This is a genomic window from Bacteroides fragilis NCTC 9343 (assembly GCF_000025985.1).
Classification (GTDB): domain Bacteria; phylum Bacteroidota; class Bacteroidia; order Bacteroidales; family Bacteroidaceae; genus Bacteroides; species Bacteroides fragilis.
This window is the reverse complement of the sequence record NC_003228.3, coordinates 1,268,771-1,499,456: the sequence shown is the minus strand read 5'-3', so window position 1 is coordinate 1,499,456 and position 230,686 is coordinate 1,268,771. Positions and strand designations below refer to the sequence as shown.

At 40.9% G+C, this 230,686-nt stretch carries 190 protein-coding genes, 2 tRNA genes, 1 other RNA gene and 4 pseudogenes (2 of these 197 cut by a window edge); 81 read left to right on the top strand and 116 right to left on the bottom strand.

Annotated features, from left to right (window positions below):
* The 12 genes in view from BF9343_RS05765 to BF9343_RS05710 are tightly spaced (at most 40 nt apart) and all read left to right on the top strand, a layout consistent with a single transcriptional unit that may run on beyond the window.
* On the top strand, nucleotides 1–244 hold the 3' portion of the coding sequence (locus BF9343_RS05765; protein ID WP_008775036.1) for a DUF4133 domain-containing protein. 89 nt of this gene lie to the left of the window's left edge; the window shows 244 of its 333 coding nt (coding positions 90–333); the start codon falls outside the window, past its left edge; its stop codon occupies nucleotides 242–244.
* A complete protein-coding gene (locus BF9343_RS05760) occupies nucleotides 241–2,745 on the top strand; it encodes a TraG family conjugative transposon ATPase (RefSeq protein WP_010992394.1) in 2,505 nt (834 codons plus the stop codon). Before BF9343_RS05765 ends, BF9343_RS05760 begins: the two co-directional genes overlap by 4 nt.
* 28 nt (nucleotides 2,746–2,773) lie before the next feature.
* Entirely contained in the window at nucleotides 2,774–3,130 is a 357-nt protein-coding gene (locus BF9343_RS05755) for a DUF3876 domain-containing protein (RefSeq protein WP_010992393.1), read from the top strand.
* A gap of 4 nt (nucleotides 3,131–3,134) precedes the next feature.
* Nucleotides 3,135–3,764 (top strand): DUF4141 domain-containing protein, encoded by a 630-nt coding sequence (locus tag BF9343_RS05750; protein ID WP_010992392.1) that lies wholly within the window; start codon nucleotides 3,135–3,137, stop codon nucleotides 3,762–3,764.
* An 18-nt stretch (nucleotides 3,765–3,782) separates the two neighbouring features.
* Nucleotides 3,783–4,808: a conjugative transposon protein TraJ gene (gene traJ, locus BF9343_RS05745; RefSeq protein ID WP_010992391.1), complete on the top strand. Its 1,026-nt coding sequence runs from the start codon at nucleotides 3,783–3,785 to the stop codon at nucleotides 4,806–4,808.
* A gap of 12 nt (nucleotides 4,809–4,820) precedes the next feature.
* Nucleotides 4,821–5,444 (top strand): conjugative transposon protein TraK, encoded by a 624-nt coding sequence (gene traK, locus BF9343_RS05740; protein ID WP_008766841.1) that lies wholly within the window; start codon nucleotides 4,821–4,823, stop codon nucleotides 5,442–5,444.
* Between the two features lie 3 nt (nucleotides 5,445–5,447).
* Nucleotides 5,448–5,753 carry a TraL conjugative transposon family protein gene (locus BF9343_RS05735; protein ID WP_008766842.1) on the top strand — a complete coding sequence of 102 codons (306 nt, stop codon included), beginning with the start codon at nucleotides 5,448–5,450 and terminating at the stop codon, nucleotides 5,751–5,753.
* Entirely contained in the window at nucleotides 5,728–7,101 is a 1,374-nt protein-coding gene (gene traM, locus BF9343_RS05730; RefSeq protein WP_010992390.1) for a conjugative transposon protein TraM, read from the top strand. Before BF9343_RS05735 ends, traM begins: the two co-directional genes overlap by 26 nt.
* 40 nt (nucleotides 7,102–7,141) lie before the next feature.
* Nucleotides 7,142–8,050 (top strand): conjugative transposon protein TraN, encoded by a 909-nt coding sequence (gene traN / locus BF9343_RS05725; RefSeq protein ID WP_010992389.1) that lies wholly within the window; start codon nucleotides 7,142–7,144, stop codon nucleotides 8,048–8,050.
* A gap of 2 nt (nucleotides 8,051–8,052) precedes the next feature.
* Nucleotides 8,053–8,631: a conjugal transfer protein TraO gene (locus BF9343_RS05720; protein ID WP_010992388.1), complete on the top strand. Its 579-nt coding sequence runs from the start codon at nucleotides 8,053–8,055 to the stop codon at nucleotides 8,629–8,631.
* Nucleotides 8,632–8,652: 21 nt separating this feature from the next.
* Nucleotides 8,653–9,102, top strand: coding sequence for a DUF3872 domain-containing protein (locus tag BF9343_RS05715; protein WP_010992387.1), 450 nt, complete (start codon nucleotides 8,653–8,655; stop codon nucleotides 9,100–9,102).
* A gap of 12 nt (nucleotides 9,103–9,114) precedes the next feature.
* The gene (locus BF9343_RS05710) at nucleotides 9,115–9,432 is read left to right on the top strand and encodes a hypothetical protein (protein WP_010992386.1); all 318 of its coding nucleotides are present in this window, start codon (nucleotides 9,115–9,117) and stop codon (nucleotides 9,430–9,432) included.
* A 144-nt stretch (nucleotides 9,433–9,576) separates the two neighbouring features.
* Here the strand turns inward: BF9343_RS05710 and BF9343_RS05705 are convergent, their stop codons facing one another.
* The gene (locus BF9343_RS05705) at nucleotides 9,577–11,019 is read right to left on the bottom strand and encodes a P-loop ATPase, Sll1717 family (RefSeq protein WP_100764400.1); all 1,443 of its coding nucleotides are present in this window, start codon (nucleotides 11,017–11,019) and stop codon (nucleotides 9,577–9,579) included.
* 84 nt (nucleotides 11,020–11,103) lie between these two features.
* Nucleotides 11,104–11,226 carry a TraQ conjugal transfer family protein gene (locus BF9343_RS22170; RefSeq protein ID WP_229729457.1) on the bottom strand — a complete coding sequence of 41 codons (123 nt, stop codon included), beginning with the start codon at nucleotides 11,224–11,226 and terminating at the stop codon, nucleotides 11,104–11,106.
* On the opposite strand from BF9343_RS22170, the pseudogene BF9343_RS05700 reads away from it, so the two are divergent.
* Nucleotides 11,209–11,443: pseudogene (locus tag BF9343_RS05700) on the top strand (TraQ conjugal transfer family protein); the annotation flags it as partial. The gene BF9343_RS22170 and the pseudogene BF9343_RS05700 sit on opposite strands and share 18 nt — an antisense overlap.
* Nucleotides 11,444–11,602: 159 nt before the next feature.
* Here the strand turns inward: BF9343_RS05700 and BF9343_RS05695 are convergent.
* The 9 genes from BF9343_RS05695 to BF9343_RS05655 form a co-directional block, all read right to left on the bottom strand.
* Nucleotides 11,603–11,788: a hypothetical protein gene (locus BF9343_RS05695; protein ID WP_010992384.1), complete on the bottom strand. Its 186-nt coding sequence runs from the start codon at nucleotides 11,786–11,788 to the stop codon at nucleotides 11,603–11,605.
* 141 nt (nucleotides 11,789–11,929) lie between these two features.
* Nucleotides 11,930–12,409 carry a DUF7258 domain-containing protein gene (locus BF9343_RS05690; RefSeq protein ID WP_010992383.1) on the bottom strand — a complete coding sequence of 160 codons (480 nt, stop codon included), beginning with the start codon at nucleotides 12,407–12,409 and terminating at the stop codon, nucleotides 11,930–11,932.
* Nucleotides 12,410–12,431: 22 nt separating this feature from the next.
* Nucleotides 12,432–12,647, bottom strand: a complete 216-nt coding sequence (locus BF9343_RS05685) for a DUF3873 domain-containing protein (RefSeq protein WP_010992382.1) — start codon at nucleotides 12,645–12,647, stop codon at nucleotides 12,432–12,434.
* A 24-nt stretch (nucleotides 12,648–12,671) separates the two neighbouring features.
* Entirely contained in the window at nucleotides 12,672–12,884 is a 213-nt protein-coding gene (locus BF9343_RS05680) for a hypothetical protein (protein ID WP_010992381.1), read from the bottom strand.
* A 43-nt stretch (nucleotides 12,885–12,927) separates the two neighbouring features.
* The gene (locus tag BF9343_RS05675) at nucleotides 12,928–13,461 is read right to left on the bottom strand and encodes an antirestriction protein ArdA (protein WP_010992380.1); all 534 of its coding nucleotides are present in this window, start codon (nucleotides 13,459–13,461) and stop codon (nucleotides 12,928–12,930) included.
* 407 nt (nucleotides 13,462–13,868) lie between these two features.
* On the bottom strand, nucleotides 13,869–14,321 hold the full coding sequence (locus BF9343_RS05670) for a JAB domain-containing protein (RefSeq protein ID WP_010992379.1): 453 nt from the start codon (nucleotides 14,319–14,321) through the stop codon (nucleotides 13,869–13,871).
* A gap of 258 nt (nucleotides 14,322–14,579) precedes the next feature.
* On the bottom strand, nucleotides 14,580–15,122 hold the full coding sequence (locus BF9343_RS05665; protein ID WP_010992378.1) for an ORF6N domain-containing protein: 543 nt from the start codon (nucleotides 15,120–15,122) through the stop codon (nucleotides 14,580–14,582).
* Between the two features lie 74 nt (nucleotides 15,123–15,196).
* Nucleotides 15,197–16,435 (bottom strand): site-specific integrase, encoded by a 1,239-nt coding sequence (locus BF9343_RS05660; RefSeq protein ID WP_010992377.1) that lies wholly within the window; start codon nucleotides 16,433–16,435, stop codon nucleotides 15,197–15,199.
* A gap of 274 nt (nucleotides 16,436–16,709) precedes the next feature.
* A tRNA-Ser gene (locus BF9343_RS05655) sits at nucleotides 16,710–16,794 on the bottom strand.
* Nucleotides 16,795–16,948: 154 nt separating this feature from the next.
* Between BF9343_RS05655 and BF9343_RS05650 the strand changes: the two genes are divergently transcribed.
* From BF9343_RS05650 to BF9343_RS05640, 3 genes are read left to right on the top strand one after another with little or no spacing between them, the layout of a single operon-like run.
* On the top strand, nucleotides 16,949–19,447 hold the full coding sequence (locus tag BF9343_RS05650; protein WP_010992376.1) for an endonuclease MutS2: 2,499 nt from the start codon (nucleotides 16,949–16,951) through the stop codon (nucleotides 19,445–19,447).
* 12 nt (nucleotides 19,448–19,459) lie between these two features.
* Nucleotides 19,460–20,521, top strand: coding sequence for a magnesium/cobalt transporter CorA (gene corA / locus BF9343_RS05645; RefSeq protein WP_005785927.1), 1,062 nt, complete (start codon nucleotides 19,460–19,462; stop codon nucleotides 20,519–20,521).
* 56 nt (nucleotides 20,522–20,577) lie between these two features.
* Entirely contained in the window at nucleotides 20,578–21,786 is a 1,209-nt protein-coding gene (locus BF9343_RS05640) for an L-serine ammonia-lyase (protein ID WP_005785925.1), read from the top strand.
* A 103-nt stretch (nucleotides 21,787–21,889) separates the two neighbouring features.
* Here BF9343_RS05640 and BF9343_RS05635 read toward each other — a convergent pair whose 3' ends face one another.
* From BF9343_RS05635 to BF9343_RS05620, 4 genes are all read right to left on the bottom strand, one after another.
* Nucleotides 21,890–22,390 (bottom strand): PepSY-like domain-containing protein, encoded by a 501-nt coding sequence (locus BF9343_RS05635; RefSeq protein WP_005785923.1) that lies wholly within the window; start codon nucleotides 22,388–22,390, stop codon nucleotides 21,890–21,892.
* Between the two features lie 37 nt (nucleotides 22,391–22,427).
* Nucleotides 22,428–22,871 carry a PepSY-like domain-containing protein gene (locus BF9343_RS05630; RefSeq protein ID WP_005785921.1) on the bottom strand — a complete coding sequence of 148 codons (444 nt, stop codon included), beginning with the start codon at nucleotides 22,869–22,871 and terminating at the stop codon, nucleotides 22,428–22,430.
* 117 nt (nucleotides 22,872–22,988) lie between these two features.
* Nucleotides 22,989–23,543: a DUF4738 domain-containing protein gene (locus BF9343_RS05625; protein WP_005785920.1), complete on the bottom strand. Its 555-nt coding sequence runs from the start codon at nucleotides 23,541–23,543 to the stop codon at nucleotides 22,989–22,991.
* Between the two features lie 149 nt (nucleotides 23,544–23,692).
* Entirely contained in the window at nucleotides 23,693–24,160 is a 468-nt protein-coding gene (locus tag BF9343_RS05620; protein ID WP_005816384.1) for a DUF4890 domain-containing protein, read from the bottom strand.
* A 937-nt stretch (nucleotides 24,161–25,097) separates the two neighbouring features.
* Here BF9343_RS05620 and ahpC point away from each other — a divergent pair.
* Together ahpC and ahpF are read left to right on the top strand one after the other, a co-directional pair.
* On the top strand, nucleotides 25,098–25,664 hold the full coding sequence (gene ahpC, locus BF9343_RS05610) for an alkyl hydroperoxide reductase subunit C (RefSeq protein WP_005775969.1): 567 nt from the start codon (nucleotides 25,098–25,100) through the stop codon (nucleotides 25,662–25,664).
* A gap of 100 nt (nucleotides 25,665–25,764) precedes the next feature.
* A complete protein-coding gene (gene ahpF / locus BF9343_RS05605; RefSeq protein WP_005785913.1) occupies nucleotides 25,765–27,315 on the top strand; it encodes an alkyl hydroperoxide reductase subunit F in 1,551 nt (516 codons plus the stop codon).
* Nucleotides 27,316–27,464: 149 nt separating this feature from the next.
* On the opposite strand, the gene BF9343_RS05600 is transcribed toward ahpF, so the two are convergent.
* The 6 genes from BF9343_RS05600 to BF9343_RS05575 form a co-directional block, all read right to left on the bottom strand.
* On the bottom strand, nucleotides 27,465–28,472 hold the full coding sequence (locus tag BF9343_RS05600) for an endonuclease/exonuclease/phosphatase family protein (RefSeq protein WP_005785910.1): 1,008 nt from the start codon (nucleotides 28,470–28,472) through the stop codon (nucleotides 27,465–27,467).
* Nucleotides 28,473–28,544: 72 nt separating this feature from the next.
* Complete coding sequence (locus BF9343_RS05595; protein WP_010992375.1) at nucleotides 28,545–29,444, bottom strand: alkaline phosphatase; 900 nt, start codon at nucleotides 29,442–29,444, stop codon at nucleotides 28,545–28,547.
* Nucleotides 29,445–29,485: 41 nt separating this feature from the next.
* Nucleotides 29,486–30,472, bottom strand: coding sequence for a metallophosphoesterase family protein (locus BF9343_RS05590; RefSeq protein WP_010992374.1), 987 nt, complete (start codon nucleotides 30,470–30,472; stop codon nucleotides 29,486–29,488).
* An 87-nt stretch (nucleotides 30,473–30,559) separates the two neighbouring features.
* Nucleotides 30,560–32,083: a SusD/RagB family nutrient-binding outer membrane lipoprotein gene (locus BF9343_RS05585; RefSeq protein ID WP_005795616.1), complete on the bottom strand. Its 1,524-nt coding sequence runs from the start codon at nucleotides 32,081–32,083 to the stop codon at nucleotides 30,560–30,562.
* A gap of 11 nt (nucleotides 32,084–32,094) precedes the next feature.
* Entirely contained in the window at nucleotides 32,095–35,481 is a 3,387-nt protein-coding gene (locus tag BF9343_RS05580) for a SusC/RagA family TonB-linked outer membrane protein (RefSeq protein ID WP_014298434.1), read from the bottom strand.
* A gap of 173 nt (nucleotides 35,482–35,654) precedes the next feature.
* Nucleotides 35,655–36,620 carry a FecR family protein gene (locus BF9343_RS05575; RefSeq protein WP_005785896.1) on the bottom strand — a complete coding sequence of 322 codons (966 nt, stop codon included), beginning with the start codon at nucleotides 36,618–36,620 and terminating at the stop codon, nucleotides 35,655–35,657.
* Nucleotides 36,621–37,430: 810 nt separating this feature from the next.
* Here BF9343_RS05575 and BF9343_RS05570 point away from each other — a divergent pair.
* The gene (locus BF9343_RS05570; protein ID WP_010992371.1) at nucleotides 37,431–38,333 is read left to right on the top strand and encodes a CepA family extended-spectrum class A beta-lactamase; all 903 of its coding nucleotides are present in this window, start codon (nucleotides 37,431–37,433) and stop codon (nucleotides 38,331–38,333) included.
* A gap of 183 nt (nucleotides 38,334–38,516) precedes the next feature.
* On the opposite strand, the gene BF9343_RS05565 is transcribed toward BF9343_RS05570, so the two are convergent.
* Nucleotides 38,517–39,518, bottom strand: coding sequence for a glycoside hydrolase family 43 protein (locus tag BF9343_RS05565; RefSeq protein ID WP_009291799.1), 1,002 nt, complete (start codon nucleotides 39,516–39,518; stop codon nucleotides 38,517–38,519).
* Between the two features lie 56 nt (nucleotides 39,519–39,574).
* Nucleotides 39,575–40,120: an RNA polymerase sigma-70 factor gene (locus BF9343_RS05560; protein ID WP_010992370.1), complete on the bottom strand. Its 546-nt coding sequence runs from the start codon at nucleotides 40,118–40,120 to the stop codon at nucleotides 39,575–39,577.
* Nucleotides 40,121–40,254: 134 nt separating this feature from the next.
* Here BF9343_RS05560 and BF9343_RS05555 point away from each other — a divergent pair, with 134 nt between their 5' ends.
* Both BF9343_RS05555 and BF9343_RS05550 read left to right on the top strand, forming a co-directional pair.
* Nucleotides 40,255–42,792 carry a glycoside hydrolase family 31 protein gene (locus tag BF9343_RS05555; RefSeq protein ID WP_010992369.1) on the top strand — a complete coding sequence of 846 codons (2,538 nt, stop codon included), beginning with the start codon at nucleotides 40,255–40,257 and terminating at the stop codon, nucleotides 42,790–42,792.
* A gap of 470 nt (nucleotides 42,793–43,262) precedes the next feature.
* Nucleotides 43,263–44,723 carry a catalase gene (locus BF9343_RS05550; RefSeq protein ID WP_005785885.1) on the top strand — a complete coding sequence of 487 codons (1,461 nt, stop codon included), beginning with the start codon at nucleotides 43,263–43,265 and terminating at the stop codon, nucleotides 44,721–44,723.
* Between the two features lie 97 nt (nucleotides 44,724–44,820).
* On the opposite strand, the gene BF9343_RS05545 is transcribed toward BF9343_RS05550, so the two are convergent.
* On the bottom strand, nucleotides 44,821–45,507 hold the full coding sequence (locus tag BF9343_RS05545) for a potassium channel family protein (RefSeq protein ID WP_005785882.1): 687 nt from the start codon (nucleotides 45,505–45,507) through the stop codon (nucleotides 44,821–44,823).
* Between the two features lie 15 nt (nucleotides 45,508–45,522).
* The gene (locus tag BF9343_RS05540) at nucleotides 45,523–47,358 is read right to left on the bottom strand and encodes a TrkH family potassium uptake protein (RefSeq protein WP_005785879.1); all 1,836 of its coding nucleotides are present in this window, start codon (nucleotides 47,356–47,358) and stop codon (nucleotides 45,523–45,525) included.
* A 135-nt stretch (nucleotides 47,359–47,493) separates the two neighbouring features.
* On the opposite strand from BF9343_RS05540, the gene BF9343_RS05535 reads away from it, so the two are divergent.
* Together BF9343_RS05535 and nfo are read left to right on the top strand one after the other, a co-directional pair.
* Nucleotides 47,494–48,861, top strand: a complete 1,368-nt coding sequence (locus BF9343_RS05535) for a TrpB-like pyridoxal phosphate-dependent enzyme (RefSeq protein WP_005795636.1) — start codon at nucleotides 47,494–47,496, stop codon at nucleotides 48,859–48,861.
* A 128-nt stretch (nucleotides 48,862–48,989) separates the two neighbouring features.
* On the top strand, nucleotides 48,990–49,826 hold the full coding sequence (gene nfo, locus BF9343_RS05530; RefSeq protein WP_005795638.1) for a deoxyribonuclease IV: 837 nt from the start codon (nucleotides 48,990–48,992) through the stop codon (nucleotides 49,824–49,826).
* Here nfo and BF9343_RS05525 read toward each other — a convergent pair.
* The 4 genes from BF9343_RS05525 to BF9343_RS05510 form a co-directional block, all read right to left on the bottom strand.
* Nucleotides 49,820–51,391 carry a ClC family H(+)/Cl(-) exchange transporter gene (locus BF9343_RS05525; protein ID WP_005801020.1) on the bottom strand — a complete coding sequence of 524 codons (1,572 nt, stop codon included), beginning with the start codon at nucleotides 51,389–51,391 and terminating at the stop codon, nucleotides 49,820–49,822. The genes nfo and BF9343_RS05525 overlap by 7 nt on opposite strands.
* 150 nt (nucleotides 51,392–51,541) lie before the next feature.
* Complete coding sequence (dnaK, locus tag BF9343_RS05520) at nucleotides 51,542–53,461, bottom strand: molecular chaperone DnaK (protein ID WP_005785809.1); 1,920 nt, start codon at nucleotides 53,459–53,461, stop codon at nucleotides 51,542–51,544.
* A gap of 420 nt (nucleotides 53,462–53,881) precedes the next feature.
* Complete coding sequence (locus BF9343_RS05515) at nucleotides 53,882–54,406, bottom strand: UpxY family transcription antiterminator (RefSeq protein ID WP_005795676.1); 525 nt, start codon at nucleotides 54,404–54,406, stop codon at nucleotides 53,882–53,884.
* A 7-nt stretch (nucleotides 54,407–54,413) separates the two neighbouring features.
* Nucleotides 54,414–56,576, bottom strand: coding sequence for an SLBB domain-containing protein (locus BF9343_RS05510; protein WP_010992367.1), 2,163 nt, complete (start codon nucleotides 56,574–56,576; stop codon nucleotides 54,414–54,416).
* Between the two features lie 532 nt (nucleotides 56,577–57,108).
* Between BF9343_RS05510 and BF9343_RS05505 the strand changes: the two genes are divergently transcribed.
* Together BF9343_RS05505 and BF9343_RS05500 are read left to right on the top strand one after the other, a co-directional pair.
* Nucleotides 57,109–58,248, top strand: coding sequence for an ABC transporter substrate-binding protein (locus BF9343_RS05505; RefSeq protein ID WP_005812882.1), 1,140 nt, complete (start codon nucleotides 57,109–57,111; stop codon nucleotides 58,246–58,248).
* Nucleotides 58,245–59,249 carry a FecCD family ABC transporter permease gene (locus BF9343_RS05500; protein ID WP_010992365.1) on the top strand — a complete coding sequence of 335 codons (1,005 nt, stop codon included), beginning with the start codon at nucleotides 58,245–58,247 and terminating at the stop codon, nucleotides 59,247–59,249. Before BF9343_RS05505 ends, BF9343_RS05500 begins: the two co-directional genes overlap by 4 nt.
* Before the next feature lie 196 nt (nucleotides 59,250–59,445).
* Here BF9343_RS05500 and BF9343_RS05495 read toward each other — a convergent pair whose 3' ends face one another.
* Nucleotides 59,446–60,237 carry an META domain-containing protein gene (locus BF9343_RS05495; protein ID WP_010992364.1) on the bottom strand — a complete coding sequence of 264 codons (792 nt, stop codon included), beginning with the start codon at nucleotides 60,235–60,237 and terminating at the stop codon, nucleotides 59,446–59,448.
* 124 nt (nucleotides 60,238–60,361) lie between these two features.
* Here BF9343_RS05495 and BF9343_RS05490 point away from each other — a divergent pair, with 124 nt between their 5' ends.
* The 4 genes from BF9343_RS05490 to recA all read left to right on the top strand — a co-directional run bounded on the left by BF9343_RS05490 (nucleotide 60,362) and on the right by recA (nucleotide 64,483).
* On the top strand, nucleotides 60,362–61,612 hold the full coding sequence (locus tag BF9343_RS05490) for a hypothetical protein (RefSeq protein ID WP_010992363.1): 1,251 nt from the start codon (nucleotides 60,362–60,364) through the stop codon (nucleotides 61,610–61,612).
* A 94-nt stretch (nucleotides 61,613–61,706) separates the two neighbouring features.
* Nucleotides 61,707–62,900, top strand: coding sequence for a saccharopine dehydrogenase family protein (locus BF9343_RS05485; protein WP_005785790.1), 1,194 nt, complete (start codon nucleotides 61,707–61,709; stop codon nucleotides 62,898–62,900).
* Nucleotides 62,901–62,982: 82 nt separating this feature from the next.
* Nucleotides 62,983–63,429: a thioredoxin-dependent thiol peroxidase gene (bcp, locus tag BF9343_RS05480; RefSeq protein WP_010992362.1), complete on the top strand. Its 447-nt coding sequence runs from the start codon at nucleotides 62,983–62,985 to the stop codon at nucleotides 63,427–63,429.
* A gap of 10 nt (nucleotides 63,430–63,439) precedes the next feature.
* Nucleotides 63,440–64,483 (top strand): recombinase RecA, encoded by a 1,044-nt coding sequence (gene recA, locus BF9343_RS05475; RefSeq protein ID WP_010992361.1) that lies wholly within the window; start codon nucleotides 63,440–63,442, stop codon nucleotides 64,481–64,483.
* Nucleotides 64,484–64,548: 65 nt separating this feature from the next.
* On the opposite strand, the gene BF9343_RS05470 is transcribed toward recA, so the two are convergent.
* Nucleotides 64,549–64,830, bottom strand: a complete 282-nt coding sequence (locus BF9343_RS05470; RefSeq protein ID WP_010992360.1) for a hypothetical protein — start codon at nucleotides 64,828–64,830, stop codon at nucleotides 64,549–64,551.
* 84 nt (nucleotides 64,831–64,914) lie between these two features.
* Here BF9343_RS05470 and BF9343_RS05465 point away from each other — a divergent pair, with 84 nt between their 5' ends.
* From BF9343_RS05465 to BF9343_RS05455, 3 genes are read left to right on the top strand one after another with little or no spacing between them, the layout of a single operon-like run.
* Nucleotides 64,915–65,430 carry an RNA polymerase sigma factor gene (locus BF9343_RS05465; RefSeq protein ID WP_005785783.1) on the top strand — a complete coding sequence of 172 codons (516 nt, stop codon included), beginning with the start codon at nucleotides 64,915–64,917 and terminating at the stop codon, nucleotides 65,428–65,430.
* Nucleotides 65,411–65,938: a hypothetical protein gene (locus BF9343_RS05460; protein ID WP_032567543.1), complete on the top strand. Its 528-nt coding sequence runs from the start codon at nucleotides 65,411–65,413 to the stop codon at nucleotides 65,936–65,938. The genes BF9343_RS05465 and BF9343_RS05460 overlap by 20 nt, the downstream gene beginning before the upstream one ends.
* Before the next feature lie 6 nt (nucleotides 65,939–65,944).
* Nucleotides 65,945–66,628, top strand: coding sequence for a DUF4252 domain-containing protein (locus BF9343_RS05455; RefSeq protein WP_010992358.1), 684 nt, complete (start codon nucleotides 65,945–65,947; stop codon nucleotides 66,626–66,628).
* 84 nt (nucleotides 66,629–66,712) lie between these two features.
* Here BF9343_RS05455 and BF9343_RS05450 read toward each other — a convergent pair whose 3' ends face one another.
* The 3 genes from BF9343_RS05450 to BF9343_RS05440 all read right to left on the bottom strand — a co-directional run bounded on the left by BF9343_RS05450 (nucleotide 66,713) and on the right by BF9343_RS05440 (nucleotide 69,287).
* Nucleotides 66,713–67,705 carry a YeiH family protein gene (locus BF9343_RS05450; protein WP_005785778.1) on the bottom strand — a complete coding sequence of 331 codons (993 nt, stop codon included), beginning with the start codon at nucleotides 67,703–67,705 and terminating at the stop codon, nucleotides 66,713–66,715.
* A gap of 79 nt (nucleotides 67,706–67,784) precedes the next feature.
* Entirely contained in the window at nucleotides 67,785–68,681 is an 897-nt protein-coding gene (locus tag BF9343_RS05445) for a LysR family transcriptional regulator (RefSeq protein ID WP_005785776.1), read from the bottom strand.
* A gap of 24 nt (nucleotides 68,682–68,705) precedes the next feature.
* A complete protein-coding gene (locus BF9343_RS05440) occupies nucleotides 68,706–69,287 on the bottom strand; it encodes a DUF6621 family protein (RefSeq protein ID WP_005785774.1) in 582 nt (193 codons plus the stop codon).
* 222 nt (nucleotides 69,288–69,509) lie between these two features.
* Here BF9343_RS05440 and clpB point away from each other — a divergent pair, with 222 nt between their 5' ends.
* Complete coding sequence (gene clpB / locus BF9343_RS05435) at nucleotides 69,510–72,098, top strand: ATP-dependent chaperone ClpB (RefSeq protein WP_005795699.1); 2,589 nt, start codon at nucleotides 69,510–69,512, stop codon at nucleotides 72,096–72,098.
* Between the two features lie 75 nt (nucleotides 72,099–72,173).
* Here clpB and BF9343_RS05430 read toward each other — a convergent pair whose 3' ends face one another.
* The 6 genes from BF9343_RS05430 to nusB form a co-directional block, all read right to left on the bottom strand.
* Nucleotides 72,174–72,383 (bottom strand): hypothetical protein, encoded by a 210-nt coding sequence (locus BF9343_RS05430; RefSeq protein WP_005785770.1) that lies wholly within the window; start codon nucleotides 72,381–72,383, stop codon nucleotides 72,174–72,176.
* A gap of 516 nt (nucleotides 72,384–72,899) precedes the next feature.
* Nucleotides 72,900–73,316: a DUF5606 family protein gene (locus tag BF9343_RS05425; RefSeq protein WP_005785768.1), complete on the bottom strand. Its 417-nt coding sequence runs from the start codon at nucleotides 73,314–73,316 to the stop codon at nucleotides 72,900–72,902.
* A 17-nt stretch (nucleotides 73,317–73,333) separates the two neighbouring features.
* On the bottom strand, nucleotides 73,334–73,951 hold the full coding sequence (gene coaE / locus BF9343_RS05420; RefSeq protein ID WP_010992356.1) for a dephospho-CoA kinase: 618 nt from the start codon (nucleotides 73,949–73,951) through the stop codon (nucleotides 73,334–73,336).
* Nucleotides 73,941–74,954, bottom strand: coding sequence for a CdaR family protein (locus BF9343_RS05415; protein WP_005801064.1), 1,014 nt, complete (start codon nucleotides 74,952–74,954; stop codon nucleotides 73,941–73,943). Before BF9343_RS05415 ends, coaE begins: the two co-directional genes overlap by 11 nt.
* Before the next feature lie 23 nt (nucleotides 74,955–74,977).
* Complete coding sequence (gene yajC, locus BF9343_RS05410) at nucleotides 74,978–75,304, bottom strand: preprotein translocase subunit YajC (protein ID WP_005775925.1); 327 nt, start codon at nucleotides 75,302–75,304, stop codon at nucleotides 74,978–74,980.
* 46 nt (nucleotides 75,305–75,350) lie between these two features.
* The gene (nusB, locus tag BF9343_RS05405; protein WP_008768080.1) at nucleotides 75,351–76,277 is read right to left on the bottom strand and encodes a transcription antitermination factor NusB; all 927 of its coding nucleotides are present in this window, start codon (nucleotides 76,275–76,277) and stop codon (nucleotides 75,351–75,353) included.
* Between the two features lie 168 nt (nucleotides 76,278–76,445).
* Between nusB and BF9343_RS05400 the strand changes: the two genes are divergently transcribed.
* From BF9343_RS05400 to BF9343_RS05385, 4 genes are all read left to right on the top strand, one after another.
* Nucleotides 76,446–76,832: a PUR family DNA/RNA-binding protein gene (locus BF9343_RS05400; protein ID WP_005785761.1), complete on the top strand. Its 387-nt coding sequence runs from the start codon at nucleotides 76,446–76,448 to the stop codon at nucleotides 76,830–76,832.
* A 144-nt stretch (nucleotides 76,833–76,976) separates the two neighbouring features.
* Nucleotides 76,977–77,567 (top strand): 50S ribosomal protein L25/general stress protein Ctc, encoded by a 591-nt coding sequence (locus tag BF9343_RS05395; protein ID WP_005785759.1) that lies wholly within the window; start codon nucleotides 76,977–76,979, stop codon nucleotides 77,565–77,567.
* A 106-nt stretch (nucleotides 77,568–77,673) separates the two neighbouring features.
* The gene (pth, locus tag BF9343_RS05390) at nucleotides 77,674–78,237 is read left to right on the top strand and encodes an aminoacyl-tRNA hydrolase (RefSeq protein WP_005785758.1); all 564 of its coding nucleotides are present in this window, start codon (nucleotides 77,674–77,676) and stop codon (nucleotides 78,235–78,237) included.
* 26 nt (nucleotides 78,238–78,263) lie between these two features.
* Nucleotides 78,264–78,689, top strand: coding sequence for an RNA-binding S4 domain-containing protein (locus BF9343_RS05385; RefSeq protein ID WP_005785756.1), 426 nt, complete (start codon nucleotides 78,264–78,266; stop codon nucleotides 78,687–78,689).
* 110 nt (nucleotides 78,690–78,799) lie between these two features.
* On the opposite strand, the gene BF9343_RS05380 is transcribed toward BF9343_RS05385, so the two are convergent.
* Both BF9343_RS05380 and BF9343_RS05375 read right to left on the bottom strand, forming a co-directional pair.
* Nucleotides 78,800–79,573 (bottom strand): BT1926 family outer membrane beta-barrel protein, encoded by a 774-nt coding sequence (locus BF9343_RS05380; protein WP_010992354.1) that lies wholly within the window; start codon nucleotides 79,571–79,573, stop codon nucleotides 78,800–78,802.
* A gap of 46 nt (nucleotides 79,574–79,619) precedes the next feature.
* Nucleotides 79,620–81,233 carry a hypothetical protein gene (locus BF9343_RS05375; protein WP_010992353.1) on the bottom strand — a complete coding sequence of 538 codons (1,614 nt, stop codon included), beginning with the start codon at nucleotides 81,231–81,233 and terminating at the stop codon, nucleotides 79,620–79,622.
* Between the two features lie 227 nt (nucleotides 81,234–81,460).
* On the opposite strand from BF9343_RS05375, the gene BF9343_RS05370 reads away from it, so the two are divergent.
* Nucleotides 81,461–81,820 (top strand): helix-turn-helix domain-containing protein, encoded by a 360-nt coding sequence (locus BF9343_RS05370; RefSeq protein WP_008768079.1) that lies wholly within the window; start codon nucleotides 81,461–81,463, stop codon nucleotides 81,818–81,820.
* 411 nt (nucleotides 81,821–82,231) lie between these two features.
* On the opposite strand, the gene BF9343_RS05365 is transcribed toward BF9343_RS05370, so the two are convergent.
* On the bottom strand, nucleotides 82,232–84,391 hold the full coding sequence (locus tag BF9343_RS05365; protein ID WP_005795718.1) for a glycoside hydrolase family 97 protein: 2,160 nt from the start codon (nucleotides 84,389–84,391) through the stop codon (nucleotides 82,232–82,234).
* 154 nt (nucleotides 84,392–84,545) lie between these two features.
* Here BF9343_RS05365 and crcB point away from each other — a divergent pair, with 154 nt between their 5' ends.
* From crcB to eno, 3 genes are all read left to right on the top strand, one after another.
* Nucleotides 84,546–84,929, top strand: coding sequence for a fluoride efflux transporter CrcB (crcB, locus tag BF9343_RS05360; protein ID WP_005785744.1), 384 nt, complete (start codon nucleotides 84,546–84,548; stop codon nucleotides 84,927–84,929).
* 14 nt (nucleotides 84,930–84,943) lie between these two features.
* A complete protein-coding gene (locus BF9343_RS05355; protein ID WP_010992351.1) occupies nucleotides 84,944–85,609 on the top strand; it encodes a pentapeptide repeat-containing protein in 666 nt (221 codons plus the stop codon).
* Nucleotides 85,610–85,756: 147 nt separating this feature from the next.
* A complete protein-coding gene (eno, locus tag BF9343_RS05350) occupies nucleotides 85,757–87,046 on the top strand; it encodes a phosphopyruvate hydratase (protein ID WP_005785741.1) in 1,290 nt (429 codons plus the stop codon).
* Nucleotides 87,047–87,219: 173 nt separating this feature from the next.
* Here eno and BF9343_RS05345 read toward each other — a convergent pair.
* A tRNA-Thr gene (locus BF9343_RS05345) sits at nucleotides 87,220–87,293 on the bottom strand.
* 307 nt (nucleotides 87,294–87,600) lie between these two features.
* Between BF9343_RS05345 and BF9343_RS05340 the strand changes: the two genes are divergently transcribed.
* The 6 genes from BF9343_RS05340 (at nucleotide 87,601) to BF9343_RS05315 (ending at nucleotide 92,067) form a co-directional block, all read left to right on the top strand.
* A complete protein-coding gene (locus tag BF9343_RS05340; RefSeq protein ID WP_008768074.1) occupies nucleotides 87,601–88,149 on the top strand; it encodes a DUF4199 domain-containing protein in 549 nt (182 codons plus the stop codon).
* Nucleotides 88,150–88,175: 26 nt separating this feature from the next.
* The gene (locus tag BF9343_RS05335; protein ID WP_005785735.1) at nucleotides 88,176–89,129 is read left to right on the top strand and encodes a glycosyltransferase family 2 protein; all 954 of its coding nucleotides are present in this window, start codon (nucleotides 88,176–88,178) and stop codon (nucleotides 89,127–89,129) included.
* Nucleotides 89,130–89,153: 24 nt separating this feature from the next.
* On the top strand, nucleotides 89,154–89,681 hold the full coding sequence (locus tag BF9343_RS05330) for a DUF6452 family protein (RefSeq protein WP_005785734.1): 528 nt from the start codon (nucleotides 89,154–89,156) through the stop codon (nucleotides 89,679–89,681).
* Nucleotides 89,638–90,390 carry a DUF6048 family protein gene (locus BF9343_RS05325; RefSeq protein WP_005785732.1) on the top strand — a complete coding sequence of 251 codons (753 nt, stop codon included), beginning with the start codon at nucleotides 89,638–89,640 and terminating at the stop codon, nucleotides 90,388–90,390. Before BF9343_RS05330 ends, BF9343_RS05325 begins: the two co-directional genes overlap by 44 nt.
* 4 nt (nucleotides 90,391–90,394) lie before the next feature.
* Nucleotides 90,395–90,979 carry a manganese efflux pump MntP gene (locus BF9343_RS05320; RefSeq protein ID WP_005785730.1) on the top strand — a complete coding sequence of 195 codons (585 nt, stop codon included), beginning with the start codon at nucleotides 90,395–90,397 and terminating at the stop codon, nucleotides 90,977–90,979.
* A 71-nt stretch (nucleotides 90,980–91,050) separates the two neighbouring features.
* The gene (locus BF9343_RS05315; protein WP_041926183.1) at nucleotides 91,051–92,067 is read left to right on the top strand and encodes an FAD:protein FMN transferase; all 1,017 of its coding nucleotides are present in this window, start codon (nucleotides 91,051–91,053) and stop codon (nucleotides 92,065–92,067) included.
* Between the two features lie 335 nt (nucleotides 92,068–92,402).
* Here BF9343_RS05315 and BF9343_RS05310 read toward each other — a convergent pair whose 3' ends face one another.
* Together BF9343_RS05310 and BF9343_RS05305 are read right to left on the bottom strand one after the other, a co-directional pair.
* A complete protein-coding gene (locus tag BF9343_RS05310; protein WP_005785723.1) occupies nucleotides 92,403–92,771 on the bottom strand; it encodes a DMT family protein in 369 nt (122 codons plus the stop codon).
* Between the two features lie 13 nt (nucleotides 92,772–92,784).
* The gene (locus tag BF9343_RS05305) at nucleotides 92,785–93,534 is read right to left on the bottom strand and encodes an ATP-binding protein (RefSeq protein ID WP_005801071.1); all 750 of its coding nucleotides are present in this window, start codon (nucleotides 93,532–93,534) and stop codon (nucleotides 92,785–92,787) included.
* A 140-nt stretch (nucleotides 93,535–93,674) separates the two neighbouring features.
* Between BF9343_RS05305 and BF9343_RS05300 the strand changes: the two genes are divergently transcribed.
* The 5 genes from BF9343_RS05300 (at nucleotide 93,675) to BF9343_RS05280 (ending at nucleotide 98,138) form a co-directional block, all read left to right on the top strand.
* Nucleotides 93,675–95,102: a tetratricopeptide repeat protein gene (locus tag BF9343_RS05300; RefSeq protein WP_005795728.1), complete on the top strand. Its 1,428-nt coding sequence runs from the start codon at nucleotides 93,675–93,677 to the stop codon at nucleotides 95,100–95,102.
* A gap of 6 nt (nucleotides 95,103–95,108) precedes the next feature.
* Nucleotides 95,109–95,579: an NfeD family protein gene (locus BF9343_RS05295; RefSeq protein ID WP_005785717.1), complete on the top strand. Its 471-nt coding sequence runs from the start codon at nucleotides 95,109–95,111 to the stop codon at nucleotides 95,577–95,579.
* 25 nt (nucleotides 95,580–95,604) lie between these two features.
* Complete coding sequence (gene floA / locus BF9343_RS05290; protein ID WP_005785715.1) at nucleotides 95,605–96,606, top strand: flotillin-like protein FloA; 1,002 nt, start codon at nucleotides 95,605–95,607, stop codon at nucleotides 96,604–96,606.
* A gap of 126 nt (nucleotides 96,607–96,732) precedes the next feature.
* Entirely contained in the window at nucleotides 96,733–97,611 is an 879-nt protein-coding gene (locus BF9343_RS05285) for a nucleoside phosphorylase (RefSeq protein WP_010992348.1), read from the top strand.
* On the top strand, nucleotides 97,611–98,138 hold the full coding sequence (locus BF9343_RS05280; protein WP_005785712.1) for a 3'-5' exonuclease: 528 nt from the start codon (nucleotides 97,611–97,613) through the stop codon (nucleotides 98,136–98,138). The genes BF9343_RS05285 and BF9343_RS05280 overlap by 1 nt, the downstream gene beginning before the upstream one ends.
* Here the strand turns inward: BF9343_RS05280 and BF9343_RS05275 are convergent.
* Together BF9343_RS05275 and BF9343_RS05270 are read right to left on the bottom strand one after the other, a co-directional pair.
* On the bottom strand, nucleotides 98,122–98,772 hold the full coding sequence (locus BF9343_RS05275; protein WP_005795731.1) for an NAD(P)-dependent oxidoreductase: 651 nt from the start codon (nucleotides 98,770–98,772) through the stop codon (nucleotides 98,122–98,124). The genes BF9343_RS05280 and BF9343_RS05275 overlap by 17 nt on opposite strands.
* 86 nt (nucleotides 98,773–98,858) lie before the next feature.
* A complete protein-coding gene (locus BF9343_RS05270; RefSeq protein ID WP_041926309.1) occupies nucleotides 98,859–100,766 on the bottom strand; it encodes a PAS domain-containing hybrid sensor histidine kinase/response regulator in 1,908 nt (635 codons plus the stop codon).
* A 121-nt stretch (nucleotides 100,767–100,887) separates the two neighbouring features.
* On the opposite strand from BF9343_RS05270, the gene mnmE reads away from it, so the two are divergent.
* The 9 genes from mnmE to BF9343_RS05225 all read left to right on the top strand — a co-directional run bounded on the left by mnmE (nucleotide 100,888) and on the right by BF9343_RS05225 (nucleotide 109,695).
* Complete coding sequence (mnmE, locus tag BF9343_RS05265; protein WP_010992346.1) at nucleotides 100,888–102,285, top strand: tRNA uridine-5-carboxymethylaminomethyl(34) synthesis GTPase MnmE; 1,398 nt, start codon at nucleotides 100,888–100,890, stop codon at nucleotides 102,283–102,285.
* Between the two features lie 261 nt (nucleotides 102,286–102,546).
* Entirely contained in the window at nucleotides 102,547–103,425 is an 879-nt protein-coding gene (locus BF9343_RS05260; RefSeq protein WP_010992345.1) for a helix-turn-helix domain-containing protein, read from the top strand.
* Nucleotides 103,426–103,542: 117 nt separating this feature from the next.
* The gene (locus tag BF9343_RS05255) at nucleotides 103,543–104,658 is read left to right on the top strand and encodes a tyrosine-type recombinase/integrase (protein WP_010992344.1); all 1,116 of its coding nucleotides are present in this window, start codon (nucleotides 103,543–103,545) and stop codon (nucleotides 104,656–104,658) included.
* Nucleotides 104,659–104,827: 169 nt separating this feature from the next.
* On the top strand, nucleotides 104,828–105,673 hold the full coding sequence (locus tag BF9343_RS05250; protein WP_041926182.1) for a hypothetical protein: 846 nt from the start codon (nucleotides 104,828–104,830) through the stop codon (nucleotides 105,671–105,673).
* A gap of 100 nt (nucleotides 105,674–105,773) precedes the next feature.
* A complete protein-coding gene (locus BF9343_RS05245) occupies nucleotides 105,774–106,148 on the top strand; it encodes a helix-turn-helix domain-containing protein (RefSeq protein ID WP_010992342.1) in 375 nt (124 codons plus the stop codon).
* Between the two features lie 2 nt (nucleotides 106,149–106,150).
* The gene (locus BF9343_RS05240; protein ID WP_010992341.1) at nucleotides 106,151–107,221 is read left to right on the top strand and encodes an AAA family ATPase; all 1,071 of its coding nucleotides are present in this window, start codon (nucleotides 106,151–106,153) and stop codon (nucleotides 107,219–107,221) included.
* A gap of 314 nt (nucleotides 107,222–107,535) precedes the next feature.
* On the top strand, nucleotides 107,536–107,955 hold the full coding sequence (locus tag BF9343_RS05235) for a plasmid mobilization protein (protein ID WP_010992340.1): 420 nt from the start codon (nucleotides 107,536–107,538) through the stop codon (nucleotides 107,953–107,955).
* A complete protein-coding gene (locus tag BF9343_RS05230) occupies nucleotides 107,952–109,163 on the top strand; it encodes a hypothetical protein (RefSeq protein ID WP_010992339.1) in 1,212 nt (403 codons plus the stop codon). Before BF9343_RS05235 ends, BF9343_RS05230 begins: the two co-directional genes overlap by 4 nt.
* Nucleotides 109,164–109,167: 4 nt before the next feature.
* Nucleotides 109,168–109,695 carry a hypothetical protein gene (locus tag BF9343_RS05225; RefSeq protein WP_010992338.1) on the top strand — a complete coding sequence of 176 codons (528 nt, stop codon included), beginning with the start codon at nucleotides 109,168–109,170 and terminating at the stop codon, nucleotides 109,693–109,695.
* 74 nt (nucleotides 109,696–109,769) lie between these two features.
* Here BF9343_RS05225 and BF9343_RS05220 read toward each other — a convergent pair whose 3' ends face one another.
* From BF9343_RS05220 to BF9343_RS05170, 11 genes are read right to left on the bottom strand one after another with little or no spacing between them, the layout of a single operon-like run.
* Nucleotides 109,770–110,801, bottom strand: coding sequence for a virulence RhuM family protein (locus BF9343_RS05220; RefSeq protein ID WP_010992337.1), 1,032 nt, complete (start codon nucleotides 110,799–110,801; stop codon nucleotides 109,770–109,772).
* 7 nt (nucleotides 110,802–110,808) lie between these two features.
* Nucleotides 110,809–111,465 carry a hypothetical protein gene (locus BF9343_RS05215; RefSeq protein ID WP_010992336.1) on the bottom strand — a complete coding sequence of 219 codons (657 nt, stop codon included), beginning with the start codon at nucleotides 111,463–111,465 and terminating at the stop codon, nucleotides 110,809–110,811.
* An 11-nt stretch (nucleotides 111,466–111,476) separates the two neighbouring features.
* Entirely contained in the window at nucleotides 111,477–114,188 is a 2,712-nt protein-coding gene (locus tag BF9343_RS05210) for an AAA domain-containing protein (RefSeq protein WP_010992335.1), read from the bottom strand.
* An 18-nt stretch (nucleotides 114,189–114,206) separates the two neighbouring features.
* Entirely contained in the window at nucleotides 114,207–117,341 is a 3,135-nt protein-coding gene (locus tag BF9343_RS05205; RefSeq protein ID WP_061430038.1) for a P-loop NTPase fold protein, read from the bottom strand.
* A 60-nt stretch (nucleotides 117,342–117,401) separates the two neighbouring features.
* A complete protein-coding gene (locus tag BF9343_RS05200) occupies nucleotides 117,402–120,464 on the bottom strand; it encodes a restriction endonuclease (protein ID WP_010992333.1) in 3,063 nt (1,020 codons plus the stop codon).
* Nucleotides 120,454–121,455, bottom strand: coding sequence for a virulence RhuM family protein (locus tag BF9343_RS05195; protein ID WP_010992332.1), 1,002 nt, complete (start codon nucleotides 121,453–121,455; stop codon nucleotides 120,454–120,456). Before BF9343_RS05195 ends, BF9343_RS05200 begins: the two co-directional genes overlap by 11 nt.
* Nucleotides 121,456–121,465: 10 nt before the next feature.
* Entirely contained in the window at nucleotides 121,466–123,373 is a 1,908-nt protein-coding gene (locus BF9343_RS05190) for a site-specific DNA-methyltransferase (RefSeq protein WP_010992331.1), read from the bottom strand.
* Nucleotides 123,374–123,385: 12 nt separating this feature from the next.
* Nucleotides 123,386–124,069, bottom strand: a complete 684-nt coding sequence (locus BF9343_RS05185) for a DUF4391 domain-containing protein (protein ID WP_010992330.1) — start codon at nucleotides 124,067–124,069, stop codon at nucleotides 123,386–123,388.
* A 10-nt stretch (nucleotides 124,070–124,079) separates the two neighbouring features.
* Complete coding sequence (locus BF9343_RS05180; protein ID WP_041926181.1) at nucleotides 124,080–124,889, bottom strand: abortive infection family protein; 810 nt, start codon at nucleotides 124,887–124,889, stop codon at nucleotides 124,080–124,082.
* A complete protein-coding gene (locus tag BF9343_RS05175; protein ID WP_010992328.1) occupies nucleotides 124,886–128,158 on the bottom strand; it encodes a helicase-related protein in 3,273 nt (1,090 codons plus the stop codon). Before BF9343_RS05175 ends, BF9343_RS05180 begins: the two co-directional genes overlap by 4 nt.
* A gap of 4 nt (nucleotides 128,159–128,162) precedes the next feature.
* Nucleotides 128,163–128,369 (bottom strand): helix-turn-helix transcriptional regulator, encoded by a 207-nt coding sequence (locus BF9343_RS05170; RefSeq protein ID WP_025819225.1) that lies wholly within the window; start codon nucleotides 128,367–128,369, stop codon nucleotides 128,163–128,165.
* Nucleotides 128,370–128,875: 506 nt separating this feature from the next.
* On the opposite strand from BF9343_RS05170, the gene BF9343_RS05165 reads away from it, so the two are divergent.
* From BF9343_RS05165 to BF9343_RS05155, 3 genes are read left to right on the top strand one after another with little or no spacing between them, the layout of a single operon-like run.
* Complete coding sequence (locus BF9343_RS05165) at nucleotides 128,876–129,457, top strand: metallophosphoesterase (RefSeq protein WP_010992326.1); 582 nt, start codon at nucleotides 128,876–128,878, stop codon at nucleotides 129,455–129,457.
* Nucleotides 129,458–129,473: 16 nt separating this feature from the next.
* On the top strand, nucleotides 129,474–130,016 hold the full coding sequence (locus BF9343_RS05160) for a hypothetical protein (RefSeq protein ID WP_010992325.1): 543 nt from the start codon (nucleotides 129,474–129,476) through the stop codon (nucleotides 130,014–130,016).
* Nucleotides 130,017–130,029: 13 nt separating this feature from the next.
* A complete protein-coding gene (locus tag BF9343_RS05155; protein WP_010992324.1) occupies nucleotides 130,030–130,797 on the top strand; it encodes a metallophosphoesterase in 768 nt (255 codons plus the stop codon).
* Between the two features lie 659 nt (nucleotides 130,798–131,456).
* Here BF9343_RS05155 and BF9343_RS05150 read toward each other — a convergent pair.
* The 3 genes from BF9343_RS05150 to BF9343_RS05140 are packed head-to-tail and all read right to left on the bottom strand — an operon-like array spanning nucleotide 131,457 to nucleotide 137,664.
* Nucleotides 131,457–131,792, bottom strand: coding sequence for a hypothetical protein (locus tag BF9343_RS05150; RefSeq protein ID WP_010992322.1), 336 nt, complete (start codon nucleotides 131,790–131,792; stop codon nucleotides 131,457–131,459).
* Between the two features lie 39 nt (nucleotides 131,793–131,831).
* Complete coding sequence (locus BF9343_RS05145) at nucleotides 131,832–136,715, bottom strand: NACHT domain-containing protein (protein ID WP_010992321.1); 4,884 nt, start codon at nucleotides 136,713–136,715, stop codon at nucleotides 131,832–131,834.
* Entirely contained in the window at nucleotides 136,699–137,664 is a 966-nt protein-coding gene (locus tag BF9343_RS05140) for a ComEC/Rec2 family competence protein (RefSeq protein WP_010992320.1), read from the bottom strand. The genes BF9343_RS05145 and BF9343_RS05140 overlap by 17 nt, the downstream gene beginning before the upstream one ends.
* A 768-nt stretch (nucleotides 137,665–138,432) precedes the next feature.
* Here BF9343_RS05140 and BF9343_RS23595 point away from each other — a divergent pair.
* The gene (locus tag BF9343_RS23595) at nucleotides 138,433–138,693 is read left to right on the top strand and encodes a hypothetical protein (RefSeq protein WP_010992318.1); all 261 of its coding nucleotides are present in this window, start codon (nucleotides 138,433–138,435) and stop codon (nucleotides 138,691–138,693) included.
* 481 nt (nucleotides 138,694–139,174) lie between these two features.
* Here the strand turns inward: BF9343_RS23595 and BF9343_RS05135 are convergent.
* From BF9343_RS05135 to BF9343_RS05095, 8 genes and pseudogenes are all read right to left on the bottom strand, one after another.
* Nucleotides 139,175–139,429 (bottom strand): annotated as a pseudogene (locus BF9343_RS05135) (metallophosphoesterase); the annotation flags it as partial.
* Nucleotides 139,430–139,558: 129 nt separating this feature from the next.
* Nucleotides 139,559–142,843, bottom strand: a complete 3,285-nt coding sequence (locus tag BF9343_RS05130; protein WP_010992317.1) for a sacsin N-terminal ATP-binding-like domain-containing protein — start codon at nucleotides 142,841–142,843, stop codon at nucleotides 139,559–139,561.
* Between the two features lie 180 nt (nucleotides 142,844–143,023).
* Nucleotides 143,024–144,802, bottom strand: a complete 1,779-nt coding sequence (locus tag BF9343_RS05125; RefSeq protein WP_010992316.1) for a UvrD-helicase domain-containing protein — start codon at nucleotides 144,800–144,802, stop codon at nucleotides 143,024–143,026.
* A gap of 2 nt (nucleotides 144,803–144,804) precedes the next feature.
* Nucleotides 144,805–146,880 (bottom strand): ATP-dependent nuclease, encoded by a 2,076-nt coding sequence (locus BF9343_RS05120; RefSeq protein WP_010992315.1) that lies wholly within the window; start codon nucleotides 146,878–146,880, stop codon nucleotides 144,805–144,807.
* A 120-nt stretch (nucleotides 146,881–147,000) separates the two neighbouring features.
* On the bottom strand, nucleotides 147,001–147,576 hold the full coding sequence (locus BF9343_RS05115) for an RloB family protein (protein WP_010992314.1): 576 nt from the start codon (nucleotides 147,574–147,576) through the stop codon (nucleotides 147,001–147,003).
* Between the two features lie 12 nt (nucleotides 147,577–147,588).
* A complete protein-coding gene (locus BF9343_RS05110; protein ID WP_010992313.1) occupies nucleotides 147,589–148,797 on the bottom strand; it encodes an AAA family ATPase in 1,209 nt (402 codons plus the stop codon).
* 699 nt (nucleotides 148,798–149,496) lie between these two features.
* Nucleotides 149,497–150,843, bottom strand: a complete 1,347-nt coding sequence (locus tag BF9343_RS05100) for an ATP-binding protein (RefSeq protein ID WP_100738761.1) — start codon at nucleotides 150,841–150,843, stop codon at nucleotides 149,497–149,499.
* Between the two features lie 436 nt (nucleotides 150,844–151,279).
* The gene (locus BF9343_RS05095; RefSeq protein WP_010992309.1) at nucleotides 151,280–151,504 is read right to left on the bottom strand and encodes a DUF7688 family protein; all 225 of its coding nucleotides are present in this window, start codon (nucleotides 151,502–151,504) and stop codon (nucleotides 151,280–151,282) included.
* A 483-nt stretch (nucleotides 151,505–151,987) separates the two neighbouring features.
* On the opposite strand from BF9343_RS05095, the gene BF9343_RS05090 reads away from it, so the two are divergent.
* Entirely contained in the window at nucleotides 151,988–152,710 is a 723-nt protein-coding gene (locus BF9343_RS05090; protein WP_010992307.1) for a DUF6577 family protein, read from the top strand.
* Nucleotides 152,707–152,859: pseudogene (locus BF9343_RS05085) on the top strand (nucleotidyl transferase AbiEii/AbiGii toxin family protein); the annotation flags it as partial. The gene BF9343_RS05090 and the pseudogene BF9343_RS05085, both read left to right, overlap by 4 nt.
* 331 nt (nucleotides 152,860–153,190) lie before the next feature.
* On the opposite strand, the gene BF9343_RS23885 reads toward BF9343_RS05085, so the two are convergent.
* The 20 genes and pseudogenes from BF9343_RS23885 to BF9343_RS04995 all read right to left on the bottom strand — a co-directional run bounded on the left by BF9343_RS23885 (nucleotide 153,191) and on the right by BF9343_RS04995 (nucleotide 175,900).
* Complete coding sequence (locus tag BF9343_RS23885; protein ID WP_224223177.1) at nucleotides 153,191–153,931, bottom strand: ATP-binding protein; 741 nt, start codon at nucleotides 153,929–153,931, stop codon at nucleotides 153,191–153,193.
* 371 nt (nucleotides 153,932–154,302) lie between these two features.
* Nucleotides 154,303–154,617 (bottom strand): hypothetical protein, encoded by a 315-nt coding sequence (locus BF9343_RS05075; RefSeq protein WP_041926178.1) that lies wholly within the window; start codon nucleotides 154,615–154,617, stop codon nucleotides 154,303–154,305.
* A gap of 1,287 nt (nucleotides 154,618–155,904) precedes the next feature.
* Nucleotides 155,905–156,378, bottom strand: coding sequence for a phospholipase D-like domain-containing protein (locus tag BF9343_RS05070; protein ID WP_010992301.1), 474 nt, complete (start codon nucleotides 156,376–156,378; stop codon nucleotides 155,905–155,907).
* Nucleotides 156,379–156,399: 21 nt separating this feature from the next.
* Nucleotides 156,400–156,609 (bottom strand): hypothetical protein, encoded by a 210-nt coding sequence (locus tag BF9343_RS23590; protein WP_010992300.1) that lies wholly within the window; start codon nucleotides 156,607–156,609, stop codon nucleotides 156,400–156,402.
* A 249-nt stretch (nucleotides 156,610–156,858) separates the two neighbouring features.
* Nucleotides 156,859–156,927, bottom strand: a pseudogene (locus BF9343_RS24255) (RhuM family protein); the annotation flags it as partial.
* A 5-nt stretch (nucleotides 156,928–156,932) separates the two neighbouring features.
* Nucleotides 156,933–158,180, bottom strand: coding sequence for an AbiH family protein (locus tag BF9343_RS05065; RefSeq protein ID WP_010992299.1), 1,248 nt, complete (start codon nucleotides 158,178–158,180; stop codon nucleotides 156,933–156,935).
* Nucleotides 158,181–158,188: 8 nt separating this feature from the next.
* Nucleotides 158,189–158,899: a M48 family metallopeptidase gene (locus BF9343_RS05060; RefSeq protein WP_010992298.1), complete on the bottom strand. Its 711-nt coding sequence runs from the start codon at nucleotides 158,897–158,899 to the stop codon at nucleotides 158,189–158,191.
* Entirely contained in the window at nucleotides 158,899–162,093 is a 3,195-nt protein-coding gene (locus BF9343_RS05055; RefSeq protein ID WP_010992297.1) for a type I restriction endonuclease subunit R, read from the bottom strand. The genes BF9343_RS05060 and BF9343_RS05055 overlap by 1 nt, the downstream gene beginning before the upstream one ends.
* The gene (locus tag BF9343_RS21585; RefSeq protein WP_010992296.1) at nucleotides 162,090–163,274 is read right to left on the bottom strand and encodes a restriction endonuclease subunit S; all 1,185 of its coding nucleotides are present in this window, start codon (nucleotides 163,272–163,274) and stop codon (nucleotides 162,090–162,092) included. Before BF9343_RS21585 ends, BF9343_RS05055 begins: the two co-directional genes overlap by 4 nt.
* A complete protein-coding gene (locus BF9343_RS05045) occupies nucleotides 163,271–165,943 on the bottom strand; it encodes a type I restriction-modification system subunit M (RefSeq protein ID WP_010992295.1) in 2,673 nt (890 codons plus the stop codon). Before BF9343_RS05045 ends, BF9343_RS21585 begins: the two co-directional genes overlap by 4 nt.
* 2 nt (nucleotides 165,944–165,945) lie before the next feature.
* Complete coding sequence (locus tag BF9343_RS05040; RefSeq protein ID WP_010992294.1) at nucleotides 165,946–166,167, bottom strand: helix-turn-helix domain-containing protein; 222 nt, start codon at nucleotides 166,165–166,167, stop codon at nucleotides 165,946–165,948.
* 329 nt (nucleotides 166,168–166,496) lie between these two features.
* Nucleotides 166,497–167,756, bottom strand: a complete 1,260-nt coding sequence (locus BF9343_RS05035; RefSeq protein ID WP_010992293.1) for a type II toxin-antitoxin system HipA family toxin — start codon at nucleotides 167,754–167,756, stop codon at nucleotides 166,497–166,499.
* A 3-nt stretch (nucleotides 167,757–167,759) separates the two neighbouring features.
* Nucleotides 167,760–168,080: a helix-turn-helix domain-containing protein gene (locus tag BF9343_RS05030; protein ID WP_077687917.1), complete on the bottom strand. Its 321-nt coding sequence runs from the start codon at nucleotides 168,078–168,080 to the stop codon at nucleotides 167,760–167,762.
* Nucleotides 168,081–168,273: 193 nt separating this feature from the next.
* On the bottom strand, nucleotides 168,274–169,587 hold the full coding sequence (locus tag BF9343_RS05025; protein ID WP_010992291.1) for a hypothetical protein: 1,314 nt from the start codon (nucleotides 169,585–169,587) through the stop codon (nucleotides 168,274–168,276).
* Between the two features lie 13 nt (nucleotides 169,588–169,600).
* Nucleotides 169,601–170,368 carry a metallophosphoesterase gene (locus tag BF9343_RS05020; protein WP_010992290.1) on the bottom strand — a complete coding sequence of 256 codons (768 nt, stop codon included), beginning with the start codon at nucleotides 170,366–170,368 and terminating at the stop codon, nucleotides 169,601–169,603.
* The gene (locus BF9343_RS05015) at nucleotides 170,368–170,952 is read right to left on the bottom strand and encodes a metallophosphoesterase (protein ID WP_010992289.1); all 585 of its coding nucleotides are present in this window, start codon (nucleotides 170,950–170,952) and stop codon (nucleotides 170,368–170,370) included. Before BF9343_RS05015 ends, BF9343_RS05020 begins: the two co-directional genes overlap by 1 nt.
* 492 nt (nucleotides 170,953–171,444) lie before the next feature.
* On the bottom strand, nucleotides 171,445–171,720 hold the full coding sequence (locus BF9343_RS05010) for a hypothetical protein (protein WP_010992288.1): 276 nt from the start codon (nucleotides 171,718–171,720) through the stop codon (nucleotides 171,445–171,447).
* Between the two features lie 249 nt (nucleotides 171,721–171,969).
* On the bottom strand, nucleotides 171,970–173,802 hold the full coding sequence (locus BF9343_RS05005) for a DUF262 domain-containing protein (protein ID WP_010992287.1): 1,833 nt from the start codon (nucleotides 173,800–173,802) through the stop codon (nucleotides 171,970–171,972).
* 65 nt (nucleotides 173,803–173,867) lie between these two features.
* Entirely contained in the window at nucleotides 173,868–174,494 is a 627-nt protein-coding gene (locus BF9343_RS05000) for a hypothetical protein (RefSeq protein ID WP_010992286.1), read from the bottom strand.
* Between the two features lie 11 nt (nucleotides 174,495–174,505).
* Nucleotides 174,506–175,900 (bottom strand): ATP-binding protein, encoded by a 1,395-nt coding sequence (locus tag BF9343_RS04995; protein WP_010992285.1) that lies wholly within the window; start codon nucleotides 175,898–175,900, stop codon nucleotides 174,506–174,508.
* Nucleotides 175,901–177,145: 1,245 nt separating this feature from the next.
* On the opposite strand from BF9343_RS04995, the gene BF9343_RS04990 reads away from it, so the two are divergent.
* Nucleotides 177,146–178,030: an SDR family NAD(P)-dependent oxidoreductase gene (locus tag BF9343_RS04990; protein ID WP_010992281.1), complete on the top strand. Its 885-nt coding sequence runs from the start codon at nucleotides 177,146–177,148 to the stop codon at nucleotides 178,028–178,030.
* Nucleotides 178,031–178,239: 209 nt separating this feature from the next.
* Here the strand turns inward: BF9343_RS04990 and BF9343_RS04985 are convergent, their stop codons facing one another.
* Nucleotides 178,240–182,106: a TIM-barrel domain-containing protein gene (locus tag BF9343_RS04985; RefSeq protein WP_005812948.1), complete on the bottom strand. Its 3,867-nt coding sequence runs from the start codon at nucleotides 182,104–182,106 to the stop codon at nucleotides 178,240–178,242.
* Nucleotides 182,107–182,562: 456 nt separating this feature from the next.
* Between BF9343_RS04985 and BF9343_RS04980 the strand changes: the two genes are divergently transcribed.
* Genes BF9343_RS04980 through BF9343_RS04960 form a run of 5 tightly spaced genes read left to right on the top strand, consistent with a single transcriptional unit; the run spans nucleotide 182,563 to nucleotide 193,073 of the window.
* Complete coding sequence (locus BF9343_RS04980) at nucleotides 182,563–184,557, top strand: site-specific DNA-methyltransferase (RefSeq protein WP_010992280.1); 1,995 nt, start codon at nucleotides 182,563–182,565, stop codon at nucleotides 184,555–184,557.
* A gap of 21 nt (nucleotides 184,558–184,578) precedes the next feature.
* Nucleotides 184,579–187,611 (top strand): type III restriction-modification system endonuclease, encoded by a 3,033-nt coding sequence (locus BF9343_RS04975; protein ID WP_005812952.1) that lies wholly within the window; start codon nucleotides 184,579–184,581, stop codon nucleotides 187,609–187,611.
* A 15-nt stretch (nucleotides 187,612–187,626) separates the two neighbouring features.
* Nucleotides 187,627–189,246: an RluA family pseudouridine synthase gene (locus tag BF9343_RS04970; RefSeq protein WP_010992279.1), complete on the top strand. Its 1,620-nt coding sequence runs from the start codon at nucleotides 187,627–187,629 to the stop codon at nucleotides 189,244–189,246.
* A gap of 10 nt (nucleotides 189,247–189,256) precedes the next feature.
* A complete protein-coding gene (locus tag BF9343_RS21650; RefSeq protein ID WP_005795783.1) occupies nucleotides 189,257–190,156 on the top strand; it encodes a GNAT family N-acetyltransferase in 900 nt (299 codons plus the stop codon).
* Between the two features lie 58 nt (nucleotides 190,157–190,214).
* Nucleotides 190,215–193,073, top strand: coding sequence for a hypothetical protein (locus tag BF9343_RS04960; RefSeq protein WP_010992278.1), 2,859 nt, complete (start codon nucleotides 190,215–190,217; stop codon nucleotides 193,071–193,073).
* A gap of 360 nt (nucleotides 193,074–193,433) precedes the next feature.
* Here the strand turns inward: BF9343_RS04960 and BF9343_RS04955 are convergent, their stop codons facing one another.
* Nucleotides 193,434–194,300 carry an AraC family transcriptional regulator gene (locus BF9343_RS04955; protein ID WP_005785567.1) on the bottom strand — a complete coding sequence of 289 codons (867 nt, stop codon included), beginning with the start codon at nucleotides 194,298–194,300 and terminating at the stop codon, nucleotides 193,434–193,436.
* Nucleotides 194,301–194,522: 222 nt separating this feature from the next.
* Between BF9343_RS04955 and ribB the strand changes: the two genes are divergently transcribed.
* A complete protein-coding gene (gene ribB, locus BF9343_RS22120) occupies nucleotides 194,523–196,013 on the top strand; it encodes a 3,4-dihydroxy-2-butanone-4-phosphate synthase (RefSeq protein ID WP_010992276.1) in 1,491 nt (496 codons plus the stop codon).
* 303 nt (nucleotides 196,014–196,316) lie between these two features.
* Here the strand turns inward: ribB and BF9343_RS04940 are convergent, their stop codons facing one another.
* The 4 genes from BF9343_RS04940 to BF9343_RS24095 all read right to left on the bottom strand — a co-directional run bounded on the left by BF9343_RS04940 (nucleotide 196,317) and on the right by BF9343_RS24095 (nucleotide 198,806).
* The gene (locus BF9343_RS04940) at nucleotides 196,317–197,531 is read right to left on the bottom strand and encodes a sodium ion-translocating decarboxylase subunit beta (protein ID WP_005785564.1); all 1,215 of its coding nucleotides are present in this window, start codon (nucleotides 197,529–197,531) and stop codon (nucleotides 196,317–196,319) included.
* Nucleotides 197,532–197,542: 11 nt separating this feature from the next.
* The gene (locus BF9343_RS04935; protein WP_005785562.1) at nucleotides 197,543–197,980 is read right to left on the bottom strand and encodes a LapA family protein; all 438 of its coding nucleotides are present in this window, start codon (nucleotides 197,978–197,980) and stop codon (nucleotides 197,543–197,545) included.
* Between the two features lie 143 nt (nucleotides 197,981–198,123).
* Nucleotides 198,124–198,507, bottom strand: coding sequence for a hypothetical protein (locus tag BF9343_RS04930; protein WP_010992274.1), 384 nt, complete (start codon nucleotides 198,505–198,507; stop codon nucleotides 198,124–198,126).
* A gap of 164 nt (nucleotides 198,508–198,671) precedes the next feature.
* On the bottom strand, nucleotides 198,672–198,806 hold the full coding sequence (locus BF9343_RS24095) for a hypothetical protein (protein WP_005775876.1): 135 nt from the start codon (nucleotides 198,804–198,806) through the stop codon (nucleotides 198,672–198,674).
* A gap of 219 nt (nucleotides 198,807–199,025) precedes the next feature.
* Between BF9343_RS24095 and BF9343_RS04925 the strand changes: the two genes are divergently transcribed.
* Together BF9343_RS04925 and BF9343_RS04920 are read left to right on the top strand one after the other, a co-directional pair.
* A complete protein-coding gene (locus BF9343_RS04925; protein WP_010992273.1) occupies nucleotides 199,026–200,621 on the top strand; it encodes a YfcC family protein in 1,596 nt (531 codons plus the stop codon).
* A 239-nt stretch (nucleotides 200,622–200,860) separates the two neighbouring features.
* Nucleotides 200,861–203,539: a transglutaminase domain-containing protein gene (locus BF9343_RS04920; RefSeq protein ID WP_010992272.1), complete on the top strand. Its 2,679-nt coding sequence runs from the start codon at nucleotides 200,861–200,863 to the stop codon at nucleotides 203,537–203,539.
* Nucleotides 203,540–203,661: 122 nt separating this feature from the next.
* On the opposite strand, the gene BF9343_RS04915 is transcribed toward BF9343_RS04920, so the two are convergent.
* From BF9343_RS04915 to ssrA, 5 genes are all read right to left on the bottom strand, one after another.
* Entirely contained in the window at nucleotides 203,662–204,090 is a 429-nt protein-coding gene (locus BF9343_RS04915) for a hypothetical protein (RefSeq protein WP_005785554.1), read from the bottom strand.
* Nucleotides 204,091–204,201: 111 nt separating this feature from the next.
* Complete coding sequence (dinB, locus tag BF9343_RS04910; protein WP_008768057.1) at nucleotides 204,202–205,296, bottom strand: DNA polymerase IV; 1,095 nt, start codon at nucleotides 205,294–205,296, stop codon at nucleotides 204,202–204,204.
* 133 nt (nucleotides 205,297–205,429) lie between these two features.
* Nucleotides 205,430–206,446: a response regulator transcription factor gene (locus tag BF9343_RS04905; RefSeq protein WP_041926176.1), complete on the bottom strand. Its 1,017-nt coding sequence runs from the start codon at nucleotides 206,444–206,446 to the stop codon at nucleotides 205,430–205,432.
* 38 nt (nucleotides 206,447–206,484) lie between these two features.
* Nucleotides 206,485–209,169 carry a ligand-binding sensor domain-containing protein gene (locus BF9343_RS04900; protein ID WP_041926175.1) on the bottom strand — a complete coding sequence of 895 codons (2,685 nt, stop codon included), beginning with the start codon at nucleotides 209,167–209,169 and terminating at the stop codon, nucleotides 206,485–206,487.
* A 644-nt stretch (nucleotides 209,170–209,813) separates the two neighbouring features.
* Nucleotides 209,814–210,211, bottom strand: a transfer-messenger RNA (tmRNA) gene (ssrA, locus tag BF9343_RS21645).
* A 193-nt stretch (nucleotides 210,212–210,404) separates the two neighbouring features.
* Here ssrA and BF9343_RS04890 point away from each other — a divergent pair.
* Both BF9343_RS04890 and BF9343_RS04885 read left to right on the top strand, forming a co-directional pair.
* On the top strand, nucleotides 210,405–211,559 hold the full coding sequence (locus BF9343_RS04890) for a lactonase family protein (RefSeq protein ID WP_005785546.1): 1,155 nt from the start codon (nucleotides 210,405–210,407) through the stop codon (nucleotides 211,557–211,559).
* Nucleotides 211,560–211,677: 118 nt separating this feature from the next.
* Nucleotides 211,678–212,862 carry an OprO/OprP family phosphate-selective porin gene (locus tag BF9343_RS04885; RefSeq protein ID WP_005785545.1) on the top strand — a complete coding sequence of 395 codons (1,185 nt, stop codon included), beginning with the start codon at nucleotides 211,678–211,680 and terminating at the stop codon, nucleotides 212,860–212,862.
* Here the strand turns inward: BF9343_RS04885 and BF9343_RS04880 are convergent.
* The 6 genes from BF9343_RS04880 to hpt form a co-directional block, all read right to left on the bottom strand.
* Nucleotides 212,801–213,532 (bottom strand): M23 family metallopeptidase, encoded by a 732-nt coding sequence (locus BF9343_RS04880; protein WP_005785544.1) that lies wholly within the window; start codon nucleotides 213,530–213,532, stop codon nucleotides 212,801–212,803. The two genes, BF9343_RS04885 and BF9343_RS04880, sit on opposite strands and share 62 nt — an antisense overlap.
* A gap of 11 nt (nucleotides 213,533–213,543) precedes the next feature.
* On the bottom strand, nucleotides 213,544–214,209 hold the full coding sequence (locus BF9343_RS04875) for a B3/B4 domain-containing protein (RefSeq protein WP_009291724.1): 666 nt from the start codon (nucleotides 214,207–214,209) through the stop codon (nucleotides 213,544–213,546).
* A gap of 21 nt (nucleotides 214,210–214,230) precedes the next feature.
* On the bottom strand, nucleotides 214,231–215,043 hold the full coding sequence (gene pgeF, locus BF9343_RS04870) for a peptidoglycan editing factor PgeF (protein WP_010992271.1): 813 nt from the start codon (nucleotides 215,041–215,043) through the stop codon (nucleotides 214,231–214,233).
* Nucleotides 215,040–216,206: a GTPase ObgE gene (gene obgE, locus BF9343_RS04865; protein ID WP_005812983.1), complete on the bottom strand. Its 1,167-nt coding sequence runs from the start codon at nucleotides 216,204–216,206 to the stop codon at nucleotides 215,040–215,042. The genes pgeF and obgE overlap by 4 nt, the downstream gene beginning before the upstream one ends.
* Nucleotides 216,207–216,295: 89 nt before the next feature.
* Entirely contained in the window at nucleotides 216,296–216,865 is a 570-nt protein-coding gene (locus tag BF9343_RS04860; protein WP_005785533.1) for an adenylate kinase, read from the bottom strand.
* Between the two features lie 55 nt (nucleotides 216,866–216,920).
* On the bottom strand, nucleotides 216,921–217,457 hold the full coding sequence (gene hpt, locus BF9343_RS04855) for a hypoxanthine phosphoribosyltransferase (protein WP_005785529.1): 537 nt from the start codon (nucleotides 217,455–217,457) through the stop codon (nucleotides 216,921–216,923).
* Nucleotides 217,458–217,704: 247 nt separating this feature from the next.
* Between hpt and BF9343_RS04850 the strand changes: the two genes are divergently transcribed.
* Genes BF9343_RS04850 through BF9343_RS04840 form a run of 3 tightly spaced genes read left to right on the top strand, consistent with a single transcriptional unit; the run spans nucleotide 217,705 to nucleotide 221,957 of the window.
* A complete protein-coding gene (locus BF9343_RS04850; protein WP_005793172.1) occupies nucleotides 217,705–219,768 on the top strand; it encodes a TonB-dependent receptor plug domain-containing protein in 2,064 nt (687 codons plus the stop codon).
* 16 nt (nucleotides 219,769–219,784) lie between these two features.
* Nucleotides 219,785–220,429, top strand: coding sequence for an HmuY family protein (locus tag BF9343_RS04845; protein ID WP_005785524.1), 645 nt, complete (start codon nucleotides 219,785–219,787; stop codon nucleotides 220,427–220,429).
* 13 nt (nucleotides 220,430–220,442) lie between these two features.
* Nucleotides 220,443–221,957, top strand: a complete 1,515-nt coding sequence (locus BF9343_RS04840) for a PepSY-associated TM helix domain-containing protein (protein WP_005795828.1) — start codon at nucleotides 220,443–220,445, stop codon at nucleotides 221,955–221,957.
* Nucleotides 221,958–222,057: 100 nt separating this feature from the next.
* Here BF9343_RS04840 and BF9343_RS04835 read toward each other — a convergent pair whose 3' ends face one another.
* The 9 genes in view from BF9343_RS04835 to BF9343_RS04795 are tightly spaced (at most 54 nt apart) and all read right to left on the bottom strand, a layout consistent with a single transcriptional unit that may run on beyond the window.
* Complete coding sequence (locus tag BF9343_RS04835) at nucleotides 222,058–223,014, bottom strand: MraY family glycosyltransferase (protein ID WP_005801155.1); 957 nt, start codon at nucleotides 223,012–223,014, stop codon at nucleotides 222,058–222,060.
* Nucleotides 223,015–223,017: 3 nt separating this feature from the next.
* Entirely contained in the window at nucleotides 223,018–224,037 is a 1,020-nt protein-coding gene (locus BF9343_RS04830) for an NAD-dependent epimerase/dehydratase family protein (RefSeq protein WP_010992270.1), read from the bottom strand.
* Nucleotides 224,034–224,798 carry a glycosyltransferase family 2 protein gene (locus BF9343_RS04825; RefSeq protein ID WP_005785513.1) on the bottom strand — a complete coding sequence of 255 codons (765 nt, stop codon included), beginning with the start codon at nucleotides 224,796–224,798 and terminating at the stop codon, nucleotides 224,034–224,036. The genes BF9343_RS04830 and BF9343_RS04825 overlap by 4 nt, the downstream gene beginning before the upstream one ends.
* Nucleotides 224,799–224,814: 16 nt before the next feature.
* On the bottom strand, nucleotides 224,815–226,038 hold the full coding sequence (locus tag BF9343_RS04820) for a glycosyltransferase family 4 protein (protein ID WP_008658915.1): 1,224 nt from the start codon (nucleotides 226,036–226,038) through the stop codon (nucleotides 224,815–224,817).
* A 54-nt stretch (nucleotides 226,039–226,092) separates the two neighbouring features.
* Nucleotides 226,093–226,872: a polysaccharide deacetylase family protein gene (locus BF9343_RS04815; RefSeq protein WP_005812997.1), complete on the bottom strand. Its 780-nt coding sequence runs from the start codon at nucleotides 226,870–226,872 to the stop codon at nucleotides 226,093–226,095.
* Entirely contained in the window at nucleotides 226,865–227,998 is a 1,134-nt protein-coding gene (locus tag BF9343_RS04810; RefSeq protein WP_005812999.1) for a glycosyltransferase, read from the bottom strand. The genes BF9343_RS04815 and BF9343_RS04810 overlap by 8 nt, the downstream gene beginning before the upstream one ends.
* Nucleotides 227,985–229,262 (bottom strand): nucleotide sugar dehydrogenase, encoded by a 1,278-nt coding sequence (locus BF9343_RS04805; RefSeq protein WP_005813001.1) that lies wholly within the window; start codon nucleotides 229,260–229,262, stop codon nucleotides 227,985–227,987. Before BF9343_RS04805 ends, BF9343_RS04810 begins: the two co-directional genes overlap by 14 nt.
* An 8-nt stretch (nucleotides 229,263–229,270) precedes the next feature.
* A complete protein-coding gene (locus BF9343_RS04800) occupies nucleotides 229,271–230,146 on the bottom strand; it encodes a glycosyltransferase (protein WP_008658912.1) in 876 nt (291 codons plus the stop codon).
* A protein-coding gene (locus BF9343_RS04795) for an EpsG family protein (RefSeq protein WP_005813005.1) crosses the window boundary here: on the bottom strand, nucleotides 230,143–230,686 show its end. The gene runs 563 nt beyond the window's last position; 544 of the gene's 1,107 nt are visible here — the last part of the coding sequence; its start codon lies beyond the right edge, outside the window; the stop codon is at nucleotides 230,143–230,145. The genes BF9343_RS04800 and BF9343_RS04795 overlap by 4 nt, the downstream gene beginning before the upstream one ends.

The window sequence follows — 230,686 nt, the reverse complement described above, 5'->3', positions numbered from 1 at the left end:
GCTGTTAGCCCTGTTCGTGCTTTTCATCATTATGTACATGGTGGGTATCAACCAGTGGGTGTGCATCATCTTCGGCGTTACTTCGGCAACGCTGCTGGTATGGCTCACATTCCGGTTAAACGAAAAGTACGGGACACACGGGTTGATGAAATTGTCCGCACGCAAAAGCCACCCTTTCCATATTATCAACCGAAAAGCCATATCCCGATTATTCACTAAAAATCAGAAACAAGCATCGAAATGAGAAATATATTAAAAGCTACCACGCTGGAAAACAAGTTTCCACTGTTCACGGTGGAAAACGGGTGCATCGTTTCCAAAGATGCCGACATAACGGTGGCGTTCCGGGTGGAACTGCCCGAACTGTTCACCGTCACGGCAGCCGAATACGAAGCGATACATTCCGCTTGGAACAAGGCGGTAAAGGTGCTGCCCGATTATAGCATCGTACACAAACAGGACTGGTTCATCAAAGAGAACTATGCACCTGACATCCAAAAGGATGATTTGAGTTTCCTTTCCCGTTCCTTTGAACGCCATTTCAATGAACGACCGTTCTTGAACCATACCTGCTATTTGTTCCTGACGAAAACGACAAAGGAACACAGCCGGATGCAGAGTAATTTCTCCACCCTTTGCCGGGGCTTCCTTGTCCCCAAAGAGATAAGGGACAGGGAAACGGTTACAAAGTTCCTCGAAGCGGTGGGGCAGTTTGAAAGCATTATGAACGATAGCGGTTTCATTACCCTTACCCGCCTGAGCTCGGACGAAATCACCGGAACAAGGGAAACGGCGGGTATCGTGGAGAAATACTTTTCACTCTCACAAACCGATACCACCACACTGAAAGATATTTCACTGGGTGCAGACGAAATGAAGATTGGCGACAATATCCTTTGCCTGCATACCCTTTCGGATGCGGAAGATATGCCAGGAAAAGTGGGAACTGATACCCGCTATGAAAAGTTATCCACTGACCGGAGCGATTGCAGGTTATCTTTTGCTTCTCCGGTGGGCGTGCTGCTCTCCTGTAACCATATCTATAACCAGTACATCTTCATAGACGACCACACGGAGAACCTGAAACAGTTTGAAAAGATGGCTCGCAATATGCACTCCCTTTCCAAATACAGCCGTGCCAATCAGATAAACAAGTCTTGGATAGAGGAATATTTGAACGAAGCACATTCACAGGGGCTTATCTCCGTGCGATGCCATTGTAATATCATGGCATGGAGTGACGACCGGGACGAACTGAAACACATTAAAAATGATGTGGGGTCACAGCTCGCACTTATGGAGTGCAAGCCACGCCACAACACCACCGACACGCCGACCCTGTTTTGGGCGGGAATACCCGGCAATCAGGCGGACTTTCCGGCGGAAGAAAGTTTCTATACATTCATCGAACAGGCTCTTTGTCTGTTCACCGAAGAAACGAACTACAAAAGTTCACTTTCTCCCTTTGGTATCAAGATGGTGGATAGGGTCACAGGAAAGCCGTTGCACATTGATATTTCAGATTTACCCATGAAGCGGGGTATTATTACCAATCGTAACAAGTTCATACTTGGGCCGAGTGGTAGCGGCAAGTCATTCTTTACCAATCACATGGTACGCCAGTATTATGAACAAAATGCACACGTGTTGTTGGTCGATACCGGAAACAGTTACTTAGGTTTGTGTGAAATGATAAATAGGAAAACGCACGGGGAAGATGGGATTTACTTTACCTATACCACAGAAAACCCGATAGCGTTCAATCCTTTCTATGTGGAAGATGGGGTATTTGACATTGAGAAGAAAGAGAGTATCAAAACGCTTATCCTGACCCTGTGGAAAAGGGACGATGAAGCACCTACACGGGCGGAAGAAGTGGCTTTGTCGAACGCTGTTAGTTCCTATATCGGACTGATTACCAAAGACTGTTCCGTTACTCCCTGCTTCAATACGTTCTACGAGTATGTGAGGAATGACTACCGGGCGCACCTGCAAGAAAAGAACGTCCGGGAAAAGGATTTTGATATAGATAACTTCCTGAATGTATTAGAGCCTTACTATAAAGGCGGCGAATACGATTACCTGTTGAACTCCGACAAAGAGCTTGATTTACTACATAAACGATTCATTGTCTTTGAGTTGGATAATATCAAAGACCACAAAATTTTATTTCCGATTACAACCATTATCATTATGGAAGTTTTCATTAACAAGATGCGTAAACTAAAGGGTATCAGGAAATTAATATTGATAGAAGAAGCGTGGAAAGCGATTGCATCGGCGAACATGGCGGATTACATAAAGTATCTCTATAAAACCGTTAGAAAGTATTTCGGCGAAGCGATTGTAGTTACCCAAGAGGTCGAAGATATTATATCTTCTCCCATTGTAAAAGAGAGTATTATAAACAATTCGGATTGTAAGATACTGCTCGACCAACGGAAGTACCTTAATAAATTCGACAGCATACAGAACCTTTTGGGACTGACCGACAAGGAACGCTCACAGGTGCTTTCCATCAACCTTGCCAACCATCCGAACCGGAAATACAAGGAAGTTTGGATAGGCTTAGGCGGTACACAATCAGCCGTATATGCTACCGAAGTGAGTTTGGACGAATATTTTACATACACAACGGAAGAAACGGAAAAAATGGAACTTTTCGCCTTGTCCGAAAAGTTAGGCGGTAATCTCGAACTGGCTATCAAACGGCTTGCCGAAAGCAAGCGCAATCCCGAAAAATAATCAACTAACAATTTAAAAATCAATCAGTATGAAATATTTAAAATTCCTGTTTCCGGTGCTGTTATGCACTTTGTTACTGGGGCTTTCTTCCTGTAAGGAAACAAACGCCGACCGTCTTAGGGCGATGCGTGGGGACTGGGAAAGCGTGAAAAACCGTCCTGCGTTCTCTCTCTTTGAGGAAAACGGGCATTATAGGGTAACGACCTATCGAAAGACCTACTGGGGGACTGTCCAAACGGAAACCTATCAGATTTCAGAACAGGACGGAAACCTGTTCATCGAAACGGGGCTTTCCGTCTTGCTGACCTACGACAAAGAGAACGACCGGATTCTTCTTTCACCCGGTGGAGAATACAAACGGAGTAAACAACCAATAAAGAAATAAGCGTATGAGAACAAAGATTATAATGCTGCTCGTAGTATGCAGCCTGTTTACCGGAAAGGTAAGCGCACAGTGGGTGGTGAGTGACCCCGGTAATTTGGCGCAAGGGATTATCAATGCGTCAAAGAATATCGTGCAGACATCATCCACCGCACAGAATATGATAAAGAATTTTCAGGAAACGGTAAAGATTTACCAACAAGGTAAGGAATACTATGACAGGCTTAAATCAGTGCATAACCTTGTCAAAGATGCCCGGAAAGTACAAAGGTCCATCCTGCTTATCGGGGAGATTTCAGATATATATGTGAACAGTTTTCAGAAGATGCTTTCGGATGAAAACTATACACCGGACGAACTTTCGGCGATTGCCTACGGCTATACCCAACTGTTGCAGGAAAGTTCCGATGTGCTGGAAGAAATGAAAAGCGTGGTGAACATCAACGGGCTTTCCATGTCGGACAAGGAACGGATGGACGTAATCGACCGGACGTATAACGCCATCAGGAACTATCGGGACTTGGTGAGTTATTATACCCGCAAGAATATTTCCGTTTCCTACCTGCGGGCGAAAAAGAAAAAGGACACCGACCGGGTAATGGCTTTGTACGGCTCGGCGGATGAACGTTACTGGTAACTTCTAAAAATAAGTAGTATGTTATTAGCTATCGAATTTGATAACCTGCATCAAATTTTACGAAGTCTGTACACAGACATGATGCCGTTATGCGGGAACATGGCAGGGGTAGCCAAAGGAATAGCGGGACTGGGGGCTTTGTTCTATGTGGCTGCCAAAGTATGGCAGTCGCTCGCCAGTGCCGAACCGATAGACGTTTACCCGCTTTTGCGTCCTTTTGTGATTGGCTTCTGTATTATGTTCTTCCCCACATTCGTACTGGGTACGATTAACAGCGTGATGTCACCCGTAGTCAAGGGGTGTAACAATATGCTCGAAACGCAGACTTTCGATATGAACACTTACCGGGCGCAAAAGGACAAGCTGGAATATGAAGCGATGGTACGCAACCCGGAAACGGCTTACCTTGTTTCGGATGAAGCGTTTGACAAGCAGATAGACGAACTGGGGTGGTCTGCCAAAGATATTGCCACAATGGGCGGCATGTACATGGATAGGGCAGCCCACAATATCAAGCAGTCCGTCCGGAACTGGTTCAGGGAATTGTTGGAACTGCTCTTTCAATCGGCAGCCCTTGTGATAGACACTATCCGAACCTTTTTCCTTATCGTACTGGCGATATTGGGTCCGATAGCCTTTGCCATCAGCGTGTACGATGGCTTTCAGGCGACACTGACCCAATGGATAACAAGGTACATTTCCGTTTACCTGTGGCTGCCCGTTTCAGACCTGTTCAGTTCCATTCTTGCCCGAATACAGGTGCTTATGCTCCAAAAGGATATTCAGGAACTATCAGACCCCAATTTCATACCGGACGGAAGTAATAGTGTGTACATAATTTTCATGATAATCGGTATCATCGGTTACTTCACTATCCCCACCGTATCGAACTGGATTATTCAGGCGGGCGGAATGGGTAACATGAGCCGGAATATCAATAATTCAGCCAATAAGGTAGGCGGTGCTGCCGGGGCGGTAGCCGGAGCAGCAACCGGGAACGCTGGCGGCAGGGTCGGCGGTAAACTAATCAAAGGTAACCAATAAATAAAAATCAAGATGGAATTTAAAAGTTTAAAGAACATTGAAACCAGTTTCAAACAGATACGGCTTTTTGGTATCGCATTTGTCGTCATGTGTACCCTGATAACGGGTTATGCCGTTTGGAACTCCTATACGTTTGCCGAAGCGCAACGGCAGAAGATTTACGTCTTGGATGGCGGTAAATCGTTGATGCTTGCGCTTTCGCAAGACCTGACACAAAACCGTCCGGTCGAAGCAAGGGAACACGTGAAGCGTTTTCACGAACTCTTTTTCACGTTATCACCCGATAAGAACGCTATCGAAAGCAATATCAAACGGTCGCTGTTCCTTGCTGACAAGAGCGCATTTAATTATTACCGTGACCTCTCGGAGAAAGGGTATTACAACCGTATCATTTCAGGCAATATCAGCCAAACGATACAGATAGACAGCGTTTCTTGCAATTTCGATGTGTACCCGTATGCAGTGGCGACTTACGCCCGCCAAATGATTATCCGTGAAAGCAGCCTGACCGAAAGAAGCCTTGTCACCCGTTGCCGGTTATTGAACGCTGTGCGCTCGGACAATAACCCGCACGGCTTTATCATGGAAAGTTTCGAGATAACGGAGAATAAGGATTTGAACACCATAAAGCGGTAAGCCATGATACGGAAAATTCTCTCTCCGGTTAATCAGGTAATTACCTGTATACAAGATTGGGCGGATGAAAAACTCCGCCACCTGTGCGGGCGCATGACACCAGAAATAAGGTTGGCGGTAATACTGATTATGTTCCTGTTCTTCAGCGGGCTATCCATCTACTTTACGGTATCATCCATTTACCGGATAGGCAAAGAGGATGGCGAAACCATACGAATAGAGCACATCAGGCAGTTGCAGCTACAAAGTAAAGACAGTACGAACATTTTTAATCAGTCAGACAATGGAAGAAAAAGAAGTGAAGAATGAAGTTCCCGCACCGGAAACGGCAACGGGAAAAGAACCTGAAAAACAGGGAAAGGAAAAAAAGGAACTGACCCCGCAGCAGATACAGCAACGAAAGAAGATGTTGGTTTACCCGCTTATGGGACTGGTTTTCTTAGGGGCTATGTACCTGATTTTTGCACCGTCCGATAAAGACGAAGCAAAGGTGGAAAGCGTGGGCGGATTTAACGCCGATATTCCGCAGCCCAAAGGGGACGGGATAATCAGCGATAAAAAGACCGCCTACGAACAGGAACAGATGGAGAACAAACAGGCGGACAAGATGCGCTCCTTGCAGGATTTTGCCTTTTCGCTCGGAGAGGAAAACGGGGAAGATTTGACCCTGATAGATGATACTCCGGCGGAAAAGCCGAAAAACGCCGTGATTGACTTCGGGGCGGGTGCGTCGAACAATAGCCGTTCCTCTATCCAATCTTCGGCGGTGGCTTACCGGGACATGAACCGTCAGTTAGGCAGTTTCTACGAAACACCGAAAGAGGACAAGGAGAAAGAGGAACTTAAACGGCAGGTGGAAGAACTGACTGCTCGGCTCGATGCGAAAGAAAACGGTGCGGGCAGCATGGATGAACAGGTGGCTCTTATGGAAAAGTCCTACGAACTGGCGGCAAAATACATGAACGGACAGAACGGGCAAAGTTCACAGCCGGGACAGATTGCACAGGTTTCGCCATCCGCACCCGTTCAGGGAAGTGGAAACGCCACACCTGTAAAATCGGTATCGGACAGGACGGTTTCAGGATTGCAGCAGCCTATGAGCAATGTCGAATTTATCGCCGAATACAGCAAGCCACGCAATTACGGGTTTAATACAGCGGTCGGCAGTAGCTATTCGATGGGAAAGAACACTATCCGGGCGTGTGTGCATAACGACCAAACACTTATGGACGGGCAGACCGTCAAGCTCCGGCTGTTAGAACCACTGCAAGCGGGAAACGTCATTGTCCCGAAAAACAGCCTTGTATCGGGAAGTGCCAAAGTTCAGGGGGAACGGCTCGACATACTGGTGTCCTCGCTTGAATATGCGGGTAACATTATTCCGGTGGAACTTGCCGTTTATGACAGTGACGGGCAAAAGGGGCTTTCCGTTCCCTCGTCACTGGAACAGGAAGCAGCCAAAGAAGCGATGGCGAACATTGGTGCTGGGCTGGGAACAAGCATTTCTTTTGCGCAAAGTGCCGGGCAGCAGGTCGCAATGGATATTACAAGGGGCTTGATGCAGGGCGGGTCGCAATACCTTGCAAAGAAGTTCCGGACGGTAAAAGTACACCTGAAAGCGAACTATCAGGTGATGCTTTACGCCAAACAGCAATAATCAATTTATCAATTATCAACCATAAAAATTTCAATCCAAAATGAAAAAGTTAATTATCATGTTTGCCCTGCTTTTGGGCGTGGTTTCAATGAAAGCACAAAGTAACGATTTGTATCAGGGCATCACTAAAAAGCTGCCTTACCGCCAAATGGTAACACCTTACGGCATACAGGTGACGTTTGCAAAAACGGTACATATCATTTTCCCGTCTGCCGTGAAGTACGTGGATTTAGGCAGTAACTACATTATTGCCGGAAAAGCGGACGGGGCGGAAAATGTTGTCAGGGTGAAAGCCACAACAGAGGGCTTTCCCGGTGAAACCAATTTTTCCGTTATCTGTGAGGATGGTAGCTTTTACAGTTTCAATGCAAAATACGCACATGAACCGGAAATGCTAAACATCGAAATGAAAGACTTCTTGGAGAATGAGGACACAACGGATTTCAGCCATACCCGAATGAACATCTATTTCCGTGAACTGGGTAACGAAAGCCCGCTTTTGGTAAGGCTGATTATGCAGTCCATCTACAAGAACAATGACCGGGAAATAAAGCATTTGGGATGCAAGCGTTTCGGGGTGCAGTTCTTGGTAAAGGGCATTTATTCGCATAACGGGCTGTTCTATTTTCATACGCAAACAAAGAACAGTTCAAACGTACCGTTTGATACCGATTTTATCCGATTCAAGATTGTGGATAAGAAAGTAGCCAAAAGGACGGCTATTCAGGAAACGGTCATTGACCCGGTACGGAGCTATAACGAGATACTGGTTATCGGCGGTAAAAGTACCGTCCGCACCGTGTACACCGTTCCACAGTTCACTATCCCTGACGATAAGATATTAATTATCGAATTGGTGGAAAAGAACGGGGGCAGACACCAAACTATCCGGGTGGAAAACTCGGATGTCGTGGCAGCCAAAGTGATTAACGAACTTAAAATCAAATAAACATGAAAAGGATATGCTGTATTATATCCCTTTTTGTGCTGTGCCTGACTTTCAACCAGGCACACGCACAAAGATGTCTGCCGGGAATGAAAGGCTTGCAGGTTACGGGTGGCATGGCGGACGGTGTTCACTGGAACAGTAAAAGTGATTTCGCCTATTATTTCGGGGCTGCCATGAGTACCTATACCAAAAACGGGAACAGGTGGGTTATCGGCGGGGAATACCTCGAAAAGCATTACCCCTATAAGGATTTGCAAATACCAGTCAGCCAGTTTACAGGCGAGGGCGGTTACTATTTGAATTTCCTTTCAGACAGGAAGAAAACCTTTTTTCTCTCGCTGGGTCTATCTGCCCTTGCCGGGTATGAAACAAGTAACTGGGGTGACAAGCTGCTGCCCGATGGTTCGACCCTGACCGATAAGGACGGTTTTGTTTATGGCGGTGCGCTGACGCTGGAACTGGAAAGTTACATTACCGACCGGGTGGTGTTCCTGATTAACGCACGGGAAAGATGCCTGTTCGGTTCTTCCGTTGGAAAGTTCCATACACAGTTCGGTATCGGTCTAAAGATAATCATGTGATAAACTAACCTATTATATATAATGTATATGAGAAAGATTTTAAACCGTATTTTAATGGGCTGCTATGTAATGGCCGCCATCTTATTTGTGGGTGCGTGTAATGACGATGTGGATATACAGCAGTCTTACCCGTTCCGTATTGAAACGATGCCTGTACCGAAGAAATTAAAGGTGGGTGAAACGGCGGAAATACGCTGCCAGCTTCACCGGGACGGACGGTTTGAGGAAACAATGTATTTCATCCGTTATTTCCAGCCGGACGGGGCGGGAACGCTGAAAATGTCCGATGGGACGGTTTTACTGCCGAATGACCTGTACCCGCTTCCGGGTGAAACATTCCGGCTTTATTATACTTCCGCATCCACCGACCAACAGACGGTAGATGTGTATTTTCAGGATAGCTTCGGACAGTTGCAGCAGCTTACGTTTTCATTCAATAATGACAATAACAAGGAAGAAGAAAACAAATAAAGTAAAAAGAGTATGGTTAAAATAGAATTGGATATAAACGGTATTTCATTCTTTGTAAATACCACATGGAAAACAGATACAGTTCCGGCAGTCGGTGACATTGTGATAGTGGATAAAGAAAGCATTTCCCAATTTGACCGGGCGGAATTAAGAAAAACACCGTCCAATCAGGCTTTCAAATGGACGGATGAAGAAGATGATGCACCCGTACTGGAATGGTTCGATTATGACAATGAAATGGTTGTCAAAAAACGGACATGGAAATTTGATTCCGAAGATGAAGAAATGGTGTGCATTCTGAAAGTAGCCTTTCTGTGCTTTGAAGAATAATATCAGGTTTCATTCACATTGTTTTTATGCTCTGTAATTCCCTTTTAGTATGAGCAAAGAATTGGGATGATACCGCAAAGCGTAATGTGATGAAAGACAATCCGCCGGGTAATTTCCGCCGGGTTGTCATTCTTTAATGAAAAGCTACAGAATTTGCAAAGATTTAAACAGACCTCGATGTACAACTAATTGCTCTCTAAAATTTATTCGAGCTTCCCTATTAAGATATCTAAAGATTTGATTATTTTTTTGTTTAGGCTGATTTCCAAGTACACTAAAATCATATAAAGTTTGCAAAACGTATTCAATATTTTTTTCTTTTATTGTTCCTGCATCTAAATAAGACCTATATACTTCTTTAAATTCGGTAACAGTAAAAGTTTGCTTTCTAATTTGAGATATTATTTGTAGTATATTATTAATATCAGGCAAGAGTGCATGTATCTCATCAACAATTTCATCTCTCAAATAATTAGAAAAAGCTTTGTCCACAAACTTAATAGTTTTAGGATGAATTTGCTTATATCCTTGAGTCAAAGTATCCTCAGCACAAACTTGAATATATCTTATAAAATCACGAGGGCGTAAATGAGTACTACCTGAAATGAATTCAAAACTATTAACCATCTTTTTTCCTTGATTTCCCTTTGGAACATCTTTTCTGAAAAATAAAAGATTCCATGCTTTGTCAAAAGGAAGTATTTCTCCGTCTAAATTGTGCGCACGACTAATTCTATAGGCTAACATCTGTTTTATCTTAATTTCATTCCAATTTAAATCGACCTTAAAATCGCTCCATTTATTTTTATCAGAATCCTTTATTAAGCTATAAATATCATCTCGAAGAAACACTACCGGATAAATATTAAAATCTGTATTTCGAAATATGGACTTTATATCTTGCACTGCTTTAAATAAGCTTGTTATCAAGTTTGAATAATATTCAAATTCGCCTTTATTTGTTACATCTCGGTAATCTTCATCTAACTCATCAAATATTATATAATATGAACTTTTATCTAAATGCCCCATTATTATATCCTCAAGGATATTTACCCTTTCAATCCAACTTAATTTTTCTAATTCTGGAGCTTCATTTGTGAACTTTGCATTAATCACTCCTGCTAATGAGAGTGAAAAGTCTTTTTTTGTCCAAGTATTTACAGTTCTTGGTAATGAAGTTATTGGATCCGTACCGTATGCCTTAGCTAATTCCGCACGTAAAGAAGAAGATATTCCTTCATTACAAATCATCATACGACAAATAAATGAATATATCAGATATTTCCAAATAGAAATATATTGATTTGGGGCAGTATATTTAGTATTAGAAAGGGAATAAAGCTCATTAAAAGGGAAATTTTTAAAACTTAATTTCTCTGAAAACTTAAAGTTTGCTTTTTTAAGCAAATATTCACTTATTGCAGTCTTGCCTGTACCTTTTCTTCCTATAACATAACACTTTTCTCCACTCAAAATATCATCAACTTCGTTTTGCGAATAAAAGTACCTGTCCGTGTCTTCCAACTTAGCATCTAATTTCCAGCGCTTTGCTATCTCTGTTAGTAAGTTCTTATTGTCACTCATATTAATAGATGTATAAATTAGTGCAAAAATAATCAAAAATCCAAAGAATACCAATGCTTTGGACTTTCAATTATTTAGGAACAATCATTTTTCTTCTTTATCCGAATCATTCTGAAACGAGAAGCTCAAATCAACCCTTTGCCCGAAGCTGTCGTACACATACACGTCTATCTGTTGCTGGTCTGTCGTTTCGGACGTGTAATACAACCGGACGGTAAAGGGAAGTTTAAAAATGTCGGATGGTACGGTCTTACTGCCGAATGACCTGTACCCGCTTCCGGGTGAAACATTCCGGCTTTACTATACCTCTGCATCCACCGACCAGCAGACTATTGATGTGTATTTTCAGGATAGTTTCGGGCAGTTGGAACAACTTACGTTTTCATTTAATAATGATAACAGTAAAGAAGAACAGGGGGAATAAAAATGGAAACATTGGTTGCATACCTTATATTTCTTATTCTCTTTTGGGCTTACACTGCATTTGAACTGAAAAATGCTCCTACTGATGTGGAACTGTGGGGCGAGGAAGTAGAATAAAAACATTATAACCACTGCCGGATATATTCGGTAGTGGTTTTTATTACTTACCCGGATGTGGAATACCAAACATATCTAATAAATTAATATATGTTTTTGTATTATTCTTTGCTTCATCAAGCATTTTTGCCCGGCGTTCTCCTTCCTCTTTTGTTGGCGCATTAGCTTTTACCATTGTTTTGATAGCTTCAAACTGTACTTCAAATTGTTGTTCTTGTTTATCGTTCATATTTGTCTATTATAAAATTATTTTCAAAGATAAAGTTTTAATTTGAAAATCAGAGGAATAAAACAGGTTTCTTTGCTATCTTTCTTTGTCCGCTTCGGCTCACAGAAAGAAAGTAGCGGCGGCATTTGCCGCCGTTCTTTATTAACCGATTATGATGTTCTTTATGGGCGTGTTATGTTCCAGCCACTCTTTTACACATTCCATATTATATTCACTTGTTATCACTGCCTTATCTGTGCCTATGGGAGTGAAACGGGTGCTTTCGTAGCTGTCTATCCATCCTTTCAAGGAACAGACACCCCATGTTTTCACATCTTCAAAAATAGCGTCTAATGTGCCGATGGGTTCGCCGAAAGTAACTATCATTGCATCGAATGTCGTTTTGTCGGGCAACAGTTCCAAATACTTCAAAGAGCCGGAACCGTCTGCTTTCCGTCCAAAAGACCAGTCATAGGAATAAAATTCATCACCCCACTGGCGCGGCGTGTCGAAACGTACTTTCACGCTGACCGTATATTTATCCTCTGTGGTGTCCTCGATAACACCCGTTACCAGTAAGCCCGTAAATATGCACTTGCAACGTCTGCCGATAATCCTTTTATTTACTTCTGTCGTTTTCATAAATGTACCTTTTAAACTGTTATTATTGTGTCTTTTCTTTCTTCGCTATCCATTCATCCCGCCGTTTGCGGCACTCGTCAAGTGTTTTGGCAACGGTGCTGAACAGTTCGTTATCCGTGTGGCGGTAATCATATTGATAATAGATTTGTCCCCTGAATGCGCCTAAACAGCATTTTACATATTTTTCTTCTCCCGGTGTTTGGGTAATACTTACCCCGTTTTTGTTTAAAGTTTCCATATCGTTATAATTTATAATGAGTTATCAGATAATCAAAAATGAGAGCAACACAATGAAAATAATCGCCATACAAAACAGGTAAACGGCGGAGATAAACAGCCGGAGAACGAACCGGAGAATAAAAAAGCCTATGATTAGGGCTATCCACATTCCGGCGGTGCTGGTGGCTGCCTGATAGATGATAAAAGCAAGTATGAACCATCGTAAAAAAGTCGTTATCTTATTATATACTTTCATTATCTTGGTGTGTTACGGGTGGATTGCTCCACCCGGTTAGTAATCAGGCACAACGGAAAACAAAACCGTTATCCATCCAGTAATCAGTTATAAATAAATCACGGGCAAAAGCCGAATAGTCAAAGTAGGTCTTTGCGAACTCCGGCAGGTCGTAACATTGCTCTACGATTTCATAAGCGTAATCTTCCTCGTCTTTATATTCTCCCTGATATTCGTCCTCAAAGGAAGAAATAAGGTCGTCCGCATCTTCTTCGCTTATATCGCTGTTGTGGTGGTCGCACCATACGAAAAACGCTTCCTGCTGGGTTTCACTTAGTTTCTCAATGGCATCCCGAAGCTCAAAGAACTTTTCAGAAAGCCAACTTTCGGAAATCAAGGCTTCCGGGATATTCTCATAATCCTGAAACATAAATTCCGGGTCTTGGTCGTCCTTGTGCAGTTCCCGGCACGCTTCCATAAATTCGTCCTTATCTGAATAGTCGGACAGGTCTAACCACTTGCCGAAAAGTGAACCGTTGTTATACTTGTTGTAAGTACCTACATAAACTCTTGCTTCTGATAATGTTACTGCTTCCATAATTCTGTGTCTTTTAAAATTTATGCAGATTTGAGAGGTAAGGGAGTTGAGTTTCATAACCTTTTTTCCTGCTTATCGTAAATCTGACTTTTTTTTATGCGTTTCCGGTCGGGGCGGTCGTTTTCGTTTCATATAGGCTTTAAAGGGTAGTGTTTAGGCTTTGCAAGATTTTAAAGAAAAATACTCTTTGGACGAAGTACAACAGGAAGATTTTTGTTTAAACCCTTTAGGGCTTGACCTTGCAAAGACGTGAAGAACACGGAAATACCTTTGCCTATGTGATACGATAATGACTGCTTCGGCTGGGGACTGCCTAAGAGGAAGATTTACAATAGGAGAAACTGGAAAAATGGTTTTATTTTAAAAGTAGGATATTGTGTTTTTGTTGCCAGTAACAAAAAAAGGGCTTAGATAAGCCCCTCGTCTGCAAAACTATAATAGCTTTCTTCTGTCAGGATGATATGGTCTAACAGATGTAAATCTAAGACCTTGCAGGCTTCTTTTATTTTTGAGGTAATTTGTTTGTCCGGTTCACTCGGACGTAGGTTGCCCGATGGGTGGTTATGTGAGAGGATTATGCCCGAAGCATGGACTTTCAAGGCGGTTTGCAGGATGATTTTCACGTCCATTACAGTTTCAGCCATGCCGCCTTTAGAGATAAGGGAAACGCCTAAAGCCTTATTTGCCCGATTGAGAAACATTACATGGCTTTCCTCGTGATGTTCCATACATTCGATATAGAACGGTTTCAGGTAAGAGTAGGACGTTTCGGATGAGAGTATTTTCACCCTTTCGGATGCTTTTACATTGTCTTTATAAGAGATAGTGATTTCCGGCATGGTAAATTCTGTTGTTTTCATAACTACTAAAATTTAAATTAAACAATAAGAAATTTTGCCGGACACCCACAGTTTGGCGGGGACTTCAACCATATCTTTTCAAAAAATACGACCCGTAGGTGTGGAGATTTTTTAGAAAACCGGAACGGCTCGGATTTGGTATTTGTCCCCACCGGGCTGTAATTTTGCTAAAATTTGTGATTGAGATACATTACTTTAGGGAACTGAAAAAGGGGTATCACTGGTGACACCCCTTAGACAACCGAATACCTTAAACCGTTATTCGTCATAGGTTCTATATCCTATCGGTTTGCGTGGCTTCGGTTCGGGCTTGCTTAGTAATTGGGTCAGTGCTTGGTATATCTCGCTGAATTGTGCATCCGTACTTTCTTCCAGTTCTTCAATACGCTTTAGTAGTTCCTGATAGCCTGTTATCATTTGACGCAAGGCTACGAATGCCCGCATGATGGAAATATTCACCTGTATGGCAATAGGGCTGCGCAGTACACCGGACAGGGCGGCTACTCCCTCTTGCGTGAAAACATAGGGCAAATATTTAATATGCTTACCACGTTTTGAACTGGCTGCTGCTTCCATTTCATCCGGATTATTCTTTAAGGTCACAATTTGTGACCTTAAACATTCCACTTCTTCCTTTGTCAGTTCAAACATAAAATCTTCCGGGAAACGTTCTATATTACGTTTCACAGCCTGTTTCAACGCTTTTGTTTCCACCTGATAAAGTGCCGCAAGGTCACTATCGAGCATAACCCGGCAACCTCTGATTTCATAAATCTTGCTTTGGATGATTTGTAAGTCCATAATGTTATTATTTAATGGTGAGTAATAAAGCATAAAGGGACTTATCACAATTTGTGATAAGTTTCCCTATATACCTATTTTATAGATACTTCTTTATAGATTTTTTCAATGCCGACAAACTTCTTGTCAAGCCCCTGCATATCGTTACTGATTTTATTATTGGTAATGCGGGCGTATATCTGTGTCGTTTCTATATTGGTGTGTCCCAACATCTTACTAACGGTTTCAATAGGAACACCCTTTGCAAGCGTGGTGGTCGTGGCAAAAGTATGCCTTGCAAGGTGAAATGTCAAGTTCTTTTTAATTCCGCATACATCCGCTATTTCTTTCAAATACGCATTAAGTTTTTGATTGCTGATAATAGGAAGTACCTTACCATTCGGCAATTTACCTTTGTACTTTTCCAGTATCATTTTAGGAATGTCCAGCAAGGGGACATTCACGTCTATATTCGTTTTCTGACGTTTGGTAATTATCCACAAATTACCGTCAAAGGATTTACGGATATTATCTTCCTTTAAGTTTGCTACATCCACATAAGCCAAACCACTGAAACAGGAAAAGATAAAAACATCACGCACCTGTTCCAACCGTTCGGAAACCATTTTCTTTTTGAGGATGATTTTTATTTCATCCTCTGTTAAATATCCCCTATCCACTTTTTCCAAACGTATTTTATAGTTGGCGAACGGGTCACCTATCAGGATGCCATTATTACGGGCTATCAGGATAATGCGTTTGAAGAACTGCATGAACTTGGCGGTCGTATTAAAGCCACATTTGCAGGTGGTACGCAAATATAACTCGAAGTCGGTAATGAACATCGGGGTTATTTCCTTTATAGAAATATCCGACAGGTTATATTTGCTTTGGATGAACTCTGCAAGATGGCGGCGGGTCACTTCATATTTACGATAAGTGGCAATCGTCTTGGATATGCCGACCAACTGTTTCACATCATCATTGTGCTTCTGGAAAAGGTTAAGTATGGTGTCGTGGTTCTCGCTATGACCTAAAAATTCATTCTTCACCTTTTCGGCGGTAACATAATTGTCACGCCGTTGCATTTCGTGGTAAATAGTGTTCAAAGATGCGTTTATATCATCCAGCATACGGTTTATGCGGATAGCTTCCGCAGAACGTCCGGCGGCTTTGCCTGCCTTGCCATCCCAAAGTTTGGGTTGAACGTCCAGCTTGGAATTAAAACGGCTTGCCACACCATCAATCGTGATACGGACGAAAATAGGGTAACTGCCATTGATTTTTTGCTTGTCCTTTTTCACGAAGAAAAGGACGTTGAATGTACTCTTCATAAACTCACTTTTTTGGTTACAAAACTACGTTAATTAGCTCAAAGTGAAGTTTATACAGGCTCGCCAAATAGCGACAGAAGTTCGCCAATTTCGGACTAAGTGTACCCCTTTTAGACTTTCGGTTGTCGGGGGTACGAATTAGGTTACTAACTTTGTCTTTTAGGGGCTAAATGATGTCCGGTAGGGCAGACATAAGGGGATAAAAAAAGTCCCACAAATCGTTGAATTTGTGGGACTTGTCTGCTTACTGTCCGGTTTTGTCCGGTTAGTTCAGCGGAGAGACAGGGATTCGAACCCCGGGTACCTCGCAGTACAACGGTTTTCAAGACCGCCGCAATCGACCACTCTGCCACCTCTCCAAAACTACGGTTAAGTAGTGCTTTTCTCTTAAAGCGATGCAAAGGTACGAATCATTTTTAAATCCACAAACATTTTGCCATTTTTTTCGTGGAATAATCGTATTTTTGCGGAACAATTCAATTGAAACTGTTATATAGATAAATTAGATAATCCATGATATATCCCCAGAATTTTGAGCAGAAAATAGGATTCGACCAAATCAGACAATTATTAAAAGACAAATGTCTCAGCACATTAGGAGAAGAGAGAGTGAATGAAATGAATTTTTCCGATCACTTTGAAGAAGTTGATGAACTGCTGAATCAGGTTGCAGAGTTTGTTCGCATCATACAAGAGGAAGATAACTTTCCCGACCAATTTTTTTTCGATGTCCGTCCCTCTTTGAAACGAATCCGGATAGAAGGAATGTACATGGACGAACAAGAATTGTTTGATCTACGACGTTCGTTGGAGACCATCCGGGACATCGTCCGTTTCCTGCAGCGCAATGATGAAGAAGAATCGGATTGTCCCTACCCCAGCCTGAAAAAACTGGCCGGTGACATAACTGTCTTTCCACAACTTATCACCAAGATTGATGGCATTTTAAATAAATATGGCAAAATCAAGGATAATGCTTCGACCGAACTGTCACGCATCCGACGGGAACTGGCTAACACGATGGGAAGTATCTCACGTTCGCTTAACAGCATACTCCGAAACGCACAATCCGAAGGCTATGTGGACAAAGACGTGGCACCAACCATGCGCGACGGTCGATTGGTTATTCCGGTGGCTCCGGGATTAAAACGTAAAATCAAAGGAATCGTCCACGATGAATCGGCCAGCGGAAAAACTGTATTTATCGAACCAGCGGAAGTAGTGGAAGCCAACAACCGTATCCGTGAACTGGAAGGGGATGAACGCCGGGAGATCATCCGTATCCTGACTGAGTTCTCTAACACCCTGCGTCCTTCTATCCCGGAAATACTGCAATCGTATGAATTTCTTGCCGAGATAGACTTCATTCGTGCCAAAAGTCACTTCGCCATCCAAACAAACAGTATCAAACCCAGCCTGGAGAACGAGCAATTATTGGACTGGACAATGGCCGTCCACCCACTATTACAACTTTCTCTTGCCAAACATGGAAAGAAAGTAGTGCCATTGGACATAGAACTGAACCTCAAACGGCGTATCCTTATTATATCCGGTCCCAACGCAGGAGGTAAATCCGTATGTCTGAAAACAGTCGGGTTACTACAATATATGCTGCAATGCGGCATGCTCGTACCCATGCACGAACGAAGTCATGTAGGCCTGTTTGGCAGTATCTTCATCGACATCGGTGATGAACAATCCATTGAAGACGATTTGAGTACCTATTCTTCACACTTGACCAATATGAAAATCATGATGAAGAACTGCAACGAACGAAGTCTGATTTTAATTGACGAATTCGGTGGAGGTACAGAACCCCAGATCGGCGGAGCTATTGCCGAAGCTGTACTGAAACGATTCAACATAAAGGGTACTTTCGGTGTTATAACTACACACTACCAGAATCTAAAACATTTTGCAGAGGATCACGAAGGTGTAGTAAACGGTGCCATGCTATATGACCGTCATCTGATGCAGGCACTTTTCCAACTTCAGATCGGTAATCCGGGTAGTTCATTCGCTGTAGAAATCGCTCGTAAAATCGGATTACCGGAGGATGTGATCACAGATGCTTCTGAGATTGTGGGAAGTGAATATATCAATGCCGACAAATATTTGCAGGATATCGTACGTGACAAACGTTACTGGGAAGGAAAGCGTCAGACTATCCGCCAGCGCGAAAAGCATATGGAAGAAACCATTGCCCGCTATCAGGCTGAGATGGAAGAATTACAAAAGTCGAGAAAAGAGATCATCCGTCAGGCAAAAGAGGAGGCGGAGCGGTTGTTGCAAGAATCAAATGCACGTATCGAGAATACCATCCGTACCATAAAAGAGGCACAGGCTGAAAAAGAAAAAACACGTCTGGTACGCCAGGAACTGGCGGACTTCCGTGAATCGATAGACAACCTGACTTCCAAGGAACAGGAAGATAAGATAGCCCGAAAGATGGAGAAGCTGAAAGAGAAGCAAAACCGCAAGAAGGAGAAAAAGCAAAACGGCACCAAAGAACAGCCGACAGTTCAGCAAACTCCCAAAGCGACTCCCATCACCGAAGGGTGTCCGGTACGTATCAAAGGACAAAGTTCGGTCGGAGAAGTACTTGAAATCAACGGGAAGAATGCCGTGGTAGCCTTCGGCAGCATCAAAACAACTGTAAAGACGGAGCGGCTGGAACGCAGCAACGCAATCCCCCAAAAACAAGAGTCTGCCAAAAGTTCTTTTGTCAGCAACCAGACTCAGGACAGCATGTACGAAAAAAAGCTGAACTTCAAGCAAGATATCGATGTACGGGGAATGCGAGGAGACGAAGCTCTACAAGCTGTAACCTACTTTGTAGACGACGCCATCCTGGTCGGTATGAGCCGGGTACGCATCCTACATGGGACCGGTACGGGTATCCTGCGTACCCTTATCCGCCAATATTTGCAAACCATACCGGGAGTCCGCCATTTTGCCGACGAACATATCCAATTGGGAGGTGCAGGTATCACGGTAGTCGATTTGGCATAAAAAAAGAAGAATATGAAGAATAACCTGTTAAGTGAAAGATTAGTTTATAACGGTGAGAGCCAGACTCCCACCCACCTGCATTTATGTACTTACAACGCTCTTGTGATGCAGGAGGTTTCAGGTGTCAATTTCCAGACTGTCGCCAATTCTCTCAACCGCGAGCAGATCAACTGGCTGCAGGTGCACGGACTTCAGAACACCGAAGTCATCCGGGAAATATGCAGTCACTTTGAAATAGACTTTCTTATCCTTCAGGATATTCTGAATGCCGAGCATCCCACTAAAATAGAGGAGCATGACAAGTACACGGTGCTTATCATGAAGCTATTCCGCTTCAACAACAAAGAAGAGAAAAGCCCGGAAGATGAACTGGATGAACTGGAACAGCAACAAGTATGCATCATCCAAGGAAGCAACTTTGTACTCACCTTCCTGGAAAACGAAACCGACTTCTTTGACGATGTCACCTCCGCCCTTCACAATGATGTACTAAAAATACGGGGCAGACAAAGCGACTACCTGCTCAGTGTCTTACTAAACAGCATAATGGGGAATTACATCGCCACCGTATCTACCATCGACGACTCCCTGGAAGACCTGGAAGAAGAATTGCTCACCATCAGTGACGGTAACGATATCGGCATCCAGATACAGGCACTCCGCCGGCAGTACATGCTGATGAAGAAAGCCATTCTTCCATTAAAGGAACAATACGTGAAACTCCTGAGGGCGGAAAACTCCCTGATGCACAAAGTGAACCGTGCTTTCTTCAATGATGTCAACGACCATCTGCAATTCGTATTGCAAACCATCGAAATATGCCGGGAAACCCTATCGTCCCTGGTTGATCTTTACATATCCAACAATGACTTGCGGATGAATGATATCATGAAGCGCCTCACCATTGTTTCCACCATCTTTATTCCGTTGACTTTTCTTGTCGGAGTGTGGGGAATGAACTTCAAGATTATGCCCGAATTAGACTGGCGATATGGATATGTATATGCCTGGATATTGATGCTCCTGGTGGGCGGAGCCGTATACTGGTTTTTCCGAAAGAAGAAATGGTATTAAGTTACCAAAAATTTTGAAAAAACAATTACCTTTGCGCAACAACCTAATTAGCTAATATGAAATCAATAAAAGAACTCTATCGCATTGGAACCGGACCTTCGAGCAGTCACACCATGGGACCTCGCAAGGCAGCAGAAATGTTCCTCACACGACATCCTGAAGCAGCATCGTTCAAAGTGACCCTCTACGGAAGCCTGGCGGCGACAGGAAAAGGACACATGACGGATGTAGCCATCATTGACACACTGAAACCTACTGCACCGGTAGATATTATATGGCAACCCAAAATCTTTCTTCCTTTCCATCCGAACGGAATGAATTTTGTGGCACTTGATGCCGGCGGCAATGAACTGGAAAACTGGACTGTCTACAGTGTAGGGGGAGGTGCATTGGCCGAAGACAACAAACAGCCGTCTATTGAAAGCCCGGAAGTATACTCCATGAACAGCATGACCGAAATTCTGGATTGGTGCGAACATACCGGAAAAAGTTACTGGGAATACGTGAAAGAATGCGAAGATCCTGATATATGGGACTATCTGAAAGAAGTATGGGATACGATGAAGGAGTCTGTCCAGCGTGGTCTCGAACAAGAAGGAGTGCTGCCCGGCCCATTGAACCTGAGACGTAAAGCTTCCACATATTATATCCGCGCTACCGGATACAAGGCTTCTTTGCAGTCACGCGGATTGGTATTTGCCTACGCGCTTGCCGTAAGTGAAGAGAATGCCTCGGGAGGCAAAATCGTAACAGCGCCCACATGCGGATCGTGCGGAGTGATGCCTGCCGTTCTTTATCATCTTGCCAAAAGCCGTGAATTCAGTGAGATGCGTATCCTTCGCGCATTGGCAACAGCCGGATTGATAGGTAACATCGTCAAGCAAAATGCTTCCATCTCCGGAGCAGAAGTAGGCTGCCAAGGAGAAGTAGGCGTGGCATGTGCCATGGCATCGGCTGCCGCCAACCAGCTATTCGGAGGAAGTCCGGCTCAAATTGAATATGCTGCCGAAATGGGACTGGAACATCACTTGGGCATGACTTGTGATCCGGTATGCGGATTGGTACAGATTCCTTGTATCGAGCGTAATGCTTATGCGGCCGCCCGCGCATTGGACGCCAATCTATACTCTTCATTTACCGATGGAATGCACCGTGTCTCTTTCGACAAAGTAATACAAGTGATGAAACAAACCGGCCACGACCTACCCTCACTTTATAAAGAAACAAGTGAAGGCGGACTGGCAAAGGATTATAAGCCGATGTAAAAAGCAATTCCCCATAAAGCGCAAGAGGATGTGCAAAACTCACCACAGATTGCACATCCTCTTGTTTTTACTATTCACATGCCTCGGGCGGCACATTCAACCTTTAAACCCTGGGCCAATGTGTGTCGTCACCGTTGGTAACATCTTTTTCGTGCAGCAAACCACCGCCTTCCGAAAAATACAAGTCTACCTTTTTACCCTGTTCCACAGTTACCACAAATTCCGTAGAAGGTTCATTCGGATATTCCAATATCACCACATCATCCACTACCCAATTGTTGTAACTCGACTCCATAAAAGCCGTCAACACTGCCGGCGGCAGGTTATTGATACTGTTCAACTCTGTTTCCGTCATCAGCCAGTTGGCATTGGCATCGAACCAAACTTCCTTCTCTCTGCCGTCCGCCTGACAGTCGGCTACGTAATAGACGCCCTTTTGCTCCCATTTAATGGCAGTGGCATTGGGATAAAGCTTCTTCAGTGCATCCTGAATGGCCTGGCTCGGCGGAAGATATCCCGTATCGTCATCATCGCCACACGAACTGAAAGCAAACACGACCGACAGCAACACGGCTGTCAACAAACTAAATTTCAAAAATTTCATAATCAAGGTCTTTTTTTAATAGGTTTATTCCAATTTATCAATGCTCCGCTTTACGAAACTTACCGTCTTTGGTAAACTTCAGGCTCAAATCCGTATTCAACTCGACTTCATACCCCTTGCGGTCGCGCTCTATCTGAGTCACAAACTCAGAGTGATACCCATTGGCTTTCATATATTCCTTCACGAAGTCAGGAACAATTGTTGCAGGAACAGCCGCTTTTTTACAATCCACTTCAATCCAGTTGCCCCGGTTATCAAAGTCGATCTCGGTTGCATTAGTCAACAACACATCGTACTTCTTTGTTTGCAGAATCTCATTTTCTATCTTAATATGCGAAATCTGCGGATTGGAAAAGTGCCGATTAATAAAATTACGTGCCGGAAGAGGCAATTTCATCGCATCTTTTGTGATGATATCACCTGCAAATGCAAATTGGACGGCTGCAATGGCCAATACAAGAATAGACAAAATCTTCTTCATAATCGTTATTTTTTTAGTGTCAATAATAAGTTTCGGAACTATTTCACACTGCAAATAACGAGATAGAAACGGGAAAGATTTGGGAATAAATAAAGAGAAGGGTTCTTTTTGTATTTTTTAACGGGCGGATGTATCTTCATCGTACACCTCTTCCAGAAGCTCTTCTTTCTTCATACTTATTTTTCCATCGGGTGAGATCGTGATGGAGATAGGTACATACAGGTCTGTCTGCGGATAGCAGATACTGGCAGCATAGACTATTCCCTCAGGAGTCGTTTTATCATAAACAATCCCTTCCAGGATAGATTTCGCCATAAAATCATCGCCTATCAGAGACTCGAACTGCTTTTTGGTAAAAGTACGGCTGAAAACACGTTCGTTTCCACGCGTCAGCCTAAGCACTATCTGATTGTCGACATACGTATTCCCCATCTGGCTTACCACCCGGGGAAGCGAATCATTGGGCGTACGGGAAATAAACGAATGGTACTCTTTGCCTTTATATTTAATATCTACCTCGCTCTTACGGGCCGTCATGCGCTGCACTCCATGTGCATCGGTGCTATCCTGCATCAAAACACGGATATCGCTCTTTTTCTTTTCAGCCGAACCGGAACAAGCTGCGACAGCCATAAGCATTGCCAACCCAAGCAGATAAATAAGCTTTTTCATATTCGAATTATCAGTTTATTAAATCGTACGGCAAAGGAACAAAAAGCGGGGGAAATATACAAGTATTTTGGTAATTAGTAATTGATGATTAGTGATGGACCGGTCACCATGTCGATGCCCGCCCCATCACTAATCATCAATGCTGAAGCTTATCTTCCGCCTCCTCTTCTCTGCTCCCGCTCGGCCTGCTTCTTGGTATAAGCAGCATACTGGTCTTTCGTCATAATTTTCTTCAGACCAGCCTCGTAGGACTCACGCGAAGCTTTCATCTCCTGACGCATCTTTTCTCTGTCCTCTTTGGACATGCGAGGAGCTTTTCTCCTATCCTGTTTACAAGTGCAGCTGTCGGTAGCCTGACTCTGCCCCTTCTTACCTTGTCTCATTTCCGGCTTCATTCTTCCGGGACGCTCTCCCATCTTTTGTACGAAAGCCATATTGACCTCAAGCAACTCTTTCTTCTGAGTTTCATTCAAAGAGTATTCTTTCGCCATACGCTCGGTCATGCGTTCGGCACGTGTTTTCGGGTCCATATCCTGACCGCCTCTGCGCGGACCTTGTGCCATCACCATTCCTCCCATCATTAATAGGGCTGCTAATAAAAAACTTATTCTTTTCATTGTTCTTTCCTTTTTTAAGTTATCAAATAATCATCTGTCTTTTTTGTTGCAACTGTCTATATGACTAAAAAGTAAGAGGGAAGTTTAAAGGTGAGGGCAACTTTAACAAAACGCAAACTTCTTTCTATTTTGATTAGATAACTCGAGTTCACACACTAACGACTCTTAGGTACTGGATGCGGATAAGGAAGGGGGGGTAAAGCAGCGTTCTGTCATATTGATAATCGAATGGTTCCAGATTGGCTTTTTTCCGGGCAAAGGTAGGGTGAAGCGATTTTTTCGCCTCCTTTTCCCGTCAGCAATTTCCGTTTTATCACTTTAAGTTCCTGTTTCTATGCAAAGAAGCGGTTCTTCAAGAAAGAAAAGAGCAAAAAGGACAGTATTCAATCCTGATGCTTCCCTTTTATCTTTTTCAGCATGTTCATTTCCGGAGAGCAACCAGAAAGAAATCCTTCTTTTTTCCTCTTCGGAACAATTACAATATATGTAATGAGGGAAAACATATAGAGATATTCCAAAAAGAAGTAAGCATTTTCTCAACTTGCTTACGTCTTTCGGAGCAAATGCTTACTTCTTTTTCGGAAAACACCGGCACTTCCCGACCCAAACACCGGCTTTCGGACATCAAAAGCCTGCTTTCTGAGGAAAAAACGCCCTGTTTTGGCACCTCCGCTCCTCCCGTTTGACTTGAACCGCAAAAGACCCGGTTACTCCCCAAGGGATATTCTTCTCTTTCTGACAGCTAAAAGAAGAAAAAGGTATCAAAACGAAAGCCACTCCCCATTTATCGGGCACCGGACATACGAAACAAGGCAGCCTATAAGATTTCATCTATCAGCCGATAAATATTATCAATTGGATTTTTTGCTGAAACGGGAAAATTCGCCCTATTTTTGCATCGGAAACAAATAAGAATGAATCTAAATAAGAAACAATTATGGAACCAATTATCAACTCACAGATGCCTGAATTCAAAGTACAGGCTTTTCAGAACGGAAGTTTTAAAACAGTAAGCAGCGAAGACGTAAAGGGAAAATGGGCTATTTTCTTCTTCTACCCGGCGGACTTCACCTTTGTGTGCCCGACCGAACTGGTAGACGTTGCCGAGAAATACGAACAGTTTCAGGCTATGGGTGTAGAAGTATACTCGGTAAGCACCGACTCACACTTCGTACACAAAGCATGGCACGATGCTTCGGAAAGCATCCGTAAGATCAAATATCCGATGTTGGCAGACCCGACAGGCGTATTGAGCCGTGGATTCGGTGTGATGATCGAAGAAGACGGAATGGCTTACCGCGGAACGTTCCTCGTCAATCCGGAAGGAAAAATCAAGATTGCCGAGATACAGGATAACAACATCGGACGTAATGCCGACGAGTTGCTCCGCAAAGTAGAGGCCGCACAGTTTGTAGCTACTCACGACGGAGAAGTTTGCCCCGCTAAATGGAAAAAAGGCGAAGCAACCCTGAAACCGAGCATCGACCTGGTCGGTAAGATCTAAACAGCAATCCTATGAAGACCGGTATCCCCCATATCGGTCTTTTTTAGCTCTTGACGATAAATCTTTCTAAATCATTCATCTCTAATCAATCTTCGATATAATGTTAGACTCAGCTATAAAAGAACAATTACGTACCATCTTCGCCGCATTGGAGGCGAACTATACATTCGACATCACCGTCTCACCGCAACACGAAAGCCGCACCGAACTTCTGGAACTCCTGAACGATGTGGCATCCTGCTCCGAGAAACTCTCTTGCCGGATCAATGAAGGCAAAGGACTGGAATTTACACTTCTCAAAGGAGAACACAGGACAGGTATCACCTTCCGGGCCGTTCCCAATGGGCATGAATTCAGTTCCCTACTGCTTGCCATCCTGAATACGGACGGAAAAGGAAAGAACTTTCCGGACGAAGGCATCTGCAACCGGGTAAAATCATTGAAAGGACCTGTCCGCCTGACAACTTACGTGTCACTGACCTGTACCAACTGCCCCGACGTGGTGCAGGCACTCAACGCCATGACCACGCTGAACGGACAGATTCAGCACCAGACTGTGGACGGAGCCATCAACCAGGCGGAAGTAGAGGCACTGAAAATACAGGGGGTTCCTTCTGTCTTCGCAGACGGTAAACTGATCCACGTGGGGCGTGGTGACTTTGGCGAACTGTTGGCCAAACTGGAAGAACAATATGGAACGGAGACGAACAGTGCGGAAACTTCCATCAAAAAATATGATGTGATTGTAGCCGGCGGAGGTCCGGCCGGTTCGGCTGCTGCCATCTATTCGGCCCGTAAAGGCTTGAATGTAGCGGTCATTGCCGAACGGATCGGCGGACAAGTAAAAGAAACAGTAGGCATAGAGAACCTGATCTCCGTACCTTCGACAACCGGAAGCCAGTTGGCCGATAATCTGAAAACCCACATGTCACAATATCCCATCGATTTGCTCGAACATCGCCAGATCGAAAAGATAGAGCTTGATGGAAAGGATAAGGTTCTGACAGCCAAAGGAGGAGAACGTTTCTCAGCTCCGGCGGTAATCGTTGCCACCGGTGCAAGCTGGCGCAAACTGAACGTACCGGGCGAAGCGGAATATATCGGCCGTGGGGTGGCTTTCTGTCCACACTGCGACGGACCTTTCTACAAAGGGAAGCAGGTGGCTGTCGTGGGGGGAGGAAATTCCGGAATCGAAGCAGCCATCGACCTGGCAGGTATCTGCTCCAAAGTTACGGTGCTCGAGTTTATGGACGAGCTGAAAGCGGATCAGGTTTTACAGGAAAAACTGAAAAGCCTGCCGAATGTAGAAGTTCTTGTTCACTCGCAGACAACCGAAGTGGTAGGCAATGGAGATAAGGTGACCGGCATCCGTGTCAAAGACCGCAAAACAGAAGAAGAACGGGTGATCAGCCTGGATGGCATCTTTGTACAGATAGGTTTGGTAGCCAATAGTGGTATTTTCCGCGATGTGGTTGAGGTAAATCGTCCGGGCGAGATCGTGATCGATGCACATTGCCGTACCAACGTGCCGGGAATTTATGCTGCCGGAGACGTTTCCACCGTCCCCTACAAACAGATTATCATCGCAATGGGAGAAGGCGCCAAAGCCGCATTAGCCGCATTCGAGGATCGGATGCGAGGAGAAATTTAAACGACAGGATAATATCAAGGGGGCATTTATTCACCACAGGGTAACACAGAGTTCCACAGAGTGAGTATTAAGTCACGGATTGTCGACATGAATACTCTGGGTTATTCTGCGTTACTTCGTGTTATTCTGTGTTACTCTGTGGTGAAACATTACTTAATCTTAAATGTCACCAGCAGTCCTTTATGGTCGGTTGGCCATACATCCAACGGTAACAGGAAATTATCTTTTGATGTCTCCTGCACTCTCTTATTACGTACGATAGAGCCTTTCGGGCCAAAGACAATCGCTTTCTTTGCTTCAAGATTCTTTCCTTTGTAGAAAATAAAGTCGATACGGTCACGTTCGTCCGCTTTCGGTGCCCATGTCAGTTTACCGGGTTCTTTCAACGGATTATCTGCCGGATATGTAAATCCCGGATGAGTCAGTGGATTCGGATAAATGTGACGATATGTATCCACAAACCCGTTTTGCTCTAGCAATGTAGTTACTGTCCAGGGAATTACCAGACCATTGTGATCGTACAGATTCTTATTAGCCTCAATCCAATCCAGATGTGACGGTTCATTAAAGTCACCGCCTATAATCACGCTATAACCATTTGCAATATCCTTTTGAGCCTGTGCAATGAACATCTTGATGGCATCGTCACGCTGAGAAGCCACATTCACCTTCAAAACTTCTTCTACAGTAGTCGGAATAGGTATCTCTTTCCAGCTGGAACCATCATAACCCCGTACGTTGTAGTAAGCACAATCCAGGTAATCCAAATGGCTGGTGTAGACTGCCACCTTGTGTCCGTTTACGGAACTTGTCAGCCTGTAGATACTTCCGTGGTCTCCGTTTTCGGGGAATACAGTGAGCGAGTCTGTGATCGGATGCTTACTCAGCAACCCTGTGTCATACGTATAGAAAGAATAATAATCCAGTCCTTTCTCTTTCAGAGAAGCCACAATACGCTCGTTAAAACGAGTGTTATGATAATTACGCACTTCGCTGAATGTCACAAAGTCGGGTTGCAAGCGCACTATCTCATTAACGATTGCATCATATCCTCCCGGAACCATTGTACCTTCCTGCCATACATTCCATTGCAGAACCGTAAACTCACCCTTTCCTTTACTTTGTCCCGTCATGGCGACAAGCAGGAAAAGCGTCATAAAAATAATCTTTTTCATTTTATCAAATTTATATTATGTGCATTGTTTTTCTTCAGGTTGTGACAGTAGTGTTTATTTGAAAACCTGTATCATGGGACGTCCTATCCAGACTTGAGGTTGCTTCACTCCAAAAACGTATCCCATGGTGGCAGCAGTATCAAACTGCATCATGCTTTCCTGGAACTCTCCCCCTTTTCTGACATTCTTACCGGCAATGATAAAAGGTATCTCTACCTCCTGGAGTGTAATCCCCCCATGCCCTTTTTTAATGCCACCGTGATCGGCTGTCATCATGATAATCGTATCATCATATATTCCGGCCTCTTTAATGGCAGCAATGATACGTCCCACATAACCGTCCAGTTCTTTCAGCTTTTCATAATAGCCCGGAGTGTCGTGCCCGACAGCATGACCGGTATGATCCAACTGATCGAAGCAAACTGCAAACATGGCAGGCTTTTTATCTTTGATATACTTCTCAGCCATCTCGCAGAGAGCAGTCGGGCATTTATCATAATCAGGAGCTTGTGCATGGTAACTCAGTGCCAGTGTATCGACCAGGTATTTAATTCCTTCCCACTCGTACAGGCAACCGGTCTCAGCCTCCGGATACTGTTGACGCATAACCGAAAAGATAGTAGGAGAAATACCATGTTCATTGACAACCCGCGATGGTATCTCGGGCGTACGCGAACCCCATTCTGTATATCCATGAAGTTCAGTACCCACTCCCATAAACATGGAAGCCCAGTTAATAGCGCTCGATGATGGAAATACGCTACGTTTATGAAGTGTGTAGCATCCTTCGTCCATCAGGCTTTTAATGTTGGGTATGTCTGCCTTGGGCACACTATACGCACCCCAGCCGTCCAACGCAATCAATACTACATGTTTTGCCTGCCGTTTAGCCGCCCAAGCCACATTGCAGAATCCGATCACAAGCAAACATACTAAAACAAATAACTTTTTCATGGTATTCTATCTATATTTAAGTTTTGTCTTTTGTGTATCTTCTATTCTTTAATGAAATCGGCAGGATAGGTTACCTGTTGTACGACCCCTTCCTTCAGGCGTATCCACGTATGGAAACTATTTGCATTTTCATCCAACTCAATCACTCTCGCACCATTTGTAAGGTGATTATATACTGTGTTGCCACCCGTATAGCGTCCGTATGCCAGCAAGATTCCCTTCCATGACACGGCATAATCATCATCGTGGTCGTGTCCCACAAATACACCTCTCACATCTCCCATCTCTTTCATGGCGGCAAACAAGCCCGAATTTAACTGGGGAGCGCATGCTTTTTCTTTACGAATGCCATAAAGTATTGCACTCTCGGAAGAGGCAGCCTGATTATACTCCGGCAAAGCTATATGAAAAAACGCATACGACGAAACCGGAACGCCATTATTTTCTTCAGTAAACTTCTTACTGTTCTCACGATACCACTGTATTTGGTCAAATTTGATGTAATCGTATCCATTCACTCCCTTGATCTGTGAATAAGAATGAGAGTCGATACAATAAAGAACCGTTGCATTGCGCTTGCCGTCGGAAGCCTTCACCGGTAAGATAAAATTTGTCACTCCCGAAATACCCGGAGTAGTCTGTGTCAGGTTAAAAGGAACAGATTGGATGATCTTCAACAATTCTTCACGGCTCAGTCCCTGTTCGTTATCATGGTTACCGAAAGTCACCGCAAAAGGGATTTTTCTTTTAGATACCAGATTCAGCACTGTACGCATTCCTTCTTCCGCCGGTTTACCATAAATCACATCTCCCGTAAAAAGAACAAGGTCGGGCTTTTCCATATCCAATACCTGATTGATACGTTCGATCGATACATCCGAACGAGGATCATTATAGATATAATGAACATCGGTAAACTGGACAATCTTAAACTTACCGTCTTTGTTAAACTGAAGAGTCTGTTGCTGTGCATTTGCCAGCTGAAGGCTTCCCAACAGGATAGCCAACAATAAATAAATTCGTTTCATGGGTTTGATTATTTAGGTATAAAGAAGGGAGGATGTGTCAAAATTTACCATAGATGACACATCCTCTTGTCTTCAAAAGAGTAATGTTTACTGGAGAATCCACATTAACTTGTTCACATCGTCCGAACCATTGTACTGACGCTGAACAGCTTCGTTGGCATTATCAGGATTGTAACTGAACTCAGCTTCCGGATACATCCATCTTGTAGGAATCTTATTTTTTTCCGTATTCAGGTTGGTACTCGGGTTGATAGGCAATACCGGATATCCGGTACGGCGATAATCATAATAAGCATCATACGGATGCTGCAGGAACGAGGCGAGATAACGTTGCAGCAAAATCATTTCCAGATCTTTCTCCTTGTCGCCGGACAACTGTATAACCGGTTGTGCCAGATACTCCTGGATATATTCTTGCGTTATGGTACGTCCGTGAGTATATTCTTCTTTATCGGGGGTATTGTCTGCTATGAAATTCATGCTGGCTTCTATACCTTTCTTATAATAAGTAGAAGCATCTTCCGAAATCCAGCCACGTACAGCTCCTTCTGCCAGAATAAAATTCTGTTCTGCATAACTCAGCCGCATCAAAGGCTCACCTTCCGGAACACGGGTATAGCGGAGGTTTGCCAGGCAGAACTCACCTTTTCCGTACAGCACGGAGATATTTGAATAGCTGTCCGAGGGATCAATCGAAAGATAAGCATCCCACTCGGAATCCTTTATACCTTTATCTGTCTGGGCTTTGGCGGGAGAAGCATAATAGAACATACGATAATCGTTGAACTTCTTCAGGTTATCGATAATCACACTCGACATCATCAGATAATCAGAATGTTTGTTCTGAGTGTAATAGAACGGATAAAGCTGTCCGGCCTTATTAGAGTATACCAACTGGAAGTTGTCCGCATTCGAAGTCATCAGTGAGCCCGAAGATACCAGACGGGCAAAGCGTTCTTTCACTTTCAGATCCGCATCCGTATCTTTCTTACACAAGTGAGTCAGCACTTTCAGTTCGAAGGCGACTACAGTCTTTTTCCAGTTTTCGGTGTCACCGCCAAAAATAGGATCACCGTCAAAGTCACTGCCCGATGAGAATAAAGTATACGCTTCTTCCAAATCTTCCAAGACTTGGCGCATCACCTCTTTCTGTGTATCGTATTTGGGTTTCTGAACGCCCTCTTCACCTTTCAATGCATCACTGTAAGGAATATCACCCACTTCCAGCGATTTATAGAACAGTTTATAGGCTTTCATAAACTTAGCCAGAGCTGCATACGAATCTTTATCTCCCTCATTGGCTGCATCGACCATCTTCTGACAGTTTGTAAGAATGGTATAGCCGTCAAAATCTGTCCTGCCAAACAAATTGTATTGTTCATCCGAAGCATTCTCCGACCATGCAATCTGTTTGCTCAGCATGCTGTGGTACACAAAGTTCTTAGCAGAGCCCTGTTGTGTAATATTCAGGATAAGTTTTGTAGCCAACATAGGTGCTGTCACCTTGGTTGCAGCATCGGGGTTCGTATTCAAATCATCAAACTTGTTACAAGATGCCAGAATCGTAGCACTTGCTGTAAGTAAAAGCAACGTTTTATTTATTAGTTTCATAATTTCCTTTTTTACAAATCAAACTTAACATTAAATCCGACATATCTCATAGAAGGTGAATTCAGGTCATCCGAATCCACATCCGGGTCAGCATACTTAAACTCTTTCATCCAAATCAATAAGTTCTGTCCGATCAAACCGAGTGTAACGCCTTTCATGTGAATCTTTTCACAAACTGACTTAGGCATTGTGTACAACAATGAAAGTTCACGCAATTTCAGGAATGTACAGTCATGCACGTTCTGGTAAACCTTACCACCTGACCATGGATTGTAATTCTTGATATAACTTTCATAGGATACCTGAGTGTCATTCGGTGCAAACACACGTGTATCGCTCACAATCTTTCCGGTTGTGTCGTATTCAACTTTACCCGATACTACTTTCACACCCTGGCCTACATAATTCTTTTTACCGTTCACTACTTCGTCATAACGCCATTTGTTATCACTATCGGGGTGTACACCGGTATTCCACATAGTCTGTTCCGTACGAGAGTAAGCCATACCGCCTACACGTCCGTCCAACGAAATTCCCAATGTCCAGTCTTTATAACGCAAGGTAGTACTGAGTCCCCAGATCCAGTCCGGATACTCATTACCCATCACTGACTGATATTTACTTTGTACCGGATATCCGTTTTCATGGATAATGTTTCCCTGGGGGTCACGTTCCCAATCGTAGATACCATACCAGTCCCAACGCTTGCCGGCAGCTACCCAAGGTTTCTGTGTAGAATATACAGGATCGACTTTCGCATAGAAATAGCGGTCACGGGCCCAGTTGGCATTCACTTCCCAATTCCAGTCTTTCGTCTGAATCAGAGAAGCAGTCAAAGAAACCTCCACTCCTCTACGAACCTGCTCTTCATCATAGTTCACCAATGTTTTAGTAAAACCGGACGAACCGCTGATAGTGGCTTCACGTGTCAGATTGTATTTCAGTTTATTGTAGTAAGAGATATCAAAACGCAAACGGTTGTCCCATACATTGAAGGCAGTACCGATTTCATAAGAACGTGCAGCGGTCGGTTCAAGCGTTGTACTGCGGATCATTTCCGGGTACACGGCTGTATTCATTCCATCCCACACATTCGTGCTTACACTGTAAGCCTGGTTCGTATCATAAATACCCAAGTCGCTCTTCGTTACTGTCCAGGCACCCCTGAGTTTCCAGAAGTTCAGCCATTCGGGCATCTTTAGTAACTGCGACATAATGATACTTCCCGATACAGCCGGATAAAAGTAAGAACGAGTCTCCGAAGGCAAAGTAGACGACCAGTCATTACGTGCCGTTACATCCACAAACACAGTGCTCTTCCATGAAGCTGAGAATTTTCCATAAATAGAGTTTACCTGTTTCTGCTTGTATGAACTTGAAGAGGCAATTGGGTCAACCGATGCTTTCAATGAATAATATCCCGGAATACTCAATCCGTTACGGGTATTCGATGAAATAGCGTCATCATAATAATAGTAGATCGTACCTCCGACAAAACCGTCGATAGCAAAATCACCGAAGCTGTGATTGGCAGACAGCAAAGCGTCACCATTGAAACTGAATCCGGTGGATTTGGATGTATAGAAGTATCCGTTCTTGTCCCATCCGCCGCGGGCGCTCATTGCGTTTTTCTTTTCCGTACGGCTGGCATAAGCATCGGCACCGGCTCTCATCGAAAAGTTCAACCAAGGCATGATGTCATATTTACCGGACAAGTAAGTGTTTACTTTATCGTAGTCATTGGATGAAGTCATTTCATGAGCCAGATAATAAGGATTATCATACCACACATCGTTCATCCAGTTCTGCTCTTCGTCTTTCTTTCTCCAATAGTTTTTATAGTCGCGTACATCATAATCGGTACCCGTCCATACCAACAGGTTGTAGATGTATCCACCACCACCATAGCCGGCTCCTTCTCCATTCGGATAGAAACGCTTGTTATAAATGGCACCACCTTCAAAACTCAGTTTGCCGAACTTCATATCCCCACCTACCGAGTAAGTAATCTTATTCAATCTCTGATTGGGATACTGTCCTTTATTATAAACATGCGACAGAGAAGAACGGAAGCTTCCATATTTACCGGTCTGGCTGATGCTGATGTTATTATTGGTAATGAAACCTGTCTCCAGGAAATTCTTAAAGTTGTCTTTACCTTTCGATACCAATGGCATCTCTTTCCATTCATAAGTATACGGATCATACTGTACAGCTGTACGGCCGATGTCCAGTTTATCACCCCAAACGAAGTCGGCAGCGGTATATTTACCTCCCTGACCGGTACTGTATCCATGTTGTACTTCCGGCAATACCAGATAACCGGCATTGAACATCGTACTGCTGTTTACCGAAATATTAAGTCCCTCCTGACTACCTTTCTTCGTAGTCACCATAATAGCTCCCGAACCTCCGCGGGCACCATACAGGGCCGATGCGGTAGCCCCCTTCAACACGTCAACAGATTCGATATCGTCTGCTGCAATATCATTCAGAGAGATATTGCTATATGGCACACCATCTACTACCAGCAATGGAGTTTCACCACGCAATTTGAGAGTTGGGGCTGTATTGAACTCCGTACTGTTGGTTACATTCAAACCGGCAACTTTACCAGTCAGTGAAGTAGCAATATTAACGGGCTTCACAGTAGACAGCTTACTTCCGCCCACTTTCTGAACGGCATATCCCAATGCCTTTTCTTCCCGCTTGATACCCAAAGCAGTTACAACCACTTCGTCTATCATTTCAGCATCTTCCGCCATCTTAATTTTCAACATGGTTTTTCCGTTCACCGCCACTTCCTGCTGCTGATATCCGATAAAAGAGACGATCAGTACACCATTGGTAGGCACTTCCAATTTAAAGTTACCTTCCACATCCGTAATCGTTCCGGTTCCCTGAGCACCTTTCAATTTGATGTTAGCACCGATTATAGGATCGCCTGCGGTATCTACGATAGTTCCCGAAACCAAAACCGTATTCTTTTTTTGTTGGGGAGATACCGCCAAAGACTGTGCGTCAGCCTCTTTGCGTACATGAAGAGAAATATAATTATCTGCAAAATTATAAGAAATATTATTTTTAGAGAGTACCTCTCTTAGTAAATCGGCCACTCTATGTGTTCCCTTCTTTACAGTTACCTGGCGAGAAGCATTGATTTCTGCATCACTATAGATAAACAGATAATCGGTTTGTTTTTCAATCTCCGCCATAAACTCCTTTAACGGAAGTTGATTTCGAGACATGTTTACCCTTGCATTTTGTGAGCTTACGCTGGCATGTGCCTGAAGAATAAGCAAAAATAACAGCAAGACTGTGCATTTCATAATTCGCAAGATTTGAATAATTTCACGTTGTTTAATTGCATAAGATAACAGCAATAAGTTTTTTTTCATACTTTTGCAATGTAATAAGGTTAATACTTTGTTGTTTTTTTATTTGGCTCTGCCAAATGTGTTGACTTTATCGGGAGGGAAAGGTGTACCAGACCATTTCCTCCTTTTTTCATTTCAAACTGTTTTTTTATATCATAGGCATCTGCTTTTAGTTAAGTATATCATTATATTTATCAATAAATAATTATTTCTTCTTCACTAACTATTTTATACTTGAAAGGCATAGCGCCTTGCAAGGCTTTTAATATACTCTCCAAAGAATCGCTTTGCCTGAATTTTCCGGAGATCCGCTGCGTCGCGTTGACTGACCGTTCTATTTTAATATTCACATCATTCCATAAAGCGACACTATTCAGTACTCTCCCGAACGGCTCGGACAGAAAACTGACAACTCCGTTCTTCAGATATTCTTCATTATCAAAGTCAGACTCCCGCTTCATCAACCGGTCTCCCCACAACACTGCCTTTTCTTTAGGCTGTAGAAACACTTCGTTCCTTATATCCGCCGGATCATAGATATGTACGCAACCTTCCACAAGATCGGTCTCAAACTCTTTACTATTTTTATAAGCCGATATATTGAATTTAGTTCCAAGTACTCGGATACGGTAACCTTTAGCCGAAACAACAAATGGCTTCTCGGGATTCTTTGCCACATCAAAATAGGTAGCACCGTCCAACTCTATTTTACGGTCCGTTTCATTGAAAGAGGCCGCAAAACGAAGACGACTACAGGGGCTTAGCCAGGCAATGGTTCCATCAGGTAATTCTATTTTTACACGCTGTCCCTTGGGAGCCGTAACTATGGTATAACTTTTTCCGAATTCCTCAGATAAATACAACTTCGCAGTATAGAAAGTTCCTACCACTAATACCGCGAAAACAGCAGCATATTTCAAAGAAACCGTTATCGCGCGCTTTAATCTTTTACGGAAAAGAAGTTGCATAAAATGCTGTTTCCCTTTACGGCTGGTCTCCGAATCATCCTGGCGGGAGAGTATTTGGGTCAACGCCACTACATTTTGCATCCGAAGAAATTCTTTCTTCAGAGCCTCATCACTTTCTATCCGGTCGAAGAGATCTTTTTTCTCTTCACAGGTCATCTCTCCTGCAAAATATTTATCTATCAGTTCACTCATTTTTAGGATATTCTATTAATAAGGCGTAATAGCTTTTAAAATCCACTAAAAGAAAAGAGACTTTTTTACGAAAATTTTTCCCTATCATGGTAAATTCCTATCAATCAATACTAAAGATTAAACACTTATATCTTTCCGTTTCTAAAATAATAAGAAAAAACCAAAGAACAAATGAGTTCTCGAATCCTCCCGGCTCCGATTGTTCATACTTTGATTGAAATAAAATCCATCCATAACCTAATTTACAATGAAGTTAAAATCGAATATTATCTCCATATACCGATGAAAGTACTTTAGAATCTACCTATAGAATTAATGTGAGTTATTCTACATAACCGACTCCGTATCAACAGAAGTTCAGAACGACCGGCACAGAAATTACCAAGAGAGTAAGCTAATTCCATAGCAAACATAACACATTATAAATAAGAACCTTACATCATTCTAAAGTATCTTTATCTCAGCCCGGGTATACGGGACGAGACAAGAAACCGACCATTTTCACTAAAAATACTAAGAAAAACAAACTGCTTTAAATGGTATAAACGGATAGGATAACAGATATATCTATCTGCATATCAAGAATATACTCTGAATCGGACTTGCCAAATCGAGGGTGGAAGATGAAAGATGAAGGTGGAAGATGGAAGGTCGAAATGCATTTTTCGTATGAGAGACCGCAAGGCTCGTTTGAAAAGAAAACAGTTCCTGCACCGGATGCTGAATAATCAGAATACTTGGTGATATTGAATTCCACTAAAATTATTATTCATACCTTTGTGGACCGTATTACAAAGAACCCAATCATATATGCAAAAAAGACTTATACATTTATCCATTATCTTCTTTCTGCTATGTCCTGCCCTGGTAGTTGCGCAGAACAGTCCTCTTGAAACTCAACTCAAGAAAGCCATAGAAGGGAAAAAAGCCGAAATAGGAATTGCAGTCATTATCGACGGGCAAGATACGATAACAGTCAATAATGATATTCATTATCCCATGATGAGTGTTTTCAAATTTCATCAGGCATTGGCATTGGCCGATTACATGCATCATCAAAAGCAACCTTTGAAAACCCGGTTATTGATTAAAAAGTCGGATTTAAAGCCGGACACCTATAGTCCGCTTCGAGAAACATACCCACAGGGAGGAATCGAAATGAGCATTGCCGATCTACTGAAATATACGCTTCAGCAAAGTGACAATAATGCCTGCGATATTCTTTTTAATTATCAAGGTGGTCCGGATGCCGTGAATAAGTATCTTCATTCATTGGGAATTCGTGAATGTGCTGTCATCCATACAGAAAACGATATGCATGAGAATCTGGAGTTCTGTTACCAAAACTGGACTACTCCATTAGCAGCCGCCAAATTACTGGAAATATTTCGCAATGAAAACCTTTTTGACAAAGAATACAAGAATTTCATTTATCAAACAATGGTGGAATGTCAGACAGGACAAGACCGCCTGATTGCTCCACTGCTCGATAAAAAAGTAACAATGGGGCATAAAACCGGAACAGGCGACCGTAATGCGAAAGGACAACAGATCGGTTGCAATGACATCGGGTTTATTCTTCTTCCCGACGGACATGTCTATAGTATAGCCGTCTTCGTGAAAGATTCCGAAGCAGATAACAGAGAAAACAGTGAGATTATCGCAGAAATTTCGCGCATCGTTTACGAATACGTAACGCAACAGATAGATTAACGCAAAGATATCAAAGAATACACCTCCGTTTACAATATCGATGCCCGATAACAAAACCGGCTACAGATACAACCGTTCACTATCACTATCGGTGACTTGAAAAATCCAGTATCTGTAGCCAGTTTGTAAAATCAGCTTTGTTTGTGCAACCTTTTGTTTCTACACATCCTCAAAGCATTGGTCCTATTTCTTTTTAGACTTCTTAATCTTTTGTGCAGGCACTCCTTCGAAAGTCATCTTTACAGGATTAATAAATCCATCCTTATCAAACGTCATTTTATCAATGCATGTCACACGATGATCGCGTGCATTATCATTCAGTGGACGACGATGATAGACTATATAATAATCATCTGTTCCGGGAGCATGCAGTAATGAATGATGACCGGCACTGGTAGCTACCGAAGGATCTTGTTGCAGAATCTTAGCTACCCGTTTAAAAGGTCCGAACGGAGAATCGGAAATAGCATAAGCTACAGAGTAATCGGGACCTCCCCAACCACCTTCACTCCACATAAAATAATATTTACCGTCTTTCTTGAACATAAACGGACCTTCAACATAGTTCTCCGGAGTCACTTCTTTATAGACAGTGCCATCTTCAAAAGGAACGAGCCCTGTAAAATCATCGTTCAACTGTACAACATTGCAATGCCCCCAACCACCATAATACATATAATAATGTCCATTATCATTGTATACAAACTGATCGATCGGTTGCGCTCCATTCACTATTTCATTAATCAACGGCTTACCCAATAAATCTTTATAAGGTCCTTCAGGACGATCGCTAACCGCTACGCCAATACCGCCAATCTCTCCTTCATGAACGTCATTCGCTCCAAAGAAGATATAATATTTCCCATTCTTTCTGATTACCGAAGGAGCCCACATCGCTTTCTTAGCCCATTTTACGGCAGTAGTGTCCAAAACTGAAGCATGTTTCGTCCAATTCACAAGATCTTTGGAAGAGAAACAATCGAAAAAAGTCTGATTTTCGTAAAGATCACTCCAAGTTGGAAAAATCCAATAAGTATCATCATAAATGATACCTTCCGGATCAGCATACCATCCTTGAAATACAGGGTTCCCACTTGCGGCTTTATGAGAAGCCACTTTCTTTTGCTGAGCAAAGCAGCAAGCACCGACTGTCAACAGAGCGATGCAAATAACTAAGTGTTTCATTGTTGTGTTTTGAATATAAAAATAAATAATGATTTGACAAAAATAGGGAATATTTCTCAGATAATGAAAATAAAGAGGGGAAAGTAGTCTTTCAAGTCTTCTTTTAATTTACGCAACGCTATGACAATCTGATTTTCAACCGTATTTGGAGAAACATTCAACTTTTCAGCTATCTCTTTATAACGGAGATTTTGCAAACGGCTCATAATAAATATTTCACGGCACCTCTCCGGTAAACGATTGATGGCATTATTCAGTATTTCTTCAATATCGGCATCCGAAAGACGATCATTATCAAATGCTTCCAATGAATACAGTTTCAATTGAAGTTCTCTGTTCTCTATTTCCGAAAGCGAACCTTTACGAACTTCACGGACCATCTCCTTACGAAAATAGTCTATACAACGATTTTTTGCTAACGTAAACAGATAGGCATTCAGATTCTGAAGAGTCTCAATGATATCTCTGTGTTCCCACAAATAAATAAAGATTTCTTGGACAATATTCTCCGATTCATCTTCCGAAATCAGATACGTCCTGGTAAAACGCAGCAACTTCGGAAAATAAATATCATAAATTTCAGAGAAACCGTCTTTTTTCATACTATTATCCTGTTGTAAGCTAAAGAAGCGATATTTATTACACAGGTTGCAAAGATATAAAAAGATTTAAAATTCATTATTACTAATTTATGAATATTACTCTTATCTTTGTGAAAAACTAACATAAATACAACATGAAACATTTAACAGTCTATTTTTTATTGGCATTGCAAGGAGTTCTGTTCAGTTTTTCGCTTTCGGCCGCAACTCCCCAAAATGCAATAGCCTATCATGATGGTAACGTGCGTTTTAGCGTCCTTACAGATGGGGTAATCCGTATGGAGTGGAGTCCTTCGGGTTCGTTTACCGACGATCCCTCTTTTGTAGCAATCCACCGCAATCTACCTGTTCCCAAGTACACAGTACAAAATAAAAATGCTACGGTAGTGATCAGTACCGCCCGAATGAAACTAAAATATAAGAAAGGTCAAGGCCCCTTTACGAAAGATAATTTAACGATCACATCAGCTAAAGGGATGTTCCCCTTTCAATGGACACCCGGAACAATACAAAAAGGAAATTTGAAAGGGACAGACCGTACATTGGATGGTTTTGAAGGAGACCACAATATATACAGCCACCAAGATATGAAGCTGGAAGACGGTCTTCTATCGACAGACGGATGGACCTTGATTGATGATTCAAAGAATTTCTTATTTGACAATTCGGAATGGGCCTGGGTAAAAGAACGTGAACACAAAGACGGACAAGACTGGTATTTTATGGCTTACGGGCATGATTACAAAGCTGCCTTAAAAGATTTTACTGTATTTGCCGGTAAAGTACCTCTTCCACCCCGTTATGCATTCGGTTATTGGTGGTCAAGATATTGGAGCTACTCAGACAAAGAAATGCGCCAATTAGTAGATAATTTCCACACTTATAATATCCCCTTGGATGTATTGGTAGTAGACATGGACTGGCATTATACCGATCCGGGATTCGGCGGATGGACAGGCTGGACTTGGAACCGCAGGCTATTTCCCGATCCCGCCAAATTTCTGGGTTATCTGAAAAGCAATGACCTGAAAATCACACTAAACCTGCATCCTGCCGATGGTGTAGCTCCATATGAAGAAAAATATCCGGAAATGGCACAATGGATGGGAGTAGATACAGCTAAACAGGAACGTATTCCCTGGGTGGTTTCGGACAAACGCTTTATAAACGGTATGTTCAACAAGGTACTCCGCCCGATGGAAAAACAGGGAGTGGACTTCTGGTGGCTCGATTGGCAACAATGGATGTATGATAAAAAAGTAGACAGCCTCAGCAATACCTGGTGGATCAATTATGTTTTCTTCTCAGACATGGAACGCAACCGTGACACTCGCCCGATGCTCTACCACCGCTGGGGAGGACTGGGCAATCACCGCTATCAGATTGGCTTCTCGGGAGATGCCGTCATCTCTTGGAAATCACTCGAATTCCAACCTTACTTTACCAACTGCGCTTCCAATGTGCTATACGGCTACTGGAGTCATGACATCGGAGGCCACATGTTCAAGGGAGGAGACAAAGAAATACTCGACCCGGAACTCTTTACCCGTTGGATGCAATATGGTGCCTTAACACCTGTAATGCGCACACACTCTACAAAGAATTCAGTTCTAAATAAAGAATTATGGAATTTCAAGGGAGATTATTTCGAAGCATTACGCAACTCCATTCTGTTCCGTTATCAACTGGCTCCTTATATCTATACAATGGCGCGTGAAACTTATGACAACGGTATTTCTATCTGTCGTCCAATGTACTATGATTATCCGGAAGCCAAAGAGGCATACGATTTCAAGAGTGAATACATGTTTGGCGATCAAATTCTGGTAGCACCTATCACCACCCCCATGCAGAACGGACTTTCTACTGTAAAAGTATGGTTACCCGAAGGAAACGACTGGTTTGAATGGACCACCGGAACCCTATTGAAAGGCGGACAGATAATAGAACGTTCGTTTACCCTAACCGAATATCCGGTTTACGTAAAAGCCGGTTCCGTACTGCCACTTTACAACCGTGTGAAGAATCTTAATAGTAATAGCGAAGAGATTATCGTAAACATATTCCCTGGAGAAAATGGTTCATTTACCTTTTATGAAGATAATGGTAATGATAAATATTATGCCAATGAATATGCTCGTACCCGGATGTACACTGAACGGAAAGAGAACCACTTAACTGTAACGGTAGGTCCTCGCCAAGGTAAGTATCGCAATATGCCAACCGACCGCCAATTTAAAATCAAGGTTTTGGGTTCTGCCATTCCGGAGACAATCACTATTAATGGTAATAGAGCTGAATATGAGTACATCGGCGATGAATTAGCCTTATTGATCACCATCCCTCAAACAGCATGTGATCAGGAAAAAACAATAGAAATCCAATACTCGACCTCCATTCCGGAATTAAACGACGGTATCGTTTCACAGTTCAAACGATTCAGCAAAGCAATCACTGCTTTAAAATACCGGGACGCCGGAATTGTATTGACGCCTACTATGGGAGCAACCGAAGCTACCAGCATTGCATTAACCTACTCGCCGGAACGTTTTAACGAACTGATAGAAACGTTTAAAAGAAACTACAGTCAAATGCCGGAGATGCTCAAAGAACAGAAACTGAACGAAGCCAATAGCCAATGGTTTATGAAGGCAATCGGCTGGAAGAAATAATAATATCACCAATATCGTCGGCAGGATGTATTTCTGTCGACGATATATACAAATTACATGTTTCACCAGACTGCACTTTACGCACTGCCTATAATTCACATCATAATGTATACCTTAAAACCAATTCATCACAGAGAAACACAAAATTTCCGGTAAGTTTACCTATTATTTCCACTCTCCATCCCCCTGTGGTAAATCACATTGGGGCTATTTCTTTCCCAAACGGCTAATTTACCGGATGAATTCGGATAAAAGATCAAATTCTTTTCAAAAAAACATTTATAGAACCTATTATATTCAAGTAATATCAATATCTTTGATAGAAATAGATATTACCTATTTATGGATTGAAATTATCTATTTGACAGGTAAATGATTTAGCTCTACATTTGTCGGGTAATAACACGGAAGAAGGGCTGTAAAAGACTCCACATCATTGAAAGCTTTGTTTCCGATAAAATCAAAATTATATGGAAAATAAAAAACTCACAGCAGCTAATGGTCGTCCTATCGCCGACAACCAAAACAGCCAGACAGCAGGACCTCGCGGGCCTATTATGTTACAAGACCCATGGTTGATTGAAAAACTTGCTCATTTCGACCGTGAAGTTATCCCTGAACGCCGTATGCATGCCAAAGGCTCCGGAGCTTACGGTACATTTACCGTCACACATGATATCACCAAGTACACACGAGCAGCTATTTTCAGTCAAGTAGGCAAGCAAACAGAATGTTTTGTACGTTTCTCCACTGTAGCAGGAGAACGCGGAGCTGCTGATGCAGAACGCGATATCCGGGGATTTGCCATGAAGTTTTATACAGAAGAAGGAAACTGGGATTTGGTAGGTAACAATACTCCCGTCTTCTTCTTACGCGACCCGCTAAAATTTCCTGATTTAAATCATGCTGTAAAACGCGATCCACGCAACAACATGCGTAGCGCTAACAATAATTGGGATTTCTGGACCCTGTTACCCGAGGCTCTTCATCAGGTAACTATCACCATGAGTCCGCGTGGCATTCCGGCTTCCTATCGCCACATGCACGGATTCGGCAGCCATACTTACAGTTTCCTAAACGCAGAAAACAAACGAATTTGGGTTAAGTTTCATCTAAAGACTATGCAGGGCATTAAAAACCTGACTGATCAGGAAGCTGAAGCAATCATCGCCAAAGATCGTGAATCGCATCAACGTGACCTATACGAAAGCATCGAACGGGGTGATTTCCCAAAATGGAAGTTCCAGATTCAGTTGATGACTGAAGAAGAAGCAGATAACTATCGTATCAATCCGTTCGACCTTACCAAGGTTTGGCCACACAAAGATTTCCCATTGCAAGATGTAGGTATTCTTGAATTGAACCGTAATCCGGAAAACTATTTTGCAGAGGTAGAACAATCGGCTTTCAATCCGATGAATATTGTTGAAGGTATCGGCTTCTCTCCCGACAAGATGTTGCAAGGACGATTATTTTCTTATGGTGATGCACAACGCTACCGATTGGGTGTAAACTCAGAGCAGATACCGGTAAACAAGCCACGTTGTCCGTTCCACGCCTTCCATCGTGACGGAGCAATGCGAGTGGACGGAAACTATGGTTCAGCCAAAGGTTATGAACCGAATAGTTATGGCGAATGGCAAGACTCGCCTGAGAAAAAAGAACCGCCTTTAAAAGTTCACGGAGATGTATTCAACTATAACGAACGTGAATATGATGACGATTACTACAGTCAGCCGGGTGATTTGTTCCGACTGATGCCTGCGGATGAACAACAATTATTGTTTGAAAATACCGCACGCGCCATGGGTGACGCAGAATTGTTCATCAAACAACGGCATGTACGCAACTGCTACAAAGCTGATCCGGCTTATGGCACAGGAGTAGCTCAAGCATTAGGTATTGATCTGGAAGAAGCCTTGAAAGAATAATCTAACTTCTTCGATATGCGCCTCAAATGTGATTCCGTTACATTTGAGGCGCATTTACATAAAGAAAGAACAACAATCTCACTATAATTTATCCTTATCACAACGCCTTCCACAATTTCTGAAAATCACTATATTTACCATAGCACACCAATACGTCATCCGGACGTATCTTGGCATCCTCCGGCAATTCGTTTACAACCTTGTGCTCCACCAAAGAAATGCCCAGGCAATTCTTGATCGTATTGGAACGCTTCAATCCGATCAACTTCAAATTGAATTCTTCATCTAAATTCAGCTCGTTAACAAAATAGCCGACAAACTTCTCGGGAACATTGAACTTAACCACATAATATTCCGAGTCTACCCGAAAGGTTTCCATCTTTGTACCAAAATCCAATAGCTGCACCAAACTCCGAGCCGCATCTTCCTCCGGAGTCAAAATCTTCTCCAACCCAAAAGCCTCAAGTACCGCTTTGTGAACCCCATCAATGGCACGTGCATAAATATGCTTTACCTGCTTTTGCTTCAACATAGCCACCACACGAATTGAAGCTCCGAAATTTTCACCGATAGCGACAATCACCATATCAACACTGTTGAGAGGCAGGACGGAAAGAGACTGCTCGTCCGTCGCATCGATCACAAAGGCGGTGGCAATCTTATCTTTTATGCTATCTACCCGCCCTTCATCCAAATCAGCCCCTATCACCTCGTGCCCTAAGGTAGAAAGTTCTTCGGCCAACACATGACCGTAATTTCCAAGACCAATAATAATGTATTTCATAATGAATTCAACTGATTAGTTTATGATAATGTTATCGCTCGGATAACGGTATTTCGTATTCTTTTTCTGTTTCACAATGCCCAGTACCAGTGTAATAAATCCCACACGGCCGATAAACATAAGCAATGATACCAGCAATTTACTTTCATCACACAGCAAAGGAGTCGCATTCAGACTGGAACCAACCGTACTGAGAGCCGACACACATTCAAAGGTCAGAGTCATGATAGACATCTTAGGCTCCAGTATACTTAAAATAAATATAAATACAAACAAGATTCCTAATGAAACAACCACAGCCGCATTGGAGCGACGAATAGAATCGTGCGACAATTCACGACCGAAAACCTCTACTCTCTCTGTTCCTCTCAAAACCGCAATCAAGTTGAGTGAGGCCACGGCAAACGCATTTACTTTCACACCACCGGCCGTAGACTGTGCCGCACCACCAATCCACATCAGAACAATATAAAGCATAATGGTCTGTATACTGAGTGAAGTCAAATCGACACTGCTGAATCCGGCCGTTCGGGGACAAGTGGCATTAAAGAAAGCCTGTGTCCACTTATCAGCAATCGACATACCGGCAAACGAATGATTCCACTCAAAAATTGCAATGGCCACCGTGCCGAAAACAAGCAATAAGACAGTCATTATCAGAACAATCTTGGTATTCAGGTTAAATAAATGGTGCACCCGGTGATTGTCCCATTGACGGGTACGAATCAAACGCCAGAAGCGACGGGCATGGTAAACAATAATATCTTTGAAATTAACAAGAATCGGGAAACCGATTCCCCCAAAAATGATCAGGAGCGACACGGTTATATAAAGCCAATTATGATTAGTCATTACCATCGGATTACCCAAATTACCCGGCAATGTAGAAAATCCGGCATTACAGAAAGCAGAAATAGAGTGGAAGGCAGAAAAAGCCAGTTCATCCTGTACATCCATCCCCAGTGTACCATGAATACTGAACCAGATAGAAAGCATACCGACTCCCTCAATCACCAGAGTGAAACCTAAAATATATAATAAGGTAGAAAGTAATGACCCCAACGAATTGGAACTTACCATATCACGTACCACTAACTGATTGTACAGAGAAGTATTTCCCATGAAGAACATAGCAAAGAAACTGGTCAGAGTCATGACTCCCAAACCGCCGATCTGAATCAGCAATATGATCACTGTCAGTCCCGCCGGAGTAAAGGTGGCAGACACATCAACAGGTACCAGCCCTGTTACACATACGGCACTGGTAGAAGTAAACAGTGCATCGACCCACGATAATGTAACACCGTCTACTGTACAACGAGGCAACATCAACAATCCCGCTCCGATTAAAATAATCACCAGAAAGCTGGCAGCCAAAATCAGAGAAGGATTCGTCCGCCTTCCTAAAAGGCGTACCAATCCGTTCGATAAATTCAAAAGAGAAAAAAGTAACAGCAGGACAATGTGATAAAAGTAGCCGTGTAGGAACTCCCACAAATGCAAGATAGCCCCTCCTTCTTCGGGACGATGAAAAATGACCGGTATCAGAGTCAGATATAACAACCAACTCAGTATCCAGGCAAGTTTCCGGAAATTCTTTTTCGTATCCCTGTATTCAAGTAATATATGCAGGGTGACATCAATCAAGAATATAATCCAGACCGTCTTATAGAGAAGATGTATTTTCGTAACTTCATGTGCAGAGAGCGTAAAGCCATGTTCATAGATCACTCCCACTATCAGCATAATGGAGGCCAGATAGGTGATGATTGCCATTAATCGTAACAAAAGTCGTACGTAAGGCTGCAATAATTTATTCTGATATAAAAAGAATTTATGATAAATCTTCATCGGATTGCATATTAATTGAGTCGCACAAACTTAACTAAAATAACAAACATATCCGATTCTTTGTTGCTGAAATCATATAATTCTTAAAAATTATACTTACTTTTGGCATCAGAATAATCAAATAACTACAATATTATGAGCGACAAGAAAAAAAGGTACATGCTGCCTGAAGAAGAAATTCCACACTATTGGTACAACATACAAGCCGACATGGTGAACAAACCGATGCCTCCGTTGCATCCGGGAACCAAACAGCCATTAAAGGCAGAAGACCTGTATCCGATCTTCGCAGAAGAACTTTGCCGTCAGGAGCTGAACCAGACTGACCAATGGATCGAAATACCGGAAGAAGTTCGTGAAATGTATAAATATTACCGTAGTACTCCATTGGTTCGTGCCTATGGTTTGGAAAAAGCATTGGGTACGCCGGCACATATCTATTTCAAGAATGAAAGTGTCAGCCCGATGGGTTCACACAAATTAAATTCCGCCATCCCTCAAGCTTATTATTGCAAAAAAGAAGGCGTACAAAACGTAACAACTGAAACCGGAGCAGGACAATGGGGAGCCTCTTTGGCCTATGCCGCTAAACTCTTCGGTCTGGAAGCAGCCGTCTATCAGGTAAAGATCAGCTATGAACAGAAACCTTACCGCCGCAGTATCATGCAGACTTATGGTGCCCAAGTGACCCCATCCCCTTCAATGTCAACCCGTGCAGGAAAAGATATCCTGACTGCACACCCCAATCATCAGGGATCATTAGGGACCGCCATCTCCGAGGCAATCGAACTGGCACAAACCACTCCTAACTGCAAATATACATTAGGTTCCGTTTTGAGCCATGTCACCCTTCACCAGACAGTGATCGGTCTGGAAGCCGAAAAGCAGATGGCAATGGCTGGCGAATATCCTGATATGGTGATTGCCTGCTTTGGTGGCGGCTCCAACTTCGGTGGTATCGCATTCCCTTTCATGCGTCACAACATACTTGAAGGTAAAAAGACACGTTTCATCGCTGCCGAACCGGCATCTTGCCCGAAACTTACCCGAGGCAAGTTCCAGTACGACTTCGGTGATGAAGCCGGATATACTCCACTGTTGCCTATGTTCACATTAGGACATAACTTTGCCCCGGCCAATATCCATGCAGGCGGACTTCGTTATCACGGTGCCGGAGTAATCGTTTCGCAACTCCTGAAAGACAAACTGATGGAAGCAGTAGATATCAGTCAGTTGGAATCATTCGAAGCAGGATGCCTGTTCGCACAAGTTGAGGGAATCATCCCTGCTCCTGAATCATGTCACGCCATTGCAGCCACCATCCGTGAAGCCAATAAGTGCAAAGAAAGCGGAGAAGAGAAAGTAATACTGTTCAATCTGTCCGGCCACGGACTGATCGATATGGCTTCATATGACAAATATCTGTCCGGCGACTTGGTAAACTATTCGCTTACAGACGATGATATCCAAAAGAATCTGGACGAAATAGGAAACTTAGCTTAATCATTAAGACCATCTGAGCTTTTGCCCCATAACAATATATGTAATGAGTGATTACATATATTGTTATGGGGCAAAACATATATTGTTATGGAAATGTTATCTTTGCAGACAAATCAAAGAAAAGAATTATGAAATATATCGGAGCACATGTCAGTGCATCGGGAGGAGTAGAGTTTGCTCCTGTTAATGCACATGAGATCGGGGCCAATGCGTTCGCCCTCTTCACAAAAAATCAACGCCAGTGGGTCAGTAAGCCTCTAACTGAAGATAGTATTCGTCTATTCAAAGAAAATTGTGAGAAGTTCGGTTTTGCCCCCGAATACATTCTCCCACATGACAGTTATCTGATCAATCTGGGACATCCTGAAGAAGAAGGATTAACTAAAAGTAGGGCTGCTTTCCTTGACGAAATGCAACGCTGCGAACAACTGGGATTAAAATTACTGAACTTCCATCCGGGAAGCCATCTCAACAAGATATCGGTAGAGGAATGTCTGGACCGAATTGCAGAAAGTATCAATCTGGCTTTGGAAAAGACCAAAGGAGTAACCGCTGTTATTGAAAACACGGCAGGACAGGGAAGTAACCTGGGAAATGAATTCTGGCAGTTGAAATACATCATCGACCGCGTGGAAGATAAAAGCCGTGTAGGAGTGTGCCTGGACACCTGCCACACCTTTACAGCCGGTTATGACTTTCTGAATGATTATGATGACGTATTCGGAGAATTCGGTGAAGTGGTCGGATTTGAATATCTGCGGGGAATGCATCTCAACGATTCAAAAAAAGAATTGGGAAGTCGTGTAGACCGTCACGACAGCATCGGTAAGGGATTAATCGGTTTCGCTTTCTTTGAGAAGCTAATGAAAGATCCCCGTTTCGACAACATGCCGTTGATTCTGGAGACTATCGACGAAACACTGTGGCCCGAAGAAATAGCCTGGCTGAGAGAACAAACTCAATAAATATTGGCCATACTTACCAAAGGCTCGTATAATTTTTCAATATCTTGTGCATCCATCTCGATCTGCACCTGATCCCCCGGAACAAGTTTCTGCTTTGCCGGGGGTATATCTTTCCTGTCCCGGTGTATATTGATAATTTCACAACGTTCCGGCAACTGTATTTCATTGACTGTTTTCCCATCAAAATACGAACCACTCATCACTTCCACAGAGAGTGTATAACGTTTCTCTTCCTGAAATTCAGGAGAATTAATCATATCATCATAAAGTGTCACATTAAACGGTTGTATCTGCAACATTTCCGTAAAGTAATAGGTCAGTCCACCCACGACGATAGAAGGATAGAAAACTTCCAAATGTCCGGTGATTTCCGTAATCAAGACAATGGCTGTCAGAGGAGTCCTGATCACAGCAACTAGAAAGGCAGACATACATATCAACATAACATAACTGATATTTTCGTATCCGATGATCCCCTGACGTACCAGAATCAAAGCAACTATCTGCCCGATCAACCCTCCGGTAACCAAAGTGGGAATGAAACTTCCTCCCGGCAATCCGGATGAAAATGAAAGTACGCTAAAAACAAAGTGCAGAATCATCATCCCCACAATCCACATAATATGAGTATCGGCATGCATCGCCTGTCCCAACAAGAATTGCTCACCTCCACCGGTTAAATTCACCTCAGTAAGCGATATTAAGTAAGCTATAAACAAGAGGTAGAGCATCTTAACATAGGCCGGATGCTTGATTGCGGGATAAAGTCGCTTAAACCAAACAGTAATAACCGAATAAATCTTACCGGATACGGAAATCACTGCAGCCAATAATAAGAACAGTTTAACTTGTGAAAAAAAAGTCAGTCCGGGAGAAATGGCATCAATCTGAAAATAAGGATTGATAGGAAAAATCATACTTGCCACACCGCCGGCCACCACTCCCGCAAGCAAAGTAGTTATAGCAGTCTTGGGGGCATCAAAACGTTCGATAGACTCAATAACCAGTAAAGATGAAGCCAAAGGAGCGGCAAAAGCAGCAGCCAACCCGGCACCGGCACCGGCTGCCAGCAGTTGTTTTCGTTCACCGGCCAATACTCTTCCCCACTTCGATACAAGGCACCCCACATAAGAACCTATCTGGACGGAAGGTCCTTCACGCCCTAAAGACAATCCCGCACTCAAAGCCAGCACTCCTCCCACAAATTTAGACACCAATTCAATAAAAGGATGTTTGTAAGAGATACGTCCATTAATAACCCCACGGGTTTGAGGGATGCCCCCACCGGTGATTAAAGGCATTTTTTTCACCAGCCACATAACAAACAAAAGTATTCCCCATAAGGACAAGAAAATAGGAATATGCCAATACCAATGTGGATGTGAATCAAAAAAATCTCTACGGGTATTGAAAAACAATTGTAGCAGATAATGATAAGGAACAGCAACCAGTCCTGTCAACAGTCCTACGAATATACTGACAAAATAAAGACGAGCATCTATCAGCTTCAGCTTCCATACCCGCCATTTCCTCATATCCTTTAAATCATCTGATTTCCCAAACATATCTCTGTCCGTTATACCGTTGCAGTGTACAACAACTAAGAGATAGCTTGGTTTCAAACGAAGAGTTAAAATTGGTTCAAACGAAAAAAGGCCGTCACAAGCACTTGTCTTGTAACGGCCTTTTGTATGTAGACCTATTGATAACCGGACTTACTTCACTTCTTCAAAGTCAGCATCCTGAACATTATCGTCTTGTTTGCCATTATTTTGTCCGGCATTTGACTGACCTGCGTTCATATCCGGACCGGCCTGTGCACCACCTTGTGCACCGCTCTGAGCGTACATTTCGGCACTTGCAGCCTGGAATGCAGTATTCAGTTCAGCCATAGCGCTATCGATAGTTGTCATATCCTGAGCCTTGTGAGCATCTTTCAGTTTCTGGAGAGCAGCCTCGATCGGAGCTTTCTTATCTGCCGGTAACTTATCACCCAATTCCTTCAACTGAGTCTCAGTCTGGAAGATCAAACTGTCAGCCTGATTCAGTTTATCAATCTTCTCACGTTCTTTCTTATCAGCCTCTGCATTAGCCTCAGCTTCAGCCTTCATTTTTTCGATTTCCTCTTTGCTCAAACCGCTGGAAGCCTCGATACGGATAGCCTGTTCTTTACCAGTAGCCTTATCCTTTGCAGATACTTTCAGAATACCGTTGGCATCGATATCGAAAGTTACCTCAATTTGAGGAACGCCACGACGTGCCGGAGCAATTCCAGTCAGATTGAACTGACCGATTGATTTATTTTGTGCAGCCATCGGACGTTCACCTTGCAGAACGTGAATGGTAACTTCTGTCTGATTGTCGGCAGCAGTAGAGAATGTTTCGCTCTTACGTGCAGGGATTGTAGTATTAGCGTCAATCAATTTAGTCATCACACCACCCAGTGTTTCGATACCCATTGACAACGGAGTAACATCCAACAATACCACACCTTTGATTTCATCAGTCAGCACAGCACCCTGAACAGCAGCACCTACAGCTACAACTTCATCCGGATTAACCCCCTTTGAAGGAGTTTTACCAAAGAAATCTTCAACCAGCTTCTGTACAGCCGGAATACGAGAAGAACCACCTACGAGGATTACTTCATCAATATCCGAGTTACTCAAACCTGCATCCTGCATTGCTTTCTTACAGGGTTCAAGACAAGCCTGAATCAAGTTGTGAGCCAAAGATTCAAATTTAGCGCGAGTCAGCGTCTTAACCAAGTGCTTAGGTACACCACCTACCGGCATAATATACGGCAAGTTGATTTCAGTGCTTGTAGAAGAAGACAATTCAATCTTCGCTTTTTCAGCAGCTTCTTTCAAACGCTGCATAGCCATCGGATCCTGAGTCAGGTCGGCACCTTCATCGTTCTTAAATTCCTGAACCAGCCAATCGATAATAACCTGGTCAAAGTCATCACCACCCAAATGGGTGTCACCATTTGTAGAAAGCACCTCGAATACGCCGCCACCGAACTCCAAGATAGAAATATCGAATGTACCTCCACCTAAGTCGAATACGGCAATCTTCATATCTTTATGAGCCTTATCAAGACCATAAGCCAACGCAGCCGCTGTCGGTTCGTTTACAATACGTTTAACTTCCAAACCGGCAATCTGTCCGGCTTCTTTAGTTGCCTGACGCTGCGAATCAGAGAAATATGCAGGAACGGTAATCACAGCTTCTGTTACTTCTTGTCCCAGATAATCCTCAGCTGTTTTCTTCATCTTCTGCAGAATCATTGCTGAAATTTCCTGTGGAGTATACAGGCGTCCGTCAATATCCACACGTGGAGTGTTGTTATCACCTTTCACTACTTTATAAGGAACGCGTGCTATTTCTTTTTGTACCTGATCCCAATTCTCACCCATGAAACGTTTGATAGAGAAAATTGTACGGGTAGGGTTCGTGATAGCCTGACGTTTTGCAGGATCACCGACTTTACGTTCTCCGCCATCTACAAATGCCACAATAGAAGGAGTCGTACGTTTACCTTCACTATTTGCAATTACTACAGGTTCGTTTCCTTCAAATACAGAAACACAAGAGTTTGTAGTTCCTAAGTCAATACCAATAATTTTTCCCATGATCGTTATTCTTTTATTTATTATTATTTCAGTTTCTTTTGTCCGGTTGTTCCCGCACCCCCTTCAGGAGTTTGTCTTAAGCGGACGACTATAAAAAAACAAACCTTGTGCCAAAAGGTTGAGTAAGATCGAAAATGACAGGACTCTGACAGAAAGTCAGATTTTGACATTCTATTGTCACTTGAAAGATGAAAAAAAGTCAAAGTTACAGGGAAAATAAAATAATAATTCCCCGCCCTGTAACAGACGAGGAATTATCGTTGAGATGAAAAAAAGAAAAAGTAATAGTTAGATCCTGTTTTCGAACATCTCTTATTTCTCTACACCCATCGATATGTCTCTGACAGCAACAAACCTAAGGATGGACTTAGAAAAGCATTCAATCTTTGTTCATACAAACTTGTAGATTCAAACAGGTTCTTAAAATTTTTCAATCCATTCTTCAGGTACAGCAACACGAAAACATCCCATAGAATGAAAACGGATCCTTATCCGAAACCCTGTGTCCGAAGTATCCAGTTCGCCCACTAACCCAGTCAAAGGACCTCCTGTAACACGAACCATTGTGGCGGATTCCAAGCAATCGGGTATCCATTCCACAGCGGTATCCATTTGAGAAAACAATAGTTGATAACTTTCCACCTGCCATTCCGGAACACGATAATCCCAGATGTTTTGAGGAATAATCAATCCTGATATTCCGGATAACTGCCGAATGTCGGACAATGACGTCCAAATAAGGACGCAACGAGCTATTTGTGGACATAATGCCTCCCTGGAACGTCCCTGCCATTGATAAGTAATTTTACGTAGTGGAAGATAGTTTCGGACTTTCCGCTGATCCAGTTCTTGCTTCACGCGTTGCTCTGCCCGAGAAGCAGTAAAAGCAAGATACCAATGACATGACTGTTTTTCTGTCATTTCGGGCCTTTCGTTTGTATTCATCTATTTCTTATTTTGTTAAACTCACCATCGAAGCAACCATCGCAGCTATAGAAGCAATGGAGCTACTCATGCCAACAGCTCCTGCTGTAGTCATTTTCTTCCGTTCTCCTTTGCTGGGCACAATTATTTCACACCCGGGTTCAATGGCATTTGCCGTATTTCTTCTCAATCGGGAGACTGTACCATTCATATATACAACATAAGCACGCCGTTTCAAGGCCCGGTTTTCAAAACCACCGGCTTGTCCTATATAATAATCAATTCCACTTCCTTTCTGATAAAGCACAGTATTGGGGTACATCACAGCACCGTTAACAGTCACGGTACTGACATATTTAGGAACAAAAAGTACGTCGCCCTCCCGTAATACCAGATCTTCATCCGATTTCGGCTTTGCCAGAGCTTTTTCAAGTTCAATACCGACAGAGTAAGTCTGATCCACTTCCAAAGAAGATAAAGAGACCGAATCTTTTCCGGTTCCCTTTGTTGCAAACCGAACTGCATCTTGCTTTTGCCGGATTTCATCCGCTGTCATCCTGCGCATCAGACGCGCACCTTTCGCATAGGCGCTCTTCGATAACCCTCCGGCTTTTGCTATCAAGTCACTCAGCCGTTCATTCTTTTTAGTCAGCGCATAGTTTCCTGTAAATGTAACTTCCCCATTGACCGTCACATTTGCCTGCTTTTGATACCCTGGACTTCTACGTACAAACACCATATCATAAGGTTCCAATTTCAGTGTATTGCTCTCTCCTATCAACAGTCCATTTTTCAATTCTACTGTAAAGCTTTTCCCTATCACAGTAGAAGAAGAAACACTTTTAGGATCTTTAATTCGTCGTGACACATCGATACGAACAGTCGAAGCCGATTCCAATAATCCGCCAGCTTTTAAAATCAAGTCCTGAACACTCATATTCCGCGCAAAGGGAAAATAACCCGGTTTTGCCACGTCACCATAAATGAAGAGAACTCCTTCTTTTTCCAATTCCTTTATACTTGAGATATAGAGTACATCATTCTTTTGCAGAGGTAAATCGGGTGCAGTTCCTGCCATAAGTTTTTTCAGATCAACAGGAATCATTTCATGAGACAGATCTTCACGCTCCCGCCTCAACAAGGCTCTATTAAGAAAAGCATCTCCACGAAGACCTTCCGCCTGTTGTATCAGCCGCTTTATAGTCCCCGTCACACTATCCAACTGATACATGCCTGCACGATAAACCGCTCCATGAATTTCTACTTTATTTGAAAAACGTCCCAATACCGCCTCAACGGACACTTCATCGTTATCAGTCAGAATAAAGTTATCGTAATCCTGTTGGTCCACATTATATATTTGCTTCTCCCTTCCGCTACGACGCACCAGACGAACCGTATTCCGATAAGCATCTCCGGTAAATCCACCCGTATAACCAATCAAAGTAGCTAAACTTTCTCCATGTTTCATTTCATAGATCATCGGTCTCTTCACCTTTCCCGATATACCAACCAAATTTTCATAAGGGGATACCAAAACCACATCTCCTTCCGACAAACGTATATCATCTGTAAGTTTTCCTTTCATAATATACTCATACACATCCACATCAGCTACTTTCATACCACTTCGTACGACTTGAATGGTTCGTAAACTGCCTATACGATTAACTCCTCCGGCACGATACAAAGCATGAAACACCGATGCAAAAGCCGATAACCGATACGTACCGGGAACTTCGACCTCTCCCATCACATTGACCATAATGGAACGTATTTTTCCTAACGTCACCTTGATATGTGCCGATTCTCCGGAGATAGCTGCATAAATCTTACTAAATTCATGCCGCAAATATCGTTCAGCCTCCTCCATATTCATACCACTCAGGTAGATAGGACCGATATTCTCCACCATGATATTACCTTCCGGAGAAATAGTCTCTCGTACCGTATTTTCCGAAGTTCCCCATACATCAATAATCACTTCATCCCCCGGCCCCAACCTATAATTTTCCGGAGTAGGAATATTTAAATTTGGCTCAAATGACAAATTCCGGCTGGCAAATATATTGCGTCCAAAAACCTGGAGTTGTTTACTCTGCTCCGTACCATTTTGTAACTCTTCCTGTTGAGCCTTTGTCCATCCGATAAATGATAGCAACAGTAAAAAGACTAATACTTTCTTGCCCATCTTTCTAACTCATTCTATAAAATTATTTTTCTTCTTAAATCTCCGAAAATCATAAAGTATCCATATCAGACAAGCGAGTAGTCCCAATATCACACTTCCAAGAATACATCCTAATAAAACCATAGCAGTTAACTATTTATAAATTCTCAATAAAACATTCTTATTATCAGCACATTATAGTCCAAAAGATGTGTTTTTAAACGTACGTTTAAAAACACATCAAAAACGAGTGATTTATTACGAAAAAGGATACATAAAAATGAAAAGAGAAAATATAAACCCTAACAACTATCACCTATTTGAAAATGAGGTTATTTCAATTAAAATAGAAGTAAAAAACAAGTCTTTTTATTAAACACTTTGTATATTTAAATATTAGCCCTATCTTTGTGAACAAATAAACGTACGTCTAAAAACACATTCCACTTACTTTCTTTCATCCCCGATTTGATAGCATTTTCCCAACTTAGCAGACTTATAATCCGGAATAATCTTGTATTTTTGCGCCACGACTATTCAAAATTCAGATATGATGACCCGATTTTCTTTTGTCCTTTTCGCATTAATCTCACTTCTGCTAACCGCTTGCCAAGATAAGCAGAAAGTAGTTTCCAACACCGAAAACGGGACTTCCGTGCCACTTTCATACGCCCAAGGATTTGGTATAACACATTCCTCCGGATACACCACAATTACAGTATACAATCCCTGGAAACCAGGAGAAATTTATGATACCTACTATCTGGTGAAAAACGAAGGCCAGGCAGTTCCTACTGACGGACTAAAAGTAGTAATTCCTCTAAAGAGTATAATGACCAACTCAGCCACTCATCTGGGATTCCTCGAACTTCTTGGAGAATTGGACAAAGTCACGGGAGTCTGCAACTCAAATTACATTTATAACCCTACTATCCTTCAAGGTGTAAAAGATGGAACAATAAAGGATTTAGGTGACGCTTTCAATCTGGACATAGAAAACCTACTTCTACTACATCCGCAGGCCGTAATGACTTCTGCCTACAATGCCGAGGATGAAAACAGCCGGCGTATGAAACAAACAGGATTACCCATTTTGTATAATATCGAATGGCAGGAGAAGTCCATCTTGGGACGTGCAGAGTGGATTAAGTTCATAGGAGCTTTTTTCGATAAAGAAAAGCTTGCTGACAGTATCTTTAGTCAGATAGCAGAACAATACAATGAAATCAAAAAGAAGGCTGAAAAATTATCATACGCTCCTTCCATTCTTTCCGGACAAGATTATAGGGGAACTTGGTCCATGCCAAGTGGAAGAAGCTACAATGCGCAACTCTTTCGCGATGCAGGTGCCAACTACTATTATGCCAATGACACCACAGTTTCCGGAAGTATATCCAGTAGTATCGAAGAAGCTTTGATACACTTCAACCAAGCTGATATCTGGGTAGGTGTACAAGCCAACACACTCGAAGATTTGGGAAAGATGGATCCCAAATACAAACTATTTAAATCCTATAAAAATGGTAATGTATATCATATAAACAAACGGACAAACATTACCGGAGGAAACGATTATTGGGAAAGTGGAGTAGCCCGCCCGGATCTGTTATTGAATGATATGATTAAAATCATTCATCCGAGCCTATTACCAGAGTACGAATTGACCTACATGGATAAATTAAAGAGTAAATGAAACACTACCGACTGTTTTTACTATTAATAGGATTGTTAGTTTTGGCCTTTCTGGCAGATATCGCCATCGGAAGCGTTAGCTTGTCTATACGTGACGTATGGAATACTTTTATCGGTAGCAACGATAACCTTATCTACCGGGAAATCATCTTGAACCACCGACTCCCTAAAGCACTGACAGCCATTTTGGCAGGAGCCTCACTCTCCGTTGCCGGAGTGTTAATGCAAACTCTGTTTCACAACCCACTGGCTGGTCCCGATGTGTTGGGAGTAACTTCCGGTGCCAGCTTAGGAGTAGCCTTACTGATTCTCGGCACCTCTTCTCTTCCGTTGTGGCTCATTACAGGTTGGGGACAAGTGACTGCTGCTATTATTGGAGCTATAGGGGTTTTATTATTGGTTATTATTGTCTCTATCAAAATTCCTCAAACCATCTCGTTACTGATTATAGGTATGATGTTTGGTAACTTTGCCGGTGCCATCGTGAGTATCCTGCAAAGTATGAGTAATCCGGATACCCTGAAACTATTCATCACCTGGACCTTTGGAAGTCTTTCTTCAGTAGGCTGGGAACAGATGAGCGTGATGGCACCTGTCATTGCCTGTGGAATTCTGACTGCATTACTATTACAAAAACAACTCAACATCTTGCTGCTGGGAAAAAACTACGCCAACGGATTAGGGGTCTCCGTTCCTCGGCTGCGGCTTTGGATTATCCTGGCTACAGCACTCCTGGCAGGAACCTCCACTGCTTTTACCGGTCCCATAGCCTTTATCGGCATCACGATGCCTCACGTAGCCCGTGGCTTATTCGGCAGCCCCAACCACCGCATCATTCTTCCAGCCTCCATGCTCTGTGGTGCCATCACACTGTTAGTCTGCGATTTAATTTCCCAACTACCCGGAATGCAAGGTACCCTACCTATCAACGCGGTTACTGCCTTGTTTGGATCCCCTATTATCGTATGGATCATACTACGGAATTCATATATCAATAAATAGAAGTACACGAATAGACTATTTTCACTGGAGTACAAGACTACTTAATGAACTAATGTGACTGTCTAGTATTCCATTTACAAAGATACTTTCTGCATCAGCCTACTATATTCAAACGCAAAGGGGATGCTTGTAAGCATCCCCTTTGCGTTTGAATATATCACTAATAAGAGAGCAGGTCCCTCCATCAAGCGTTTTTTTATTTTTTCACAAGTACCATTACCAGTGTTCCGTCTGCACTATAAAATCCGATACCTCCTCCGGATAACACATCGAATGACTTCACCTCGTTGATAGCTTTCATCACTTTGCCTTCCACTTCCATATCAGGACAAGCCATCATAGTAGAAATAACATTAGGGAAAGAAATGGAACGGGGATTCTCCTTATCTGTTTCAAATCCTCCATTAATCAAATTACATCCCGCATTGCCATGAATGGACTTCTTCCTCACGTCAAAATTGATAAACGGTTGTTTTTCCATACCCGAAGGGATAGCTTCTCCATTCACTTCTTCGATTTTCCATTCACCATTCAAAGCAGACAACTTTACATCCGAAGCTTTCTTCTGAAGAACGACTACCGGACGATTGGAAGCGTTGCAAAGAGCCATATTATGTTTACCCAGTTTTTTATAACTCTTCACCTGTCCCAATGCATTCAGCACATTTTGTTCTGTCGTCATATCCGGACAAGCCATACGGGTACTCCCCAATCGGCTCATATCGATAGTACCGGGTTTTGAATTGAGATCTATAGATCCCATCATACGGTTACAACCACTATTACCATATACTTTACCCGTAGCTGTATCAAAACCAATAAACGGCAATTCCTGATTTTCTGCCGGCACAATGGCTGAGCCATTCACTTCAATGATATTCCATTCACCATTTAAAGATGATAAAGAAGCGGCTTCTTTTGTCGAACCGCAAGATGACATAGCGAATACTGCACTCACCATACAAATTGAAAGTAATACTTTTTTCATTGTCATACTGTTTAAGTTAAATATCGGCGCAAATATATAAAAAAATAACATAAAGTTGATACATTTGCCGAATTAAGATAAACAGAACAAACAAACGAATAGTTCAATTTAACAAAATATAATCATGAAAAGACGCCTCAGAACCTTATTACTCCTTCTTTTGATAGCCACCAGAACATTACTTGCACAAAACAGCCATTTTGCAAGTTCCTCCTCCCCCGGCTCCCTATCACCCGATGAAGAAACGGATTTCATAACAACACATTTCCCCTTAAAGCAGTTATGTAAATGGACACCCGGAATGAAGTTTATGTTCATCCCCGATAGTAGTGATGAATTCGTCCCCATATTATGCAAATATGAAGATGGGAAAGAAGTCGACAACGATTTGCTCAAAAGTAAAACGCTGGAATATACCGGTTCGGAAGAAACTGTACATGAAACGTATATCGGCAAGATTTATACTTCCCGATTCATATTCCAGTGTGAAGATCATAAATACTATTATGAGATGAAAGATGTCAAACTGAACGATTTGTGTGATCAAAATCCGTATGCCAGCATCCCTGCCCTCGTCTATCTGCAAGATGTAAACAAGGCCAAGGAATTATTAATTGGGAAAACGCTCTATACGCGTACTACCATAGCAAAAACAGACGATGCCAACAGCTATTCAGAATATAGAGAAGTCAATATCGCGAAAGGTGAACCTGTCAAAATTACAACAATAGATGTCGGTAACAAGTCCTTCCCGGTAAAAATCACTTTTATTGACCGCAAGGGAGTTTCTTATTATATTGATGTAGCCATGTCCAGGACCAACTCCGGTATGGAACCTGCAGATTTTCAAGCGGAGAAAAGAATAAACTATTTTCCAAATGCATTTTCTTTCACCAATCCGGATGTCAAAACCAGAGAGTCTATCCAGTCCAAATACATCGGACAGTCTGTTTATCCTCAAAAGACAATTCGGGTCAAGCAAACAGAGTTATTACGTTATACCCCATTACATATCAAAGATGTACAACCTGAAAAGGCAGGAACATCAGCTACACTCCTTCTGACAGATATTCAAGGAAACACATATCAAGTCAAAGTAGATTTGAAATATGATCCGATCCTTAAAAATGAAGATTTCATAGAGGACCTTTTCGGATTCTCCGACATACGAAAGAAATATCCAAACATTAGTGAATCCAACTGGCTTATGCTTGCCAAAGGAGAAGTAAAACCGGGCATGACAACCGAAGAATGCAAATTAGCAATAGGAGAACCGATAGAAATCAGAGTTCGGACAGACACCCGCTTTGAAACCTGGTTATATAGAGGAAAGATATTGGAATTTGAAAATGGCATCTTGCTCCGGGCTAAATAAAGAAACTTAAATCGTCGAATATTCTGAAATAATGCCGTATATTTGTTCCATCAACAATTCTTAAATTCTTAATTTAAAATTCTTAATTAAAGAAATGGGTAGAGTTCTTATTATCGGTGCAGGCGGTGTAGGTACCGTTGTAGCACACAAAGTGGCACAAAATGCCGATGTATTTACTGATATCATGATCGCCAGCCGCACGAAGTCAAAATGTGACGACATCGTGAAAGCCATCGGCAATCCCAACATAAAAACAGCCCAAGTGGATGCTGATAATGTGGACGAACTGGTAGCACTCTTCAACGATTTTAAACCGGAAATGGTCATTAACGTTGCATTGCCTTATCAGGACCTGACCATCATGGAAGCCTGCCTGAAAGCAGGAGTCAACTACCTGGATACCGCTAATTATGAGCCTAAAGATGAAGCTCACTTTGAGTACAGTTGGCAATGGGCCTATCATGAACGTTTCAAAGAAGCCGGCCTCACCGCCATTTTAGGTTGTGGATTCGATCCGGGAGTAAGTGGTATTTATACGGCATATGCCGCCAAACATTATTTTGATGAGATTCAATATCTGGATATAGTAGACTGCAATGCCGGAAATCATCATAAAGCTTTTGCAACAAACTTCAATCCGGAAATCAATATCCGCGAGATCACCCAGAACGGACGTTATTATGAAAATGGCCAATGGGTGACCACAGGTCCACTGGAAATTCATAAAGATCTGACATATCCAAACATCGGTCCCCGTGATTCATATCTGTTGTATCACGAAGAATTGGAATCATTAGTCAAAAACTTCCCGACCATCAAACGAGCACGTTTCTGGATGACATTCGGTCAGGAATATCTGACTCATTTGCGTGTGATTCAGAATATCGGAATGGCGCGTATTGACGAAATAGATTACAATGGACAAAAGATCGTTCCGCTGCAATTCCTGAAAGCCGTGTTACCTAATCCTCAGGATTTGGGTGAAAATTACGAAGGTGAAACTTCTATCGGTTGCCGCATTCGTGGTCTGAAAGATGGCAAAGAACGCACTTACTATGTATATAATAACTGTAGTCACGAAGAGGCATATAAAGAAACAGGTATGCAAGGAGTAAGTTATACCACAGGCGTACCGGCTATGATCGGTGCCATGATGTTCTTTAAAGGCGAATGGAAACGTCCGGGTGTAAACAACGTGGAAGAGTTTAATCCGGATCCGTTTATGGAACAATTGAATAAACAAGGCTTGCCTTGGCACGAAGTATTCGATGGAAATTTGGAACTGTAATCAACATAACAATATGCCTATTGGCTATGCCTAACCCTAAGTAAGTCAATCGGCATATTTATTATTGGAAGAATCATCAAAAATGAATGTAGGAGATAAAGCCCCAGAACTGCTGGGTATCAATGAAAAGGGTGAAGAGGTACGCCTCAACAACTATAAAGGAAGAAAAATCGTCCTTTATTTCTACCCTAAAGATAACACTTCCGGCTGTACGGCCCAAGCTTGTAGCCTTCGGGATAATTACGCAGAGCTACGTAAAGCCGGATATGAAGTGATCGGTGTAAGTGTAGACAATGAAAAGTCACACCAGAAATTTATTGAGAAAAACAATCTGCCATTCACCCTGATTGCCGATACTGATAAAAAATTGGTAGAGCAATTTGGAGTATGGGGAGAAAAAAAGCTATATGGCCGTGCTTATATGGGTACTTTACGTACAACTTTCCTTATCAATGAAGAGGGAGTTATCGAACGGATCATCGGACCCAAAGAAGTAAAGGCCAAAGAACACGCTTCACAAATTTTATAAATCGATCATTATGGCAAAGAAAGAAGACGAATTAAACTTTGAAACAGATAATAATAAAATGGCATCAAGCGAAAAATTAAAAGCCTTACAGGCTGCCATGGACAAGATAGAGAAAAGCTTCGGTAAAGGTTCTATCATGAAAATGGGTGAAGAAGTGGTAGAACAAGTAGAAGTAATTCCAACAGGTTCGATAGCACTGAATGCTGCATTAGGCGTAGGCGGTTATCCCCGTGGAAGAATCATTGAAATTTATGGTCCGGAATCATCCGGTAAAACGACACTGGCCATCCACGCCATTGCAGAAGCACAAAAAGCCGGTGGAATTGCCGCTTTCATTGATGCGGAACATGCTTTTGACCGCTTCTATGCGGCTAAACTGGGAGTAGATGTGGATAACCTGTTCATCTCGCAACCCGATAACGGAGAACAGGCGTTGGAAATTGCAGAACAATTGATACGCTCTTCAGCTATTGACATCATCGTAGTGGACTCTGTAGCCGCCTTGACTCCGAAAGCTGAAATTGAAGGGGATATGGGTGACAACAAAGTGGGCTTGCAAGCCCGCCTAATGTCACAGGCATTACGTAAGTTAACATCAGCTGTAAGCAAGACTCGTACAACCTGTATCTTCATCAACCAGTTGCGTGAGAAAATCGGTGTAATGTTCGGTAATCCGGAAACAACAACCGGTGGTAATGCATTAAAATTCTATGCTTCCGTACGTTTGGATATCCGCGGTTCACAGCAGATCAAAGACGGTGAAGAAGTGATTGGTAAGCAGACGAAAGTCAAAGTTGTGAAAAATAAGGTAGCTCCTCCTTTCCGCAAGGCAGAATTCGATATTATGTTTGGTGAAGGCATATCACATTCGGGAGAAATCATTGACCTGGGAGCGGATTTGGGAATTATCAAGAAAAGCGGTTCATGGTATAGCTACAACGACACAAAATTGGGCCAAGGTCGCGATGCAGCAAAACAATGTATCGCCGACAATCCAGAACTTGCTGAAGAACTGGAAGGACTGATCTTTGAAAAGTTGAAAGAGCACAAGTAAGTGTAATCAATAAACAACGATCGGCAGTGTTCTATCGGACAACCGCCGATCGTTTATTATATATCTTAATTCATCATATTCCGTTTTTCCAATGCCAACGAATAATATTTATTCAGCAGCATAGCCCACTCCGCTACCAACTCGATAGGTATGCCCGGACCATTTTCATCGTTAGATTCGGCAAACATCCTTAACCGGTCGTCCAAGATAACCAAACGTCGTATCTCCGGCTCTCTCTCACCTAATACTTCTACAATAATGTCCAATTTTGTTGTTTCATTTTGACTCATAGTATCTATTTTTAATTCAGTCATTAAAAGTACATCTTTTTCGCCAAAGATCTTCATCTTACTTATTCTTTTTTCGCTTTCTTTGTAACAAAATTCCTCCCGTTACGTCTTAAGGATATAAACATTGACAAGAACGAACACATGGATACCGAAAGTTTTAAAAGAGAGTTTCTACCCTATCATCGCAAGCTGTACTGCGTGGCCTATCGGCTATTGGAGAATGCTGCTGATGCGGAAGACTTAGTGCAAGAAGCCTATCTGAAGTTGTGGGATAAACGGGAAGGACTGTCGGTTATCAGCAATCCTGAAGCATTCAGTGTCACTTTAGTAAAAAATATGTGTTTTGATTTGCTTCGTTCAGGAAAGTATGTTCTGTCCCGACAAAGCGTGGAGCTATCAGCCGCCCAAGATGTTTTTCAACCGGACAATCTGGAAGCACGTGAAGGGGTACGACAAATAAAAGATATTATTGCCCACTTACCCGAACAACAGCAACGAATCATAAATATGCGCGATATTAAAGGTTGTTCATACGAAGAGATAGAACAAGTCACTGGATTAAACTCTATAAACGTCCGTGTGCTACTGTCACGGGCAAGAAAAAAGATACGTGAAGAATTTAATAAATGGAATAATTATGAAAGTCGAAGAAATTGAAAGGCTGCTCGCCGAATTTTATGAGGGGACCACTACCGAGAGCCAAGAAGAGGTGCTGAGAAATTATTTCAGAACAACGGAAGTGCCCGGACATCTGCTGAAGGACAAAGAAATTTTTCTCAATCTTTGCCCAGATGCCGACCAAGATATAGAAGTTCCTGCACATCTGGAAGACAAACTAAATCTGCTGATTGACGAAATGGCCGAGAAAGAACAACACTTTTTCCGCCCCAATAACTCCAAAAACAGCTGGCGCTGGATTGGAGGGGTTGCAGCTACCATATTATTGCTTATAGGCATTGGATACGGGATTGACAATTTAAGCAAAAATGTGTGCCCACCCACCCCACAAGATACATTCTCCGATCCGGAAGAAGCCTACCGGATGTTACAGGCAACTTTACTGGAGATTTCTACCAACCTCAACTATGGACTCAATGAGGTGAAAGAAAGCCAGATAGATATGAGAAAAATACATCAAGAAGTAAGAAATGAAATTAAAAAATAAACAATTATGAAAACAATGAAATTTATTTTGGCATGCGTACTGCTATTGTCACCTCTGCTTTGCCAGGCACAAAAAAACTTATTCAACAAGTACAATGACATGAAAGGGGTATCCTCTGTTTATATCTCTAAAGCAATGATGGAATTAAATCCGAATCTATTTATGAAGGACCTTTATATAGGTAAAGTAGCAGAACATTTGAACTCTGTCCAAGTGCTCTCTACACATGATAATAAGGTACGTGAAGAAATGGCCAAAGATATCCGTTCATTGGTGCAATCATCCAAATACGAATTATTGATGAAACAAAAAAGTACGGTTTCCGGTTCGGAAGTTTATGTAAATCGCAAAGGAAGTAAAGTGAAAGAACTGATTATGGTAATGAACGGAGCATCTTCTCTAAAATTTGTATATATGGAAGGGGACATGACTACGGATGATATCAAGAAGTTAATGTTATACCAAAGCACCAGTCAAAACTTTATAATATCAGGAGATCTGTTTTATGCAAATAATAAACCGGTTACTTACTTTAAAAAAGGAAATTCGGACAATCAAAAAGACATGGCAGAGTTAAGCGGAACCTATAATTTAAATTCGATAGATACGAATTATAAAGAAGAACTAAGTACCTTAAACGACAAATTAAAAAGAATTGACCAAGGGCTCAAAAACATGAATATAAAGTAGAAAATCATAAAATAGTTATTATACAATAAGGTACGATGCCCAAATACATCGTACCTTATTGTATAATAACTATTTATCCTGAAATTAGAACCAATAAATATAGGCCAGAGTGCTCAAACTGATCACTACCCACAGAAGCACTCCTTGTATCAAAGGTTTGATGCCTACGGACTTCACAACATCCAATGAGAGAGAAGCTCCAATAAAGAACATAGTGATAGTCAATGTTTTGCGAGCCAACCCATTGATAGCGGCCCCCAATTCAGGTACACTACCCAACAAATAAGTATTCACAATCATAGCCAATACAAAGAAGAAGATAAACCAAGGAATACTAATCTTCTGCCCTTTGCTCTTAAATATGAACGAAGTAGCAAATGCCATCGGAATAATCCAAAGAGCACGTGTCAATTTGATGGTAGTAGCAACTTTCAAAGCTTCTTCACCGTATGCTGCACCGGCCCCCACCACAGAGCTTGTATCATGAATGGCAATTGCGGCCCATGTTCCAAATTCATGCTGACTCATATTTAAAGCGTGTCCGATCACCGGAAATATAAAAAGCGCAAGAGCATTCAATATAAATATAGTCGCCAATGCCACAGACATTTCACTATCATTAGCCTTTACTACAGGCCCTACAGCAGCAATAGCGCTACCACCACAGATAGCAGTTCCTGAACTGATGAGATAAGAGGTGTTACGATCTACCTTTAAAAACTTACGCCCAATGAACCATCCTAAAATCAGAGTGCCAATTACTGAAACAATCGTAAACTCCATTCCTTCTTTACCGGAAGCAAGAGCTGAATGTAAATTCATACCAAACCCTAATCCTACAACAGAATATTGTAATAGATATTTAGATGTCTTTTTGTTAAATTTCGGATGGGCCTGTCCACAAGTCAACGCAAAAGCTAATCCTAGAAAAAGAGCCAATGGCGGAGTAACCCATGTAGAAAATGCTTGCAAACCGGGAATATAATCCAACATTAAAAAGAAAGTCAAAATAGAAAGCAAAGAAACATAGACCGTTTTGTTGTTTGTCCTCAACGTTTTCGTAATAGCTGATACCATATCTTATTATCTTTATTTATTTTTCGGGTGCAAAGATACGGCTACTTGTCGGTATATGCCAATTGCATCTAATTATACTCTATAACTTTTTGTTATGATGCATAGCAAACTGCATCAAAACTTGTGATAACCCACTCTCCTGTCCTTGCGGTTGTGCAAAACAGAACTCACGTAGCATTGGCATACCTTTAATCTCAATAACACGAAAAGTACCTGAAAGTAATTCACGACTGATAGAACGGATAGAAACAATTCCGATACAATCTGTATGTTCTAAAAACAACTTGATACTCTCTGTACTGCCTAAATATAAAAGTACATTCAAGGATGATAATTTCATATTATGTTCGGACAAAGCTCTCTCAAAAACATCCAGTGTGCCCGAACCTCTCTCCCTGAGTACAAGCGGAATTCTGGATAGATCCTCCGGAGTTATCTCATCAGGCAATGAAAGCTTGCTACCTGTATGAACAACTGCCACTAATTCATCCTGTAAAAATGTAGTATATCTAAGATTGGGCAAGCGACAAATGCCCTCTACCAGCCCTAAATCAATGCGATGCTCCTGCAAAGCAGCCTCTATCTCTCTGGAATTCCCATTCAATAATGAAAGATTTACTTGAGGGAACTTGGCTATAAAATTAGCAAGCAAAGGAGGAAGCACATATTGAGAAATGGTAGTACTGGCACCCAATTTCAAATCGCCTATATATTCGTTATGCAGCAAATGCATTTCGTATTCCAACCGCTTATAGTCCTCCAATATCTTTTCACTATGCTCCTGCAAAAGCTTACCCGCTTCTGTCAAAGAAATCTTATTTCCCTGCCGATCGAATAACCGAACCTGATAACAAGTCTCTAATTCCTGAATATGTTTAGTTATGGCAGGCTGACTGACAAACAGCTCTTGTGAAGCCTTAGTGAAACTGAGGTTCTTAGCAACGCTTAAAAATACTTTCAGACGAAAATCAGACATAAATATAAAGGCTTATTGTCAATATTACAACTCTTCTCCCCTGATTCCCAATGCTTGCATCACGGGATATGCCAACATTTCCCATTGATATCCTTCAATACTCTCCTCCGGTTCATTCATACGGAACTGAATGGTTTCCTTATTCTTGACACCTTTTAACCGTTCCATTACCTTATCACCATATTCTTCATTGAAAGAAACCAAAATCAGCCGTTCCACATCGGCAGAATCTAAAACGATACTCAGCAGATCCAAATATAATTCTTCACGAGATACCATTTCCTCACAAGGTACACTGGCAAAAGAAAATTCTCCGAACTGACTCTTAAATGCCACCCCATTCAATTCTGCCGATAAATCGGAAGGTCGGCAATTAGACAACTGAGCCGAATCTTTATCATATACCATTAATATTTGAATTTGATTATCGCCTACTGCCATACCTGCATCAAGTACTATATAAGTTACCAGTTCCGAGAGATCAATCTCTTGCAGTTCACGCATCAAGGTTTTCTCAAAGTACTTCTTCAGATCCGTCACAACTAGATTCAGAAACGCTGCATCAATCAGTACCACATTCGAAGGAAACTTTATTTTTTCGTCCATATCGTAATTCCTTAATAATTATATTGAGGGCATAAAGATACAACATACTTCTAAAATGCTCTTACATTCGGACACAATTTCCTCTACAAAAGAAAATATATGACATTTTGACTTTTATTTTTCTTAAAAAGCTGAAAAAAAGTCAGTTTTTACCCCATGGCAAATCTTTTGCGCCTCTAATAGTGTTATTGAAAACAAGAATAAGAAAGGAGAACAAACGATATGAACTTTAACAATTTTACCATTAAATCTCAGGAAGCTGTACAAGAGGCTATTAACCTGGCACAAAGTCGGGGGCAACAAGCCATCGAAACGGCTCATATCCTGTATGGAGTGATGAAGGTAGGCGAAAATGTGACTAACTTTATCTTTCAGAAGTTAGGACTGAACGGACAACAAATCTCCCTCGTACTCGATAAGCAGATCGACTCTTTCCCAAAAGTTTCCGGCGGAGAACCTTACTTGAGTAGGGAAGCGAACGAAGTCTTTCAAAAAGCAACGCAGTACTCCAAGGAGATGGGCGATGAGTTTGTTTCATTGGAACATCTTTTGCTGGCTTTACTGACAGTAAAGAGCACGGTATCTACCATCCTGAAAGATGCAGGAATGACCGAAAAAGAATTGCGTGGTGCCATCAGTGAATTGAGAAAAGGAGAAAAGGTGACCTCTCAGTCCAGTGAAGATAATTACCAGTCACTGGAAAAATATGCCATTAACTTAAATGAAGCAGCCCGTAGCGGTAAACTCGACCCTGTGATCGGACGTGATGAAGAAATCCGACGGGTACTTCAGATTTTAAGTCGACGTACAAAAAACAATCCTATACTAATAGGTGAACCGGGTACCGGTAAAACAGCTATTGTTGAGGGATTGGCACACCGTATTCTTCGGGGTGATGTTCCTGAAAACCTGAAAAATAAACAGGTATACTCACTTGATATGGGCGCACTCGTTGCAGGAGCTAAATATAAAGGAGAATTTGAGGAACGACTGAAATCGGTAGTGAATGAGGTGAAGAAATCAGAAGGTAATATCATATTATTCATTGATGAAATCCATACTTTGGTAGGGGCAGGAAAAGGAGAAGGTGCTATGGACGCAGCTAATATTCTGAAACCTGCACTTGCCCGTGGAGAACTACGCTCTATCGGTGCTACCACTCTCGACGAATATCAGAAATATTTTGAAAAAGATAAAGCTTTGGAACGTCGTTTCCAAATAGTACAGGTAGATGAACCAGACAATCTGAGCACAATATCTATCTTACGTGGATTAAAAGAACGGTATGAAAATCACCATCACGTACGTATCAAAGATGATGCAATCATTGCTGCCGTAGAATTAAGCAGCCGGTACATCACTGACCGTTTTTTACCCGATAAAGCAATTGACCTGATGGACGAAGCTGCCGCAAAACTTCGCATGGAGGTGGATTCTGTCCCTGAAGGATTAGATGAAATCTCACGAAAGATTAAACAGCTGGAGATTGAGCGAGAAGCTATAAAACGGGAAAATGATGAACCGAAATTACAGACAATCGGCAAAGAATTGGCTGAATTGAAAGAACAGGAAAAGTCATATAAAGCAAAATGGCAAAGCGAGAAAAGCCTGATGGATATAATCCAGCAGAACAAAGTTGAAATAGAAAATCTTAAATTCGAAGCTGACAAGGCAGAACGTGAGGGAAACTATGGCAAAGTTGCAGAGATTCGCTATGGCAAATTGCAGGAACTGCATAAGGAAATTGAAGATACCCAGAAAAAATTGCACGAAATGCAAGGGGATACAGCCATGATAAAAGAAGAGGTGGATGCTGAAGACATCGCTGACGTAGTATCCCGCTGGACCGGAATTCCTGTAAGCAAAATGATGCAGAGTGAAAAGGACAAATTGCTCCACCTTGAAGAAGAATTACATCAGCGTGTTATCGGACAAGACGAGGCTATCGCAGCTGTGTCTGATGCTGTACGCCGCAGCCGTGCAGGCTTACAGGATCCCAAACGACCTATTGGTTCCTTCATCTTCCTGGGCACTACAGGAGTTGGTAAAACCGAACTTGCCAAAGCGCTTGCCGAATTTCTGTTTGACGATGAAACGATGATGACCCGTATCGACATGAGCGAATACCAGGAGAAGCACAGCGTTTCGCGTTTAGTTGGAGCGCCTCCGGGATATGTAGGATATGACGAAGGCGGACAATTGACAGAGGCGATCCGTCGCAAACCCTATTCTGTAGTATTGTTTGATGAAATCGAGAAAGCACATCCGGATGTATTTAATATCTTGTTGCAGGTACTCGATGACGGACGGTTGACAGATAACAAAGGCCGTGTGGTAAACTTTAAAAATACAATCATCATTATGACCTCTAATATGGGTAGCAGCTACATACAGAGCCAGATGGAAAAACTGAACGGCGCCAACAACGAGGAAGTAGTGGAAGAAACCAAGAAAGAGGTAATGAACATGTTAAAGAAAACCATCCGTCCGGAATTCCTAAACCGTATCGATGAGACTATCATGTTCCTGCCATTAACAGAAAAAGACATAAAACAGATTGTCTTGTTACAGATTAAGAGCGTACAAAAGATGCTTGCCGGTAATGGAATAGAACTAGAACTGACAGATGCGGCTTTGGATTTCCTCTCACAGGTCGGCTATGATCCGGAATTCGGTGCACGTCCTGTAAAAAGGGCTATTCAGAGATATTTACTCAACGATCTATCGAAAAAATTATTGGCACAGGAAGTAGACCGTAGTAAAGCAATCATTGTAGATGCACAAGGAGACGGATTAGTTTTCCGTAACTAAAGAATTAAAAGGTAATAAACAACAGCGATTTGCCGGTATGCCTTATGGTATACCGGCTTTTCTTTTTTTTAAAGTTCAATAAATGACTCTCCTAACTTCCACCGGATAGGATAAACAGTGAATTACAAGCACATACATACCTTTTTGAGGTAATGTAAAAGTAGCAGAAGATTTTGTTGAGTGAATTTTCCCTATTAACTCACCCTGCTCACTATACAGATATACCATTGTATTAACATCCAGATGCTCTAACGATAAAACTCCGGTAAAATCATCCAGTTTCATACAAATTCCGCTATTTCTTGCTGCTTTCATGCTCTTTTCCTTCCTTCTATCCCTCCCGGTTCCCTCGAAAGAATCTTTCGTATATAAAAAAGCGTGGGAACGTTGTAATTATCGTACCTGAGGCTCTGGACTGCCACTATTCAAATAATGTACAACAACCCACGCTCGATACTATATATTTGCATATACAGCAGAGCATGAGCGTTCGTTACATTATTCCTGAATAGTGAAATTGTCCAGATTTCAAGTACAGAATAATATCTTAAAAACGCTTTTGTTCTTTTTGTGTAATATTCCTCGTAACACTGACTCTTCAGGTTCCGACGGATTGCAACAAAGATAATTAAAAAGCCCTGAATACGACAAATAAGTTCTCTAAAATATTCTATGCAAATTTCATATAGTCCTGCAAGAACAGCTTAAAAAAACTTTTGTTTATAGAGATATAATAAAAAAATAAAAGCACAATACCCTTTAATAAAGGACATTGTGCTTTTAACTAAAAGTGTGGTAGATTTATTCTGCTTCAACGGCAGTCTCTTCACCAAAGTCTGTAATTCCGTTAGAGACTAAGATATTATACCACAAAATCAATTTCTTGATATCATTGGTATATACTCTGTCACGATCAAAGTCAGGCAAAACCTCAGCCAAATATTCACGTAATTGCTCAGAAGTAGCTTTCTTCACATCTATAGAAGCGATAGCTGCATTTTCTTTTTCTTTTATTGAACGCAACACGTCACGTAAAGGCACTTCTGAATCGTTTGTGTACATTGCTATATCTGCCAGAGAGATAATTTTTTCGTTACCATAAGCAGGGAAACGTTTCTTAGCTGCATCAATTGTTTCTACAATCAACATATTTTTACCCTGCGAAATAAGCTTATACAACCCCGGTTTGCCGGAGATAGACAAAATAGTCTTTAACATAGTATATTACTTTTATATTAGTTATTTTTTGCGGAGCAAAGGTAATGAATCTTTTGATATAGAAAAGCAATTAGCTCTAAAATCTGTGGTATCAACGGCTTTTCACCATCGTTTATTATGACGAAAGAAGCCCTCTCACATTTTTCTTCATCACTCATTTGGCTCCGGATACGCTGCATAATCTGCTCGCATGAAGCATTGTCACGCCGCACCGCACGTTCTACCCTGAGTTCCAAAGGCGCGTAGACCATCACTATACAATCAACTTCATCCGCAAAGCCCGATTCTATCAGAATTGCCGATTCCATACCTATTATATCCAGACAATCTTTGTGTGAACTCCATTGCCTGAAATGCTCCTTAACCCTCGGATGTATGATTCCATTAACCTGAGAAGCATGCGTCGAAGAAGCGAAAAGATATGTGGCCAGTAAAGTCTTATTTAATTTGCCGCCAAAAAAAACCTCCTCTCCTACTAAATCACACAACTCTTTACGAATAACAGGATCAGTGGCCACTACTTTCTTTGACTCTTCATCCGAGATATAGACAGGAACTCCCATCACTTCAAGTAAATGTGAAACGACACTTTTACCACTACCGATTCCGCCGGTTATTCCAATTTTAATTGCCATCAGAAGAGAGTTGTTCTATCAAAAAATCAACCTGTTCCGGATGGATTCGCACATGACTTACTCCACGTGGAAGAGATTTCAATTTTACAGTATATTTATCAGTACCCAATTTCAAAAGTTCTTCATAAGAAACATTCACAACAAAGTCACTTGCGTTAACTTCGCGAAAACGACTTAATCCAACTTGAAACGTAACCTGAACTTTAGATGGAAATGCCCTCAACACCTTATCTGCAGGAAAATTGATACCACGTAATAAGACTTCAACTGTTTTCTCCGTATATATATCCACGGGTAAAGTCAAATCAATAGCCCCGGGAACAAATTTGGCCCCCTTTACTCCGGCAAGCGCTATTCGCTGCTTCAATGTATCCATTACATTTTCAAAATTAACTTTTTGCGTATAAGCTGCCGTTATTGTATCCAATATAGCCACAGGGGCATATACCAAAACAGAATCCGGAGAATAGATCGTATCGGAAATATAATATTGGCGCCCTGCAACGACTTTACCTTCCAATTTGACAGGCACTAGTTTAGACTTTCCGGTAGAATAGATATACTCCAGAGTATCAGGCTTTACAGACAGCAAACGGGTCGATACATTAAGTTGTCCTGCTATTTTTTTCTCAAGTTCCGACGCATAAATTTTCACATGATTATCAGGTACTTTCGACTCGGAAAAATCGATATTAACGGGAAAAAAGCTTTTACCCAACATATAGTTCAGCAACACCGTTCCTTTATCTTTTACTTTAATGCGGAGTTCAGAAGGAGGTTCAGAAGTTAAAACCACATGATTGGGCACTCCTTTCAGACGGACAGGAATAGAAAATTCTGCTTCATAATCATTGTTTAACGTTTGAAGCAACCAAAATCCACCTGCAATAAAAAAGAAAAATAAAAAAATTAAGAACTCTCTGCTCTTATCACTAAGCAGAAAGTCCTTAATCTTTCTTGATAATTTTAAATAAATATACTTTATGTTCCTACGTTCGAACATAGGCTTTATTTATTTTTAGTTCCTTATTTCGTAGCAGACTGACTGTTGGCAGCAGAAGCATCTGCAAAAATAGAGTTCTTATCTATCTTAATTTTTACATTAGAAGCGATTTCAAGAACAATGTAATCATCATTGATTTCCTTAATCACACCATGAATGCCACCAGCAGTAATCACATTCTGGTTAACCTGGAGAGATTTGCGGAAATTAGCGATCTCTTTCTGCTTCTTGTTCTGCGGACGAATCATGAAGAAATACATGATAACAAACATTGCTATCAGCATGATCCACATCAAACTACCGTCAGGGCCAGCAGCAGGAGCTTGAAAAAATACAGTTAATAGGTTCATAAAATAATCAGTTTTATTAGTTTTTTAATCTATTTAGACAAAGGTATTAGTTTTTTGTCAACTTACCTTCTTTTTTTAATTGATTAACTATTCCGTCCAATGTACCATTGATAAAGCTACCGCTTTTCACTGTACTATAGAGTTTAGCAATCTCTACATACTCATTTAACGAAACGCTGACCGGAATGTTCGGAAAACTAAGAATTTCTGCTAATGCACATTGCATAATAATTACATCCATGAAAGCTACACGATCCAAATCCCAGTTCTTTGTATTTTCACTGATCAAGTGCCGGTAATAGTCGGCATTTAAAATGGCCCGACGGAACAAACGGCGTGCAAACTCCTGGTCTTCGTCATCTTTGAACTCGGGTAACAATGGTTGGTTAGCTCCCTGTTTTTCTTCAAAACGCTTAATGGTCTTCAATACAAATGTATCGACAATCTCCTTATCATCATTCCAATATAAACTCTGATCTTCCAACACCTGATCTAACGAATCATTATTAAAAACGAAAGTTTTATAGAGTTTTCTCCATAATTCACGATCTGCTTCATAAGATTTGTCAGAAGAAGCCATATACTCCTTGTATATATCGGATGCAATAATCTTTTCGTATAATTCTTTAATGAAGTCCTGATCATTAGCCCAGGTCCTTTTCTGATTAGCTATAAATTCGCTCAATTGTTTATTCACTTCGAGTTGTGCAACAAATTTATTTTCCACAAACTTCATGTTAGGATACAACTCTTCTTTAGTCGGCGCTAGTTTAGCTTTCGCTGTGTCGATGCGTTTTTGTGCATATTCCGTCAAAGCAATCATAAGCATCAGCAAATAGTTGTACAGATCATAAGCCTTTGAGAGGCTAAAGAACAACTCTTTCTCCGCTGAGTCTAAATTTTTGCTGCCGTTTTGATAGTAAGCATACACTATCTGTATGATCTTTAGACGAATAAGAACTCTGTTAATCATAATCTTAATTAATACTGTTATTAACGAATTGCAAAAGTAGACATTTTTAATGAGTTTACACAAATAAATCACATTTTTTAATGCAGTATTTCATTCTCTTTCCTTTTTCTTTTGACAGTTTAAAAAAAATATCCAATTTTGAAGCCAATTATAAACAGACCTAACAATATGGAAGATTTTAAAAAGAAAATAGGAACAGACATGAATGATAAAGAGATCGTATTCTCAAAATCAATAAAGGCCGGTAAACGTATATATTACCTGGACGTTAAAAAGAACCGCAAAGATGAAATGTTTCTTGCCATTACCGAAAGCAAGAAAGTTGTGATGGGCGAAGGAGATGACTCTCAAGTAAGCTTTGAAAAGCACAAAATTTTCTTGTATAAAGAGGATTTTGGTAAATTCATGGCCGGACTCGAACAAGCTATCAACTTCATCAATCAGAATCAAGAATATACAGAAGATTCCGAATCGGAGGAAAAAGTCGAACCTGAAAGTGAACCGGAGACTACAGTTTTGGATAGCGAAATCAAGATTGACATTGATTTTGAATAATTAAAGGCATCAATTCTTTGATATTTCAGAAAGAAAGTGTAATTTTGCACCGCTTTTTGCACATCGTGTGATAACCACATCGTGTGATGGTGAATTAAGCAAGCAAAATAACTTAATTTAGAGTAACACAAAAAATTTCAAGAAATGAGATCAATTGAAGTAAAAGGAACTGCAAGAACAATTGCAGAACGCTCTTCTGAACAGGCAAGAGCTTTGAAAGAAATTCGTAACAACGGTGGTGTACCTTGCGTACTTTACGGTGGTGAAGAAGTAGTTCACTTCACAGTGACCAACGAAGGACTTCGTAATTTGGTTTACACTCCGCATATTTATGTAGTTGATTTGGTTATTGATGGCAAAAAAGTAAATGCCATTCTGAAAGATATCCAATTCCACCCGGTAAAAGATACTATCCTGCACGTAGACTTCTATCAGATTGACGAAGCTAAACCTATTGTAATGGAAGTACCTGTACAGCTTGAAGGTCTTGCTGAAGGTGTGAAAGCCGGTGGTAAATTGGCATTGCAGATGCGTAAACTGAAAGTGAAAGCTTTGTATAATATCATTCCGGAGAAACTGACTATTAATGTATCTCACCTGGGTCTCGGTAAGACAGTAAAAGTTGGCGAACTAAGCTATGAAGGTTTAGAATTGCTGAATGCAAAAGAAGCTGTTGTATGTGCTGTTAAGTTGACTCGTGCAGCAAGAGGTGCAGCTGCTGCAGCCGGAAAATAATATCGGTTATCCCTTTAACAAAGATATCATTCAAACGCAGATTAATGCAGATTTTACGATCTGTGTTAATCTGCGTTCTTATTTAAAACAAACAGATTGAAAAGATATGAAATACTTAATTGTCGGGTTAGGCAATATTGGTCCGGAATATCATGAAACCCGCCATAATATAGGTTTTATGGTATTGGATGCTTTAGCCAGAGCAAACAACCTATCATTCACAGATGGTCGTTATGGCTTTACCACTACCCTATCTGTCAAAGGAAGACAAATGATCTTGTTAAAACCCTCGACATTCATGAATCTAAGCGGCAACGCCGTACGTTATTGGATGCAAAAAGAAAACATTCCATTAGAAAACGTATTAATCATTGTAGATGACTTAGCACTTCCCTTCGGTACCTTACGCCTGAAAAGCAAAGGCAGTGATGCCGGTCATAACGGATTAAAACACATCGCAACTATCTTGGGCACCCAAAACTATGCGCGCTTGAGATTTGGTATCGGTAATGATTTTCCAAGAGGCGGACAAATAGACTTTGTATTGGGGCATTTCACGGACGAAGACTGGAAAACAATGGATGAACGTTTGGAAACAGCCGGAGAAATCGCCAAAAGCTTCTGTTTGGCAGGTATCGACATCACGATGAATCAGTTCAACAAAAAATAATTATTCATTTTTCAATTCATAATCAAATGCCTGAAGCAAGAATAGATAAATGGATGTGGGCAGTCCGCATCTTCAAAACTCGCACAATCGCTGCAGAAGCCTGCAAGAAAGGACGAATCAGCATCAATGGGTCGTTTGTAAAAGCAGCTCGTATGATAAAACCCGGAGACGTAATCCAAGTGAAAAAACCTCCGATAACATATTCCTTTAAAGTCCTGCAAGCCATTGAAAAACGGGTGGGTGCAAAACTTGTATCTGAAATGATGGAAAATGTGACAACCCCTGATCAATACGAACTTCTGGAGATGAGTAAAATCAGCGGTTTTATTGATCGGGCACGAGGTACCGGACGTCCAACTAAAAAAGATCGCCGGAGCATTGAGGAATTTACTACTCCCGAATTTATGGATGACTTCGATTTTGATTTCGACTTCGAAGAAGATAATGAATAAAAAATCCCCGACAGCCGTCACGGACACCGGGGAGGTATAAATAAATGGACTTATTTATTTATAAAATTATCCACCCGGCCGATGGCTTATCAGCCGGATGGAGATAGAGGTCAAAACTTAAATCCGATCTTAAATGTCGGAGCGGCCAGCACACTGTAGTTGTGGCTGTCTGCCGACAGATCTCCAAGACCTGCTTGCGGGTTATACGTAGTCTTATTATACGTATAAGCAAACGGATCGATCTGCGCACCGATATAGAGTGCAGGAAGAACAAAGTAATCGACACCAATAGTCAAAGCGCCGCGAAGATTCCAACTCTCGGCAATAGATTTGCCCATAGAGGTCTCTTCATCATACTTCATTTCATTTTCACCGTAAGCAAAACCTACGCGAATACCTGTATACCACATCAGGTTAGGAACACGCTTGATGTTGAAATAACGATCAACACCTGCTGACACATTATAGGCGAACGACTGAGCATCGGCTACGGCACGATAATTAGGAATCTCTCCCATATTCTCGTCAGCCGAGTTATTCTTATTCGAATCGTCTATTGTGCCGGGAACAGCCGGATAACCGGGGTTATTCGTGAAGCTGACACCGCCACCCAAATTTAGTTTCCACTGATCTTTGAAGAACCAGCCTCCTTCAAAACCAACCATCAGCTTTTTGTCTGCCCAGTTGGTAGAGAGCGCTCTGACTTCATAGTCAGTCAGCAGCCCCGAAGGGGCTGTGACATTTGTGTAACTATTGTATCCAACAGTAGCTGCTACAGTAAAGTCTCCTTTTTTAGGAGTATTGTCTTTACTACAGTTCTGTGCATTAGCTGCAAGACACATCATGGGTAGAACGGCCAATATTAAAAGTCTTTTTATTTTCATAATCCTTTTAGTTTATTTTTAATTCTATGCCGTTTTTGAAGATGTGTTATTCAGCACTTTCAACTAAAGCTTTGATTTGAGCCAGATAATCAGCATAAATCGGCTCATTTACAGACAGGCTATTTTCTAACTGAGCAATTTCCTTTTCTTTATTAGCAATAGCTTGCTCTTTCGTTACAATTGTACTTGCGTCAGCAATTACCTCATCAGCCCGAGCAATCACAATCTTCTGTGCTTGAATTAATTCTACATAATCAGATAAGCCATTAGCGACATTCTCTAACGCAGAAGTCAATTGAGACTGAACAGTATAATTATGATTGGCTTTGCCATATGCAATATTCGCATCAAGCTGATTATCAATAGCAGTAGCCAAAGACTTAATCAAAGTTTCATAGGCTTTTGAATCATCACCTGTAACAACATCCATATATTCATTCCACTTTGCTAAAGATTCAGTTTTATTCTCTATCTCTTCTTCAGCTGATGTAATACCCGACTCATATGGCTGAATATAAGATTTCAAAGTCTGTTCAGCAGCTTGCAGTTCATATAAAGCTTGTTCCTTTTCGGTACCAGTCTGAGCTTCATCATATTTCTTCTGGGCATCTGTTACAGCTTTTGCATAATTCTTATAAGTATCAGTTTCTTTAGCTTTAGTAAGTTCAGATTTTGCATCTACCAGTTTCTTCTCAGCAACAGCTAAACCTCTTGAGTAAGACTTAACCTCTTCCTGAATGAGATCTACATTAGCTACATACTTTTGATAACCACTTTTCCAAACCTGCCCGGTAGTAGCATCATCATTAGTATAAGAAACACCTTCACTATTTACAGATTCTACAATATAATAATCATTTCCCATAGCTTGCAAAGCCTGTACAAAATGGCAGTAAAAAGCATTTCTAGAAGCTGTGCTATAATCATCATTAGCAATACTCAATGCAGTATTTTTCTCTTCTCGAATTTTTTCTAAAGCTATTTTCTTAGAATTTGCTTCTTTGGCAGCAGTTTCAGCGTTAGCTTTATCTTCCTGGCTATACTTTTCATATTCAGTGATCAAAGCCTGTGCAGTTGCCTTTATCTCTTCCTGTGCAGCAATTGTTTGTTTACGTACTTCTTCAGCAGTAACTAAACCAGCATTAAGTTTTGCTAAATCGTTTTTAGCAATAACCAAAGACGAACGATCAGCATTAATATCATCTAACAAATCCTCAACTTTACTAAGCAAATCCTTTATCCTCGTTTTTTCAGCTTGGTCTACTCTATCCAAAGCTGCAATCAAATCAGCTTTTGCTTGCTCCAATTGTGCTTTTGCAAAATTCAAATTTGCTTCAGCCTGCAACTTCAATGCTTCAATTTCCATTTCTAAAGTAGCCTGAGCCTTCTCTAATAACAGTTTCTGTTGATCGGCCTCTGCCTGTTCTGCTTCTGCCTGCGCTTTTTTATAAGCAGCTTCAGCCTCTTTCAATGCAACTTCAGCTGCAGAAACAGCTTTTTTAGCATCAGCATTCGCATTGTTTAGGTTAGCAATAGACATCAACTGTTCAGCTTTCGCATTACGTACCGCCTCCACAGAAGCTGATTCGTTGTTATCAACGCAAGCTCCCAGTGACAAAGCACCCAGGAGCACTGCTACCATCATGAGTTTCTTTTTCATAATCTCAAAATTTAAATGAATAATAGTAATAATATAAATGTTATGTTTCACTCTGTTTTTTCTCCCGCTACCGGAAAGTGTTGCTTCACCCCTCTTGGTGATTCGCTGCAAATATATCCTAATTTATCTGATAAAACAAATAAATTATGAACAAAATACAAAAATAGACAGATATTCTTTTATACCTATAAACCTAACTCTTCAGATTATGTTGTACTTTCATGCAAATGAAAAAAAGCAATATTTATATAGGTGAAATTATCAAAAATGTGATGTCTGAGAGACAGGTTACAAAGGCCGAACTCGCAAGACGGTTGGATGTTAAGCCTCAAAGTGTAGATTACTTACTGACAAGGAAAAGCATCGACACGGATACATTATACAATATTTCAATAGCGCTAGACTATGATTTTTCCCTTTTATATAGTATCAAACAAGAACAGAGAAATTCTGATAACGAAGGTATCAGATATAAACTAGGAAATGCCAAAATTATGGTAGAGATAGAATTACAGCAAGATGAAATTATAAAGCTTAATTTGAAAAAGAAAATAGCAGAACTGTTGGATGGAGGGGCTAATAAATAGATCTTCTTATACCTTATTATATATAGCGAACAAAAACTTCCAATAAAAAGATATCATCCGGGAAGAATAATTTAACAATGTTAATAAAGGCAGAAGGTTATTGGTTTTCCCTGCACAAAGAACAAAGCTTTTGCAGACAAATAACTTGTTCTTTGCATTTACAAGACTTGTTTTAACATCATGTTAAAGCTAATATTATAAACAATTAGAGTTAAGAAGCAATCAACTGAATAATAGATATATAAGCTAAAGACAAAGCTATAACAAAAAGAAAGTCCAGCTTCCAAACAGTATATATTATTAAGAATACAACAACTATAAATTAAAAAGAGTCCGGATTATATACTCAATATATCCGGACTCTGTCATTTCAAAAAATAACCAAACTAACCTTTTTTACACCAACTGTCGTTATTTCCACTTTTTAAGTGCTTTCTTATCGGCAGGGGTAGCCTCTATCAAACTAATAGCAAAACCTCCACTACGGGCCAAGTCAGTGGAAATCTTCGTCTTATAAGTCACCAGACCTTTTTTAATCTGATAAGAAGTCGGATTCTTTTCATAATCCGCATCTTTACCATCGGCATATAAAGTAGCTACATATTGCTTTCCCGGTTCCAGGAAATCAAGTACAAACGTAGATGTGCGTGCATTTTCACCAGTAATTCCTCCAACGAACCAATTATTGGTGTTTTTAGCTTTACGGGCCACAGTGATGTACTCTCCCGGTTCTGCTTCAATATACTTACTTTCATCCCAGTCTACTGCTACATCTTTAATAAACTGAAAGGCATCCATATAGCGTTCATAACTCTCCGGAAGATCGGCAGCCATCTGTAATGGGCTATAAAGAGTGACATACAAAGCCAACTGTTTGGCCAAAGTAGTATGTACAAAACTATGCTCACCACTCAGGAAAGAGAGTTGAGTATCGAAAATACCCGGAGTATAATCCATCGGACCACCTATCAGACGCGTAAATGGAAGCAACGTAGTATGGAAAGGCTTATTGCCTCCGAAGGCTTCATATTCTGTACCACGGGCAGATTCATTACCAATCAGATTCGGATATGTACGGCACAATCCGGTAGGGCGAACAGCCTCGTGTGCATTCACCATAATTTTATGATCCGCAGCTTTCTTCACCGCATACAGATAATGATTATTCAGCCATTGACCGTAGTGGTGTTCACCACGTGGGATGATATTGCCAACATATCCACTCTTCACCGCATTGTAACCGTTATCTTCCATAAATTGATAAGCTTCATCCATATGACGTTCATAGTTACGCACAGATGCAGAAGTCTCATGATGCATCATCAGCTTCACTCCTTTACTTCTAGCATACTCATTCAACATTTTCACATCAAAATCAGGATACGGAGTAACGAAGTCGAACACATAGTCTTTTGACTTGCCGAACCAATCTTCCCAGCCTTCATTCCAGCCTTCAACCAGCACCTGATCAAAACCGTGTTCGGCAGCAAAATCAATATAACGTTTCACGTTCTCATTATTGGCACCATGACGACCATTAGGCTTAGTTTTAGTATAATCGGTTTCGCCCAACTTCACTGAATAAACATCATCCGTATAGGCCCAAGTACTCTTTCCGGTAATCATTTCCCACCATACACCTACGTATTTTACAGGCTTAATCCAGGAAGTATCCTCCAGTTTGCAAGGCTCGTTCAGATTTAATGTTAATTTAGAAGCAAGAATATCACGCGCATCATCACTAACCATAACCGTACGCCATGGAGAGTGGCAAGGAGTTTGCATATATCCTTTGGTCCCTTGGGCATCAGGAGTCAACCACGATTCGAAAACAAAATTCTTATCGTCCAGATTGAGATGCATGCAAGAATAATCCACCAAAGCAGCTTCGTGCAGATTGATATACAACCCGTCGTCTGTTTTCATCTGCAAAGCAGTCTGTACACCGGTAGGAGAAAAAGGAGTTTGAGAAGCATTGGGAGTGACAGCCGTCTTCATTAAGCCGCGTATTTCAGAAAGTTTCGACCGAGTATAATCATATTCCTGCGTATCATAATCTCCCGGTATCCAGAAAGCAGTATGATCACCGGCCATAGCAAATTGAGAATGTTCCTCTTTAATTACAAAATAATTCAGATTCTTTTGTTGTGGAAATTCGTAGCGAAATCCGAGTCCGTCATTATACAGACGAAAACGAATCACCATTTTGCGATCCTGAGCTTTCTGGTCTAAAGTAATCGCAAGTTCATTATAATTATTGCGAATTTGCTTAACCTCGCCCCAAACAGGCTCCCAAGTCTCGTCAAAAGAAGAAGTTTTGGCATCAGACAACGTAAAACCGTCCATCAACCCCGGATCGTCTTTCAGTTCAAGACCCAGTTTAGAAGGTTTAATCACTTCTTTACCTTTATAAGAAAGTTCATACACAGGTTCCCCCTTCTCATTCACAGATACATTCAGTTTCAAGAGTCCGTTGGGAGAAGTAATACTTTCGGCCATTGCCACACTACTCACTAAAAGAGAGAGAAAAAAGCAAGCTAACTTAAAAGTCAGTTTTTTCATGTTCTTCATGATATGGTTCAATAAAAATTAGTAATCATGCAGCAAAGATAAGCAAGAAGCAGATTCATGTTCGATGAATAGAACCGAAACAAAGAAGAATTATCAGAAAACGTTTGCATAAACAGTTGACAGTGGTAACTTTGCCGATAAAATCAAAAAAAAGATGAAAGAGATTATTTATATATTTATCGGAGGAGGCATGGGCAGTGTAACCCGCTATCTGACACAAATCGCCGTCAACGAACGACTTAGCCCGGCTCTCTTCCCATTTCCATGGGGAACATTTGCCGTAAATATCATAGGCAGCTTATTAATCGGTTTTTTTTATTCATTTTCGGAGCGTTTCAATCTATCTTTCGAACTGAGGCTATTTCTGACCGTTGGTTTCTGTGGCGGTTTTACCACATTCTCCACTTTGGCCAACGACAGTCTGAGTTTGCTGAAAGGAGGTTTTTATGGCATATTCACCTTTTATGTATTCATCAGCATATTGCTTGGACTTTTGGCTGTATTGGCCGGAGGATATCTTGGCGAACAATTTAAATAACAAACGAATCATATATGAAGCCAACAATCAAAAAAGTACAACCCGTCAAAGTCGTAGCTCCGTTCCTTAACAGTCAGTCCGAAAGTCCGGTCCCACTGGATGCACTTACCGACCAAGAGAAAGTTTCCGATTTGTACTTCCTTAAGGGAACCGTACATCAAATAGCTAAACCTTACCTAAGTATTAATAATTGCACTTTCAAACAACAAATATTCAGCGAATGTCAGTTTAAATCAGCTCAACTGACAGACGTACGTTTTGAAAATTGCGATTTATCCAACGTTTCGTTTGCCGGAACTACTTTCTACCGGGTAGAATTTATATCTTGCAAATTGCTGGGAACCGGTTTCCTGGAAGCCACCCTCAATCATGTTTTAATGGATCATTGCTACGGACAATACATCAATCTCTCCATGGTAAAAATGCGAACAGCCCGTTTCAGCCATTGCAATTTCCGAAACGGCAGCCTGAATGACAGCAAACTGATGCCGGCAGCTTTTGATACTTGCGAATTGTTAGAAGCCGACTTTTCGCACACTTCACTCAAAGGTATCGACCTGAGAAACTCTAGAATAGCAGGTATTCAACTCAATATAGCCGATCTGAAAGGAGCCATAGTCAGTTCGTTACAAGCAATAGATCTGTTACCTCTACTAGGGGTCAAAATAGAAGACGATTGAACCTTTCTTCTCTTTTCTTTGTTTTATAATAAAAAAGTAATGATACTGATTTATAGGGAAAGAACCCGAACGGAATACCTATTAATAGTGATTCTTCCGCTTCCCATAAGTGAGTAAATTTGCAGAGACTAAAAAACAAGAGAAACAATGAAAATAGAAAAAATTACAGGACGAGAAATTCTCGACTCAAGAGGTAACCCTACAGTAGAAGTAGACGTAGTATTGGAATCAGGCATTATGGGACGTGCATCCGTTCCATCGGGTGCATCGACCGGTGAACACGAAGCGCTTGAACTCCGCGACGGTGATAAACATCGTTATGGCGGCAAGGGTGTACAGAAAGCAGTAGAGAACGTCAATAAAGTCATTGCTCCGCATCTGATCGGTATGTCGGCCCTCGACCAAATAGGCATTGATCATGCCATGTTGGCATTGGATGGAACAAAGACAAAAGCCAAACTGGGTGCCAACGCTATTCTGGGTGTTTCGCTTGCCGTAGCTAAAGCTGCTGCCAACTATCTCGATATTCCTCTTTACAGATACATCGGAGGTACGAATACGTATGTATTGCCTGTACCAATGATGAACATCATTAATGGAGGCTCACACAGTGATGCTCCGATAGCCTTCCAGGAGTTTATGATCCGTCCGGTAGGTGCAAGTTCTTTTAAAGAAGGGTTGCGCATGGGTGCCGAAGTATTCCATGCTTTGAAAAAAGTATTGAAAGACCGTGGTCTGAGTACAGCTGTCGGTGATGAAGGAGGTTTTGCTCCCAACCTGGAAGGAACAGAAGATGCACTTAACTCTATTCTTGCCGCTATCAAAGCTGCAGGCTACGAACCGGGCAAAGATGTAATGATTGGCATGGACTGCGCCTCTTCCGAATTCTATCATGACGGTATTTACGATTACACCAAATTTGAAGGTGAAAAAGGCAAAAAACGTACAGCTGACGAACAAATTGACTATTTGGAAAAACTTATCAACGAATATCCGATTGATTCCATTGAGGATGGTATGAGCGAAAATGACTGGGAAGGCTGGAAGAAATTGACTCAACGCATCGGGGATCGCTGTCAGTTGGTAGGCGACGATTTATTCGTAACTAACGTTGACTTCCTGGCAAAAGGTATCGAAAAGGGTTGCGCTAACTCTATCCTGATCAAGGTTAATCAAATCGGTTCACTGACAGAGACACTGAACGCTATTGAAATGGCACACCGCCATGGATATACGACGGTCACTTCACACCGCTCAGGCGAAACAGAAGATGCAACCATTGCAGATATTGCCGTAGCAACCAACAGCGGACAAATCAAGACCGGTTCTCTAAGTCGTTCGGACCGTATGGCAAAATACAATCAGCTGCTTCGTATTGAAGAAGAGTTGGGAGACCGCGCTGTATACGGATATAAACGAATTGTAGTAAAAGGCTAAACAAAATCATGATAGCATAGCATGATAAAAGGTTAGTTATTTATAATAATTGAATGTAAATGCGAAAAGGGATGTATCATAAACAGGTTCATCCCTTTCCTTTTTCATGAACCATCAGAAGAATAAACGCAAAAAAAGCACCCCGGCAGTGCCGAGATGCTTTTCCTTTTTTGAGCCTCTTGTCGGATTCGAACCAACGACCCCGAGATTACAAATCACGTGCTCTGGCCAACTGAGCTAAAGAGGCAAGTGGGTAAGCTTACTATATCGCGCCGCTACAACCAACTACCTTTGCTGCGATCAAGCCCTGGAGGATTCGAAGGGAGCTGGCCGTATAGGACTTACCCGGGTGCAAAGGTAGGTATTTTTATTAAACCTGCAATAGGGGATCGGTACTTTTTTGCATGCTTTACCGGTAAGCTCCTACTTTTCAGATATTTAAAATCGAAAAAAAAATGTTTTTTTTCTGACCGGATAGCTTTATTAACTTTAACAGGCATAAATTCCATACCAAACAATATTATTTGTACCTTTGTGCGCTATTTATTAATAAAATGACAGAAAGCAGAAGTAACTTACAAAAATATGCCATGCATTTTGGCACCTATATGGGAGTATACTGGATACTTAAGTTCATTCTATTCCCATTGGGATTGTCCATTCCGTTTCTTTTATTCCTGTTTTTCGGGCTTACTTTAGGAGTTCCGTTCATGGGATATTATTATGCACGTACCTATCGTGACAAAGTATGTGGCGGCTCGATCCGCTTCCTGCAAGCATGGGTATTCATCGTTTTTATGTATATGTTTGCGGCACTCCTCACGGCAGTGGCCCACTACATTTATTTCCGGTTCATCGACCATGGTTTCATTGTAAACACTTACATGGGAATGTTTGACGAACTGACCAATAAAGAAGTACCGGGAATAGAAGGGTACATCAGCCAACTGAAAGAAGTGATGGAAATGATCAGTAGATTGACACCGATAGACATTACTATGCAACTGATGTCACAGAATGTGTTCTATGGCAGCATATTGGCTGTCCCCACTGCCTTGTTTGTGATGAGAAAGCCCAAATCACCGGAGGTGCAACCTCTATAGTTTGTAATATCTAATTTATAAGTAAAATGGATATATCTGTTGTCGTACCATTGTTCAATGAAGAAGAATCCATTCCGGAGCTTTTTGCCTGGATTGAAAGAGTGATGAAGGCCAATGGCTTTTCATACGAAGTTATCTTTGTAAATGATGGTAGTACCGACCGTTCTTGGGAAATTATCGAAGAGCTTCAGAAACAGTCGTCCACTGTGAAAGGGATCAAATTCCGACGAAACTACGGAAAATCCCCGGCTCTGTACTGTGGCTTTGAACGTGCCGAAGGAAATGTGGTGATCACGATGGATGCCGACCTACAGGATAGTCCCGATGAAATACCGGAATTATACCGTATGATTACTGAAGACGGATATGACCTTGTTTCAGGCTATAAACAGAAAAGATACGACCCGCTGTCGAAAACTCTACCTACCAAACTATTTAATGCCACGGCACGTAAAGTTTCAGGGATTCATAATCTGCACGACTTTAATTGCGGATTGAAAGCTTATCGCAAAGCTGTTGTAAAAAACATCGAAGTATACGGAGAGATGCATCGCTACATCCCGTATCTGGCTAAGAATGCCGGATTCCAGAAAATAGGCGAAAAGGTGGTGCACCATCAAGCACGTAAATTCGGAAAAACTAAATTTGGAGGATGGAATCGCTTCTTTAACGGATATCTCGATTTAATCTCTCTTTGGTTCCTCTCAAAGTTTGGAATTAAACCAATGCACTTTTTCGGTTTATTAGGCTCATTGATGTTTATACTGGGATTTATTTCAGTGGTTATTGTCGGAGCCAGTAAATTATATAGTATGAATCACGGTATGCCTTATCGGCTGGTAACAGATTCTCCCTATTTCTATCTGTCGTTGACTGCCATGATTATTGGAACACAACTCTTTTTGGCAGGATTTCTTGGCGAACTGATTTCACGCAACGCCCCGGAACGCAATAATTATCAGATAGAAAAAATAATATAACGAACGATTAATGAAACCTGTACGATGAAAAAATTAATAAAACTGGTACTCTTCCTGATGGTAGCCTATCCACTAACGGGGGCTATCCTTTCGGCTTGCTCGGAAGAGAGTGATTGCTCCATGACCGGACGCCCGATGGTCTACGCCAAAATGTATACCATCAATCCGGAAACCAAGGCTGTACTGAATGACACCCTCGATTCATTGAGTGTGACAGCATTCGGAACTGATTCAATAATCATCAATAACCAGAAAAAGGTACATGATATCGCTCTCCCACTACGCTATACAAGTGACTCGACTATTCTTGTGTTTCATTACACCCGGTTGTTAAGAGATACAATGGTGATCCTGCAAACCAATACTCCTTACTTTCAGTCGATGGATTGCGGATACAGTATGAAACAAAATATCATCAGTATTCATCCGATTGATTATACGGAAACCAATAAAAAGAAATATCATAGCATAGACTCTCTATATATCAAATCAAATGCAGCTAACATTAATGGAACAGAAAATCTCAAAATATTCTACCGCTACAATCGTTAGCCTGCTGTGCCTCATATTCAGCCTTCCGCTCCAAGCACAACAGCAAAGACCCGGTGCACGTCCTGCTGTCAAGCAGAAAGCAAAAGAGGAGATAAAAGCGGATACGATTCCCTTTTACAATGGGACGTATGTCGGTGTGGACTTATTCGGGTTAGGCAGTAAACTACTCGGAGGAGATTTTCTAAGTTCTGAGGTAAATGTGAGAGTAAACTTAAAAAAGAAATTTATTCCTACAGTAGAAATCGGTTTCGGACAAACAGATACCTGGAGTGATACCGGTATCCATTATAAAAGTGCCGCTCCTTATTTTCGCGTTGGGGCTGACTATAATGTTGTTAAAGAATATTTGTATGTAGGACTACGTTATGGATTTAGCAGTTTCAAGTACGACATCTCAAGTACACCTTTTTCTGACCCTATTTATGGAGGCAGTATGGCTAATCCCGGATTGATAGACGGCATTTGGGGAGGAAGCGTACCTTATCATTACAACGGACTGAAATCTAACATGCAATGGCTTGAACTGGTGGCCGGAGTCAATGTTCAAATCTATAAAAGCTTCTATATGGGATGGACCTTACGCTTTAAATTTAAAACAGCGGGCTCAATCAGCGAACATGGAAATCCATGGTATGTACCGGGTTTTGGTGAATATGACTCCTCAAACATAGGTATCACATATACACTGATTTATAAATTACCATTTTAACGACATGACAGGATTAGAGATTTGGCTACTTGCAATTGGTTTAGCGATGGATTGCCTCGCTGTCTCTATTGCAAGTGGTATTATTTTAAGGCGTATTCAATGGCGGCCTATGCTCATCATGGCATTTTTTTTCGGACTTTTCCAGGCTATAATGCCTTTATTGGGGTGGTTAGGAGCAAGCACATTCAGCCACCTTATCGAATCGGTCGATCACTGGATTGCCTTTGCTATTCTGGCCTTTCTAGGCGGACGAATGATCAAAGAATCTTTTAAAGAAGAAGATTGCTGCCAAAGATTTAACCCTGCAAGTCTGAAAGTAGTGATAACAATGGCCGTTGCAACCAGCATTGATGCATTGGCCGTAGGAGTATCCTTTGCTTTTCTGGGTATCAAAAGCTGTTCGTCTATCCTTTACCCGGCAGGAATCATCGGATTTGTTTCTTTTTTTATGTCCCTTATAGGATTAATCTTCGGCATTCGCTTCGGATGCGGCATTGCCAGAAAACTTCGTGCTGAATTATGGGGAGGAATCATACTGATCCTTATTGGAACGAAAATATTAATCGAACACTTATTTTTTAATAATTAGCTATCAACCTCAAACAACAAAAGGCTGTGTAATCATAAACAGATTTGTTGCTTACTTACTTTTTACTTATTATGGAAAAGAAAACAAGAAAAAGCTTCATTTGGCTGGCTATCCTGCTGTTGGGAACAATTTGGATACTAGCCCAACGAAATAAACAAATACCTTACAACAGTATCAATGGGCTTGTATTCGGCACAGTATATAATATTACCTATCAATATGACGGCAATCTGAAAGCGGAGATCGATGCCGAATTAAAAAAATTCGACGGTTCACTTTCTCCATTCAATGATACATCTGTCATTACCCGTGTTAATCGTAATGAAGAAATCGTCACAGACACTTTCTTCCAAACCTGTTTTAACCGATCTATGGAGATCTCAGCCGAAACTCGCGGAGCTTTCGATATCACAGTAGCCCCATTAGCCAATGCCTGGGGATTCGGTTTCAAAAAAGGAGCCTTCCCCGACTCGATCATGATAGATAGTCTACTCCAAATCACAGGATACCAAAAAGTTAAACTGGAAAACGGCAAAGTGATCAAAGAAGACCCTCGGGTGATGCTAAGTTGTAGTGCTGTAGCCAAAGGATATTCCGTAGATGTAGTAGCCCGGTATTTGGATAGCAAAGGTATCAAAAACTATATGGTAGATATAGGTGGCGAACTGGTGGTAAAAGGGGTGAATCCCAAAGAGGAAGCATGGAGAATCGGCATAAACAAGCCTGTAGACGATTCCTTGTCGCTTAACCAAGAGATACAAACAACATTAAAACTGACCAATGTAGGTATAGCAACTTCCGGAAACTATCGCAACTTTTACTACAAAGATGGCAAGAAGTATGCCCACACCATCGACCCACGTACCGGATATCCGGTTCAACATAATATTCTTTCAGCAACCGTAGTTGCCGACGATTGTATGACTGCCGACGCATTAGCCACAGCTTTTATGGTAATGGGGCTGGATGAAGCGGAAGTTTTTACAAAATCACACCCCAACATAGGTGCTTATTTTATCTACAGTGATGAAAAAGGGGAGGTGAAAAGCTATTTTACAAAGAACATGAAGCAATATCTTGACAAATAGCGTGAATACCTGCTCCCATAACCGGCCCCATGGGAGCAGGTATTCAGAATGACCGGCACAGAAATTACCAAAAAAGCAAGTTGATTCCGAAGCAAGAATAACGCATTATCAATAAGCATATTATCTCTTTTTAAAGCATCTTTATCTCAGCTCGGGTACGCAGGTTCACGAACCTACATACCCGGCATGTGGTTCAAGATAAGCTCCCTACCATTTTCACTAAAGATACTAAGAAAAACAAACTGCTTTAAATGGTATAAACGGATAGGATAACAAATACATCTATCTGCATATCAAACCAAATGCTTTTGACACCCCATACCGGCACAAACCGCCTACCTCATAAACACGAAATATACCGCTGCTATCAAGCAGACAAAAGCTGCCACATGATTCCAATGCAGTGACTCCCCTTTAAATAATAAGGTAGAAAAAACGGTAAATATAATCAGTGTGATCACCTCTTGGATAATTTTAAGTTGCATCAATGAAAACGGCCCTCCGTTTCCGCTGAACCCCAGCCGGTTGGCAGGAACCTGACAAGAATACTCAGCCAACGCAATCACCCATGAAAACAAAACCACGCCATACAAAGGCCAATTACTGATTATTTTTGTTTCCTGTAGCTTCAAATGCCCGTACCAGGCAAATGTCATAAAAATGTTGGAAACGACCAACAACGAAATAGCATAAATACCTTTCATATTTTATTCAAAATTAAAACTCCACTTCTTTGGGTAACAATTCTTCCTGTACATTTGTCATGCTCCCCCACAGACTGTACCGAGCCTCCGGATTCATCTTTTCCAATTGTCGGAGTATCCCCTTCATATCGCTACGGCTCGATTGGGATTCATAAGGACAATTTTTCACTTGCTTGCGATATCCCCTTATTTGCGCCAACTCCAACAAATCCGCTTCATGCACCAGGCACATCGGGCGAATAATGGTCATATCAAATTTGTTCATTACCAAACGTGGTGGCATTGTACTGAATGCACCCTGATAGGTAATGTTCATTAATAAAGTTTCCAAAATATCGTCCATATGGTGTCCAAGGGCTATTTTATTGCAACCCTGCTCTTTAGCAACAGTAAACAGAGCTTTCCTCCGGTTCCATGAACAGAGAAAACAAGGTGATTTACGCGTATCGGTAGAAGGGTCGAAAGAAGTCTCGTAAACAACTAAAGGAACACCATTCTTTTCTGCATGTTCACGGAGGTAATCCCAATCACTCTGGTATGGAATATTCTTCATAACCACATGTACAGCTACCACCGAAAAACGAGGTTTGAAAATATGCGAACGTTTACCTAGTAATTCGACTAATGCCAGGGAATCTTTTCCTCCTGAAAGGCCAACAAGCACTTTGTCACCCTCTTCAATCAACCCATATTGAACCATACCTTTGTTAAAACGCTTTTCGATACGCCGAATGGTTTTCTCTTCTTCCGTAAACTGTGCCATAACTCTCTTGAAAAATCGGCTGCAAAAGTAAGAGAAAAGAATGATTTAAAGAAGAATTAACATAATAGAAGAAGAGAAAAAAGGTTTATTTCCAATTAATTTGTATTTTTGAACTTCTGAATAATAACCCAAGACCATTTATGAAGAAAAAAAATATCCTATTCTTTCTATTATGCTTTCTCCTGACAAGCCTATCGGCACAAACTTTGGAACAAGCAAGAGGCATGTATGGCAGAGGGCAATACGCTGAAGCCAAACCTGTTTTTCAAAAATATGTCAAATCGCAACCGGCAAACGGTAATTACAACCTATGGTACGGCGTGTGTTGCCTCAAAACAGGTAATGCTGCCGAGGCCCTAAAATACTTGGAGACGGCAGTAAAGAAACGCATTCCGAGCGGACAGCTATATCTGGCTCAGACTTATAATGATTTATACCGCTTTCAAGATGCAGTAGATTGCTACGAAGAATACATTGCAGACTTGTCTAAACGCAAAAAACCGACAGAAGAAGCCGAACAGCTTTTAGAAAAGGCTAAAGGAAACCTTCGCATGCTGAAAGGGGTGGAAGACGTATGTGTTATTGACAGTTTTGTAATAGACAAAGCCAATTTCCTCAAAGCTTATAAAATCAGTGAAGAATCCGGAAAGCTCTTCACTTACAATGACTATTTCAAGACGAAAGGCTATCATCCGGGAACAGTTTACGAAACAGAAATCGGAAACCGTATTTACTACAGCGAGCAGGGAGAAGAGAGTCTGAATATTCTGTCTAAAACCAAGATGCTGGACGAGTGGAGCCAGGGAAAACCACTTCCGGGAAGTATCAACGCCTCCGGAAATGCCAATTATCCGTATGTCCTGTCGGATGGAGTGACCATTTATTATGCCTCGGATGGTGATGGCTCCATGGGAGGATATGACATTTTTGTAACCCGATATAACACAAACACTGATACCTATCTGGTACCGGAAAACGTGGGTATGCCTTTCAACTCACCTTATAACGACTACATGTATGTCATTGATGAATATAATAATTTAGGATGGTTTGCTTCTGACAGGTATCAACCTGAAGATAAAGTTTGTATCTACGTATTCGTACCCAATGATTCTAAACGAACTTACAACTACGAAGCTATGGAACCGGAAAAAATGATTGAACTAGCCCAGCTCCATTCTCTAGAGAGCACTTGGAAAGACTCTAAAATAGTGGATGATGCCCGTCAACGACTTGAAGCGGTTATCAACCATAAACCGGCTGTAGAACAAAACTTTGATTTTGAATTTATCATTGATGACCACTCTACCTACCATCACTTAACGGATTTCAAGTCTCCAAAAGCCAAACAACTGTACCTGAAATATGAACAGATGGAAAAAGATTACCGCCAACAAACCGGTAAACTGAAGAGCCAGCGTGAAGGATTCGCACGGTCTAATAAAGACGAACAAAGTAAAATGGCACCGGCTATCCGCGATCTTGAGAAGAGGGTACTTCAGATGTCAGAAGAACTGGATAAACAGGCTATTGAAGTCCGGAATGCAGAAAAACAAAACTTAAAATAACAAACTATGGATGTACTGATCATCATTGCACTGATAGCCGCCGCAGTAATACTCTTTTTAGTTGAACTGTTCGTAATTCCGGGTATCAGCCTCGCCGGTATTTCAGCTTTGGTCTGCATTATCTATGCAAACTATTATGCTTTTGCTAACCTGGGAACAGGTGCAGGGTTTATAACACTTATTATATCGGGAATTGCCTGTATCGGTTCGCTTGTCTGGTTCATGCGGTCGAAAACCTTGGATAAATTGGCATTGAAGAAAGACATAACATCCAAAATAGACCGAAGCGCTGCCGAAAAAGTAAAAGTTGGCGATACAGGTATCACGATTACCCGACTGGCTCAAATTGGCAATGCTGAAATCAATGGCAATATCATAGAGGTCAAGTCAATGGACGGATTACTGAATGAAAAAACTCCGATTGTTGTCAATCGGATCACTGATGGAATAATCTTTGTCGAAAAATTAAAATCCTAATATTCACTTAAAATCAAGCACAATTATGAATGTCGAACCTATGTATCTGACTATCTTCTTGATAGCGGGAGGTATTATCTTCCTGGTTCTTTTCTTTCATTATGTACCTTTTTTCCTATGGCTATCAGCCAAAGTATCAGGAGTTAATATCTCTTTGGTACAACTTTTTCTGATGCGTATCCGTAATGTTCCGCCATACATCATCGTACCGGGTATGATTGAAGCACATAAAGCAGGTCTGAGCAACATCACCCGTGATGAACTTGAAGCACACTATCTGGCAGGCGGACACGTAGAACGGGTAGTCCATGCATTGGTATCTGCATCGAAGGCCAATATCGAACTTCCATTCCAAATGGCTACTGCAATTGATCTTGCAGGTCGCGATGTCTTCGAAGCCGTGCAGATGTCGGTTAATCCTAAAGTTATCGACACACCACCCGTAACAGCTGTTGCGAAAGACGGTATCCAGCTGATAGCCAAAGCACGTGTGACGGTACGTGCCAATATTCGCCAATTGGTGGGTGGTGCCGGCGAAGATACAATCCTGGCACGTGTAGGTGAAGGTATCGTTTCGTCAATCGGTTCCTCTGAAAACCATAAGTCAGTACTTGAGAATCCTGATTCCATATCAAAACTAGTGCTGCGCAAAGGACTCGATGCCGGTACTGCATTTGAAATTCTCTCTATTGATATCGCTGATATTGATATAGGTAAGAATATTGGTGCTGCCCTGCAAATAGACCAGGCAAATGCCGACAAGAATATCGCGCAGGCAAAAGCGGAAGAACGCCGCGCAATGGCTGTGGCTACCGAACAAGAAATGAAAGCCAAAGCGGAAGAGGCCCGTGCTAATGTAATTCAGGCAGAAGCGGAAGTTCCAAAGGCCATGGCTGAAGCTTTCCGTAGTGGAAATCTCGGTATTATGGATTATTATAAAATGAAAAATATTCAAGCTGATACATCAATGCGTGAAAACATAGCTAAACCTATCGGTGGAGCTACCAGTAAACCGTTGAGCGATTAGAGAAAGCATTTCACCACAAACAACAGAGAGCAGTATAACCGCCGGAGAGAACAATCTCGGGAAACAAGCGGTTAATCCATGTAGTTTGTGGTGAACGTATTTATTAAACTAAAACCTTTCAATAACATGAAAAAGTATTTTCCTTCCTCCGAATTAATTATCAACGAAGACGGTTCGGTATTCCATTTGCATGTAAAGCCGGAATGGTTGGCAGACAAAGTAATATTGGTAGGTGATCCCGGACGGGTGGCACTCGTAGCTTCTCACTTCGAAAATAAAGAATGTGAAGTGGAAAGCCGCGAATTTAAAACGGTTACCGGAACTTATAAAGGCAAACGGATAACTGTCGTTTCTACCGGTATCGGTTGTGACAATATCGATATCGTAGTCAATGAACTGGATGCTTTGGCAAATATCGACTTCCAGACTCGGGAAGAAAAAGAGCACCTCCGCTCTTTAGAGTTAGTTCGCATCGGTACATGCGGAGGATTGCAACCCAACACACCGGTCGGCACATTCGTCTGTTCTGAAAAGTCAATCGGCTTTGACGGACTGTTGAACTTCTATGCCGGACGCAATGCTGTTTGTGACCTTCCCTTTGAACGGGCATTTCTGAATCACATGGGTTGGTCCGGTAACATGTGTGCTCCTGCACCTTATGTTATTGATGCCAATGCAGAATTAATAGACCGTATTGCGCAAGAAGATATGGTGCGCGGTGTTACTATTGCAGCCGGTGGTTTCTTCGGACCGCAAGGACGCGAACTCCGTGTTCCCTTGGCGGACCCTAAGCAGAATGATAAAATCGAAAAGTTTGAATATAAAGGTTACAAGATAACCAACTTCGAAATGGAGAGTTCCGCCCTTGCCGGCCTCAGCAAGCTGATGGGACACAAAGCCATGACCGTTTGTATGGTTATAGCTAACCGCTTGATCAAAGAAGCGAACACAGGCTATAAGAATACCATCGATACATTAATTAAAACTATTCTCGATCGAATCTGATGAATTTATCATTTGCCGCCATTGACTTTGAAACCGCCACAGGATACATGGAAAGTGCTTGTGCGGTAGGTATCGTTACCGTTACAGACGGAGAGATTACAGACGAATATTACAGCCTGATTCAACCACCGGAGAATGAATATTGGCGTGCAAATATGCTTGTACATGGAATAACGCCGGGAATGACAGAGTCACTCCCGGGATTTCATGCCATCTATCCCGAAGTCAAAAAGCGCTTACAAGGCAACGTAGTAGTTGCGCACAATGAACAATTCGACCGCAATGTACTGAAAAATACCATGCGGATGTACGGACTGGATTATGATGAGTTATCGCTTCCGGAACGTTGGGAATGTACCTGCCGCATCTATCGTTCTTTAGGATACAAGCCGGTCAACCTAAGCGCCTGTTGCGAACGGGAAGGCATCGAACTTAAACACCACGAAGCACTTTCCGATGCCCGGGGATGTGCAAAGCTATATCTCAATTTCCTTGAAAAATATCGTCCGCTCAGTACCCTATGGTGAAACGCTCCTGATGATGCTCCGGCTTCTCAAGCTCATCAATCATGGCAGCCGCATAATCTTCCACAGATATATGACTGTTACCTACCATATCCACAATCATCTCATCTTTCCCCAGGCGATATCTGCCTGTACGTACTCCAGGAGCCATATCTGCCGCCGGCGAGAAGAAAACCCAGTCAACCTCTTTTTCTTTCTTCAGAAAATCAAGATAAAAATCACTCAAGGCTCTCACACCAGGCAATATCTTTTCGGGAACTTCTCCCGAATCGACCAGTCGGATGCCGGGAGCAATAAACAGTGAACCGGCACCACCCACCATCAAAAAACGATTAACTCCAGCCTTTTTTACACCATCGATAATCGTCAGATAAACCTCAATGGTTTCCTTGTATATATCGGGATTATTCCACCCCGGGTTGAAAGCACTGATCACGGCATCAGCACCTTTACAAACCTTACAGACTTCATCCAATGAAGAAACATCAGCTCTCTTCACTTCCAGATTTTCATTCTCTATCTTGATCTTTTCAGGATGACGAACTACCGCCGTCACATGGAATCCACGGTTCAAAGCTTCATTCAGAATAGCCGAACCGACGAAGCCGCTGGCCCCGATTAGTACTACTTTCTTCATAATCCAATTTATCTTTATAGCATTATTTACTACAGAACATACTATATGATAAATTGTTGCATTGAAAGACCGACTATTCCTCCCTCCTATAAATAAGTTTCGATCGTTTCTTTCAGCTTCTCCAGAGGATATGGTTTTGCAATCACTTCATTACACCCTGCTTCAAGAGCTCGCTCTCCTTCCGGACAAAAGGCATATGCTGTAATTGCTATAATCGGTATCTCTTGCGAGATAGCACGAATTTTTGCTGTTGCCTGAATACCATTCATCACCGGCATTCGGATATCCATCAAAATCAAGTCGGGCTTCTCGCGTATGAAACTCTTCACAGCTTCTTCTCCATTAGGCACCCAAAGAATCGTATATTCTTTTTTCAGAAAGGCATTAATCTGCAGATAACTGGACTCCACATCTTCCGCAATCAGTATCTTCTTCTGCCGGTTCTCCACTCCCATATTACCCGCTGCGTTTTCTCTTTCGCCAACCACAACTTCCTGTACTTGCCTATTGGGCAAATAAAGAATGAAAGTACTCCCCTGCCCAAGCTCGGATTCCACTTCAATCCGACCGCCCAACCGCTCTACAATACTCTTACAGATAGGTAATCCCAGCCCTGTTCCTTGTACAAAATCATTCAACTTCTCAAAGCGGGTAAATATCAAAGGTAATTTCTCTTTGGAAATACCGCAGCCGGTATCTGTTACATAAAGTTTAACCCATTCTTCCTCTTTTACAAGTCCGAAAGTAATGCTACCCTCAATGGTATTTTTAATTGCATTCGACAAGAAATTGAACAATACCTGCGTCACCCGATTCCTATCTGTCGAAATCCAAATTTCCTCTGATGGACGAATCACATTCAGCTTGACTCCTTTTTTCATTTTAAGACGATGTACTTTATCCACTTCATCTACCAATCCGCTCATTTCCGTCAACTGACAATGCATTTCCGACTTACCCGACTCGATTCGTGACAAATCGAGAATATCATTAATCAGTTGTAACAGTAGATTGCTATTCTGCTGAATGATCCCTAAATACTCTTCTTTCTCCTTTTCATCCTCAGTCAAAGCTATAATTTCCGAAAAGCCCACAATGGCATTTAAAGGAGTACGTATCTCATGACTCATATTGGCCAGAAATACTGATTTCATCCGATCAGCCTCTTCTGCCCGTTGCTTGGCTTCAAGTAGCTCTTGCGAACGTCGCATCCGATCACCAATATCATGAATCAAGGCCAGCACCTTATTTCCCTCAAACGGAGCAATGCGTGCCTGAAAAAAATGTCTGCCGGCTTCGACATCCACAGGATACTCTATTTCTTTTAACTTCCCACTTTTTAGGCATTCATGAATACTGCTAATAAACAAGTCACTGACCTCAGAAGAATAAATAGATCGCCCATCTGCTCCTGTTAACACTTCCACCGGATGCAACAACTCTGTATCGGGTGCCATCAATACATCCGTAATAAAAAAATTATCATCAAAAATAAATATGAACTCCGGTAGTGCTTCAATAATTTTCCGGTTTCGTTCCTCAAGCTGCCTGATCTGGACTTCTTTTTCACAACGTGAAGTGATATTGGCAGTATATGCTATAATTTTATCAGAGCCATTCTCCTTATTCTTCTTATAAGCAATAAAATTATCTTCAAGCCAAATTGTTTCTCCTCGCCTCCCTACACAACGTACCACAATTTGGGAGATTTTGGTTTCCGATTCAAGCATCCGCGCAAAAGTCGTTTGGTAAGAGATAACATCCTCCGGATGGGCAAACCGATAAAAGTCATTAATATCTCTGAATATGATTCCGGCCTCCTTCAACCCTAAAATATGGAAATATTCATCTGTGAAATTACACTCTCCTGTAGGAATGTCATATTCCCAAAATGCAATCTGATGTCCTGCCAGGACAGAAGTGATTTTCTGATAATTATCTTTCAAATTCTCAAGGTCTCCGGTATCCGGGAATGAATCCAGTGTGTGTGCCATAGCCATAAAGTTTGTCTTGCTGTACGCGAACAAAGATAAAATAATAAAGTATAACTTCTATCTGTTTGCTCTGTTTTTTACCAAGAAAGCTCTATCTTTGCTTCTCAAAATGAATTAGATAATGAATCAAGACACAATTTGCGCCATAGCAACCGCTCAAGGAGGAGCCATCGGAAGCATTCGTGTTTCCGGTCCTGAAGCTATTACCATCACCGGCCGTATTTTTACCCCGGCCAAATCCGGAAAGCTGCTGAGTGAACAGAAACCTTATACGCTTACTTTCGGCCGAATTTATAACGGAGAAGAAATGATAGATGAAGTTCTTGTCAGTCTCTTCCGAGCTCCACACTCTTATACAGGGGAAGACAGCACTGAAATCACCTGTCACGGATCATCTTATATTTTACAACAAGTGATGCAACTACTGATTAAGAACGGGTGTCGCATGGCACAACCGGGAGAATATACTCAACGAGCGTTTCTTAATGGTAAAATGGATTTAAGTCAGGCCGAAGCCGTTGCCGACCTGATTGCCTCTTCCTCTGCTGCTACCCACCGTCTTGCCTTGAGTCAAATGCGCGGTGGCTTTAGCAAAGAATTGACAACTCTACGTGAAAAACTGCTGAACTTCACTTCAATGATTGAACTGGAGCTGGACTTCAGTGAAGAAGATGTAGAGTTTGCGGACCGTTCCGCCCTACGCCGACTGGCTGACGAGATAGAAGAAGTCATTGCACGTCTGGCCAATTCGTTCAGTGTAGGGAATGTCATAAAAAATGGTGTACCGGTAGCTATTATCGGAGAAACCAATGCAGGAAAATCAACTCTACTGAATGTCCTGCTGAATGAAGACAAGGCTATTGTAAGCGATATTCACGGCACTACACGGGATGTCATCGAGGATACTGTGAATATAGGTGGCATCACTTTCCGTTTTATCGATACAGCCGGTATCCGGGAGACCAGTGATACGATCGAAAGCCTGGGTATCGAACGGACTTTTCAAAAACTCGATCAGGCAGAGATTGTACTGTGGATGATTGATTCGGCTGACGCAATTTCACAGTTAACACTGCTCTCCGATAAGATTCTTCCTCGTTGTGAACACAAACAATTGATTTTAGTCTTTAATAAGGTAGAACTGATAAATGAAACTCAGAAAAACGAACTTGCCTCACAATTTTCTGAGCATATAGGTTCGGAAATAGAATCTATTTTTATTTCTGCGAAACAACGTTTGCACACGGATGAACTCCAACAGAGACTCGTAGCAGCCGCTCATTTACCAACAGTCACCCAGAATGATGTCATTGTAACAAACGTCCGCCATTACGAAGCACTAACACGTGCGCTGGATGCAATTCACCGGGTACAAGAAGGATTGGACGCAAATATCTCCGGAGATTTTCTTTCACAAGACATACGCGAATGTATTTTCCATTTATCCGATATAGCAGGGGAAGTGACAAATGATATGGTGCTGCAAAATATATTTGCGCATTTCTGCATCGGCAAATGATAGCTTGTAAACAGCCGTAACCAACTATAATCATTTAGAATAAAGTCACTGTGTATCAGTGACTTTTCTGTTTTAACACTTTCCAGTCCGTATTTGGAGATAACGGTTTTTATCCATATTTTTCTATCATATTTCTACCGCGACAGAAATTCACGGTTAGCCCGAATGTCACAATGACGCATTAGTTGACGTGTGTTGACAATGGTTTACATGTGTAGACAAAAAGGGAAATTAAAAAACAGAGAAAATGATATAGGAAATATGGAAGTAAAGAGAATTTGTCAATGGTGTGGAAAACCGTTCATTGCACAGAAAACAACGACCTGTTATTGTAGCCCTCAATGCTCGAAGCGAGGTTACAAACATCGTATCAAGGAGCGCAAAATGGAACTGCGCCACATTCAGGAAATGCAGGAGTTGCGCTCCAGTTTGGAGAAGCAGGAATATTTCACTTTTTCGCAGGCTGCCCGATTGATGGGCGTGAGCCGTCAGTACATTTATAAATTAGTCAAAGAGGATAAACTTAGAGCATCCCGAATTAGCGGAAGAATGGCTTTGGTAAGGCGTGCAGACATAGAGTTAATGCTCAAAAGCAAACCTTACGAACGACTGGTTGCGAAAAACGACTTCAACATCTCCGAGTATTACACAGCCGAAGAGATTGCGGAAAAATATAAGGTCAACGCCAAATGGGTGTGGACTTACACTCGGCAACATAAAGTGCCGAAAGTGAGAATCCGCCAGTTCAACTATTACAGCAAGAAACATATCGATGCTGCCTTTGCCAAATACGAGGTAGATTCCGACCTTACTGAATGGTACACACCGGAAGAGATTCAGGAGAAGTACGGTATGACACGTGTCGCCATCCGTTCGCAAGTGTATCGGAACAACATTCCCTCCAAGAAAGAGCATGGGCAGATATTCTACTCAAAGCTCCACTTCGACCTCTCGAAGAGTTCCGAACAGGAGAGCAAGGCGGAATACTACACCGTCAAGGAGGCGATGGAGAAATTCAAACTCTCTCGTGATTCGGTTTACGGTATTCTGCAATTCCATCAGATCAACCGGGAGAAGAACGGACGGTTCGTCAGATTCCTGAAAGTGGAGTTTGACCGGGTAATGGGTGTCCGCAAATAGTCTAATTTATGGCTATCCGCAAATTATTCAAAAATTAATCCCTGCTGTAGGTAATCTGCATGACTACATTATAGAGTTTCGCCGACGAATTAATAATAACCATAAAAATATAACATTATGCATGAATGCAAGACTGTGACATTAAGGACACGTCCGCTAAAAGGCAGGATGATGTCTTTCTATCTGGATTATTATCCGGGGTATCGAGACAAAGAGACAATGAAAGTTATCCGTCATGAATCGCTTGGTATTTATATCTATGCCAATCCGAGGAACAAACGTGAACAGAATTTCAACGAGGTAATGACCGAGAAAGCCGAAGCCATCCGTTGCCGCAGGTTCGAGTCGGTAGTCAATGAACGGTATGACTTCTTTGACAAGTACAAACTCAAGGCAGACTTTCTGGAGTATTATCGCAAGCAGCTCCGTAAGCATGACCAGAAATGGGAGTTTGTCTATCTGCATTTCAATAACTTCGTACATGGCAAATGCACCTTTGAAGAGATTGACATCGACCTCTGTAACAAGTTTCGGGAATATCTGCTGAGTGCCAAGAAGCTAAGGCGTAACGGACGTATCACACGGAACTCCGCATCAGGATATTGGTCTACTTTCAGAGGTTTCCTGAAAATACTCTACCGTAATGGGATGATAAAGACCAATGTCAATGACTTCTTGGAAAAGATAGAGACAGAAGATGTAATGAAAGAGGCCCTGTCTGTTGAGGAACTGTACAAATTGGCCGAGACACCTTGTAAGAAGCCTATTCTGAAAACGGCATCGCTGTTTTCCTGTATGACCAGCTTGCGTATCAGTGACATTCTCTCGCTATGTTGGGAAGACATCGTGGACTATTCTGCTGGTGGGAAATGCGTACACATCATTACGCAGAAGAACAAAGCGGAAGACATCATTCCCATCAGCGAAGAAGCATTGGGATTGATAGGCTATAGTTCTGAAAAGAAAGGTTTGGTATTCAAGGGACTTATGCGTAGTTGGACACAAATACCGATGAAAGAATGGATTCGTTCTGCCGGAATTACCAAGAACATAACATTTCACTCGTACCGGAGAACATTTGCAACGCTACAAGCAGCTGCCGGGACGGACATCCGTACCATACAGAGCATCATGGCGCACAAGAGTATCACCACCACGCAAAGGTATATCAAAGTCGTGGATGCCAACAAACGTGAAGCCAGCAAAAAGATTACTTTGACAAGGAAAGACTGACAGCCGTTTCGTCCTCGATTTCTGCGGTCAGAGTATGATTTTATGTGAAAAATCATACTCTGACCGTGATATTTAGCATGATACGTGGTAACTATCAGTCTTTTTATTGCAACTATCTGGAACATCGATTATATCTTTAGCGCAAAACGATTCCAAATACTTGCAGACCATGACGAATAAAAAACAAATTCAGACTAAAAAGATAAGTTTTATCCTCGCACTGTCCGTTATCATTTATGCGGCCATAGATACTTATCTTTTCCTTTGCCATGACATCAATATCATGCGCATAACGACTCCTGTCATCCTTGGACTGGTAATAGCTATCATATTGTGCGGGCTCCTGCACAATTTTTTCTATAAATGGCTGACAAAAAATCCTATCAACTTCTCTTTGGGCGAGCCATCTACCCCTATTGTAGAATCAGAGAACGCCATAGAATCTATAGATGCCACTGAAATACTGACCATCGAGCAACCGATGGATTTGCCTGAACAGGAGTCTTTTCCGTCCCAACTGTCGAATCCAAATACAGTAAACTCTGATTGTCCACAAGATTCTCATTTGAATAAATATGATTCCATATTGGTGGAACTAAAAAAGAAAGAGATTGAAAGGCAAGTGGAAATTATGGATGCGATTCGGGAATATGTAACCGTCAAGACTGCCCCCTATCTCTCCAAAGAGGATATTGCCACCCTTATTTTCAATATAGAGTATATGGCTTACGATCAACCTGAATCATATAAACCGATTCGTTCCAATATAGACAATCCGCTGAGGTCGCCTGGGCTTCGCCATTTGGCATGGAATGTCGGTGAACGCTTGGGAGTGCCCTTAGCGAAAAGAGCCGTTTTTATCAAGAAATCATTTCCATACGAACTCGTAAACGCGACCCTTGAATATCTCAGACTCAATTTACGGGATAATGTTCCAAGCCAGATTCCCATTGATGTACCAGATAAAGGCGACTATCGCTTCCATTTAGATGTAGATAATGATGACTCGCAATAAAAAAAAGTATGCAGACGAAATAATTAATCCGGTCTGTATTGTTCTGCAAGGTTTCATTGAGTTGGTTCGCAGCATGTTAAACGATTAAAATAGTCATAATATGGAAAAAGACCAACTGACATTCAACGACCTGCCGACTGTGGTAGGCGAACTATGCGACAGAATCGCAAGTATGGAAAGCCTGCTTACGGAGAAACTTTCCAAGCAGTACGAAACCAAAGAGAACACGCACGTCCCCATGACCGTACAGGAGGCTTGCAACTATCTTAAAATGCCGTTGTCGACCTTTTATTACAAGGTCAAGAAGGACGATATTCCGGTTATAAAACAAGGAAAGCATCTCTACATCTATCGTGACGAACTGGATAGATGGCTGGAATCTTCCCGGAAGAATCCGGTTCCGCAAAGTTTCGAGGACGAGAATGAGTCCTTGCTCGCCTCCCATCGCCGTAAACCGAACTCTAAAAACTGGTAGCGATGGAAAAGACGGACACTATTATTCTTTCTCCGGAAGAATTGGTCGCTTATATGGCGGAGTCAACAATAAGCGTAACAAGTACATACGAACACTCCCCGGTGGTTCTGATGGTGGACGATACTGTTATCGGAACATTGGGAAACTTCAGCGCTTCCATCGGGAAAGCCAAAAGCAAGAAAACTTTCAACGTTTCAGCCATTGTCGCATCGGCATTGAGTGGCAGCACCGTTCTTCATTACCGGTCTATGTTCCCTGAGAATAAGCGGAAGATTCTATATATAGACACAGAGCAGGGGCGGTATCATTGCCAACAGGTATTGAAACGCATCTTACGTTTGGCCGACTTGCCGGAATACAAGAATCCGGATAATCTGATTATGCTGGCTCTGCGCAAGTTTTCCCCTAAACTACGTCTGGCGATAGTCGAACAGGCCATTGGCACAATACCGGATTTGGGATTGGTCATCATAGATGGCATTCGTGATTTCCTTTACGACATCAACTCCTCCAGCGAATCTACCGACATCATCTCCAAATTCATGCAGTGGACGGATGACAGGCAAATCCATATCCATACCGTCTTGCATCAGAACAAGAATGATGAACATGCCCGTGGTCACATCGGCACGGAACTCAACAACAAAGCGGAAACCATCATGCAGATCGAAGTGGACAAAGAGGACAAGACTGTAAGCGTGGTCGAAGCCGTCCATATCCGTGACCATGAGTTTGAACCTTTCGCTTTCCGCATAAACGAGGAAGCCATGCCCGAATCGGTAGAGTCCTATCTGCCCAAAAAGAAGAAGACCGGACGACCAACCAAAGGACCGTTCGATCCGGACAAGGAGATTCCAAAGAATGTACATCGTCCAGCATTGGATGCCGTTTTTGCCAATGGAAACATCAGCAATTACGATGATTATATAGAACGCTTGAAAGAGGGTTACGGATTACAGGGTATAAAACTCGGTTATAACAAGGCGGTAAAGGTCGCAACATTGCTAAGCGACAAACAAATGGTTATAAAAGAAGGGAAAGATTATGCCTTCAATCCAGAATACCATTATTGAGTTCAACTTTACTTTATTGTCGGGGCGTATATATAAGAATAAAGCAAAGTCGGCAGGAAGACATCATGTGAGATATTCATATTCTCCCCTCTTTTAGAGGCTCATATCATCCTATGTTTCCGATCCGAGTGCCAGTTCACTATACGCATCCGATATGGCTTGCCGTGAAGCATCAACAGGTAACTGTTGCGAGATATGCCAATGTATAACCTCACTGCGTTACGGTTGTACATTGGCACTCTCGCTTGCTCAGTTCCCTCGCCGGTGTGGTACTCGCAAGCTCGCACCTATTCAACCATTATAAAACGATTCAAATGAAAGAAAATATTGTAAATACATCGGACTCTTCGAAAGAAACCAGAAACGTCTTCATCGGAGCGAAAGTCACTCCTACTCAGAAGGAACATATAAAATCACTGGCCGGACAATGTGGCATGACTGTAAGCGATTACCTATTGTCGTGTGCCTATAACTTCAAACCCAAAGCGAGGCTTACGAAAGAAGAAGCAGCACTGTTGCAGAATCTGGACGATTGTCGGTCAGACCTCGTAAAATACACCTCCGCCCTACACGGAATGTCCACAAAGCAGCGCATGGCAATGTTCAATCAGATTCCGTTTATGGTGGGCTGGCTGAAAGAATTAGGCAATGTAGCCGAAAGTGTCTGCCAGTTCCTGAGTGCAGTAAAAGAGAAGAATAAAACTCCGTCTAACCCAAAATCCGAAGAAGAATGATTGCAAAAGCCAAAGCCATATCGCACGGTATAAACGACATCCGTTACATTACCGGCGAATCACAGCATAAAAAGCATCCGGAGAAAATCTATCGGGTATTGGACAATCTGTTACCCTCAGAACCGGACGCTATGGGAATATGGAACTCCATGCAGTTGACCCTATCCCAATATCGGCCTATAAAGAATTCCATAATCAGAATAGAGTTGAGTCCATCGCCTGAGCATACCCAATTCTATGACATCGAAGATTGGCAAAATCTTTGGCAGGAATTCGCCGAGGAGTTCGACAAACTGGTGATTACCGGCAAGGATGGAAAAGTCCGTTCCCGTCCGACCAATTTGGCGGGTAGCAAATACTCGGTTTGGCTTCATACGGAATCTAAAGGCGAAGTTCCCCACCTTCATGCCGCGGTTTGCCGTTTGGATGAAGACGGCAATATCAACAACGACCACAACATTCATCTTCGTGCGCAACGTGCTGCCGAGCGAGTGGCAAAAAAACGAGGCTGGACGACTGCGGCACAAGTCCGAAATCGCAACATGCCACAAGTGAACCGAGACTGCATGAATGTATTGAAAGCAATGCCATCGTGGTCATGGGATGAGTACAAGAATGCTCTTATACGGAAAGGTTATACCGTCCATGAAAGAGAGGACAAGAAAGGTATTCTTCGTGGATATGCCCTCATGAATGGAAACACCAAATACAAGGCTTCAGAATTGGGAATCGGCAGGAACCTGATGGTCTCGAAACTTCCTGCGACATGGAAGAAACTGCACCATCAGCCAGCTACCGTCATTAGAAATAATACTCCCCAAACCGTTCAACAGGCAGCGATACATAAGGTTGCTCCTATTGACTATACCCAATATCTCACAGATTGTCAGGATATGATTTCCTATACCCTCAGTCATGAAGGAAAGGATTACAAATTCTATATCCCGGAAAAAGTACTTGACTGTTTCAATGACGAGTTTGATTACAGGTTTATTGCCAACTGTCAAGAACTTACCGATATGGCTGTAGCTATATTTGTCGGACTGCTTGATACGCCAAATGTAGCGACTGGAGGTAGTGGCGGAGGTTCGCAAAGCGATCTTCCGTGGAGAGACAAGGACGAAGACGATTTACAATGGGCTCGCAGATGCGCTCGTGCTGCCAGCCGCTTAATAGGAAAAAAGCCGAAAACAAGATTAAAACGCTAAGCCCATGAAAAAGAAATTTGATTTTTCCGCAGAAATGAGTGAAGTGGAATCCATAAAAACCACTCCCAAGAATGAATATCTGGAAGAAGAAAAACGACTACTCGATGTAAATGCCAAGGAACTTGCCAGCCTGAATAACAATGTATATAAGCTGAGAACAGAAGTTGAAAATCTGTCCGGTTCTATACGTGAGTGCAAACCTATTATTTCTGAAGAAATGCATAAGTTGGCAGTTGAATTTGGAGCCACACTTCTCTGCAATTTTCTTGGTCAGATTGAGAGCAAATGCAAGGAAGCCGAGCGAAGAATGAAGAAAGCCGACAATGCCATCCATATCCCGGCTACCGCATTCTACATCACAATTATAATACTGGTTGCCCTCTCTTCTTTTTTCGCCAGCATCATAATAGCAAATGTCGAGATTTTACACTCGGCATTGATTTGGAAGGCTGCTTTATGGACTATTCTGATTGCTACGGCTGGAATTACCATAATGATACTTCTTTCGAAAGTATTGAACAAGCCCAAATAGCAGATTACTACAAAGCGACGAGTCTTAAACCTGAAAATCAGGATTGAAACTCGTTGCTTTTTACTCTATATCATTCAATCAATATCCAAAGGGGGAGAATTACCATCGCTGAATCGGTCAAAGTCGGATTGAAACAGTTGGTCTTGAATAACCCTGTACTTTTCAAACTCTGTTTCTGCGAACTCTTTGGCAAATTCGGCTGACACGTTTCCGTTATCTTGTAATATCGGGAGGTCTGCCACATCAATGAATTTGTCAATACGCTTTGCCCAATCTTCCATTGTCATTGGAATGTGACGTTTAGCCATATTTTCTGCTATATCAAGAAACGCATTCACAATCCTGCCCATTGCTTCCAATTCGTTTTCTCGCAAATAGTTTTTGGCAATGGACACATCCGTTTTTACTATCTTCCCCTGCGGACCTTTCTCCCATGTAGTCAGTCCCATGTGTTCTCGTTCCGCATTGGCTCTATCAACAATCAGCTCGGCAGCCGTATGACCGTGCACCGCATAATGCATCTTGTTCTGAACCTTTTTGAAAAATGCACGCGTAGTTGGTGCATTGACATTATAATCAATACTGGTGGCATATATATCAGTGAGTTTCTGATAAAAGCGTCGTTCACTCAACCTTATCTCCCTAATTTCGGCAAGCAAATGTTCAAAATAATCCTCTCCGATAAACGAGCCATTCTCCATTCGTTTCTTGTCTATCACATATCCACGAATAGCAAACTGGCGAAGCACATATGTACACCATTGCCGGAACTGTGTGGCACGAGTACTATTAACCCGATAGCCAACACTAATGATAGCATCAAGATTATAGAATTTCAACTTACGATTTACTTGACGTTCACCTTCCACCTGAACAACCGAGAAATACTCGGTTGTTACCACTTGTACCAACTCTCCACTTTCATATATATTTTTCAAGTGAAGTCCGACATTATCTGTGGAGCAGTCAAATAATTGCGCCATAGCTTTCTGTGTACACCAGATAGTTTCATTTTGATACATTACCTGCACTCCATTTTCTTTTCCCTCAATTTGAAAAATCAGGAACTCTGCTGTACTATTTCGTATTTCTATATTTTTTGCCATAGCTCTCTTATTCTTTTAAGGTGACCTTTATTCCGAGATGTAAAACTTCAGAAACATTCTCGATAAAAGCCTTTTTCATACGATTGTTGCTATGGGTAATCAATAACCATCCTCCACCCAATTCTTTCTGACTTTTACCGTACTTTGCATCCCTTCGGTTTGAAATTACGGGTACTTTGCAGAATTTGAGATTATACTCTTCCACCACCTTGCGAACCTCAGCCACTCCTATTTTTTTGACAACATTTATAAGTGTTTCAACAGCAGTTTTCTCCGCTATTATAGTTCCGTCAGGAAAAACAACCGTCATATCTCTTGTCGGACCTCTTTCTATCTTTTCATCCAGACGAGAACCATTATTCCGATGTGTTACCTCCGGATCGAGCACCATCTCCTTGGCATCCGTCAACTCCGCTGCAAAGTTACGCTTACGGCTAAGATGAACGCTCAGGGGCTGTTCCGGCACATAATCCACAACTAAAACAAGTTCACGCTTTACAGGTTGCAAAGCCGGCTCTATTGTTTTGCTTAACACCGGAAGAATCTCTTTCTTGATAATTTCTTCTTCTAACTCATTTGCCTCTTGAATAAGATCTTCATTAATAGACAAACCTAATTCCTTTAGGTTTTCCATTGTCTGATATAGTTTGCTTAATCTGCTCATAACTTTGATTTTTAACTACTGATTAAAATGATTTTCTTTATCGTTTCCACATTCACCGTTTCTGTAGTGGAAATACGATGCGGACAAAGACCAAACTTTGTGAGCAATCGGTCTTTGAGGGCATCCCGTGATTGCTGTACATCGCTATTCTGGTGAAAATGCCAACCATCAACCTCAATCGTTTGAAGTGGTTGTTTAGTGAGCGAATTGTAAATAAGGAAATCTATATGAGAAAACGGACTTTTTGCAAAAGCCTTTTCTTCTTCACTAAGCAAACTCCAATCGCTAATCAATCGAGAGAGCGGATAATGACATAATATTTCAGCGTTAATCAAATTCAAATCAGCAATAGCTTTTACCAAAACCGTATAAACAAGGTTTTCAGATAGATGGTTCGATACCGAAGGATGGGCAGCTTCATACGCCAAACGTTCTGCAGTGTATTGCTTATAGAGCAAATCAAACACAGAGTGGAGTTTGCTTTCCTTGACCTCGAAATTATTGTATTGTATATAGGCTATAAGCTGGGCAAGATTCGATTCTTTCGGCAGCTCATTGCCATTGGTCACGATGCACAAACGAGTCTTGGCACGTGATATGGCGACATTGAGCAAGTTGGCATCGTCGGAAAACTCCGTTGGTTCGTTGTCTACTGTGCTTATGATGATGCTATCGCACTCCCGACCTTGATATTTATGTACCGTACTGGCAATATCATGCCCTAATGCCTTATTTGTTTCTTCCGCTTGGTTGCGATAGGGAGTAATGATGCCCACGCTATCCATATACTTATATTCAGGCATTACCTCCTGTATGATGACATCAATCTCTCGCTGATTGAAATGCTCTCTCGCATGATTGCCTTTAGTGGTACGGACTACCTGCAACACATTCTCTTCGCCGTTGTCAGTGGTCATGGCCACCAGCTCACCATTATAAAACCGTTGATTGCAGAACTCAATAATCTTGGGATGGCAACGATAGTGCTCCCGCAGCAACGTGACAGGAGCTTCCGTGAATACCTCCACACATGATTGCAGAAAGCTATGCGTCATAGCGTTGTATCTGTCATCTACATTATAGGTTGTCTGAATTGCATTTAGAGCAAGTGCTTCTTCACGGCTCACTACATTAGGTAATTGTTTGTCGTCACCAACAATCACGGCATTCATCGCACACGAGAGTGCCAATGCTCCGGTCTTAATGTCTACTTGTGACGCTTCGTCCATAATCACATAATCAAATACCATATCCTTACTGATACAACTTTTGGCAGAATAAGTGGTGCTGAGTACGACAGGATATTCTTTCAAGAACTCCTCTGTTTTGGGCTTGATGTCCCTAATAGAGAACCTTTTCCTTTCGCTGGTTCCATATCGTTTGGCAATCTTATTCTTCAAAATTTGCAAGGAAGAGGAACGCAGATCTTTTACAGACTGGTTAATATCAATGGATTGAAGCGTATGGACTATGAAGCCCAATTCTTGCTCGATTTCAGCCTTACGAGAGAAATAGTAGGCTTCTTCCAATCCAGCTATCACTTCGGTAACTTTACCGTTAAGGAACGAGAATATCTTCATTCCCATAGCAAATGACCACTTCAAACGAAACCAAAAACTGAGCTTTTGCTCCTTCTCTACCTTCATTTGGTAAAGGTTGAGCAGCGTTATCAGTTTGGCAGATGGTTTACCATGAAGCCAGTTGTTATCAGTACTGTTTGCGCCTAATAGCGCATTATATTTGCTCTCTTTCAGCAACGCATCATATTCCGTCTTTAGTTGAGCTTGACGTAACTGCCCGTCAAATCCTTGTGACACGTTTTGGAGAGAATCTTTCGCCAATTGATATATTGTTGATTTGTCCTCAATATTCCAATCTGTCATATCAGGATAACCTACTTGATTGGCAATAAACACCTCTTTATTTTTCGTACGACCGAGTTTGGCTACTATAAAACCAAGTCCTTCGCTCTCCAATTTTTCTGCTACATTCTCTACGGCAGAATTGTTGTTAGACACAACAAGCACTGTTTTTCCTACCATAAGCAAATTGGCTATGATGTTGAGAATCGTTTGCGTTTTACCTGTTCCCGGAGGTCCTTGTATGATGCTTACTTGATGCGTCAATGCCTTCTCCACCGCAGACTTTTGGCTGGCATTGCATCCGAAAGGATAATAAACCTGCTTTGGCAAGCGATATGTTGCTAATTTTGACTTGTCACCAAGATATTGAGCCAAAGGAACATTGTCGCGCATTGTATCTACCAATTCATACTGCTTGGATAAGATATTATCTTCATCCTCTGTCATCAGACCTGTTTCAGCAGCCAATTTACGAAGATATTCCCAAGTAGATCCACCATTTTTGTCAATGGGAGTACGAGTGATATAGACATCATTTCCCTCAAAGTTCTCATAGTAACCATTGGGATAGGTCACTCGATAGAATGTATGACGAGTGTCAGAAAACCGCAATACTTCTGCCACATTGTTGATGTGCTTATTCTTGATATACAATCCTTTTTCGCTGAAATCTATGGTCTCTGGATCGGTAAAATATAACAGACGGGCTTTGTTGTAATTGAACACACGAGTAGATGACGAGAACCGAACAGCCCAAAGACCGTTCTTGTTCTCGCTGATAGAGGAAACTTGCTCGGTGATAAACATACACTTATCGCCACATCTCTCTAAATCTACTATCATGTATAACTGCGAATCCATAGCAAAAGTGCCAAATTTTTATTTCTTATCTTTTATAAGTTTCCAATATTTTGCCAGCATCCAAATTTCTGAAGATTCGTTACCATTAGCTTCAGCTAACTGCTTGATTTTCCTCTTAAAATCATCAGGTTTTTTGAATGAAAGCATCTGTCTGTTTTTATTAAGGATACTAATTATTGCATCATCTTCTAACACCTCTGTAACTAAAAACTTAAACAAGTAATCCTGATAAGTCTCCAAGTCATTCCCTACATATTGGAAAATCCAAGGGGCTAATGCAATTACCTTTCCTTTGGTTGACTGATTTGTGTTGAATTTATTTAGGGTATCTATAAAGAAATTTTTCACGTCACAGCCTTGTACGTTACATATAGACAATAACTTACCAACAATGTCTTGGTTTGCAATGGCAGTATTATTAGTTACACAACTATTTATCTGCTCTTTTATCGCATCAAACAAGTTTTGATTAATTTCCGGATGATACATGACATAATAATCGGCTAAAGTGTGCGAGTTTTTCAAGTCATCACACCAAACCTCTTGCGATTTGCTTTGCAAGGTTGAATTTAGAGCATTTAATACTGCAACTGATAAATCATTTTTTACATTAAGGCAGTCTTTTATTAGTTCAGGAGAGAAAACATCTTCACCTTTATAGTTAGTAGACCATCCAGCAAGTTTAGTCAACAAAGCCTTGGCTTCAAGTGAATAATGAGCTTTTATAGATGTATAATTTTTCAAGCAATTTGTGATTGATGCTCTACTATGAGCATTATAGCTATTGGTCAAATGTCTTACAACACTATTTGTTAGTTTACTATCATATGAACTATAACTTACTAATAGATCACCATAATTGATATACCATTTAATGGTGTTTGAGATAGAAATAATATCTTGGTCAGAGGGTGAAGATAGCATTATAGAATATGGGCTGTATCCTCTATACTGGTACGAACCGCATTTGGACATACCAATGCATATTAAATCATAGAATATTGGATTCTTACTATCGATGCTACCCAATATATTATAGATAGCCGAGTCGGCCATTATAGAATCTGCATTATCTATATAGGATCGAATCTCTTTCAGGCGTTCAATACATACTCTAACATCATCTACGTTGTTCCCAGAGGATTTTAGATTTTCGAGCAGTTTTTTCTCAAAGCGATTCAATTTATATTCATCAGCTAATGTCTTATTGATAAATATGGATTTCCAATCCGAAATGCTTAAATCAGAAAGGTATTCGTCTAAATCTTCTTCAGGACAATAATATCCATAGTCATTGTATGAATCTTTCGTGATTTGAGTAAGTTTCACGAACAATGCAGGTGATATTTGCCATAAACATTCAAGGACACAATCTAAATGAAATGAGTCTACTTTCCGCAAGGCATCAATGCCTTGTATATAAGTCTGGCAATCAAAACTATCTTCCTTTATGCTTTGGTATTGTTTAATCAGCATAGAAATATAGTTTTTCCTACCTGTTTGTGATATATGAGAAAGTAAGATTGAGTGGAAAGGTTTGTAACGTGTGAAGTCTGCTTTTAATGAGTGAATACGATGGTATAGACATTGCCAAATATAATCGAGAACGCCTTTCTCAATATTAGATAAATCAGCCTTTTCGAGTGCTATTGTCGCATTCTCAATGTTAGTGACATCTAGAATAGCTATTTCTGCAATACTCTTAAAGGTAGAGTTATCTTTGGCTAATTGGTTAATTGTCTCCACTTCATTATTATCGAGAGCTGTTTTCATCTGCCGAGTAAAAACAATATCCATTGATTTCTCTACAGGTAGCTGATAATGTATAGCCGACATAAATTTAGGCATATCGGTATCATTACTATAAAGGCAAGACAAATTCCCTAAAAATGAAGGAGACAAAAGTTCTATTGACGGTTTAGCTGAAATTTCATCCTTGCCAAAAATGTATAATGCTAAGTATCTATCAGGAATAGATAAATCAGAGTTAAACTTCAATGTAATTAGTTCGTTTATAAAAGCAATGATGTTGCGAGGTGTAATTTCTGGGGTCATAGCATCATATATTTGCGTAACCTCCTTATCTGGAGAAGCTTCTTTACCAAAGGCATCTTTCCATTTTTGATAGAAAAATGCTTTCCAATCAGACATGATGGGAGGAGCTACACGATGTACCACACTAAATGTCTTGTTAATAAAGTCATTGCCGTAACAATGGCTATTATCGGTATTATCTTCCGATTTGAAGGCATTTATGATATGTGAGCAGTCAAATGGAACAATTATAACAAGATTATCAAAAGACTCTTCTGCAAAAAAAGAGTGTATAGCAGCCCAAAACTCTTGTACTTTAGCAATAGGAAGCCTATCCATGTTGTCAAAAACAAGGATTACTTTTTTGCTATCCCTGATACTCCCATCTAACTGATGCATCCATTCCTTAAATTGTGAAGATGAAGGTTCTTTTTCAGAAATCACTTCATAAGTTGATTCTTCAGAAATTTTACCCTTGTACACAAGAAATAATTCCTCAAAGTAAGACGAGAATGATGCGGTTCCAGTTATTCCATATTTTTTATCATCGCAATGCTTTTTATAAACAACATAAACGATACCAACAATGTAAGGTATCATAGACGTAAGAATCTTTCCCAAAACACATTTGTCTGGAACTAAAGAAACAAGCCAATTGATTAGTGGGGTTAATGCCACTAATAACATGCCGACTTTAATAGTTGTGCTAAGTCTAGGAACTTTTTTGTTATGAGTGCTTTTCTTTTTGGAAAGAAGTTCGTTAAGTTTTAGTTGCCAAGAGTTATCAAGACATTCATAGTCAGTAATCAGAGATTTTGTTATTTCCTCTAATATGGTACGACGTTGTAAATCGGAACTGTGCCCCCAAGCATCATAGGTGATAAATGGAAACATTTGTTTCTTTTTATCACTTATCCCTGCATTGAGTTCATTAGAAATGAGCTTTACTAAATTTGATTTACCTGATCCCCATCCACCATCAATTCCAATCATTTGGCAATGGTTACCATTTTTAATCTGTTGAGCAATTCTTTTAGATATTGCTTCATGAGATTTACCTATAAATAGGTCTTCACCAACAGGTGTCGTTCTTAAATACGAAGGATGCTCTGTAATCATGTTCCTATTCAAAGAATCAAATACCATGTAGGGAGTGGCTCCTCTACATGGATGATTGTGTTATTTCGTTACCGCATTATACAAATCCTGATACGTTTTCACCACGCTATATACCACTTCGCCTGTACTGATGGCTGCAAAGTGACGACGGGCACATTCAATCTTGGCATCTTCGGCTTTTCGCAGCTGGGATGCTTCGATGTCGTTACCTTTGGTTTCTGCCACAAAGTAAACGTGTTTCACGCTACCTTCGCGGAAGGCAACTGCCCAGTCGGGGTTGTATTTACCCATGGGGGTATTGATATAGAAGCCTCCCGGCAGCTTGGTGTAAACCACTACATCGTCCTCTTTTTCCAATGATTCGGCAAAGGAACGCTCAATACCTTGGCTATCAACTACCACTAAATCATACAGCGATTTCTCGCTTTCGATAGCGTCCTTGCCCAATGTACCACGAAGTGTTGCTTCCTCAAAGATGTCGCTATCAAACGTATTGTTGCGCTTCTCATAGCGGATATGCTGTATCAGGGAGATTGCCTTACAATCGTTAATGATACGTCCTGCCTTGATGATAAACTCTTCGGGGTTGAGCTTGAATTGATGGAATGTGGTGGGTTTGATACCTTGCAAAATGGCTACAATGGTTCTTCGAGTTAGGCCGGTAGCTTGCACCAATTCGCCTACGAGGTCGTATGTAACACCACTTCCAACAGCCTCCTTCACATGGATAGTTCTTACTTTGGCTGCCGACATAGCTGTGCCGACTTCCAATTCCTCGCGGTCGCGAATTCCCTCTATACCTCCGCTTTCCACCACGATGCGGATTTCCGTTACATTCAGATGTTTGTACAGTTCATCAATTGCGTTCTTTATCAGCTTCGAGGTGTCGAAGTTTACATTGTAGTATGTGCGTGTGTTGATACGCTTCCATAGTTCCTGCCACTCCTTCTTGTGGAAGTTGTCGGCATTGAATTTTGCCTCTTTCTTTTCCCTTCCGTTTGTAGGTTTCACACTATCCGGGTCAAATACCTTATCCAGTTGCTTGATGATAAATGATTTCAGTTCGTTTGCCTCGCCAAAATCAAGCTGTCCGGCTTTCTTCTCATCAAAATACTTCTGAGTGAGTTTCCCCTTCTTGATATACCCTTGGGTAATCAACTCTTCGTGAATATCTACTGCCTGTTGTGTGGAGATTTTTACTGTTGTTCCATCTTCTGTTTGCGCCATTGCATCGGCAAACAGATTGGCAGTCACTATCACAGGGCGAGTATCGCAAGCCTCGGCTATTTCTTTCTGCAACTTCTTGGCAAAGTCGTCATAGCTTTCGCTGGCGATAACTGTGAGTATGTTGATATTGAACACAGTATCGCCTAATACATCGGTATCCTGGCGTTCACCTTTGTCGTTGACGCAAAGACGCATACCGCGTCCCACTTCCTGCCGCTTCTTTATCTCGTTGGCAGTATCTTTCAGCGTACAAATCTGGAACACGTTGGGATTGTCCCAACCCTCCTTCAAGGCAGAGTGAGAGAAGATGAAACGCACCGGACACTCTTGGCTCAGCAGACGCTCCTTATCTTTCATAATCAAGTTGAAACCACGCTCTTCGTTTTCACCTTCCTTGCTTTTCGATTCCACGCTGACACCTTTTTTATCCACGGAGAAATAACCGTCGTGAATGTTGTCACACGCATTCTTGGGGTCGGACAGGAAACGCATATAAGCTCCATCCGTAAATGTAGGCATCATTTCTTGTAAGGCTCTCTGGTATTCCTCCTCAAACATCTTGGCAAACTTTCCTTTCTCCACACCCTCTTTGCTGTATATGCGGTAGCTATCCACATGGTCGATGAAGAACAGGGAGAGCACCTTGATGTGTCTGGGAAACAACTGGCGTTCACGTTCCAGATGTGTTTTGATGGTCTCACGAATCTGCATACGGCGCACCAGTTCTTCGTTGGCAGCACCTACGATGTCTCCTTCATGAAGCGTCAGTTCGTTCAGGAAATGAATGGTACCGGTCAGTCCGTCAATGCGTTCTACAATGTAGTTGTCTTCGTATTCTTGCAGTCCGCCACTTTGTTCTTTCAGGTTGAAGCCTTCGCCTGCCAAGCGAATGACATGGCGGGTACCGTTATTGGTTTTCATATCGAAACCGATACGTGCCTGCGGATTGCCTTTGCCGATAACGATTTCATCTAAATAGACATAACCGTTGGTAGCGGTGGAGCCTAATTGGTGCACACCTCGCACTTCCACTTTTTTCACCAACCGCTTGTTATAGGCATCAATGGCATCCAGTCGGAATACCATGTTGTAGATGTCGTCCTTGCGATGAGTGGCACTATACAAGACCTTGAACAGGGGATTGAACAGCTGTATGCCCCGTCGGGTGGCGTTGCCCTTGTCCGTACCCAACACACTTTGCGGTTCATCAATGATCATGATGGGATTGGTCTTGGCAAGGATGTCGATAGGACGACGTGATCCAAACTCATCCCGTCGGGAAAAGATGATACGTGCGACAGCGTCTCCGCTACGTCCCTGTATGTTCTTCTCTTCGTTCATCGAGGCATTGAATGCTTGCGTGTTGATGACCATCACGTGAATGCCGTTGTCTTGGGCAAAGCCATCGATCTTGGAGAGCTGCTTGGAGTTATAGATGAAGTATTGCATCCGTTTGCCATACTCTCCGGCAAAGTGTTCCGCCATACTTTCAAAACTCTTGAACACACCCTCGCGAATGGCAATACTGGGTACCACGATAATGAACTTACTCCAGCCGTAGCGTTGGTTCAGTTCATACATTGTCTTGATGTAGGTATAGGTTTTACCTGTACCGGTCTCCATTTCCACCGTAAGGGTTAGTCCCTCGCCTTGTATATGTTCGATAGGCTTCAAGCCTTGCGCCATCTGTATGGTGCGAATGTTCTCGCACAGACTTTCACGGTCGAGCACAATGGGGGCGTTGCCAAAGCCTTCTACCTTAAAACCTATATGGCCTTTGCCTTGGTCTATCAAAAAGTTGCTCAGTCCATCTCTCTTCGGTTGACCTTGGAACACATCCGTCACACAGCGAGTAGCTTCAGCCTGAAATCGTTGGTGCTTGTATTTAATTTTCATTTTTGTCTCCTTTTTTACCTATATTGCCAATTCGCTTGATGGAGTCCAGATAATCTTGTTCCACATCACTGATAGTGCGTTGTTTGTATTTGCGATATTCATTGGTAGCATGTTCCATAGCTTCCGTGTGCGACACCTTGCCGGAATCTAATAGCAATTGTTCTCCCGACATGGTAAGAATCCTATCCAAATAGTTAGCCCAATCGTTCATTGTCATTGGTTGCTCTCGTTCTGCCTGACGCTCTGCAAAGTCCAAATATCCAGATACCAACTGCCCCATAGCACGAAGTTCCTTCTCATCCAAATAATTCTTGGCTGTGCGAGCTTCTGACAGAGTAGGCTGATTCCCTTTGAATGTAAGCAATCCCATAAAATCCTTTTCGGCATCGGCACGTTCCACAATCAGTTCGGCTGCCGTATGGCCGTGTATGGCATAGTGTATCTTGTTCTGCACTTTCTTGAAAAACTCTTGCGAAACAGAAGCTCTTGGGTCATAGTCGATACTTGTGGCATATATTTCCAACACTTGGCGGTACAGCACCTTTTCTGTGGCACGGATGTCCCGGATGCGCTCCAACAGCTCTTTCCAATAGCCACCGCCTCCAAGTTGTTTCAGTCGTTCATCGTCAAGAGCGAAACCTTTAATCATATATTCTTTCAACCGCTGCGTAGCCCATTGACGAAAACGGGTTGCTATGATAGAACGTATGCGATAACCAAGGGCGATAATCATATCCAGATTGTAGTATGCAGTCATATATGATTTACCGTCGGAGGCAGTTGTTCGGAATTTCCGAACAACTGAATCTTCCTGTAATTCACCCTCTTCAAATATGTGCTTGATATGCTCGCTTACGTTCGACTTACTGGTTTGATACAGCTCGCACATTTGCGCTTGCGTAAGCCACAAGGTCTCGTCTTCTAATATTACATCTATTTTGGTCAAGCCTTCGCTATCCGTATAGATGAGTATTTTGTTGTTCTCTTCCATAATCGCGAATTTAGATAACCTTGATATTCTTGAAGGCTTCATCATCGGTCCAGTCCATCAGTTGCTTAAATTGCTCGTAGATGTTTATCTTTTGGTCATCTTGGGCAAAGCAGGAGTCACGGAAGAGCACACGCAGCGGAGTTTTGTCGGCCATCGCCGCCACCACATTGTCGGTGATTCTCTCGGTAAAGCAAGCCACTAAGTCACCATCGTTCACAGTATAGATGGTGCAGCCGTCCACCTCTTCTTGCGTCATTGGCAGGTCGAGTGTTACGCCCCAGGCAAGCATAGCCCCAAAGAGCAAATCAAGGTCGGTGCGGTCTTGCTTGATGTTATCTGCAAACAAATTGAGCTGGTCTTGCTGGTAATCATTGGGAGAGATAGATACTTCTTCGTAGTTGCTTTCATCCAATCTGAACACACGGAAGCCGGTATCGATATTTTGTGTAGTAAGCGGAGAATCAGCTTTGATTTTTGCACCGGCACGACGGATACGCTCTTTGGCTGCGTCACAAATAGTTTTGAATCCCATTTTATAACCATCACTTGATTCTGAAAAATCTTCTTCAAGTTGCACCATTATAAATTGTCTGCACCCTCCATCAAGAGCATTCTGTTCCATTACGGCATGTGCAGTTGTTGCAGAGCCAGAGAAGAAATCAAGAATAATACTATTACTATCTGAATATAGAGAGATTATTCTTTTTATCAATTCTACAGGTTTAGGATAATCAAAAACTTTTTTCCCGTCAAATAATTTGGCTAACTTTTGAGTAGCACCTTGTGAATGATCTACTTCGGTGTACTTCCAGATTGTCATAGGTGTAATACCCGTTTTTCTGAGTTCAGATAGAAAACGTTTCATTGCAGGAACGCTATTTCCATCAGGTCCAAACCAAATTCTATTATCTTGGAGTCTCTCACGAAAAGCTTTTCGTGAGAGCCTCCAGCTGCGCCCAGCTGGAGGCTCTACATTACGCCCGGAGGGCGTTGTAATAGTATATATATTTTCTTCTACGGCTGGTCCCACAGACAAATCACTTGCTTTCCAAACACCTCGAGGATCATTGTCTGGATTAGTATAGCGATTATCAGCTTCTGAACTTCTTGCTATACCTTTACATACAGCAGAATCTAGATTTTTAGCATAACATAACACGTAATCATGTGAAGGGGAGAAATGTTTCATTAAATTAATTGGAGAATAAGCTCGCTCCCATACGATTTGCGCCAAGAAATTGCTACTGCCAAATACTTCGTCACAAATATTTTTAAGGTTTCTCTGCTCATTGTCATCAATCGAAATAAAGATAACCCCATCCTCCGTCAGCAGAGAACGTGCGACCAACAGACGACTATAAATCATCGAGCACCAGTCCGAATGAAACTTACCATTTGTATCGGTGTTCTTGCGGAAGCGGTTACCCAGTTCGTCCACACTGCCGGCTTCGAGGTCTTCTTCGGCGGCAGTACGGGCAAAGTCATCGTGATACACAAAGTCATTGCCCGTATTATAAGGCGGGTCGATATAAATCATCTTCACCTTACCCATGTACGAGCGTTGTAAAAGTTTAAGCACTTCAAGGTTGTCGCCCTCGATATAGATATTCTTTGTGTTGTCCCAATCCATGGAATCTTCCACCACCGGGCGTAATGTCTTATCGGTAGGTTTGGCAGCCTCCGCACGAGCGGCGTTCTTACCCACCCATGTAAACTGGTACATTTCGCCCTCGCCATCTGTGGCATGGTCGCCAAGCAACTGACGAAACACCTCAAAGTTTACCTTTCGGGAAATTGCACCCGTCTTGTCATCACGTACTTCGGTAAATGCAGAAGGTGCAATCTGATAGAGCGCATCAAGATTGAGTTGCGTTCCGTCCGCGGAGTTCAAATCCAAATGTTTTAATATGTCAGTCATATATTTTATTTCTTAATTGTTTTCTAATGTTTTAAGTACCTCTTCCAACTTAGCAATCTCACGCTTCAAGGCACGGGCTTCACTGTTGAGTTCCATCTGTTTGGCAAACTGCCTTTCATTCCGTACACGCTTCTGCAAGGCTTCCGCTGCCCGTCGTTTACGAGCCAATTCATCTTGCAATGCCATAATCTGCTTCGTGTCAGCGGCATTGGTCGTACCAAATCCGGAAATCTGACCGGCAAACGCTTCGTAGATATTATCCAGTGACGACCCTGCAAGTTCTAACTTCACCTTTGCCAATGGCATCCATTCTGTGCGGAAAGTCTTCAAAATGTTGAATCGTGTTTTGTTCGCATCTACCCATTCCTTGTAGTTGAGCAACAATCGGCCACGGTTGGCATATTGCAACACAAACACCACATGGCGAGGCATCTGGCGGTCGATGGCAAGAAACACATCATCGGGCATATCCTCCGCTTTGAGCGTCACCAAGAACATCACGATTTCATGCACCGTCTTACCCGTATCCACATTCATGGTGGATGGAGCTAACTTATAGAGCCATTGTATACGTTCCACATCTTCCACAAATCGCATCTTCAAGCGTGTGTTAATCTCCAAATGCTTGTAAAAGGCTGTCTTGGGCACCAATCTGTCCACGTGCGTGGAGGTGGGGTAGTTAAGTATATTGTCCATTTTGTCTCATCTAATTAACCTCATTATTATGATGCCGTTCATACGAATCCCATAAAAAGCGCACGAGAGTTGTACTACTTCCAATCGCTAAACTAGCATGACGAGATTCAAGCCCTTTATATGAACTGGACTTGCCATGTCCGCTACCATACAGATTTCTCAGTTCTGCAACGCCTTGTGCAATAGCTTTAAGATTACCGAGAATAGCCTTTATAGACTTAGCTCCTTTAACATCATCAGAGATGTTTTTAGGCATCAGATGAAAATGTTTGAAAGTTTCATCAACAAGACGTGGAACTTCCCAATCTTTATCTACAGTACAGCCTTCAAATTCAAGTATTGTTTTACAACAACTTTCAATTAGTTCTTTAGCCTTACCAATTGCTTCTGTTGGATTTCCGTCCTTCAGATTGAGCATTAAATCAATTTGGGCTGATATGTAATCGCTGTCAAAAGCTTCTTTTAAAGTTTCAGCCGTAGCGGTCATAACCATTGTACCACCTGCTTTATCAAGTATGCTACGGCATTTTTTGTAAGCAACCGCACGGCTTTTACGATTTTCTTCATCATGTTCCTTCATTGAAGAAAGTTCGTAATATCTGATTAAATCGCTAAGTAGCTTTATTTTATCTTCGTATTTTGTATCATTGATATATGCTATCAGAGATTTGCCCTTTGAAAGTCTATATGTTTCACAAAGCGGAACACCTATGCTTTTATAGGTAAAAGCATCAAAATCAGCTGTACTAAAGTCCAGGACATAACCACCTTCATTTAAGAAGTTGACCATAGTACCTATTTCTATATCAGATAATTTCATTTCTCTTTAATTATTAAGAAGGTTATCAACTCAAAGTCGTCCAAACCTTTAATTTCTCCATGCAAGGCTGTTGTCTCACCCACAGAGAAAAGGCTCTCAATGTCTGTCTCTTCCTTAATGCTTACGATGCTGTCAATAGCTGTTTGGAGCAACGTGTTGTACTTGGTCATGCGGCGGCCGTCTTGCGTTTCACGGTTGACCGCAGCACAGAGCACACGGTCATAGTCATTTTGGTTCTTACACAGCGCACGCATGATGTCGAGCAGTTGTTTAGGGTGCAGATGGTCGCAAATAACCTCTCCATCGTCTGCCAGATAGACCATGTAGAAAGGATGCAGTTGATTCTTACGGTCAATATTAACGGCATTGTTGCGATTCTTCAACACAAACATCACGCCCGGTTTCGCCAATTCGGAACCGGCTACCACCGCATTCAATCCGAAAGGTGCATGTTCAATATCCGGATGTTCCTTGACATATTGCAGGAGGTCAAGCCGAAACTCGTTCAATCCCAAATCCATGATATTGATACCGGTGTCCATATCTTCTATGTCGACCACTTCATTCTGCAACTTTTTTAATTGTCCAAGGCGATATTCCAAATCGGCTTCTTCGCCCATAGAAAGCGGATTGCCAGTACCTGCTGCGGTAAGGATGGTGGCTTTCATTCGGCTTTCGACACGTCCTTTGAGCTGAATATAGTCGTCAAGTTCCATATCCGGCCAGTAGTTGACAAGCTGGATTTGTTTGTTCCGGCTACCGATACGGTCGATACGCCCGAAACGCTGGATGATGCGTACGGGATTCCAATGAATGTCATAATTGATGAGGTAGTCGCAATCCTGTAAATTTTGGCCTTCGCTGATACAATCAGTAGCTATAAGTACATCAATCTCACCCGTGGCATTGGGAAAGAGGGCTGAACGGTCTTTCGACAAAGGTGAAAAATAAGTCAGCACATTATTGAACGACATAGGAAACTTCGGCAATGTGCATCTTCCATCGGTAGAGCCGGTGATAAGAGCCGTATCAAGTCCGCAGGTTTCCTTTATCTTCGTGGATAACTGCTCATAGAGATAATTGGCTGTGTCGGCAAATGCCGTAAATATAAGCACTTTCTTGTTACCTCCGTTTATCGGGTTGCGGAACTTATGTTTCAAATCCTCGATAAGCATCTGCAACTTACTGTCGTGTTCGGGCGTAATGTCCTTCAACATCAGCAAGAGCAGGTCTAACCGTTCAAAATCGGCTTCAAGATCGCGTCGCCAACTCACATAGTCCATGTCAGCCAATGAAATCTTCGACTTCTTGGTGGCAAATGGGTCGGTGTCGCCTTCGGATGAGTCCATATCATCAGTGAAAGAAGATACATCAATGGTTGCACCGGAATGTTTCTTGTCGTATACATCTATCAGTTCCATTGTCTGCCGAATGTACTCATGGATGCGGTTAAGCGTCAGTCGGAAAGAATTGACCGAACTTTCTAGACGTTTCAACAGGTTGGTGGCCATGAGCTTGCGCAAGCCTTTCTCACGACCGTCAATAGACAGACCTTCACCATCGTAGTCGATACTGTAACCACTACGGGCACAATCGAAGAGATAAAGCGAAGGGGTGTATATGGAAAGATTTAGAGCATTGAGTTGCTCGGCAATATCCTTGAAATTGATGGCATCGCCCAAGTCCGTCAAACGCGGACGACGAGACAAAGGGGCAAGCCGCTTAGGAAACTCGCCAATATCTTTCGTGTCGTAATACTTGATGATATGACTACGACTACGTGCGATGGTCACGGCATCGAGCATCTGAAAAAAGTCAAACTGAAGACTTGACAGCAATCGTTCCGTAGTCCGTTCGCTTGGCTCCAACTTAGCCCAACGATTATAGGCAGTCTGAGCAGACTTGAATATGTCGTCAATGTTGCGGTCTAGTTCGAGGGCTTCGTTGATATTCTCCACACGCCCCTCGTATGCCAGTTGTAACTGGTTCTTCAAATCGCCGAATCGGTTGTTGACAGGAGTTGCTGACAGCATGAGTACTTTCGTTTTCACACCCTGACGGATGACACATCGCATCAATCGCTGATAACGGTTCTCCTTGTGGCGGTCTGTTTCTACGAGCGTATCAAAATCCGCTTCATCCTCTTCGTCCACATTACCACCATTGCGGAAGTTGTGGCTTTCGTCAATTACAATCAAATCATAGTTTCCCCAATTCACATGCTCCAAGTCGAGGCCATTACTCAAACCACGGTCGCGTGAAAGGTCGGAGTGGAAGAGGATGTCATACCTTAGCCGATCGGCAGCTACGGGGTTGTTTTTGTAATTGGCACGGAAAGTCTGCCAGTTGTCATTCAGTTTTTTAGGGCAAAGTACAAGCACCGACTTATTACGGTTCTCGTAATACTTGATAACCGCCAATGCCGTAAAGGTCTTGCCAAGACCTACTGAATCGGCAAGGATGCAACCATTGTATTTTTCCAACTTGTTGATGATAGCCAGCGCAGCATCACGTTGAAAGTTGTAAAGCTTATTCCAAATGACACTGGTCTTGAAGCCCGTGCGCTCATTGGGTAACACATCTTCGCTGATGTCTTCCAAGAACTCGTTGAAAATATTATAAAGTGCGATGAAGTAGATGTATTCTGGAGCATTTTCCTGATATACAGTGTCTATGTACTCCAATATACGCTTCGTTACATCCTCAAACTTCTCATCATTGTTCCACTGCTCATTGAAAATATCCAAGTAGGCACTTGCTGTTGGTGAAGGCAATACATTGACTACATTATATACATTAGCACCACGCTCACATCCCAACTGTGTGGTGGTAAACTCATTGAATGGAATATAAACCTGCTGGGTGTCATTGTTGATGTGCATAAATCCACCCATCTGTTCTTGCGAAGCATTGGAACGGAATTGCACTTTTCTGCGAATCCAGTCGGCACATTCTTTGGCAATGGCTTTCTGTGACAACTGGTTGCGCAGACGAATTTCAAAGTCCGTACCATACAAATTGCGCTCTCGGTTAAGTTTAGGGATGAAAAACTCTCGTTTCTCTTTCTTTGATTTGTCCTTGATGAAAGTAGGAGACGTGAAAATGAAACGCAATTGCTCCACCTGCTCCAGTTCTTCTTTCAATGCTTCGTAGGCATAAATGGAGAATGAAGCCGCAGCAATAGACACACAAGCACCTTTGGATAACCGTCCCTTGAGGTCATCCACAACACGCTCACTTATGTTGTTTATCAACTTAGGTTGTTCCATTCCTCTATTCTTCTTTTGTATGACAAATTAATTTGTGTATATCCACATCCAAAACTTCTGCTATTCGTGCCAATGTGTATAAATCGGGTTGTGAATGATTGTTGCACCACTTTGATACCGTTGCCGGATCTTTCTTCAAAGTTTTAGCAAGCCACTTACTCATAATCCCCTTTTCAGCTAAAACAGCCTTTATACAATTCAAATTCGCCATACTGTATTCAATTATAGATTGCGTCAAATGCAAAATTACATATTTTATTTGGTTCGCGAGCATGATCGAAGAAATAAAATCCTATATCATAGTATTATGGCAAAAGAATTTAATGAAAGGTGATGTGAGAATGGGATTTATTTGCTAATTTTGCATTGCTTTTGAGACAATATAAATATTAACAATGCAAAGAAACAGAATGAACATATTATCTATAACAACCGCAATTCAGAGCAATAAACGCACTGAATTTGTGTCGAGTGTTCATGTTTCACGTATTGAACCTCGTTTAGTAAATACTTTCCAACGAACATAGCGAGTACATTATTGTACTTTGAGAGAATAGAAACTGAATAGTTGGAGAGTCCTTACCAAACTTTCCAACTATTTTGTTTGTATGCCCATTTGTGACAGTCGCCTTTATGATGCTCTTCTGCCATTTCCGTCTGATGGGCTGTTGGTAACCAGATTATTAACGTGCAGTGATGCACATAAATTGAGAAGAAATGAACTATAAATTTGATGGCAGCAAGGTGTTCTTTACATCTGATACCCATTTTTATCATGGGAATATCATTCGTTTCTGCAACAGGCCGTTTAAGGATGTGGAAATGATGAATGAAACAATCATATCCAATTGGAATAATACTGTCGGACAGTATGATATTGTTTTTCACTTAGGTGATTTCTGTCTTGGCGGTTCGGCTGAATGGACTAAAATGCTTGACAGGCTGAACGGCAAGATATATCTGATTATGGGCAACCACGATTTGAAGAATATACGCCAAGGCTACATTGACAGATTTGAACATGTGGCAATGCAGATGCACATAGAGGTCGGCAAGCAGAGGATATATTTGAACCATTATCCTTTTCTATGTTTTGATGGTGGATATAAAGATGTGTGGCAACTATTCGGGCACGTTCACACAAGGAAGAACAACACCGGTATAGATGCAGCCAGGCTTCAGTATCTCTATCCGATGCAATACGATGTAGGGGTTGATAACAATAACTTTACACCCATATCATTTGAACAGGTAAAAAGGATGATTGAAAAACAAGTAGAGCAATTTCATAAGAAATAAAAAAGGAGGGTTATGTATGAGTGAATATACAACGGTCTATTTAAGACACAAAGATATGCCTTTGTTGAAAAAGAAAGAGCATCCGTCTCATGAAGAATGCCAAAGTCAATCTAAAGAAGATTTGATGAAAGTCATTCGCGAAATAGATGAATATAACAAACAGGTTGCAAAGTCTTTGGGGTGTAAATTGTTTTATCTTACTACTACCCCAAGTCGTGAATTGACTGTGCTTCCATGTAGTCCATCTCCAAGTGTGCTGACAAACGTCCTTCTTGAGGAGGTTTTATGCTTTTACAAAGAAGAAATCGAACATTGTAAAAAGGCTATTGCTAAGAATAAAGAAGATATTGCCAAGTTGGAAGTACGAATAGCCAAAACGACCGTCGATTTGTACGATAAAATCAACAAGGAGATAGACAACTGCTATGAGAACATAGACTTTGAGGAAGAAGAACTTGAACACTACCAATTCCTGTATAATAAATTTTCTTTCTTGGAGGGTATTATTGGCAATGAATCGAATTCAAAGAATTATGAACTGATTTATACAAAATATTAATAAACAAAAGATTATGAAGATACAATATATGAGCGACCTGCATTTGGAATTCAGCGATAACAGCAGGTGGATGAAACATAATGAATTACCTGTAACTGGCGATGTTCTGGTTCTTGCCGGAGATATATTCTATTTGAAAAACAAGGTTGCACCTTTGAGCTATTTTTGGAAATGGGCAGCTGTAAATTATCGGCAAGTGCTCATTGTGCCCGGAAACCATGAGTATTACAATTATTGTGATGTGATGGATAAGGGACTACAATGGAATTGGATGTTCAAGAAGAATGTAGGATATTACCAGAATCAAGTAGTAAAGATTGATGATACTGATTTTATCATGAGCACTTTGTGGTCTCAGATTTCTCCTTCTGACGAGTATTTTATATGGAAAGGCATGAACGACTTTCGGCAAATAATGTATAATGGCAAATTACTCCAAACTGAGGAGTTTAATCAGATGCATGAATTCTGCTTGGATTTCATCAAGCATAGTCTAACTGAAAGCACCGCAAAGCACATTGTGGTAGTAACACATCATCTTCCCACATTGGAGGCCGTCGCCCCTCACCATAAAGGTTCAGTGCTGAATAGTGCATTTGCAACTGAACTGAGTGGGCTTATTGCCGACAGTCGCATTGACGCATGGGTTTATGGGCATTCACATACCAACATTGATGCTGAGATAAACGGAACAAAGGTCGTTTGCAATCAGATGGGATATGTTTTCCAAAATGAACATATCGCCAATGGTTTTGCTCCGGACAAGTGCCTTGTCTTGTGAAAGGCATAGGTTCGCCGGTAATACACTTTAAAGCCTCAATATATCATATAGTGAACAAAAAAGCACGTGTTCATATATTATATGATATATTGTGGCTTAATGTTTTTCTGTTGAATGCAAGTATAATACAGTAGTTCTACACTTTTTCAAGCGAATAAACCGAATTCGTTACACCTTTTCCAACGAATCATCCCCATTACACGACATCTTTTCAAGCGAATCACAGTATAAATCACCGAAACCAACTTTACTTTATCTCCGTATTCATATATACGTGCATTAAAGTAAACCTAACAGAGGGAGAAAAAGAGATGGCTTCGCCAAAGCCAGACTGAATCATATCTACCGACTTTCTTTTGGGGGCTGCAAAACAATCCCAACTCCTACCTCAAAAGCAAAGCAAGACTCGCCCCTTGCCAAGCCACAAAAGGCAACCCGAAAATCCGTAAACCAGCCTTCCATTTTGCAGACGTAATCGGCGAAATTATCCCCGAGATGCCTTATCTTTGCGAAGCGGAGATTTCGGGGCAAAAGAGAACGATTTTCCCCATTTTCCCTCTGTTTTGAGATAGGCAACGAAGAAAAGTGTTAAATCTTCGATTTTTGAGCAGTATATCTTAAGTCATAAAACACTGATAATAAGCCATTATAATCAACCACTATAATACAGCATAGGCATCTTTATTCGCAGTAGTTGCAAAAATCAACAACTTTAATTCGGGCTCGAAGCCTAGTGCCTTTTCTATTTCTGTATCAATCTCACCTTCTGTTAACTGAGCATTCGCATAGTCATCCTTACCTTTGCATTGAATATCACAATATCCGCCATATTTTTCAACATATGAAAATACACCAACACCATGCTGATTTCGCCCTTGGCAACCATGTCGTTTTATTGTATCTTCACAAGTCCATATTTCACCCCACAATAATTTGCAGAGTTTTTCAAAGTCTTGCCAGTTACTTGGCTTTTTCAATTGATTTTGTGCTATCATACAAAGAAAATATTTTATATACCTAATCTTAAGTCATTGTCATTGTACAATCACAATCAACTTCCTATCTCTATTCAACACAATATCATGTCCATATTCATCAAGATGCTGATATTGATGTTCTCTCCAACCCCTTAGTTCTACCGATTTAACACCTGCTGATGAAAGAACTGAATAGAAGCCCACTCTGATTCTTGGATCTTCAGTCTGTAATAGTTCTTCATATAGTTTATCAGCCGTTGCTTTATCTCGTTTCAACCTCATGGTCAAGGGGGTAACAATCATTCGATAGACAAAAGTCTCTTGAAGTTTGGTCAAGTAGTATTTCAGGTTCTCCACAACTTTGTTATCATCCATCATTGAGAATATGAAGTTGTATGAGGCATAACAATTAGTCAATTCATACTTGTTCTCTTTTAACTCGCTATAAATCTCTTTCAAATTTTCCACGTTAGTGTTGAGTGAACAATTAATTGATATTCTATTAAAGGAATCATCATGCCATTTCCACTCTTCCAGCTTCAGAAGCTGTTTTATATCTTCATCTTTATCAAATTCAGTGACAATGATTTGAGCCAATGTCGCAGACATTTCGCTATTCGTATTATCTATATTGGCTATAACCAATTCTTTCAATAACTGTTTCTGGTTTCCCACTTTCATTAAGAACAGCAGAATATTTGCATCGTCAATATTATCTCTATTTTCATTAAGATACTTTACAATAATTCGAGCCGCGTCTGATGTTGTGTTAATATATTTTGAGAAGAAAACAACATAGGAATAGATACACTTGTCTTCCTTAACAATTTTCTTTAAATTAGCCATATCATCGGCAAGTAAATAATCAGCCTCATCAACGATTGTTTTCTCAATATATGGACTATCATTGTAGAAAATGTGCATCTGGGAAAATTCATACTCTTTACCACCAGAACTCAAGTTTAACTGCACATATTCATCAAGCTTATGATACATTAGATATATACAGAATCGCATTTTGTATGTGTATTCTGTTGTCACCTGAGCCGTATCGAACACCTCCTCGGTAACTTTGAATACGTCTGTATCCCTCCCCGTCCTTTTCAAATGAACAACTAGACATAAGACCATATCACAAAGGACATAGGCATTCCCTTCCTGTTTGAATAGGTGTAACATTCCCTCTAAATGCTCGTCCATACTCGACAGGTTGGAAATCTTATGTATCATCATGAGTCTTAAACGCGTATCCATGTGATACCACTTCTTAAGCATTCGAGAGGCTAACTCAGAACCATGATATTTTACTATAATCTGACCAGCAAATCTATAGTCGTCAGAATAATTAGTCAGAAGGTACTCTTTGACATCCTGACGCTCAGAATAATTCTGTATAATGGCTTCCAGTATGCCCCATTTTGAACCGAGGATATGGTCACTCATCGAGATTTCGCCATTGAGTATCCGTGGTATGTACCTTTCTGCAAATTCCTCCTTGTAATGTTCTATATACACAGACACTGCACGGTCTTTCATTATATCCTTGTTCGCATTATCGATACATTTATCTAGATATGCCTTAATACGTTCGTCATTGCCTTGGTATATTTCATATGCATATCCTGCTATCCACGAAGATTGGTTTAACGGCATCTCATCCAGACATCGCTGAAGTTTTTCGATAACATCAGCATCTTGTCCCCAGTTTTGGATGAGAGGATGGACAACAATATGCTGATAACTTTTCATCCCCTCTAATGCTTCAAGAAGTTTAGCTTTAATTCGAGAATCGTTAACAATGGTATTTACAATGAGGGACTCAGCACCCCACATAAAATGATTTTTGTCCCTATTGACAGCCCATTCGGTTATAACTTGAAGCAAATCAGAAGATAGTTCTTGTCTTTGAATAATCGCCCACAATTCATATCCATTCCCAAAATTAAAAGAATATTCCTTATTAAGTTCCTCCCTGATGGCCTTGATAACATTTGGATGATTTATCCAACATGTCAATAGATATTTCCAGGCTATATCCTTGCTAATACTACCTTGTTCTCTGTAGGGTGCGCTAACCGACTTTAAAGCCTTTTGCATGACAGCATCGTCTTGTAGGAAATATTGCTGCAATAACCGGTTAGCCTCCTCTCGAATTGAAAATGGTAGTTCTGAAACTAATTCAAGGATTCCATCAGATAAAACGGGCTCACCTTTAAATAAAGAAAACTCCATTTGATAAAAGTGAGTAAAGATGTCACCTGCCACAACTTTCCGTATTAGCTCGTTTTCCTGATCTATATCTATCCCATCTACAATAACACTTCTAATGAAGAAGGCTACCACTTCTGGCAATGTTGATGGTACTATATATGAATTAACCATCTCCAGCAACTTCTCATCTCCAGCGATATGATTCCTAATTACCTTAGATGCGAGTATTTTGTTGCTCACATCACCATTTATAACAGTCAAAACAACAAACTGGCGATCTTCTTCCGTCAAGTTAGCCACTTGTGCCAAACCAGATAACCTAATGTCATGATATACGGAAGCCGAAGGGATATATCTGGAAATAAAGTCTTCAATACGAGCCTGTAATGAGGTATTATACAAACCATCGAGCAGGATTTCCAGTAAATCATGTTTGAAGTCATAATCAGATTCCCACTCAATCCTTTGTATGTATTCTTCAATTTCTTCGAGTAAGAAATATTTGGGTGCTTTCACAGATCTTACCAGAACCTCTAATTTCAACTTATACAAATAATAATCCCTATAATCGTTTGTTCTTATAGGTTTTAAGATATTGTACAAACCTACAAAAGCTGATGCTGGCATCATTTCGAAAAGAAAGAGAACAACTTGGTGTAGCCCGGTATTCGAAACATTATCTCGAATAAACGCTTTAGCCCTCTCTATATCTACCGAAAGGTATTTGGCAGTCATAAATTCCTGTAGTTGCCTATTGATAAAGGAGATGCGAGAGCCTATTCTTTCCTCTATAACGCCCAGTTGATGTGTATCATGCCTGAATAAATCATCAACAATACGCGCATTATTCAGTTCCTGCCCTGATGTCTGACTATTCAGATATTGGTTAAGCAGTATTTCTGCCTGGGTCTTATCCATGCTGCCATCATTGTAATAGTCAAACATTTCTTTTGACAGAACTCCAAGCATCATTTTGTTACTTGTGTAGTCAAATGACCCAGAATAGTCGTAAGCCTGGTACTTGCGTGACTGCTGATGCTTAACAAACAATTGCTCCATTATACAGTCCATGGCTGCAATATTGTTGTGAGGAAGTTCGTTACCCTGTAGATATTGCCCAATAAGGATGGTTAGCAGCATAGGGTTCTCTTTCATACGATCAACGTCATGTAGCGACCTCAACTTAGCAGATAGGAACTCTGCTGTCCTCTTTGTTTCGCGAACCAGACCATTATAATGATCAACGCATTTCTTCACAAGCTCATCCTGCTGTAGCGCAGACAATGGTGCGATTGTATATGTGTCGCTTGTACTGAAGGGAGAATTGATATTCGCAATGCCATATTCCCTACTTGAAAAAATGGCTAGTAAATTACCAGCTTCTGTCTCCGCCTTCACTTTACGAATAATTCTATCTGCTTGTAAGGGCTCATCACCCCATTCATCTATTCCATCAGCTATTAATAGTATCTTTTGCTGCTCAAATGCATATTCCAGATAATGGCTGTTTTTCTCCCATAACTTACTTTCTTGAAGCCAATCCCGAACTATGCTCTTTATATCACTATCGCAATTCCTTGCCATATATGAAAATGGCATCCATACAGGTAAGTAGCCGTCATAGATATCCATTTTTCCTTTTAGTAGTTGTAAGGTAAGATACTTTAGCAAAGAAGACTTGCCTGAGCCGGGACCTCCCACAATGAGTAATATATTCCTGCTGGGATTCAATATGGTTGATGCAGGGATTCTGATTTCTCTATTGCTCGTTTTATTCAGTTGGCTATAGAATTCTTTAAGATATTGCTCACTATATTCTTGAATCTCACTACTTTTTATATAGAGATTTGTCGGATCAGCCAGAACAAACTTCTCTTCTGGTTTCACTTGATCATCAGAATATAAGCTTTGTACTTCATCAATAAAGTCAGGCATTACAAATCTTGCCTCTAGAGGGAACCGCGTATTATTACGGTTAACCAGTATTGAATCATTGACATCACGGAACAAGCTACCGTAAACAACATCCATTGCTTGTTTACACTGTGTTATTTTGATGAAATTAAGTGATTTCCATCTTCGTAGCGTTAACTGTGATTTTATCTTTTCTTCTAATACCTGTGTAATCTTTACATTGTGAAACTCACCTTCCGTCGCAGCATATTTCCATAGTACACCATACATCAATGGTTGATTCTGGGCAAAAACACCACCACCAGACATTCCATGTAAACTGTCCATCTTGTCTACATGCGAAGTGATATTAACCAAATCTACTTTGCTATCTACACATTTACAGTCCAGTCTGGTAATTATATCTTGTGCCTCACCTGAAACCCCATATAGTTGCATGGATTTTTCTTCAATGAGGTCATCCGCCAACAAGAAGGGAGTAAAATGCTTTTCGCTCTTGTCAATCTTAATGATAAGAAAATCTTCACCAATAGGAAGTAAAGAATTCGAGATAGTGTCTTTTGTAATGGTTTTATAGGTTACAAAATGGCCATCCTCAAATACTTCTATTTCGATTGTTCCTATCTTATCAAGAACAGCATTCAACTTCTTTTTTCTAGTATCTTTAAAAATATGCTGAGCTGTAAAGATATAATCATACTCGTCATCTCCATCTAATGGGTATAGGACTCCACTTCCTCGAAACTGGAGTCCTCTTCCTTTGATGTCAGCCTTTATCTTAACACAATTACTGCGTATGTCAAAAGTTGAATTCATTGCAAACGTTGAGATTAATATTATTTTCTGTCAACTCTTCTGCTGTTATTCCAAGTACATCAAGAGATTCTTGATAGTTAAAATACACGTTGATTGCCTTATCTGCACTGTCTCTGTAGCGAATAAGCTTGGCAATAGTCTCTTTATTTGGTAAATAATATTTATTATTCTTCTTTGTCGAAATTATGAAGTTTGAACATGTTACCTCGTTAAGGATGTTTTTAGTAACATTTCGCGTACTCCCATGATGGGGAAGTTTCATAAAATCCAATTCAAGAGGTGTACCGTTAGTCTTATTATAAGACTGAAGCGCATCACATAGTTTCTTAGGGGTACTGTCACCTGGTAACAATAACTTCTTGCCTTCACATTCAGCCAGAATTATAATTGACTGACTATTGGTACCTCCTTCATCTATATCGTCATCATCAACATTATCAATCAAGGTCCTTAAATCAATATACCAATCATCTGAACGAACTCCAAGCTCATCAGGTTCTTTCGGCTTATTTTCATATGCAACATCATGGTCAGGTGCTAATACATGCAGTTTTATGTCGCCAAACTCTATCGTAGAACCAAGTAACTCGGAAGTATTATTATTCCAGAACAATCCGTCTATTTCAAGAAGAAGAGACGTTAACTCATTTCCTTCGCCTACAGAATATTCATCTGTCTCTTCTTTCTTGGGAAAGTTAAACCAAACTTGTTTCAGCCTATGTGTCTCTCCAATTTCTTTCATGTGTTTAACCAATGCTATGATACCAGCTATGTGGTCAGAATCAATATGAGTCACCACAAGCAGGTCAATAATCTCATCCTGTGGCATTTTGCTATACTTGGCCCTAATAGCTGCTGTAGATTTTCCACCATCAATCACAATATTCTTCTTATTGTGACTAACCCAAATACTATCACCAGTACCTGCTTGAAGAATCTCTATGACCATTTTCTATATATGTTTTATTAACTTATAACAATGTAATCAGTCTCTCAAACAATCTATTAGGATTATTTTCATTCCATCCTCGCGGGTGTATGCCATTTCTCCACCTGTGAGGGCAATTAGCGAATCTGGTTCACGAAGCCTTAATCGAAGAATCAACGAAACAACATTTCTTTCCTGTTCGTATTACAGTCCTTGAGCGAATAGCCAAAGACCACGCTTCAATATCATCTATGACAAAAATTTCTCCAATGCACTCCATAATCATCAAACGTGGGCATAGATAGCCCTTTCATTTCCTCTGCGACATCGGCAAGCATGTATGTTTTTTTAAGTACAGATGTTTCTTGCGTATGCATGAAGAGTCAGTCTTGTCAACGCTGGATTTCGATGTGTCTTACCCACCCTCGAAATATCCTCGTCACAGATTACTTCCTCATAATCTTTAGCTATCAGTAATTTCGTATCTAAACTCATATCTTCAAGTGAAACTGGCCAACCAGATATTTTATCTCTTTCGAGACTAACTACGAAAATAGTGATTACATCTCATTCAGCCAATTATTTTTCTATTTTTGTTCTAGATAACTTTGTATTTTTGATGGTATACAGTTTGTTAAATTGATTCGGTCAAAGATGGTGATTGTATCGAAAGCAACTTTACTTTATCTCCGTATTCATATATACGTTCATTAAAGTAAAGCTAACAGAGGGAGAAAAAGAAATGGCTTCGCCAAAGCCGAGCCGAACCATATCTACCGATTTTCTCTTTTGGCTGCAAAAGAATCCGAAATCCTAACTCAAAAGCGAAGCAAGATTCGCCCCTCATCAAGACACAAAAGCAACCTGCAAATCCGTAAATCCATCTCCGATTTTGCAGCCTCAATCGGCGAAATAATCACCGATATGCCTTATCTTTGCGAACCGGAGGTTTCGGAGCAAAAGAGAGCTATTTTTCTCTTTTCCCCTTCGTTTGAAGATAAACTAAGGTTAAAAGTGTTAAATCTTCGATTTTCGGCAAAAAACAAGTAAATTTTTGAGCCTTCTACCTTTTAAGCCATAAAGTATTGACAGTCAATTAGCATAATATGCTGCATCGGGAAATAGCAAAATTTAAACCGCTTATTATCAGCTGATTACAAAATACACCTTGGAAAATTCAATAATAATAAAATCAACCACCATATAGCTAATAATCAGCATTTTATATACATAAAGAAACCTAAAATACCGTATTAAATTTTATAATTTTGTCCCCAGTTTGTCCTCTAAAAGTCAGACTGGGGACAAAATTATGTCCCTCAAACAAAAATCAGAAACAATAGTAATAACTCCTTGAAGCAGAATACAGATATGGCAAAGAAAGCGATAACCAAGAAAGAGCTCGTTAAACTTAGAGAAAAGAAGCTGACAAATGGGAAACATTAGCCTGTGCCTTAACATTTATCGTAATGGAAAAAGACCAAGGAATATTTAAAACTGTACCTTAGATCCTGTTTAAATTTTATGCTTACTTCCATTGTAAGCCACGCTCCATTACATCCGAATAATTATAATACTCATGGTTACCGGGAACAATCAAGACTTGCCTATAGTTCTCAGACGCCCATTTCCAAAACTTTGCCCGTGGGGCAATCTTATCCTTTAGATAGAATATATCACCAGCTAATACCAGTACCTCACCAGTTACTGGTATCTCGTTCTGTTTCAGAAATATGCTATTCTCCGAAAATTCTAGGTGCAGATCACTCATGTATTGTATTCGCATTATATGTTGTTTTTGATTGTTCAATCTGATTGTTTATGATATTATAGTACAAATTATTATTTTATATCGTCAACATTTAACTGAAATCAGCAATAATGATAACAAGCAGTACCTAACCGAAAAAGGAATTTACAATTTTTCTTCTACTATTTTTTTTATTTCTTCCACTAATTCATTAAAATGTTTACCATGTTCCTCCCATACAGTCTGAGGTACTACAACTTTGTAATCTCCACCTACATGTACTTGGTCAGAATCCTGATTTAAAGTATCTTTTAAAGTCTCATTTAGCACACCAATATTCATAATTGCAGATATACGATTTATTGTTTCTTCAACATCAGGAAACTCATGTTTGTCAACGTTTTCTCTATTATACGTAATCATGTCTACTTCGCACAAGGCATAATGTGTCTTTTCTTCAACGGAAGTACGGAATTGCAATGCACTCATCAATACAGAATCCTTTTGAGACCAGCGAGACTTAACTTCTATGTAATAAATTGCAGTACCATCAAGTAATATAATAATATCTTGGCCATCTTGCTGACTTAAAACTTCCATTATATGTGAACCAGCTTTCAGTTTACTGTCTATCTCTTTACGTATGAGTTCTTCTACATATTCGCCTAGTTTCTTTTTGTATTCAAAGTCTGCTTCTGAATTCATTTCATCTCTCAATGCAGCTTTACCCAATTCAATAATTCGAGCCAAATTATCATCCTCAGCGACTTCGGCTAAAGCCTTTAGTTTCTTCGTATCACTTACTCGAATAAGACTTAGTATGCTGTCTTTTTTCTCCTTTTCTTGTATTACAGACAGTAGAATAGCACCTTTTGACGAGTCTATTTCACCAAATATTGATGCCCAGTAAACGTCTTTATCTTGCTTTGCTATGATGTCTAAGATTTGTTGTTTCCATTTATTTGCAGAAATATCTGGATAAGCTCCTTCACGTTTTATTTCCAACATGATTTTTTCAGCTAATGAAGAACCTTCTATCGTAGCATTTTCTACAAAATAATCGTTGTATGTATTTTTAAGTAATACACATTTTATGCTTTTACACATATTCTCACCATTCTCGTTATTGACTATCTTATCATACAATGCTATTAAATCATTGGTTATATTAACGCTTTTCGATATTTTTTTTGAATAGCAATATTTATCCATTTCATTCGGATAAACGGTATACTTATCTAGATAAGTACGGTAGTCAGAATAGTTGTATAATGCTATTACCATTTGGCGCACCCATTCAGCATTTTCTGCTTGCTTTTGACTATCCATAAGAGTGAAACGGAATAATGCATCTTTAATTAGTAAAGGAGCAACAGTACGCCAATCATAAATTTCTTTGATATATGCTTCACCTGATTTCAAATCTATATTATAGAAATCAGCTAAAAGATGTATCATTTTATACTGAAAAGCTTCACCTCCGATATTAACTATATATGCATAGAATCCCATTAAGGCATTAATATGATTATCAGAAAGTTTATTTTGCTCATATTTATTAGAATCCACATCAAGTCCTGCTAATATATTTGTTCGATAGATTTCATGTCCCTTCTGCAAATCACTCAACTCTGAAACCAATAGGCGCATGCTTTCTTTAACTTTGTTATGATCGTATTCTTCTATCTTTACATCTTCAAATAAAACAAATCGTGTATGAATAAATGAAGCTACATCGTTAGGCAGTAAGCTGTCTAATATTTTAAGCAAAGATTCATCGTGTATAATAGGATTCAGTAAATCTTCTCTTACCCGCAATTCCCCATTCTTTGTAGGTAGTAGTTTATATTTAGTGAATAACCCTATCTGCTTACTATTGGCTATATAGTTATCAATACACCATAGGTTTTCTTCTCCAATTGTAGTAATATTATTTTTATCGATATATTCAACAATATCACTAAGGTGTATCAAATGTGGATTGAAACTCTCTGCTTCATACCACTGTAATAGTGTTTCACTCCAAAACAACATATTAGTTTCTAACGGTAAATAATCTGTACCATATATTTGTACCGTTACATTATATACAGCTGTCAGTAAATCTTTATTTTCTAGACATGCATCAAAGAGTTCCTTATCAAAAACCTTCGCTTGTCTAGTTATTATATTGCCGTTTTTTGTAATCACAAAAGGAAAAGATTCATACTTCTTTACCCATGATGACTGCAAGCTTTTGTAATAGTTAGCCAAAGCTTCATCGCTATTATGCAAATTAAATGCAACCTTTGCCAAATACATGCAATCTTGTATATTAGAAAGATTCTCTGTAATATAATGACTTACAATAACATCCGCCAATTGTATAATACCTTTATTCCGTTCAGCATCAACATCATTGTTTTGTCCATTACCTACAAAGCGTAAACTGTCACGGCTATCTTTGTCACAAGTAAATAACGGTGAATGAAATATAAAATTTAATCCCCATTGTTCAGTCCCTAACAAAGGTAAATATATGAATAAGTTAGGAACATCTTTAGACAAAGCAAAAGCAACTGATTTACTTTCCAGCTCCTTAATTGGTAAAATAACTATAACTTTAGGTTCCCCGCTTTCTTCGACCGTCTCTTTACTTTGAAGCATCAATACTGTAAAGTCACAGCTTTCTGTTTCACATTTATCAATAGTTACCTTAACTACATTGTAAAAATCACATGTATTAATTATTTCTGTACTTTTTCGAATATATAATTCTTTACAATCCTCTACATTGTCAACAAAAGAAATAGAATTTACACAAGGGTTTAAAGCGATAACGTAAGGAGCAAGAGCAGAAGATGCTTTGAAAGCCTCCTTTGTATTCATCTTTTCCACTTCATGCTCTTGAATATAACGAAATGTAGTTAAAGAAGATGGTCCGCTCACGATAGTTGGATTCCGAGCCCATTCTTCTGTTATTTTTATCTGTTTTTTCAGACTATCACGCATCTGCTTCTTATCGGTTGAAGAACGATCTATCAGAAAATTACTAAAATGATGAAATAATTGTTCATTTTCTAGTAATTGAACAGAACTTGACAGAGTGAACTTTAAACCAAGTTTGTGTGTTGTAAGGAAGCCTGTGCCATATTGCCCTACTTGTACGCTATCATTACGTACCTTTGAGCTAGTCTGTAAAATCAGCGCTTCTAATGTATTATTAGTAAACGAAATACCGTTATGTTGAAATATAAAGCAGTCGTGTTGGCGCTCAAATACTATATCTGCCTTACCATTTAAGGATACGTCCCTAGCGTTCTGTACCATTTCCCATATGGCACGTTGAGGCCTTACTCCTGAATTATTGCCAATTCCAGTAATAATATCATTTGCAGGTTTCCCCCATATAGTTTCATCATGTGCCTCTTCTTTTGCTGCAATAATTTGCTTTTGAATATCTTCTTCCATATTTAATTATTTTATTTTCCTAAAATTACAAAATACTACAATATAGTCTTTAAGCCCAATAGCAATCTACTAATTAGCGTAACAACGATACAGTAGAAACACATATATGTGACGATACAACAATCATTTTAATGTGCATTATATCTAATTTTCAATTATTGCAACCATATAATAATATTTTTATCCATTATATGGATATTTATAACGATCGAGAATTTGTGTTGGATATTTCTTCCGGCCCTGTTCAGATATTAAATATAAATTTTTTCTAGCACGAGAAGCTATAACATACAATATGCGTTTGGCGCTTTCTTCCTTATTTAGCTCACTAAAATGTGGAACATAGCCATCTAACAGCCCAAAAGCTATTACTGTATCAAATTCTGCTCCTTTTACCCCATGGTTTGTAGAGATAGTAATTCCTTTTTTTTGTTGAAAGACTTTTCTAAAAGTATCAATGTTCGTTATAAACTCTGCACCTTCCTTTTTCAATCTCTCGATACGTTTTTTAGAACTATCAAAAAATGCATCATAATGCATTTTTAAATATTTATTCTGATTAATGTCAATATTAACCCTGTCAAGAAATGCATTGAAAAATTTCTTTAGATATTCCAAGCCATCTTGTTCGTTTATTAATATATTATTGCAAATGTATAATATTTGTTTGGCAGATAAATCAACATTAGTTACTCCAATCGATATTAGATTAGTTACTATTTCACTTGCCCAACGTAATCTTCTGATATATAAACCCGGAGTAGAATCTGTTAATATAATACGTGATAATTTATACCAAAAATTATCTATATCACGTGCAAATGGTGCCATACCTGGCCCATCAAAACTATATTGAGGTAAACGTGCCATTAAGTTTCTTGTTAAACCAGATAAATGAATCCATTGTGGTGCAAGTATACATATTTCATTCGGAAAGATATGATATTCATCAATATTTGTTTGAATTATACGAACTATTTCATTTTCTAAATCTTCTATTGAAATTGTCTTATTATAACTAATAACACTTTGGTAGTCCTTCGTTTTTCCTGTAGCCTCTATTTTGTTTGCATAAGTTTTAAAGTAATCAAAATATGATACAAGAAGAGATGATGATCTATAATTATTACTTAATGATAACTCGTCATAATATAATCCCGTTACATTTTCCAATTGAGTTTTATTCATTGGAAAACCTCCTAAATTACCATATATAGATTGATTCGGATCACCAACAATAAAAGCTTTATTCTCTTTTCCGGTTTTTAAAATTGCACCTAAAATCATATATTGCAATTCTTTTGTATCTTGATATTCATCAATTAAAATATAAGGAAAAATATTAGATAGAGTCTTACATATACTTTGATTTTCTTTCAAAAGACAATATGAATAATATAATATTAATCCATAATCTATTTCATGCTTTTCTTTTAAATTCTGATAGTAATCATAGATAATTAATTCTACAGTCTCCTTTATTGTTGGTTTGGTGCAATTTATCTTCAAGCCTTCCGATGTGAAGCAATAACAAAGACAATCCCAATATGTAATTTTTTTCTTTGGTGTTGAATATGAAGCACATAAAGACACTAGATAATTCTCAGTATCATTAGTATTAATAATATCATATCCAAATCTTAGTTCTTCTAGATACATATGGTACGGTTTAAGAATCCATTCAACACAGAATGAATGAATAGTTCCAATCCATAGTTGTTCAGTATCTACCCCCAATAATTCTATTCGCTCTTTTATTTCATCTGCAGCACGATTTGTATATGTGATAGCAATAATATACTGTTTATTGGATTCTAATTTAGACAGTTCATAAGCTATCTTATAGATTATTGTTCTTGTTTTTCCACTTCCTGGACATGCTATTAATAAGATACTGTTTTCATTATATATAGCCTTTTCCTGCTCTGGATTCAAATCATTTTTTCCCCAAACAAACATACCTAAAGTTGATTTAATATATACAATATTGGTTCATTATCATTCAATACTCCTTCTAAAGATTTCTTAATATCGTCAAAAGAAGTACGTCCTTCATTATACGATTTTAATTCGTTTTTAAGATTATCAATTTCTTCATCTTCATCATATGTATCTAATACATATTCTAGCATTTGAACAATTAATTCGTTTGAAAATTTAGATTTTGCAAATACAATAGCATCTAATATATATTTAGGTATACACACTGATGGCGTTATATAATTACTCAAAAGTATTGCATACCATCCTTTACCCTTATAATTTGCCATTGTTAAAATTCTTTTTCCGTATTCCTTTATATCACTAGAATTTATTTCTTGTTCAGACAATTCAATCGTGTCTTTATCTTTATAAACATCTTTAACTGTTGATAAGACTATATCTTTATTACCATTTCCAAGAAATTCTACCTCAAAAGTATGTGGTGCATAAAATGGACATATCCATTCATTTGCATTTTTAATTGAATCTAATTTTGCTTTTCTACTTAAACCTCTTTTTGAGGCCTCTGTATCTTTTCCTGTTATAGATTCATCTAAATCCGTAATAATAGCACATCTTTTCTTTATTCTCTGATTATGAAATAACTGTGCAAGATTTTCAAATCCAGTACTTCTAACATTGATTAAACTTATCCCAAGTTCGTCTAAACTAACTCCTAAAGTATTCTTCACCATTACTGGAATTAGAATTTCTTCAGCATCTCCTTCTACTAAGATTACACTTTTTGCAAATAGTATATTACACCTTATGGCATCTAAAAACCTTTCTATATGCATTATTTCTTCATCATTTAGGCCTATAAATGGTTGATAAACTTCAGAATAATTCTTAAACCTATTTATAATATTCATATTTGAGATATTTGAAACCTCCGAAATATGAGTAGAATGCGTTGAATAAATAATCTGTGTATCTTCGTATTCTATTTTATCAAATAAAGCCTTCTGTATATGTGTATGGATATGTGCTTCAGGCTCTTCTATTAGAAGAAAGTTTGCAATGCGATCTTTTCCTTTTCTATATTTATACTCAAGAAGTTTCAATGTTAGGAATATTAAATTTGCCCCACCTAAACTTAATTCATGAATACTACCTTCATAATCCTCTCCCGGTTCTCCTATAAACAATTTTAATGCATGAAATAATTTTTCGGCCTCGTTTGGAAGATTTGATTTTATAGACAATGAAGAAGGAGAGTACGTAGTACCAACTGCCTCTTTTATTGTTTCGGAAATATTATTAGTAATTTCCTTAATATCATTTAAATCTTCTATTGTTCTATTTAAATCTTTTACTTTATTTGAGATTAACTCTGAATCTTTATCATTTAACTCTTCACTTTTACTTTTTAGAAGTGTCAATAAAGGATTCTTCTTATTATCTTGAAAATCGGACACAACATCTCGCAATGCCTTAATGAAAGTAAATGCAACCTCTTTGCTTATAGATAACTGATGAGGAATACGACCTCCAAACTTTGATTCATCTATTTCATAATTGAAAATTACATTTTCAAAGTCTCCCATCAATTCACGTTGTACATTTTTATCATTAAAATCAACAGTACTCTTCCCTGTAAAAAAAGTCTCATAATCATTGATAGTAATTTTATCTAAAATAAAATTTAATCCATCATGATCTCCTTCTTTTAATTCTGAAAGTTGTTTTCTGATTTCAGGCTTAGGCCTAAAGAATAAATTATAAGTAGCCTTTTTAACTTTATCATCTGCTATGACTCCACTTCCATAAACGAATAAAGCTTGGATAGCTTCTTCATTTGATATTTCACTGAATTCCAAACTTATTATAATCCATCTTCCTTTCCAATTTATCAAATTTCTATTGAAATCGTTTTCATTAAGTTTGTATGCAGAAGATAATAGGTTATCATCCAATATAAGACGAATAGCCCTAAATAAATTAGTTTTACCAGATGCATTTTCTCCAATTATAGTATTTATTCCTTTATTAAAAAGGAAAAATGAGTTCTCAAAATTGCGATAATTCACTAATGATACCTTCGATATATACATAAAAGACCCTCTTTTTTATAATGTGTCCATTTTTATAATTCCACACATTTCTAAATTATAAAATATTATTCATCTAACATACAGATAATACTATCAATCGAACTTAATATTTTTACTATTTTAATTCTGACTAACTTTTTTAATCGCCTTATAAATCTCGCTATAAGAATCTCTACCTTTATATTTTTCAGCTAATTCACATGCCTTATCCATTTTTGAGCCAGCAAGCATTTCTTTAACCCATTTATCCTTCTCAAGGTATTTCCGAGTTTTATCGTATGTTGGCAGATATTGCTTTAATGCTCTTTCTGTTGCTGCAGAATCTTGAAAATGTCGACACGTATCTTCAAAATGTAGTAAAAACCAATATTCTATTGACTGTAGGCTATCACAGAGAATCACATTGGGATTATTTTCATATTTCTTTTTGAACGACACCATTTTTTTATTTTCTGCATCAGAACGCCTGCTAACATCTGCATCAAAAACACATATTACAAAGACATCTTCATCTAGAAGTTCCTTTATCTTCTTTTCTATTTTCTCAATACTATTGTTTTCAAATAAACGAGGAGAAATAGAATATCTATAACCAAGTATTTTTTTCAAATGACTGAAATAGAATAATTCAGTCAAGCCCTCACCAACGATATGAATAACCTGTCTGGTCGCTGTATTTTTTCTTGCTTTTCTCATAAAAGTACATGATTATAGATTAGGGACTGCACCGAATTTACCAAATTTATATGCCTTTTGGAGAGAACTGATCCTATTCAATCCCTTGAAATCTGTTAGAGGATATAGCACACTTGATCCATCCGGATTCTTTTCAGTAAACCAGACATTATCTTTTCTAAGCAAATCTTCCTCTCCTAACAGTCCATCATAATGTGTAGTGAGCAACAACTGGGCTTGCTCTGATTCTTTTAGAAAACGTTCAATGATGTATTCTATCAATTTCGGATGAAGAGAGGATTCAATCTCGTCAACTGCAAGAAAAGCATCTCTTTCAAGAATCTTTTGCACTTGAGCGGCCAGGCCAAACGTACGTATAGTACCGTCCGATTCAAACAGTTCCGGGAACTCATAATAATCATTGTTACCATCATCAGATGAAACTTTATGCTGATACATAGTATAATTAATCGAACCCTTATGTGTTTCCTGTTCTTTGGAAGTAATATTTGAAATATTGAAATCAGCTTCCTGTAGATATCTCAAAATATAATCTTTTGCAGACTCGTCCTTGATTGATTCTTCGGCATAACGACTTAAAGATGATGCAGGCACAATCGCCGGCATAACCTGATTGGTTAGATACTGAAGAACTGCCTCTAATTCTACAATATGTGTATTTACCTGCAAATAAGCAGCAAAAACTGACATGTTATGCAAACACTTCAATGTTATTTCCTCTTTGACAGATTGCGACATTTTGATCTTCTGTCCAAATTTAATAACAGATACGTTATTCTCAGTATTTCTTTCAAATATAGTAGCAGGCTGTTGGCTTGGATAATAGATTAGACTTTCCTTTGCTACGTGCCATCTATCTAAAGCTACAGAATAGACATAACGAACTGCTTTTTCCTCATTCTTCAAGTAGAACGAAATCGAATATTCAGATAACTGCCTCGAATTTGTTTTATTTAGGAGAAACGGGACTATTTGAATTTGTTCTGCCTTATTAAGTGGAGTATAAGTAATGAATGACTTGATAAAATCACAAACTTTAATAATATTACTCTTACCCGAAGCATTTGCTCCATAAATGACAGCCACTTTCAATAGTCTCACATCACCCCCTAATTCTACAACATGATATGATTCCATATCTTTACTTCTATCAGCTTCAAAACTTAATATAGCCTCGTCTCTAAATGAGAACATGTTCTTAAATCTAATTTCTGCTATCATATAATCTGTTTTTCCACAAATATATAACTAAATGTCCATATTCACAAATAAGATTCATTTATTTGCATTATTTCTACAAATATCACAAACTAATATCTATTCTATTAAATTTATTATAACCTTAGGCAATATCAATCATTTAAAAATCTTGGATCACAACAAGGAAAAGGTAAGTATACCTACAGAAGAAGCCATGAAGATGACTATCTATGTACAGAAGCAGAAATAAGACGTATGTTTGCTGATGCTAATCACCACAGGGGTTCTAATGTAAGGTGGACACACCGTATCTATCCGGACAGAATGTGGGAAGCAAACCTCTATCATTTCTATAATAGATTGATACAGGTTTTACCACGTCCTATTATGATAAAAGATGGTATACGACAAGAAGAAACATCTGCTCATGTACTATACGAGAAGCACTAATAAATTGCAATAAAGACCTCACAGGAGCGTCTGCACTGTCCACCGAAAGAAATTCCCCCCAGCTTAACTTATCATATATTCTTCGAGTATTATTTCAAATAAATTATAGGAGAGATGGAAAGACAAAGAATAAATATACCCGAAAAACGTTATGCGACATCTTGCGCTACGGGTTCGATCCCGTAGCGCAAGATCTTACCCGCATTACTCCTTGTTGCTTAATAAGGGAAAAGCGGCGGCATCATTGGGGACGCCTCCTTTGCAGAATCCCTATTTATACAGATTGGACAAGGCGTACAGAGGAATAATATCCGCCTTCTCCAACTTGCCGAAGTTCTCCAACGATGTTCGTATGCCGTATGTCAGGTGTTTCTCTTCCATGAACTGGTACATGCTTTTCATCGAACCCGTCGTGCCCGCTTTCACTTCCAAGGGAACGACCCGCATGTCCTTGACGATGACATAATCCACTTCCGCCTGCGCCCCGCGTGACAGATTCTGCCAGTAATACAGGTCATGCCGTTGCACGGGCGTATTGTATTTCAGCAGTTCCAAGCCCGCCACCATCTCCGTGATATGCCCTTTGTTCACCAAATCGGAGGCCGCCCCGACAAGCACCAGTCTCGACATCTCCGATGTGCCTCCCGTGTTCTCCAAGCCGAGCAGCCGCAACAACAACCCGCTGTCCAGAAAGATATATTTCACGAACTTCTCGTTGATCTCGGCTCCCAGCGGTATGCCATTGGCAGCAGTATGCACGGCCGGTCTTACCAACCCGGCATCTTTCAGTAGTTCCAGCGCACTCTTGATCTTCTCGCTCCGATAATTCCCCTGCACGTTGCTATACACGAATTTCCCGCCTATCTGCTGCGCCACGCTGCGGAGCGTCTGGCGGAGCAACATCGGGTCGGCTTTCTCCTCGTACTTCGAGAAATCGTCTTCATACGCCAGCATAATATCGTCCTGCACCTGCTGACATTTCAAGTAATCTTCCGTCTCTACCCAGTTCTGGACGGATTCAGGCATTCCCCCGACCATCAGGTAATTGCGGAAACTTTCCACCAGTTTCCCGTGCAGAGCCTCGAACAAAGGTTCTGCCGGAGAAGCGTTCCGCTTCGCTTCAATCCAGCCGGCGTGTCCCGTTGCGGCAAGGAACTCGTCGAAAGACATCGGGTACATGAAGAGCGAGCGCACCCTGCCAACACCGAAAAAAGCCATCTTCTTTAAGGCAAATTCCAACAGCGAGCCAGCTGCCACGACATGAAGCTCCGGATAATCCTCATAGAAGAACCAAAGGCTGTGTATCGCAGGCGTGCAGGCCTGAATCTCGTCCAGAAACAAAAGCGTTTCGCCCGGCACGACAGGTATGCCGTAAAAGGCCGCAAGGCGCGAGGTGATCTCTTTCGGTTTCAGATTACCAGTGAACACCGAAATAATCTCTTTGTCCCGCTCGAAATTCACCTCCATGAAATACTTGAAAGTCTTCCCCAACTGACGGACGGCAGAGGATTTCCCCACCTGACGCGCACCCCGAAGCAGCAAAGGCTTGTGCGCTCTCTCGTTTTTCCATTCCAGCAAGTAGCTGTCAATCGTTCTCGGATAGTATATTTTCTCCATAGCAACCTCCATTTTTTTGCAAAGATAATACTTTTGTAAAAAGTCAGAGGTATTTCCATGCTATTTTTGTAAAAAGTCAGATATAAAAATCACTATTTCCTGTAAAAAGTCAAGTATAGTCTACCAACGCTATTGACCTTCCTTGATTTAGAGGTTGATACTTTTAGAGAAGTTTAACCCATATTGTTTACACTGTCACGGACTGGCTTTACAGTCGGAGTTTGTATCTCTAAAAGTCTTCATGCTATCTTCTCCCGGTTCGCACCGTCGGCCGTGTTCCCTCTATCCAAACGTACAAGTACGGTGGGTTGTCTGCGTTACGAAGGTAGGCTCCTGCCGGATGAATTGTCGTTGCTTCCATATCTATCAATTTTTCATTTCACTTCACATTTCTTTGTTCTTTTCGTGAGGACTAAACTGCGCCGTTAATGTCCGTTCAGAGTTTCGGGATTGTACCGCTCTTGTATAAAACTCCGTCCCGATAATAGGAGACAATGCCCGGTTTCAGCCCCATACTGTCATAGACTACATACTTGATATAATTGCGGTATTCCTCCCCTGAAAAGTTCTTACCGCAGATGTTGTTAAAAATCATGGGTACGGAAAAGCCGTCCTCGCCCGGCAATACAACTTTGTCGCCTTGTTTAATTTCTTCTACCATAACAGTTTGTTTTTGAGTGGTTAAACTTTAAAGCTGTTTTTTCTTTCCCTGCTTTCGCTTTGCTTCGCAGGTCTGTTTTTCAGCTTTTTAAGGCAGGAAATGGATAAAGTGGAGCATAAAAAGCCAAACCCAGATAGAAAACCGACCGTGCAACCGTCTGTTTTCGTTATCCGAATGAAATGCGGTTTGGCGTTATGCGCTTTGTCCTACCTTTGCCGACGAAAAGAGAAAACCAGACTTACCAGCAAACGGGTAAAACCTGAGTCGTACAATAGGGATAAGTCAGTGTATGGCATAAAAAGAAGTAGATACCTGCAAAATAATAAAGTTAGCAATACTATCGAGTGGAGTTATAAAATGAACAAATGCAAGACGATTAATTGGCTTTGATTGCTGTATTTCAAGATTGCAAACAACAAATTTTCGGCACTAAATAGAAATAGTGCCGAAAATTTGCTATTTTTACAACGTAAAACAAGTGATATGACTAACGAAACAACGACATCCATACTTGAATATGCTGACACCCATCTTAAATTCAGCATGGAAGATTTGTTTGCCTATCTTCACAAAAAGATTGGCATAAACAAGTCTTCCCTGGCATGGTATTTATTCAAGCTCGTGAATGAAAACAAGTTAGTCAGAACCGGGCGTGGAATGTATGCCAGAATTTTGAAACCGTCCTTTGCCCCGCAACCGGCAGAGGAAGTGAAAGAAGTTTATGATTTGCTGACAACCCATTTCCCGTTCGCCAAATTTTGCATCTATCAGGGAGAGATTATCGCACCGTTGCAGCATCACCTTTCACCCAACCGCATTATTTATGTGGAAACGGATAGAGGTACAGCAGAAACCGTTTTCCATCTTCTGAAAGACGATTACCAAGATGTTTATCTGCGGCCGAACAAAGAGATGATATACCGGTATGTAGATATGGACAGCCGTGTTTTTATAGTGAAAAATCTTGTATCAGAAGCTCCCTTACAGCACATATCGGGCGTACCTATACCCACGTTGGAAAAACTATTGGTGGACATATTGAGAGATGTGGACTTCTTTTATCTGCAAGGTAGTGAAAGCGAACGTATCATAGAAAATGCCTTTAATCTGTATGCAATCAATCGAAGCCGACTTTTCAGATATGCCGGCAGACGTAAAGTGAAAGAAGAATTATCAACAATCTTAGAAAATTTGAATATAGTATGATAAAGAAAGAGTGTTTCACGACAGAATGGATTGAACGAGTTTCGTCCGACCTACACTACAACGACAAGAATCTCATTGAAAAAGTAATCCGTGCCTTGTCACTGCTTGAAATGCTGGAAGAGGCAGGCTGTCCTTTGGTTTTCAAAGGCTTATGTATAGCTATACATAACCATTTTTATGAAAACAGTCTGAAACCAACTTGAGGTGAGTCATGCTCAAGCCCTTCAGTCTTTCAGCAAACTCATTCCGATATTCCTCGGACAAGCGATAAGAGCCGTTTTCGTAAACGATAAGGTTTTCTTCCGACAATTTTCATAAAACCTTTTCATCAAGCCCCTCGTAATCCCTCATTGCCATTTTGTACAAAGCCAGCAATTCAAAGACATTCAGTTGCTCGGCGGCAGCTCTATTATCCTGTACCTTCCTGACAAAAATAACAAAGGCCGTATCAAGTATAGGAGCATTGAATGTGAGACTTACCTAATACGAGTCTGTTCCCGAATAGTCAGGCAGTGCTTTCCCTTCCATAATACAGTTGTAGAACATTTTTTCCACTCCTTGACCGGAACGCTCCACCAATCCTGTCTTCTGCAATACCTCGCTCATCAGTTTACTGCGCGGAACACTGTTCACTGTCAAAATGTTGTTCATATCCACTCCGGACGGAAAACCACCAGCATTGGTAATGGTTATACTATCGGGATATTGCTTGATGACGACATCGCTCTGAATCAACATTGAGCGGTGGCAGCAAACATTCAATATCGCCTCTCCGATTACCTCTTTGTTGAAAGATGGTATATCGAATATATAAGAGCCGTCATTGTAATACAGAAGCGGATTGCTGGCAGGCTGGTTGATGTAATCCCATACCTTGTCAATAGCTATGAATAACAGCAACTGAAATTCTTTGCAAGCGGTATATTGTATCATCGAGTGATACATCCTGAACTCTACAACGATATTGTTCTGAGGGAGATATTTCCGTATGGCTTCGGATTTCCCAAGCAGAATAAGTGCCGCATAATTCAATTTCCCGTCCTTCAACAAATCCAAATCAGACAGCACTTGTTCGTCGGGATAGTTTTGAAACAACGGATTTTCCTGCTTTCGCGCATATTGGGTTTTCATTTCCGCTATGGCCTCCTTATCCAAATCCTCTATAGTAAGCCCCTCGCATATCTTGGCTGAAAAATCCGAACCGACAACCGCATGGAGCATATACCATTCCTAATACCAATCGTCCACCCTTTTCATTCGCCAAGGCGACAATACACCCCAATACACACCGTCGCCTGTCTTTTAGATCAACATGTTTTCCTCCGGCAAACGTGTAATTATGCTTTGCCTCCTTAAATTCTATATGGTCTTCGCTTTCGCCTAGCTTCTGTAATTCTGCAATCGTAATCTCCAACAAGGTAAATCCAACCCCAAAAGATACAAATGGCTATTCCGATAGAAACGAAAATTGTGCAACACAATTTTATGTCAGTAACACATGACAATGTAAAATAAAAGGGGAATCCGCGCTAATAAAAAGGGATCTGCACGGAAGAGAACCCGACCGAAGCCGGCTCCCTACACTCTTACGCTTAATCCGTTACATCAAAGAAATAACTTAGCTCTTCATCTTTCAGGTTCTCCATCGCATATTGGTCGGTCTGTTCCTCAAGGGTATTGTAGAGTTCCGCGAACTCCGGTCTTTTTTCGTGGTATTGCCATATCTTATGGTTAAGCACCAATACCAGTTCGGTTAGAAATTCGTAATCTTCTTTCCACTCTTTGAAAGCACGATTGAACGTGTCCTGAATAGCCGAAAGGCCAAATCGCTCTGCTAGCGAAAAATCTTCCCAAAACTTTGTTTTTACTTCGTAACCGTTTTCTTTCATAAATTCTCTGAATGTCATAATGCTTAAATTTTAAGATTGTTTTTTGTTTTTCCCTCTTGTAGCATCTACTACTTTCGGGCTTGATTTAATTATGTCGTCTCAAAAGGTGTCATGGCTCCTTATGCAAGGTTTCACGGCTAAATACGACCTCTGTGAAGCAGAAGGTGGAGATTTGGCTGTGAACCCAAGGCTATGACCTTGCAGACAAGAGAGACATGACAAGCACCTTTGCGACACAATTCACACCAGATAGCCCGAAAGGGATATGCGGAATAATGGAGGAAGTAAGAAGAAGGCTAAAACAGGGAAAGGTAAAACCGAGGATATGCCGCCAAAGCACATAGCCCAAACAACGACTGGTGAAAAGAGACAGAACTGAAAGGACAAAGTGATGTCTCCTTTAACAATTTTGCTGGCCAAAAGAAAAATAGGTATGGCTTTGGGAGCTTATAAAAGCCGTTTAGTTTAGAACTTGAAGAGATATACAAAAAACAAACTAAACTTTATTATATTTGCAGTGTGCTTCGAATATCATCGTATGATGAGAACGGGATTGTTTTTTTTCCGAGGGACAAAAAAATTGGCCTAAAAAACATCGAGGGACAAACCTTATATTTGCTCTTTTTATCTTTTGGACAGCAAATTTTTGTCCCCAGTTTGTCCCCCGAAGCATTTCATAAAAACATAATATATTAAATATCAATTTATTACAAATCAAAAAATGATACAAAACATTTTTGCATCGGTAAGTAGTATAATTTATTGATAATCAATCAGTTAAACAGGAACTAAATAAGCTGATTCGAGAACCATATTTTCTCTTTTTAGCTTATGTTTTCCACATTTTTGTCCCCTGTTGTCCCCTAGAATGGCATCGGGGGACAAAATTTTGTCCCTTGATGTATTTTTGAGACTTTCCCTCTATAAAATCAGTCAAAATCACAGATAATTGATGTCTGAATACTATTTTTTATTTCCCAGCCTCAAATACATTCAAATATTATATCGCTGATAAACAGATATATACATTGGGGTATGCGGAGTAAGAATTACGACAGATGATTCTGCCATAAATACAAATAACATTCTTATTGAATATTAATCTTAGAATTCCTACTGGTTGGTACCTACAATATTGTCATGGACTTGGTGGGTCTGAACCAACTTTATTTTATTGTGGAACTTTTTAATATTGTCCATATTTTTAGTGGACAGCAAGATTATTAGTTATACAATACAAAGAACATTACGAATCTCGCATTCTCTATTACACAAAATGCTGGTGTCTCATCACCAGCAACATCGTCACTCCGAGCCGAACATTTTTCTAAATTCTACAGAATAATCAGATGTCCTGTCATAATCATACATCACAGCAGCATTCTCATCATTCTTGTTCTCAGCATTCTCCGACCAATTGTAAGAACCTGTTATTACAATCTGATTGTCAATGACACAATACTTATTGTGCATTAATCCTCCTCGTGAACCACGAATTGTCTTAAATGGTATTCCATCTATGTTAACTCCAAACTTTGAATTCGTATAATCATCATAGAAAATAACCTTCACATCAATCCCTTGCTTATGCTTTTCCACTAATTTGTCTGCTATACTTTGATTTGTAAACCACGCTATACATACATGAATTGACACCCGAGCCTTATCAAGCTCCTTGATTATTTTATCCGCAATATCATTGAAGTAAGCATCATTTCTTACGGGTTTCCTGTCTGCAAGAACACTTCGTAAAAAAAATCTATTCAAGGCTTCTACCATTTCTTTTTCACAATCTTCAGCTTATACCATCGACTTTGGACAAACAGTCAGTGTATTTCCAGGATGATCCTTACTATTGCTTGGAGTAATACTAACTGTTTTTACAACATTCAACCTTTCAACAACCTCCTTTGCATCCTTAGCAATAGAATCATCTAAAAAGTAAACCTTTACATATGGTTTACTGAATGCCTCTCGGATTTCAGTACTAAAATATCTTCTTTTATGCATATCAATTCCTATTATAATTGTTCCTTTATTATTCTCAACATATAGTGATTTATCCTCGTTTTGAATAATTGTACGATTTTCGCTATTTTCTCATCATTATTTTAATATTTCCAGAAGTTGTCATCAATAGTTCCGAGTCTAGCGAAATTATCCTTGATGCGCTAAAATCTTGCGATACTGCCATATAATTTATTGTTTCGTAATTGAAAGCTATATCCTGTTCACACACTGATGGCACTAATGGAAAGGTTCTTTTCCCTCTAATTGAAAAATCAGGAACTCTGCTGTGCTATTTCGTATTTCTATATTTTTTGCCATAAAAATCATTTAATATATTGTGGTAATGGTTCACAAAACATTTTGTTAACGACTCTATCACGCATTAGCTTCATGTCAGTAAAATTACGACATATATTTTGTGCTATTTCCAGATAGTTATCTGAACCATCATCTTTTTGATAATAGTATGGCTTTATTGAAACACAGTTTTTATGTTCAAACAAGGTGTTTAGCAAAGTTCGGTCCGAGTTACCACAAGAATGCCCCATGATATAAACTTGATATGGAGCAGATTCAATGAACTGAAGCAAATTACGATATTTCCCCGACTCTAAATACTTTATAGATTTGATGTTTCTTAAACACTCATTATCTGATTGTTTAAGGAAATCTCTATAATCCTCATCAAGCTCATCACCATAGCCAAATATTATGCTATCTGGATTATTCAAGTCTCCATGAATATGGTTTGTAGATGCAACTTTCAAACACCCATATTTGTCAGCTACTTCTGTATAATTAAAATTAAGTAGCACAATATTCTCAGGAAATATTAAATCCTTTAGGTAAATTTCTTCTATCTCTGACGAACCTACAAACTGCTTTCTGAGCTGTTTGATATCCTCTGCCATAAAGTGCCTATCGGAACTTTCATAACCATATCTACAGAGTAACTGTTGGTACACATTGTCTTGTTGGATTAAATGATCTACGTAGTCATAGTAAACTTGTAATTGTGAAATACTAACATCATCTTTACGAATATTTCCATAAATTTGACGTTGTATCTCCTTATTGCACTTTATATTATCAGTTGTGATAGAAGAAAGATATTGAGCTAAAAGCCCTTGAATATAATGTAACTGTTTGTTGATTTCTGAAATTGTATAATTACAGTTGTCCGGATTTATAATCGCATTTCGCAATAAATCATAATATTCCTTTTCTATGTCAACCCACCCTTTGGTCTCAATACAAGTGCATATATTAAAAAAAAATGGAGACAATGAAAGTTCAAAAGACTTAGAGTCATTGGCAATACTATCAATAATCTCTTTACCGGACGGTTTGTTAAAAAACTTAGGAAGACAAAATGCAAAGACATTCCAACAGCGATTGTAATTGTCTGAAGTAATTTTGATAGAACAAAGACAATCCTCCGATATAGGCGTAAGATTTCCTATAAAAGAATCAACTCGTTTCTCCCAATACCAGTTTATAAAATCTTCATATCTAGTAGGAAGCCCATGTGCCAAGTCAAAACCATTGCCGATTAGTATTATTCGATTCATATGTTGCATTATTCTTTGTATGGTAGTGCCACAAATGTATTCAGTTTTTGACGCAGAGTTCGCCAATTTGGAAGACGTTTGTTCATCAACATCTCAAAAATCTTGTTATGAGTATCAACTTTAAAATGACAAAACTCATGTACAATCACAAACTCAATGCACTCACGTGGTACTCGGGCAAGTTCAAGATTAAAGATAAGCAGACGCTTTGAGGGAATGCAACTGCCCCATTCAGTCTTCATCTGCTTGACCTGCCATTTAAAAGGATTCTCTTTAAGTTTATTAGCCCAGCATTGGAGCATTGATTCCAATTCCTTTTTAAGATGATACCTATACCAAGTACGCATTAGTTCTGCTCTTGTTTCAATAGAAGTGCCAGGTTTCAAAAACATATAAAGTTTGTTACCTTTAAGTTCCATATTATTTGCATAGTGAGGCAACTCTTCTACAATTAGTTGATACCGTTGACCAAATAAATAATGGCTCTCGCCCGATACGAATTGCCGTTTCGTTTGTCGAGGTTGGGCAAGCACTTCCTCTATCTGAGTACGAAGCCATTCCAGTTTTTGCAAGACAAAATTTCTGGCATCATCATCTGCCAGATAATCAGGCATAGAGATATGTACCCTCGCATCTGGAGGATAGACAGCTAAATGCAAATTTTTAATGGATTTGCGTTCAACCTCAATTTCAATATCTGCTACATTTATGATATGCATTAAAACTCAGGATTATTTATTACAATACGGAGAATGTCATCTACATCAAATGGTTTAGATGCAGTGAATGATTCTAAGGCCCTACGAAGCTTAGCTTTCTTTACATCATTCGTCCTAAATCCTTGCTTAGCATTAACTTTGATAAGTTGATAGACCTCCAGAGTTAATGCCACATCTTCGCCTAGATTATCAAATAATGCTTGTTTGCCTTGAGTGTCAAGTCTAGGGTCGAATGTACGATTCCCAAGTTCACGAGCCAACTCAGCTATTGCTTTGAGATATTCCTTATAGTCAAGAACTCCTTGGCGATACTCTGCGAGCAGTCGATTTATGCGTTCTGAGAATTTTCTATATTCTTCTGGATTACTCTCACGTTTACGGTTAACTACACGACGAACATTGGCAGTAATCGTTGAAGCGACACCATCCTTTCCTCCAAGTGCTTCCTCAGCCTCATGTTCTGCTTCCTCTGAGTTACTGTCAAGCACAAGGTCAAGAAATGAAAAGTCTTCAAGCATGGCAAGTACCTTTGAGGACTTGGCATCTATATACATATCAAGTATGTTTCTCATCTGCTGATCATACAGTTTCATGTCAACAATATCTCCGGCACGGCGCATTATGGCATTCCGAATATTATCAAAATTCTTGATACGCTCAAATATAGTCTGCGCCTCTTCAGTCGTATAACCAGCTCTCTCCATTTCAAGCGCAATTGCAGAATAACGGGTCACAAGAATTTTTACAGCATTATAGAAGGCTTCGCGTATGGGGGCACTTTGGATAGTTGCAGCTTCTTCTTCATTAGGCTCCGTGCTGCGTTGGTCGAATACAAAGTAATCAAAAAATTCGTTGGTCGTTTTTGGATGAGCAACAGGCTCACAAAGATGCTCTACACGTTCAAGTGCCGTGTCCAAATCGCGCTTGGCATTCTCAAATCGATCCGTTAACAATCCTTCCACATCTTCCTTGTCGTAATCTGAAAATGCTCCAGTAGTGTAATCATTGACCGCATCTTCAATATTCTTAAAAAGCTGTTTATAGTCGACTATATACCCGAACTCTTTTTCTTCATACTCGTTGTTTGTACGGTTTACGCGACAGATAGCTTGAAACAAATCATGCCCCTCCATTTTCTTATCAAGATAGAGATAGGTAGCCGATGGAGCATCAAAACCAGTAAGTAGTTTACTTACCACAATCAGTAGTTTCATGTCACCTGGATGGTCGACAAATTGAGTCTTAGCCCATTCCTCAAATTCTTCGGGAGTGCGGTCCTTAAACATCTTTTTAGCCATCTCTGCTTTATATTCAGCCTCGCTTTGTGTTTCGCCCGAAGATGATTCTTCCGGACTCGCATCTTTACCGTTAAAACTTGAAACGACTGCACAATGTCCTTTAAGTTGTGTTTCCTGAAAGACCTCCCAACAACGATAAGCCTGATAAATGCTATCGCAAACCAGCATTGCATTACCCCAACCTTCCCGAAGGCATGATATGAGTTGCATATCCTTTACAATGTCGGCTACAATCTTACGCACGCGGTCACGACTCGAAAAAAGATTCTTCATCACAGCCCATCTGCTTTTTAACTCCTCTTTTGCTTTCGAACTAAGATTGCGCGTAATGTGTTCAAAAAGTTGGTCAACGGCCTGCTCATTTTCAAGATTCTGCTCTATTTCGCGAGCTTCATAACGTAGGTCGAGAATCACCTGATCCTTAACTGCCTCATTAAATTTATATGTATGAATATAATTGCCAAAGTTTTCTCTCGATGTAAGTTTACTCTTTTGTTGTTTCAGCAATGGAGTACCGGTAAAACCGATGAGCATGACATCATCACCCATAATTTTTTTCATGGCCTTATTGAGTATACCACCTTGTGTACGATGACATTCATCAACAAAGACAAATATATTGCCTTTAGCCTTGAAACCTTTTGGCAGTTTTTCGGCAAGTGCAGCCATATACTGTTCCGGTGAGCGCTTTCCTCGAAGTTTCTTCTCTTCTGCGGAAAAAGCAGATTCCTCCTGTCCTGCAATACCGAATTTATGGATAAGGGTACAAATCAAATTAGGTTCAACTTCTGACAGCATCGAAAGAAGATGATTTCCGCTTTTGGCACGAATTGGTTTATGACCGGCATCTTTGAATCCATTCTCAATTTGTTTGTCGAGTTCATCACGGTCGGTGATAATAACAACACGCGGGTCATTTGGCATATTCTCCAATATCCATTGAGCCAGCCATACCATCATCAAACTTTTGCCGGCACCTTGCGAGTGCCAAATAATACCACTTTGCTTATTGCGGATACGTGGTTTTGCTGCCTCGAATGCAAAATATTGGTTTGGACGACAAACTTTTTTAATACCTCCGTCATATACAACGCAGTCATGGATAAGACGCAAAATTCTTTTCGGTTCAAGCATCTGAAGCAATGAACGATCAAGTTCATTAGGAAATTCTGTTCTTGGAAATAGCTCAGGAATTGGTTCGGGAGTGGACGTATCATTGGGATAACTTTGACCCGTTGGTTCCTTCCAACGTAACCAAAACTTTTCCGGAGTCAGTATTGTACCATAATGCACTCCTTCACTATCGTTTCCGGCAAAAAGAAATTGAGCAGGTACAAAAAAATGGCATATTTCATTATCTCTACCATTATTACGAATCTGTTGGCGCACACCGTCTTTAACACTAACAGTTGATTTCTTCAATTCAATAACTCCAAGTGCCATTCCATTGACATATACTACTATGTCAGGACGCCGTGTATGGTATTCTTCTATATTACGGCGAACTGTCACCTCCTCTGCCAAAGAAAATATATTGTCGGCCACATTATCCTCGGACCATTTAATAATCTTAACAGTTTTGCTTTGCCCGTCATCTCCTTGAATATTTACTCCGTAGCGCAGATAGCTATAAAAGTTCAGATTGCTCTGAAACAACGTGTCCTTATCATGACATCGGCTTATTTCCAAATCGAGCAAGCGAAAAACTTTATCAATCTCCGTATTTGAGGCGTGTTGTGTATCTTTTATAAACTTTCCGAGAATTTCAGGAATAATTGGAAGGTTGTCGGCATCCTGTTTATATCCAAGATACTGATAGCCACAATAATCGTGGAGGAGATTAACAACACGATTTTGAGTTGTGCGTTCCGAATCTACTAATGGTATCGTGTTCATATTAAACGGATTTTTCCTGTTAATAACTGCTGCATCATGCCTTGACGGACTGCAATATATTTATCCCTTTTTGCCTCTATTGCTTCAATTCCATCATTCATGTCAGACAGAATATTGGCAATGGCTTTTTGTTCTTGCATCGTTGAAGGTATATTTATTTTCATTTTTGCAATCATATTTCTTCTGACGGAATCTACTGTTGCTTTTGCTGATAATGCAATAACTCGATTATAAAAGAAAAACGAAAACAGAAAATAAAAGAATTTTACATCTATATCATCAAAGTCGTACATTAAATAGCATCGTTGATGTAAATCAAATTTCCCATTGACATAATGAAATACCTTTCCTATTTGGCCATCCCCAATAGTTATAACACCTTCACAATCGAATATATAGCTATTACTTCTCATGACTGTGGCCGACCGAATGTAAAATGGATATATACCTGATTCAATTTGATCTCGAGTGTTACTCTCTCCTGTGGTTATTTTACAACATTTTTCAACTAAAGTATTCCTCCACGGATGGACGAAACCTGGTAATCTGCGATGAGCGGTTAGGAGCTCTTGCATAGTCCCCTGCATTACAGCCCGTTTCTTTTCAATCAGAGTATCGAGTTCACGAATTAACTTATCCACATCGCTCAATGCTTCTGCAATTTTCTCTTGCTCTTTATATTTCGGCGCATATAATGGAAGACGTTTTACTATCTCTGCCGTAAAGCTTTGCTGTTTTGAACCTTGGCTAAAATTGAATGCAAGAAAATCGCTCCATTGACGATAAAACCAAAACAAATATTTCACAGTCATCTTGTCAGTGCTATTGATTGCAAGACATGACTGATTAGTCGTTGCGGGAGTTTTAACAAAGGCACATCGCCCTCTAGTCCCCGCAGCTTCAAGCCCTGTAATTGCAATAAGGAATGTTCCCGGTTTATGCAACGTAAGATGAGTATTCTTTTGAGCGTCTGAAGATATGTGCTCACGAGTATTTTCAATTTCACAATAATTTAGCTCTCCGCTTGAAATCCATGGGATTGTACCAACAAAGTTATCAGGGATACCTCGATAAGGGGTAGCCCCCGCAGAAAAGGTTATTAAGAAATCAGCAAAGGTGCCTATATCCCAATCCTCTGGTATTCGGCACAACTCTGTTTGTTTGAATTTAGTTTCAATCATAATTCAAATCCCATTTTGGCGAGGTGAGCATTTACTTTTTCTTCAAGTTCTCGTACTGAAGCGTCGATGTCGGATAAGCGGCGAGCATAACGATCAACAAGAGCAGTAACTTGTTGTTCAATATCCACGGTTACATCGAAAGCCGCACTAATTGCTCCTCCAACTATAGCAGTATGCCATTTGTCGTTAACAACCATACCCTTAATTTCCGATTCTTGTAAAGTAGGATATTTTGCAACAACAAGTTTGGTCAACTTTGATATCTTTTGTTTAACATCTGTCTTAGCATTAGCCAACTCTCTGTTCAAGTCAATATATTGTTTATATAACTTAATGGTATCATCTGGCAATGCCGCATAATTAACAACTTCCTTCAACCGATATTTAATTGCATTTACACTCATGTCGCTAAGACGATCAAATACATTCCGATTTTTGGCAATAATAGCTTCGCGTTTCTCTTTGCCAATCTTTCCTTTTTCGTTAATAGCAAGATATGTCTCTAAAACATCTTTTTCTCCCTTCAAAGGTTTAGGACATATAGCGTAGATATATTTGCTTATGATTTCGGTAACAGTATCGTTAAGTTCCTCGGGGTATTCCTCCTCCATCTGTTCTATCTCACCTTTGAGTTGTGACACACGCTCTTCAGCTTCATTGACCGCCTCGTTCTCTTCTTTGAAGTAGTGATTGACAACAACATGAACCGGCAACAAATCGCAATTGTAATCCCTGAAGGTGGGATTCTTTTTAGGGACAAACTTTACCTCTTTAGATTTTTTATCGGTTGTAAGAACATCACACGACAATTCTACCGTCCAACCATAGCGAGAAATCAGATAACAATCATCTTGCATGGCTGAGTTCCAATAGTTGAGCAATATGTCATATATCGTATATTTGTCAACAAGCCCATCAATTTCAGAGAGCATCTCAAGGAGTGACTCACTCCAGTCTGCTATAAGTTTTTTAGGCTGGCATCCGGGAGCAAGCGCAAACATCTGTTGTGACACAAGTTTATACCATTCTTCTATTGCATCAGAGAAGAATCCACTTAAAGTACTGAATTCCTTATTGTGTATAATAGTGTTTGGAATCTCGTTGCGTCCGACGCGCAGTTTATAATAGTTTTCCTCCAATGGCTCAAACAGCTCGTTTTTGAGTGTCGGACAGTGTCGCCAGAGATAAGAAAAACCTTCTTCTACATCCTTAGTAGGCAATCCACCATTTAGTTTGAGGTGAGCATAAAGATCTTGCTGAATTTCAGTATCGACTGGCGTTATATAACGTGACACATTGAGATTGCAGTCATTTCGCTCGTTAGTAATTTCGGTGTAAGGTACGAATCGGGCATAATGAGGTATGGTTTCCTCTTTATCATCAAGGTTGCCGTTTGCTTCGAGATTTTCAAGAGCTTCCCAAGCATCGAATACGCGGCGAATATCCTGCTCGCGAAGTCGATTCTTTGCTCCATCTTTTGTGAATCCTGATCGAGCATCAATCATAAAAATGCCTTTTGATGTCGAAGTCTTGGCTTTGTCAATAATGACAATACAGGCAGGAATTCCAGTACCAAAAAACAAGTTTGTAGGCAGACTTATGATGCCTCGGATATACCGTTTCTCAATAATTTTCCGTCTAACAGCTTCTTCTTCATTACCACGGAACAAAACTCCGTTTGGCAATATACAAGCTCCGCGCCCTTGCGAATTGATTGACTTGATAATGTGAAGCAAAAATGCGTAATCTTCATAGCCAATAGGAGGAATAGGAGGTAGATTGTCTGAATTTCCCCACCGACCGAAAGTGTCATTGATTTTAATTTCTCCCTTTATCCATCCTTTCTGAGAGAATGGAGGATTAGCAACGACATAGTTGAATGTTTCCAGCTGATTTGGTGTTGATTTAAAGAACGGCTTTTCAATTGTATCTCCGACTTCCAACTCCGGGTCGTCATAACCATGAAGATACATATTCATAACCGCCATACCTCGTGTTGCCCCATCAAGTTCTTGACCAAATATAGAAACGCCATCACGATGCTTGGTATATTCCGCAGCAGCACGAAGCAACAATGATCCCGAGCCGCAAGTCGGGTCATATATAGAAATCTGTGGCCGATTGTCTTTATGTATGCCTATCAGACGAGCCATTAAGCGAGAAACCTCAGCAGGAGTATAGAACTGACCTTTCTTTTTACCACTCTCTGCCGCAAAATTCTTCATCAGATATTCATACGCATCTCCGATAAGATCGTCATCGCCAGCACGGTTCTTACTAAAATCAAGGAAATCCCGCTGAAAAACAGAAATGAGGCTTGTCAATGTATCAACCTTAGCTTTCCCAGTTCCGAGTTTAGTTGAGTCATCAAAATCAGCTTCGTTGATAATGTGATCTAATCGAGGATTCGCTCGGGCTATGACATGGAGCTTTTTCTGAATCTCCTCACCTATATTGGGTTTCCCCTTAAGAGCAACGATGTCATTGAAAAAACATCCTTCAGGAAGGTCAAAGAATATGTCTGAATCGGATTGTACCTTGTCACTAATGTACTTCAAGAATAGCATAGTCAACACATAGTTCTTGTATTGACTTGCGTCCATGCTTCCGCGTAGGATATTGCAACTTTCCCAAAGTATGCTATATAATTGAGTCTTCTTTATTGCCATAACTAAATTTTTATTTTACCATTTATGAGTTGACGAGGGTCAACATTAAGTAATTCTGCAACTTTAACCAACATATCAAGGGATGGTTGTGACTTATTGGAACACCATCTTGAAATTGTATTCTCGGACTTACCCATTTGCTCTGCCAACCATCTATTGGTTCTTTGCTTTTCTGCAAGTACCACTTTTATTCTATTCAGCATCATTTGTTGATTATTCGACATTAGTATTTAAATTATCCTCGTTAAATTGCAAACAAAAATACGTCAAATTCCCCATATAGCCAAGTATATAAGCGACAAAAACATCATTTAAAGGAATGGCTACAGTTGTCATAAAGCTATGCAAAAAGAACACATGTGCCGTTTTTATCTATTCCATCAATGAATTTCACCTTATCAAAAATATTATGCTGCACGAGCATAATGCTTGTGCAGCATAATACCTCAATCCTGTCTTATTACTCAATCACATACAAATCAACCCTATACCTCATTCTAATTGGCAATTTAGCGCATTTTTGCTTGGTAATTAATTTGGCACGCAGAAACAGTTATTCCTTACATCGTTTATTCAACACTCCGGCAAACATATCCATACCTCTCTTGGAAATCCCTAATCTTGTCGCCAGTTCTCGCCACTCTTTTATGGTTCCAATTACCTCAGAAATAATTTTCTTTGCAGCTTTTCGGTTAAGCATATAATCTTCGCAAGCATCAAGCAAAATGTTTAAGTCAGCTTTGTTGGAAGTGGATGAAATAAGCAGACTTTGATATTCATTCAGAGTGGGATTCATATCGTATGCAGGAGAAAGCGTCCAACCTTTTGCAGTCAAAAGAAAACCGTGATTGCGGAAATGGTCATCGCTATTGCCGATGCAGATATTGAAAGCTGCACGGCGATAGAGTTCCTGCAGATTATCTTCCACATTCGTACAGTTCTGGATTATGAAATCGACTATATCCAGATAACCGTGTCCCGTAGTTGCGTTGTCGCCGTCATTGAGTCCTAATAAAGTCATGGCAGAAGCAAAGTGAATCCGTTTCCCTTCTTGGGTTCTGTCAAAGCGTTGCGAAAGCAAGGTGTGATATTTCTCACCTGTTGCCAGTACTTTGGTTTTCGCGGCATTTATACCGGCTTTTATCGCAAGAAGATGGCTGAAATGCTCCCAAAGTCCGGCATCGTAATCATCCTTGCGAGAAGGGAACTTGGCGACATAAAGCGTTTTATCCGTGTCAATCACACTGGCTTTGGGTCTTGCTCCACCTAGTGAAGAACCCGGTTGCACGAGTTGGGCAACCCATTTCTTATCAGGCAGGACATTCCCCTCTTCGCTTTTCTCGATTTCCGCACTGGCTGCAATCAACTCCCTTATATCAGTCAGAGGTGGGATTTTCAACGACTCACTTACATTTATAAATCCCCCGTCTTTTGACTCCTTGAAACGGAAAGCACCCATTCGGGAAAAGTCATCGATACCGGTCAAAAAATCGAAAGATGACAGTCTCCGTACCGGTCGTTTCTCTTCCATCGCAGTAATCTGCTCACGTCGCAACAACAATGTTCGTCCCCAACGATCCGGCAATGAATCCGAGAAACATCCGAATATATCTTTCTCCGGTTGCGTATATTGCTGTCCCGGATAATTATTCAGGTCATCACTCAAAAACAAATCTCCGTGTTTTTTCAACCATTCATTGCTGAAGGTAAAGCAATAACTGTCCGAACCACGAAGAGATTCATAGCCTAACTCACCAACAAGTTCTGTCTCCTTAAGCCAATCAAAATCGGCATATACATATAATGTTTTCATCGTTTATTCCTTTTTTGAGGCACGTTCCCTAGTCTTCAGACTCAAATCCTGCAATGTTTTCCCCAATTTATCTTCTTTGGCCAGCCACAGAATATCATCATCAAGCTGTAAAGCATACAGCACTCGCAAATAGATTCCGATTGCAACTGTCGGTGCACCTTTTTCTATTCGGGACACGGTCAACGGAGAACAGGTGGCACGTTCCGCCACCTGAGCCACACTCAAATTCCTGCGTAAGCGAGCCAGTTTAATCTGTTCTCCCACAACCGCCATCTTTTGTTCTAATTTCCGGGGCAACTTAGTCCCCATTGTATTTTTAGTCATATTCAACTCATTATATAATACGCAAAGATATTACTTTTTATCTATTTAATGATGTATTGCAGATAAAAAATCGCAAAATTAAAAGACATGGCTATGCAAATACAGATTTCTCCACCAAGTTTTGAAGAGGTCGACTCTTAGCCTTTGTCAATGACTATGATTAAGGCAAGAGCCAGCCTCCTCAATTTAAGCGTCAAGCGACTGGATTCACCAACTTTTCATCCTGCCATTCTGCAAGAGAAACAATCGAATTGTATTGCTCCAAAGTCAACACCGATTCACCATCGTCCGAACATTCGTATTTCCACGGCAGTTCGTAAACAGTATCTTCCTCCTGATAGCCCATATAGTTATGATACGAATTGGGAATCAGCCACACATAACCTTCTTCACGCAGAATCCTCAAGAGTTTTTCGGCATCGTGAATCAACAGCGGTACTCCGGTCTTATATAAAGCAGTGGCAACCTCAATGGCCAGTCCGACATTTGCCGAATAGCTATTAGAGATAACTATCATCCAACCCTGCTGCGATACCTTCGATGCAATGACATTCAGGCGCGAAAGTCCCAGCTCGCTATAATGGTCTGTTGCAAACCGTATAAAATCCTCTGGGCTGTCAATGTCATATAGTCTATCTACATCTACGAACTTTACTCGCGTGTAGTAGGCTATATCTCGCAGCTCTTCCGGAACATTCGACTGTTCTTTGTAGATACGATTTCCAACACCTCGTTTCCGGTAGTATGCTTCATACACCTCGTTAGCGATGCGGTAATACATACAATATTGCCGGATGGTCATAGTCTTCAGATGAGGTCTGAAATGTTCCTTCACTAAATCCTCCAAAGCCCTTATAGCAGTCTCCCGATCTTCCACCTCAATTTTAAACTTCGGTGCTATCCGATTGAGTTCCTTTCGTGCAATCCGCCCAGTCCGTTGCTGGTACGGCAGATTGTGCGCCACATAGTCGTTGAGCCCATCGGGATTTGCAACAATAACATCAACCAGCCTCTGCAAATAGTCGAAGAGTCGGGCAAGGGAATCACAATACCATGCGTTATCTGATTCTCCGTCGGCACAAGAGGAGCGATTCATAATGACGAAATGCGTATGCTTTCGGTCTGTAACGCAAATCGACCGGAACTCTTCGTATCTATAAGAGGCAACATGAAACCACTGCGTTTCCGTTGGATTGAATGCGAGCCAGTCCGCAAGGAACGCTTCTTTGCTTTGATACTCTCCCGAAGCAATTAGTTTCTCAATATCACCCCACTCCTCAGGAGTAGGGCGTGGCACCTCTATGTAGAAACCACGATGCTCATCATCCCCCATTACGGCAAGTCGCTCGAACTGACGCTGAATTTCAACCAGACGTTTCAGCATATTGCCACTAACGGTGATTTCACAATGGCGCATTTCACCCATTGCTTCTATATGCGAAGCGTTCAAGCCAACCTCCTTCGCCAAATCGACAAAGAGTTTTCTATCTATTATTCTTTCATTCATTGCTTTATGTTTATTAAATTTCAACATACTTTTCCGGATTAAATCCATTCACAAGGTGCTCATTCGCAAAAACATATCCCATCTGGTTACAGATTACCCTAGTGCTACCAATTTTTGTGTCGATATTGCTATGCGAGTGTCCATAAATCCAAGCATCTATCCGGCTGTGGGCAATCCAACTCCCATATTCGCTGGCAAATGCACTGTTCAGTACGGAGTTCTTGTGTTGTGGCGCAACCACCTTAAAAGTAGGCAAATGATGAGTAACCACCACAATATGACTCGCTGTACTCTCTTCGACGCTTTTCTGGATAAAATCCATACAGATTTCGTGCATCCGATTGAACTCCTCCACCTGTAGTAATTTTCCGTCAAACTTGATTTGGCGAAAGTCGTTCATACCTTTCCACACGAAATACTTGTCATTCGGGTTAATCCGCGACCATAGCGTACTCAGAACAAAGTCGGTATCATCGATACGGATTACTTGATTCTGATAGTACCCTACATTCTTCCGGAACATCCACTTCCATTGCAGCCCTCGTTCCATCACGTCTGAATAATTGTAATATTCGTGATTACCTGGAACTATCAGAACCTGCTTGTAATTATCTGAAGCCCATTTCCAAAATTTCACCATAGGAGCAATCCTATCCCTAAGATAGAATATATCTCCAGCCAAAACCAGCATATCACCGGTAGCAGGTAATTCATTATGCTTTAAATATCTGCTATTCTCCCCGAACTCCAGATGTAAATCGCTCATATATTGTATCTTCATTACTCTTCCATTTTTGATTGTTTAATCTGTTTTTCAATAATTGTCTTCACCTGTGCAAATGAAACTGGCATAAAGTTGTTGTTATCAACCCCGACATCATACTGTGTCGGATAGAGGTGTTGAAGTCGTGTGGCATCAATTCCGGTGTTATTATTCCTTGTATGCACATGACCGAACAGTTGCCATACATCTTTATATCCGCCATCAAAGCATAGAAACGGATAGTGATTCAAATATATCTTCTGCTTGTTCACCTCTATGTGCATCTGCATAGCCAAATGCTCAAATCTATCGACATACCCCTGTCTCAAGTTCTTCAAATCGTGGTTGCCGAGAATCAGATATATCTTGCCGTTCAATCTATCAAGTATTTTAGTCCATTCGGCTGAACCGCCAAGACAGAAATCACCCAAGTGAAAAACAATATCGTCCAAGCCAACTGTATTATTCCAATTGGAAATAATCGTTTCATTCATCATTCCCACATCCTTAAAAGGTCTGTTGCAGAAACGAATGATATTTCCGTGATAAAAGTGAGTATCAGATGTAAAGAACACCTTGCTGCCTTCAAATTTACAATTCATCTCTTCTCAATTTATGTGCATCACTGCACGTTAATAATCTGTTTGCCAATCACCCATCAGACGGAAATGACAGAAAAGCATCGTAAGATGACTGTCACAAATGGGTATAAAACAAAATAGTTGAAAAGTTCGGTAAAACTCTCCAACTATTCAGTTTATATTTTCAATCAGGGGTAGAATAAACTACACCATGCTATGTTCTTCGTTGGAAAGTATTTATAATACAAGGTTCAATGCCAAAGACATGAACACACGACACAGATTCAGGGCGTTTGTTACCCCAAATTGTGACCTTCGATAATATGTTCATTCTATTTCTCTGCATTGTTAGTTTTTATATCGTTTCAGAATTGGTGCAAAATTAGCAATTAAATTCTATATCACATATTACTTTCTGAAAAAAATACACGTAACTTCTTTGCCTATATGCTGCACATAATAAAAACTGCACCCATGCAATTAATGCACAGATTCAGTTCCTTATCATTTAGCTCATTCCATTGATTCCCAAATAATCCGCCGAGTCTCTTCCTTATACTCCTTGCGATCATATTCAAATCCTCTACACATCCAACAGCTACACGGAGTACCTGTAGTTTTGTAAACTTGCGTCCATTTTTCTTTTGCTAATTCAAACCAATGAGGATGTTCATAATAGCTTCCATCCTCACGAATGATGCAACGACCATAAGCGGCGTAAAGAATCATGCGAGCCTTAAACACACGTGCCATTTGCTGGCGTCTCCAAAGTTTGTTTCTTTTGTCCATCGTCTCTTTCTATTAAAGTTAGGATGAACAATGATGTTACTTTGGTAAGACTTAATATATCCATAGAATTTTATACTTTTAAATGTTATTCAGTTTGATGGCATAGAATCTCTTTGTACCTTTTCGGGTACAAAGTTGGTACAAATATATGACATTATATCAGTATGGGTGTAGATACTAATTGAAAACTGCGCCAAGCTTTATTTTACACTACCATACATTTAATGATATTTTACAACTATGAGTCGTCTATTTCCCTGGAAATTCATAGATTTCTATCAACTTATTCACCAAGTCAGTGGTACGAGCCTTAATATCCTCAATCGTCCATATATCTTTAGTAGCTATCTCACGATTTATTTCAAGCCCGTTCTTATAACCTATAAAGCGTTTTCCGTCCTTACTCTTTCGGTCGCGTTTTTCTTCAAATGACTTGTTGCCAAGTGTACTATTATAGCCCGTAATGGTAAGGTTTCCAATTTTGTGGGTGTATTCTTCCAGATACTTTTGGGCCAAATTCTTATCGCCATTAGCAATCATATCCACCCAACATTGTGGAATATTTTCCCCTTCGGGGAAGATGTGTTCGATAGTCCATACGAACACCTTTTTATCAGTGCGCCTCCATAAATCAGTCCATGTCTCCTGTGTCATGGCAGACTCTGCGAGTTTACAAAGTATGTAGCGCGTTGCACCTACATTATCTTTATATACATCGCCCTCCAAACTGCGGCGAAATTGTTCATCTGAAGCACAATTGGCAGGCGTACTCAGCATATCTATAATCAGTGTCATTACATCGTTTCCAACAGAGTTCGACTCTTCTATTTTACTGATAATATCCATAAAAATCCGCGTCAAATCACGTGTATTCGGATAGTCCGTAATATTTCTGCGAACAAAATACTTGGAAAGTAATCTGGTGAACAGATTGATTTGATTCTCCGTAATAGCAAGTTCTTTCTTATTCCTCATCAAGTACATGAGAAGAAGATAAGAAGGTGCACCTTGGATATGGTCAAGGTCTTCCAGAGCTTTACGATAGGTCGTTTCTGCAGAATCTTGTAGAATGAGCCAAGAATAAATTTGTCCACAATGCAAAATATCATCAAGAAAAGATGGTAAATCTTTATTGATAAGGTTCTCGAATATATTTAGCAAATTAGAGCGAGTGGCCACGACACCCAATGGGTCTTTCTTGCGGTCGTTATCACTTTGGAAAGGCTCATTCAAACGATGTTTGAAGGCATTATAATAGTGACGAAAAAAACGTTCCTGTATCCCATAGTCATCGGATAGGTTGCCGAGCAACATCTGCCAACGGTTGAAGCAGTCATCAATAGTCAGATTGTTACTCTCCGCCCGTGCCATAATAAGATTCTTCATCAGATCAATCGCAGTCAATGGTGTTCCTCGGTTGTTCAGTGATTCGAACAACACGTAAGCGTCAGAATGGGTAGAAACCTCTATCTTAACCAGCATAGCTTGCTTCACTTTATTATACTTGCCCAACAAGAAATTGACAGCATTATCACCATCCATACCCTCCATCTCTTTATCGAGACGCTTTAAGAAATAGGTGTAGCAGCGAGCAATTTTTCTCATGGGGTAATAAGCGTGCTTTGGTGCAGTAGCTTTTCGCAAACCCACCTCGTTCAATAGGTAATCATAGTCATCCTTATTGAAGTTCTGCACCTGTGGTACCAATTTCATTTCGTTCGGAGAATTTTTGCTTTTCAGCGACTTCCTTAATGACGGCAGCACGTCGCCGTCATCTTCGCTCAAATAGTCTAGATGTTCCTTTAAGCGAGTGTAGATAGCAGTTAGGAATAGGCTTATGGTGGTCAGTCGCTGCTGACCATCTATCACCTCCAAATAAGGATTGATGGTATCTCCCAAAGGAATGCATATGATAGACCCTATGAAATACTCATCGTTGTTTTCACTGATGTCATCGTAAAGAGCTTCCCATTCACGATAACTCCACGTGTATTCACGTTGATACTTTGGAATGGTATAGTAGAAATTACCATCTGATGAAAGAATCTCGTAGATATGATATTTATTAACGCTTTGTATCATGATGTTATACTTTACTTTGTTTTATTTTACAAATAATCATACACATTGGGAATTTTCACCTATGTTTATTTCTGCCCAATTACATCCTTTTCAAACCCTTCTGACGCATTAGCAATCAACGTTTTACCTATCTCCATCTGTAAATATTTAGGAAGACGAAGCAAATTTGCCATCAGCTGGCTATAAGTGAACTCTACTTTGATATCAAGTATGGTTTCTTCTTCAATGCTCGTATCAATTTTCTCAACGGTTTCAGAATCTTCTATAAAATCGGAAAAGTCCGGCTTCTCGATCCAATTTTCTATCATACCGTCATGCTTGATTCTTAGACGGATATAATCCCCACAATCAGCCGCCTCCGGAATTAAACCATTGGGTACATAATCTGCAATTTTACATATCACCTTTTTGTCTTTGTCAAGCAAGATATAGGTTCCGCTATCACATACCTTGGCTTGAAAATATAAATCTCCATATTCCGGCTTCCAATCAAGAAGTTTATGAGTTTTCAAATCAATTATGCCTGACCACATCCCTTTAGAAACCAAAGGATACTTGTTTTCATATAGTTCTCCAAGCCAATCATTGGCATAGCTACACATCTCCTCATTGTATGGGAAGTATATCATAAGGTAGTGAGCCACCTCATTCAAACTCTGTTTTTTGATTCCAACTAATATCTGTTTTGCCATAATCTATAAAATCAAATAGTAGTCAATAGACTCACATCAACATCAGGAATGATAACGTCCGCAAGTTTGTCTTCAACAAGGAATCCCATGTACAACGGAATGGTCAATATATCCCCCTCACATCCTACATTGTATTGGCCGAGCTTGATTGCGTTGTTGACATAATATACATCCTTGTTCTTAAGAACCGTAGTCATGCTTTTTGCCTTACCGGTCTTTGCCTTTACTTCAAGTATAACGCATTCACCCTTGAATCTTACCAAGAAGTCCAATTCAAGGCCGCTATCCTTATGAAAATAGTATAACTTTTGCCCGGACTTACATAAAAAATCAGCCATGAGATTCTCGAAGATTGCTCCCTTGTATCCAAGAAGATTACCCTTTAAAATATCTGCCTGAGTACCATAATCCAACATTGCCATAAGGATACCTATATCTGTGGTGTACACCTTGAAACTGCCTTTGATGGAATTACCCTCTAATGGCAGTTCCGTAATCTGCGTGTTATAGCATCTACGTACTATTCCTGCATCCTCCAACCATTGAATGCTACCTATATATTGTGAGGCCCGTCCACCTTTCTTGACTACAGAATACTGGAATTTCTTGTTCTCTTTAGCTAATTGTTTTGGGATAGACTCAAAACATTCGCGGATACGAGGTTTGTCTGGATCATCCGCATATTTAACCATATCCTCTTCGTATTCAGCTATAAGGTTGCGCTGCACCTTATATATAAGTTCAATATTCTTAGTTTCAAGGAAACAGTTCACTACTTCCGGGAGACCGCCGACAATGACATATCTGTACAAGAGTTCCATCATTGCCTTATGAATCCCATCAGGAACAGTACTTTCGTTCTCAAAACAGGATTTGACGGAATCAATAACCATATCGCTAATTCCGTTTGCCCATAAAAATTCCTCAAAGTCCAATGGATACATATCAATCACGGTCTCATATCCTACGGGAACAGAATCTTGCCCTTCCTCCTCTTCCTTTTTCTTCTTACTCTTATCGTATCCTTTCACGCCTAAAAGAGAGCCTGTGGCAATGACATCAAAGCGACCGTCTATATGAAATGACTTCAAGGCTGTCCTTGCCTCCTTACATTCCTGAATCTCATCAAGGATAATGCACGTTTTCCCATTGATGAAACGACTGCCTTGAATCAAAGCAGAGAGGTTGAGAATGATAGTATCAACATCTATATTGCCAGTAAAAGCAGACTTCTTGTCGGGTTCGAGAATGAAGTTCATATAAACCACACTCTCGTAGTTCTCCTTTGCGAATTTTTGGACAATATATGTCTTCCCACATTGGCGGATGCCTTTTATCACAAGTGGCTTTCTGTCTTCAGACTTCTTCCACTTGGCTAAAAATGTTTCTATTTTTCTCTTAAGCATAATTAAATCTTATTCTTTCGGTTGTAAAGTTACATTTTTTCCAGCGAATATGCCATAGAACACACATTTTTTCTAGCGAATACCACCTTTAATAGCACACTTTTTCCAACGAATCATATCTTTTCGCACAGAAAACATAATGATACCAAAGAAATTCCAAGAAAGCCACAATCTTTGGATTCAACAAACATTCTGTAACATCCATGCGGAAACGCCCTATCACTCAGTGCGTTGTATCTGATAGCAGATATTTTGCAAAAGGCTGGAAAGATGCAGTACAACACGTATATGCAAAACAATGAGATACAGCAACTTGCATTTATCCCTACATTCTGTGTACTTGTAAAAACAGAGGTTGTACATAAGCATCTACGCGATTCTATATTACCAGCCGTTTTAGTCTTCATATCTTTGCATAGCAGAAGGTGAAGATTTGGTTGTGAACTCAAAGGCTATGACCTTGCAGACAAGAAAGGCGTGACAAATACCTTTGCCACACAATTCACATCAGGTAGCCCGAAAGGGATATGCGGAATAATGGAGGAAGGAAGAAGAAGGCTAAAACAGGGAAAGGTAAAACCGAGGATATGCCGCCAAAGCACATAGCCCAGACAACGACTGGTGAAAAGAGACAGAACTGAAAGGACAAAGTAATGTCTCCTTTAACAATTTTGCTGGCCAAAAGAAAAATAGGTATGGCTTTGGGAGCTTATAAAAGCCATTTAGTTTAGAACTTGAAGAGATATACAAAAAACAGACTAAACTTTATTATATTTGCAGTGTGCTTCGAATATCATCATATGATGAGAACGGGATTGTTTTTCTTTCCGAGGGACAAAAAAATTGGCCTAAAAAACATCAAGGGATAGACCTTATATTTGCTCTTTTTATCTTTTGGATAGCAAATTTTTCTCCCCAGTTTGTCCCCGAAGCATTTCACAAAAACATAATATATTAAATATCAATTTATTACAAGTCAAAAATAATACAAAACATTTTCTGCATCGAAAAAGGAAAAATTAGCTCCAGAAATCGCCTTTTTTATCAAAGTCTTTTCATTTGTTTTCTTGTACCGGAAAAACGCATTATCTTTGCAAAAATTCAGCGCAGAAAAAAGGGCAAAATCAGACTTTCCTACCATTTAAGTTTCAAACTATTGGTAATCAACTGGTCTAATATGCTTGCATCGGCAAGTAAACAACCTAAGAATCATTGCCTTATACCCAATTTGAATACCTAAATATTATGGCAGACAATTATATCGAAAGACAATACGAGCAATATGAAGCCAGAAAAGCGGCTTGGGAAAAAGCACGCAAATATGGCAAAAAGAAAACGGGGATCACTCACCCTGCTAGAACTGAACAACCGGGCCAAACGACAACAGAGCCCCATCATTATAAAAGAGTATTTGTTACGGGAGGAGCCAATGGAATTGGTAAAGCCATTGTAGAAATATTCTGTAAAAGTGGGTATCGGGTGGCATTTTGCGACAAAGACGGAATAGCAGGAAAACGTACTGCAGAAGAAACAGGAGCCATTTTTCATCAAGTTGACATAAGCGACAAGGATATGCTTGAACACTGCATGCAATCCATCATTGAGGAATGGGATGACATTGATATCTTAATCAATAACGCAGGTATCAGTGACTTCTCTCCTATCACTGAAACAAGCATAGAAGATTTCGACAGGATTCTATCCATTAATCTACGCCCGGTATTTATTACTTCACGCTTCATAGCTATCCACCGTCAATCGCAAACAACATCCAATCCGTACGGAAGAATCATCAATATCTGCTCTACCAGGTATTTAATGAGTGAATCCGGCAGCGAGGGATATGCAGCTTCTAAAGGGGGAATCTATTCACTGACACACGCGTTAGCCTTGTCACTTGCCCAATTCCATATCACAGTCAATTCTATTGCGCCGGGCTGGATACAAACCCATGACTACGATCGTCTCCGTCCGGAGGACCATGCGCAACACCCTTCAAGAAGAGTCGGTAAACCGGAAGATATAGCCCGCATGTGTAGATTCCTTTGTGAAGAAGGAAATGACTTTATCAACGGTGAAAACATCACGATTGACGGAGGGATGACTAAAAAGATGATTTACACGGAATAATATAGTTCCGAACCAAACATACAGAAGTAAATGGAATATGGTATTATAACGTACTAAAACCATCTCCACTTTTCCACTCCATGATACATTTTACTTTAAAGTCCTTGTTTCTATTTAAATGATACTCCAAATAAAAAGCTGCCCGGAAAATTTCCGGGCAGCTTTTTATTTGCCTCCGTTCAAACAACGGAGTATTCTTTTACAGAAGTTTAAAACTTACGTGTGTTCAGGTTCTTGTCGACCAAAACGCCATCAATAGCTTTCAGATCAAACTTCACAGCGCGTTTCGCTTTCAGCTTCAGAATAAACAGATCGTTTGTTCCTTCGAGGGCTTCTTTAGCTCCGAGGTTAACAAATGTAGGATAGAGTGCTTTTGTACCATTGGTATGGAGTCTGTCATAAGTCAGATTTTCCATAGCTTTGAGGTTCAGAGGTTCTACACCCACGAATTCATAATCCTGCTGATTGTATGGCAACGCAAAACTCAACGCATTTACAGAGCGGAGGTTGACACCTTTTACAAGCACTTCAACAACATCACCCTTACTGTAATTCCGTTTAGCAGTACTGATTTCAATGGTACCATCCAGTTTCTCAATCGGCTCTTCACTTACACCATCTTCCAATTGTGTTGCCACTACAGAAATATCATAAGCGTCAATCAAACCATTCTGATCAATGTCGCCTACACTGATATAGCCTTCATAGTCGGAATCACCTTTTCTCAGACCGGTATAGTTGGTATACGAGGTTAAATCGTTATTGTCGATCTTACCATCGTTATTGATATCACCCTGCAAACGGCTCTCGGTTCCGGGAACTTTAAATACATACAATTCCCTACCCGAACCATAGTTGTTTACACCTTCTGTTACAGCCAGTTTGATATAGCGTGCAGTCGGACGTTCAGTAAATGTAAATACTTTCACATCACCATTACGTTTCCAGTCGATTGCTCCGGCCTCGGTCCAGTTTTCCTTATCCATACTATAATATACAGTACCTTTCAGGATCGTTCCGTTACCACCATCGGTACGTGGCAGGTATTCGAATTTATCCAGCTGGTTCACTGTTCTCAGATCGATAATCATATCATAAGGCAGTGCTTTTGCTCCATACTTCGTATGCCACATATCACCCAGCTCGGCAAAGTCGAACAAACGATCGATATCAAATCCTTCCTGATTCTTCGCAGTTGTTTCACCCTTGATTCCGTGAAGAGCAAATTCCAGCGGATTAGCTTTTGTCTTAGCACCGAATTCAGCCCAATCCGAATAGCCATCCTTGTTTACGGAACGAATCTTAAATGTATAGTCTGTTTCAGCAGCCAGTCCGTCAAACAGCAACTCAGTATCCTTTATTGTTGTATACAGCATGCCATTGAATTCTATTTCATAAAAATCAGCATTCGGCACTTTGTTCCATGTCGGCTTCAAGGTATAAGCCTCAATATCTTCGGCAGCAATTCGGGCAGCAGGAGCGGTCAACGAACCGGAGGTTACTCTGTAATTATCGGCAGGTGCATATTGGAAGCCTTCGATATCCATTACAACTTGATTTTTAGTAATATCGGTAGCGGCCAGTTTCACAAGAACTTGAGGATTCTTAGTGATAACCTTCTTCTCAAATTCACTGCCCTTTGTAGCAAACTTATTCAAATTAGGAGCAGCGTCATAGAAGTATACGTTTTCACCTTTCCGGAAATCATCCATAGAAGACACTTCGGTCAACTTCACTTTGCCTTTACCTATCTGAGCAGAAACCTTCTTCGGCTTAGCAGTAACATTTACTCTGAATTCTGTGGCTTTCTCTTTTACAAAGCCGTCGAAATCACCCTGTGTAGGACGAATAGAAATCTTCACATTATTCTTTGAATCAACATTCGATTCAATGAAAGTAGTGGTTCCTTTACCCTCTTTATATGCTTCAGATATACCGTCATCGTCATATTCAACGGTCATCATGTGCTTATACGGATAGATTTCGTAGATACGAAGTCCCTTATTAATTTCAGCAACGTTATTATTAGGATTGGTCATCGGGATGATAGCTCCGTTCTTTACGAATACCGGAAGCTTCCAGAGAGGAGCGGCAAAATTGTTGAGAACACAGTTACCCTGATATTTCTCTCCGGTAAAATAATCGATCCACTCTCCTTCGGGCAAATAAATGCCATCACGGATATCATTGCCTTCAGCATCTGCTTTGGTAGCTTTGTAAATGGGGGCTACTAAAAAATCGGTACCATACATAAACTGATACTGCGTAGCTGTTCCCAAGGTGTAAGCATTCGGATATTCCAGGAACATGGCACGGATAAGCGGCATACCGGTTACAGCCTCTTTTGCAAAACTATAAGTGTAAGGCAGTAATTCCGATTTCAGTTTCAGATACCAGCGATTGATAGAAGTGGCAGGTTCGCCCAGAGCGTGAGGATACTTTTCATTAGATCCCCATCCGTCCATATTCAACTGCATCGGAGTGAAAGTTTTCCACTGGAAGTCTCTGGTGTTGACAATCATATTCTTGCCGCCAAAGATGCCATCCATATCCGAAGAAATATTAGGTTGGCCTGACAGGCCTGAACCGATATAGGTCGGAATATGGAAACGGATGTACTCCCATACACCGCCTGTCTGGTCACCCGACCAGATTCCGGCATATCGTTGCGTACCGGCCCAACCGTCAAGTGAAATAATGAACGGACGTGCATCGTTACCGTAATAAGGCATAATGTGACCCACATCTGCCACTCCATTCAATCCGAACGAATATCCCCAACCGACCCATGCTACGTCTGTTTTCAACACACGCACACCGGCATCTCTAACTTCTTTCACGATATCTCTTTGCAGCAATGCACTGACGCCTTCTTTCGGATGTAAATCCGATTGTGTCCACAATCCAATTTCAACGCCATTCTTACGGGCATAGTCACCCAGACTTTTCAGATTCTGAATGTTTCCGTCGAGTGTCTCCGTCTGTCCGTATCCGGCACCATATCCATCATTCGGCAGGAGCCAGCCCAACGGCATATCGTGATTCTTGTAACGGTCAATCACTGCACGGGCCGAGAACTGATAATTATTCTTTTCACCGTTCAATGATTCTTTGATTCCGCCATTATCTTTCTGACTTTCTTTATAACGCTTTCCATCTTCGAACAAGATTCCTTTTTCGTCTTCTTTCCAATAGTCGCGATTGTAAGCATTCAAATGTCCCTGATAGAAACCGAACTTGGGCAGCAACACCGGATTACCGGTCAACTGATAGAAATCATTCAACACGCCCACAGCTCCGTCGCTAACCATATAAAAGAGATCGAGATATGGAGAATCATGTGTAAGTTTCACTTTTCCCTTCTCGTCTGCACCGAAATCATATTTACCCGGTTTGAAGGTATACCACATCATACCATAGCCATTGGTCGACCAATAGAATGGCGCAGGAGAAGCTACTCCACCGTCAGTCCAACTATTCTCGTTTACAATATTAATGGCTTTTCCTTTGTGTGAAAAACGTCCGTTCTGCACACCGCCACCATAAAAATATTCATTGGGATTTTCTTTCAGGGTTACAGTCACTTTTCCCTTATCGAACAGTACGGGTTCTACCTCTTCAAAGACAACAGTATTCTTTTCCAAGTCAATCACTTTCATCAAAGAAGTATTCTTGTCGATTTCCACTTTGATTTTCCCCGTAGTGATAGAGATGAGATTGCTGCCATCATTCAAGTTGAGTGTAGAAACTGTGTTTCTGGGATTGTTTACCAGAATTTGTGCTTCAGGTTTTGCTTCCGGATCACGGATGATTCCTCCGGCATTGTCCTGAAATACTCTGAAGATGTTTTCCCCGTAGAAATCGAATGTCATTCTCTGATTATTAGAGAATAATACTTCAATCGTTGTCGGATTGATTTTCTTTGCACTAACGATCTTCAAGTTTTGTTGTGTCACTTCTCTAACGATTTCGGACCTGTGCATTGCCTGCGCAGGCGAACCGGAAAACATCAGAGGCAAAGCGAGGGCGAACAGCACTGCTTTTCGCTGCCTACAATTACCAATTGCGTTTTTCATGATTTTTACTATAAAATTTCAACTAAATATTACTCCATTCTGTCAATAGATTGAATACGCAAAAATAGGCAAAAGTATTCATAAAAGACATATTTTATGAAAATAAATACAAGTAAATACGCTTGCTTCCTATAATTCAGGAAGTACTTTCGCACCTTATGCCTCTTTCCTCCTAATCATCAATCTCAAAACATGGGGATGTTCTTATACTAAACATCCCCATGTTGTCCACCTAAACATCCCCATGTTTTGATAGTAAACATCCCCATGTTTTCCTATGTGGCATTAGAACATAAGACTATCCGGTCAGCAAGATAAAGCACTTGCCTTGTTACGTAAGCTAACAACCGGTTCGTGATATCGGTAGACTACTTCCTTAAACACACATTATTTATAGAGGAAATTAGCCAATCAGAATGAAAATCTTAACTTTGCAGAACAAAAATGAAATCATATATGGAAAAGCTAAAAATGGAATCTGTGAGCATCGCAGAGGACAGCCTGAATAAAATAGCCGAACTCTTCCCAAACGTAGTCACTGAATCGATGGGTAAGGACGGACAACTACATAAAGCTATCGACTTTGATAAACTGAAATTCCTGCTTACAGCCAACCAAGCAGAAATGGGAGTGGTATATGATGACGACGAACGTTACGAATTAACATGGGTGGGCAAGAAGCAGGCGATAAGAGAGGTGGCGCATCCTATCCGAAAAACATTGCGTCCCTGCCCGGAAGAGAGTAGGAATTGGGAACAGACCCAAAACCTATACATCGAGGGAGACAATCTGGACGCAATGAAACTCCTGAAAAAGAGTTACGCAGGAAAGGTAGACGTTATCTATATCGATCCGCCTTACAACACGGGTAAAGACTTTATCTTCAATGATACATTCGCTCTTTCACAGGAAGAGTCCGACGAGAAACAGGGAAGATATAATGAAGAAGGGCAACGATTGTTTCAGAATACGGAGGCTAACGGAAAGTTTCACTCCGATTGGTGTAGCATGATGTATGCCCGACTGATGCTTGCCCGCACTCTGTTAAATGATAATGGCATCATTTTCATTTCCATTGATGATCACGAATTGGCAAATCTGATCAAAATAGGAAATGAAGTATTCAATGCTTCTAATTTCATCGATGTATTTAATTGGGCCAAGACGGAAACTCCGGAAAATCTCTCAAAAAAAAGTAAGCAAATCATCGAATACATCGTCTGCTATCAGAAGAAGAAAAACGACATGAAATTCCAGGGTCTGAAGAAGGAATCGGTCAGTTCGAACGGTTTGTTGAATCAACCGAATTCCGTCGGTATCCTGACCTTCCCCGCCAACAAAGTAGTCACTTCCATCCCCGACGGAGTGATCAAAGCAGGCATGTACGGAACAGATGCTTATGATGTGGAATTACTGGAAGACACCACCGTACGTGGCGGACTGTTTACAGCCCCCGTCAAACTGAAAGCCAAATTCAAATGGAGCCAGGCGAATCTGGACAAAGAGATACAAAAAGGAACAACAATCAAAATACCGACTCTCAAGTTAAGTCCTTCATACGAAAAGCTGGAATATGATCCGGAAGTTCCGCCCAACCTGATCAATTACAAAGTAGGAGTCGAAACCAATGAACAGGCCGGTAACCATCAACTACAGTTCTTTGATAAGAAAGTGTTCAACTTTCCGAAACCTGTCAGCCTGATCCAATATTTATGTGAGTTTATCGACACCAAAAACAAAGATTGCATCGTGATGGATTTTTTCTCAGGAAGCGGTACGACCGCCGAAGCAGTTATGCGGATGAACATGAAACCACGTAAAAACAAGGTGAAATACATCCTCGTGCAACTGCCGGAAGATGTGACTGAAACAATAAAAAAGGCCAAAACTCCCAGTGAAAAAGAGATTATGCAGAATGCAATCGACTTCCTTACGGAAAACCATAAAGCATTGAACATCTGCGAACTGTCCAAAGAACGTATTCGACGTGCCGGAGACACAATTGAGGCGGAATGCAACCAGCGTAAATCAAAGGACCTCCCGGACATCGGTTTCCGTGTTTTTCGGATTGCCGACAGCAATATGAAGGACGTGTACTACAGTGCAAAGGAATATTCACAGAGTGATTTATTCTATTTCACTGATAATATCAAAGAAGACCGTACCGGACTCGATCTGCTTTATGGTTGCCTGACCAACCTGGGACTATCCCTGTCTCTACCACATGATGAAGAGGATATAAATGGATATACGGTTTATTCTGTCGACAAGACCGAATTAATGGCATGTTTCGCAGAACAGATTCCCGAAAAAGTCTTCCGTGAAATAGCCGGCAGGCAACCACGCCGGGTTGTCTTCCGCGACGCCTCATTCCGTGACAGTGCCGATCGTATCAATATAGACGAGATATTCAAAACATTATCTCCCGGTACTACGATCGAGATTCTTTAAACAGAGAAGGAAGATACAGAAATGAAATTAAAATTCAAACATCAGAAGTTTCAGGAAGACGCAGCAAAAGCGGTATGTGATGTCTTTGGCGGGCAGCCATACAAGACGTTCGACTATCAAGTAGAGACCCGGAAGAAAGACGGACAGACCAGCTTTGAAAAGTTTACAGGATTCCGTAACCACCCTATCGTACCTCAACTCACAGATGAGATCGTTCTGAAACACATCCGGGATATCCAGCGTGCCCAACAAATCAAACCGTCGGAAGCGCTGGAAGGGAAATACAATCTCACCATCGAAATGGAGACGGGTGTAGGTAAAACGTATACCTACATCAAAACCATCTTTGAACTGAACAAACGCTACGGTTGGTGCAAGTTCATCATTGTCGTACCCAGTGTTGCCATCCGCGAAGGAGTCCACAAAAGCCTGGAGATTATGAAGGAACACTTTGCCTCGGATTACAGCACCCCTCTGTCTTATTTCATCTACGACTCCAAACAGTTGGGTGAATTGAACGCATTTGTCACAGACAGCAAAATCCATGTAATGATCATCAATTCACAGAAGTTCAATGCAACGAACAAAGATGCCCGCCGCATCTACATGAAGCTGGATGATTTTGGCGGAAACTGTCCCATCGATGTGATTGCGCAGATGAATCCGATACTGATTATCGACGAACCTCAGTCAGTAGAAGGAGTCAAAACAAAAGAGGGATTGAAACGATTCAATCCCCTGTTCACACTGCGTTATTCGGCTACACACCGCGAACTCTATAATCTGGTCTATCGCCTGGACGCAATGGAAGCTTACAACCTGCAACTGGTTAAGAAGATCGCTGTCAAGGGTATCTCTATCAGTGGGACAACAGCTACTGAAGGATTCGTTTATCTGGAAGGTTTGAACCTGTATCCGGACAAAAACCCGACTGCCAATATCGGATTCGAAGTAAAAAGAACCAAAGCAGTGAATCAGGTAGTACGAGCTCTGAAGATAAATGATGACTTGTATGCTAAATCAAACCATCTGGAAGAATACCGGAACGACTATGTAATTACAGATATCAACGGCGTTGAAGACTCCGTCACCTTCCGGAACGGCATCAAACTTTATGCAGGTGACGTAGCGGGTAGCGTCAACGAAACCCAACTACGACGTATCCAGATACGGGAAACCATCTTGTCACACATAGAAAAAGAACAGGAACTGTTTGAGAAAGACATCAAAGTTCTCTCCCTTTTCTTCATCGATGAAGTAGCCAAATACCGCCGGTATAACCCGGACGGAAAGGGAGAATATGCCGAGATTTTCGAACAGGAATATACCGATATCATAAAACACCTGGATCTTTCGTTATTCAATCAGCCGGAATATATCGATTACCTGAAATCGACTGTGGCATCGAAAGCTCACGAAGGATACTTCTCCAAAGATAAAAAAGGAAAACTGATTGACAGTAAAACCGAGCGGGGAACCAAAGAATCGGCAGATGAAGATGCTTACGATTTGATTATGAAGAATAAAGAACGTCTGCTTGACCGGAAAGAGCCGATCCGCTTTATTTTCTCACATTCCGCTCTGCGGGAAGGATGGGACAACCCGAATGTCTTTCAGATCTGTACCCTGAAACAAAGTTCGGCAGAGGTACGCAAGCGTCAGGAAGTGGGACGAGGGCTGCGCCTCTGTGTAAACGGACAGGGAGATCGCATGGACGCCAACGTTTTAGGCGAAGAAGTGCATCGTGTCAACCTACTGACCGTGATAGCCAGCGAATCGTACGAATCGTTTGCCAAAGGCTTACAGACAGAAATGGCGGAAGCCATAGCCGACCGTCCACAGAAAGTAACCATCCAATTATTCAAGGACCAGTCGCTCCGATTAGCTAACGGTGAAACCATCATAGCCACCGAAGATATAGCACAAAGTATCTACGACTCTTTACTTGAAAACAAGTACATCAAGAAAGGAGAACTGACAGACAAATTCTATGAAGATCGTAAACAGGGAGAAGTGATTTTCGACGACGAGCTCACCGATTATAAGGCGTCTATCATGACCATCCTGGCCTCTATCTATAATCCAAGGGAGATGCAGCCGAACGATGCAAGGAAAAGTAAGATAAATCTTCGGTTGTCGAAAGATAAACTTGAAAACAGCAAACTTCAGGAACTGTTAAAGCTGCTATGCAGTAAGTCAACCTACACCGTAAAGTTTGACGAAAAAGAATTGGTAGAGAGAGCGATCGAAAGTTTAAATGAAAAGTTAAGAGTATCCCAGCTCTATCTTTCTGTCATTACGGGCCAAATGGAAAAAATCAAGTCCAAAGCAGCTTTAATTTCGGGAGAGGCATTTAAGGTAGATGCCAATCAGGCGCACTATGAAAAGATAGATGCCATGGCAAACGATCAAGTAAAATATGACTTACTCGGTAAACTCACAGACGCCACCAATCTGACCCGACAGGCAGTTGCTCAGATTCTCTCCCGGATAAAACCGAATGTATTCGGCCAATTCAAAAACAATCCCGAGGATTTTATTATCAAGGCTTCGGAACTGATTAACGAAGAAAAAGCATGTCTGATAGTAAAACATATCGAATATACCCCAATCGACCAGTACTATGATGTATCGGTCTTTACCCGGGCAACTATTCAGGGACGTTTGGGAGTAAACACAATAAAAGCAGATAAACATCTGTACGATCATGTGAGATTCGACTCCCAAAATGAAAAAACATTCATGGAAAGACTGGAAGAAAACGACGAAATAGAAGCTTATGTAAAACTACCCGGCAATTTCTATATCCCTACTCCGATGGGAAAATACCATCCGGACTGGGCCATCGTCTTCAAACAAAAGTTATCGAAGTATCCTTATTTTATTGCCGAAACCAAAGCCAGCGATTCCTCCCTACAAGATCGGAGAATAGAAGAGGCAAAGATCGAATGTGCCAAAAAACATTTTGCGAAGACAAACGGTGGGAAGCTTAAATATAATAAAGTAAGCTCCTTCGAAGATCTCTTGAAAATCGTCACACAAGAATCCGTTTAAATCCAATAAAGTAGCATGTTTCATTCCTTCCAGACCTCCATTGCCGGCATCGAATTGCCCCGCTTGTTTACTTATCCCTTCCATTACACTCCTCATCCGTTATGTGTAATGGCAGCAGGAGAAGTACAGGCTTACATAAATAAGCAGACAAGATGGAAAGAAGAATTGGACAAAGGAAAAATGTTCGGCGTATTGATAGTCCGTACTTCTAGCGGACAAACGGGATATTTGGCTGCTTTTTCGGGTAATTTGTGCGGAAGCAATTCACACTCTTTCTTTGTACCGCCGGTATACGATCTGTTGAAACCGGATGGTTTCTTCAAGATAGAAGAAGAACAAATCTCGGCTATCAATCACCAAATCGGACAGTTACAAAACTGTGACCGATATTTGGAACTCCAACAAAAGATGGAGAGAGAAACAGTTTCCTCACAGCAGGCATTGTCAGAGGCCAGAAAAGTTCTGAAAGCAGCAAAAGAGAAACGGGAACAGCGCAGACTTCACCGACCGAACGAAAATGAACAAGCTGCCATGATTCGCGAAAGCCAATACCAGAAAGCAGAATTCAAGCGTTTGGAAAGATACTGGAAAGAACAAATTTCCGAAATAAAGACAGAAATGGAAAGTTTCTCGTCACGGATAGAGGCTCTCAAAGCCGAACGCAGAAATCGTTCGGCAGCATTGCAACAAAAGCTATTCCAACAGTTCAACTTCCTGAATGCCAAGGGAGAAACTAAAAACTTGTGTGCTATCTTCGAAGAAACCGTTCAAAAAACACCACCAGCCGGAGCAGGTGAATGTGCTGCCCCGAAACTATTGCAATATGCTTATCTAAGCGGATTAAGCCCCATTGCCATGGCCGAATTCTGGTGGGGGGAATCTCCTAAGACAGAGATCAGACACCACGGTTATTATTATCCGTCTTGCAGAGGAAAATGCGAACCCATTTTGCGACACATGTTGCAAGGTCTCGATGTAGAGCCAGCACCCTCAGAAAGATACTCTTTATCACAAAATATGCCGGAGATTCTTTTCGAAGACCAATGGCTTTTAGTTCTTCATAAACCCGAAGGAGTACTCTCCGTACCCGGAAAGTCAGAAGAACAATCGATCTACAGTCTGCTTAGAGCCCGCTATCCTGAAGCGACAGGTCCCCTCGTTGTACATCGATTGGATATGGCCACTTCAGGATTACTGCTGGCTGCCAAGGCCCAAGAAGTACACCGGCACCTACAGGCCCAGTTTGAAAACCGAAGCATCAAAAAACGATATATAGCCCTATTGGATGGTATCCTTCCGGAAGAAGAAGGAGTTATCGATCTTCCCATCTGTCCGGATTATCTTGACAGACCCAGACAAATGGTGAACGAAGAGCTAGGAAAAACAGCTATCACCCGATATCGGGTGATGGATCGGAAAAACGGACAGACCCGTATTGCTTTCTTCCCGCTGACGGGACGGACACATCAGTTGCGTGTACATGCAGCTCATCCGTTGGGATTAAACTGCCCTATCGTAGGAGACGAGCTTTATGGACGGAAGGCAGAACGCCTTTATCTGCATGCCGAATATCTGGAATTCATCCACCCCGTATCCGGGCAAAGAATGGTCATCGAAAAGAAAGCTGAATTTTAATTGATAAGTCATGATAGAACAACCTTCCCCAAAAGTATATGATGAACTTCTTTCCATCTGGGAAGAAGCTGTCCGAAGCACACACCATTTCCTGACCGAAGCAGACATACAATTTTATAAGCCGCTGATCCGACATGAATATCTTGCCGCAGTCCGATTGTACATCATTCGCGAAGATTCAGGAACTATTGCAGCCTTCATGGGATTAAGTAATGATTGCATAGAAATGTTGTTTGTCCGTCCGAATGCCCATGGACATGGCTACGGTAGTCGGCTGGTTGAATTTGCCATTCGGAAAAAACGAATCTATAAAGTAGACGTAAACGAACAAAATGCAGCAGCACTGGGATTCTATTTACATATGGGATTTGAGACTACCGGTCGCGATGCATTGGATGCAACAGGTAAGCCATTCCCCATTTTACACCTGCAAATTCCTCCCATCCGACTCCGAAAAGCAACTCTTGAGGATATAGATCTGCTTAGAACCCTATTTACACAAAGCGTGCAGAATACCTGTTCGACTGACTATAACAGGTTACAAATCCAAGCATGGACCGGACGGGGAACTCTACAACGTTGGCATGAACTGTTTCAAAGCGACCTATACTTTCTGTTGGCAGAAGACAGCAGAAAGTCTCAAGTGGCAGGATTCACATCTGTCAACTCTAAAGGATATCTGCATAGCATGTTCGTACATCCCGACTATCAACGCCAGGGAATAGCTTCGCGCCTATTGCTAAAAGCAGAAGAGTATGTCCGTATCCGTCAAGGCGTATCTGTCTATTCGGAAGTGAGCATCACTGCCCGCCCATTTTTTGAGAAACACGGCTATAGTATCGAAAAAGAACAAACAGTATCTGTTGGTGACATAGAAATGACTAATTTCTTGATGTATAAACGAATTTAACAGAACGAACTGAGATTTTTTTATAGCTTTGCGATAGATTACCATTTAAAATCAGCTCATGTTAAAATCAAAATATCTGTTTCTTTCACTTATTTGCCTGCTGACATCGTTCCGACTCCATGCTCAATTTATGGATTACGGCTCGGATCCTGCTAAATTCAAATGGAATATCGCGAGATTACCCCACTACAATCTGGTTTATCCGCAAGGAAACGATTCCATGGCTTACCGTTATGCCCTCTTTCTCGAGAATGTTTATCCACACATGTCAAAGACCATTGGAAAACCGATCAAAGCTAAGTTTCCGGTCATTCTTCATCCGGGCAACATGCAATCCAACGGAATGGTATCCTGGGCTCCCCGACGAATGGAACTTATTACAACGCCTTCTTCGGATCTGAATAACCAAAGTTGGGATAAGCATCTGGTACTGCACGAGTCACGCCATGTTTTCCAGACAGGAAAGGTAATGCACGGCATTTTCAAACCGCTCTATTATATAATAGGTGAACAGGCAGCCGGAGTAGCCTCTTTTTTCTTGCCGGTATGGTTTCTTGAAGGAGATGCCGTAAGTACGGAGACTGCCATGTCTAACGGTGGTCGTGGACGACTACCGGAATTTAACATGGTTTACCGTGCCCAAATGTTAGGAGGAAAAAAGAACTATTCCTTCGACAAGTGGCTAATGGGATCTTACAAAAACTATACTGGTACCTACTATGCACTGGGGTTTGATATGACCTCTTATGCTCGTCAACGCTACGGAGCCGATATTTGGGATAAAAGCACCAGTAGATACATTCGGAACCTACTGTTCGAAGGTTCATTTAAGCATTATACGGGCAGTAGTTTTAAGCGTCTCCAACATGATACGTTCGACTTCCTGCGTGCAGAGTGGGAGAAACAGGATACTTGTACACAGTCCCCGCAATATCTATCACCTGCAAAAGAGACTTATACCTCCTATCGATACCCACAACCCATCAACGATTCTATAGTGATTGCCGTAAAGTCGGGATTGAAAGATATCAACTCTTTAGTGATCATCAATAATGGCAGAGAAAAACATCTGGACTATATAGGTAGTATCAATAGCCGTTTGAGCTATCGAAACGGCCGGGTTTACTGGAGCGAACTAGTACCCGGACTACGTTGGACACACCAGAATTACTCAATTATAAAGTACTATGATCTGGATAAGAAAAACATAAAAACCCTCACTCCCCGACAACGTTATTTATCCCCGGCCATTGACGAGCAGGGACAGCACATTGCCGTTTCACGTCCTACAGTCGAAGGTAAAAACCAACTCGTGCTGATACAAGCAGAAAAAGGTAATGAACTCGCTGCTTTCGACGTTCCCGATAATGCATTTATCAAAGAACTGACATTTGCAGGAGGCGACACAATTATCTTGATAGCTGTCGCAGATTCCGGTATCCGCCTATTACAATTCAACTTCGGAAACGGAATATGGAAAGAACTGTTAAAAACAACTTCCGTCAATATCACTTCTCCTATTTGGAAAGATGGAAAAATCTTTTTCGAATCGGGAGCCAACGGCACCAACAACATCTACAGCCTCAATCCGGCAGACGGACAAGTCCGCCGAATGACAGCTGCCCGCTTCGGAGCTTTCGATCCTTCTTTTGGATCGTCAGACGGACGTTTGTTCTTCTCTGATTACCAAGCCGACGGATATCGCATTGCCTCACTCCCGACTGACAGTATGCTCTTTGAAAAGACAGATCTCAACCAGTCGGCTTCCATGCCATTTGTTGAAACACTTGCCGCTCAAGAGCAATTCAACCTGGACTCGGCACGTCTGACATCAGTCGATTTCAATCCGAAACGTTATAGAAAAGCGGAACATACGTTCAAAATTCACAGCTGGGCCCCTTTCTATTATGATGTGGCTGAGGCAATGAACTCAGGTGCCAGTGATCTGAGTACAATAGTAAAACCCGGAGCAACCCTGATGTCCCAAAATACCCTGAACACAGCCATCATGCAGGCCGGATGGTATATAGACAAAGGCTATCATCATGGTAAACTGTCATTTATCTATCAAGGCTGGTTTCCCGTTATCAACCTGTCGGTAGACTATGGTGATAAAGCTTTCAATGTAGACTGGACACAGAATGACAAAGGGCAAGACATTACACAGGGCCATTATACCCAACGAAATCTGGTGGAAGCAGAAGCACGTGTCTATCTCCCTTTCAACTTAACACACAACCAACGAATACGAGGCATACAACCGGCTCTAACTTATTATTTTACCAATAATAAATATCAGGAATATCACAGTCGGAAATTCCATAACTTCCAATATATCCTACCGGAAATTCTATTCTATGATTACAGACGAAAAGCTCAGCGAGACATTCTCCCCCGCACAGGCTATCAATTACGTTTGCAATACCTGAAGACTCCATTCAATTCTGAAAATTACGGAAGCCTGTATGCCGCCCACCTGACTACTTACTGGCCGGGAATCATCAGGAATCATGGGCTGATGATCCGTGTCGGCTATCAGTATCAGGATCTTGACAACAAAGCATTATACCTTCCCAAACATCTTTTGGAAAAACCCCGAGGATACCATTTCCAGTATCAAACCCGCCAACAATGGGCCTTCAAAGCAGATTATGCTTTACCCCTGCTGTCACCCGATTGGAGCATCGGCTCACTTATTTACATCCGTCGGTTGCGTGCAAACCTCTTTTATGATCTATCGCGCAATCAAGCCAGTTCTAAAAGTAGGTGGATTAACCAAAGTTCATACGGAGGCGATCTGATTTTCGACTGGAATGTACTACGAATGAGTTATCCGCTTACAACAGGCATACGCTTGATACAGCCGATCAATTATGGCAAATTTCAAGTAGAGGCACTGTTTTCAATCAGTTTCTGACATTGGGTGCAAGTTACTTTATTTCAAAACTTTCCAAACTAAAGTTTCCATAACATCTGCCACAGATAGCGGTAAAGGTTCCCCCTCCTCTCTTCGCAATTCATCTGTCATGAGATGGTCTGTGCACTGATTTTCCCAATAGATATCATGTATACTTGCTTGGATACGGTTAAACAAACGCATAAAACTCCGTTCACGCCCTGACCATTCCTACTCTTATTTCCGATTAAAACACTTAAAATCAGCATATAAACTTCATATTTAACCGCAAGATCCGTATCTTAGCTGTTAAGATGAAAAATGAAAACCGTCAAAAGTCAGCTTGCTCCCATCGCTCCGCCACTTTGCATAGAGGGTTCTTTATCTGCCTATCAATTCCCTATACTCACCGGGAGTCTTTTCAGTGATACTCTGAAACTGCTTAATAAAATAAGGTACGCTGTTGAAACCGGACTCAAAAGCTATTTGCGAAACAGACAAGTTTGAATATGACAGTAATTTACAAGCATGTTCTATCCGAATTTCTGCCAGACACTGAAAAATACTTTTGTCTGTCCGTTGTTTAAAGTAACGGCAAAGTGCAGAAGGATTCTGCTTTACATAATCAGCCACTTCTTGCAGGAGAACTTTCTCTTTAAAATGATTAAATAAATAGGTATACACTTTATTGACCGGTTCATTCACTTCCAGAAGCCTATTAGAACCATTGTAGGCTACATCAGAAAGTAATTTAATATTCCGACATTCAGTCAGTCTCCCCAAGATACGTAATATAGTGATCAAACGATTAGTATGTTTTAAGAGATCCATCTCCTGAAACAATTCTTTGACCTCATCATACAACCCTTTATCATAAAAGCGAACGCCATATTGACTTTTTCTCAGTAGACGATAAATCTCTTGATAATCAGGCAAATTTTCTATATGTACAGGAAATATGTCCGGAAGAAACTGTAAGGCTTCTCCGGCACTGCATACAGTGTTCGCAACAGGATTCAGTTTTGAATTACAAAGATGCAGATGAGGCACATTGCTCCCTATCAAAGCAATATCCCCTTCTTGAAAGTCCGCGACTCCTTCTCCTACAAACTGTTTTCCACTCCCTTGAGTGAAGAGCATAATTTCGTATTCCGCATGCTTGTGTCGGGGTAACACAAATTGCGGATAGATAATATGACTGCATGAGGTATCAATCTCATGTATAATTTTTCGTTCTAAAATAGCCATAAAGATCTATTTGGATTCCGAATGCAAATATACAGAAATATACTGCAAATAAAATAGAATCCCATTAGAAAGACAATGTGTAACTTTGCCACATCTGATAGGTTTGTCGTAAAAAACATAAATCGCTAAAGCCTCTATCCATGAGCTATATAAATCTCTATATTATTTATGACTGATAAATACTATCATATATATTCAAACAAATCAATAAAATAAGATACAATGAAAGCAAATAATTTACTATCCCAATTTGGTGATCATCGCCAAAGAGTTCAAAGCGCCATTACCGCCGTTTGCGAAGGAAGAGGGATTCTTCTGGTAGATGACGAAAACCGAGAAAATGAAGGAGACCTGATCTTCTCTGCCCAAAGTATGACAGAAGCAGACATGGCCATAATGATACGGCATTGTAGTGGCATTGTTTGTCTGTGCATCACGGAGGAGAAAGCCCGACAACTGAACTTACCGTTAATGGTGGAGCAAAACACCAGTAAATATGGTACCGCATTCACCATTTCGATCGAAGCAGCAGAGGGAGTGACCACCGGAGTATCAGCAGCCGACCGCATACAGACTATCCGGACGGCCATTGCCCCCAATGCCACTCCCGAATCTCTTCATCATCCCGGACATATATTCCCATTGATAGCCCGTTCCGGCGGAATCAAAGAACGGAGCGGTCACACCGAAGGCAGCATAGATCTGATGAAACTGGCAGGACTTGCACCCTGTGCCGTACTTTGTGAATTGACCAATGATGACGGAACTATGGCGCGCTTACCCGAAATCATAAAATTCGGGCTAGAACACAAATATCCGGTAGTGACAATCAATGATTTAAAAGAATATCAGACAGCCCCCGACTTTCTTCCCAAGCTGGTAGGCTCCTTCTCTTGTCCGGCAGCCGAAAATCCGACTACTGCCATTATGGAAGCAGCATTCCGTCACCACTATATGCACTACAGATATATCAACTGTGAAGTCGGTCCCGAAAATCTGGCGGCTGCCATACAGGGTGCAAAAGCCATGGGATGGAGAGGATTCAACTGCTCTCTGCCTAACAAGGTGGAAATCATCCGATACTTGGACGAGTTAGGAGAATCGGCAAAAATCATCGGTGCAGTGAATACAGTTGTCATTGGAGACGATCAGAGGGCTACCGGAGAAAACACAGATGGAAAAGGTTTTGTAAAAGCCATTTCGGAAATTATCACCATCCAAGACAAGAAGATTGCCTTGTTAGGTGCTGGCGGTGCTGCCCGTGCCATCGCTGTCGAAATGGCTCTGGCGGGAGTGAAAGAGATCACTATCTTGAACAGAAACAGAGACAAAGGCCAGGCATTGGCAGATTTACTGAACAGCCAAACGGTTGCAACTGCCAGATTTGTACTTTGGGACCATCCTTATCGGTTTTCCACAGATATCGACATTGTCATCAATGCCACCTCAGTAGGGCTTTATTCCAACGTAGACCAACGCTTGAACATAGACACAGATACCTTATTGCCACATATGGTAGTAGCCGACTGCATCCCCAACCCGGTATACACCCAACTGTTGAGAGATGCGGTCCGCCGCGGTTGTTGTCATGTATTGCCCGGAATGAAAATGCTGGTCTATCAAGCGGTCATTGCCATAAAATACTGGTCAGGAGTTGATGTCGATCCGGATATAATGCTGGAAAAATTAAAAGAAGTAGTAAAGCCTGCTTAGATTTTCCTTAAATAAATTTTTATAAGAGTTTTATCGGTCTGTTCTTGAGTTTCTTTTCGGTCTATCTTTCCGTTTTTATTCATTACATAGCCTACCATGCTCCTCAAAAAAACGAGAAAAGATCTTTGAAAACAAATCTCAAGACAATCTCAAGTAAAATTTAAACAGAGACTTAAGAATCCGAAAACAAAGTCACTAGAAACACATGGATGACTATAGATTTCAATCTTTCCGGGTTACCAATAACCACCGAATGATTCTCTATAGTCATCCCCAAAATTATCTTGTCACCAACTCTATGATTTATAAATAAGGTATAATCGTTATATAAATGCCTGTAATGATGGCCGAAGTGATTACTCCTGAAATGTTGGCTCCTAATGCATCACCCAAAATAAAAGAATTCGGATTATCTTTACTTACCAACTTTTGAGCCACTTTTGCCGTAGTGGGTACACAGCTTACGGCTGCAATGCCGATCACCGGATTATAGTTCCCTTTCTTAATGAAATACATAATGTACCCTCCCATGATGCCTCCGATACCCGACAGTAACAAAGCAAGCATACCTAATACTAACAGTTTAAGAATCTTCGGATCGAGTAACAAATGTGCGTCGCAAAGTACACCCAATAATAATCCTAACATAAAAGTAGAACCATAGAGCAACGGACCGCTCACAAAATCATATATATGCTTCATACCGGATTCACGTACTGCCACTCCCAGGAATAGCGAAAAGAACAATGGTGAAGCAACCGGAAACAAGAAACACAATACTGCACACAGGATTGCAGAAAAAGCCAGCTTCACTTTCGCATCATAATTTTTAGGAGCTTTCTTTTCTACCATCTTGATAGCACGCAGACGTTTAGGAATCAGCAATTTCACCAAATAAGGATATCCCCCGTAAGTCAATCCCAGATAAAGATAAGCCACCACCGTAATAGGTACAAACAAGTGTTTGGCCAAAGCAAGCGATGTGAACAAAACCATCGGACCATCAGCTCCGCCTACCATTGCCACTGAAGCACTTTCTTTTAAAGACAGTCCCAGACCGGAAGCAATAGGCACTGTCAAGAATGTACCCAATTCAGCACATAAAGCAAGAAAAATGCTGGCAAACGGTTTCTGCAATAGGAATCCCACATCAAGCAATGTACCGATTCCCATAAATACAAAGCAGGCTATCAATCCGTTACTAAAGGTCAATGTGTATACCGGTTGCAGAAAGTCAATCTGCATCGTGTTCATCAATGCGTCGGTATCCGACAGCATCGGATCTAAAAAAAGATTCCCCAATGTTCCGTCGGGCATAATCAGTGTTCCACAATTAATAGCTACCATTCCCAGGCCCATCGGAATCATCACCATTGGCTCGAGTACCCCTTTCCAGCCTAAATAAATGAGCAGAAACCCCAAAGCTATTAAAAACATACGGGCACTGGCCAGAAACCATCCGCTGGCTATCATTGTTCCAAATCCCTGAAACAGGGTTCCAAAGTCTATACTTTCCATACTATCAAGATTTATTGTTTTTTATTGGTTGAGGATGTCTTATTATTTTTTTTATCATGCTGTAACATCTGTTCTTCTTTCCGAAGAAACATCGTTCTTGTGTCTTCCGGGTAAAAATAATCCATTAAACCTCTCTCCGATTCACCGGGACTGACACCATGATAAAACCCACGATTATCTCCGGGATGTTTTGTGACCCCCCTGCTGAAGTCTTCACGCCCATCACTGCCATACTCCTCATCACTCAGAGCACTTTCAGTTATTAACGTAGCTACTTTCTGATGCAGTTTCCGAATACGCTTCAGCCGGGCCAATTCTTCCTGGTGCGAACTATAAAAAGCCAACGAATCAGCTGCAGAGGCAATCAACTTTATCACCCCGGCAACGAAAAAACCAATGACGAAGGTAAGCCCCATCATGGCAAAAGTGGATAACAATAAGCTAAACATAACACAGTATGATTTTAGATTGAAAAATAAAATGCAATGTATACCGACCGCCGGAAAATACAAGACGCACCCTCCCGGCATTTATCGGAATGGATAAATGGGGTTACCCAATCACTTCAATACAGAAGTGTAGAATCGGAAAGCTAAATCAGGATATGCCCTAACGAGTATACATAATACCCGCTGGAATATTTAATGAAGTTATGATTGAAGTCCAGATAAGTATCTCCCCTCTCCGATTGATGGAAAAGTGAGGCATTGAGCAGCCGGATAGCAGTCTGCAATTTGAGTTTCAAAATTTTGGAAGAACTTAGTTCCCGTGAAAAAGAACTATGGGGAAGAATAGCATCACACACTTTGGATTCAGCCGTCTCATCATTGAATAAAGAATGGTCTCCGGCATATTGTGATACAAAGGTGGCAGTAACTTCGGCGGGAAGTTCTGCAGTTTCTTCTATAGAAGCGGTATAACCGGCTCCATACACAAAAAAGATACCTATCAATATGCAGAATATGTACTTTATCATAGTAGTTGCAAACGTAGCAATAAATTTGAGAAAAAATAGAATTCGTTGTCTAATTAACGAATATTTTATAATGATTGTTCCGGATATAAACAGATAAATGACAAAAAAAGCGGAGAATCATCCGATTCCCCGCTTCTTATTCATATAATATAGATTGTGTTTAATTACATGGTAACCTGCTTTGCAAGCAGTTTTTGAAGTTTGCCATTTAACAGCTGGCACATTGTTCCATTTCCCATTGCTTGGTAACGTTTGATACGATACTGCAACATCATAATTTCATTTGCATTCTTTTTCATAATTTTGGTCCTCTTTTTTTGCTCTCCACGTTTTGAAGAGCGGTTTTACATCTTGTTTTCTTTATTAACACTGCAAAGATACGAAATGTTTTCGAAAATATGTTCTAAAACATAAGAAAAGTGTATCGTTAGTTGATTTTTCTTTTTATAAGGCCTGATTTGGCAAGTGTATATTACAAATATATTGCATAACTTTGCGCTTTATCAAGAAAAACGACTATGCTCAAACGGATACCCCACACATACACCATCATTTCTTCGGTCATTCTACTCTGTGCAGTGCTTTCCTGGATCATTCCTGCCGGAGAATATATGCGAGAGACAATCGACGTAAACGGTATTTCCCGCACTGTCATTGTAGACCATTCTTTCCACCGGGTAGAACAGACACCCCAGACCTGGCAAGTGTTCAGCTCCCTTCTTGAAGGCTTCGAACGTCAGGCAGGAATTATAGCTTTCTTACTGATTATGGGAGGTGCCTTTCAAATAATGAATAGCAGCCGTGCTATTGATACCGGCATTTTTTCATTTCTGAATTTCACGAAAGGACTTGAAAAACACCGACTGATCAAAATACTGGGAGTAAACAATGTAGTGATATCCTTAGTCATCATCCTTTTCAGCCTTTTCGGTTCCGTATTCGGTATGAGTGAAGAGACACTGGCCTTCGTCATCATCATTGTCCCACTTGCCATATCAATGGGATATGACTCCATCACCGGGCTGTGCATGGTATACGTAGCTGCCCATATCGGCTTTTCCGGTGCAGTACTGAATCCTTTTACGATCGGCATTGCGCAAGGTTTGTCTGATCTCCCGTTGTTCTCCGGATTTGAATACCGTATGTTTTGTTGGCTGATACTGACCACCGCCCTGATTGTTTGTGTACTCAGATATGCCGCTGTCGTCAAAAAGCATCCGGAAAAATCACCTATGTATCATGCTGACGCTTATTGGCGGAAACGGGAAAAAGAAAGCTGTGGAGAGATATCCCATGTAACGACTCGCCAAGCATGGATCGTATACCTATTGTTACTCGTGTCCTTGGGGTTGTTCTCCATCATCTACCCGATCAGTACTTTTTCAGTAGGTGAAGCATCAGTCACCTGCTATGCAGTTCCCACCTTATCTATCTTGTTTGCAGTTTTCGGTTGGCTGGGTTTACGCAAATCCAACCAGTTCTTTATATTGACCTTACTCGCATTCACTATTCTTTTCCTGATTATCGGTGTCATGGGTCATGGCTGGTATTTACCGGAGATATCCGCCATCTTTCTGGCAATGGGCATTCTTTCGGGGTTTGCCAATAGTGAACATGCAGATGCTATCATCAAGCAATTCATGGATGGAGCCAAAGACATGTTGTCGGCCGCCATAGTTGTGGGACTGGCCGGAGGGATTATTCAAATACTGCAAGACGGACATATCATCGACCCCATTTTACATTCTTTGGCTTCACTGATGGGAGAAGCTGGAAAAATAGTATCTTTGGGGGTGATGTATCTGATACAGACACTCATTAACCTGATTATCCCTTCCGGGTCCGCCAAAGCAGCGTTAACCATGCCTATCATGGCACCCTTTTCCGATGTCATCGGACTTTCGCGGCAAGCTACGGTAATGGCTTATCAGTTTGGTGACGGATTTACCAATATGATCACCCCTACTTCTGCTGTATTGATGGGTGCCTTAGGCATTGCCCGCATACCTTATGAGATTTGGGTAAAATGGTTCTGGAAGATACTTCTTTTATTCATTATCCTAGGAATGGTACTACTGATTCCCACGGTACTTTTCCCATTGAATGGATTTTAGAGTTCCGTTCTCTTTCCTTCACCCGGAAAATGGAAAAGAGCCGGACTCCGAAGAATGTAAACCAGAATTTTCATAAATGACCATAAAGATACCGAAAGATTAAAGTAGAAAACAGTAATTCCGGAAAGATGAAACAAAAAGAGAAAGAAATCAAAACTAAATATATGAACCAAAAGCATTCACTCCCCCCTCTCCTTAAGAGAGGAACGGGGGTGAGGCCTTACTTAACAACAAATTGTATGAAAACCCTAACCCGCTTTCTAATCATTCCGATGTTGTCGGTTGCGTTCTTTTCATGCAGTGAGTCCCATTTCCTGAAAGATGTGGCTTACCGAAACCAAGTGACGCAAGATTTTGAAATGAAGAAGCAGCAACTTCCCAATGGAGAGTTGTTTGCAGTGTTTAATGAAAAGCTCACCATTCCCGAACAAGAGGCTTTAATGTTCCTCTATGCCTACATGCCTACAGGTGACGTAACGGATTATACAGGCGACTACTATCTGGAAAATGTCAGACTCTCCGATCAGGCACGTCGGGAAATGCCTTGGGGAAAAGAAATCCCCGATGACGTATTCCGTCATTTTGTGCTCCCCATTCGGGTAAACAATGAAAACCTGGATGACTCACGCCGGGTGTTTTACAATGAACTGAAAGACCGTGTGAAGAATCTGTCATTACACGACGCTGTACTCGAGGTAAACCACTGGTGCCACGAAAAGGTAATCTACACCCCAAGTGATGCCCGTACGAGTGCTCCACTCGCTTCCGTAAAAACCGCTTATGGTCGCTGTGGTGAAGAATCCACCTTCACCGTAGCAGCTCTTCGCTCGGTAGGTATTCCGGCACGACAGGTATATACTCCGCGTTGGGCACATACCGATGACAACCATGCATGGGTAGAAGCCTGGGTAGATGGCAAATGGTATTTCTTTGGTGCCTGTGAACCGGAACCGGTTTTGAACCTGGGTTGGTTTAATGCTCCCGCCAGTCGTGGTATGCTGATGCATACAAAGGTATTCGGACGCTATACCGGACAAGAAGAAATCATGTACGAAACTCCGAATTATACAGAGATCAACGTGATTGACAATTATGCTCCGACTGCCAAAGGTTCCGTACTCGTGACAGATGCCGAAGGTCAGCCGGTAGCCGATGCTACCGTAGAGTTCAAGGTCTATAACTACGCTGAATTTTATACGGTGGCCACCAAACATACAGACCGGAGCGGGCATGCATCATTGACTGCCGGCAAGGGTGATATGTTGGTATGGGCCTCCAAAGACGGACGGTTCGGTTATTCTAAACTATCATTCGGCAAAGACAATGAACTGAAGATCACACTGGACAAAAACGCCAGTGAAACCTATTCGCTTCCACTGGATATCGTTCCTCCTGCCGAAGGCGCCAACCTGCCCGAAGTGACTCCGGAACAACGTACTGAAAATGATCGGCGCATGGCACAGGAAGATTCTATCCGCAACGCATACGTAGCCACTTTCATTACCGAAGAGCAAGCTCGGACTTTTGCCAAAGAGAATAAGCTGGATGAAACCGAAACAGTACGCTTACTGATAGCTTCCAGAGGTAACCACCAGACTTTAACCGATTTCCTTTCTGATGCTGTAAAAGCCGATAAGGCCGGTCAGGCTATCAGCCTGCTGAAAGTAGTCTCGGCCAAAGACCTGAGAGACGTAAGCCCGGAAGTATTGAACGACCATCTGAATAACTCCGGCCTGCCCGCTTCTGAAGATTTCTGTAGCAACGTACTGAACCCGCGTGTAGCCAATGAAATGATCACTCCTTACAAAGCATTCTTCCGGAAAGAGATTCCGGCAAGTGAAGCAGAAGCCTTCCGCAAAAATCCACAAGCTTTGGTAGAATGGTGTAAAAAAGAGATCACAATCAATAACGAATTAAACTCACAACGTATACCAATGTCACCAATGGGTGTATGGAAAGCCCGGGTAGCAGACGAGAAATCCCGTAACATTTTCTTTGTATCCATGGCCCGTAGCCTGGGGATTCCTGCCTGGATAGATGAAGTGACCGGCAAGATTCAATATCGGACTTTCAATGACAACAACCTCAAGAACGGCAAGGTCTATGATGTCGATTTTGAAGCCGCACAGCAAACGCAGGCACCAACCGGAACGCTCGTAGCCCGCTACCGGCCGATCCCTTCGTTGAGTGATCCAAAATACTATTCACACTTCACCCTCTCAAAGTTCCGCAATGGAACCTTCCAACTCCTCAACTACGACGAAGGTGACGTAGATATGGGTGGAGGAGCCACCTGGTCGAACTTGCTGAAGAATGGTGCACGCCTGGACACAGGATACTATATGATGGTAACCGGTACTCGCATGGCAAGCGGAGCTGTATTGGCTAATGTGACTTTCTTCACCATTGAAGAGGGAAAGACAACAACTGTCGATCTGGTCATGCGCGAAAGCAAAGACCAGGTACAAGTAATTGGTAATTTTAATTCCGAATCGACTTATCTGCCTATAGGAACCTCCGAACCGCAAAGTATTCTTCAGACTTGTGGCCGGGGATACTACGTTGTAGCAGTGCTGGGAGCCGGACAAGAACCCACTAACCATGCCCTTCGGGATATTGCAGCTTTAAGCGGTGAATTTGAAAAATGGGGACGCAAAATGGTGTTGCTCTTCCCTAGTGAAGAACAGTACAAAAAGTTCCGCCCGTCAGAATTCCCCGGATTGCCTTCAACCATTACCTATGGTATCGACGTAGATGGAGCGATCCAGAAACAAATTGCCGAATCGATGAAGTTGCCAAACAGCACCATCCTGCCCATGTTTATTATCGGTGATACATTCAACCGGGTAGTCTTCGTGTCACAAGGTTATACCATCGGATTGGGCGAACAGTTAATGAAAGTAATCCATGGATTATAGAATAAAACGGGCACTTGCCTGAAACATATCCTCCATTAAAAAAGGAAGAAGTTCAGACTTCTTCCTTTTTTAATATATCATGAAATAGAAACAGACATCAAAGATTCCCTCCATACCGTTCACTATTCCCCAAACGTAAATATCCCTTTTATAGGTGTGTCGCCCGGAGAGTAACTTGTTATTCCCACTCTTCCCTCATAATAGGAGCTTTCAACAATAACCGTTACCTTTTCAGCATTATCCAATAACAAGGTTATATCTTCTTTTCCATCAGCAGATAGACGGATGTCAGGAGTTATTTCTTTCCCTTCATGATCCAGCACCCCGTCCGGAAGATAATGAAAGCCTACAATATCCATTGAATATATTCCATAATAGATATATACCTTAGCTTTATAATCCGTATGTATTCCGAAATCATCCTTATATTTCACAATAAAATCTGCGGTTCGCTCATCGGACTGTGGGATATCTCCTTTATCTTCATCATGGCAACTGCAGAGTAACGCCAATAATGCCAATAAAACAATCGAATATTTATGCAAGCTCATAGTTCCTTATAATTTATTAGTTCTCAATATGATATTACTTCCAAATATATAAAAATAATGCCGGACAAATACGATCATGCAACTATTTTTTTCTTAGGATTCCACCTTTAACTATTTTCCCCAATCACTAAATTCAAAACTCAGTTGTTCCCATACTCCCCGATGTTCATCCGCTTCTTCTCTCGGATTCGATACCGAAAGCCCGATCAAGCGAATGGGATGCTGCTCATACTCCACCTCTTTCAGCAATTGTTTGGCAAGGGGCAAGATTCTCTCAAGATTCGTAAGTTCCTGTGCCTGTGTCATGCTTCGTGTTATCTGGCTAAAATCATGAAACTTGATCTTCAGAGTTAGTGTATTTCCCCGGAACTCTTTCTGCTGCAATCGCTCTACAAGCTCCGTAGCTACGTGATAAAGCTCTATAATCACAGACGATCTTACATGGATGTCTTTCTCCAATGTATGCTCACATCCGATTGATTTACGTATTCTCACTGCTTCTACCGGTCGAAGATCGACTCCACGTGCAAAATCATAATAAAGCAGTCCCACTTTACCAAACTGACGTACCAGCATTTCAGACGAACACTCCCGTAACTGAAGTCCATTGTGTATCCCCAGTAAATGCATCTTCCGGGCAGTCACCGGCCCTACTCCCCAAAATGACTCAATAGGCAAACGGGCAATGAAATCGATTGCCTGATCAGGATGAATAGTACAAAGTCCGTCGGGTTTACGAAAGTCCGAAGCTATTTTAGCCAGAAATTTATTATACGACACGCCTGCCGATGCCACCAGGCTCAGTTCTTCACGGATACGTTGCTTGATAGCTTTAGCTATATCCACAGCCAGCAAGATCCCCTGCTTATTCTCCGTCACATCAAGAAACGCTTCATCCAATGACAGAGGTTCAATCAGATCGGTATACTCATGAAATATTTCGTGTACCTGACGGGAAACGGATTTATACACTTCCATCCGTCCGGGAACAAAAATCAATTGCGGACACAGACGTTTCGCCTTTTGTGACGACATAGCCGAACGAACTCCATAACGACGAGCTTCATAACTTGCTGCCGCTACTACTCCCCGCTCCTCGGCATGCCCCACGGCAAGCGGTTTACCACGCAATTCAGGATGATCCCTTTGCTCCACAGAAGCATAAAAGGCATCCATATCGATATGTATAATTTTACGTTCATTCATCTCTGCAATCCTTCTGCATCGCAGTTCTCCTTTCGGATAGCAAAGATAAGAGTAATTCTCTCAATCCAGTCGACCGGATTAGTTAATAAAATGAAGACCGGCAAGGTGGCTCCCTTACCGGTCTTCTGTCGGTCTATAAATTGTTTATATACTTCGTCGGTGAGCCCCCATAATATTTCTTAAACACGATCCCGAAGTATTTAGGATCACTGAAACCCGTCATATCCGCAACCTCAGCCACCGTATACTTTCTGCTCATTAACAAAACCAATGCTCTGTTGAGCCGCACATTACGAACATAGTCCGCAGGAGCATGTCCGGTTATCTCCTTAATCTTATTATAAAAACTCGAACGACTCATATTCATGCAGCCGCTCAGTTCACCAATCTTAAATCCGGAATCGGTCATCCTCTCTTCAATCAGACTTCTCACCTGACGAATAAACTCCTGATCACCTTCTGATGACTCTACCTCTTTATCGATAGGGTCCGAGGCCTCACCCCCCAAGGCCAAACGAATATACCTCTTACGGATCATTTCCCGGTTAGCAATCAAAGCTGCAATCTCAGTCTTTAAAGATGATATGGCAAAAGGCATCCACACATAAAGATCGGCATTCCGTTGAATGTACCGGTCATCCTCTCCCGGTTTCACTAACAATATTACCGGAATATGTGCTACTCTGTCATCCGATTTAATCCGAACGGCAAGTTCCTCACCCGAAATACGGGTAAGAACAGAAGAAGCCAGTACTGCATCCGGACATTGTTCACACACAGTCTCAAAGGCCGCCTCCGCATCACAAACAGACACAATCTTATACTCCTTCATCAGGATTTGCACAAGATAATTACACAAATCCTTATTCCTTTCAACCAATACCAGAGAATGTTTCTCTTTTTTCTTATCCGGACGTTTCTGCTCAGAAGTTTTCACTGTCGGCAGCATTCCGGTAACCGACAACAACTCACTATTCCCTGTGGAGAGCTCCGGTACGGATAATATCCCGGAGAATTCAGAAACTCTTTCCGATTGCCGGATGACAATAGGAAAAATTAAAATAAGCACCAGTTTTTGTTCTTCTTTATAAGCAAATTTGATTTTACCTTTATGCAAACAGATTAATTTACGTATAAATAGCCAACTCATTGTCTCGGAAGAACCTCCCGAAACGAACCCTTTATAATTTAGAATTTTTTTTTAAGAAACCCGTTATCCTCAGATTCCAGCCTCAACTCCCACTTTTGATTGTTACACGAAGTACTCAGAAGAATTTCGCCACCTCGATCCATACTGTCTGTAAAAGCCATTAACAGGTTTCTAAGAATGGCAGACATCTTATCCTTATCGAGGCATACGGTAGCAAAGGCAGGCTCCTCCGTCCAACGGAGCATAATGTCCTTCTCGCTGATATAATCTCTAATTCGGGCTACTGTCTCTTTCAAGAATATGGATAACTCATAGTCGGCAAGCGACAGACGCCCCGGAGCAGCAGAAACACGACTGATATTTTCCAGCTCAGCCAATAAATTGTTCACTCCCTTTATCTGTTGCAATACGTTACTAACAAGTTCGGAAGATGACTTTTCATAAAGATATTCCAAAGGAACTTTTATCAGTGTAAGTGGTAGACAAAGGTTACGTGTCGTATTCGCAAACAACCGTACTTGTTCTCTTGAAAGGTTTCTGTCTTGCCATACGAACCATGAACGTACGGCCAGAGAGCCCAACATAAGTGCCAAAAGACCGTAACAAAGGAAAGCTCCACCTGTCTTCCAAAGGGGTTGACGAATGATGATGTGCATATTTCTTTGCGCAAACGGCCGACCGTTATCAATGGATAACGCCCGCACAGAAAAGATATATTCACCCGGAGGAAGGTTCGAAAAACGAATTCTATTATCTACAGACGGAGCACTCCAATCCGTATGATCGAGTTTCCAACTGTAAGCTATATCCTGCTTTTCAGTATAGCGAATGGCAGTAGCCGTAAACGAAAAAGTATTTTCATTGTGCTCCAACTGTAACGTAGCTGTACAGTTCAGAGCTTTCTTCAATGGAGAATTCTCCGTTTCGACGGTCACCTCTTTGTCCAAAACCCGAAGTTCGTCCAAGTAAAATCCCAAACAAGCTTTACGCAGCGGTCGAGCCTTTTGTTTATCATACTCAATTGCGCCTTGATAGGTGCCCAAAATGTATCTTCCATTACCTAAGAAAGTACCCGATGTAATCCGAATTCCTTTACTCAGAAACCTGTAATATGAATGTTGTACAAGATCGAGCGAGAAAGCAAACCCATCACTGCTTCCCATTAACCGCCTGCTATCATCCGACCAAACAGCATATACATTACCGGTTCCTAAAGCAGCAACCGTATCCATCTGCTCATGCTCCGGATGATAGACCATTAATCCGTTTCCTTCAGTCCCAATATAAAGACAATCATCGGACTGATGCAAAGCATGAATGTGTAAACCGGACAAGCGTTTTACCTCCACGATACTATCGTTTTCCGGACAATAAAAAAACACCCCTTCATCCGTTCCAATCCAAAAACCGTCTTTATCCTTACGACACAATGCGTTTACTCCTGAAATACGTACATACGGTGTAACCGAATAATTACTTTTCTTTCGGATGAAGAACAAACCGTGTACATAGTTCCCGGCACATATCTCTCCCGGCTTTACTTCACACAATGCAGTATACATCTGACAAGGAAGAGGCGTAACAATCCGGTTCCATAAGCCTGTCGACGGATGAAAACAACTGATACCGTGATCCGTTGCAAACCAGACATCCCCATCCGAATCATGCAGAACCGCATTTATCCGATTGTTGGTCAGTGGATGACTGTCCCCGGACCGTGCCCTGTACCATTTATAATCATCAGGAGATTCCACATCGATCATTGATACGCCTTCCGGATAATCCGCCACCCAGATAAGTTTCTGATCATCTACAAACACGTCAGCAATCCGGTTGGTACGAATTGAATTATCATTCTCAAAATCAGTTTGTATAAAAGATGTAATATCCGGATTAACGATATCCATACGAAATATTCCCTCACCATCTGTAGCTACCAAAACAGTCCGGTCATCCCATATCCTCAGACCACTGACCCGACTATTCAACAATCGGTTCCAAGTACCAACCAATTGCTCCGACTTCATATCCCATACCCCTAATCCTTCCGAATAATCAAACATAACCAATCTTTGGGTATAAGGATGAAAAAGTATTTCATGTATCCGGCTATATCTTTTACCGGACAATTCTCCGGTTTGCCTGTCGACGGCATAATTCTTTATTGTAATTCCGAACAGCCCTTCATCCGAACCTACAAAATACTCTCCCGGAGCCACCTCTACCATACAGGAAATCGTTGCCAGGCTATGATCCACCCGATGAAAAGTATTAGATAGTATTTGATAGGCTATCAACCGGTTTCCGACAGAAAACCAGATATGACTACTGTTATCTACGCAGAGAAAATGAAGGGAAACATCATTCGGAATAACCAGATGATTCCTGCATTCGAATTTATCCAATGATGGATTGTACATCCATAAATATCCATTACGGGTGACTACCCACAACCCATTCCGATTATCTGTAAGCAACCGGCAATTGCCCATATAATAATCCATGGTTCGCCCTTCGGCCGGCAGTTTATAGTGTTTTAGCTTGGTCCCATCAAACCGACTGATTCCGGCATGGTTCATAAACCACATATAACCCAGAGCATCCCTTTGGATCTGATACACTTTACGAGTATTCGTTTCACTTCTTTCTACAATGTGTTTGCAAACGATGGCATGACATAATGAACCATACAACATCATCATGAAGTATATAATATATTTCATTCTATTTGTTTGTTATAATTTAAATGGAGTAGTTTATAAAAAGCAAGAATCAAACAAGAGGTAGCGAGGGAGGGGGAAAAGAAATACTACCTTCTTCACGTCACGTAAGGAGGTGATCGGATTTGTAGCGCTCCTACACGCTTTAAATCCCTCTCAGTTATCGTAGTGGATATTAACAAAATAACAGCAATGAGATGTTCACATAGTTTATTTATTAGTAACAAGACATTGAGAGAGGTGACTTACATGAAAAATCAATCTGATCTACATTAGAACGGGATAATATTCAATTTGTTTTCCAAATATGGTTTCTAATAAAAAAAAGACAGATTAACGGGGCATTTTCCAGAATATGAATTAGGAACAAATATGGGTAGACAATAATTTCCTTAACCAGACTTGGAATCAGATTGTTTTTCATTTGTCGATTCTCTATGACAAATTACTCCGAAGCCAAATGTAGAGTGTTTATTTTAAAAAACAAAATAAATTACCCGGACAAATAATTGGGGATAAAATGAAGTTAATCCAATATATTTCAACAACTTACGTTAGAGAAGAACTTTATAACCCGGACAATTGGGATCTTATTAACCCAAAAAGTCCCCCTGAATTTATAAGTTCAGGAGGACCTTTTTGTCATAAAGTGGAGCTGGAGGGATTCGAACCCTCGTCCAAACGAGGAAATCATAAGCTTTCTACATGCTTATCTTTGCCTAAGTTTTTCGTGCAGGAGCAGAACCAAAGCCATCAATTCCTGCCTTATCCTTTAAAGTTTCATCAGAAGCGCAAGGCCACTTCTGACTATCCCCGATGTAACTGCACCACTGAACCGGAATGCTTCGGAGCAACAGCTTCCGAGTGATGTCTCGTCCTGGCACCTGGTGCCTGGATTAAGCTAATCTACTATGATTCGATTAAGCAGCAAGAGCGTAATTAGTTTCGCCAGATAAAATTTTGATAACTGAGATTAAAGTGCAAATCACCGACGCACTGCATGCTTACCCACCATTTCTGCCCGCTGTCAAAACCAGTCAACCCCTTTTGAAATGAGGAAGTGGTAACCACTTATGTAGGTGCAAAGATAGATAATATTCGTCATATAGAAAGAAAAAGAGGGTGGATTTTAGATATTTTATTCATTCCGGAAAGAAACACAGGAGATTATACTAACTTTGTATTTTCAGAATGTAACAAAGACAACCAACAAAATCTCAAAACAACATCTATTCATTATGGTCAAGAAAATCATTAGTATCTGTGCTGCCGGTATGATTGTAGCCAGTTGCTCCCCCAAAAAGACAACAGCTCAGCCGACAGATCCGTCAACCACTGACAGTGAATTAACAATGCTGGTCGGAACTTACACTTCCGGCAACAGCAAAGGCATCTATACTTTCCGATTCAACGAAGAAACCGGAGAATCGCTCCCACTGAGTGATGCGGAAGTAGCAAACCCTTCATACCTCATTCCATCAGCGGACGGAAAGTTTGTCTACTCCGTCAATGAATTTAGCAAAGACCAGGCCGCAGTCAGCGCCTTTGCCTTCGACAAAGAAAAAGGAACTCTACACTTATTGAATACACAAAAAACAATGGGAGCCGATCCGTGCTATCTGACCACCAACGGAAAGAACATCGTCACAGCCAATTATAGCGGTGGAAGTATTACCGTCTTTCCTATCGGACAAGACGGAGCATTGCTACCCGCCTCAGACGTAATCGAATTTAAAGGTTCCGGTCCGGACAAAGAACGGCAGACGATGCCTCACCTACACTGTGTACGTATTACCCCCGACGGTAAATATTTACTGGCAGACGACTTAGGTACCGATCAGATACATAAATTCAATATCAACCCTAATGCCAATGCCGATAACAAAGAGAAATTCCTCACAAAAGGTACCCCGGAAGCTTTTAAAGTTGCTCCCGGTTCCGGCCCCCGGCATCTGATATTCAATTCAGACGGTAAGTTTGCCTACCTTATTAATGAAATCGGAGGGACGGTAATCGCTTTTCGATATGCTGACGGAATGTTGGACGAAATTCAAACTGTTGCGGCTGACACTGTAAACGCACAGGGAAGCGGTGACATCCACCTTAGCCCGGACGGAAAATATCTCTATGCCAGCAACCGCTTGAAAGCAGACGGAGTAGCTATCTTTAAAGTTGATGAGACCAACGGTACCCTAACCAAGGTAGGTTATCAGTTAACGGGAATCCATCCACGCAACTTTATCATCACTCCCAACGGCAAATACTTATTGGTAGCTTGCCGCGACACCAATGTCATTCAAATATTTGAAAGAGATCAGGCTACCGGATTATTAACTGATATCAAGAAAGATATAAAAGTAGATAAACCTGTTTGCCTGAAATTTGTAGACTGATAGAAAAAGAAGGTAAAGGAGAAACAAACAGTTTTAGTTTTACCCTAGAATAACCGAAAGGAAGACGTTTTTTTATTATTTTTGCATCACTTTATTAACCCTAAGAGATTTCACAAATATGAAAAGACACGTCTTCCTTTTGGTAACCTTGTTTACCATGAGCACTGTTGCAGCTCAACAACAACCAATTATTTCCCCCAAAGACTCTATCCCCTCTGTGATCGAACGCGTCACCGGAAAAGAGAACAAAGGATTTTCCGCTCACATGAATCTCCAATTATATACTTCATGTGCTGCCTCTTTTACTGAAAATGAGTTAGATGAAGTTGCTTTCAAGTTAAACCGGTTTAAGCTGGAAATCATAGGAAATATCAACCGGAAGTTCTCTTACCATTTCCGGCAATCTTTTAATAAATACAGCAACCCCTTTGCTCTGGATAATCTGTCCTCTTCCGTAGAGTATGCTTATCTGACCTATCACCTTTCCGATCGCTTTTCCATCACGGCCGGAAAGCAATTTCTTATGCTGGGAGGCTATGAGTACTATGTCAATCCGATTAAAGTACGTGAATTCAGCGAGTTTAATAATTATGTAAACTGCTTTCTGGCGGGAGTATCTGCCACTTGGAATGTGACTCCGACTCAAGAACTCAATTTTCAGATAGTCAACAACCGTAACGGTGGAGACGCAGATACTTACCTTCACGGCCTGCCGACAGATGTCGAAGCTACCAAAGTACCTCTGATATCGACCATTAACTGGAACAGTTATTATCTGGACAAAGCCATTCAGTTGAGATACGCCGCTTCATGGGGACAGCAGGCCAAAGGAAGAAATATAATGTATCTTACCGCAGGCAATGTTTACGAAAAAGGTCCATGGATCGCTTATATGGATTTCATGTACTCCCGACAAGGAATAGATAATAAAGGCATTATCAGCGCCTTACCTCGCATAGACTTGGAAAACCCGCAGACAGCCCAACATACCGAGTATTTTACCACGATTGCCAATGTAGACTACCGCTTCCACCCTAATTGGAATGCTTACCTGAAAGGTATTTACGAATCCGGAAAAATTTATAAAGCTAACGGTATCTTTGAAAAAGGTACCTATCGCCGGACATGGTGCGGACAAGTTTGTGTGGAATACTATCCAATGAGGAACAGCGAACTATTGATCTTCTTGCACTATCAATACAAACGGAATAAACTATTGAAACCCGCCCGCAATTTAGATGCTATAGACCCGAATACGCAGCGGATCTCGCTAGGGCTGGTATATTCCATACCGGTTTTTTAATCCCGGGCAGTTCATATAGGAAAGGCGAAAGAGTTTTATATTTAGGAAGGACTTTTTCGCTTTTCAAAGCTTTAACAACAATTCCCTTACCTTTCTTCGTACATTGCAAATAATCAGTACGCAAGGTTCCCTTCTTCATATCAAAAATAAGACCGGGATTAAAGTGTTGTCCGTTAATCCGCGTCTCAAAATGCAGATGCTCGGTAGTAGCCCGTCCGGTACGTCCGGTCAGGCCAATAGCCATTCCGGCTTTCACCACATCCCCACTCTTTACCAGATTCTTCACATTATGACTGTATACCGTCTCCAACCCATTGGGATGTCGTATCACAATCACATTGCCATACGCACCATAAGGTTTAGCCATACGTACCACCCCGTCAAAAGCTGCACGAATCGTATCGCGGGCACAAGTTTTTATGTCGTCACCGCTATGGCCTCCACGTGTTCCATAGCCCGAAATGACTTTGCCTCCCGGCAAAGGGAAAGAGTAATTCCGTGACAGGGACTTCAGATCCAGCATGACACAATTCTCCTTGGAAAAAAGTCCCGGTGTAGCCACCCGGACATGATTGACCTCCATATCCGAAAATTTGTTCTGTGCCCTACCCGATATGTTGGCACACAAAAAGCATACAGATAAAATCAGTAAAGTGAATATGTTTTTCATGGGGATATTCGTTATTCAAAGTAAGTAATTGTTCCTCCGTCCGAGTCAGCGTATTTTTTCAATAAAGTTTGTATCATTTCGGCAGCTTCCTGCAGTCCTTCTTTACCATTATAGCCATTAACGATAGCCAATATATGTGTTGTTTCCAGCCCCATCTTTGTCCGTTCGTTATCACTGGTCGGAGTCCCTATTCCCCCCACAGCATCCCGGTACACCGGCAGCCCCTCGATATTCAGCACACCACGCCCGATCCCTTCGAAAGGCTCATTGATCTTACCGATCCCCAGTTCCAGACCAGTGCCCGCTATCTTATCAGCATCAAAACCACCTATCGAATGTCCGGTCCGGAGAGAAACCAGGTTAATCAAATCGACCAAAGTATCAATCTGATACAAAGCAATCCCCCGCATCAATCTGCGACGTAACGCTTCGGCCGACGGCCGATATCTCCCAGGATCTTTCCCGCAGCGTTTGTAGGCTTCACGTGTGGCAGCTATCACAGGTTGTTTCTTAATATCTTCCAACCGGGTTGTTGCAGTGAGCATTTCTGTGAAAGATTGAATCTCCTCCCAAAGCCCTTCACAATAAGAAGTGTTTTTCACTTCAGCATATATAGCAACCCCTGCAAAAACAGGACATGCTTCTTTTAACTCTTTCGATACAATAATGGTATACATAATAAATCAAAATTTTATCTATCAGCTATTTATCATAATGCCCGACAAAATACGTCCGGACTTTATGCCCAATCTTCGCGCTGAAAAGAAATCCTCATGCCGGATGTAAGTACAAATATCCGCTATTTCAATTTGTACCCCCGGTACTCCAAAATCCAAAAGCTGTTGCCGGTTGGCTTCCCATAAGTCAATATGGTACTTATGTGTAACCGAATGCCTGAAAGAGATACGCGACATATCAAAACCATTCAAACGAAAAGCTTCATAAACTTCATCCCCCACCTCGAATGATTGTAGAGAGATACCCGGACCGATACATGCGATTACATCTTGTCCTTCCGTTCCAAAAACAGCCCGCATCTTCTCAAGCGTATGTCCAACAATATACTCCACTGTCCCCCTCCACCCGGCATGCACAGCCGCTACAGCATGATGTACTCTATCATACAACAATACCGGAATACAGTCTGCCGTGGAAATACAAATGCAGCATCCCGGCTCAGTGGTAATCAACGCATCAATCTCGTTTAGCATTTCCTGTTGCTGCTGCCCAGAAGCTCCAAGAAATTTTTCATCGACCGGAAGTATTTTCGTTCCGTGTGTCTGAAAAGGAATAATCAAATGCCTAGGAGCTTGCGATAGTGATTGAAACAACAACGTCTGATTCTTCTCTACCCTTTCAAGTTCATCTCCCGAAAAAGGTGAACAATTAAAAGAAGCATACGCCCCCTCACTATAACCGCCGTGACGGGTCGTTACAAAATGAGAAATGTTGGGGTATGCGCCCAACAGCCCATACCCCAACATTTTTCTATCGTCAGTGAGTGAAATCATTTATCTTCCCAATCCTCTTCTTCGTATTCGTAATCCAAATCGTCCTCATCACCATCACCATCATCCTCATATTCATAGTCGAGTTCTTCATCCTCACCCATATCTTTGAGTTCCTGCTGCAATCGGCTGACATCCTTCGGACGATGCACAATAGCTTCTATTTTATTGCTTTCCTTATTCAACTCCGTCCATAAAATGTCCTTCAGCACCGAAATGCCCAAACCGGATACAGATGAAATGAATACATGAGGAATTCCCTCCGGCAATGTCGGTTCTATTTCATCCATCAGCTCCTGATCCAGCATATCACTCTTAGTGATGGCAAGTACCCGTTGTTTATCCAGCATTTCAGGATTAAATGTTTTCAGTTCGTTTAGCAGCACTTCATAATCTTTACGGATATCATCGCTATCCGCCGGTATCATGAAAAGTAACAAAGAGTTGCGCTCAATGTGACGCAAGAAACGCAATCCCAATCCCTTACCTTCACTGGCACCTTCGATAATTCCCGGAATATCAGCCATTACAAACGACTGTCCGTCACGATAAGATACAATACCCAGGTTAGGCTCCAATGTTGTAAACGGATAATCGGCAATCTTTGGTTTTGCAGCAGAAATAGCAGATAACAAGGTAGACTTACCTGCATTTGGGAAACCTACCAGACCTACATCAGCCAGCAATTTCAATTCAAGGATTACAGTCATCTCCTGCATCGGTTCGCCCGGCTGGGCAAAACGGGGAGCCTGACGGGTAGCCGTCTTGAAGTGCCAGTTTCCCAATCCGCCACGTCCGCCTTTTAAGAGAATGACCTCTTGTCCGTGTTCTGTTACATCACATACATATTCACCTGTTTCGGCATTGTAAACCACCGTACCACAGGGAACTTCAATAATCTTATCCGCTCCGTCTTTACCGAAACTACGGTTCTTACTGCCCGACTCCCCATGACCAGCCATTGCATGACGATCATATCTCAAGTGAAGCAATGTCCAGTAATTCCGGTTACCACGCAGGATAACATGGCCTCCTCTTCCGCCATCTCCTCCATCAGGTCCACCGTTAGGAGTATATTTTTCTCGCCTCATGTGCGTAGAGCCTCTTCCGCCTTTACCCGAGCGGCAGTATATCTTTACGTAATCAACAAAATTCGATTCAGCCATAACCAATTATTTTTTCGATGTAATCATGTGCCAATATGTCCATTGGCTATAAATAGCGCATGGAGCATATCAGCACACATATTTTATAATTATAATGTATCTACCGCTTTACAAATATCTTCGAAGATACCTTCCATGGTTCCAAGACCATTGATATGCTGGTATTTGCCTTCGCCTTTATAATATTCTTTCAACGGTGAAGTCTGTGTATTATATACAACCAAACGTTTTTTGATGGTCTCTTCATTATCATCTGCACGGCCCGATTCCTTACCACGTTTAATCAGACGAGTCATCAGTTCTTCTTCCGGAACATCCAGATCCAACATCACAGAGATGTCCTGACCACGTTCTTTCAACATCACTTTCAACGCCTCAGCCTGTGGAATAGTTCTTGGGAAACCGTCAAAAATAACCCCTTTGCTATCTTTGAAACTATCAAACACACTTGCCAGAATGTCTACCATCAATTCATCCGGAATCAACTGTCCCTGATCAATGTAGCCTTTAGCTGTTTTACCCAGTTCTGTGCCGTTTTTAATTTCTGCACGCAATACATCTCCTGTTGAAATGTGATTAATTCCGTATTTCTCAACAATACGTTCGCTTTGTGTTCCCTTTCCTGAACCGGGAGCACCGAAAATTACAATGTTCAGCATCTTGTTAATTTATAATTCTACATTTTACCATTACTGGTATACCTATTATTTTATGTTAGTCTACAACTGTATAAATATCCGGATAGTTACGGCCGAAACCATCATAATCGAGACCATATCCTACAATGAAATCATTGGGAATATTCATTGCCACATATTCAATATTCAAGTCCACCTTCAGTTTATCCGGTTTCACCAGCAACGAAGCAATATGAATTTCTTTTGGTCCGCGTGTTCCCAATGTTTCCAGCAGACGCTGCATAGTCAGTCCCGTATCCACAATATCTTCTACAATAACGATCGTACGTCCCGCTATGTCTTCATTAATACCGATCACTTCCTTAATGGAACCGGTAGATGATACTCCCTGATAAGAAGCCAGCTTCACAAAAGAGATCTCGCAAGGGATCGTAATGTGTTTCAGCAAGTCGGCAGTAAACATAAACGAGCCATTCAACACACTGAGGAACAACGGGTTCTTACCTGCCAAATCACGATTAATTTCGTTCGCCACGCGAATCACTTCTTTCTGAATCTCTTGTTCCCTGATAGAAACAGTGAATAGTTTATCTTTTATCTGAATGGTATCCATAACCGGTTATTTTAAAAAAGTTGGTTGCAAAAATACGATTTTTATTCCACTCCTTACACCATCTCCTGCAAATTCTTTAAGAGAAGTCACAGAATCCCTCCGATATGCAAGGTGTGAAAAGCCATTCGGAAGTTGAACTAATAATTTTAATGGAATTAGTACCAACCGGCATCCGTCTTTTACCTATTTTTAGGTATTTCACACTCTTTAAGGACCCTCTATCTTTGCTGTCTCAAAAACAAAGATTATGATGAAAGTAAAATTAGCATTACTACTTACTCTTATAGGAACACTTCCTTTAGCAGCACAGAATGTACGGCAAGAACAGGACACAGTCTCTTATATGAACGATGATCCTTTCAATCTTGAACAAATTGTGGTTACGGCAACCCGAACAGAAAAGAAGATTAAGAACACACCGGTCATCACTCAGATAATCACCTCTAAGCAAATAGAAGAAAGAGGAACCGGTAACATTCAGGACCTTCTGACTCAAGAGGTTCCCGGACTTAACTTTCAGGAGGTTGGCTATGGAACCAGCATCGATATACAGGGATTAGGTTCCAAACACATCCTTTTCCTGATAGACGGCGAACGTATAGCGGGCGAAAACGGTGGCAACATCGACTATTCGCGAATCAATCTTTATAATATCGACCATATCGAAATAGTCAAAGGAGCTTCTTCGGCCCTCTATGGTTCTCAAGCGATGGGCGGAGTTATCAACATCATTACGCGTAAAGCCAAAAAGAAATTCGAGGCTTCCGCAGGCATACGCTATGCAGGAAGAAACCAGCAAAACTATAAAGATACTCCCAAAGATCATTCGCAATACAAATATCGGATTCATCTGGATAAACCCAATCTGAACACCAATCTGTCTCTTGGATTGAACCTGGGCAAGTTCACCATGAACACCGACGTACTTTACAAAAGTTTCGATGGATACCAATTATTCGATAAAAAACCTCTCGTGAAATATTTTCCGGCCTATAACACCACAATTACCGAAGAACTCAGTAAAACCCCGACCAGTATATCGGGATACGAAGACGTACAAGTAGCCCATAAAATGGACTATCGTTTCAGCAAACGGCTCAAAGTCCAGTTAAAAGGAAGCTATTATATGCTGAACAAATATGATTTTCAAGCAGATAATATATTCGAGAAATCAGAGGACTATACCTATGGCGGAAGCATAGATTACACGATTTCCGACAAATCCTCTTTGGTAGCCTCTGTTCATACCGATCACTACAACCGATATGATAAATACGAACTGAAGAGCGGTCGTCGTCTCGAATATAAAAACAATATTATCCAGCCCCGTATCGTATATAGCACTACGGCGCTCGATAAACAGACCATTACGGGAGGATTGGAATATTACAGAGAATCATTATTCAGTGATAAATTTGAAACCGGTGTGAAAGAAAACAAAAGCCAATGGTATGCCACCGCTTTCCTCCAGGATGACTGGAGCATCAACAAGCAATTCTCCGTAATAGCGGGACTCCGCTGCGACTATCACGAGAAATACGGTACCAACCTCACTCCCAAAGCTTCCGTGATGTATAAGATCTTTCCATTCACTGTCCGCTTTAACTATGCACGCGGCTACCGTTCACCCAGCATTAAAGAGTTGTACATGAACTGGGACCATCTGGGCATGTTCTGGATATATGGCAACAGTAAACTGAAACCCGAAACTAACAATTATATCTCTCTTTCGGGAGAATATGTGAACAGTTGGATCAATATCAATGCCAACGTTTATAGCAACTGGTTCCGAAACAAAATAGAAGGAATGTGGAGCAATGACCAAACGGAACTCCATTATATCAATATAGGAAAAAGCCGCCTGGCAGGAGTAGAGACCATGTGCAAAATACAAATAAACAGACATATCAATGTGCATGGAGCATACAATTATCTGTACACAAGCAAAGATGCGGATGGAGTCCGATTGAGCTCTTCCAGTCCACATTCCGGTAATATTCGTGCTGAATATAACACACGCATCCCACGCTATGCCACCGTTGTCAACCTGTCCGGCAATATTATGGGGAAAAAGAAATTCGATGTGTTGGATGAACTGGAAATAGACGGAAAGAAGGTAGAAGCCTACTATCAGGCTAAAGTAAACCCTTATTGTCTTTGGGATCTGACAGTATCTCAATATATCATGCAGAATCTGAGAATCACAGCAGGAATAACCAATTTGTTCGATTATACTTCAGATCGAGTGACTTTCAATACTTCCACTTCACCGGGAAGAAACTATTTTATCGCATGTAATTATACACTTTAATTAAACTAAAACAATAATGAACAACAAAAACAAATTCAGATTCGCCATTCTATTATTTGGCGTACTTTCAGCGTTTATCATCACCGCTTGCTCAGACAACAACAGTCCCGACGACCCTTCACAAGGAGAAAACACGTTGCCGGTAAAACAAGTAAGCCTGAGTCGGAAAACAGCATACGGAAACGACTGGATCTATTATTCACTTGAAAAAGGAAAAGAAGTAAGCGTCAGTGAAGAATCCCATGCCGAAAATACAGACTGGGACATCGCATTCAATCGTTACAATGTGCGTACCAACAGTGGTGCATCCGGCAAAGGAAAAGGTGGAGCATTACTCACTAACATTAAAGATTTGGCAGCCTGTACGACAGTTCCGCAGGGAACATTTACTGTCGACGCAGCCTATACCATCACTGCTCCCGGCACAGGTTTCCCTCCTCCTACCATGGAGTCCACCGCTAATGAGGTTCTCTGTAAAGCAATCACTTTTGCCGGCCCTCCTCCCACTTACACCCCAAGCGATTACGTATTTATCGTTCGCACAGCCAGTGGGAAATATGCCAAGTTGAAAGCCAAGAGTTTTTATGATGACGAAGGCAAAAGCGGTATTTATTCATTTGAATATGCCATTCAGCCGGATGGCAGTACAAATTTAAACTAAGCAAAAATCTCTAATGAAAAATTTCTGGAAGAAATACCATAAATGGGTAGGTTTATTCTTTAGCTTTTTTATCCTGATGTTCTGCTTTTCCGGTATTGTACTCAATCATCGTACACTCTTTTCAAAAGCTGAAGTCAGCAGAAACTGGATGCCGGAAAGCTATCACTACAAAAATTGGAATAATGGAATCATAAAGGGAACACTACGCCTACCCGATGGGAAAATTCTGGCATATGGTAATGCAGGAGTCTGGAAAACAGACTCCTGCTTTGCTACATTTGCCGATTTCAACCGAGGTCTGGCCGAAGGAATCGACAATCGTAAAATAAGTAATATCGTCCGTGTAGCCAATAACGATATCTGGTGTGCCGGATTATATTCTATCTATCTCCTGAACCATGACAGTTGGAAAGAATATCCGATAGCCGGCAATGACGAACGAATCTCAGATATCACTCAACGTGGGGATACCTTAGTCATATTGACACGCTCTTATCTTTATACGAGTGTTTCTCCTTATGACGAATTCCGGAAAACAGAATTGAAAACACCGGAAAACTATTCCCCAAAGACCTCTTTGTTCCGGACCATCTGGCTGCTGCATAGCGGAGAGTTATTCGGTACCCCCGGCAAACTGGCAGTCGATTTTCTGGGAGTAGTATTAATCGTTCTCAGTGCTACAGGAATCATATACACCCTTCTTCCCCCATTCATTCGCCGGAGACACAGAAAAAGGCTTCCTGTCAAGACACAGGCAAAGGCTCTGAAAACTTCACTGAACTGGCACAATAAATTGGGTACATGGTTGATCGGACTAACCCTATTGCTATCTGTCACAGGCATGTGTCTGCGCCCTCCATTAATGATACCTTTTGTTCTGGTCAATACCCGGCCTGTCCCCGGGAGTACACTCGATTCGGATAATCCCTGGCACGACAAGCTTCGCAGTATTCGTTGGGACGCATCCCGGAATGTCTGGCTGTTATCTTCGTCAATGGGATTCTACCGGATAAACGATTTACAACTTCCACCGGTTAAGTTAAAACAAACTCCACCGGTAAGCCCTATGGGAGTAAATGTATTTCATCCCCAAAGTCCGGACGAATGGCTGATCGGATCTTTCAGTGGCCTCTTCGTCTGGAATCCTTCCACCGGCACCGTCCTCGATTATTATACGGGACAACCTCCTGCAGCCGTTCACGGACGACCACTCGGCGGCAGTCTCGTCAACGGATTCACTGACGATTTAGTTACCCGTGAAGTAATCTTCGAATACGACAACGGAGCACGCAATAAAGAGAACAATTTAGTATTACCGGCAATGCCGGACCTTATAAAACAGCAACCCATGTCGTTATGGAATTTCTGTTTGGAACTTCATGTCGGTCGTTGTTATTCTCCGTTCTTAGGTGTTTTTTCAGATCTATTCGTTTTTATTTCCGGCCTTCTGCTAACGTTAATCCTCATTTCGGGATATATCGTATATAAAAGACACCATAAACGAAGCAAAAAAATAAGGATGCATTAATGCATCCTTATTTTTTTGCTTATAGAACCCCCAAAAGCTAGTTATAGTTTTTAGAAGGAATTAATAACGGTCATAACTAAAATTATTATAGATACAATAATTATCTTTTAGATAAAAGATGCAAGTGAAAATATTTGTGCATAAAAACAATATATATTCCACTCAGCAAGAGGATACAGCCCAATAAATACCAATAACCATAATTCCGGCAATATAAATATCCGATGATAATTATAATTTGCGCAATCATATACACCAACGATACTACTACGTGCGGTATTCTCAGTTCATTAGCCATTATCTGATATAAATGTTTCCGGTGAGGCAAACCAATATTTTCGTGAAGCATCAATCGATGAACGATCGTCAACACACTATCTACTCCATATACAGCAAGCAATATAAGCCAGCCAAAATTCTCTGTTTTGATAATTAAACTTCCGATCAGGAACAGGATTACAAAAGCTATACTGACCGAACCGACATCACCGGCAAAACATCTCGCTTGTTTGCGGAAATTAAAAAAATTAAAGACCAATACTGCGCAAAGCATAGTATAAATAAGGTCCGGTTCAACAAATGGGACATATATCCTATTTATGTAGGCCAATGCTATCAGAATGATCAATGAATATCCGCCTGTTATGCCATTAATGCCATCCATAAAGTTGTAAGCATTGATAATCCCAGTACAAATGATCAGGGCAACAAGGATCGTCCACCAAGGCAAGCTAAACAGCCCCCATTGATAAAACATCAAAGCCATTGCCGTAAAATGAAAGACCAGACGAAGTCCTTGCGAAGTAGAACGGATGTCATCTATAAAACTGATAAAGGTTATCAGACTCAAAGCCAGCATAAACCATGGATATTCAAAGTGGTTTGTCAGAAAATAAGCCAACGCCCCAAAATAAAAGATGATCCCTCCACCACGCAGTGTAATCCGGGTATGTGAACTACGTTCGTTAGGCTTATCGATAATGTTACACTTATCCGCAATACGGAAATAAAAAAGTTCTGCCAGGAATAGCAGAACTAAGATTATTAGATAGTACATAAGTTATTTAGTTTCTTCAAATGAACGAATGGTCTTCATCAATCCTTCTTTAGCCGTTACAGGTAATTTATCAATGCCCAAAGCGGCCTTGATCTTAGCGTTGCTTACCACATAATTTTCCGTCAGTTTACGAAGTCTTTCCGTATTCAAAGGTAAATGCATCAAAGTACCCAGGCCGGCACATCCTTCCATAACCCTTTTGTTCATTTTCCAGATATGCGGCTTTTTTCCCATTGCTTCACACATGATGCCAATCAGTTCATTCGTTGAAAGAGCTTCATCATCTCCCATATGGTAGATGCCCGTAGGCACATCCTGATTCAAAAGCCCCTCAATCACATAACAAAGGTTATCGATTGAAGTAAACGAACGGCGATTATCAAAATCGCCAAGAGGCCAAGGGATTCCTTTTTTCACTACATTATATAATAAATTCAGATTCCCTTTATTTCCCGGTCCGTGAATCATGCAGGGACGAAGAATATACACCTGTTTATTCTTGGGTATCCTCCCCTTCTCTTTTTCCAACCGCAAAGACCGATCCTCACTAATAGAAGAAGTTGGAAACATAAAATGATTTTTTATATATTCTTCCGCCTTAATCTTACTCTCCCCATAAGGACCAACCGGAGTAGGAATCACGTCTTCAGTAAGCACGTCTCCTACTACACTATCGGCAGCAGCTTTCACCGAACTAAAGAAAATGAATTTCTTGGCAGAAGACTCCAAAAAGAAGTCGAATATCTTTTGAGTCAGACCGGTATTGATGTCAAAATAGGACTGAGCGGCTGATTGTTTTTTCGTATCATGGGCCTTTCCGGCAAGATGAATAATGGCATCGAATTGGGGAAGAGTTTGAAAAGGAAAAGATGTGGGTTCGAAGTCTTGCCAAGAAAAAGTAGTTACGACTCCCTCTTTAGCAGGAGAAACAATATCAAGCCCATACAAAGTATGTTTATCTTTCAAAGCCCTAATAAAATTAGAGCCTACAAAACCATGAATTCCAGAAATAAGTATATTCATTTTTTTATAAAAATCAGTTCAAATACTTTTACTAAATATTTTAATAGAAGCAAAGGATAACAAGTCCATATTCCATTCTCCTTACAGGCTCTGACTATCTCTTTATTCAATAGGATATTACTTTTAATAGAAGCCGTACTCGCACCTCCTGTCCTCATTTTCATAAAATCCAAAGGTAAATATTTACTCTTTAACCGGTGTACATATAAAAAACGAACAAGCAACTCATAATCAGCAGCTATTTTATAATTTGTTTTATAATAGCCAAACTGATCAAAATATTTTCGATAAGTAAAAAAAGTTGGATGAGCAGGCATAAATCCAAATCGAAACAAGGATGGGACAAACCTTTTAGAGGAATAATAGCGAACTGTCCTATCCAAATTATCAGGATTTACAAAACGTACATCTCCATAAATAGCCTCTGTCTCACCAGCTTCAAACGACTCAGCAACTTTTTCTAAAACGTCTCCTCTATGATAAAAATCATCCGAATTAATAATCCCGACAATATCCCCGGTAGACATTCGAATTCCTTTATTCATAGCATCATAGAGTCCCTTGTCTTTCTCACTTATCCATTTCAAACGACCTTGAAACAGAGGCTCATATTCTTTAATAAGTGTAACGGTTTCATCATTAGACAAACCATCCACTATTATATATTCTATATTAGTATAAGACTGTGAAAGGACAGAATGAATCGTATCACAAAGCGTCTTAGCACTATTAAAAGTGACAGTAACAAGGGATATTTTCATAACTATGAAAGAAAAACTATCTTTCTTTATTTAGTAATTGATCATAAAGAGACAAGTAGTAACTCAACTGCTTTGACTTATCAAAAAATTGCAATGCTCTCTGACGACATTTTATTATATAAGACTCTTTACCTCTTTCTCTTATTTCTAAAATCTTTTCTAATAACGTATGAATATCCCCACGTTTTAAAACCATTCCCGTATCAGAATCTACAATATCAGCACTGCCTCCGGTATCATAAGTTATAACAGGAGTACCACAAGCAAGCGCTTCAATATTGACTGTAGGTAATGTATCTTGATATGTCGGGTTTATAAAAATATCTGCAGCAGAATATATTTCAACCAATTGACTAGTATTTTCCGTTCTCTCTATACCAATCATATTACCAGGTAATTTTTTTATCTGTTTCGTGGTTACCCCCACCACTACAATTACACTCTTATCTGGTAATAAAGAGTTGAGGTATATAAGATCATCAAACCCCTTCGTAATCCCCCAAACCGTAGCGACTGCTAAAATCATATATCGTGTCCCTACCCCTAAATTACTTTTTATCACATCACGATTACCTTTGGGAGTAAACATTTCCAAATCAATCCCGTTAACAATAGTCTGCCGTTTTATTTGAGAAAGATATGACTTACTCAACATATCACTTAGCCAATTGCAAACAGGTACAATCATCATACGTTCAACCGAAGTAAACAATCTCTTCTTTTCTATAAAGTTCATACGAGAGTTATCACAACCTAAAGCTTTGGGATAATCTCGTATATTGGGACATGCAAAACAACCTGTCTTCCACTTCTCACACCCGATATTCTGAAAATGGACACAATGTCCCGTGAAACTCCAACAATCATGCAAAGTCCAAACAACAGGTATTTTAGCTGTAGATAGATAGTCAAATAAAACCTCACAGTTTAAATAATAGCCATGAAGATTATGCAAATGGATTATGTCCGGTTTTATTTTCTCTATTTTTGAGATTAAGTGCAAGGTAGCTCTCCGTGAACCAAAACCATGCCTGTCAAAAAACATGGATTTCAAGCCATGGACAAAGAGATCAAATCTAGTTCCAACCCGAATCAACATAGATTGGCTGGGACAGGCCCAACGACCGTAAGCAATATAACTTTTCCAGCCAGAAGCAATAACCAAACGCCCTAACTCCTCTGCAATATGGCCGGTGGAACCAGAGTTAGCAACAACATTTATTTGAAAGAGAGTTTTCACTATCGTAGTGATCAAATAGAAGAGAACAAGATCGAAAAGACTAATTAAAGTCCCCTATTTTTTATGGCAACTCAAAAAATAAGAAACATGTTTCACGGGCCAAAAAGGCTCAAAATGCCGTCTGTTAATTACGCGACCGCCAAAAGAAAAGTAATGTTTATAGTCCGATTGAGAAAACACATATTTGTAATACTTACATGCAATATCAATCGAAGATTGATTAGCGTGTTCCAAGCGTCCATATGGAAAGGCAAAGTATTCACAAGAAGTAGAGAGTTCCTGTTCTATTACCGATTTACAACAACCTATTTGCTTGTCTAATTCCACCCAATTACTATCATTAATCATATAATGATCCATTGTATGTGCACCAATAATATGTCCCCTCTCATGCAAATCCCTTATCTCTTTCCACCGCATTGGAGTTTTACCGGGAGTGAGAACTATGTTATTTGTAAAATTTTGAATATACACATCATCCCCATTCGCAAAATTGGGATTGATAAAAAAAGCCGCATTCACCCCAAACTGTTCCAAAACAGGTGCTATCATTGAATGACATTCCATAAAACCATCGTCAAATGTAAAGGCAACCAAAGGTTCATCGACACTTTCATGATTGAGAATTAGAGAAGTGGCCTCCTCCACCCTTATGAAACGTACATGTCGGGAAAGTTCTTTTAATTGATAAGAAAAATAATATTTTGCTTGATCATTAGCCACTCCACGACATATCATATGTCCATTCAATATATGAATACCATTTTGAGGACGGGAAAATATCCCTAAAATATCCAAAACACTATTCCTTATTAAACTCCGAAAGTCATTCATCCTTAGCTTGTTTAAGAAAAACTTGTTTGAGAATATTCATCTGGTAATACAAGTTCCATTTGGTATCAATTGTCTGATAGGCAAACTGCCGAATAGCCTCTCGACTATGCAAATTCTGACTTAACCATTTCTGAATAGTATCAGCCAGGCTATTTACATCATTTTCCTGAAAAAAATCACCGGTTTTCCCCTGAATTATAGACTCAAATTCAGGACCCTGAAAAGGAAAATTATTATGGGTTATAACAGGACAACCATAAGTCAGAGAATGGATAGCAGTCAAGCCAACATTCCCTGGAGACACACAGACATCCGCATTATAGAACATCTCTCCTATGCGCATCTCGTCATAACAAGGTCCATATAACCAGACATGAGAGCCAAGATTATATTTAGCTATTTCACAATCAAGATGAACCCCATCCACATCTTTACCGACAACAACAAGATTTACCGGAAACCCTTTCTGTTTCAAGATATCCATAGCTTGGATTATATATTCCAACTTCTTCGATTTTTGCACACGCCCGATATAGAATAATACAGGATAGGAGTTGGAAAAATGAGTAGAATAAATAGAAGAAGGCGATAAATTGAGTCTAATTTTCAACTGATTATCATAATCCAAAGAGTTTGCAATACAAACCATCTTTGATTTATCAAAGCCTTCTTTTGACATCAGGGAAATAGCATATTCGCCATAAACCATCAACTCAGAAAACAAAGAATAAAACAACTTTTTTATAACCTTCTTTACAATACTTTCTCTGCCATACCAACCATGAGTCCAAGCTACTGTTCTCTTATTTAAAAGTTTTGCCCAGAAAAGGATAACCCATGAAGACAAACAATAAGGTTCTCCATCCAATACATAATAAGTATAGGGTTTAAAGACTAACCGGACAGATTTAGATTGCCAATAAAACTGAGAAAATAAATATTTGTTATGCAATTCTGAGCGAAAATGGTTCAATTGGGTATAATCCATTTTCTTTATTGGTGTCAATAAACGATCGCCAAAATAAAAATCGCAGGGAAGCTCCGAAGACATTTTTGAATATATAGGATTGCGATAGTGAGTCCCTATATTAAAAATACAACAAATAGAAGAATTATAATCTGCCATCTATTATATCTTTACTCAATACAGCTTTAACATCATAAACAACACCCATATCAGAACGGAGAAAGCCGCGAATATTCATATGCCGGAACTCTTTATGTCCAACACACAACACCACCGCATCAAATTGTCCAACCAAATTATCAAGACCAGCAGTCAGGATCGATATACCATATTCATGTGCCACTTTAGCCGAATTAGCCCAAGCATCATAAACGGTAATGTCAGAAGTATACTCATGTAAGGTAGAATAAATGTCTATCACCTTGGTATTTCGAATATCAGGGCAATCTTCTTTAAAAGTAAAACCCAGAAGCAGAATCTTTGAATCTTTGACAAGAATACCTTTTTTATTCATTAATCTAATCACCTGATTAGCGACATAGTCTCCCATACCATCATTCAAGCGCCTTGCTGCAGACATGATTCGTGGGAGTACCCCATAAACCTGGGCCTTCTGAATAAGATAATAAGGATCAACACTAATACAGTGACCACCGACCAAGCCAGGTTTCAACTTGATAAAATTCCATTTGGAAGATGCAGCCTCAATAACATCATTGGTATCAATGCCCATTGCATTGAAGATCTTTGAGAGTTCATTCATGAAGGCAATATTCACATCGCGCTGGGAGTTCTCTATTATTTTGGAAGCTTCAGCCACTTTGATAGAAGGGGCTTTATGAGTACCGTTAACCAACACTGAATTATAAACAGAATCAACAATGTCAGCAATCTCAGGAGTCGAACCGGAAGTTACTTTCTTAATCTTTTCAACAGTATGCTCTTTATCACCCGGGTTTATACGTTCTGGTGAATAACCTGCATAAAAATCTACATTGTATGTTAACCCAGACACCTCTTCGACTACCGGAAGACATTCTTCCTCTGTTACTCCCGGATATACAGTAGATTCATACACAACAATATCCCCTTTTGAAATAACTTTTCCGACTGTTGTACTCGCACCAATCAAAGGTGTAAGATCGGGGCGATTATTCAAATCCACAGGGGTTGGTACAGCTACAACATAAAAGTTACAATTACTTATTTCGTCAATATTACTGGTACATTTGAAACCATTTTCTAACGCTTTCCGAAGTAAGTCATCAGAAACCTCTAAAGTCATATCATGACCGGAATTTAAAGCATCAACACGAGACTGGTTCAGATCAAAACCAATACATTCATATTTTGTCGAAAACAATCGAGCCAAAGGTAGCCCAACATAACCAAGACCTATTACGGCAATCTTTAATTCTTCCATTTCAATTTCTATATATTATTTTTTATCAACTTAATTATTTCTTTATAATACTTAACCTTTAACTTATCCCCTCTAGCCCATGAATAAAATTCAAGGAATCTATACATGTTTAACATCTTATTACGAGATCTATGCAGGTCTAATCCTAATTTATCACATGTATATATAAATGAATGATAACCAAGCAAGAAATTTTTAGAAGAAAATTCCCGATTCTCCTTAGGATGTAAATATCCAATTGTACTATCATATACAATATGATAATTTCCTAAACGTAAAATTTTATAATGTAACATTCGCTCCTCACCATAAAGAAACATTTGTTCATCAAACATTCCTACTTTAGTAAAAACAGATTTTCTAACAGCAAAACAAGCACCAGATATACAAAAATATTTTTCATTAAACTTATTTATCTTAGTGTATACCGCATATAAAAATAAGCTACACAAATCCTCTCTCAACATTAAAAATGATTGGCTTCTTTTCAACAATGATTCATATTGTTGCATACCAGCTATTGCAATATTCCTCCTTTCAAATAAAGACAAAATTCTTTTAAAAATAGGCTTAACCAATCTAACATCAGGATTCATTATTAGAATTATTGGTGCTTTTGCAACCTCTACCCCTAAATTATTGCCTTGCCCATAACCACCATTAACTTTATTATTTATAAGAACAACTTTATTGCCATACTTTTCTTCAATAGAGCCAAACATAGACAAATAATTTTTACTACAATTATCAACTAGCACTACTTCCAAATCATCAGAAATATCATTATACTTAAAAATTGAATCCAGACAATCCATTATTAAATTTTCCGAATTAAAAGTAACTATAACAACTGATACAGCTTTCCTCTTAATATGATTATTCATAAACCAATAATAATTCTATAGACAAACAATAATTGTATTAATACAATAGAAAACATTATACTAAAGCGTATTTTAAAACTATTTATAGTAGACAAACGCATTGAAATAAGGATAAAAGAATATATAACAAAAAAGTCCATTATTCTAGAGAACGCTTCAATAGCACTAAAAAGTGCCCCCAAAAATAAACCAACAATATAAACGTTCAAATATTTATAATAATATAGCGGCATCCTTTTACATATTATAAAAAACAAGCCTATAAGCAAACAAAATAAAAAACGAAATGAAATTTTAATAGAAGCATCAATATTACTGTATGCTTGCAATTTAGCAAAATCAGTATCCTCTATCAATGAAAATATCATGGGCATATTCCTATCTAACATATCTACAATCCAAAAGCTTACCTTTCCAAATAAAATTATACAGATCAACAAGAAAAGTAACAAATACGATCTCATTGTCATTTTCTTTGATATATAAAAAATAATAAGAGCAATAATTCCTAAAAGGGCAGTAATATGGAAAGAACAAGAT

What these genes read in the sequence shown, in the direction of transcription:
- BF9343_RS04905 (WP_041926176.1), bottom strand. Translation starts at nt 206,446, where the DNA reads ATGAGTTGGCTATTTATACGTAAATTAATCTGTTTGCATAAAGGTAAA.
- BF9343_RS21585 (WP_010992296.1), bottom strand. Translation starts at nt 163,274, where the DNA reads ATGATTGAAACTAAATTCAAACAAACAGAGTTGTGCCGAATACCAGAG.
- traM (WP_010992390.1), top strand. Translation starts at nt 5,728, where the DNA reads ATGGAAGAAAAAGAAGTGAAGAATGAAGTTCCCGCACCGGAAACGGCA.
- BF9343_RS05455 (WP_010992358.1), top strand. Translation starts at nt 65,945, where the DNA reads ATGAAAACAATGAAATTTATTTTGGCATGCGTACTGCTATTGTCACCT.
- BF9343_RS05710 (WP_010992386.1), top strand. Translation starts at nt 9,115, where the DNA reads ATGGTTAAAATAGAATTGGATATAAACGGTATTTCATTCTTTGTAAAT.
- BF9343_RS05375 (WP_010992353.1), bottom strand. Translation starts at nt 81,233, where the DNA reads ATGAAAAAGAAACTCATGATGGTAGCAGTGCTCCTGGGTGCTTTGTCA.
- ahpC (WP_005775969.1), top strand. Translation starts at nt 25,098, where the DNA reads ATGGAACCAATTATCAACTCACAGATGCCTGAATTCAAAGTACAGGCT.
- BF9343_RS05155 (WP_010992324.1), top strand. Translation starts at nt 130,030, where the DNA reads ATGAAGATACAATATATGAGCGACCTGCATTTGGAATTCAGCGATAAC.
- BF9343_RS05625 (WP_005785920.1), bottom strand. Translation starts at nt 23,543, where the DNA reads ATGAAAAAGCTTATTTATCTGCTTGGGTTGGCAATGCTTATGGCTGTC.
- BF9343_RS05250 (WP_041926182.1), top strand. Translation starts at nt 104,828, where the DNA reads ATGACGAATAAAAAACAAATTCAGACTAAAAAGATAAGTTTTATCCTC.
- BF9343_RS05090 (WP_010992307.1), top strand. Translation starts at nt 151,988, where the DNA reads ATGACTAACGAAACAACGACATCCATACTTGAATATGCTGACACCCAT.
- BF9343_RS05300 (WP_005795728.1), top strand. Translation starts at nt 93,675, where the DNA reads ATGAAGAAAAAAAATATCCTATTCTTTCTATTATGCTTTCTCCTGACA.
- BF9343_RS05145 (WP_010992321.1), bottom strand. Translation starts at nt 136,715, where the DNA reads ATGAATTCAACTTTTGACATACGCAGTAATTGTGTTAAGATAAAGGCT.
- BF9343_RS05525 (WP_005801020.1), bottom strand. Translation starts at nt 51,391, where the DNA reads ATGTTTGGGAAATCAGATGATTTAAAGGATATGAGGAAATGGCGGGTA.
- BF9343_RS05635 (WP_005785923.1), bottom strand. Translation starts at nt 22,390, where the DNA reads ATGAAATTTTTGAAATTTAGTTTGTTGACAGCCGTGTTGCTGTCGGTC.
- BF9343_RS05550 (WP_005785885.1), top strand. Translation starts at nt 43,263, where the DNA reads ATGGAAAATAAAAAACTCACAGCAGCTAATGGTCGTCCTATCGCCGAC.
- BF9343_RS04935 (WP_005785562.1), bottom strand. Translation starts at nt 197,980, where the DNA reads ATGTTTAGCTTATTGTTATCCACTTTTGCCATGATGGGGCTTACCTTC.
- BF9343_RS04930 (WP_010992274.1), bottom strand. Translation starts at nt 198,507, where the DNA reads ATGATAAAGTACATATTCTGCATATTGATAGGTATCTTTTTTGTGTAT.
- BF9343_RS23885 (WP_224223177.1), bottom strand. Translation starts at nt 153,931, where the DNA reads ATGCTCCATGCGGTTGTCGGTTCGGATTTTTCAGCCAAGATATGCGAG.
- BF9343_RS04875 (WP_009291724.1), bottom strand. Translation starts at nt 214,209, where the DNA reads ATGTATACCATTATTGTATCGAAAGAGTTAAAAGAAGCATGTCCTGTT.
- BF9343_RS05335 (WP_005785735.1), top strand. Translation starts at nt 88,176, where the DNA reads ATGGATATATCTGTTGTCGTACCATTGTTCAATGAAGAAGAATCCATT.
- BF9343_RS05295 (WP_005785717.1), top strand. Translation starts at nt 95,109, where the DNA reads ATGGATGTACTGATCATCATTGCACTGATAGCCGCCGCAGTAATACTC.
- BF9343_RS05120 (WP_010992315.1), bottom strand. Translation starts at nt 146,880, where the DNA reads ATGTATATATCGAAGGTATCATTAGTGAATTATCGCAATTTTGAGAAC.
- BF9343_RS04900 (WP_041926175.1), bottom strand. Translation starts at nt 209,169, where the DNA reads ATGAAATATATTATATACTTCATGATGATGTTGTATGGTTCATTATGT.
- traK (WP_008766841.1), top strand. Translation starts at nt 4,821, where the DNA reads ATGGAATTTAAAAGTTTAAAGAACATTGAAACCAGTTTCAAACAGATA.
- BF9343_RS05270 (WP_041926309.1), bottom strand. Translation starts at nt 100,766, where the DNA reads ATGGCACACACACTGGATTCATTCCCGGATACCGGAGACCTTGAGAAT.
- BF9343_RS05565 (WP_009291799.1), bottom strand. Translation starts at nt 39,518, where the DNA reads ATGAAACACTTAGTTATTTGCATCGCTCTGTTGACAGTCGGTGCTTGC.
- BF9343_RS24095 (WP_005775876.1), bottom strand. Translation starts at nt 198,806, where the DNA reads ATGAAAAAGAATGCAAATGAAATTATGATGTTGCAGTATCGTATCAAA.
- BF9343_RS04970 (WP_010992279.1), top strand. Translation starts at nt 187,627, where the DNA reads ATGTTTCATTCCTTCCAGACCTCCATTGCCGGCATCGAATTGCCCCGC.
- BF9343_RS05310 (WP_005785723.1), bottom strand. Translation starts at nt 92,771, where the DNA reads ATGAAAGGTATTTATGCTATTTCGTTGTTGGTCGTTTCCAACATTTTT.
- BF9343_RS04880 (WP_005785544.1), bottom strand. Translation starts at nt 213,532, where the DNA reads ATGAAAAACATATTCACTTTACTGATTTTATCTGTATGCTTTTTGTGT.
- BF9343_RS05415 (WP_005801064.1), bottom strand. Translation starts at nt 74,954, where the DNA reads ATGTTCGAACGTAGGAACATAAAGTATATTTATTTAAAATTATCAAGA.
- BF9343_RS05620 (WP_005816384.1), bottom strand. Translation starts at nt 24,160, where the DNA reads ATGAAAAGAATAAGTTTTTTATTAGCAGCCCTATTAATGATGGGAGGA.
- nfo (WP_005795638.1), top strand. Translation starts at nt 48,990, where the DNA reads ATGAAATATATCGGAGCACATGTCAGTGCATCGGGAGGAGTAGAGTTT.
- traN (WP_010992389.1), top strand. Translation starts at nt 7,142, where the DNA reads ATGAAAAAGTTAATTATCATGTTTGCCCTGCTTTTGGGCGTGGTTTCA.
- BF9343_RS04915 (WP_005785554.1), bottom strand. Translation starts at nt 204,090, where the DNA reads ATGAGCTTGCATAAATATTCGATTGTTTTATTGGCATTATTGGCGTTA.
- dnaK (WP_005785809.1), bottom strand. Translation starts at nt 53,461, where the DNA reads ATGGGAAAAATTATTGGTATTGACTTAGGAACTACAAACTCTTGTGTT.
- BF9343_RS05505 (WP_005812882.1), top strand. Translation starts at nt 57,109, where the DNA reads ATGACCCGATTTTCTTTTGTCCTTTTCGCATTAATCTCACTTCTGCTA.
- BF9343_RS04940 (WP_005785564.1), bottom strand. Translation starts at nt 197,531, where the DNA reads ATGGAAAGTATAGACTTTGGAACCCTGTTTCAGGGATTTGGAACAATG.
- BF9343_RS05365 (WP_005795718.1), bottom strand. Translation starts at nt 84,391, where the DNA reads ATGAAGAACATGAAAAAACTGACTTTTAAGTTAGCTTGCTTTTTTCTC.
- BF9343_RS05230 (WP_010992339.1), top strand. Translation starts at nt 107,952, where the DNA reads ATGATTGCAAAAGCCAAAGCCATATCGCACGGTATAAACGACATCCGT.
- BF9343_RS04985 (WP_005812948.1), bottom strand. Translation starts at nt 182,106, where the DNA reads ATGAAAAACGCAATTGGTAATTGTAGGCAGCGAAAAGCAGTGCTGTTC.
- BF9343_RS05035 (WP_010992293.1), bottom strand. Translation starts at nt 167,756, where the DNA reads ATGAAAACATTATATGTATATGCCGATTTTGATTGGCTTAAGGAGACA.
- BF9343_RS05515 (WP_005795676.1), bottom strand. Translation starts at nt 54,406, where the DNA reads ATGAATACAAACGAAAGGCCCGAAATGACAGAAAAACAGTCATGTCAT.
- BF9343_RS05650 (WP_010992376.1), top strand. Translation starts at nt 16,949, where the DNA reads ATGATATATCCCCAGAATTTTGAGCAGAAAATAGGATTCGACCAAATC.
- BF9343_RS05005 (WP_010992287.1), bottom strand. Translation starts at nt 173,802, where the DNA reads ATGATACAAAGCGTTAATAAATATCATATCTACGAGATTCTTTCATCA.
- BF9343_RS04885 (WP_005785545.1), top strand. Translation starts at nt 211,678, where the DNA reads ATGAAAAGACACGTCTTCCTTTTGGTAACCTTGTTTACCATGAGCACT.
- BF9343_RS04860 (WP_005785533.1), bottom strand. Translation starts at nt 216,865, where the DNA reads ATGCTGAACATTGTAATTTTCGGTGCTCCCGGTTCAGGAAAGGGAACA.
- BF9343_RS05235 (WP_010992340.1), top strand. Translation starts at nt 107,536, where the DNA reads ATGAAAGAAAATATTGTAAATACATCGGACTCTTCGAAAGAAACCAGA.
- BF9343_RS04825 (WP_005785513.1), bottom strand. Translation starts at nt 224,798, where the DNA reads ATGAAAATATCCCTTGTTACTGTCACTTTTAATAGTGCTAAGACGCTT.
- BF9343_RS23590 (WP_010992300.1), bottom strand. Translation starts at nt 156,609, where the DNA reads ATGCATAAAAGAAGATATTTTAGTACTGAAATCCGAGAGGCATTCAGT.
- BF9343_RS05755 (WP_010992393.1), top strand. Translation starts at nt 2,774, where the DNA reads ATGAAATATTTAAAATTCCTGTTTCCGGTGCTGTTATGCACTTTGTTA.
- BF9343_RS04850 (WP_005793172.1), top strand. Translation starts at nt 217,705, where the DNA reads ATGATGAAAGTAAAATTAGCATTACTACTTACTCTTATAGGAACACTT.
- BF9343_RS05425 (WP_005785768.1), bottom strand. Translation starts at nt 73,316, where the DNA reads ATGTTAAAGACTATTTTGTCTATCTCCGGCAAACCGGGGTTGTATAAG.
- BF9343_RS05445 (WP_005785776.1), bottom strand. Translation starts at nt 68,681, where the DNA reads ATGTCTGATTTTCGTCTGAAAGTATTTTTAAGCGTTGCTAAGAACCTC.
- BF9343_RS05115 (WP_010992314.1), bottom strand. Translation starts at nt 147,576, where the DNA reads ATGAGAAAAGCAAGAAAAAATACAGCGACCAGACAGGTTATTCATATC.
- mnmE (WP_010992346.1), top strand. Translation starts at nt 100,888, where the DNA reads ATGAATCAAGACACAATTTGCGCCATAGCAACCGCTCAAGGAGGAGCC.
- BF9343_RS05760 (WP_010992394.1), top strand. Translation starts at nt 241, where the DNA reads ATGAGAAATATATTAAAAGCTACCACGCTGGAAAACAAGTTTCCACTG.
- BF9343_RS05095 (WP_010992309.1), bottom strand. Translation starts at nt 151,504, where the DNA reads ATGGTAGAAGAAATTAAACAAGGCGACAAAGTTGTATTGCCGGGCGAG.
- BF9343_RS05215 (WP_010992336.1), bottom strand. Translation starts at nt 111,465, where the DNA reads ATGAGCAGATTAAGCAAACTATATCAGACAATGGAAAACCTAAAGGAA.
- BF9343_RS05170 (WP_025819225.1), bottom strand. Translation starts at nt 128,369, where the DNA reads ATGGCGAATTTGAATTGTATAAAGGCTGTTTTAGCTGAAAAGGGGATT.
- pgeF (WP_010992271.1), bottom strand. Translation starts at nt 215,043, where the DNA reads ATGATTTCACTCACTGACGATAGAAAAATGTTGGGGTATGGGCTGTTG.
- bcp (WP_010992362.1), top strand. Translation starts at nt 62,983, where the DNA reads ATGAATGTAGGAGATAAAGCCCCAGAACTGCTGGGTATCAATGAAAAG.
- BF9343_RS05500 (WP_010992365.1), top strand. Translation starts at nt 58,245, where the DNA reads ATGAAACACTACCGACTGTTTTTACTATTAATAGGATTGTTAGTTTTG.
- BF9343_RS05255 (WP_010992344.1), top strand. Translation starts at nt 103,543, where the DNA reads ATGCATGAATGCAAGACTGTGACATTAAGGACACGTCCGCTAAAAGGC.
- BF9343_RS04995 (WP_010992285.1), bottom strand. Translation starts at nt 175,900, where the DNA reads ATGCTTAAGAGAAAAATAGAAACATTTTTAGCCAAGTGGAAGAAGTCT.
- BF9343_RS05750 (WP_010992392.1), top strand. Translation starts at nt 3,135, where the DNA reads ATGAGAACAAAGATTATAATGCTGCTCGTAGTATGCAGCCTGTTTACC.
- BF9343_RS05140 (WP_010992320.1), bottom strand. Translation starts at nt 137,664, where the DNA reads ATGGTCATAGAGATTCTTCAAGCAGGTACTGGTGATAGTATTTGGGTT.
- BF9343_RS05160 (WP_010992325.1), top strand. Translation starts at nt 129,474, where the DNA reads ATGAGTGAATATACAACGGTCTATTTAAGACACAAAGATATGCCTTTG.
- BF9343_RS05680 (WP_010992381.1), bottom strand. Translation starts at nt 12,884, where the DNA reads ATGAAAGTATATAATAAGATAACGACTTTTTTACGATGGTTCATACTT.
- BF9343_RS04835 (WP_005801155.1), bottom strand. Translation starts at nt 223,014, where the DNA reads ATGTACTATCTAATAATCTTAGTTCTGCTATTCCTGGCAGAACTTTTT.
- BF9343_RS04845 (WP_005785524.1), top strand. Translation starts at nt 219,785, where the DNA reads ATGAACAACAAAAACAAATTCAGATTCGCCATTCTATTATTTGGCGTA.
- recA (WP_010992361.1), top strand. Translation starts at nt 63,440, where the DNA reads ATGGCAAAGAAAGAAGACGAATTAAACTTTGAAACAGATAATAATAAA.
- floA (WP_005785715.1), top strand. Translation starts at nt 95,605, where the DNA reads ATGAATGTCGAACCTATGTATCTGACTATCTTCTTGATAGCGGGAGGT.
- BF9343_RS05575 (WP_005785896.1), bottom strand. Translation starts at nt 36,620, where the DNA reads ATGAGTGAACTGATAGATAAATATTTTGCAGGAGAGATGACCTGTGAA.
- BF9343_RS05600 (WP_005785910.1), bottom strand. Translation starts at nt 28,472, where the DNA reads ATGACGCTTTTCCTGCTTGTCGCCATGACGGGACAAAGTAAAGGAAAG.
- BF9343_RS05285 (WP_010992348.1), top strand. Translation starts at nt 96,733, where the DNA reads ATGAAAAAGTATTTTCCTTCCTCCGAATTAATTATCAACGAAGACGGT.
- coaE (WP_010992356.1), bottom strand. Translation starts at nt 73,951, where the DNA reads ATGGCAATTAAAATTGGAATAACCGGCGGAATCGGTAGTGGTAAAAGT.
- BF9343_RS05190 (WP_010992331.1), bottom strand. Translation starts at nt 123,373, where the DNA reads ATGACTGACATATTAAAACATTTGGATTTGAACTCCGCGGACGGAACG.
- BF9343_RS04920 (WP_010992272.1), top strand. Translation starts at nt 200,861, where the DNA reads ATGAAAACCCTAACCCGCTTTCTAATCATTCCGATGTTGTCGGTTGCG.
- BF9343_RS04975 (WP_005812952.1), top strand. Translation starts at nt 184,579, where the DNA reads ATGAAATTAAAATTCAAACATCAGAAGTTTCAGGAAGACGCAGCAAAA.
- BF9343_RS05010 (WP_010992288.1), bottom strand. Translation starts at nt 171,720, where the DNA reads ATGGACAAAAGAAACAAACTTTGGAGACGCCAGCAAATGGCACGTGTG.
- BF9343_RS05205 (WP_061430038.1), bottom strand. Translation starts at nt 117,341, where the DNA reads ATGATTACAGAGCATCCTTCGTATTTAAGAACGACACCTGTTGGTGAA.
- BF9343_RS05015 (WP_010992289.1), bottom strand. Translation starts at nt 170,952, where the DNA reads ATGAATTGTAAATTTGAAGGCAGCAAGGTGTTCTTTACATCTGATACT.
- hpt (WP_005785529.1), bottom strand. Translation starts at nt 217,457, where the DNA reads ATGGATACCATTCAGATAAAAGATAAACTATTCACTGTTTCTATCAGG.
- BF9343_RS05570 (WP_010992371.1), top strand. Translation starts at nt 37,431, where the DNA reads ATGCAAAAAAGACTTATACATTTATCCATTATCTTCTTTCTGCTATGT.
- BF9343_RS05185 (WP_010992330.1), bottom strand. Translation starts at nt 124,069, where the DNA reads ATGGACAATATACTTAACTACCCCACCTCCACGCACGTGGACAGATTG.
- BF9343_RS05195 (WP_010992332.1), bottom strand. Translation starts at nt 121,455, where the DNA reads ATGGAAGAGAACAACAAAATACTCATCTATACGGATAGCGAAGGCTTG.
- BF9343_RS05355 (WP_010992351.1), top strand. Translation starts at nt 84,944, where the DNA reads ATGAAGCCAACAATCAAAAAAGTACAACCCGTCAAAGTCGTAGCTCCG.
- BF9343_RS04890 (WP_005785546.1), top strand. Translation starts at nt 210,405, where the DNA reads ATGGTCAAGAAAATCATTAGTATCTGTGCTGCCGGTATGATTGTAGCC.
- BF9343_RS05065 (WP_010992299.1), bottom strand. Translation starts at nt 158,180, where the DNA reads ATGAATCGAATAATACTAATCGGCAATGGTTTTGACTTGGCACATGGG.
- BF9343_RS04960 (WP_010992278.1), top strand. Translation starts at nt 190,215, where the DNA reads ATGTTAAAATCAAAATATCTGTTTCTTTCACTTATTTGCCTGCTGACA.
- BF9343_RS05705 (WP_100764400.1), bottom strand. Translation starts at nt 11,019, where the DNA reads ATGAGTGACAATAAGAACTTACTAACAGAGATAGCAAAGCGCTGGAAA.
- BF9343_RS05325 (WP_005785732.1), top strand. Translation starts at nt 89,638, where the DNA reads ATGGAACAGAAAATCTCAAAATATTCTACCGCTACAATCGTTAGCCTG.
- ribB (WP_010992276.1), top strand. Translation starts at nt 194,523, where the DNA reads ATGAAAGCAAATAATTTACTATCCCAATTTGGTGATCATCGCCAAAGA.
- BF9343_RS04805 (WP_005813001.1), bottom strand. Translation starts at nt 229,262, where the DNA reads ATGGAAGAATTAAAGATTGCCGTAATAGGTCTTGGTTATGTTGGGCTA.
- BF9343_RS05165 (WP_010992326.1), top strand. Translation starts at nt 128,876, where the DNA reads ATGAACTATAAATTTGATGGCAGCAAGGTGTTCTTTACATCTGATACC.
- BF9343_RS04830 (WP_010992270.1), bottom strand. Translation starts at nt 224,037, where the DNA reads ATGAATATACTTATTTCTGGAATTCATGGTTTTGTAGGCTCTAATTTT.
- BF9343_RS05695 (WP_010992384.1), bottom strand. Translation starts at nt 11,788, where the DNA reads ATGAACGATAAACAAGAACAACAATTTGAAGTACAGTTTGAAGCTATC.
- BF9343_RS05440 (WP_005785774.1), bottom strand. Translation starts at nt 69,287, where the DNA reads ATGGACGAAAAAATAAAGTTTCCTTCGAATGTGGTACTGATTGATGCA.
- BF9343_RS05330 (WP_005785734.1), top strand. Translation starts at nt 89,154, where the DNA reads ATGAAAAAATTAATAAAACTGGTACTCTTCCTGATGGTAGCCTATCCA.
- BF9343_RS05485 (WP_005785790.1), top strand. Translation starts at nt 61,707, where the DNA reads ATGGGTAGAGTTCTTATTATCGGTGCAGGCGGTGTAGGTACCGTTGTA.
- BF9343_RS05130 (WP_010992317.1), bottom strand. Translation starts at nt 142,843, where the DNA reads ATGGAAGAAGATATTCAAAAGCAAATTATTGCAGCAAAAGAAGAGGCA.
- BF9343_RS05690 (WP_010992383.1), bottom strand. Translation starts at nt 12,409, where the DNA reads ATGAAAACGACAGAAGTAAATAAAAGGATTATCGGCAGACGTTGCAAG.
- BF9343_RS04815 (WP_005812997.1), bottom strand. Translation starts at nt 226,872, where the DNA reads ATGAATGACTTTCGGAGTTTAATAAGGAATAGTGTTTTGGATATTTTA.
- BF9343_RS05385 (WP_005785756.1), top strand. Translation starts at nt 78,264, where the DNA reads ATGCCTGAAGCAAGAATAGATAAATGGATGTGGGCAGTCCGCATCTTC.
- BF9343_RS05560 (WP_010992370.1), bottom strand. Translation starts at nt 40,120, where the DNA reads ATGAAAAAAGACGGTTTCTCTGAAATTTATGATATTTATTTTCCGAAG.
- crcB (WP_005785744.1), top strand. Translation starts at nt 84,546, where the DNA reads ATGAAAGAGATTATTTATATATTTATCGGAGGAGGCATGGGCAGTGTA.
- BF9343_RS05110 (WP_010992313.1), bottom strand. Translation starts at nt 148,797, where the DNA reads ATGATAGCAGAAATTAGATTTAAGAACATGTTCTCATTTAGAGACGAG.
- BF9343_RS05030 (WP_077687917.1), bottom strand. Translation starts at nt 168,080, where the DNA reads ATGACTAAAAATACAATGGGGACTAAGTTGCCCCGGAAATTAGAACAA.
- BF9343_RS05580 (WP_014298434.1), bottom strand. Translation starts at nt 35,481, where the DNA reads ATGAAAAAAAACTTATTGCTGTTATCTTATGCAATTAAACAACGTGAA.
- BF9343_RS05075 (WP_041926178.1), bottom strand. Translation starts at nt 154,617, where the DNA reads ATGACATTCAGAGAATTTATGAAAGAAAACGGTTACGAAGTAAAAACA.
- BF9343_RS04810 (WP_005812999.1), bottom strand. Translation starts at nt 227,998, where the DNA reads ATGGCAGATTATAATTCTTCTATTTGTTGTATTTTTAATATAGGGACT.
- BF9343_RS05630 (WP_005785921.1), bottom strand. Translation starts at nt 22,871, where the DNA reads ATGAAGAAGATTTTGTCTATTCTTGTATTGGCCATTGCAGCCGTCCAA.
- BF9343_RS04925 (WP_010992273.1), top strand. Translation starts at nt 199,026, where the DNA reads ATGCTCAAACGGATACCCCACACATACACCATCATTTCTTCGGTCATT.
- BF9343_RS05040 (WP_010992294.1), bottom strand. Translation starts at nt 166,167, where the DNA reads ATGTCGAATAATCAACAAATGATGCTGAATAGAATAAAAGTGGTACTT.
- BF9343_RS05450 (WP_005785778.1), bottom strand. Translation starts at nt 67,705, where the DNA reads ATGGTATCAGCTATTACGAAAACGTTGAGGACAAACAACAAAACGGTC.
- BF9343_RS05225 (WP_010992338.1), top strand. Translation starts at nt 109,168, where the DNA reads ATGAAAAAGAAATTTGATTTTTCCGCAGAAATGAGTGAAGTGGAATCC.
- BF9343_RS05685 (WP_010992382.1), bottom strand. Translation starts at nt 12,647, where the DNA reads ATGGAAACTTTAAACAAAAACGGGGTAAGTATTACCCAAACACCGGGA.
- BF9343_RS05660 (WP_010992377.1), bottom strand. Translation starts at nt 16,435, where the DNA reads ATGAAGAGTACATTCAACGTCCTTTTCTTCGTGAAAAAGGACAAGCAA.
- BF9343_RS05715 (WP_010992387.1), top strand. Translation starts at nt 8,653, where the DNA reads ATGTATATGAGAAAGATTTTAAACCGTATTTTAATGGGCTGCTATGTA.
- BF9343_RS05540 (WP_005785879.1), bottom strand. Translation starts at nt 47,358, where the DNA reads ATGAAGATTTATCATAAATTCTTTTTATATCAGAATAAATTATTGCAG.
- BF9343_RS05245 (WP_010992342.1), top strand. Translation starts at nt 105,774, where the DNA reads ATGGAAAAAGACCAACTGACATTCAACGACCTGCCGACTGTGGTAGGC.
- BF9343_RS21650 (WP_005795783.1), top strand. Translation starts at nt 189,257, where the DNA reads ATGATAGAACAACCTTCCCCAAAAGTATATGATGAACTTCTTTCCATC.
- BF9343_RS05340 (WP_008768074.1), top strand. Translation starts at nt 87,601, where the DNA reads ATGACAGAAAGCAGAAGTAACTTACAAAAATATGCCATGCATTTTGGC.
- BF9343_RS05055 (WP_010992297.1), bottom strand. Translation starts at nt 162,093, where the DNA reads ATGAACACGATACCATTAGTAGATTCGGAACGCACAACTCAAAATCGT.
- clpB (WP_005795699.1), top strand. Translation starts at nt 69,510, where the DNA reads ATGAACTTTAACAATTTTACCATTAAATCTCAGGAAGCTGTACAAGAG.
- BF9343_RS05470 (WP_010992360.1), bottom strand. Translation starts at nt 64,830, where the DNA reads ATGAAGATCTTTGGCGAAAAAGATGTACTTTTAATGACTGAATTAAAA.
- BF9343_RS05280 (WP_005785712.1), top strand. Translation starts at nt 97,611, where the DNA reads ATGAATTTATCATTTGCCGCCATTGACTTTGAAACCGCCACAGGATAC.
- BF9343_RS05125 (WP_010992316.1), bottom strand. Translation starts at nt 144,802, where the DNA reads ATGTTTGTTTGGGGAAAAAATGATTTGAATCCAGAGCAGGAAAAGGCT.
- BF9343_RS04800 (WP_008658912.1), bottom strand. Translation starts at nt 230,146, where the DNA reads ATGAATAATCATATTAAGAGGAAAGCTGTATCAGTTGTTATAGTTACT.
- nusB (WP_008768080.1), bottom strand. Translation starts at nt 76,277, where the DNA reads ATGATTAACAGAGTTCTTATTCGTCTAAAGATCATACAGATAGTGTAT.
- BF9343_RS05240 (WP_010992341.1), top strand. Translation starts at nt 106,151, where the DNA reads ATGGAAAAGACGGACACTATTATTCTTTCTCCGGAAGAATTGGTCGCT.
- BF9343_RS05000 (WP_010992286.1), bottom strand. Translation starts at nt 174,494, where the DNA reads ATGGCAAAACAGATATTAGTTGGAATCAAAAAACAGAGTTTGAATGAG.
- BF9343_RS05025 (WP_010992291.1), bottom strand. Translation starts at nt 169,587, where the DNA reads ATGAATGAAAGAATAATAGATAGAAAACTCTTTGTCGATTTGGCGAAG.
- BF9343_RS05020 (WP_010992290.1), bottom strand. Translation starts at nt 170,368, where the DNA reads ATGAAGATACAATATATGAGCGATTTACATCTGGAGTTCGGGGAGAAT.
- BF9343_RS05220 (WP_010992337.1), bottom strand. Translation starts at nt 110,801, where the DNA reads ATGGCAAAAAATATAGAAATACGAAATAGTACAGCAGAGTTCCTGATT.
- BF9343_RS05320 (WP_005785730.1), top strand. Translation starts at nt 90,395, where the DNA reads ATGACAGGATTAGAGATTTGGCTACTTGCAATTGGTTTAGCGATGGAT.
- BF9343_RS05045 (WP_010992295.1), bottom strand. Translation starts at nt 165,943, where the DNA reads ATGGCAATAAAGAAGACTCAATTATATAGCATACTTTGGGAAAGTTGC.
- BF9343_RS05370 (WP_008768079.1), top strand. Translation starts at nt 81,461, where the DNA reads ATGAAAAAAAGCAATATTTATATAGGTGAAATTATCAAAAATGTGATG.
- BF9343_RS05305 (WP_005801071.1), bottom strand. Translation starts at nt 93,534, where the DNA reads ATGGCACAGTTTACGGAAGAAGAGAAAACCATTCGGCGTATCGAAAAG.
- BF9343_RS05490 (WP_010992363.1), top strand. Translation starts at nt 60,362, where the DNA reads ATGAAAAGACGCCTCAGAACCTTATTACTCCTTCTTTTGATAGCCACC.
- BF9343_RS05150 (WP_010992322.1), bottom strand. Translation starts at nt 131,792, where the DNA reads ATGATAGCACAAAATCAATTGAAAAAGCCAAGTAACTGGCAAGACTTT.
- BF9343_RS05380 (WP_010992354.1), bottom strand. Translation starts at nt 79,573, where the DNA reads ATGAAAATAAAAAGACTTTTAATATTGGCCGTTCTACCCATGATGTGT.
- BF9343_RS05545 (WP_005785882.1), bottom strand. Translation starts at nt 45,507, where the DNA reads ATGAAATACATTATTATTGGTCTTGGAAATTACGGTCATGTGTTGGCC.
- BF9343_RS05590 (WP_010992374.1), bottom strand. Translation starts at nt 30,472, where the DNA reads ATGAAACGAATTTATTTATTGTTGGCTATCCTGTTGGGAAGCCTTCAG.
- BF9343_RS04840 (WP_005795828.1), top strand. Translation starts at nt 220,443, where the DNA reads ATGAAAAATTTCTGGAAGAAATACCATAAATGGGTAGGTTTATTCTTT.
- obgE (WP_005812983.1), bottom strand. Translation starts at nt 216,206, where the DNA reads ATGGCTGAATCGAATTTTGTTGATTACGTAAAGATATACTGCCGCTCG.
- BF9343_RS05260 (WP_010992345.1), top strand. Translation starts at nt 102,547, where the DNA reads ATGGAAGTAAAGAGAATTTGTCAATGGTGTGGAAAACCGTTCATTGCA.
- dinB (WP_008768057.1), bottom strand. Translation starts at nt 205,296, where the DNA reads ATGAATGAACGTAAAATTATACATATCGATATGGATGCCTTTTATGCT.
- BF9343_RS05585 (WP_005795616.1), bottom strand. Translation starts at nt 32,083, where the DNA reads ATGAAACTAATAAATAAAACGTTGCTTTTACTTACAGCAAGTGCTACG.
- BF9343_RS05210 (WP_010992335.1), bottom strand. Translation starts at nt 114,188, where the DNA reads ATGGATTCGCAGTTATACATGATAGTAGATTTAGAGAGATGTGGCGAT.
- BF9343_RS05510 (WP_010992367.1), bottom strand. Translation starts at nt 56,576, where the DNA reads ATGGGCAAGAAAGTATTAGTCTTTTTACTGTTGCTATCATTTATCGGA.
- BF9343_RS05465 (WP_005785783.1), top strand. Translation starts at nt 64,915, where the DNA reads ATGGATACCGAAAGTTTTAAAAGAGAGTTTCTACCCTATCATCGCAAG.
- BF9343_RS05555 (WP_010992369.1), top strand. Translation starts at nt 40,255, where the DNA reads ATGAAACATTTAACAGTCTATTTTTTATTGGCATTGCAAGGAGTTCTG.
- BF9343_RS05495 (WP_010992364.1), bottom strand. Translation starts at nt 60,237, where the DNA reads ATGAAAAAAGTATTACTTTCAATTTGTATGGTGAGTGCAGTATTCGCT.
- BF9343_RS04980 (WP_010992280.1), top strand. Translation starts at nt 182,563, where the DNA reads ATGGAAAAGCTAAAAATGGAATCTGTGAGCATCGCAGAGGACAGCCTG.
- BF9343_RS05535 (WP_005795636.1), top strand. Translation starts at nt 47,494, where the DNA reads ATGAGCGACAAGAAAAAAAGGTACATGCTGCCTGAAGAAGAAATTCCA.
- BF9343_RS05430 (WP_005785770.1), bottom strand. Translation starts at nt 72,383, where the DNA reads ATGAAACTGGATGATTTTACCGGAGTTTTATCGTTAGAGCATCTGGAT.
- ahpF (WP_005785913.1), top strand. Translation starts at nt 25,765, where the DNA reads ATGTTAGACTCAGCTATAAAAGAACAATTACGTACCATCTTCGCCGCA.
- traJ (WP_010992391.1), top strand. Translation starts at nt 3,783, where the DNA reads ATGTTATTAGCTATCGAATTTGATAACCTGCATCAAATTTTACGAAGT.
- eno (WP_005785741.1), top strand. Translation starts at nt 85,757, where the DNA reads ATGAAAATAGAAAAAATTACAGGACGAGAAATTCTCGACTCAAGAGGT.
- BF9343_RS05060 (WP_010992298.1), bottom strand. Translation starts at nt 158,899, where the DNA reads ATGCATATCATAAATGTAGCAGATATTGAAATTGAGGTTGAACGCAAA.
- BF9343_RS05175 (WP_010992328.1), bottom strand. Translation starts at nt 128,158, where the DNA reads ATGGAACAACCTAAGTTGATAAACAACATAAGTGAGCGTGTTGTGGAT.
- pth (WP_005785758.1), top strand. Translation starts at nt 77,674, where the DNA reads ATGAAATACTTAATTGTCGGGTTAGGCAATATTGGTCCGGAATATCAT.
- BF9343_RS05595 (WP_010992375.1), bottom strand. Translation starts at nt 29,444, where the DNA reads ATGAAAAAGTTATTTGTTTTAGTATGTTTGCTTGTGATCGGATTCTGC.
- corA (WP_005785927.1), top strand. Translation starts at nt 19,460, where the DNA reads ATGAAGAATAACCTGTTAAGTGAAAGATTAGTTTATAACGGTGAGAGC.
- BF9343_RS04990 (WP_010992281.1), top strand. Translation starts at nt 177,146, where the DNA reads ATGGCAGACAATTATATCGAAAGACAATACGAGCAATATGAAGCCAGA.
- BF9343_RS05070 (WP_010992301.1), bottom strand. Translation starts at nt 156,378, where the DNA reads ATGGTAGAAGCCTTGAATAGATTTTTTTTACGAAGTGTTCTTGCAGAC.
- BF9343_RS05735 (WP_008766842.1), top strand. Translation starts at nt 5,448, where the DNA reads ATGATACGGAAAATTCTCTCTCCGGTTAATCAGGTAATTACCTGTATA.
- BF9343_RS05665 (WP_010992378.1), bottom strand. Translation starts at nt 15,122, where the DNA reads ATGGACTTACAAATCATCCAAAGCAAGATTTATGAAATCAGAGGTTGC.
- BF9343_RS05460 (WP_032567543.1), top strand. Translation starts at nt 65,411, where the DNA reads ATGAAAGTCGAAGAAATTGAAAGGCTGCTCGCCGAATTTTATGAGGGG.
- BF9343_RS05100 (WP_100738761.1), bottom strand. Translation starts at nt 150,843, where the DNA reads ATGGAGAAAATATACTATCCGAGAACGATTGACAGCTACTTGCTGGAA.
- BF9343_RS05315 (WP_041926183.1), top strand. Translation starts at nt 91,051, where the DNA reads ATGGAAAAGAAAACAAGAAAAAGCTTCATTTGGCTGGCTATCCTGCTG.
- BF9343_RS05670 (WP_010992379.1), bottom strand. Translation starts at nt 14,321, where the DNA reads ATGAAAACAACAGAATTTACCATGCCGGAAATCACTATCTCTTATAAA.
- BF9343_RS05275 (WP_005795731.1), bottom strand. Translation starts at nt 98,772, where the DNA reads ATGAAGAAAGTAGTACTAATCGGGGCCAGCGGCTTCGTCGGTTCGGCT.
- BF9343_RS05400 (WP_005785761.1), top strand. Translation starts at nt 76,446, where the DNA reads ATGGAAGATTTTAAAAAGAAAATAGGAACAGACATGAATGATAAAGAG.
- yajC (WP_005775925.1), bottom strand. Translation starts at nt 75,304, where the DNA reads ATGAACCTATTAACTGTATTTTTTCAAGCTCCTGCTGCTGGCCCTGAC.
- BF9343_RS04955 (WP_005785567.1), bottom strand. Translation starts at nt 194,300, where the DNA reads ATGGCTATTTTAGAACGAAAAATTATACATGAGATTGATACCTCATGC.
- BF9343_RS05200 (WP_010992333.1), bottom strand. Translation starts at nt 120,464, where the DNA reads ATGAAAATTAAATACAAGCACCAACGATTTCAGGCTGAAGCTACTCGC.
- BF9343_RS05675 (WP_010992380.1), bottom strand. Translation starts at nt 13,461, where the DNA reads ATGGAAGCAGTAACATTATCAGAAGCAAGAGTTTATGTAGGTACTTAC.
- BF9343_RS05640 (WP_005785925.1), top strand. Translation starts at nt 20,578, where the DNA reads ATGAAATCAATAAAAGAACTCTATCGCATTGGAACCGGACCTTCGAGC.
- BF9343_RS05395 (WP_005785759.1), top strand. Translation starts at nt 76,977, where the DNA reads ATGAGATCAATTGAAGTAAAAGGAACTGCAAGAACAATTGCAGAACGC.
- BF9343_RS05720 (WP_010992388.1), top strand. Translation starts at nt 8,053, where the DNA reads ATGAAAAGGATATGCTGTATTATATCCCTTTTTGTGCTGTGCCTGACT.
- BF9343_RS05180 (WP_041926181.1), bottom strand. Translation starts at nt 124,889, where the DNA reads ATGAAATTATCTGATATAGAAATAGGTACTATGGTCAACTTCTTAAAT.